Below are 225554 nucleotides of genomic sequence, written 5' to 3' on the forward strand. Positions count from 1 at the left end.
TACTCGCAGCGCGATTCGTTCTCGCGGATCGCCGTCAGCAGGCGCCCGGTGTCGCTGCGCACGAAGCGCAACGCGCCCAGCGTCGCCGCCACCAGCAATCCGCCGGAGATCCACAGCCAGACGCGGATGTCGAGATCGAAGCTCTCGAAGCCCGACAGGCCGCTCGACGAGCCGGTGAAGATGCCGCCGGCGAAGATCACCTGCGTCGCGACGATCGGCAGCACCAGCGAGATCACCGATGCGTACAGCGGCGTCGCGCCCGGGTAGAAGCTCAGCACGCCCACCAGCGCCGCCACCACCATGCTGACGGCGATGCCGCCGGCCAGTGCCGCCAGCGCCATGCCCGGCGTGAAGCCGACGTGCGTAAACACCAGCCCGGCCGCATAGGCGCCGATGCCGAAGAAGGTGGCCTGGCTGAAGGTCAGGATGCCGGTGTAGCCCCACAGCAGGTCGACCGTGATCGCCACCACGGCATAGAGGCACGAGCGCACCAGCGTGTTCTGCGCGAATTCCGGCAGCACCCAGGGGCCGAGGACGACCAGCAGCAGGGCCGCCACGAGCACGGCGTGGCCGGCGCCCAGGCGGCGGCGCGGCGCGATCGCCGCAGGCAAGGCGAGATCAGCCACGGGCGAAGCCTCCGGGTCGGATGCGCAGGGCCACGGCGCCCAGCACGACGATGGTCAGCGAGCCCAGGATCGGACTCACCAGCACGCTGACCAGCACCTGCGCGCCGCCCAGCAGCAGGCAGGCGACACCCAGCGCGCCGAACGAGGTGCCCGAGACCATCGCCAGCATGAAGGCATTGGTCAGCCAGGGCACGCCCATGTTGGGGTCGACGCTGGACAGCGGCGTGATCAATGCGCCGGCCAGGCAGGCCAGCCCGGCGCCCAGGGCGAAGGCCGACAGCCGCACCGCCGCGCTGTTGACGCCCAGTGCGCGCGCCAGGGACTCGTTCATGGTCACCGCGCGCGTCACCAGCCCCAGCCGGGTGCCGTTGAGCAGCGCCGCGATGGCCAGCGCCACCACGATGGCGATGCCGACGAAGGCCAGGCGATAGAGCGAGGTCTCGGTGCCCAGCACCTCCACCGTGCCGGCCAGCGGGCTCTCGACGAACTGCACGCCGCGCCCGAAGACCAGCGTGATGACCTGCCCGATGACGATGCCCAGCCCCCAGGTGGCCAGGATGGCGTCCAGCGGGCGCGCGTGCAGCGGCTTGACGATGGTGCGCTCGACCACGGCGCCGAACACCATGCCCACGCAGAGCGCGGCCAATGCGCCCCACCAGGGACCCAGGCCGGCCTGCTGCGCCAGCAGCGGCACATAGCCGCCCAGCGTCAGGAAGCCGCCATGGGCGAAATTGATGATCTTCATGACGCCGAAGATCAGCAGCAGCCCGCAGGCGACGACGAACAGGATCGCCGCCGTGCTGAGCACGTCGAACAACAACGACACGGCGACGAGCTCCGCGGGCTCAGGCCTTGAGGTTCGGGCACTGCGCGCCCGGATCGACGTTCTTGAAGGTGTCGAGCAGCTTCACGCTGCCGTCCTTCTGCACCTGGCCGAGGTACATCGTCAAGGGCGTGTGGCGCTGCTTGTTCATCTGCAGGGTGCCGCGCGGGCCCTCGAAGCTGACCTGCGCCAGCGCCGGGATGACCTTCTCGGCATCGGTGCCGCCGACCTTCTCGACCGCCGCCTTGTAGAGGTAGATGGCCTCGTACTGCGGCACGGAGAGGTCGTTGGGCGTCTTGAGCTTGTCGCCGAACTTCGTGCGCATGGCGGCCAGGAATTCCTTGTTCTTGGCGCTGTCGATGTTGGTCAGGTAGGAGCCGGAGATCACGATGCCCTCGGCATCGGCGCCCATCTCCTTGGCCGTGCCCTCGTCGACCGCCAGGTTGCCATAGGGCAGGTTGATGCCGGCGGCGCGCAGCTGCTTGGTCAGCGTGACGTTGGGCGCCCCGCCGGCGGTGCTGGTGATGATGGCGTCGGGCTTGGCGCTCTTGAGCTTGTTGATGATGGGCGTCCAGTCGCTGCCATCCATCGGCAGGTACTCCTCGCCGGCGAGCTTGCCACCCTTCTTGGCGATGTAGCCCTTGGTGAACTCCAGCATGCCGCGTCCGAAGGCGTAGTCGCTGCCGATCAGGAAGAAGGTCTTGGCGTTCTTCTCCTTCATGAAGTAGTCGACGATCGGCGCCACCTGCTGGTCCGGCACCCAGGCATTGACGTACATGTACTTGCTGCAGGAGCGGCCCTCGTAGAACGAGGTGTAGATGAAGGGCGTCTTGCCGCGATTCACGATCGGCAGGCCGGCATTGCGCGCGGCGCTGGTCTCCATGGAGATCAGCACGTCGGCCTTCTTCTGGAAGATCAGCGAGTCGAAGGCCTTCTGCGCGCCGGCGGCGCCGCTGGCGTCGTCGGCGACCACCAGTTCGAGCTTGCGCCCGAGCACGCCGCCCTTGGCATTGATCTCCTCGACGGCCAGCTCGGCCGACTGCACCACCGAGGGCGCGACGACGCTGTTGGCGCCGGACAGGCCGACCGGCACGCCGATGCGGATCGGATCGGCGGCATGGGCGCCGAAGGCGGCGAGGGCCGCGAGGGCCAGCACGGAGCGGCGTGTCAATGACACAACGTAAGACATGGATAGCGCGGACATGGGAAGCATCCTCCTCAAGGGAATCACAGGTGATAGGCCTCTGCGCGTCGGTCGCGCAGCGGATGATTGAAGTCGTTCCAGCAGCGCGCGCGCTTCGTCGCGGCCAGGTCCAGGTCGGCGAACAGGATCTCCTCGCCGGTCGCCGAGGCCGGGCCGGCCTGCGGCCAGCCGGTGTGGTCGACGATCAGGCTCTGGCCGATGAAGGGCTGGCCGCGCTCGGTGCCCACGCGGTCGGCGGCGGCGATGCAGATCGAGTTGCTGTGCGCGGCGGCCATGGTCAGCACGTTGGCCATGGCCTCGCGTTGCGGGTCCTGCCCCGGGATGGGCACCCAGTTGGTCGGCACGCAGACCAGCTCGGCGCCGGCCAGGGCCAGGGTGCGGTAGGTCTCGGGGAACCAGCCGTCGTAGCAGATCGCCACGCCCAACGTGCCCAGCGGCGTCGCGAAGACCGGGAAGCCCAGGTCGCCCGGCGCGAAGAACAGGTTCTCGTCGCCCCACAGGTGGACCTTGCGGAACAGGCCCACCGGGCCGGTCGGGCCGATCACGGCGGCCGCGTTGTACAGCGCGCCGCCGGCGTCCTCGCAGAAGCCGCCGACGATGTGGATGCCGAGGTCGCGCGCCAGCCGCGTCCACAGCGCGGGAGCGGCGCCGCCGTCGTAGCGGTCGGCCAGGGAGCGGGCCTCGGCGCGGGTCTCGAAGACATAGCCCGAACTCGCCAGCTCCGGCAGCACGACGAGATCGGCGCCATCGCGCGCCGCGCGTCCGATCAGGTCGGCGCCGCGCGCCAGGTTGCCCGATCTGTCGCCCACCACAGGCGCGAACTGGCAGCACGCCACGCGCACCGGAGCCACCGCCTGCACCATGTCTTCACCTCGCTTGAATGCCATGCAAACGGCATTGCAAGCGACGTGCCAGCCGATGACGCCGGCGCCGACGTCGACGCCGGCCGGCTCAGAAGGTCGGCGGCGTGTTCACCCACACCACCCGCGCGACGACGTCGCCGAGGTTGCGGTAGGTGTGCTCCACGGTCGAGGGAAACGAGAAGCTGTCGCCGGCGGCCAGTTCGTAGACGGTCTCGCCGATGCGCAGCTCGAGCCGGCCCTCCAGCACATAGCCCATCTCGTCGCCCTCGTGGCGCATCGGCCCCATGCTGCCGCCGCCCGGCGCCACGATGTGGATGTTGGCCTGCAGCAGGTGCCCTTGCCCGTTGGGCACCAACCGCTCCAGCGTCACGCCCTCGTGCTCGCCATCGCCGCCGGCCGTGATGCGCGGGCGCTGGCCGGCGCGCGCCACGTGGCCGCCCGGCTCCCACTGGGGCTCGAACAGCGCGCCAATGTTGGTCTCCAATGCCGAGACCAGCGCATGCAGCACGGTGAGCGGCGGCAGCACCTTGTCGTTCTCGTACTTGGAGATCAGGCTGATCGAGACGCCGACGCGCTCGGCCAGCTCCTTGAGCAGCAGGCCCTTGACGTGGCGCGCATGGCGCAGGCGCGCCCCGATGGCGGGGGTCGCCAGGGCCGGAGCCGGGGCCGGAGCGGTGGTCCGGCGGCGCGCGACGGCGGTCCTGGGGCGCGCCGCGCCGGCCGGCGTGCGCTGGGTCGCGACCGGGGCCGCCCTGTGCTGCGTTTTCTTCATTGGAAACTCACTTGAACGACGATCCAAAAGGGTGCCCGGCCGGCGGGCTCCGCACCACGAAGCCGCCTGCCGCACCAATCCCGCCCTCGTCGCGGCGGCATGGCCGGGCGATTGCAAGTCACCGGCCAGCGGGCCTCGTCTTTGCTTGCGCAGGCCACGCCATCAACGAGGAACCACCCATGGACACCGAGAACACTTTAGCCGCCCCGGCGCTGTCGCTGCTGCGGCAGGTCACCGGCACGCCGCTCGCGCCCGAGCGCCTGGAGGCCCTGCTGGCCGCGGGCGCGCCGATCCTCGAGGAGATCGCCCGGCTGCGCACGGTCGACCTGGCCGACCTGCATCCGGCCGTGATCTTCGAGCCCACCGCTGCCTACCGCCGGGCCGGGCGATGAGCGACGACGAACTGCACTGGGCCTCCATGGCCCGCCTGCGGGCGCTGATGGCCGACGGCCGCACCAGCAGCGAGGAGGTGACGCGGCACCTGCTGGCGCGCATCGGCGCGCTCGACACGCGATTGGGCGGCTTCGTCCACGTCGCCGAGGACGCATTGGCGCAGGCCCGCGCCTCCGACCGGCGGCGCCGGCGCCATGGCGCGCGGGCGCTGGAGGGCATCCCGGTCGCGCTCAAGGACAACTACCTGACGCGCGGCCAGCCCACCACCGCCGGCACCACGGCGGCTGGCATCGCCTTCCCGCAGGATGCCGATTCGGCCTGCGCCGAGCGCCTGCGCGCCGCCGGCTGCGTGCTGATCGGCAAGACGCGCACGCACGAATTCGCCTGGGGCACGGTGAGCCCGCCGACCGCGAACCCCTGGGACCTGGAGCGCATCCCGGGCGGCAGCAGCGGCGGCAGCGGCGCCGCCGTGGCGGCCGGGCTGGTGCCGATGGGCATGGGCTCGGACACCGGCGGCTCGATCCGCATCCCGGCCAGCTTCTGCGGCACGGTGGGGCTGAAGCCGACCTTCGGCCGCGTCAGCCGCCACGGCATCGTGCCGCACAGCTGGAGCCTGGACCATCCCGGTCCGCTGACCCGCACGGTGGAGGACGCGGCCCTGACGCTGGACGTGCTGGCCGGCTACGACCCGCGCGACCCGGCCTGCCAGGACCGCCCGGTGCCCGACCACGCGCAGGACCTCGGCCGGGGCGTCCGGGGCCTGCGCATCGGCGTCATCGACAACCACTTCATGGACCGCAACACACCGGCCGTGCAGGCCTGCATCGACGCGCGCATCGCCGACCTGGCGCGCGCCGGCGCGCGGGTGCGGCGCGCGCGCATGCCGATCCTCGAGCTGGGGCTGGCGGCCATCTTCGCGATCGAGCTGGCGTCCTCCGGGGCCTACCACGACCGCGCCGTCGCCGAGGGCCGCAGCACGCAGTTCCAGCCCGACGTGCGCGACCTGGTCGAGCTCGGCCGGCTGGTGACGGCGGTCGACTACCTCAAGGCCGAGCAGGTGCGCGCGCGCATGGCGGAGGAGTTCAGGCAACTCTTCGAACAGGTCGACGTCATCGTCACGCCGACCGAACCCTTGACGGCCTGGAAGCGCGGCGCCACCCACGTGCGCGCCGGCGACCGGGACGAGAGCGTGCTGGCGGCGTCGTGGCGGCTGACCTATCCCTTCAACCTGACCGGCCTGCCGGCGATCTCGGTGCCCTGCGGCTTCGACGACGAGGGCATGCCGATCGGCCTGCAGGTGGCGGCGCGGCCGTTCGACGAGGTGACGATGCTGCGCTGCGCGGCGACGGTCGAGCGGATGATGGGCACGCCGCGCCGCCCGGCGCTGGGCTGAAGACGACGGCCCCCGGCGGCGTCAGCGCAGCGCCTCGTTCCGCATCGCGCCCGCGAGCGCCTTCAGGTCGACCGGCTTGGTCAGGTGCGCATCGAAGCCGGCGGCCAGCACGCGGGCCTTGTCCTCGGGCTGGCCCCATCCGGTGATGGCGACGATCCGGGTCTGGCGCCCGGCCGGGCGCGCGCGGATGTGGCGCGCCACCTCGTAGCCGTCCATTCCGGGCATCCCGATGTCCAGCAGCACCCAGGTCGGATCCAGCCGGTCGAAGACTTCGAGCGCGGCGGGGCCGCCATGGGCCACGTCGACCACGTGGCCCTCGAGCCGGAGGCAGGCCACCAGCGTGTCGGCGGCGTCCTGGTTGTCGTCGACCACCAGCACCCGCGCGCGCCCCGGAATCACCGGGGCGGCCGGGCCGTCGTCCTCGGCCGGGTCGTCCGGCGCCAGGCCCGCGGTGGCCAGTGGCAGGCGGACGGTGAACGTGCTGCCGCGATCCTTGCCCCCGCTCCGGGCGCTGATGCTGCCCCGGTGCAGTTCCACCAGCTGGCGCGCCAGGGCGAGGCCGATGCCCAGGCTGCCGCTCATCTGGTGCGACGGACCCTGCGCGAAGAGATCGAACACCGTGTCGAGCGAAGCCGCGTCGATGCCCTGGCCCTCGTCCTCGACCAGCACCACGGCCTCGTCCGCCTCGCGCCGCATCGTCAGGCCGAGCGTCGAGCCGGGCGGGCTGAACTTCACCGCGTTGCCCAGCAGATTGGCGAACACCTGCGTCAGCCGGTTCTTGTCGCCATCGACCGTGAGCGGCTCGCCCAGGACCTGTCGCAGCTGTAGCGACTTGGCCTCGATCGTCGGCCAGGCCGACTCCACCGCGTTCGACAGCACCGATCCCAGGCGCAGCGGCTTGGGGCGCAGCATGACCTTGCCGCGACTGATGCGGCTCACCTCCATCAGGTCGTCGATCAGGCGCACCAGGTGGCTCAGCTGGCGCTCCATGATCGAGCGCGTCCTGTTGATCTGCGCGTCGTCCGGCATCAGCCGCTTGAGGATCTGCAGTCCGCTGCGGATCGGCGCCAGCGGGTTGCGCAACTCGTGCGACAGGGTCGCCAGGAAGTCGCTCTTCCGGCGGTCCGCCAGCTGCAGTTCCTCCTCCGCCTTCTTGCGGGCGCTGATGTCCCAGACCAGCCCGGTGACGATCTGGTGCCCGGTGACCGGATCGCGCGACGACGTGGCGCGCTCCTCGAGCCACAGGATGGTGCCATCCGGATGCAGCGCCCGGTACTGCATGTGCCAGGAGGTGCCCCGGTCGACGGCGACACGCACCGTCTCCACGCGCGCCGGGCGATCGTCCGGATGCAGGAAGGCCGTGGCGCCGCGGCCGGTCGTGAACAGCGGCTCCCGGCGGTCGAACAGCTCCAGCCAGGCGCCACGACTCGTCAGCGCATCGGTCTGTATGTCCCATTCCCACGCGATCATGCGACCGGCCGACAGCGCGTCGGTCAGGCGCTGTTGCGACATCCGCTCGGCTTTCTCGGCCCGCCGGCGCAGCAGGACGCTCTCCGTGATGTCGGTTCCGTGCCCCAGGACGCGCGTGCAGCGGCCATCGGGGTCGATCAGCGGCACATAGACCAGGTCCATCAGGCGCTCCTCCGGCGCCCCGTTGGCGGTGCGCGCGAGCATCACCGGGACCTCGTGGCCGTGGAACGGCCGTTGCGTCGCCATGACCTCCGCGATCAGGCGGGGGAAATCGCCGGCGGCCTCGGGCATGGCCTCGAAGGCCGGTCGTCCGATCAGGTCGCGGCGGCCGACCAGACGGTAATAGGCGTCGTTCGCGTATTCGAAGACGAAATCGGGGCCACGCAGCACATGGAGGAACGAAGGCGAGGCCTCGAACACCTTGCGAAGCGTCGACTCCTCGGACATGGTTTCTGGGTCGTTCATATCGGCGACGATGTGCTCAGCAGCCATGAATATGCAGGCCCTCGCCACGCGGCCCTGCAGGCCGACACGCCGACCGCGCGGATGCGACGCGTCGCGGCGCGGATGGGTCCACGAGCATGCGCCGGAGGCATGCGTCGCGCCATCTCCCGTCCGCCCACTCGCTACAGCGTGCCCTCCAGGTGCTCGGGCGCCGCGATGGTCCGCATCCACTTGATCGACCCGACCTTCCAGCCCGGCTCGTCCTTCATCAGCGCCATCACGCCAGGCAGGTGGGCCGCGCCGTAGGTGACGTAGATCTTCGCGCGCGGGTCGGTCAGCAGCCGACGGGCCAGGTTGCGGTTGCGGAAGTCCAGCACCACCGGATCGAGCTCGCCACCGCCCGCGTTCGACCGGCGCATCACATGGGTCATGAGACCGCGGCACAGCGTGCCGACCAGGGTGTCCCGGCGCGGATCGGTGCCCTGGTTGCGGCGCTCGATGAAGCGCGTCAGCAGGTCCGGTGCGTCGTCGTCGGCGGCCTGGTCCTTGTCGGCGTCGGCATCGCGCTGGCGCATGGCGGCGGCGAACTTCGGGTCGGACCGCATCAGGCGGTCGTACTCCTCCTTCATGGCTCGCGTGTCCACGTCCATGGTGACGTGCCGTTCCGGATGCGCCTTGGCATCGGCCACCACCGGGCCGAAGAAGTCGATCTGGTAGGACAGGCCACAGGCACGGCCCAGTTGCCGGTAGCTGTCGCCCAGGTCCTTGCCATGCGACAGGCTGCGGCGGAACCAGGCATCGGCTTCGGGATCGCTGTCGGCCACGCCTTCGTAGGCCAGCACATAGCCCTCGGCCAGGGCCTGCTCCAGGTCGTAGATGATGGCCTGGTAGAAGCGCTCGGCGCCCACGTGCTGCATGCCCTGCAGCACCACCGTGCGCGGGCCGTTGCTCAGGGTGACGGTGGGCACGATGGCCGGCCGCGTCTCGGTGGTGATGGCCAGCACGTACACGGGCGCGGCCGCCAGGCCGCACAGCAGGAACCACAGCCCGATGCCAGCGCGCAGCCACGTCCGGAAGAACGGCCGCGCGGTCGCGCGCCGGACCAGGCGGCGCCACAGCCAGGCCAGCGGCAGCGCAACCAGCGCCGCCAGCAGCAGCAGTGCCGGGACCGCGAACCAGGTCGCGCCCAGCAGCACCGGCAGCCCGGCCAGGAAGCACAGCGCCAGCGCCGCCCACCCGAGCGTGGAGAGCCGGATGGCAAGCGTCCCAGGGTGCGCTGGCGGGGGCATGCCACCGCCCTGGAGGCGGGTCGTGACCATCGCGTCAGAAGCGCCGGGTCGCGCCCCAGTCGCCGGCATCGCACTTGCCGTTGAAGCCGGGCATGCCCTTGATCTCGACCATCCCGCTGCGGCGGTCGATGACCACGCTGGCGCGGTTCAGGCCGCTCACGTGGTAGCGCGCATTGATGCGGTCCGGCGACATCTGCACGTCCTCCAGCGGCCACCAGCCATCGCTGCCGCCCGAATTGAAGGGCGGGATCAGCTTGCCGCTCAGGTGCACGCGGCCGCCGCCGTCGCGGAAGTCGAACTGCACGCCGGTCTGGAACTGCTCGGTGCCGGTCTCCATGCGCTGCACGGGTTCGTAGTGCTGGCGCTTGTCGTTCCATTCATAGCCCGAGTGGCTGGTGTAGGCCGCGTGTTCGCCCTGCCCGTAGCAGACCAAGGTGATCGCATCGGACCGGTGCGGCTGCGGCGGCGTGTTGCCGGCGACACCGCCGGGCTGGCAGTTCGCATCCGGGATGCGGTTGATGGCGGCATAGCGGCCCTCGGTGGTGGAGATCGCCACACAGGCACGCTGGACGTCGCTCCACCAGAAGGTCCAGGACTGGTCGCGCACCCGGGTCGCGCGCACCAGCTGGTAGCCGCGCGCCTGCATCTGGGTCTCGCCGCCCGCGCCGCGCGCGCCGACCAGGTCCTGCAGGTCGGGTGGCGTCTGCGCCCGGGCGGTCGCGGCGCCCAGCAGGGCGACTGTCAGCACACAGGCGAGTCGGTTCGAATGCCTTGCCATTTCGGTCTCCTTGGATTCGGGAGAAAAAAATGATGCCATGCGTCCGCCGGCGCGTGGGTAGGAGCCAGCCTACGGCGCGGCTCGCGCCACCTCAGTCCCGCGACGCCACCCTGACCGGCGACTCGGTCGCGCACTCCAGCGAGAACAGCGGCACGTCGGCCTGGCGGCTGAGCCACACGCCACCGCCCACGTCCCGGAACCTCCTGCGCAGGCCGCGCCGGTAGGTGTCGTCGGAATGCCGGAACAGCAGCGGATCGGTGAGGTCCTCGTCCACGATGTCGTTCTCGTAGTCCTCCAGGGTGACGGCCTCGACATAGAGGGCACCCCGGCTCAGGTGGCCGAGGTTGCGCAGGGCCTGCTTGAGCTCCAACGGATCGAGATAGGCCAGCACGCCCTGGCAGATCACCAGGTCGAAGGGCTCGCGCGCCGCGTAGTCCACCACCGAGCCGCGCTCCCAGCCGTAGCGGCGGCACAGGTAGTCGCTCACCTCCACGCCGTGGTAGCTCGCTTTGGGGAAATGCCGGGCGACGATGTCGCGCCACAGGCCGATGCCGCAACCGACATCCAGCACCCGCCGCACGGGCACGCGCAGATACTTCAGGTACGAGCCGACGAAGTCGCCGAGCCGCTCCACATGCTGGCGGTCGGCGACCCGGGTCTTCTTGTCGAAGTAATAGCGTTCGTAGTACGACTCATCGAAGGTGGCGGGGTCAACGGAGGGCATTGCCCGATGCTACCCGGCGAGCTGCGATCCGCGCCTGGATGCGAAGCAGCGCTCGGCCGCGGCACGACATGACGCGAACACCCATGGATCACCGTGGCCGGGCGGGATCAGCCCTCGTGATGGGCACTTCCGTGAATGCGCGGATCTGAGACCCTTCGAGTTCGGTCGGCCAGGAACACGCGCGTGCCGCCCGACGAGCGGACGCATCGCCTATCATTGGCGGTCTTCCTGAATGAAAAAGTACAGAACAAGTACTTTATGAGTATGCCAGAAATCTTTCTGATTGCGCAAGATTTTGTGAACTTATGTAACAGCGAATTCGAGCTTTTCCGCCGCACGGGCTTCCTTCGGAAACACAGATGACCATCTTCAAAGCCTCCCGCGCGCTGACCGTGCGAAGCGCGGCGATCCCTGAGGTGTCGGGCGCGCCGGCCCTCGTGCCGCTGAAGTTGCAGGGCCGTGAAGGCATCAACAGCCTCTTCCACTACACCCTCGCACTGCAGACGCCCGACGCTCTGCAGTTCAGTGGCATCGGCAGCAACTTCAGGTTGGACGACTTCATCGGGCGCGAGATCACCTGCAGCATCGAACTCGAAGGCATGGGCAGCTTCCAGGCGGGCATGCCCGGCGGACTGGGCGCGAGTCATCAAGGAGCCGGTGTGCGCGAAATCTCCGGCCTGATCACCGCCGCCCGCTTCTGCACCGAAGACCACCGCCACGCCATCTACGAACTCGAGATTCGCCCATGGCTGTATCTGGCCACCCTCACCACCGACTGCAAGGTCTTCCAGGACAAGACGCCGGTGGAAGTCATCGAAGCGGTCCTGGCGGGTTACAACTTCGCATCCGACAAACGCCTGATCGAGACCTATCCGCCACGGGACTATTGCGTCCAGTACAACGAAACCAATTTCGAATTCATCACCCGCCTGATGCAGGAGTGGGGAATCAACTACCACTTCGAGCACACCGCCGGTGTGCACCGCCTGGTCTGGAGTGATCACAACGGCGCCTTCCAGGCAGCCTCCCAGGATCAGGGCGAGGGTCCCGGTGCCTGTCACGACATCCCCTACTACCCGCTGGGCCACAAGATCGATCGGGAATACATCCACGGCTTCAGCCCCACGGGTCGTATCACCAGCGGGGCCTATGCCACGCGCGACCATGACTACACCCGCCCCAGGGCGACCCTGGAAGCGAGCGCCAGGGACCCTCGCCCCACCGGTCATGCGGACAGCGAAATCTATGCGTGGCGCGGCGCCAAGGCAGGCGTGGGTGGCAGCGACTACAGCCAGCCCCGCGCGGGATCGGACACCCTGCTCACGACCATGCGCCTGTCGCCAGCCAACGGCGGCAACCGCATCGACGGCAAGACGGGCGCACTGGTGCCGCAGACCAGGGTCGGCGAGGTCTGCCCGCGATCCGGCGTGTGGGCCGCGAGCCTGCCCGACACCCATCCCGCCGCGCGCAACCTGGCCATCTACCACGGCCGCTTCAGGAACGTTCGCGCCGGCGACCCCATGCCCACGATGTTCGCCAGGTTCATGTTCCCGCAAACCGCCGATGCCGACAACGCCGACATCACGTGGTCCTGGGTGAATCAGGGCTGATGACGGTCTACGCCATCAACAAGATCACCGCGCCCTTGACTCTGCCCGGCAAAGCGCAGGCGGCATGACGAACCAGCTTCTATTGCATCTACGTGCCTGCTTCGCCTTCGGCACATGGGGCCAGCGTGCGCGCACCGTCGCCTTGTCCCTCGTTCTGGCGCTCATCGGCTTCTGGGCCTATGGCGTCCTCGCTGTTCACTTCTACCGTCCGCAACCCATGATCACCTTGTCCGGCAAGACCCAAACCCAATGCGTGGGGCGATACCTCATCGACGTGCCTGTGGAACTCGGCCGGCTGGGCTCCGACGACGTCGACCTGCTCTATGGCCTGGACACGGATTTCGACAAGGTGGAGATGGACGTCAAGGACCCGGACTACACCCGGCCCCGGTTCGAGACAGAAGTTCAGGCGCGGCTTGATGACCTGAAAAGACGCACCAACGACTGGGGTACATCCAAGCTGTTGGCACAGGAAATCATCAACACACGATATGGCAGGGCGTTGATGCTCCGGTACTTGGACACAGGCGACGTTGAGTCAAGAATCAACCAGGAACTGCACATGCTGGTGGGCAGTCGATACACATTGCTCAAGACTGAGTCGAACCGCACTCCGAAGCCCGAACCCATCGCGACCAATGAAAAGCCGATGTACACCTACATCGACCCCAAGCCCGCAGAGGATCGCCTGCGCAACGTGGCCATGAACATCCAGGACTACACCGATGCCACCAAGGCCCCCGAAGGCTTCTGCGTGGCCGGTGTGGTACTCAACCACAAGACCATGGGCTATGACATCGAGACAGCGTTCTTTCATTCGAATGCGGACAAGGAGGTGCTTCCAGATGTCAGGCTGACCCTCAACATGCAGGGCCAGTACGCCGGACATTCGGAAGAACGAGAAAACCTCTTCCAACGGGTGAGCAGGCAATCCCCAGGACTGAGGGCGCTGTTGGCGGCCGAGGGAGGGCAATTGGTCGTGCTTCGCCATGCGACACCGCGGATCAATGGCATGCCGGGACGTGAGTACGGCCATGCCATGCATACGTTGGGTGGCAAGGTGATCTTCCAGTTCTTCGCCGAGACTGCGCTGGCCAAAGATCAGCAGAGCATGTTGCGTCCGTTCTTCAACTTCGATTTCGAAGCCGGCAGCTCCATGGAAGAGAAGACTTCCCCCCTGGATGAAAACCAGGTGCTCGCCATCTGGGACACCCTGCTCACGACCATGCGCCTGTCGCCAGCCAATGGCGGCAACCGCATCGATGGCAAGACGGGCGCACTGGTGCCGCAGACCAGGGTCGGCGAGGTCTGCCCGCGATCCGGCGTGTGGGCCGCGAGCCTGCCCGACACCCATCCCGCCGCGCGCAACCTGGCCATCTACCACGGCCGCTTCAAGAACGTTCGCGCCGGCGACCCCATGCCCACGATGTTCGCCAGGTTCATGTTCCCGCAAACCGCCGATGCCGACAACGCCGACATCACGTGGTCCTGGGTGAATCAGGGCTCAAGCGCATGATCGACGCCAGCGGCAAGGTCGCCATCCGCCTGGGCGACGCGACCACCCATGGTGGCCGGGTGATCACCGCCACTTCGCGCTACGTGCTGCACGGCATCGCCGTGGCCAGTGAGGGCGACATGACGCGCTGCCCCCGATGCAAGGGCGACTACGCCATCCTGCCGACGCCGGGCGCCGCCACGGAGAACGGCAGGACGCTGGCCTTCGAAGGCACGTCGACGGCTTGCGGCGCCACCTTGACGTCGGCGGCGATGTCGCGCTGCGAGGAGATCGACCGATGAGATTCCGTCTCTCGAAGATCTGGGCGCGCATGCGGTGGTACGCCAGCTTGTCGAAGCTCAGGTCCACCGGCACGCCGAAGGAGGCGCACGCCGCGCAACTCCTGATGGATGCACTCTTGCGAGCCGGTGTCGATGACGCGGACGAACCGATCCGGGTGGGCAGTGTGAAACCGGGCGAACCCGCGCATGTGCTCGTGACGCCACATGGCGTGATCGTGAACGAGGCGGAGGGTGCCACGGTCCATGGTGTGGATGGCAGTACCTGGATCACACGTCCCGACGGCAGTCAGGAGATCTCTCATCCCGCGGTCGATCGCATCGAGATCCATGACCTGCGCACGGTCAGCGACCTGCGGATCAACAAGGTGTTTCAGACGATATCGCACACGTTCTACTTCTGCGGCGGCGGCACGCTCTCCTTCGTGACCGATGCAACGGGCAAGATCATCGAGATCCATGCGAAGAAGGTGGGTTACCGCACGGACAAGCGCACCCAGGTGATGACGATCTATGGCACCCCGCTCGCGAACGCTCCGACCGCTTGAATGGATCGGCGCGCCACGCGCGCCGACCCGCCATCACTGGCCGTCGGCCTCGATGCGGCCGATGGCCGTCCCGGCCGCCACGTAGGCGCCCTGCGCGGCGCTGTGCGACAGGCGCCCCGCCCGGTGCGCCGTCACCTGCATCTCCATCTTCATCGCCTCCATCGTGGCGATGACATCGCCCTCGGCCACCCGCTCGCCATCGGCCGCCTTCCAGGCCTGGACCGTTCCGGCGATCGGCGCGGCGACGGTCGCGGGATCGACGGCGACGACCGGCTCGGCCGGCGCCGGCGCGGCGCCAACGCCACCGGCCGCCGACAAGCCGCGCAGCAATTCGGCCGGCAGTCCGATCGAGCGCCGCCGGCCGTCGATCTCGATCGCGGTACGCACCAGCGCCGCCTCGGCAGCCGCCGCCGGCTCGGCGCGGACGCTGGCGGCCAGCGTGGCGGCGAAGTCGGTTTCGATCCAGCGCGTGTGGACCGCGAAGGCGGCGGCCTCGGCGCTCGTGAAGTCGGCATGCGCCATCACCGCGCGATGGAACGGCAGCACCGATGCCACGCCCTCGATGCGGAACTCGCGCAGCGCCCGGCGCGCCCGCGCGATGGCCTCGGCGCGCGTGCGGCCGGTGACGATCAGCTTGGCCATCAGCGAATCGAAGGTGCCCGGCACGGTCGAACCCGACACCACCCCGGTGTCCACGCGCACGCCCGGCCCCGAGGGCGCGTCGAACACGCGCACCATGCCCGGCGCCGGCAGGAAGCCGCGCCCCACGTCCTCGGCATTGATGCGGAACTCGAAGGCATGGCCGCGCGGCACCGGCGTCTCGGTGATCGACAGCGGCAGGCCGTCTGCCACGCGCAGCTGCTCGACCACCAGGTCGATGCCGGCCGTCTCCTCGGTCACCGGATGCTCGACCTGCAATCGCGTGTTGACCTCCAGGAACGAGATCGCGCCCGAGGGGCTCAGCAGGAACTCGACCGTGCCGGCGCCGACATAGCCGGCCCGGGCGCAGATGTCGTGCGCCGCCTGGTGGATACGCTCGCGCTGGGCATCGGTCAGGAACGGCGCGGGCGCCTCCTCCACCAGCTTCTGGTTGCGCCGCTGCAGCGAGCAGTCGCGCGTGCCCAGCACCACGACCCGGCCATGGGTGTCGGCGATGACCTGGGCCTCGATGTGGCGCGGCCGGTCGAGGAACTGCTCGACGAAGCATTCGCCGCGGCCGAAGGCGGTGACCGCCTCGCGCACCGCCGACTCGTAGAGGTCGGCCACCTCGTCCAGGCGCCAGGCGACCTTGAGCCCGCGCCCGCCGCCGCCGAAGGCCGCCTTGATGGCGATCGGCAGGCCATGCGTCTCGGCGAAGGCGACGACCTCGTCGGCCCCAGAGACCGGTCCCGGCGTGCCGGCGACCAGGGGCGCGCCGACCTCCAGGGCGATCCGGCGCGCCTGCACCTTGTCGCCGAGCGCGTCGATCGCCGCCGGCGGCGGGCCGACCCAGATCAATCCGGCGTCGATGACGGCGCGCGCGAAGCCGGCGTTCTCGGACAGGAAGCCATAGCCCGGATGCACCGCGTCGGCGCCGCAGCGCGCGGCGATGGCCAGCAGCTTCCCGATGTTCAGGTAGGTGTCGGCCGGGCGGCTGCCGTCGAGCCCGTAGGCCTCGTCGGCCAGGCGCGTGTGCAGGGCGTCGATGTCGGCATCGGCGTAGACGGCGACCGACTGCGCGCCGTGGTCGGCGCAGGCGCGCGCGATGCGCACGGCGATCTCGCCACGGTTGGCGATCAGGACTTTTTTCATGGCGACTCGGAGGAAGGAACGGAGGCGGAGGAAGGCGCCGGCACCGGCGCGGCGAAGGACTCGGCGAAGGGCTGGATCGGGCGGAAGCGCACGCCGGCGCCGATCGGGATCTGGCCGGCGCGGTCGAGGTGGTGCGTCGCCACGCAGGCGATCACCGGATAGCCGCCGGTCAGCGGATGGTCGGCCAGGAACAGCACCGGCTGGCCGCTCGGCGGCACCTGCAATGCGCCCAGTGCCGTGCCCTCGCTCGGCAGTTCGCCGGTGATGGCGCGCGCCAGCGAGACCTCGCCGGCCAGGCGCAGGCCGACCCGGTTGGACTGCGGCGTCACGCGCCAGACCTGGCCGGCCAGCAGCGCGACGGCCTCGGGCGTGAACCAGTCGGTGCGCGGACCCATGACGACATCGAGCTCGACCACCTCGGTCGTCGATGGCAGATCGGCCGGCGGCAGCTCGGGCGCGCCGACGATGGCGCCGCGCGCGACCGCGCCGATCGGCAGCCGGTCGCCCACGGCGATGGCCGGCGGACCGACGCGGGCCAAGGTGTCGGTGGCATGGCTGCCCAGCACCGGCGCGATGTCGAAGCCACCGCGCACGGCGAGGTAGGACCGGATGCCAGCGCGTGGGTCGCCCAGCGCCAGCCGGTCGCCATCGCACAGCGCGATCGGCTCCCAGCCGCGCGCCGGCACCGGGTGGCCATCGGCCGTCGTCAGTCGCAGCGGGGCATCGGCGCCGGTGACGGCCACCACGGCATCGCCCCGGCAGCGCAGTTCGAAGCCGCCGTTGGCGATCTCGATGGCGGCGGCATCGCCGGCATTGCCGACCAGCCGGTTGGCCGCGCGCAGCGAGGCCCGGTCCATGGCGCCGGAGGCCGAGACGCCCTGCCCGGCCTGCCCGTGGCGGCCGGTGTCCTGGAACAGCGCCTGCACGCCGGTGGCGAGGATCTCCAGCGCCGCGCCGGTGGCCGCCGATGGCGGGGCCGGGGTCGCGGGCACGGCCGGCGTCGTGGCGGCCGCCGTGGCGCGCGCGCCGGCATCCATCGCCGCCCGGTCGACGAAGCGGACCCGGAAGCCCGGCTGCAGCAATGCCGGCACCTCGCGCGCCAGGTCCCACATCGGCACGGCGGTGATGCCGATGATCTGCCAGCCGCCCGGGCTGGCCTGCGGATAGACGCCGCTGAAGGCGCCGGCCAGGCCGACCGCGCCGGCCGGGATGCGGGTGCGCGGCGTGGTGCGGCGCGGCACGTTCAGGCTCGCGTCGCCACCGGTGAGGTAGGCGAAGCCCGGCGCGAAGCCGGTGAAGGCGACCGTGTAGTCGCTGCCGGTGTGGCGGCGCACGACCTCCTCGCGCGTGATGCCCAGCATGCGGGCGACGTCGTCGAGGTCCTCGCCGTCGTAGTCGACCGGGATCTCGACCAGGGTGGCGTCGCGCTCGACCACGGCATCGACGCGGCGCGCGCCGATGCGCGCGCGCAGCGCGGCCGGTGCCACGCGCGCCGGGCGGAAGCGGATCAGCAGCGTGCGCGCGGCCGGCACGATCTCCTCGATGCCATCGATCGGATCGGCATGCAGCGAGGCCAGCAGCGCCAGGGTCTGCGGCAGGTCGTCGAGCTCGACCATCAGCATGTCGAGGTTGACGGGCAGGAAGCGCATCACGCCACGACCTCCGCGCGCATCGGCGCATCCACGAAGGACGTCACCTCGACGCCGGCGCCCTCCAGCGCCGCGCGCACCCGGCGCGCCATCTCGACCGCGCCGGGGCTGTCGCCATGCACGCAGATCGAGTCGGCCCGCAGATGCACCGTGCTGCCGTCGATGGCGGTGACCACGCCCTCGGTCGCCAGGCGCAGCATGCGGGCCGCGACCACGTCGGCATCGTGCAGCACGGCGCCCGGCTCGCGGCGCGACACCAGCGCGCCATCGGGCTGGTAGGCGCGGTCGGCGAAGGCCTCGGCCACCACGCACAGGCCGGCGGCGCGCGCGCGGTCCAGCAGCGGCGAGCCGGCCAGGCCGACCAGCACCAGGTCGGGGTCGATGGCGCGGATGCCGGCGATCACGTCGTCGGCCTGCCGCGCATCGTGCGCGATGGTGTTGTAGAGGGCGCCGTGCGGCTTGACATAGCCGACCCGCGTGCCGGCCGCCCGGGCCAGGCCCTGCAGCGCGCCGATCTGGTAGATGACGTCGGCCACCAGGTCCGCGCTGGCGACATCCATGGCGCGACGGCCGAAGCCGGCCAGGTCGGGATAGCTGACATGGGCGCCGATGGCGACGCCGCGCGCCCGGGCATCGGCCAGGGTGCGCAGGATGCCGGCGGCGTCGCCGGCGTGGAAGCCGCAGGCCACGTTGGCGCTGCTGACGATGTCGAGCATGGCGGCGTCGTCGCCCATGCGCCAGGCGCCCAGGCTCTCGCCGAGGTCGCTGTTGAGGTCCATCTTCATGGTCGTTCGGTCCTGTGGGGACGGGTTGGAGGACATGGTCGGACTCGCTCAGTGCAACTTGCCGCCGGTCTCGCGCAGGTCGGCACCGACCACCAGCGCGGTGCGCAGCGCCACGCGCAGGGCCTCGACCTGGGTCGCCAGCGCCATGCTGGGCTGGCCCGGATGCCGGGCCGCCTGCGCCGGCAGCAATGGCACGTGGACGAAGCCGCCGCGCGCGGCGGCCAGCGCCGGCACGGTCGCCAGCCGGTGCATCAGGGCATAGAACACGTGGTTGCAGACGAAGGTGCCGGCCGTCTGCGAGACCGAGGCCGGCACGCCGGCATCGCGCAGCGCATGCACGATGGCCTTGATCGGCAGGGTCGAGAAATACGCCGCCGGCGCATCCATCACCACCGGCGCGTCGATCGGCTGGCCGCCGGCGTTGTCGGGGATGCGGGCATCGTCGACATTGATGGCGACGCGCTCGGGCGTCCATTCGGCGCGGCCGCCGGCCAGGCCGAGGCCGATCACCAGTGTCGGCTGGACGTCGGCCAAGGCCTGGTCGAGCCGCTCGATGGCGCGCCCGAAGACGCAGGGCAGCTGCACCGCATGCACCTCGGCGCCCTCGATCACGGCGCCATGCAGCGCCCGCGCCACCTCCCATGAGGGGTTGACCGTGTCCTGCTCGAAGGGCTCGAAGCCCGTGACCAGCACGCGGTGGAGGGAGATGGCGGGAAGGTTGCGGTTGGCTCTCATTTCAGTGCTTTCCTTGGCGCGTGGAAGGGTTCGAGAACACCGTGGAACCGGCTTTGCCGGCCCACCGGTGTCGCCCCCTGCAAGGGGGTTGGCGCAGCGACACGACGTGCGCGAAGCCTGAGGGTGTACGTCATCCTCTGAACATCAGGAAGTTGAGCAGGAACACGTTGCACAGCAGCAGGGTCAGCGCCGTCGGGATCTGGGCGCGGATCACGGCGTTCTTGTCGGGCAGCTCCAGCAGCGCGGCCGGCACGATGTTGAAGTTGGCCGCCATGGGCGTGAGCAGCGTGCCGCAGTAGCCCGACAGCATGCCGATCGCCGCCATCACGGCCGGGTCGCCGTGGTACATGCCCACCAGCACCGGCACGCCGACGCCGCCGGTCATCACCGGGAAGGCCGCGAAGCCGTTGCCCATGACGATGGTGAACAGCGCCATGCCGATCACATACACCGCGACGGCGAAGAAGCGCACGTCCATGTTGATGTAGCTGGTGGTGATGTGCGCGACGGCCTTGCCGACGCCGGCATCGGAGAACACGAGGCCCAGCATGCCCAGCATCTGCGGCAGCACCAGGGCCCAGCCCAGCGCATCGGTCAGGCGCCGCGATTCGCGGATGCCCTGCACCGGCGTCTCGTGCGTCAGCTTGCAGGCCAGCGCCAGCGCCACCACGCAGCCGATGCCCAGGCTGACCAGCGTGGTGTTGCGCGGGTCGAGCAACGGCGTGCCGCCGAACACCAGGTACTTGGCCGTCAGCGTGCCGATCATGGTGACCACCGGGATGGCCAGCGCCGGGATGAAGAGCTTGTTGCCCAGGCGCTTCGCGCTGTCGAGGTACTGCTGCGGCGTGCGGGCGACGTGGCCGCCGATGCCCACGCCGCCGAAGGCCGCGATCAGCGCCATGACGACCACGCCGACGCCGACCCACACCGGCGGCACCAGGTCGCCGACCAGGAACACCAGCGAATACAGGCCCCAGAAGAAGGCGCTGGAATAGCGCCGCGTGTGCTGGCGGTCGGCCAGCGTCATGAGGGCGGTGATCGCGAGGATCGCGCCGACGAGATAGTAGAGGTGGACGATGGAGAGCGTCATGTCAGGCTCCCTTGTGGGCGGTGATCGTGGCGGCGGCGGTCGCCGGGAGGTCGGCAGGCGCGGCATCGGCGTTCAGCGTCGCCGGGCCGCCCTCCTGCAGGTCGCGTGCCAGGGAGCGGTCCAGCAGCCACAGGCGCCAGGCGTGGATGACGAAGGCGCAGATCGCCGTCGGGATGCCCCACAGCGCGACGTGGATCGGCTCGATGTCGATGCCGGCCTCGCGCAGGAAGGTGGTCATGAGCACGATGGCGCCGAAGGCCACGAAGATGTCCTCGCCGAAGAACAGGCCGACGTTGTCGGTCGCGGCGGCGAAGGCGCGCAGCTTGTAGCGCACCTTGTCGGTGAGCCGGCCATGGCGCGCCTCGGCGGCGCCCTCGGCCATCGGCGCGAGCAGCGGCCGCACCATCTGCGGGTGACCGCCCAGGCTGGTCAGGCCGATGGCCGCCGTCAGCTGCCGTGCGCCCAGGTAGACGATCAGCAGCCGGCCGACCGTGGCCGAGCGAATGCCGCTGATCCAGCGCTGCGCATGCTGGCGCAGGCCGTGGCGCTCCAGCAGGCCGATGACGGCCAGTGGCAGCAGGATGATCAGCGGCAGGTTGCGCGTCTTGATGAAGCCGGTGCCGATGGCCGCGAGGATGCGATCGACCGGGAAGTTGGCCGCGAAGGCCGTGACGATCGCCGTCACGACGACGACCAGCATCGGATTGAAGCGCAGCACGAAGCCCGCGATGATGACGGCGACCCCGATCAGGGGCCAGAGATTGATGGCAGTGGGCACGAAAGGCACTCCGGTTGGGATTCCTGAACGACTCGACCGGCGTTTTGGATTGGTGAGTCAGCGTGTTTTGATTGTTGAACAATCCGGCCAGAATTGCTCGCAAGTCGCATGCCAGTTCTTAGGTGATAACCCGTAGCTCGTTGAGCCCATCCGGGTGCGTCGGCGGCCCTCTGCTACAACCCTTGCGCCTCCCGGCGGAATTTCCGCTCCCGCTCCCGTCCCCTTGCCACCCCCTCCGAATGAGCCTGCCCGCGTCCCCTCCTCCCTTGCCGCAGACCCTGGCCGAACGCATCGCCGAGCAGTTGCGCCACAAGATCACGCGCGGCGAGTTCGCGCCCGGGCAGCGTCTGTCGGAGCAGGCGTTGAGCGACAGCCTCGGCATCTCGCGCAACACCCTGCGCGAGGTCTTCCGCATGCTGATCAAGGAGGGACTGGTGCGGCACGCGCTCAATCGCGGCGTGTTCGTCTCGGTGCCGGACATCGCGGCCATCATCGACATCTACCGCGTGCGGCGCCTGATCGAGTGCCAGGCCCTGGCCGGGGCCTACCCCTGCCATCCGGCGCACAAGAAGATGCGCGCGCAGGTCGATCGCGCGCTGGCCTGCCGCGCGGCGGGCGACTGGGTCGGCGTCGGCACCGCCAACATGGAGTTCCACATGGCGATCGTCGAGCTGGCCGACAGCGAACGCCTGAACCAGCTGTTCGCCTCCGTGCTGGCCGAGCTGCGCCTGGCCTTCGGGCTGCTGCGCGATCCGGAGATGCTGCACTCGCCCTATGTCGACATGAACGCGACCCTGCTGCGGCTGGTCGAGGCCGGCGATTTCGCCCAGGCGGCGGCGACGCTCAACGACTACCTGCTGCAGTCCGAGCGCATCGTGCTGGCGGTCTACGCCCGGCACATCGACGGCGAGGCGCAGAAGGGCTGAGCGTCCCCATCGACGCACCGGGTCTTCCCCGGTCGAAACTGTATGAAACCCCAGTATCATCGATGCCAACGCAGGCACCGGTCGATGCGCCGGTTCCGCCTGCGGCCCCACCGTGTTCAAGCCCCGCGCACCCGGTCGCGACGACCGGGGTGCCGGAAGATCTGGAAGTGCCGACCGCATGAGCGATATCGATCAAATGTCCCGGGACGAGTTGTGGGCCCTGGCCTGCGAATGGCGCCGGCGGGCCCTGCGTGGCGACAAGAGCGCGCACGGGCCGGCGCACCTGCACGAGGTGGCCTGGCGCCGCCGCTTCGGCGAGGCGAGCTCCGCCGCCGCCGACCTCAAGGAGCTGCGCCCGCTGGCGGTGCTGGCCACCAAGGAACGCTGGCGTCCCTGGTGAGGCGGCCATGGCGCCACGTCGAGACCGGGCCCGCATCAGCGAGACAGCCCCGTGCCGGCGTCCACCGCGAGCGGCTTTCGGAGCGCTTCGCCAAGCGCGTTCGAGAGATAGCGCCAATTCCTGACAACCTCGAGCCGGTCCGCTTCACACGCTCGGGACTTTCACAAGGAGGCCGATCCATGAACGAGAGCGTCTATCGTCGTCTGTGCATGACTTCGGTCTGCGGCGCCATCCTCATCCCGGTCACGATGGCCCTGGTCTCGCGCGTCGCGGCGGGGCCGGACGACCGCGTGGCATCGTCCGATGCAACCGCCGTCGTGGCCCTGGCTCCGGCCGCCGCGCCGGCGACGCGACCATCCACCGCCAGCGCGCGCGCGACGACCTTCCCGCGTTCCGCGTCCACGCCCGCGCCCGCACCCACGAACAAATGACAGGAGACCTCCCGATGTCCAGCACCCCGCAGAGCAAGCACCCCTCGACCGATCTCGCCAAGGAGTCCGCCGCCGGCGAAGAGGATCCGGGCGCCGCGATCGATTCGCAGCCCGTGAGCGCGGGCGACGAATCGCCCCCCGGCACGCCCGGTACCGCCAAGGGACCATGTCCGGAATGCGGCGGTTCCGGCCGCTCGGAGACCGGCGGGCGTTGTCCGATGTGCGATGGCATCGGCACGGTGACGGTCAACGTCGGCGACGCCTGACGTCCGGCGCCCGCACCTGAGGTCGGTAGCGGGCGGCCAGGCGGCCAGGCGGCTGACGTCGCGGCTCCGAGCGAACTCGCCTTTCAGGCCGAAGCGTTGCCGCGCACCAGTCGCTCGAAGAAGTCCTCACCACCCATCTGTCCGCCCTTGAGCGCGATCTCCAGGCCGTCGAGCGCGTCGTGATCGGCATGCAGCCGGCACAGGGCGATGCCGGGCGCCAACTGGGCTGCATACGACAGTCCCCAGGCATCCAGCGCCTGCACGGCATGGCTGGAGGTGTCGCCGCCAGCGATGCCCACGCGCGACAGCGGCACGGCGGCCAGCACGCGGGCCAGCAGCTCCCCACCCACGCGAGCCAGCGCGCGCGCCGAGAGGCCGGCCTCGGCCGTGGGCGCCGAGCCCGGGCTGGAATCCGCTCCGGGCCGCACGGTGCAGGCCAGCACATGGCGACCCTGCGCCAGACGCCACGCGATGTCGACGCCGGCATCGATCCGCGCGCCGGCGTCATCGATCAGCCGCGCCGGATCGAGCCACACCTTGTCGAAGGAATGGGCGGCGGCGACCTGCCGCGCCGTGATCGGCGACAGGCTGCCGGCCAACGCGAACACCGGCCCACGCGCCGGCGCCACCGTGGCGTGGCCGGGCGTGCCATGCGCGTAGCGCGGCGCCAGGGCCTGTACCACGCTGCTCGGCCCGACCGCCAGCAGCGAGGCCACTTCGACGACCGGTCGCAGCAAGGCCTCGATGGCCGCCAGGTGGGTGTTGTCGCCGACGTCGAACAGCACCGCGTCGGGCCTGGGCGACAGCGCGCGCCGCAGCGCGTCGTCGCCCTCGGGCGCCGTGCCCGGCGAACCCGCATAGGCCGGATAGGGCAGCGAGCGCACGTCCGCCAGTCCCTGCGCCGCCAGGTGGCGCCGCAGGTCGGACTCGTGCATCGGCGTGACCGGATGCCGGCTCATGGTCGGATGGCGATCGATGCGATGCACCGCGCCGCCGCTGCCGGCCGCCGCGAACAGGTGGCCGAACAGGCAGTAGCGCTCCAGGTCCGGCTGGCCGCCGACGATGGCGGCCCAGGATGTGTCGACCGCCGCCTGCAGGGTCTCGATCGCCACGCCGATGCTGCCGACCTCCGGCGCGCTGTCGAAGGTGGAGCAGGTCTTGTAGTGCAGCACGCGGGCGCCCAGCCGGCGGAACAGGGCCGCCACCGGCGCCAGTTCGATGCGCATCTCGTCGGGCGGCATCGAGCGCGCCGCGCCGGCGATGCCCAGGCAGTCGAGCGGCCCGGCGGCGGCGATGCGCGCCGCGGTCGGCGGTCGCAGGAACAGCAGCGTGCGCAGGCCGGCACGGGCGGCGGTGGCCAGCGTGTCGGTGGCGCCGGTGAAGTCGTCGCCATAGAAGACGATGCCGGGGCCGGCCATCGGCGCGCTCCTCGGCGTGCTCATCGGCCGTCGAAGAAAGCCAGTGCCGATGCCAGCTCGGGCGCGCCGCGCGCCGCCTCGGCCAGTGGCGTGCCGGCACGCGCGGCGGCCCAGGCCTGGCGGATGCTGGTGACGCCGGCGGCCGGGCCCTGCGGATGCGCCAGGATGCCGCCGCCGGACATGAACAGCAGGTCGTCGTTGCCGATCGCGGCCCAGGTCGCGGGCACGGTGCCGGCCCACTGGCCGGACGAGAAGGCCGGCATGACGCGATCGTCGAGGCCCTCGGCCAGCGGCGTGAAGCAGTCGCGCGCCGACTCGATCACCTCCTCGTCGGGTTGCGAGAACTTGCCCTGCAGGCCATGCACGTGCATGTGGTCGACGCCGGCGAGCCGCCACAGCGTCTGGTAGGCCTGGAACGAGATGCCCAGCAGGGGATGGCGCGACAGCGCGCCGAAACCGTTGCGGTGGCCATGCAGCGCCAGCGGCGTGTGACGGCGCAAGGTCTGGATGCCGGCGTGGCCGCACCAGTTGAGGCTGGCCATCACGCAGGAACCGCCCTCGCGCTCGACCAGGTCGGCATGGCGCTTCATGGCATCGGTCTCGTCGGTGATGTTGAAGGCCACCATCACATGCCTGCCGCTGCGTTCCTGGTGCGCGCGCACCGCCGCCATCACGGCCGGCACGCGCTCGGCCAGGGGGGCGTGGTCGGGGTCGGCGCAGACCTCGTCGTCCTTGATGAAGTCGACCCCGGCGGCGCACAGGCGGGCCACCAGCTCGGCGGTCTCGGTCGCCGAGAAGCCGACATTGGGCTTGATGATGGTGCCCACCAGCGCGCCGGTGGCCACGCCGGTGACGCGGCGGGTGCCGGCGATGCCCAGGCGCGGCAGCTCGAAGCGCGCGCGGTAGGCGGCCGGCACGTGCACGGTCTCCAGCCGCAGGCCGCTGACCTCGCCCAGGTCGTAGAGGTTGCCGGCGACGGTGGCCGCCAGCGTCGGCAGGTTGGCGCCGATGTTGGCGACCGGGAACGACAGCTCGATGCGCGCGCGGCGCCACGGCCCGCGCGCGCCCAGACGTTCCAGGCGCGCGTTGGGCAGGCTCGGCGCCGCCGCCGCGTCCAGCTCGACGATCGACTCGACCGTGGCGCGGGCGCGCCGGCGCAGGGCGTCGGTCTCGCCCTCGACGCGGGCGAAGGTGCCGCACGACTGCTCGCCGGCCATGATCTCGGCGACCTTCTCCGGCGCCTCCGGGGTCTCGATCAGGTAGCTCGCGCGGACGCGGTCCATCGGGGTGCCGCTCACAGTGCGCCCAGGTCGGGGAACGGACGCACCGGGTCGGTCACGCCGTCCCAGGTCGTCGACGATTCGCGGATCAGGTCGAACATGCGGCCCTTGGGTCCGGCGACCTCCGACAGCTCGATCACCGTGCCGGGGTGGTATTCCGTGTCGAAGTAGATGAAGCGGCCGCGCGCGCCGACCTCGCCGCTCATCTTGGGCTTGAAGCCCTGCGCCAGCAGGCGCTCGACATCGGCGTCGTAGTTCTGCGTCCAGTAGGCGACGTGCTGCAGCCCGGTGCGGCCGGCGCGCAGGAAATCGCGGTACATGGAGGGCACGTCGTTGCGCGTCTGGATCAGCTCGACCTGCACGAAGCCCGAGTTGGCCAGGGCCACCGAGTTGTGCGGCTCGTAATGCTGGCCGTCGTACTCGTAGTTGACGATCGGCACCCGGGGGTTGTAGTACCAGGGCCCGACGCCCAGGGTCTCGCTCCAGTAGGCCATGGCGGCCTCGATGTCGTGCACGACGTAGCCCAGCTGGCGGATCTCTCCGAAATGGCGGCTCATGATGGTTCTTCGGTTGTTGTTGTGGGAGTGCGGGAGGTGCGGGGTGGCGCGGTCGACGGCGTCACTTGGCCAGGAAGCCGATCGAGAACCAGGGGATCGCCGCGACCAGCACCAGGCCGACCAGCAGCGCGACCATGTAGCCGCCGATGTAGCGGATGCCCTCGTTGGGATCGACCTTGGCGACGGCGCAGGCGCCGTAGTAGCCGACGCCGATGGGCGGGGCGAACAGGCCGATGCCCATGGCGAAGATCACGACCATGGCGTAGTGCACCGGATGCACGCCGGCCGCCTGGGCGATCGGGAACAGCAGCGGGCCGAACAGCACGATCGCCGGGATGCCCTCCAGTACGCAGCCCAGCACGATGAAGGCCAGGATGGAGATGGCGAGGAAGCCGTAGGAGCCGCCCGGGATGGCGCCCATCCAGCGCGCCAGGTCGGTCGAGAAGCCCGACTGCGTCAGGCCCCACGCCATGGCGGTGGCGCAGCCGACGATGAACATGATGGCGCCGGAGAGCGAGGCCGTCTCCACCAGCATCGGCCGCAGCCGCCGCCAGTCGAACTGCCGGTAGATCAGCAGCCCGGCGAGCACCGAATACACGATGCCGATGGTCGAGACCTCGGTGGCGGTGGCCACGCCCTCGACCACCGCCGCGCGGATCACGAAGGGCAGCAGCACGGCCGGCAGCGCGATCAGCAGGAAGCGGCCGATCTGCCCCCACGAGAAGCGCATCACGGCGCTCAGGTCCTCCTTGCGATAGCGCCACCAGACCACGCTGCACAGGCACAGGCCGAGCACCAGCGCGGGCACCATGCCGCCGGTGAACAGGGCCGCGATCGACACCCCGGTGACCGAGCCGATGGTGATCAGCACGATCGACGGCGGGATGGTCTCGGTCTGCGCGCCGGTGGCCGACAGCAGCGCCACCAGGTCGCCGGGCTTCGCGCCACGCTTCTTCATCTCCGGGAACAGCACCGGCGCGATGGCCGCCATGTCGGCGATCTTGGAGCCGGAGATGCCCGAGACCAGGTACATCGCGCCGATCAGCACATACGACAGGCCGCCGCGCACATGGCCCAGCAGGCTGGCCAGGAACTGGATCATGGCCTTGGCCATGCCGGTCATCTCGATCAGTGCGCCCAGGAAGATGAACAGCGGCACCGCCAGCATGATGAGGTGGCTCATGCCCTCGTCCATGCGCCCGACCATCACCACCATCGGCGTCGAGGTGGTGAGCGCCAGGTAGCCGAAGGTCGCCAGGGCGAAGGAGAACGCGATCGGCACGCCGGAGAAGACATTGACCGCCACCACCACCAGGAAGAAGACGATCAGGTTGAGCTTGCCGAGCGAGGCGAAGACCGGCCGGGCGAGCCAGAAGGCGGCCACCACCAGCGCCACGGCGCCGAGCGTGAGCGCGATCTCGCGCCCGCTCGACAGCCGCGCCAGCCGCAATGCGCCGAACACCAGCATCAACGCCACGCCGACCGGGATGGCCGCCGCGCGCCAGGCATTGCTGACCTCCAGCGCGGGCGTGACGATGAAGGCCTCGTCGGCGGCGTATTCGTAGGCCGGCCAGAGCACCAGCGCCAGGAAGGCCAGCGAGGCGGCGATGGCCAGCGCCTCCAGCAGGCGCCGCGCCGCCGGGCCGACCTTGCCGACCACGGCGGTCATGCGCATGTGCTCGCCGCGCCGCAGGGCCACCACGGCGCCGAGCATCGACAGCCACAGGAACAGGATCGAGGCCAGTTCGTCCGACCAGACCAGCGGCGTGTGGAAGACATAGCGCGCCAGCACGCCGGCGAACAGCACGACGATCTCGGCCAGCACCAGCGCGGCGGCCAGGCTCTCGACGAGCAGCCCGAGCGGGCGGTCGATGCGCGCGGCGAGACCGGCGAACGGGTTGGCGGGCGCGGCGCCGGGGGGGACGAGCGCCTCGGGAGCGGTGGCGAGCGACATCGGCGGCTCAGGCCAGCTTGCCCACGCTCTGCTCGAGCAGGCCCCAGGCCTCGTCGCCGAAGCGGCCCTTCCACTCGCCATAGAAACCCGACTCGCGCAGCTTGGCGCGGAAGCTGTCGGGCGCCGGCCGGTTGATCGCCAGGCCCTTGGACTGGAGGTCGGTGACCACCGATTCGTTGAGCTTCCTGATGTCGTCGCGCTGCTTCAGGCCGGCCTCGTTGATGGCCGCGGCCACGATCGGCTTGAGGTCGGCCGGCAGGCCGTCCCAGGCACGGCCGTTGGCGATGAACCAGTAGCCGTCCCAGATGTGGTTGGTCAGCGAGGCGAACTTCTGCACCTCGTAGAGCTTGGCCACCTGGATGATGGGCAGCGGGTTCTCCTGGGCGTCGACGATCTTGGTCTGCAGCGACGAGTAGACCTCGCTGAACTGCAGGCTGGCCGGCGCCGCGCCCAGGCTCTTGAACATCGAGATCGACAGCGGGCTCACCGGCACGCGGATCTTCAGACCGTCGAGGTCCTTGGCCGAGGTGACCGGCGCCTTCGAGCTGGTGGTCTGGCGGAAGCCGTTGTCCCACATCTTCTCGAAGGCATAGAGCCGCGTCTTGGAGATGGCCGCGCGCACGTGGGCGCCGAGCTTGCCGTCCATGGCCGACCAGACCTGGTTGTAGTCGGAGAAGGCGAAGCCGATGGCGTTGATGGCCGCGACCGGCACCAGCGTGGCGATGACCAGGGCGGAGGGCGTGAAGAACTCGATGCCGCCGGAGCGCACCTGGGCCAGCATGTCGGTGTCGCCGCCGAGCTGGTTGTTGGGGAAGATCTTGATCTCGACCCGGCCCTTGGTCTCGCGGGCGATGCGCTCGACCGCCTCCTGCGCGCGCACGTTGAGCGGGTGCGTCACCGGCAGGTTGTTGCCGTACTTCCACGAGAACTCGGCCGCGCGGGCGAAGCGCGGCACGGCCGTGACGACGCTGGCGGCGGGCAGGGCGGAAAGCGTGCGCAGGGCGCTGCGGCGGGTGATCGAATCCATGGAGTGTCTCCGTTGTGTAGTTGATGCCTTTTGATGCATCATGACCGAAAGGTCTGCGAACGATAGGGACACCTCGTCGCAGCGTCAAACAATTCAAATGATGGTTTTTGATCGATGAGGGTTAACCCCGACCCGGCTGGCACCGCCGCCGACAGCCCCACCGGCCGCGCTCGCGTGGTCGACATCGCGCGCGCCGCCGGGGTCTCCACCGCCACGGTCGACCGCGTGCTCAACAAGCGCCCCGGCGTGCGCGACGCCACGGTGCAGCGCGTGCTCAAGGCCGCCGGCGAGCTCGACTACCTGCCCGAGCAGGCGCTCTATGCCGCGCTGGCGCCGCAGCCGCTGCGCCTGAGCGTGCTGCTGCCGGCCGGCACCAACCGCTTCATCCGCATGCTGGGCGACATGGTGGGCTATTCGCAGGAGCACTGGGCGCCCTTCAACGTGCGCTGCCGGGTCGAGTTCATCGAGAGCTTCGACCCCCACGAACTGGCGGCGGCGCTGCGACGCCATGGCAAGCGCAGCGACGGCATCGCCGTGATGGCGCTCGAGCATCCGGCGGTGCGCGAGGCGGTGACCGAGCTGGCGGCGCAGGGCGTGTCGGTGATCACGCTGATCTCCGACCTCTCCAATTCACCGCGCGTGGCCTACATCGGCCTGGACAACCGCGCCGCCGGACGCACGGCCGGCTACCTGATCGGCCGCTTCATCGGCGCGCGCAGCGCCCAGGTGGCGCTGATCGCGGGCAGCCTGAGCTATCGGGCGCACGAGGAGCGCGAGGCCGGCTTCCTGCACGTCATCGACGAATTGTTCCCCCAGCTGTCGGTGGTCGGCCTGCGCGAGGGCCACGACGACGCCGAGCAGAACTACCGCCAGACGCGCGCCCTGCTCGACCAGCATCCCGAGCTCGGCGGGATCTACAACATCGGCGGCGCCTCCGATGGCGTGGCGCGCGCGCTGAAGGAAGCCGGCCGCGACCAGAAGGTGGTCTTCATCGGCCATGGCCTGACGCCCGACACCCGCGCCCTGCTGATCGACGGCAGCCTCGACGCGGTCATCACGCAGAGCCCGCACACCACGCTCATGAACTGCGTGCGCATCTTCACCAACCTGCGCGACGGCCGCGAAACCCTCAGCGGTGTGGAGAACACGCGCAGCCAGGTGATCTTCCGCGAGAACCTGCCCTGAGGAGGCGCCCTCCGGGCGCGGCCGGTGGCATGGCCCGGGGGATCCCGATGCCCCGCCTCGACAAAAAACGCTGGATCTTTTGACCCAGCGCACAGGTCGCGTGTACACTTTTAATGAGAACGGTTGCTATTCCTATTAGCGTTACAGGCATCGCGACCGCATCACCGCTCCACTCGTTTCGGGGCGCTCCGGCGCCTTCCGGGTCCCTCGCGGACCCGGGCCGGATTTCGTCACGTGCTTTCCTTTCGCGTCATCGTCGTCTCCATGCATCCCTCCCGTGCCTCGTTCCTGCCCGTCCGTCCTCCTTTCGCCACCCGTCCGCTGACGCGGCGCATCCACCGCGCCCTGGGGGCCTTCCTGGCCCTCGCGGCGGCCGGCGTCGCCGCGCAGACGAACCCGGCGGCCACCGGCGCCGGCGTCACCGGAGGCACCACCAGCAACACCAGCAACACGACGCTGCAGGAAGTGGTGGTGACCGATCAGGCAGAAGCCATCGGCGGCCTGCAGAAGACCTACTCGGGCGGCCAGTTCGCGCGCGGCGGCAGCCTGGGCATCCTGGGCATCACCGATCTGATGAACGTGCCCTTCAGCACCACCAACTACACCTCCGAGCTGATCGAGAACCAGCAGGCGCAGTCGATCGCCGACGTGGTCATGAACGATGCCTCGGTGCGCACCCTGGCCTCGCGCGGCGGCTATGGCGACGACTTCCAGATCCGCGGCTTCGCCGTCGGCGCCCGCGACGTCAGCATGAACGGCCTGTTCGGCCTGGCGCCGGCCACTCGCATCCCGCTGGAGATGATCGAGCGGGTGGAAGTGCTCAAGGGCCCGGGCTCGCTCACCAATGGCGTCGGGCCCAATGGCAGCATCGGCGGCACCATCAACGTGGTGACCAAGCGCGCCGCCGACGTGCCATTGACGCGCCTGACCACCACCTACATGGGCAAGGCGCAGTTCGGCACGCACCTGGATGTCGGCCGCCGCTTCGGCGAGGACAACCAGTGGGGTGTCCGCGCCAATGGCGTCTGGCGCAATGGCGAAGGCAACATCGACGGCGGCCGGCAGCGCCTGGGCCTGGGCTCGCTGGGCATCGACTACGCGGGCAACCGGCTGCGCTGGTCGCTCGACGCGCTGACCACCAGCGGCAGGACGACGGATTTCCGGCCGCAGATCGCCTTCCGCAACGGCATCACCCAGATCCCGGCGGTGCCGGACAACCGCTCCACCTTCTATCCCGGCGCCGACCTGACGGACAAGGCGAAGACGCTGATGTCGCGCCTGGAGTTCGACATCGACGGCAACACCACGCTCTATGGCGGCATCGGCTACAGCGACGTGTCGACCGACCAGAACTTCCCGACCGCCGTCACGCGCCCGGTCGACCTGCGCCCCAACACGCTGGGCAATTTCTCGGTCAGCAACGGCTACTACGACGAGTACAACAAGACCACCTCCGGCGAGATCGGCCTGCGCACGCGCTTCAGGACCGGTGCCGTGGGCCACTCGCTGGTGGTGGCGGCCAACCGCATGGATCGGGAGACCGGCTACTTCTACCGGCTGACCACCGCTTCCGTGGCATCCAACCTCTACAACCCGGCGGCGCTGCCGCCGATCGACTTCGCGCGCCAGGATCCGGCGAAGACGGCCGACCTGTCGCAATACAGCCTGGCGGTCGCCGACACGATGTCGTTCCTCGACGATCGCGTGCTGCTCACGCTCGGCCTGCGCGACCAGACCATCGACCAGAAGAGCGTCAACGGCTCCACGCCCTACGACGCCAGCGCCGTGACGCCGCTGGTCGGCCTGGTGTTCAAGCCGCGCCAGAACATCTCCGTCTACGGCAACTACACCGCCGGCCTCACCGCCGGTGGCATCGCCGGCCCCACGACCGCCAACCGGGGCGAGGTGTTCGCGCCGCAGAAGTCCAAGCAGTACGAGGTCGGCGTCAAGGCGGACTGGGGCACGCTCACGACGCAGGCCGCCGTCTACCAGATCACGCGCCCGAACTCGCTCACCGATCCGGCCACGCAGATCTACAGCTTCGGCGGCGAGCAGCGCAATCGCGGCCTGGAACTGACCACCTACGGCGAGATCCAGCGGGGCCTGCGCGCCATGGCCAGCGCCTCGTTCAACGATGCCAAGCTGACCCGCACCACCGGCGGCCTGAACCAGGGCAACGACGCCAACGGCGTGCCGGACCACACCTTCAACGTCGGCCTCGACTGGGACACGCCCTGGGTGCCGGGCCTGAGCCTGAACGGCCGGGTCATCAGCACCTCCTCGCTCTACTACGACGCCGCCAACCTGCTGCGCATGCCGAGCTGGACGCGGGTCGACATCGGCGCGCGCTACGCCACGCGGGTGGCGGGACGGCCGGTGCTGCTGCGCGCCAACCTGGAGAACGTGGCCAACAAGGCCTACTGGGTGACCAGCACCTATGTGACCGTGGGCGCGCCGCGCACGCTGATGCTGTCGGCCTCGATCAGCTTCTGAGCGCCCCGCCCGCTCCCTCGAGACCCCGCACGATCCTCATGACCCTCTCGACTCCCATGACCCGCTCCGCCCTCCGCGCCCTGGGCGCCCTCGCCCTGCTCGGCGCCGCCGCCGCCACGCATGCCCACCAGATCTGGATCGAGCAGCCCGCCGGCCAGAAGACCGCCATCGTGCGCTTCGGCGAGTTCGGCGAGAACCTGCGCGAGGCCTCGCCCGGCTCGCTCGACAAGTTCGGCCGGCCCACCGCGACGCTGCTGTCGGCGGGGGGCGACCGCGAGAGCCCGGCGCGCAAGTCGGCCGATGGCTTCGCCCTGCCCTTCGGCGCCGTCCGGGGCGATGCCATCGTGGCCGAGGACGCGGACTATCCGCTCTACACCTGGAAGCAGGGCGAGCGCGAGACCCAGAACCGCTACTACCCGGCCGCGCGCCTGGTGACCCGGCTGGAACCCCAGCCGCCCCGGCTGACGCTGGACCTGGTGCCGATCAGCGACCAGGGCGAGTTCCGGCTGTTCTTCAAGGGCGAGCCCCGGCCCAGGACCAAGGTCACGCTGGTCACGCAGTCCGGCTGGGCCAAGGAGGCCCAGACCGACGCCCAGGGCCTGGTGAGGTTCGACATGCCCTGGAGGGGCACCTACGTGGCCGAGGTCAGCGTCAACGACCGCAGCGCCGGCGAGCGACCCGGCGCCAACGGACCGGAGCGCTTCGAGGGCACCAGCTACGTCACCACGCTGACCTACGTCAAGGCCGACGGCGTGGCCCCGATCCCCGCCGCGCCCACCGCCACGCCACACCCGTGATCCGCCGGTTCGCGCAACGCGTGCTCGCCGCCGGCCCGCTCATCTCGCGCATCGTGGCGGCCGTGCTCGGCGGCTATGCCCTGGCCGCCCTGGCCAGCGTGGCCATGCTGGCGCTGCCGGTGAGCCGCGCGCAGGCCGTGCTCGCCGGCATGCTCATGAGCTTCGCCGTCTACACCGGCGCGGTGGTCTGGGTGTTCGCGGTGCGCAGCGCCCGGCGCGCCTGGACCGGCCTGCTGTGCGTGGCGACGCCGCTGATGGCCGCGGCCTGCAGCGTGTGGTTCGCCCCGCCGCTGCGCTGAGGAGACCGACCGATGCCGGCGCCTTCCCCGACCGCCCCCGCTGCCTCCCCTCCTTCCGCCGCGCCCAGACCGCGCGGCATCCGCCAGACCATGTCCGAGCTCCACACCTGGACCGGGCTGCTGCTGGGCTGGGTGCTGTATGCGATGTTCCTGACCGGCAGCGTCAGCTACTTCAAGGACGAGCTCTCGCAATGGGCGCGGCCCGAGCTGCCCTTCCGCGCCGACCTGCCCGACCCGGCCGTGGCGGCGCAGCGCGTGGCCGGCGAGCTGGCCCGCGTCGCGCCCGGCAGCCCGCAATGGAGCATGCGCATGCCCGATGCGCGCAACGACGCCGTGGCGGTGTTCTGGCGCACCACGCCCACCACCCCGGGCCGGCGCAGCTTCGCCGAGGGCAGCTTCGACCCCGTCACCGGGCAGCGCGTGGCGGCGCGCGACACCCTGGGCGGCGAGTTCTTCTATCGCTTCCACTTCCAGTTCCACTACATGCCGGTGCTGTGGGGCCGCTGGCTGGCCGGCGCCGCGGCCATGTTCATGCTGGTGGCGATCGTCAGCGGCGTGATCACGCACAAAAAGATCTTCGTCGACTTCTTCACCTTCCGCTGGGGCAAGGGGCAGCGCTCCTGGCTCGACGCGCACAACGCGCTGTCGGTGTTCGGGCTGCCCTTCCACCTGATGATCACGTACACCGGGCTGGTCACGCTGATGGCGCTCTACATGCCGTGGGGCGAACGGGCGGCCTTCGACGGCCCGGCCGCGCGCCAGCAGATGACGCGCGAGCTCAGCGCCTTCATCCAGCCCGGCCGGCCCAGCGGCACGGCCGCGCCGCTGGCGCCGCTCGACGCCATGGTGCGCACGGCCCAGGAACGCTGGGGCCCGGGCGATGTCGGCCGCGTGACGGTGACGCAGGCCGGCGACGCGGCGGCGCGCGTGGCCGTCGTGCGCGGCGATCCGGGCCGCGTCTCGACCAGTCCGCAATACCTGCTGTTCGATGGCGTCAGCGGCCAGTTGCTGGAGACGCACGACCGCGTCGGCCCGGCGGCGCAGACGCGCGGCGTGATGGTCGCGCTGCACATGGGGCGCTTCAGCGACCTGTCGCTGCGCTGGCTGTATTTCGTGGTCAGCCTGGCGGGCACGGCGATGGTCGGGACGGGGCTCGTGATGTGGACCGTCAAGCGACGCGCCAAGCTGTCCCGGCCGGACCGGCGGCATCCCGGCTTCTGGCTGGTGGAGCGGCTCAACATCGCCGCCATCGCCGGCTTGTCGATCGCCATGGCGGCCTTCCTGTGGGCCAACCGGCTGCTGCCGGCCACGCTGGCGCAGCGCGGCGACTGGGAGATCCAGGTGTTCTTCATGGCCTGGGGCGCCTGCCTGCTGCATGCCGCCTGCCGGCCGGCGAAGCGGGCCTGGATCGAGCAGCTGTGGCTGGCCACCGCCGCGCTGGCGCTGCTGCCGGTGCTCAATGCCCTCGTCACGACGCGGCCGTTGTGGCGCAGCATCGCCGAGGGCGATGGCGTGTTCGCCGGCGTCGACCTGGTGCTGTGGGCGCTGGCGGGGCTGCATGCCGTGCTGGCCCTGCGCGCGGCGCGTCATGCGCCGGTGGTGCCGGCCGGCCGGCGAGCCCGCCCGGGTGCGAGCGGACGGGCCGAGGGGGGTCTGGCATGACGCACGCCTGGCTGCTGGCGACCAGCGTCGCCGGCTTCGCGGCCCTGGCGCTGGCGACCGAACGTCAGCAGGAAGAGCTGCTGGGGCGGGTCCTGACGGCCGCGCGCTCGCGCCTGCTGCGCGCCACCGGCTGGCTGCTGCTGGGCGCCGCGCTGCTGGTGGCGGTGCGCGGCTGGGGCTGGGGCTTCGCTCTGGTGGCGTACTGCGGCCACCTCAGCCTGGCGGCCGGGGTGGTGTACGCCACCGCGTTGGCGATGGCGCGCCGGCGCGTCACTCGGGCCGGATCTGGCCGTCGCGGATGACCTTGCCCATGCGCTCGGTCTGCTGCTGGATGAACTTCGCGGTCTCGACCGGGCCGCCCGGGAAGGCTTCGCCACCGACGCTGGCGATGCGCTCGCGCACGTCGGGCGCGGCCAGCGCGCCGCGCAGCGCCTCGCCCAGCCTGGTGGCGATCGCCGGCGGCACGCCCGCGGGCAGGAACATGCCGTTCCATTCGTAGGCCTCGGCGTTGGACACGCCGGCCTCGGCCAGCGTCGGCACGTCGGGCAGCGAGGGCGAACGGCGCGCTGCCATCACCGCCAGCGGATGCAGCTTGTTCGACTTGATGTTGGCCAGCGAGGAGCCGATGTTGGCGACATAGACCGGCACATGGCCGCCCATCACGTCGGCCATCGCCGGGCTGCCGCCCTTGTAGGGGATGTGCACCATGCGGACCTGGGCCCGCTGCAGGAACTGCTCGGTCGCCAGGTGCTGGGTCGAGCCGGTGCCCGGCGAGGCATAGGACACGGCATCGGGCGCGGCCTTGGCCATGGCGACCAGTTCCTTGACCGACCTGGCCTGGAAGTTGGGCGTGGTCACCAGCACCAGCGGGAACACCCCCAGGATGCCGACCGGCGTGAAGGCCTTGGCCGTGTCGTAGGGCAGCTTGGGGAACAGCGTCGGGTTGATGGCGTAGCCACCGCCGTCGACCATCACGGTGTAGCCATCGGGCTTGCTGCGCGCCACCACCGCCGCGCCGATCTGGCCGGCGCCGCCGCCGCGGTTCTCGATCACCACCGACTGGCCCAGCGTCGCGGCCATCTTGGGCGCGACCAGGCGCGCGAGCATGTCGGCCGCGCCGCCGGCGGGATAGGTGACGACGAGCGTGATCGGCTTGCTGGGCCAGGTGTCCTGGGCCGGGGCGGCGAAGGGCAGCGTGCACAGCGCGGCGACCGCGAGCGTGGAGAGTTTCAGGCGAAAAGTCATGATCGATCTCTGACGAGTCCTTGGTTCTTGGAAAAACTGGAAAAGGTGATGGATGCGGGGCCGGCGCGGTCCGGCGTTCAGGCGGCGGCCGAGGCGGCTGAAGCGACCGGGTCCGTCGGGTCGGCCGAGGCGGCCGGGGCGGCCCCGGCGATCTCGAGCTCGAGGCCGGACTCGCGCAGCCGCTGCACCGCCGCGCCGGACAGGCCGTCGTCGGTGACGACGAGGTCGAACTCGCCCAGCGCGGCGACCCGATAGGTGCCATAGGTGCCGTACTTCGCGCCGGTGGCCAGCAGCACGCGCTGCGAGGCGATCTCCATCGCCGCGCGCTTGACCTCGACCTTGGGCGCCGAGGGCGTGGTGACGCCGCGTTCGAGGTCCCAGGAGCTGGCCGACAGGAACGCGATGTCCGCCACCAGGCGGCGCAGGGTCGCCGCGGCCAGCGGGCCGATGCTGGAGCCGTTGCGGTGGTCGAGCACGCCGCCGGTGTGGATCACGGTGACGCCCGGGTGGTCCGACAGGGCCAGCGCGGTGCGGAAGTCGTTGGTCAGCACGGTCATGTCGGCCAGCCCGACCAGGAGCGGGATCAGGCAGGCGGTGGTGGTGCCGGCATCCAGGTACACCGTCATGCCCGGCTTGAGCAGCGGCGCGACGTGCGCCGCGATGGCCTGCTTCTGCGGCTGCTCGGTGACCGACTTGGCCTGGTGGCTGGGCTCGCTGACCATGTGGCTGGCGATGCGCACGCCGCCCGGGATCGCATAGACGCGGCCGCTCTCTTCCAGCGCGGCGACGTCGCGGCGCACCGTCATGTGCGAGCAGCCCAGCAGCTCGGTCAGCTGGTGGACGCTCAGCACCTGGTGCTGGCGCAGCTGCCGCACGATCATCTCGCGCCGCTGCTCCGGGATCAGCGTGGCGACGCGGCCGGCGCGCTCGTCGGCGGCGCGGCCGGCGGCCAGGCCGTCGATGCCGTCATCCATGGCGGACGTCGGCATCCCGCAGGCCGCTCAGCCAGGCATCGCGCAGCGCCGGGTCGTCGCCCTGGATGTCGTCGAGGCCGATCAGCGCGCCGGCCGGGATCTCGCGCGCGGTGGTCGCATGGGCGGCCAGGTAGAGCGGCGCGACATCGGCCGGCGCCTCGGCGCGCGACAGCAGCACCGGCTTGACGCCGGTCACGTCGTGGTGGTGGCCGCCCATGCGCAGCACCGTGCCGGCGGGGATGGTCTGGATCGCGCGGCCGGCCAGGACCGCATGCTGCGCCGGCCGGGCGCTGCCGGAGGCGCGGCCGTGCAGCACGGCGTTGAGCAGGCTGATCGGCGTCTCCACGCCCATGAAGTGATAGGGCAGGTACATGCAGGCATAGCGGCCGTCGCGGCTGACGACGTGGCCCTTCTGGGCCAGCATCTGCCAGGTCGGCGCATCGCCGGTGCGCACGACGACGAACACGCCGCCGGCGAAGCTGGCCTCGCCCGGCAGGCGCAGCACGTTGAAGACATCGATCGCGCCGGGCCGGCCGATGATGCCGCCATGCTCGCGCAGCGCGTAGATGTCGGCCAGCTCCGAGATCCGCGCCACCGGATAGTGCATGGCCTCGACATCGGCGACGAGGCCGGTGTTCGACGCCACCACGGCCATCTCGCAGTAGTCGGCGGTGGCGCCGGTCTTGAGGCCGCCGAGCGCGGCGCGGCGGGCCGCCAGCGTGGCGGGGATGTCGTCGCCCAGGGTCAGCAGGCCGGACAGCGCCGGCGCCGAGATCGTCTCGTCGAGCTGGCGCAGGGTGCCACTGGCCGGGTCGTACACGAGGTCGTACTCGCCCGACTTGCCGGCCGCGACGATCTCCAGCCCCAGCGTGCGGGCCCAGGTGACCCAGCCGATCAGGTTGGCCGGCTGGTCGCCGTCGGCGGTGGTGTAGACCACGCCACGCGCGGCGGCGCGGCGCGCCATGGCGACCCCGCCGACGGTGTCGACCTCCTTGCTCACCATCGCCACGTGGCGGCCGGCGTCGATCGCCTCGCAGGCCACGCGGTGGCCGACCTTGGGATTGCCGGTGGCCTCGACCAGGATGTCGTGCGGCACGTCGCGCAGCAGGCCGGCATCGGCGACCAGGCGGATCGCATCGGCCGGCGCGGCGGCGACCTGCGCGGCATCGTGGCATTCCACCAGCCGCGCCGGCGGGAAGCCGAGTTCCTCGCACAGGGCGCGCAGCCCGGGCAGGTCGAGATCGCACAGCGCGGCCGGCACCAGGCGCGGCATGAGGCGGGTCTGGGCCAGCAGGGTGCGGGCGAAGCCGCCCTTGGCTCCCGTCAAGGTGAAGCGCACTTCGCGTTGGGGTTGATCGGCGAACAGGAGCTCGAAGTTCATGGGGAGAGGCTTTCTGGGACGGATGAGGAACGGCGTTCGACCCGCATTATTCACAAAACCTCACAAGGAATCACAAATAACGACTTCTCCTTGTGAATTCCTGGGGCATCTCGTACCATTTCTTCACACCACGTCGTATATTCGAACGAACTGAAAGACCCTCCATGGACCCGTTCAAACCCCTCCTGGGTTGCATCGCCGACGACTTCACCGGCGCCACCGACCTCGCCAATATCCTCGTGCGGGGCGGCATGCGCACCGTCCAGACCATCGGGGTGCCCTCGGACGCGCTGGCGGCCTCGCTCGACGCCGATGCCATCGTCATCGCGCTGAAGTCGCGCACCGCGCCGCGCGAGCAGGCCGTGGCCGAGAGCCTGGAGGCCTTGCGCTGGCTGCGCGGCCGGGGCTGCGCGCAGTTCTTCTTCAAGTACTGCTCGACCTTCGACTCCACCGCCGAGGGCAACATCGGCCCCGTGGCCGAGGCCCTGCAGGAGGCGCTGGGCACCGACTTCGCGATCGCCTGCCCGGCCTTCCCGGGCGCCGGCCGCACGGTCTACCTGGGCCACCTGTTCGTGCAGCAGAAGCTGCTGAGCGAGTCGGGCATGGAGAACCACCCCCTGACGCCGATGCGCGACGCCAACCTGGTGCGCGTGCTGCAGGCCCAGAGCCGGGCCCATGTCGGGCTGATCGCGCAGCCGGTCGTGGCGGCCGGCGCCGCTGCCGTGCGGGAGCGCATCGCGGCCCTGCGCGCCGACGGCGTACGCCTGGCCATCGCCGATGCCATCTCCGATGCCGACCTGGTCGCCCTGGGCGAGGCCTGCGCCGATGCCCCGCTGGTGACCGGCGGCTCCGGCCTGGCGCAGGGCCTGCCGGCCAACTTCCGCCGCCAGGGCGCCCTGCGCGCGACCGACGACGCCGCCCGCCTGCCGACGATCGCCGGCCCGGCCGTGGTGCTGTCGGGCAGCGCGTCGAGCGCCACCAACGGCCAGGTCGCGGCCTGGCTGCGCGCCGGCCGGCCGGCCTTCCGCGTCGATCCTCTGGCGCTGGCGCGTGGCGAGGCCGTGGTCGAGATGGCGCTGGACGCCATCGGCGCCCGGCCCGACGCGACGACGCTGGTCTACGCCACCACCCCGCCCGACGAGGTGCGCCGGGTCCAGGCCGAGCTCGGCGTGGCGCGCGCCGGCGCCCTGATCGAGGAAGCGCTGGGTGCCATCGCGGCGCGGCTGCGTGACCGCGGCACGCGCCGCTTCGTGGTCGCCGGCGGCGAGACCTCGGGCGCGGTGATCCAGGCCCTGGGTCTGCAGGCCCTGCGCATCGGGCGCCAGATCGATCCGGGCGTGCCGGAGACGCAGTCGCTGGGCGACGCGACCGCGCTGGCCGTGGTCCTGAAGTCCGGCAACTTCGGCGGCGAGGACTTCTTCGACAGGGCCCTGCGCCATCTCGACGGAGCCGTCGCATGACCGGCGCGTCGGCGGAATCGCGGCTGCGCGAGGAGATCGCCGAGGTCGGCGCCAGCCTGCACGCGCGGGGCTACACCACCGGCACGGCCGGCAACATCAGCGCCCGGCTGCCCGATGGCTGGCTGATCACGCCGACCGACGCCTGCCTCGGCCGGCTCGATCCGGCGCGGCTGTCGAAGGTCGGCAGCGGCGGCGACTGGCTCTCCGGCGACCGGCCGTCCAAGACCCTGGCGCTGCATCGCGGCATCTACGAGCGCAACACCGAGGCGCATTGCGTGCTGCACACCCACTCCACGCACCTGGTGGCGCTGACCCTGGCCGGCGTGCATGCCCCCGACGCGGTGCTGCCACCGATCACGCCCTACCAGGTCATGAAGATCGGTCGCGTGCCGCTGATCCCCTATGCGCGTCCCGGCGCGGCCGAGGTCGCCGAGCAGGTGGCCGCGCTGGCGGCCGATGTGCGCGGCGTGCTGCTGGAGCGGCTCGGCCCGGTGGTCTGGAGCTCGACCGTCTCGCGCGCCAGCCATGCGCTGGAGGAGCTGGAGGAGACCGCCCGGCTCTGGCTGATGCGCGAACTGCGTCCGGCGCCATTGACGACGGCCCAGGTCGCGGACCTGGAAGCGGCCTTCGGCGTGCGCTGGTGAGCCGGCGCGGTCAGGCGGCGTCCGCGAAGCGGCCGCGCTCGACCAGCAGCGCCTTCAGGTTGCGCACGCCCAGCCGCCGGAAGGCGCGGTACTGGTGGGTGCGCACCGTGGTCGCCTCCACCCCCATCGCGCGCGCCGCCTCCTTGGCCGTGCGGCCGGCCAGCAGGTGCCCCACCACCTCGCGCTCGCGCGGACCGAGCGCCGACAGCGCCGCCAGCGGCGGCCCCGCGCGCGGCGGGACATGGCCGCGCCCCGCCGTCGCGCCGCGTCCATGCGCCGCCACGGCATCGGCCAGCAGTCCCGCGTGGGCGCCGAGGCGCGCGAAATCCGAGGCATCGAACACCGGCTGCGCCAGGCTGCGATAGAAGTTGACGGCCGCGCGCTCGCCGCTCGGCAACAGCAGCAGGACCGAGGCGCGCTCGCGGATGCCGACATCGTCGTAGCAGGCGGTGCGATAGGCGGCATCGGCCAGCTCGTCGCCGCGGTGGTGTCCGATCCAGCGCTGCGGTGTCGCCGGCAGCGCCCGCTTCCCCAGCCAGACCATGTGCGGATCGCTGTGGTCGAAGCGCGCGGCGATGTAGCGCGCGGCGGTCCGTTCGGCCGCGCGGCCATAGCTGCTGGCGGCCGAGACCGTCTCCAGCCGGCCCGAGGCATCGACCGCGAACACCGTGCACAGGGTCACCGGCAGCACGCGCTGCATCGCCAGCAGGCAGTGCGCTGCCAGGCGGGGCGTGCCGATGCCGGCCATGACATCGGCGACCACGATGCTCGCCAGGGTCTCGGTGGAGCGGCCGACGCGCCAGCGTTTCATGGCGCGCGGGCCGGGACGGGAGGTCTTGGCATGTCATGACAAGTTAGGACATCGCGTGCCCGGCCGCATCGGGAGAATCCCGTTCCATGACCACCGACACCCTCTCCCCCCGGGCCCGCGCCGGCGACGCGGCCCAAGGCCCCTTGCCACCCCTGACCGATGGATCCGGCCTGCCGCCCGCCGTGGGCCGCTTCCGCTACACGCGCCACGCCCCCGTGATGCCGGCCTGCGTGGATGGCCGGGAGCCGGGCCGGCATCCGGTGGTGATCGCCGGCGGCGGACCGGTCGGGCTGGCGCTGGCGCTCGGCCTGGCCCGGCATGGCGTGCGCAGCGTGGTGCTGGAGGCCGACGACACGGTGTGCGTCGGCAGCCGCGCGATCTGCGTCTCGCGCCGCAGCTTGCAGATCATGGAACGCCTGGGCGCCCTGCCCGGCTTCCTGGCCAAGGGCCTGCCCTGGTCGGTCGGCCGCAGCTTCTACCGCACCGAGGAGGTGTTCCGCTTCGAGATGCCCGCCGATGCGCGCCAGACCCTGCCGCCGATGCTGAACCTGGCGCAGTACGACATCGAGCAATGCCTGCTCGATGCCATCGAGCGCCACGAGGCGGTCCATCCCGGCCTGATCGACCTGCGCTGGGGCACCGAGCTCACGCGACTGGAGCGCGAGGGCGAAGGCGACGGTGTCACGCTCGATGTGCGCAACGCGCTGGGTGGCTACCGGCTCCAGGGCGCCTGGCTGGCGGCCTGCGACGGCGGCCAGAGCTTCGTGCGCCGCTCGCTCGGGCTGGCGCTGGAGGGCGCGGCCTACGAAGGGCGCTATGTGATCGTCGACATCGAACTGCCCAGCGGCCACCCGACCGAGCGGCGCGCCTGGTTCGATCCGCCCTGGTACCGGGGCGGCACGGTGCTGATGCACCGCCAGCCGGACGACATCTGGCGCATCGACTACCAGCTGCGCGCCGGCGAGCGCACCGAGGACGCCTTGCGGCCCGAAGCGGTCGAGGCCTTCGTGCGGCGCCACCTGGAGGCCATCGGCGAGGGCCACCTGCCATGGCGCTGCGTCTGGACCTCGGTCTACCGCGCCGGCGCCATGACCCTGGCCGACTATCGCCACGGTCGCGTCCTGTTCGCCGGCAATGCGGCGCATGCGATGCCGATCTTCGGCGTGCGCGGCCTCAACTCCGGATTCGACGATGCCGACAACCTGGCCTGGAAGCTGGCCTGCGTGGTGCGGGGGCAGGGTGGCGACGCCCTGCTCGACAGCTACTCGCGCGAGCGCATCGCCGCCTTCCACGTCAATGCCGAGAACGCCATGCGCAGCACCGAATTCATGTCGCCGCCCTCGCGCGGCTTCGAGCTGATGCGCGAGGCCGCCCTGTCGCTGGCCGGCCGCCACCGGGGCATCGCGCAGCTGGTCAATCCGCGCCAGACCGAGGCGGTGCGCTATGCCGACTCGGCCCTGTCGAGCGCCGGCGACGCGCTGCCCGCCGGGCCACTGCCGGGCCAGGCGATGCCGGATCTCGCGCTGCCACAGGCGCCGGACATCGCGCGCGACCACCTGGCGCGTGGCGATGGCGCGGCTTTCATGCTGTGGGTCTTCGCCCCGGCGGGCGTCGACGATCCGGTGTCCGAGGCCGAGATCGCCACGGCGCGGCACGCCGCCGGCGTCGACCTGCCCCTGAGCGTTCGGCGCGTGACCGCTGCCGACGAGGCGCTACTGGCCGACCTCGGCGCGCGCGCCGGCGCGGTCTACCTGCTGCGGCCGGATGGCCACGTCGCGGCGCGCTGGCATCGCGTGACGGCCGGCGCGCTGGCCGCCGCGCTGCGCCGCGCCGTCGGCCGGCCCCAGGAGATCGCCGCATGAGCGCCCTGGCCCCCGAAGCCCGCGACCGCCTCTACGCCGACTGCGCGCGCGCCATCACCGAGGCCGGCACCGAGCGCGAGTCGCTGTTCCTGGCGCGTCTGGCGCTGCTGCTGTTCGAGCAGGTCGGCGACGAGGCGCGCTGCCGCGCGGCGCTGGCCGACGCGTTGCGCGAGCTGCCCGTACCATCGCTGTCCGCGACTCCCCACAACATCACAGGAGACTGAATTCCATGGATCGTCGAACCCTTCTTGGCACGCTCGCCGCCGGCACCGCGCTGGCCGCCGCCCCCTTCGCCCGCGCGCAGTCGGCCTATCCGTCCCAGATCGTCAAGTGGGTCGTGCCGTATCCGGCCGGTGGCGGCACCGACGTCATCGCCCGCAGCCTGGCCGAGGCGATGCGCGCCACGCTCGGCCAGCAGATCGTGATCGACAACCGGCCCGGCGCCTCGACCAACATCGGCGCCGACCTGGTCGCCAAGAGCCGGCCGGACGGCTACACCGTCATGTCGGCCGACAACGCCCTGCTGGCCTTCAACGAGCACCTGTTCAACCGCCTGCCCTTCGATCCCCAGAAGGACTTCAGCTACATCGGCGCGATCGGCAAGTTCCCGCTGGCGCTGGTGGTGCATCCGGACTTCCCGGCCAGGGACTTCAAGGAATTCCTGGCCTATGTGAAGGCCCGTCCGGGCCAGGTCAACTACGCTTCGCCGGGCAATGGTTCGCCGCATCACCTGTCGATGGAGATGTTCAAGAACCGCACCGGCACCTTCATCACGCACATCCCCTATCGCGGCGCGGCGCCCGCCATGGCCGACGTGATGGGTGGCCAGGTGCCCTGCATGTTCCTGGACCTGGCCTCCGGCCTGCAGATCATGAAGAGCGGCAAGGTCCGCGTGCTGGCGATCGGCTCCGGCGCGCGCAGCAAGCTGCTGCCCGACGTGCCGACGCTGGCCGAGGTCGGCGTGCGCGACAGCGAGGTGTTCGCGTTCCAGGGCCTGCTCGGCCCGGCCGGCCTGCCGCCCGCGATCGTCGACAAGCTCAATGCCGACCTCAACCGGTCCTTCGGCACGGCCGCCGTGCAGAAGCGCTTCGAGGACATCGGCATGGAGGCCATGCCGGGCACGCCGGAGCAGTTTAGGGCGCTGGCGCGCGCCGAGTCGCGCCGCTGGGGGCCCGTGATCAAGGCCACGGGCATCAAGCTCGACTAGCGATCGGTGCCGGTGCCGGCGTGGGCGTTGGCATCGGGCGCCGGCTCCAGCACCAAGTCGAGCAGCCGCACGTACTGCTGGCCGCCGTGCATGTCGCGCTCCAGGGCGCCGCCCTGCGCGTGGCGGCGCGGATAGGAGATCTTCACCACGCGCAGGTCGGGCACCGCGAAATGCTTCACCTGCGCCGGATCGACGTCGAACAACGCGCCGATCGCCGCCGGCTGCAGCTGCGGCGCGAAGGCGTGGCGGTCGAAGGCCGCCTGGTCGGCGAACGACAGGTCGAGCGTGATCCAGAACGGGCCGGCGTTCTTCGAGCGCACGTGGCGGCAGACGCTGGCGACGGTCGCGACGGTTTCAGTCATGGGCGGACTCCTGGCGGGCGGCGAACACGGTCCGCACCAGTTCGGCCGGATCGTCCACGCTCACCACGTGATTGAGCTTGAATTCGAAGACCTGGCCGCGTTCGATCTCCGCCGGCGAGAACGGGAAGGCATAGCTGGGCATGGCGTCGCCCTCCTCCGGCGGCAGGTGGAACAGCCAGGGATTGCAGGTCTTGGCGATCTGCGTCGCGATGCCCTGGCTGGCGGCGGTGGCGACGAACAGCAGGCCGATCTCGCGCGGCACCGCGCCGCCCGGCGCGACCGGCGTGCCGTCGACGGCATTCCAGCCATAGGGCCGCAGCGAGATGTCGAAGACGCCGGCGCGCTCGCCCATCGCCGCGCGCACGCGGGCCGTCAGCACCTCGTGCATGCGGACCAGGAAGGCGTCGATGTCCGCGAGCACCTTGCGGTCCTGGATGCCGACCAGCATCAGGGTCTGGAAGGCGCCTCCGGCGGCGCCCTCGAGCTTGAGGGTGTAGGGCCGCGGCACGAAGCGCGAGCCGGTGACGCGCACCGAGCGGTCGTCGATGGCCACGTAGCGCGCCCCGGTGACGTCGAGGATGCCGCCGGGCTCGTGCAGCAGGAACGGGTCGCTGTTCTCGTAGAGCATGTGGGCCGAGACGGTCTCGACCGTGCAGCGGTTGCCCGGGCTCAGCGGCAGGACGTCGAAGTGCTCGGCGCCGACCCGGATCAGCACGCCGCCGTTGCGGGGCCGCTCGGTGCACAGACCGCCGCATTCGGCGATCTTGCCGGCGTGCCAGGCCGCGCCGACGCCGGCGCCGCGCATCAGCGGCACCGCCGCCAGCACGGCGGTGTCGGTGGTGCGGCCGCCCAGCACGATGTCGGCGCCGGCCTCCAGGGCGGCGATGTAGGGCTCCGGCCCCATCAGCGCCACGATGTGGTCGCAGGCCTCGAACCGCATCGGCTCGGCATCGGTCATGGGCGCCAGCGGCGCGATGCGGCCGGTCCGGGCGCACTGCGCCATGGCGCCCGGCGACTGCTCCGAGTACAGCAGGGCGATGCGCGGGGCCAGGCCTTCCTCGCGGGCGATCTCGCGGGCGATGTCGTGCGTCCAGTCGAGTGCCGCGTCGCTGCCCGAGGTGCCGCAGGAGCCGATCAGCAGCGGGATGCCGGCGGCGGCCTGCGCCCGCATCAGGATCGCCAGGTCGGTCTTGACGGCATCGCGCGAATACTTGGCCAAGCCGGTCGCCAGGTAGGCCGGTCCGCTGTCGGTGGAGCCGGCATCGCAGGCGATGGCGTGCGCGCCGGCGGTGATGCCGGCGGCGACGTCATCGGCATTGACGCCCATGCCGAGGGCGCCGATGGGCACGAGGATGTCGATGGTGTCGTGGGTGTCGCTGGGGTCGGGATGGCGGTCGGAGGGCATGGAACGAGGGGCGATGGGAAGGCGGCGATTATCCGTTCGCATCGCGCCGCTCCATGCCGCGTCGCGCCGGGCCGGCGGCATCAGCGGGGCTTGAACTCGCGATAGCGGAAGGCCCGCGGATCGTGGCGGATCGCCTCGACGAGCGCCGGCGTGGCCGCGCCACCCGCGCCGATGCCGGCCTGCTCGAGCGCCGTCAGTTCGGTCCGGAATTCATAGATCGCGGTGCTTCCGCACAGCACGGAGAGGATGCGGCGGCCGTCGACGTCGACGATCCGGTAGTCGGTTCGGGAGGGAAGATGTTCCATGCGGGGCTTTCCACATATTTGCCGAGGGGGATGCGGTCGACGACGGCTTCGGAATGACCGAAGGGGGTCAGGCCGCCGGGGAGCCAGCAGGCGTTGGCGCCGGCCTCGTTGCCGGAGGGCAGGCGCAGATTCAGTTCATGGGGCGCGGGGATGTCGATGCGCAGCAGCACGGCGCCGGCCCAGCTGCCCGGCGGAATGCCGAGCTCGATCTCCAGCAGCCCGACGTCGCCCCGGGCCTTCGCCAGCAGCCGGTCGGCTTCCGACCTGGGCATGACGAACTGGCTGTTGTCGTCGTAGCCGAGCCATTCGCGACCACGCCAGTCCAGCACCGACCGGGTGACGAAATAGGTCGCGCCCTCCTGGAAGGCCGCCAGGTGCCTGCGGGCCGCATCGGGCGAGACGGAGCTGATGGCCATGCGCCGGCGCCTCTCGGCGCCAATGGCGGCATGCAACGCGAGCTGCTGCGCGGCGAGCGGGACGACCGGTGGCTCGCGCGGCGGCTTGCTGGCGCGAGTGGGGAAATGGCGGGCGCCGATGCGCAGGACGACGACCCACGGGCATCCCGACGAGCTCCGGCGCATTCGATCTCCCTGGGCGGATGGACCAAGGCGCCCGATCCGGCCGGCGGGCCGGGCCGGGGCCACGTCGGATCACTCTAGCCAGCCGGTCGGCGGCCGTTGCTGAACAATTCCGCCGCCGGAGCGCCCGTGGGGCGCCGGCATTCCGAAATCGGTCGGGCGGTCGGTCGCCGGGTCGCGCCGCGCCGCGCCGCGCCCTTGCCGGCGCGGTGCCGCTCAGAGCAGCTTGTCGAGCGTGATCGGCAGGTCGCGCACGCGCTTGCCGGTGGCGTTGAAGATCGCGTTGGCCACCGCCGCGCCGACGCCGGTGATGCCGATCTCGCCGATGCCGTGGGCGCCGAGCGGGCTGTGCGGATCGGGCGCGTCGGTCCAGATGACGTCGATCTCCGGCACGTCCAGGTGCACCGGCACGTGGTACTGCGCCAGGGACGGATTGGCGATGCAACCGGTGCGCTCGTCGAAGTGGGTCTCCTCGGTCAGCGCGAGCCCCAGTCCCATGATGATGCCGCCACGGAACTGGCTGGCGGCGGTCTTCGCATTCAGGATGCGCCCGCAGTCGAAGGAGCCGAGGAAGCGCGAGACGCGGGTCTCGCCCGTGACCGCGTTCACCCGCACCTCGCAGAACTGCGCCCCGTAGGAATGCATGGAATATTTCTGCGCCTCCAGCGGCAGCGGCGCATCGGCCTCGGCCACCAGCTCGGTCAGGCCGGCACGCGCGAGGATCGAGGCATAGCTCTCCCAGCGCGCGCCGTCCTCGCGCAGGCCCAGACCGCCATCGCGCGCCTCGACCTCCTCCGGCCGGGCGCCCGCCAGCGGCGAGTCCTTGCCGGCGGTCCTCAGCAGCTGCTTCACCATCACCTCGTGCGCCGCGATGATCGCCGCCGCGATGGAGGCCGTCTGCGACGAGCCGCCGGCCAGCGTGCCCGCGGGCAGCGAGGTGTCGCCATACTCGAAGCGCACGTCCTCGTAGGCCAGCGCCAGCCGTGCCGCGACGTGCTGGGCCTGCACCGTGGACGTGCCCATGCCCATCTCGTGGCTGGCCATCTGCACCAGCGCCGTGCCGTCGATGCCCAGCCGGATGCGGGCGGCGCCGCCGGGCATGCGCATGTAGGGGTAGGTGGCCGTCGCCATGCCCATGCCGACCAGCCACTCGCCCTCGCGGCGCGTTCCCGGCCGGGCCGCGCGCCGGTCCCAGCCGAAGCGCTCCGCGCCGGCGGCATAGGCGTCGAGCAGGTGGCGCGAGGAGAACGGCTTGCCCGATACCGGGTCCTTCGACGGCTCGATGCGGCGGCGCAGCTCCAGCGGGTCGAGTGCCATCGCCAGGGCCAGTTCGTCCAGCGCCGATTCGAGCGCGAAGGTGCCGACCGACTCGCCCGGGGCGCGCATGAAGGTGTTGGCCACCATGTGCATGTCGGCCACCTTCTGGCCCAGCTCGAAGGTCTCGCTGGCATAGAGATGGCGTGCCGGGAAGGTGAACTGCTCCGGGCAGTTGTTGTGCGGGGTCATCGCCACGCAGCCGGTGTGGATCAGCGCGGCCAGCGTGCCATCGGCGCGGGCGCCCAGGGCCACCCGCTGCCGCGTGGGCGTCCGGCCGCCGACGGCGCGGAACACGCCTTCGCGCGAGAGCACGATGCGCACCGGACGCCGCGCCAGCCGGGCGGCGGCCACCGCCAGGATCTGATGGTCCCAGAGGATCTTGCCGCCGAAGCCGCCGCCGACGAAGGGCGACATCACGCGCACCTGCGACTCCTCGATGCCGAAGATCTGCGCCAGGGTCCAGGCGGTGGCGTTGACCGCCTGGGTGGCGTCGTGCACCGTCAGGGTGTCGCCCTCCCAGGCCACGGTGGCGGCATGCAACTCGATGGCGTTGTGGTTGTGGCGCGGCGTGGTGTAGAGCGCATCGACGACGAAGGTCGCCTCGCGCAAGGCCGCCTCGGCATCGCCGATCCGCACCTCGGGCGGTTCGCCCAGCAGGCTGTCGGGCACGCGGGCCCGGGTTATGGCGTCGGCGAAGGAGGTCACGGCCGGCGCCGCCGGATCGCTCTCGTAGCTCACCTCGACCAGCGATGCCGCGTGATCGGCCTCCTCCTGCGTGGCGGCCAGCACCAGCGCCACGGACTGCCCGTTCCAGTGGATGCGGTCGTCCTGCATCACCGGCAGGTCGCTGGCACCGGCGGCGCGCGGCGCCGTCATCATCACCGGCGGTGGCGCCAGGCGCGGCGCGTTGCGATGCGTCATGACCAGCACCACGCCGGGCGCGCGCTCGGCGGCGGTGGTGTCGAGTCGCGCGATGCGGCCGCTGGCGATGGTGCTGTGGACCAGCGCGGCATGGGTCAGGCCGTCCATCGGCACCTCGGCCGCGAAGCGGGCCCGGCCGGTCACCTTGAGCGGACCGTCGACCCGCGCCATCGGCGCGCCGATCAGGCCCCCGGCGTGCCGCAATGGATCGGGCGAGGCGCCGGGCAGCCAGCGATCGGGCACGTATTCGGCGGCTTTCATCACCGCCTGCTGCGCGATGTCCTGGATCAGGCTCATGAGGGGTCTCCCGCCAGTTGGCCGAGCGTGGCGACGACGACGCGCTCGGCGAGGTCGATCTTGAAGTCGTTGTGGCCGAGGCCCGACGCATCGGCCAGCTCGGCGCGGATGGCGGCCTGGAAGCTCGCCGCCGTGGCCGGCCGTCCGCGCAGCGCCGCCTCGGCCTTCAAGGCGCGCCAGGGCTTGTGCGCCACGCCGCCGAGCGCCAGGCGCACATCGCGCACGCCGCCATCGTCGTCGAGGTCCAGCGCGGCCGCCACCGACACCAGCGCGAAGGCATAGCTGGCGCGGTCGCGCACCTTGCGATAGACCGAGCGCCCGCCGAAGGCCAGCGCCGGTACCTCCACGGCGACGATCAGTTCATCGGGCGCCAGCACGTGGTCGAGATCGGGACGATCGCCCGGCAGGCGATGCAGGTCGACCAGCGGCACCGCGCGCGGACCCGCCGGGCCGTCGATGCGCACCACGGCGTCGAGCGCGGCCAGCGCCACGCACAGGTCCGACGGATGCGTCGCCACGCAGGCCGGCGAGGCGCCCAGGATGGCGTGGATGCGGTTGAAACCACCGATCGCGTCGCACCCCGCCCCGGGCGAGCGCTTGTTGCAGCGCGCCGCGTCGTCGTAGAAATAGCCGCAGCGCGTGCGCTGCAGGAGGTTGCCACCGGTGGTGGCCATGTTGCGGATCTGCCCGCTGGCCCCCGCGAGCAGCGCACGCGCGATCAGCGGGAATCGTTCGCGCACCACGGGATGCGCCGCCACCGCGCTGTTGCGGGCCGCCGCGCCGATGCGCAGGCCGCCCCGCGCATCCACCTCGATGGCCTGCGACAGGCCGGAGACGTCGACCAGCGCATCGGGCCGCTCGATCGTCTCGCGCATCAGGTCGACCAGATTGGTGCCGCCGCCCAGATAGCGCGACGTCGCCGACTGGCCGGCCAGCCGCAAGGCACCGGCCACGTCCGCAGCGCGGTGATAGGTGAAGGGCGTCATGCGGGCTCCCGGCGCGTGGCGGATCCACGGGCGGCGCCCTCGGGGATGCCGATGTCGAAGGTCTCGACGATGGCATCGACGATGCCGTTGTAGGCGCCGCAGCGGCACAGGTTGCCGCTCATGCGCTCGCGCAATTCCTCACGATCGAGTGTCATGGCGACGGGAGCCGCGAGATCCTGGGTGACCACGCTGGGCATGCCGCGTCGCGCCTCGCCCATCATGCCGATGGCCGAGCACAACTGGCCGGGGGTGCAATAGCCGCACTGGAAGCCGTCGTGCACGACGAAGGCACGCTGCAGCGGATGGAGTTCGCCGGCTTCGGCCAGACCTTCGACCGTGGTGATCCGGCGGCCCTGGTACTGGACCGCCAGCGCCAGGCACGAATTGATCCGCTCGCCATCGACCAGCACGGTGCAGGCGCCACAGGCACCCTGGTTGCAGCCCTTCTTGGAGCCGGTGAGGCCCAGGTGGTCGCGCAACAGGTCGAGCAGCGACGTCCGGGGATCGAACGTCGCCTGCACGGGCGATCCGTTGATGGTGAATTCCATGGGGTTCTTCTCGGGTGGGGTGTTGGCCATCATGGTGGCCCGCATCCTGGGGCGCTGCTACCAGTTGTGTCGGCGCGCGGGTGCCGGCGCCCCTTCTTGGAGCCGTCCGGTCGTCCGAGGGAAGCGAATCCATGCCGCGACCCGATTCCGGCTTCATCGCTGTGTGCGGTAGCGTACGGACGCACTGTCACATTTTGCGTACAAACCCAACTCTCATGCCAATTCTTGTCATTTCTTTCAATTGGAGGGCCGGACAAGATTTGAAACACCGAGTTTCCCGTCACGACGACGGATGAACCCGATGCCGTCCACCCGGACCGCGCACCCCTTGCGCCGGTCGCCCGAGCGGACGTGTCATCGCATGGTTTTCTTTCTGCCTGCTTCCCGACTTCGGATTTCAGCGCAATACGAATGAGGTATTGGCTGGAAAACGAGTTGCATGCGACGCAGGAAGGGAGAGGTATTGCCACAAAAAAACAAGCACGCGCATACTTGTGATCCAGTCGAATTGATTTGTTTTAAGAACTGCTCTGAGCATTTTGAACGCCTCGCGTGCCGGACCGCCGACACGTTTCAAGAAAAAAGGAATCGACGATGCGTCAAATGTTTCTCCAGGATGCCGATGTGCGCGAATTCGCCGAATGGCTGGCGGGCCACCTGCCCCACCTGAAGGTCCGGCTGAATATGAACGTCTCCCCCTATATGCCCAACGGTCTGGTGGCCGAGACGACCTTCGACCAGCTGGTGCCGGACTGCTACCGCTGGCGCTTCACCGGCATGGCGATCGGTGATTGGCAGGAGACGATGATCCGCATGAAGGAGCTGTCCACCGAGTTGCGCGCTGCCGTCGCGCACCAGGACCCACAGGGCACGCGGATCGCCTGCGAAGCGATCGTCGAGTGGGGCGCCGACCGCAACAGCCGCGTCGGCGCCAGCGCCTACCTCGTCAGCCTGGGCGAGAAACTGCCTCTCTATCTGCAGGTGACCGGGCAGGCGCTGCGCCTGGCCGACCCCGACCCCACCGGCAGTTTCCGCAGCATTCCGCGCATGAACTCGGCGCTCTGCAAGATCCATTCGCTCTACGCGGTCGACGGCCTGCCGATCTACGAGTCGCGGGTGGCGGCCGCGATCGGCACGCTGGTGGAGATCTGGCGGCGCCGCAGCGGACGCGGCAGCGCGCCACTGTCACCGATGCTGCGCTTTCCCGCCGTCGGCAACCAGTTGCAGCGGCGCGTGCGCCGCGCCTTCCCGGATGCGGTCGATCCGGGTGTGCTCAGCTACAACCTCGGCTCCGAGATCGCGACCGCCGGCCGTTGGGCCAGCGCCGCCGTGCGGGTCGGACTGCTGATGGAGGAAACCCTGCGCCGCAGTCCGCTGGAACTCTTCGTGGCCTGGCCCAAGCGCCACAGCTCGCACACCAGCGAGGCCCGCATGGCCGCCTTCATCGGCGCCCTGTTCATGGCCGGCTACGACCCTCAGTGCATGGTGCCGGCGACTGCGAAAGCGTGAAAAGAGCCTCCGTCTGACAGACACGGCGCCTCTCCCTGTCTCTCAAACGTGCCTTTTTCACGATTTCCACAACGTCGCCATCATCTTTTTTCAGGGATTTTTCGCTTCCACCACGCGATGCCGAGCCATGGCCCCGGTTCCATGGCGCCGATCACCCGAGGGTCGCGCCATCCACATGGCGGAATCCTGAGCACTTGAGAAGCGAATTGGCTGGTTTCATCCAGGTTTTCCCTGGATCGAAAAAAAAGCACTTAAATCCATAGTTTTCAACAGTCTCTGTTTTCTTGGCCAATTGAAAAGGTCGGGTATTGACACGCGTTTTGGGAGATTAAAAACACTTCATTCACGACGAATACTTTTTCAGTATTGATTAGAAAAATTACAGAAGCTACATTTTTAGTGCTAGTCCTGTTTCACTGCCTCTAATCGAACTGCTTAAGGATCATCATGAAAGCCGCCTTTTTTAAATTCATGCGCGACGAACGTGGCGCCACCGCCATTGAATACGGAAGGCGGATTCAAACCTGAAGTGCAACACCCGGCCCTGTAAGGTCCCGTCATGTTGCCTCATCCTGCCACCTATACCCAACTCCAGCCCGAAGACCGCGTCACCCTGGCCAGTCTGAAGCAGCAGGGTTTGGGCATCCGCGCCATGGCACGCGTGCTCGGTCGCAATGCGAGCACGATCAGCCGGGAGTTGCAGCGCAACACCGCGCCCACGGGTCGGTACGGCAGTGCCCTCGCGCAGCAAGCCTGCAGCCATCGTCGAGCGCAGGCCCGCCCGTTGCGTAAACTGCATGTCGACTCGATCCTGTTTGGCGCCGTCGAGCACTTCCTTCGCCTGCGCTGGTCGCCCGAGCAAGTGGCCTTGGCGCTCGCTCGCCTGTACCCCAAAGGGCATGAGTACTGCGTGTCGCACGAGACTATCTACAACTGCATCTACGCCCAGCCCGTGGGTGAGCTGCGTCGGGACCTGATCGCCTGCCTGCGCCATGCGCACAACAAGCGCCTGCCCCGCAGCAAGGGGGAGGACCGCCGTGGCCAGATCCCCGACATGCTGAGCATCCACGTGCGTCCGCCCGAGATCGAGGACCGTCAATTCCCCGGCCATTGGGAAGGTGACCTGATCAAGGGCGAGGGCAACGCCAGCGCGGTGGGCACCTTGGTGGAGCGCAGCAGCCGGCTGCTGATGCTCGTGAAGCTGCCTCATCCCAAGCCAGCGACCGCAGCACATGTGCTGCAAGCCTTCAGCGACAAACTCGCCAGCATTGCCCAGCCGATGCGCCAGAGCATGACCTACGACCGGGGCCGGGAAATGGCAATGCATGCCAAGCTGACCGAGCGCACGGGCGTGGCGGTGTACTTCTGTGATCCGCACAGCCCCTGGCAGCGCGGCAGCAATGAAAACACCAACGGCCTGGTGCGCCAGTACCTGCCCAAGGGCACCGATCTCTCGGGCTACAGCCAGGAGCAGCTCGACGCCATTGCAGACGAGATCAATGACCGGCCGCGCAAGGCACTGGGCGTACGATCACCACTTGCCGTCTACCGACAACTGCTCCTCAGCAGTTCGACTCCCTCAACCCTGATTCATTGATTGAATCTCTGGGTGTTGCGCTTCAAGTTTGAATCCACCGAATCATTGCCGGATTGATCGCCGTCGTGCTGGCCACCGCATTTGGTGCCGGTTCTAGTTCCATCGCCTCGCGCCTCAACACGGTGTTCACGAATATCTCGACGACGCTCGCGCCAGCCGCTGCCGGATCGGCCACCTCCGGATCGAGCACTCCCCCATCGTCGGGCGGTTGAGCCACCCGTCGGATCCGGCGTGGCATCGGCATGTCCCTCACCCTCGGTCTCTGGCTCGTCGGCGTCGTCGCCTGCGATTTCGCGCGACGCCGGGTTCCCAATCGGTGGGTGATGGCGGGCGCGGTCTTCGCCATCGTGGCGCTGGCCGTCGGGCGGTCGCCCTTGGCCGTCAGCTGGCCGGACGCGCTGCTGGGAGGCATCGGCGCCTTCCTGATCCTGCTGTGCTTCTATGCGATGGGGCTGATGGGCGCGGGCGATGTGAAGTTCGCGGGCGTGCTGGGACTGTGGGTCGGCGGATCGCCGCTGCTGCCGATCGCCATGGGTGCCGGGCTGCTGGCGGGCGGCCATGCGCTGTTCAGTCTGATCCGCCAACACGGTCCCTGGAAGGCGCGTGCCGATGCGAAGGCGCCTTCGGCCGCCGTCCCGCGGGCCCGGGCCTCGATTCCCTATGCCGGCTACCTGGCGCTGATGGCGCTGGTCTGGCTCGCCCTGCGGCTCGAACCTGCGTCGCACTGACGCTGCCGTCCTCCTCTTCCTGTCGCCCGCCATGTTCCGCCTGACCCAGATCCTCGCCGCCGTGCTGCTGCTGCTCGCCGTGGCGCTGGGCGGATACGCGTGGTGGCTCGGCAGCCGCGCCGCCGGCCCGTCACCAGGCCCCGCCACCGGCGCGGCCCCGGTGGTCGCCGCTCCCACCTTCGCGGTCGTGGTCACGCGCCGCGAGGTGCGGGCGGGCGAGATCCTCGGCGCCGACGCGTTGCAGGTGGTGCGTCTGCCCATCGATCCGCCCGGCGCGCTGCGCGATGTCGCCGCCGCCACCGGACGCGTGCCGGCCACCGACCTCGCCGCCGGCGCCCTGCTGCTCGAATCCGGCCTGGTCGCCGGCCTGGCCGCCCGCCTGGAGGAGGGCGAGCGCGCGGTGGCGATCCGGGCCGACGAGGTGCTGGGCGTCGCCCACCGGGTACAGCCGGGGGATTTCGTCGATGTCTTCTTCCTGCTCAAGGGCGATGGCCGCGAGGTGACGCAGAGTCAGGCGCGCCTGCTGCTGTCGCGCCAGCGCGTGCTGGCCTATGGCGGCGCATCCGTCGACGGGCCGGCGGGGCCGGGTCACGACGCGCCGGGCGCGGCCGGCACGACCCCGACCCGAACCCTCGAGGCCGCGCGCACGGTGGTGCTGGCGGTGCAGGTGCAGGATGTCGCGCGCCTGGCGCTGGGCGAGGCCAACGGGCGGCTGCTGCTGGCCCTGCGCCATCCCGGCGACACGGCGCAGCCCGACGCCGCTCTGTTCCCGGCGCCCGTCACCGCGCTGCGCACCGGCGGCCCGGGCGGCGCGAGGACCGCGCTGCGGCCGATCGACCAGGCCCAGGCCGGCATCGCGATGGCCGACCTGGCGGGCGGTGCCGCGCCGCCGATCACGTCGCCGGTGGTGGCCTTCGCGCCCGCCATCGCATCGTCCGCCCTGGTCGTCGCGCCACCACCCGGCATGGCCGCGCCACGCCGGAGCGCCCCGGCGCGCGGTGGCATCGAGATCGAGTCGATCCGGGGCGACCGCCGCGAGATCGTCAGCTACTGACACCGACCCGCCCATCCCGCGAGACCGACGCATGCCTCCTGCTCCCCCACGCCGCGCCCACCGGCTCCGACACGCCGCCTGGACGCCCGGCGGCCCGGCCATGCTCGCGCTGCTGTGCGCCTGCGCCACAAGCGCCGCCACGGCGGCCGAGCGGCGCGAACTGGCGCTCGCGGCCGGCACCCAGCGTGAACTGCTGATCGACGGCGCGATCGAGCGCCTGGCCATCGCCGACGAAGCGGTCGCCAGCGTGCTGGTCACGCGCCGCGACCGGAACACCGATGGCGCGCGGCTGATCGTCACCGGCAAGGCGGCCGGCCGCACCACGCTCATGGTGTGGCGGCGCGGCAGCGACAACGCCACCACCTACGACGTCAGCGTGCGCCGCCGCCAGGGCGTGGTCGAAGGCAGCTCGGACAGTCTCGAGGCGCATGCCCGGCGCGTCGAGGACGCGCGCGCCGCCGGCGGCCCCGACGCCGCGCCGCTCGACCGCTCGGTCGTCGCGGTGCGCAGCCAGACCGTGCAGGTCGAGGTCAGGATCGTCGAGTTCAGCCGCAGCGTGCTCAAGGACGCCGGTTTCGAGCTGTCGAGCTACGGGCCGAACAGCCGCGGCTTCAGCTTCCTCAACACCTCGTCGTCGAGCATCAGCCAGGCCTTCAACCTGGTGCTGGGCTTCGGCAACGCCAACCAGGGCCGCGGCCTCGACCTGACGCTGCGCCTGCTGGAGGGCAACGGCCTGGCGCGCGTGCTGGCCGAGCCGACCCTGATCGCCACCTCGGGCCAGAGCGCCAGCTTCCTCTCCGGTGGCGAGCTGCCGGTGCCGGTGCCGCAGGCGCTGGGCACCACCACCATCCAGTACAAGCCGTTCGGCATCGGCCTGACGGTCACGCCGACGGTGCTGTCGAACGACCGCATCGCGCTCAAGGTCGCGCCCGAGGCCAGCGACCTCGACTACACCAACGCCCTGAGCATCAGCGGCGTGCCGGTTCCCTCCATCACGACGCGCCGCGCCGACACCGCCGTCGAGCTCGGCGATGGCGAGAGCTTCATCATCGGCGGACTGGTCAGCCGCACCACCCTCTCCAATGCCAGCAAGGTCCCGCTGCTGGGCGACCTGCCGGTGATCGGGCTGCTGTTCAAGCAGCAGAACTACCGGATGACCGAGAAGGAGCTGGTCATCATGGTCACGCCCCACCTGGTGAAGCCGATCGCGCGCGGCACCGACCTGACCGCGCGCCTGCCCGGCGCCTCCGAGCGGCGCGACGACGCGGTCTGGAAGCGCATCGTGCTGGGCGACGGCCGGGCGCCCGAGACATTGCCGGGCTTCTCCCGCTGAAGAAACCGAAACCCATGCCATCCTCCCCACTCCCCTCGTTCCTGTCCTCGCCGCCTTCCTCCGGCAACCTCGCCGCGTTCGCCGCTCCCACCGCGCCGGCCGGCACCGAGACCTACCTGTTCGCGACCGAGGACATCGCCACGCTGGACTGGCTCAACCATGGCCTGCAGCGGCGCGGCACGGTGGTGCAGGTGGCGCGCAGCATGCGCGCGATCGACGAGCGCATCGCCACCCTGCGGCCGCGCGCCGTGTTCCTCGACTTCGCGGGCAGCCAGGCCGCCGCCGCCGCCGAACTGCACGGCCAGCTGCGCCAGCTCCGGCCCGAACTGGCGGTGCTCGGCACCGGCGCCTCGACCGAGCCGGCCGCGTTGCTCGCGGCCCTGCGAGCCGGCGTGGCCGACTTCGTCGACACCGCCGGCTCGCTGCACGACCTCAACGCGACGCTCGCCGCCCTGCTGCTGCGGCGCGGCGCTCCGGCCACCGGGCCGGCCTCGGACGCGCCACGAGCATCGGCCCTGCGCGGTCGGGGCGTGGTGCTGCTGGGCGCGCGCCCGGGTCTGGGCGTGACGACCCTGGCGACGCACCTGGCGCTGCTGCTGCAGGACGCGGTCGGGCGAGCGGCGGCCGCGTCGGGCGGCGGCGCGCCGGCGCGCGGCGTCGCGCTGCTCGACCTCGGCCTGCCGGCGCGTGATGGCCTGCTCTACCTCGACACCACCAGCGACTTCAGCTTCGCCGATGGCGCCAGCCAGCTGCGCCGCCTGGACCAGACGCTGGCGCGGACCGCGCTGGCGCGTCATGCCGACGGCCTGGCGGTGCTGCCGCTGCCCTGCGATCCGGCGCAGCTGCGCGAGACGCCCTCGGAGGACGACATCGGGCTGCTGCGGCGCCTGCCCGACTTCTTCGACCATCAGGTGGCCGACCTGGGCGGCTGCAGCCGCCCGGCCTTCATGGCGCAATGCGTGCGCGAGGCCGACCGGACCTGGGTGGTGTGCGACCAGAGCATCGGCGGTCTGGTCTCCACGGCCCGGCTGCTGCACGACCTGGAGAGCCACGGCGTCGAGCGCCAGCGCCTGGGCCTGGTGGCCAACCTGTTCGACCCGACGCTGGCCGTGACGGCGCGCGACATGGCCGAGCGCCTGCAGCTGCCGCTCGCGCATGTCCTGCCGCAGCGTCGCTCGGCCCTGCTGACGGCCGGCGCACGCGGCGAGATGCTGGCCCGGGTGGCACGCCACGATCCCTATGTGAACGCCGTCCAGGCCATGGTGCGCGAACTGCGCAGCGAGAGCGTCGCCGCCGACCCGCCGGCGCGCGTGGCGGGCCGGACGCCATCCTCCTGGGCCGCGCTGATGGCGCCGCTGTCGCGGCGCGGTCGCAGCGCCACGGAACGCTGATCCGCCATGGCCGGCACCGATTCCCGCGCCGATGGCGATGCCTTCCTGGGCTCGCAGCAGTACCAGGACATCAAGGCCTGGACGCACGATCACCTGCTCGGTCGCGTCGAGGCGATGGGGGCCGAGTTCGGCCGCTGGTCGCGCGCGGCGATCCAGCAGTTCGTCGCCTTCGAGCTCGACAGCTTCGTGCGGGCGCAGCGCGTGCCGCTCAACGACCGCGAGATCGCCCTGGTGGCCGACGCCCTGACCAAGGAGCTGGCCGGCCTCGGCCCGCTGGAGGACCTGCTGGCCGATCCGGCGGTGGAGGACATCCTGATCAACGGCCACCGCAACGTCTATGTCTCGCGCCATGGCCGGCTGGAGCGCGAGACCGTGCATTTCGCCGATCGCGAGCACGTGCTGCGGATCGTGCGACGCATCCTGGCGCCGATCGGGCGGCGGCTGGACGAGTCGCATCCGATGGTGGATGCCCGGCTGCCCGATGGCGGCCGCATCAACGTCATCAGCGAGCCATTGGCGCTCGACGGCCTGTCGGTGTCGATCCGCAAGTTCAGGAAGGACCCGCTGACGCCGGCCGAGCTGGTCGACATGGGCACCTTCGACACCGCCATCGCCCAGCTGCTGGAGATCGCCGTGCGCGCGCGCTGCAACATCCTGGTGAGCGGTGGCACCAGCTCGGGCAAGACCTCGCTGCTCAACGCCCTGGCGACCTTCATCCCCGAGACCGAACGGGTGGTGACGATCGAGGACACGGCCGAGCTCTCGCTGGGCCACGCCCACGTCGTGCGGCTGGAGAGCCGACAGGGCGGCTTCGACGGCACCGGCCAGGTCTCCATCCGCGACCTGCTGCGCAACAGCCTGCGCATGCGGCCCGACCGCATCATCGTCGGCGAGGTGCGCGGTGCCGAGGTGATGGAGATGCTGCAGGCCATGAACACCGGCCACGACGGCTCGATGGGCACCATCCACGCCAGCTCGCCGCGCGAGTGCCTGTATCGGCTGGAGATGCTGGCCGGCTTCGCGGGCTACCAGGGCAGCGAATCGAGCCTGCGCCGGCAGATCGCCAACGCGATCGATTTCATCGTCCAGATCGGCCGCTTGCCGGGCGGCCAGCGGCGCATCCTGTCGATCTCCGAGGTCACCGGCGTGAACGACGACGTGGTGGCGATGCAGGAGCTGCACCGCCACGATCCGGTGGCGACGCCCGATGGCGGCGAGCGCGACCACTGGGCCTCGCTCGGCGTCGCGCCGCATTCCCCCAAGGTCACGCGCTATCGCCAGATGCTGCGCCGGGCGCGGGGAGACGCGCATGCGTGAGGTCTCGTGGGCCCTGATGGCGCTGGTGCTGCTGCTCGCCGGCGTGGGACTGATGCTGTGGCCCTGGGCCGCGCGCCGCCAGTCGCGACGCTCCGCCAACCGCCATCTGGCCACGCGCATCGCCGCCGGCCTGACACCGGCCGTCCCGCCGGCGGTCGATGCCCGGCACGCCGCCTTCGTCGCCGGCCTGCCGCGCGATCCCTGGGCCGCCGCGCCGGGCACCGAGGGCGCGGCGCCCGCGCGACCGGGTGCCGGCGACGCGATGCGCGCGGGCGATGCGACGCCACGGCCGGGCCCGGGCGCGGCGCTGGGCGCCGGCGCCTCGGCCCTGGTCCGGCGGCTGCCGGGCTGGCTGCGGGCCGTCGCCACGCCGCGCCAGCTGGGACTCGCCGTCGGCGCGGCCGGCGCATCGATGCTCGTGGCCGGCGCGGCGCTGGGTGACGTCGCCGCGGCCGGCATGCTGCTGCTGGCGGGCGCCGTGGGCACGTTCGTCGTCTGGCTGCGCGTGCAGCGCTTCCGGGAGCGGCTGGTGCGCCAGCTGCCGGGCTTCATCGACGCCATGGTGCGACTGGTCCGCATCGGCAATTCGCCGCAGGCCGCCTTCCAGCTCGCGATCGCGCCCCTGAAGGCGCCATTGCGGCCGGCGATGGAGCATGCCGCCGCCCTGGCGCGCGCCGGGGTCGACCTCGATGGCGCGCTCGACCAGACCGCCCGCCACCTGCGCGTCGGCGAGCTGCACCTGCTCGGCGCCATCCTGGGCGTGGGCGTGCGCTATGGCGGTCGCGCCGACCTGCTGCTCGAGCGCGTCGCCATCTCGCTGCGCGATGGCGAGCAGGCCGGCCAGGAATTGGCCGCGATGTCGGCCGAGACACGCCTGTCGGCCTGGATCCTGGGGCTGCTGCCGCTGGGCGTGGGCTCGACCATCATGCTGACCAATGCCGACTACGTGGTCCGCATGTGGCTCGACGATAGCGGTCGCCTGATGCTGTTCGGCGCCTTCGGCCTGCAGTCGCTCGGCGCCTTCCTGCTCTACCGCCTGGCCCGGCTGCGGTGAAGGCCATGGCGCTCTTTACCGGGACTCCCGACGCCACGCGCCTGCTGGCCCTGAGCATGGCATTGCTGGCGCTCGCCCTGCTGCTGGCGGCGGCGCTGGTGGCGCGGCGCGAATGGCGAGTCGCGCGCAGCCGCCGGGTCTTCGGCCGCGCCGTCTCGGGCGTCACCGGCGCGACCACCGGTGCCGCTGTCGTCGCCGGTCCCGGTGCCGACGCCGCCATGCCCACGGGCGAGGTCGCGCGTGAGCGCTCCGCGTTGCCAGCCCACTGGCTGCGCACGCGCTGGGGCCGCCTGCTGGTGGCCGAGGAGGACCGGCGCCTGATCGCCCAGTGCGGCGGCGCCTCGCTGCGCGGCCAGCTGCTGCTGCTGGGCGGCCGCGCGCTGCTGGCCACGACGCTGCCGCTGGCGGCGGTCGTGCTGCAGGGCGCGGGCCTGCTGCCGGGCGATCCGGTGGTGGTGCCGGCGGTCGCCTTCGTGTTCGGCTTCATGGCGCCGAAGTGGCTGCTGGCGCGGCTGGCGGCGGCGCGGCGCGCCCGCGTCGCCGAGGAGCTGCCGATGTTCGTCGAGCTGCTGCGGCTGCTGCAGGGCGTCGGCCTCAGCCTGGACCAGGGCCTGCACGTGCTGGCCACCGACTTCACCGCCACCCTGCCGGTGCTGACGGCGGAACTCGCCATCGCCAATCGCCAGTACGCCCAGGGCCGCACGCGCGAACACGCCCTGCAGCGCCTGGCCCAGCTCCATGGCAACGCGCATCTCGCCGAGCTGATCGCGCTGCTGGTGCAGATCGATCGCCATGGCGGCGCGGTGCAGGAACCCCTGACCCGGTTCGGCGAACGGCTGCGCGAGCACCGGCGCGCCGAGCTCAAGGCGCGCATCGGCCGCATCACGGTGAAGATGACCGGGGTCATGGTGACCACGCTGCTGCCGGCGCTGATCATCGTCACCGCCGGGCCGGGTTTCCTGGCCATCTCGCGCTCCCTCGCCACCCTCTCACGCTGAAGCCGCCGATGAGTCCTCGCCCTTTCCTGATCCCGCCGGGCGCGCGCCTGCTCGGCTTCGCCGGCCTGCTGATGCTGGCCGGCTGCGGCTCGACCGGCCCCGGCTCCTACGCCGGCGCCGGCGCCCGCGCCCAGGCCGACCGGGCCGCGGCCGATGCCGCGCTGGAAGCGGCCGGCGGCGAACCGCAGACGCCGGCGCTCCATCTGCGGCTGATCGAGCAGATGCAGCGCGACGGCCTGTGGTTCGCGTCGCTGGCGCATCTCGATGCGCTGGAGCGCGACACGCCGGCCACCGCCACGACGCTGCGGCTGCGCGCCGACGCCCTGCGCCGCACCGGCCAGATCGCCGAGAGCCGCCAGCAGTACCTGCGCCTGCTGGAGACGCCGCTGGCCGGACCGGCCTACCACGGCCTGGGCCTGCTGGCCGGCGCCGAGGGCGATTTCGCGCAGGCCATCGAGATGCTGGCGCAGGCGCGCCAGCGCGATCCGACCGATGTCGTCGTGCTGAGCGACCTGGGCTATGCCCTGCTGCGCGCCGGCCACGCCGCGCAGGCGCGCGTGCCGCTGATGCAGGCCAGCCAGCTGCAGCCGGAGCAGCCGCAGGTCCAGTCCAACCTGGCGCTCTACCTGTTCGCGATCCGGCGCGGCCACGAGGCCGAGGCGCTGATGGCGGCGCGCAACCTGGCGCCCGGCACGCGGCACGCCATCCGCCAGGCCGCGCGCGAACTGCCACCGATGCCGACGCCGGCGCGCCCGGGGCCCCCGCCCGCCGCGTCGTCCGGCACGTCGTCCGACCTTCCGGCCGGGATGCTCGCCGTCTCCGCCCCGGCGACATCGGGCGCCTCCCGTCACGCGCCATCGGCCGAACGGCCGCCCAGCATCCTCACTCCGTCCGAAGCCAGCGCGCCATGAAGAAGATCCTCCCTCCCTCGTTCTGGCGCCACGCGGGCGCCGTGATGCTGAGCCTGGCCTCCGGGCCGGCCGCCTTCCTCGCCCTGGACACCGCGGCGCACGCGGGCGGATCCGCCGATCGGGCGCCGGCGCCGGCCCCGGTGCCTACCCCGGCCGCGCCGGCCGGCCCGTCGCCGGTCGGCGATGCCGCCGCCGGCCTGCTCGCGCTCCAGCGCGAGGGCGACGCCGCCTCGCCGGTGCCACGGCCGATCCCGGGCGAGATCGCCGGGCGCAGCTACCAGCGCTATCTCCGGAGCTTCGAGCATCCGATCCCGGAACGCTATGGCTCCAGCACGACCGGCCGTGGTGGCGCCACCACCGGCGGCGCGCCATGACCTCGACGGCCCGGGGCCCGGGGACCCGGCCGACCCGCGTCACGTGGCGGCGCCGATCGGCCGGTGCCCAGCGCGGCGCCTACGCCATCGAGTTCGCCTTCGTCTTCCTGATGTTCTTCGGCCTGGTCTACGCCACGCTCTGCTACGGCATCGCGCTGACCCTGCGCATGGGCCTGCAGCACGCGGCCGAGGAGGGAGCGCGCGCCGCATTGCGCTACCAGCGGGTGGTCGGCACGGCCAGTCCGCTGCCATTGCGCCGGGCGCAGGCCGCCGCGATCGCCGCGGCGCGGGTCGAGGGCTGGCTCGCCACGCCGGCCGAGGTGGTGGCGCAGATCTGCCAGAGCGCCAACGACGACTGCGTGGCCCCGGTCTGCGGCCCCGAATGGGCGCGACGCTGCCAGATCCGGGTCACGGTGACGGCGCGCGGCATCGACCGCCTGCTGCCGCTGCTGAACTTCGCGCTCCCCGCCACGCTCACCGGCCAGGCCAGCATGCTGCTCGACGGGCGCCTGCCATGAGACGGCGCCACCGGCAGGGCGGCGTGGCCGCGCTGGAATTCGCCCTCGTGCTGACGACGCTGCTCGCGCTGGTGCATGGCATCGTCACCTTCGGTTCGATCTTCTACGTGCAGCAGGCGATCGCGCGCGCCGCCGAGGATGGCGTGCGCGCGATCGCATTGATGCCCGACGGCGCGACGCCCAACATCCAGCGCGTGCGCGACATCGTCCACGACACGCTGGCCGCCTCGCTGGTGGTGCCGCCGGCCTTCGCGGCCGACCTCGCCAGCCGGCGGCGCTGGGTGGTCGCGCACGTGCAGGTCGGTGTCGCCGCCTCGGCCACCGATGTCACGGTGAGCGTCAGCCATCACTACCGCGACGCGCCGCTGATGGCCCTGGCCCGCGTGGTGCCCTGGGTGCCGGACCTGATGACGCGCCGGGCGACCATGGCGCGGCCGGTCTGAGGCCATGGCCGACCGATCGCATCGCGGCCAGGCGCGCCGTTCGCGCTCGGGCGGCTCGGTGCTGGTGCAGACGGCGCTGGCGCTGAGCCTGATGGTCGGCGTGCTCGTGGGGACCGAACTGGGCTGGCTGTTCTATCTCAAGCGCGAGATGCAGAAGGCCGTCGACCTGGCCGCGCTGGCCGGTGCCCAGGCGCTGGCGACGAACGACTGCGCCGGCGCCCGCGCCGCCGCCATGGCCAACGGCGCGCTCAACCTGCCCGCCGGCCTGGCCCTGGCGCCGGCCGACATCGCCTGCGGCCGCTGGGACCCGGCGGCCCATGCCGCGCCGACCTACTTCGCCCCGGCGACCGGCACGACGGCGCCCAACGCCGTGACCATCACCCTGCGACGCACGCCCGCGCTCCTGATGCCCGGGCTGCCCGGCGCGAGGCCGCGCGTCGTCGAGGTCCGGGCGCTCGCCGCGCGGCGCCAGCCTCGCGCCGTGCTGACCATCCGCAGCACTCTGGCGAGCATCGATGCCAGTCGCGCCACCCTGCTCAATGCGGTGCTGGGCGGCATGCTCGGCGGCACGCTGGCGCTCGACGCGGGGGCCTACGGCGGCCTGGTCACGAGCCGGCTGCAGCTGCTGGGCTACCTCGACCAGCTGGCGATCGACACCGGCGTGGCCGCCGGCCGCTACGAGCAGGTGCTCGATGCCGCCGTGCCGGTGGGCACCCTGCTGCAGGCCGCCGTCACCGCGCTGTCCCGGCAGGGCGACACCGCGCGCCCCACCATCGACGCCCTGAACGCCATCCGCCTGGCCGCCAACGTGCCGGCCGCGCAGCCGCTGGTCCGGCTGGGCAGTCTGATCAGGGTGCAGAGCGGCACGCCGGCGGCGGCCCTGGCGATCGACCTGCAGGTCTTCCAGTTCGCCGAGGCGCTGGTGCAGCTGGCCAACGGCCGCAACGGCCTGGTCGCCAGCGTGCCGCTGGGCGCACCGGGCCTGATCAACCTGAGCGCCAGCGCGCGCGTCATCGAACCACCGCAGCTCTCCGCGGTCGGCGACCCGGCCCTGGCCAAGCGGGAGCCCCACGGCGCCAACGCCATCGTGGTGCGGACCGCCCAGGTCCGCACGCTCCTGACGGTCGAGCTGCCCGCGCTCGGCGCCATCACGGCCCTGACCAATGCGCTGTCCAGCGCCCTGGGACCGCTGATGTCGACGCTCAACAACCTGCTCGGCCTGAACCTGGCGAATCTGACGGCCTGCGTGGTGGCCTGCAGCAACCAGCCGGTGCAGGATGCCGTCTTCGCCTCGCCCAACGTGCGCATGGACATCCATCTCGAGGCTGGCGGCGGCACCTCGCGCGTCACCGATTTCAGCTGCTCCAATCCCGCCGCGACCTCGTTGACGGCCCGCACCACCACCACCGCCGCCACGCTGCGCGTGGGCAGCTTCGGCGGCACGGTGGCGCAGGCCAAGGCCCTGGTGTTCGGCAGCGCCGCGCCGCCGGTGATCGCGCCCCTGGCGCTGCTGGACATCGGCGCGCGCAGGTGCACCACCGTGCTGCTGAACCTGGTGCCGACCTCGAGCTGCGGGCCGCGCATCCCCTACTACGCCGGCGGGCTGGCCCTGCGTGGCGACCTGACGGTGGGCGCGACCACCGTCGACCAGACCTTCGCCAACCCGCCCGACGTCCGCGCCGAGCCGACCTGGCTGGCGATCTCGACGCCCAACGTCACCGACTCGATCGGCCAGACGCTGCGCCAGTCGGCCAGCCTGCTGCAGCCGGTGGCGCCCACCGGCCCCTCGGGCCTGACGAGCAATGCCACGCCGAGCGTGCTCGGCGCCCTGACGAGCGCGCTCGCCGGTGTCATCACGACGCTCGGTGGCGTGGTCTCGAACGTGCTCGCGCCGCTGATCGATCCGCTGCTGGCCACCCTGGTGCGCGACCTGCTGGGCATCGATCTCGCGAAGACCGAGGTCGGTGGCCGGCTCGGCTGCACCGAGGGCGCGGAACTGGTCTTCTGAAGCCCGCGAGCGGATGGCGCCGTCGCTCCCTCGGCCCGCACCCGGGCCGGCGAGGCACCAGTCCGCCGGGCGGCCCGGTCAACCGGTCGGGCCGAGGAGGCGCTCGTATTCGGCCCGCACCACGCCATAGCACTCGCAGACCCGGAGCTCGAGGCCACGGCGGTCGAGGACGTCGATGCGCCCCCGCCGGTAGCTGATGACGCCGGCACCCTGCAGCTTCAGCGCGGCCTCGGTGACGCTCTCACGGCGCACGCCCAGCATGCTGGCGATCATCTCCTGCGTCATGGCCAGCGAATCGTCGTCGATGCGGTCGAGCATCAGCAGCAGCCAGCGGCACAGGTGCTGGTCGAGCGAATGGTGCCGATTGCACACCGCCGTCTGGCAGACCTGCGTCAGCAGGGCCTGCGTGTAGCGCAGCAACCGCCGCATCACGGCACTGCCCCGGTCGATCTCGACCTGGAGGACATGGGCCGGCAGGCGCAACAACTGGCCCGCGGTCTGGACGACGGCGCGGTTGGGCGTCGAGCCGCCACTGAGCAATGCCGACACGCCGACGAATCCTTCGCGGCCGACGACGGCGACCTCGGCCGAGGCACCGTTGTCCATCATGTAGATCATCGACACGACCGCCGTGGTCGGGAAATAGGCATGGGTGCGCCGCTCGTGGGGTTCGCACAGCACGCAGCCGATCGGCAGGTCGAGCAGATCGAAGTGCGGCAGCCAGCGCTCGATGTCTTCCGGCTCGAATGCCGCGAGCAGCCGATTGGCTCGATAGTCCAACGCGGTGGTAGTCATGGCCTGCGGCGATAGTCATTCATGATGAGTATTTTCGACCTCATCTAGCGCGCTGATTGACTGGCAGTCCGACAACGACAGTCGCCAATCGTCTGACAGATACCACGAAATCGTAACTTTTAGTATTTTTGTTAGCAATCACTTCTGCGCCAGCCCATGCAGAATCGCGACCAGTCCCCAGGAACCCTAAAGAAGTACCAGCACATCAGATTCGTAAGTCAAAAGAATTCACCTCTAATGTTTATCTCGAGCCGCCAGCGCAAACGCATTTCCACAGCTCGAAATTCACGGGCGTCAACGACATCTTTTTTTGAACAAGCCGGTATGGACAAGATTTTTCGCGCCTGGACGTTCTGGATCCGCACCGAGTTGCGCGAGGAGTGCCAGACCTATCTCGACACGATCAAGCTCAAGGAAATGAACGCGGCGCCGGGCAACGAGCGCGCCGCCGCGTTGTTCCGCGACCTGGGCGACGGCACCACCGAGGTGGCCGTGGTCTCGGTCTGGGAGTCGATGGAGGCGATCCGCCAGTACGTCGGCACCGAGCCCCTGCAACCCTCGATCGATGCCGAGGACCGCAAGAAGCTGTTCGATCGCGAGCCGATCGTGCGCCATTACGCCATCGACGACCGCAACGTCGTGCCGCTGATGCCGCAGGAATGGCGCTGACCGGCCGCCTGGCCATTCAGGCGTGATTCAGGCGGCGTCGGGCGGTCTGGACCCTACCCCGCCCCGGCGCGTCTGGCGCCAGGCGCCGGCGAGCAGTACCAGCCCGGCCAGGAACATCGCCGCCAGGCTGTCGACGGGCGAGCGCGCCGGATCAGGGCGCGGCACGGGTGCGGGTTCGGGTTGCGGCTCCAGCTTCAGTCCCTCGATGCGCGTCGATGCCGCCGGTGCCGCTTCCGCCACGGTGGCTGGTGTCGCTTCGGCCGGCGGCGGGGGGCGCGCCACCTCGACCGGCCGGGGCGCCGTACGGCGCGGCGTCGCGGCGGGTTCCGTCGCCGTCGCAGCCGCGGCCGGATCGGCCTCGCGCGCCGCGAATTGCCGCACCATCGGATTCAGGTCGCGCTGGCCGGTGGCCTTGAGCGCCGTCTCGTAGGCCTGCGCCAGTTCGCGCCGGGTCGTGGCATCGGGCCGCCAGTAGTCCAGCCGCACCGCGTCGAGCATGCGTTCCAGGGTCTGCACGAAGGCCGCCCGGTTGTCGCCCTCGAGCCACTCGCGCGTGCCCAGTCGATAGCGGTCGCGCACATAGACGTCGTGCAGCGACTGCCAGTGGTCCTGGCGCACCGCCTGCGGCGCCGTCACCTGCCAGCCCCACAGGAACTGCGCCGTCTTGAGCACCTGCAGCGTGCCGCTGTAGCCCTCGGCCTTCTGCGCCGAGATCCACTGCGGATGCAGGTAGCGCGTCTGCATCTCCTTGGCGATGGCGTCGTCCGCGCCCTCGGTGCGCACCTCCGTGCCGTCGCGCAGGTTCTGCACGTAGAGCGCCGGATCGCGGCCGGTCAGCTGGCGCACCGCCAGCGCCAGGCCGCCGAGGTACTGGAACGGATCGTCGCTGGTCAGCATGCCGTAGGTGTTGGAGGTGCGCGAGAGCAGCGCCGCGTCGACCTGCGCCAGGTTGGCGGCATAGGCGCCATGGCGCTCCAGGCCCTCGACATCGTCGCCCTGGGCGTGGCCCATGCGCTCGACGTAGAGCCGCGCCATCCGGGCGTCGCCGCCGGCGCGGCCCTGCGTGGCCCAGGTGTCGCTCGCGGTGGTGGCATCGGCCAGGCCGCTGCCATAGCTGCCGGCCTCGTTGGAGAACACGCGCGCGGTCGACCAGCGCTGGGCCTGCGCCGCCGTGGCGCCCTCGGCGCGCAGGCGCTGCGCCAGGGCGTCGCTGTGGCGGGCGACGAAGTTGTCGCCGCCCTCCTCGCGCAGGCCGGCGACCTGCCGCACCGCGGCGTCGAGCCAGCGCATGACGCCGGGGAACTGGTCGCGATACGACCCGGTGACGCTGACCAGCACGTCCAGGCGCGGCCGCCCGAGCGTCGCCGCCGGCACCGTGTCGAGCCCGACCACGCGGCCGGCCTCGTCCCAGCGCGGCTTGACGCCCATCGCGTAGAGCGCCTGGCTCTCCATCACGCCCTGGTGGCGCATGGTCTCGCCGGCCCAGAGGGTGAAGGCGATCTTCTCCGGCGGCCGGCCACCATGGCGCTTCATGTGCTCGGCGATCCAGCCGTCCATGGCCGCCACGCCGATGTCCCAGGCCTCGCGCGTGGGCACGCGGCCGGGATCGAAGCCGTACAGGTTGCGCCCGGTGGGCAGGCTGTCGGGGTTGCGCACCGGATCGCCACCATAGCTCGACGCCAGGTGGCGGCCGTCGAGCGCGGCGAGGAAGCCCTCGATCTCCTGGTTGCCCGCGAGCGTCGCGTCCAGGCGCTGCGCCCGCTCGGCCAGCGCCAGCAGCACCGCGCTGTCGAGCGGCTTGCCCTGCGCCCGGTTGGGAATGGCGCTGGCGGTCTGCGGCCGCGCGGCGTCGACCGCGCGCAGGTCCAGCGTGCTGGCCGCCCGCGCATCGACCAGCGCCACCTCCAGCCAGCGCGCCGGCCGCGACAGCGCGAGGTTGCCGGCATCGAGCAGGAACACCTCGTCGATGTCCTCGCCCAGCGCCTCGATCAATGGCTTCCTCAGGATCTGCAGGATCGTGCCGTGGCGACGCCTGGCGTCGGGCACCTCGCCGAAGGCCGCCAGTCCGAGCGGCTGCGCGGTCATGGCCAGCTCGTCGAGGTGCGGGTGCAGGCGCTCCATGAAGCCGGCGAAGTCGGCCAGGATCTGCTCGCGCGTCCACTTGAGGTCGCGGTGGTACTGGTGCTCGACGAACTGCGCCGTCAGGCGCGCCTCCAGCTCGACCTTCACCGGCCCGGGCGAGACGTTCTCCCAGTCGTGCATCAGCTCGTGCATCTCCTGCACCTGCGGGCGGAAGCCGGCCGGCGCGAACATCGGCGTCGAGTGGCTGACCAGCACGGCGCGGCCGCGCCGCTTGGCGGTCACGGCCTCGCCGAGGTTGTCCATGATGTAGGGATAGACGTTGGGCAGGTCGCCCAGCGCCAGCAGCGGATCGTCCTGCGCCGACAGCGCGCGTTCCTTGCCCGGCGCCCATTCGAGCGTGCCGTGGGTGCCGACGTGGACCACCGCGCTGGCGCCGAACTGCGTGCGCAGCCACAGGTAGGTCGCCAGGTAGCCGTGGCTGAGCGGCGTCGAGGAGCGGTGGTAGATCGTGCGCGCCTTCTGCGCCGGATCGTCGCTGGGCTCCTGGCGCGGCGGCTGCGGCAGCACCACGACGTGGCTGTCGGCGCCCATGCGCACGCGCGGGATGACGAAGGCGCGCTGGCCGTCGACGTCGCGCAGCAGGGTCGAGCGCTCGGGCGGACCCCAGTGGGCCTCGATGCGCGCCTGCGTGGCGGCGGGCAGCGCGCGGAACCAGGCCAGGTAGCGCGACAGCGGCAGGGCCTCGGCCAGGTCCTGGTCGAGCAGCGGCCGCAGGCCCTCGGGCCGGTAGAACGAGGCCATGGTGGCCTGCACCTGCGGCGTGATCCACTCGGCCTCCGGCGCCTCGGTGCGGTAGCCGGCGCCGCGCAGGGCCACCAGCATGTGGTGCAGGCTCCGGGGCACGTTCAGGAACGAGGCGCCGAAGTTGCCTTCGCCCTGCGGGTAGTTGTAGACCAGCATCGCCACGCGTCGCTCGGCCGGTGGCGTGCGGTGCAGCCGCAGCTGCGCGGCGGCCTTGTCGGCGACGGCGTCGATCTGCGCCGGGATCGGCGCCAGTGCGCCGCTGGCCGCATCGCGCGCGGTGATCAGCATCGGATCGACCATGCCGGCGAGTTCGCTCGGCGTGTAGTAGTAGGCGACATCGGCCTGCGCCATGCCGGCCTTGCTCTGCGCCCACTGCGCCGCGTCCATGGCCAATGCCGGCATGGTCTGCAGCACCGGCACGCCGATGCGTTCCAGCTCGGCCTTGCGCTCGGTCGGATTGAAGACCAGCGCGGCATTGACGATCAGGTCCGCCACGCGGCGCGGCGCCCCGGCTCCGGTCCCGGCCGCCGGTCCGGCATGCGTCATGGCGAAGAACAGGTCCTTCCGCTGGCGCGGGCCGTAGAACGCATAGGCGCGCAGGCCGCGCCGCTCCAGCGCGCCGACGAGGGCATCGACCCAGCCGGTGTCGTCGCTCGTGAAGACGGCGTTGTTGACGGCGATCGCCACCGTCGGCGCGTCGGCCGCCGGGCCGGGCAGGCGCTCGAGCGCGGCGGTGTCGTCCTCGATGCGCGGCCAGGCCGGGTGGTAGAGCCCGGCCGCCGGCAGCCGCTCGGCGGCCGGCAGGCCCTCGAGCACGCCGATGCGGCCCAATGCCGTCATCGAGGCCGCGACATTGGCCGGTCGGGCGTTGCGCCAATAGGCGCGCAGGCGCTGGGCCCAGGCCGGATCGACGCCCTGCTCGGCGGCCAGCGGCGCCGCGGCGAAGGGTTCGCCGCGCGCCACCGCCGCCGCCTCGCCGACCAGCACGTAGGGCACGCCGCTGCGCACGACGACCTCGCCGAAGCGCGCTGCCGCGGCCTCGCCGACACCGGGATGCGGCGCATCCAGGATCAGCAGCCCGGCGCCGGCGAGGCCGGCGGCCAGCGCCTCGGGCGTGTCGCGCTCGGCCGACAGCGTCTGCAGCGGCACCCCGGCCGCGCGGGCGGCGGCCTGCAGCTTCGCCAGCCGGGCCGGCGAGACGATGTAGGTGGTCAGCAGGACGACGCGGGCCGCACTGGCGCCGGTGCCGGTGCCGACCTCGGCCGCGAGCGCCGGTCGACCCGTGCCGACCAGCGCGACGACGAGCGCGAAGACCCACGGCCACGAAGCAGCCCAGATCCGGGTGACGCCCTTCACGGCTTGACCGGCGTCGCGTCGGCCGGCACGTAGACCATCGTGCCGTCCTTCATCCGGTAGGCGGTGCCGGCCTTCTCGCCATCGCCCTCGCCGGAGGCGCCGCTGGCCTTGAAGCGCGTCACCTTCTGCCCCTCCTTGGTCAGGATCTCCATGTCGGGCCGGCCCTCGTTGCGGATCACGGTGATCTTGTCCTGGGCGAACGGGTTCATGGGGTTGTTGATGACCGCGATCATCAGCATGCCGATCACCACCATGAAGACGTCGATCAGGTTGATGGTCGAGAGCACCGGATCGTCGTCCTCGGCATCCAGGCCGTCGAGGATGGAGAAGCGCCGCCGGCTCACGACGCGCGCTCCCGGGCGTCGAGCACCATGACCAGCTCGCGCATCAGCCAGCGCCGGCGCACGGTGTAGATGACGAAGGTGATCGAGGCCGAGGCCAGGGCGACGATCACGCTGGCGAAGGCCGGCGCCAGGCTCTGGGCCACGCCCTGCGACTCGCCCGAGGCGACGGCGACCAGCGCCGGTCCCATCGGGATCATGGTGGCGATCAGGCCCAGCATGGGCGCCACGCGGCTGCACAGCCGCACGCCCTCCAGCGCCTTGAGCACGGCCAGCTCCATCCGGTCCTGCCCCTGGTCGGCCAGCGCGCCGAGCACCAGCGCGCGCTCGGGCTGACGCCGCCGCTGCAGGTATTCGATGCCGAAGGCGCCCAGGCCATAGACCGCGTAGAGGAAGGACAGCAGGACACCCAGGGTGACCGGCCACAGGAACAGGCGTGCCAGTTCGAACAGAACGGCTTCGAAAGCGAACATGAAGATGAAGACCCGACGATGCAAGGCCCGTCACCGGCCTCCCCGCCGGTGCTTGGGTGTCATGGCCGCCTTCCGCGTCCCGGTCGGGGACATGGACGGCGACCGCCTCGTTGGCCGGTATCCGGGCTGACAGCGCGGCCTCCGACGGCCTTCCCGGGCGCCTGTTTCAGGGAGCCCAGTGGCTGGATCGTCGGGGGTGGCGCCCCGGGGGGACGCCGTCTGCTTGACCGTTGCGGGGGCAGCGCAGGTGGCTTCGATGTTCCGCGCGGGAACACCGGGACTCCTGCTTCCCGTTCAACTGCGCCGCGCGAACCGCGGCGCGAGCACCAACGCGGCGCATTCTACGGATGCCGTGAACGAAGTCACGTTCATCCGCTGGCCGCGCTCAGGCGTCCACGGTCGCGCGCTCGAAATCGAGGTAGCCGCGCCGGTCGCTCGGGTGGTAGCCCTCGGGCGGCATGCGCTCGCCATCGAACAGGAACCGATGCTCGTTGTAGAAGGTCGCCGCCACCGGACGCGCCAGTGGCAGGCCACGACGCAGGCGATCGGGCAGGTCGGGGTTGGGGATGGAGAGCTGGCCGAAGGCGACGGCATCGGCGGCGCCGGCCTCGACCACCGCCGCGGCGCGCTCGGGCGTGAAGCCGCCATTGGCGATCCAGGTGCCGTGGAAGCGCGGCCGCAGCAGCGGCGCCAGGGTGCCGGGGCCCTCCGGATCGCGCGAGATCACGAAGGCCAGGCGGCGCTGCGACAGCTGGTCGACCAGGTGGGTGAAGGTGGCCGCGGGATCCTCGTCGCCCATGCCCAGGATGTCGGCGCGCGGCGACAGGTGATAGCCGACCCGGTCGGCGCCCCAGACCTCGGCCACGGCATCCACCACTTCCAGCGCCAGCCGCGCGCGGCGTTCCAGCGAACCACCCCAGGCATCGGCGCGGTGGTTGCTGCCGGTCTGCAGGAACTGGTCGAGCAGGTAGCCGTTGGCACCATGGATCTCGACGCCGTCGAAGCCGGCATCGGCGGCATTGCGCGCCGCCTGCGCGAACGAGGCGATGGCGCGCGCGATGTCGGCCTCGTCCATCGCCCGGGGCACGCCGTACGGGCGCTGCGGCCGCACCAGGGAGATCGTGCCGGCGGCGTCGCCCGGCGCCACGGCGCTGGGCGCCAGCGGGGCCCGCCCGCCCAGGTAGATCGGGTCGGAGATGCGGCCGACGTGCCACAGCTGGGCCACGATGCGGCCCCCGGCCTGGTGCACGGCATCGGTGACGCGGGCCCAGCCCTGCACCTGGGCCCGGCTCCAGAGGCCCGGCGTGCGCGGATAGCCCACGCCCAGGGGGTCGACCGAGGTCGCCTCGGTCACGATCAGTCCGAAACCGGCGCGGCGCGCGTAGTACTCGGTCATCAGCGCCGTCGGCGTGCGCTCGTTGTCGGCGCGCGAGCGGGTCAGTGGCGCCAGGACGACGCGGTTGGGCAGGTCGAAAGCGCCGGCCTTCAGGGGTTGGAACAAGGAGGTCATGCGGGGGTCCTTCGGTCAGGGGGTGGGCACGGACGCGTGGTCCATCAGGTACTGCCAGCCGCCGTCGGTCCAGGCGGCCAGGTCGGAGAAGCGGCCGTCGATGCGCACCGGCTCGCCGCCGCCGCGCGGCGTCAGCGTGAGGGTGAACAGGCCCCAGGAGTGCAGCAGCGAGCCCTGGCGGACCCAGGCGGCGTCGCGGATGTCGACCCTGGCGACGTACTTGGCGAACATCGCGTCGTAGCCGGCGGCGATGGCCTTGCCGCCATGCGTGAAGGCGCTGTCCACGCGATAGGCCACGGTGCGCGGGCCGTTCATGCGCGCGATGGCCTCGCCATCGCCGGCCTCGACGGCACGGCGCCAGGCCTGCACGGCCTCGCTCGGGCCGGCATGGATCTCGACGCCGGCGACGAGGGTCGGCCGGGCGGGTGGCGCGACATCGGCGTGCGCGGCGGTCGCCGCCAGGGTCAGGCTCAGGGTCGTGGCCAGCGTGAGTGTCAGTGCCAGCGCCAGTGCCGCTTCCGGGCGGCGGGCATGGGGTGTCGAGGTCGTCGTCATCGGAGCGGTCCCTTTCGGTGTGGAGAGAAGCCGGCTCGGCCGGCGGCAGCCCGGACTCTAGGGAACGGCGCCCATTCCAGGAACCAGCGATCTAGACTTGTTGCCATTCCAATTCGGACTGAAGGGAGTCCCTCGGATGGACAGTCTCAAGCGCCTCCACGCCTTCGCCCGGGTCGTCGAGCACGGCAGCTTCTCGGCCGCCGCGCGCGCCCTCCACACCACCCAGTCGAACATCAGCAAGCAGGTGACGGCACTGGAGCGCGAACTCGGCGGCACGCTGATCGAACGCAGCGCGCGCCCCCGGCTGTCGCTGACGCCGGCCGGCGCGGAATTCCTGCCGCACGCCCAGGCGGCGCTGGCCGCCCTGCAGCGTGGCCGCGAGCTGCTGGGCCAGCGGCACGAGCGGATCGCCGGCACGATCCGCATCGCGGCGTCGGTGCCCTTCGGCCGGCTGCAGCTGGTGCCCGGGCTGCCGGGGCTGCTGCAGGCGCATCCGGGCCTGGCGGTCGATCTGCGGCTGAGCGATGCGACGGTCGATCTCGCCGCCGATGGCATCGACCTCGCCTTCCGGGTCGCCGACCTCAAGGACGAGACCCTGGTCGCGCGCCGCGTCGGCACCGCCCGGCGCCTGCTGGTGGCCGCGCCCGCGCATCTGCAGCTGCATGGCCGGCCGACGCATCCGCGCGAGCTGGCGGCGCATCCCTGCATCCATTTCGGCGGCATCGGCGCGCCACGGGTCTGGCGCTTCACGCGTGCCGGCCAGCGCGTGGAGGTGGCGGTGCAGGGCCGCTTCGAGGCCAATGCCAGCGAGGCCATCCACGAGGCGGCGTTGCAGGGCCTGGGAGTGGCGATGCTGCCGGCCTGGATGCTGCAGGCCGACCTGGCGCAGGGACGGCTGCAGGTGCTGCTGCCGGACTGGCCGCTGCGCCCGCTGCCGATCCACGCCGTGATGCTGCGCAGCCGGCGCGGCTCGGTCGTGAACCGGGCGGTGGTGGCGCATTTCGCGCAGCGTTTCGCGACGACGTTCTCCCCGATGGCGGCCTAGCGCCGGGGCGTCGGGGCGTCGGGGCGTCGGGGCTTTGCCCACGTTTGCCAAGATTCACGAGATTTCTCTCGCCAGCGACACGCCGTTCACATGCGGCGGCCACCATGGCCTCCTCGCAACGACATGCAACCCAAGGAGTCGCCATGAAGCAGATGTTGATCGCCCTCGGCACCGCCGCCCTGCTGGCCCTCGGCGCCCTCTCGGCGCCGACGCCGGCGCAGGCCCAGCCCCATCCGGGCGGACGCTACGAGCGGCCCCGCGTGATCGTGGTGCCGCCGCCGCCACCGCCGCGTTTCGTGCGGCCCGATCGTGGTCCGCGCTATGAACATCGCTACTACCACCGCCACGACCGCCGGCACGACCGCCGCGTGCACCGGCGCGACCACTACCGCAACCACGTGCATCGCCACTGATCCGGGCCGGGCGCCGGCCGACGAAAGGCCGTCGCGAGCGCCTCGGCGGCGACCGGGACGTGGCCCACTGCGGAGCGGTCCGCCGGGACCGCCGCCATCCCGACGGAGAGCCACGGCGTGCCGACTCTCCCAGGGAAGAAAACAATGAAGATGTGTTCCAGGCTCCAGGCCGTGCTGGCCGCCGCGCTCTGCGTCGCGGGCTGCGGCGGCGAAGGCGACGGCGACGACGCGCCACCCCGGCAGGCCATGGCCTGCGCCCGACTCGATGGCATGACGATCCCCGCCGGATCGATCGGCCTGGCCACGACCGGCGCGGTCGTCACCAGCGCCGCCGTCGTGCCGGCCATGGGTGCCGGCCCGGCGGCGGTCGGCGAATACTGCCGCGTGCGGGGCGCCATCCATCCGGTCGATCCCGCCGCGCAGGCGATCCGCTTCCAGCTCAACCTGCCCACGGCCTGGAACGGCAAGGCCCTGATGTTCGGCGGCGCCGGCCTCGACGGCATCGTGGCCGATGGCACCGGCAACCTGCCCGCCGGCCCGGTCGACCGGCCGGTGCCGCTCGGTCGCGGCTATGCCACCTTCGGCAGCGACTCCGGCCACCAGGCCGATCCGCTGGCCACCGGCCGCGAAGGCGCCTTCGCCGGCAACGACGAGATGCTGCGCAACTTCGCCGGCGACGCCCTCAAGAAGACGCGCGACGTCGCGCTGGCGCTGATCGAGGCGCGCTACGCCAGCCCGCCGACCCGGACCTACTTCGCCGGCGGCTCGACCGGCGGACGCGAGGCGCTGTTCGCCATCACCCGCTGGCCGGCCGATTTCGACGGCGCCATCGCGCTCTATCCGGCCTGGAACCCGGCCGCGCTGAATCTGCAGTTCGGCCGCATCACGCGCGCCCTGGCGCAGCCCGGCGCCTACCCGAGCCAGGCCAAGCGCCGCCGGCTGCTCGATGCCGCGACCGCCGCCTGCGACCGGCTCGATGGCGCCGCCGACGGCCTGGTGAGCGATGTCGAGGCCTGCGATGCCATCTTCGACCCCCGCACCGCCCTGCTCGCCGGCCTGCCGCTGCGCTGCCCGGGCGGCGCGGACACCGACGACGATTGCCTGTCGGATGCGCAGATCGATGCCTTCGAGGTCGCCCGCACGCCGCTGGAACTGCCCTACCGCATGGCCAGCGGCGAGACCACCTACCCCGGCTTCAACACCTGGGGCACCGATTTCGGCGTCCCGGGCGACGGCCTGCTGCAGCGCGTGGTCACCACCCTCGCGCTGGGCACCATGCCCCCGGCCACGCCGATGCCACCGGTCACGTTCCTGGGTTCGCCGCCCTCCGCCAGCATCGCCTGGGACCAGTGGATCCGCTTCTTCGTCGCGCGCGACGCCGCCGCCGATCCGCTGGCGGTCGATCCGCGGCATCCCGGCGCGCTGCGCTCGCGCATCCTCGAGCTCACGCGACTGCAGGACGTCAACGAGGCCGACCTCTCGGCCTTCCGGGCGCGCGGCGGCAAGCTGCTGATGGCGCATGGCGCGCACGACGCCCTGGTCAGCCCGCGCGCGACCGCCCAGTACCTCACGCGGCTGCGCGACACCATGGGCGCCGAGCGGGTCGACGACTTCGTCCGCTACTACGAGATTCCCGGCTATGGCCATGCCGCCAGCAGCGTCTTCAACGCCGCCTGGGACTCGCTGGCCGCGCTGGAGCGCTGGGTCGAGGACGATGTCGCGCCCACGGCCGAGGTCGTGGCCGACAGCGCCGGCGTGCCCGGCCGGACCCGGCCGCTGTGCGCCTGGCCGGGCCATCCGCGCCATGTCGCGGGCCCCGTCGACGCGGCCGGCAGCTTCGTCTGTGCGCTGCCGCGGCAGCCCGCGCCCGGACACCCGGCAAAGCACTGATACGGCGCGGCGCGCGAGCCACTAAGCTGGATCCGCCGTGAGCGCCGCCATTCCGACGGCCCGCCAGCACGCGCAGATTCCAACGAAGAAAGAGACGCGCCATGAAGATGCCATCCCAGGTCGAAGTCCCACGTCCCACCCGCCGCCCGACCCTCGGCGCGGTGCTGGCGGCCACGCTCTGCGTCGCGGGCTGCGGAGGGGGTGGCGACGACGACGACGTGGTGGCGCCGCCGCGCCAGGCCATGAGCTGCGCCCAGCTCGGCGGCATGAGCATCGCCGCCGGCTCGATCGGACTGCCCACCACCGGCGCGGTGGTCACCAGCGCCACCGTCGTGCCGGCCGCCGGCAGCGGCGCGACGGCGGTCGGCGAGTACTGCCGCGTGCTGGGCGACATCCGGCCGGTGGACCCGGCGGCGCAGAACATCAAGTTCCAGCTCAACCTGCCCGCGACCTGGAACGGCAAGGCCATGATGTTCGGCGGCGGGGGCTACAACGGCACCATCGCCACCGGCGTGGGCAACGTGCCGGCCGGCCCGACCGACAAGCAGGTGCCGCTGGGTCGCGGCTATGCCACCTTCGGCAGCGACTCCGGCCACCAGGCGGACCCCGTCACCACCAGCCGCGACGGCAGCTTCGGCGCCAACGACGAGATGCTGCGCAACTTCGCCAGCGACGCCATCAAGAAGACGCGCGACGTGGCGACGACGCTGATCGACGCCCGCTATGCCCGACGCCCCGACCGGACCTACTTCGCCGGCGGCTCGACCGGCGGGCGCGAGGCGCTGTTCGCCGTCACGCGCTGGCCGGCCGACTTCGATGGCGCCATCGTGCTCTATCCGGCCTGGAACGCGGCGGCCCTGGACCTGCAGTTCGGCCGCATCACCCGCGCCCTGGCGCAACCCAACGCCTACCCGAGCCGCGCCAAGCGCCGCCTGCTGCTCGACGCCTCGACCGCCGCCTGCGACGCGCTGGATGGCGTCAACGACGGCCTGGTGAGCAACGTGGCCGCCTGCAACGCCAGCTTCGACCCGCGCACCGCGCAGTTCAATGGCGCCGCGCTGCGCTGCGCGGGCGGCACCGACACCGGCGACGGCTGCCTGTCGGATGCGCAGATCAACGCCTTCGAGGTCACCAACACGCCCCTGGTGCTGCCCTACCGGCTGGCCAGCGGCGAGACCACTTACCCCGGCTTCAACACCTGGGGCACCGACTTCGGCGCCACCGGCACCAGTCCGCTGCAACCCACCATCGTCACGCTGTCGCTCGGCACGCTGGCCCCGGCCAACCCGATGCCACCGGTCACGGCGGCGGGCGCTCCGCCCTATGGCAGCACCTTCTGGGACCAGTGGATCCGCTTCTTCGTGACGCGCGACGCGAATGCCAATTCGCTGGCGGTCGATCCGCAGAACCCCGGCGCGCTGCAGTCGCGCATCGTCGAGCTGACCGGACTGCAAGACGTCAACAGCGCCGACCTGTCGGCCTTCCAGGCCCGCGGCGGCAAGATCCTGATGGCGCATGGCTCGCACGATGCGCTGGTCAGCACCCGCGCCACCGCCCAGTACTACACGCGCCTGCGCAACGCCATGGGCGCCGCCCAGGTCGACGGCTTCGTGCGCTACTACGAGATCCCCGGCTATGGCCACGCCGCCAGCAGCGTCTTCAATGCCGCCTGGGATTCGCTCACCACGCTGGAGAACTGGGTCGAGGGCGGCAACGTGCCACCGGCCCAGGTGGTGTCCGACACCGCCGGCGTGCCCGGCCGCACCCGGCCGCTGTGCGCCTACCCGGCCTATGCCCGCTATGTCGCGGGCAACGTGAACGCGGCCGGCAGCTTCACCTGCACGGCGCCGTGAGGCGGCGGCGCCCCGCACCGGGGCGCCCGGCGGCCGAGGGCGGGCCAGGCGGCGCGCCTGGCCGGCTCAGGCCAGCAGCACCTGCAGGCTGTGCTCGTACTGCGCCGCCAGCCGGTCGAAGGTGTCGACCAGCGCCTCGGCCGAGCGGGCCAGCGCGACGCCACCCTGCGGCCGGCCCAGGTGCTGCAGGCTGCGCGCGAGACGCAGCCACTCCTCGCGCGCCTCGGCCAATGCGGCGCGCACCTCGGGCGAGGTCAGCGGCGCCTGCTCGAGCTCGGCCAGCGCGCTCTCGAAGGCCTGCGCGGCGGCCGGCAGCAGCGCGGCATCGGTCGCGACCCCGGCGGCCGCCAGCAGCGCGCTCTTGGCGATGCGCTCGGCCAGCATGCGCTGGCGTCCGCACAGGTTGACGATGCGCAATGCGCGCCGCCCGCCGGCGACCTGCAGCGTCTCGACCAGCGCCTCGGCGCCCTCGAGCAGCGCCTCGGCGGCGGCATCGATGGCCACCAGGTCGCGCGGCGCCGCGCGTGGCGGCCAGGCGGCGACCAGGCCGTTGCGGGCCGCGCGCACCCGCGCCAGCGCGGCAGCGCAATCCGGCTGTGGCGGCAGCCGTGCCAGCTGGTCGAGGTTGTCGTCGATGCGCGCGGCCACGGCGCGATGCGGGTCCAGGCTGCGCGCCGGCTCGATGCCGGCACGGGCCTGCGCGGCCAGGCGAGCGAAGCGCTGCGACAGCATGCGCAATTGACCGGCCCGGTTCACGCTGCCGGCCCAGCGGGCGGCATCGATGACCGCGCGCGAGACCTCCCCGAGCCGCAGGTTGGCATGCATGGCGGTGCTGCGCAGCAGCGCGAAGGCTTCGTCCTCGCCCATGCCGCGCGCCAGCATCAGCAGGCCCTTGGCCTTGTCGACCCACTGGCGCTCGTCCATCCGGGTGCGCAGCCGCACCAGTTCGGATCGCAACGCGTGCTCGCGGCGCCAGCGCGCCCCGGCGCGATCGAGCAGCGCGCGCAGGGCCGCCTCGTCGACCGTCCCGATGTCGCCCCAGGCCTGCGCGCCGGCCTCGACCAATGCCACGTGCGCGGCGCCATCGAGCGATGGGCCGAGCACAGCGACCGGCCCGGGCAGACCGTCGGGCCGCACGACCGCCACGCGCCGCAGCGTCTCGATCAGGGCATCGGCTCCGGCATCGGTGCCGGCGCAGAACAGCCAGTGCGCTGGCGGCCCGGGCGCCCCGTCCATGACCGCCACCGGCTCGGCCAGTTCGCGCAGGAAGGCCTCGGCATCGGCCTGCACCGCGACCGGCCCGCCGCCGGCCGGCGCCCATGCGCGACGCACCAGCGCAAGCAGAGGGTGGGCGGACCCGGCGGGCGGGTCGATCAGGACGAGGTGGAGCGGCGGCGGGCTGGGGATCGGCGGAGTCATCGGAGTGGCTGGAAGGGTGGTGTGGCGGGCCCCGGAAGGACCCGAGGCTAACCCGGATCGGATCGGGCACGGAGCTTGCGTGTGCAAGGACTCACGGTGCAACGAAGCACCGTCCTGGTGATCTCTCCGCGGCTTCGCGGATCCCGGTGGCGTTCGCCCCCCGGCCCATCACCGCCGGCGCCGCCGCCGGGATCCTCCCCCCAACCCGCCGACGATGCGCCCCGCCAGGGACCGTGTCGAGGCATCGCATCTCGAACTGCCATGTCGACCTTCAAATCGTTCCTGCGCTCGGGCCACTCGCCCACCCTTTTCGCCGCCTTCCTGTACTTCGCGTTCTCGTGCTGCATCTGGGTGCTCAACGGCGCCATGGCGCCCTTCATCGGCGAGACCTTCAACCTGACGCCGGCGCAGAAGGGCCTGATGCTGTCGGTGCCCATCATCGCGGGCGCGCTGATGCGCTTCCCGCTGGGCATCCTGTCGCAGTACATCGGCCGCAAGAACGCCACGCTGGTCGAGATGGGCCTGATCGCGGTGGCGATGCTCTACGGCTTCTTCATGGTCGAGAGCTACAGCGACCTGATCGCCATGGGCGTGCTGCTGGGCATCGCCGGAGCCAGCTTCGGCGTCGCGCTGTCGCTCGGCTCGGGCTCGTTCCCGCCCCAGCACAAGGGCCTGGCGATGGGCCTGGTGGGCGCCGGCAACGTCGGCACGGCGGTGTCGGTGCTGGTCGCGCCGCCCCTGGCGCAATGGCTCGGCTGGCAGGCCGTCTATGGCGTCGCCGCCGCCGCCATCCTGATCCCGATGGTGGTGATGATCGTCTTCGCGCAGGAGCCGCCGGATGTCGACAGCCACGCCAGCTTCCGCGCGCACGTGGCCTGCCTGTTCGAGAAGGACGGCTGGGTCTTCAGCCTGATCTACGGCGTGACCTTCGGCGGCTTCATCGGCCTGACGACCTTCCTGCCGTCCTACTACTACGACCAGTTCGGCGTCTCCAAGGTGCAGGCCGGCCAGCTGACCATGCTGGCGGCCTTCATGGGCGCGGCGGTGCGCGTGGTGGGCGGCTGGATCTCCGACCGCTGGGGTGGCGTCAACACGCTGACGGTGGTGCTGCTGGTGGTGGCGGTGGGCCTGGCGCTGGTCGGCATGAGCTCGGCCTCGCTGGTGCTGACGACCCTGCTGCTGATCGTCTGCTTCGCGGCACTGGGCGCCGGCAACGGCGCGCTGTTCCAGCTGGTGCCCCTGCGCTGGCCGGCCTCCACGGCCGTGGCCGGCTCGATGATCGGCGAGATCGGCGCCCTGGGCGGCGGCCTGGTGCCCAATGCCATGGGCCTGTCGAAGCAGTACCTGGGCAGCTATGTCTGGGGCTTCGTGTTCTTCGCCGCGCTGTCGCTCATCATGCTGGGCGTGATGCGCGTCATGCAGATCCGGTGGACCCGCACCTGGGCCGAGAAGGGCGGCCGCGCCCGCGTCGCGCCCGCTCCGTCCGCCGCCGCGCCGACCGGCGTCCGCAAGGCCCCGGCGACGCGCCGCCCGGCCCGGCCCTGATCGCGTCCGACACGGCCCGAGCCATGAAGACGTCATCGTCCGGCCGCCCCCGGGACCGCTCAGCGCGGCAGGAACAGCAGCCAGACCAGCAGCACCAGGTTGAACAGCAGCGACACCGCCAGGCCGATGCGCAGCAGCAGCACGCGGTCGCGGTGGATCAGCGGGATCGCCGCCGGCGCCGCCACCGGCCGGGAGGCGCCGCGCTCCAAGGCCAGCAGCAGCTCCTCGGCGGTCTCGAAGCGCTCGCGCGGATCGCGCGCGATGGCGCGGCGCACCAGGTGGTCGAGCCACAGCGGCACGTCCGGCCGCAGGCCGGAGAGCGCCGCCGGATCGCGCCGGTAGCGCCCGAGCTGGTAGGGCTCGATCTCGCCATGGGGCAGCCGGCCGGCGAGCCACTGGTAGAGCGTGACGCCGAGCGCGAACAGGTCGCTGCCGGCATCGGCCTCGGCGCCCTCCCATTGCTCCGGATTGATGTAGCTGGGCGTGCCGGCGTGCAGGGCGCGGCTGGCCGGGTCCTCGCGCCCCGACAGCGCCACGCCCAGGTCGAGCAGGCGCCAGCGGCCGTCGTCGCCCCGGTGCAGGTTGCCGGGCTTGACGTCGCGATGCACCACGCCGTTGCGATGCAGGCGGCCGAGCGCGCGCGTCCACTGGATGGCGGCCTCCACCACCTCGGCCACGGGCGCCGGGCCCTCGGCCTGGCGCTGCTCCAGCGTGCGGCCGCCATGCCAGTCGAAGACGATGTAGAGCGCGCTGGCGCCGGGATGGCGCGGATGCACCCGCACGAAGCCGGCATCGCCGCGCGCGCCCACGCGCAGGCCGAGCCAGGCCTCGTGGGCCAGCATGGCGCGTTCCTGGGGATCGCCGGCGCGCGCCGGGTGCAGCGTCTTGAGCGCCACCAGGGCGCGCGTGTCACGCTCGCGCGCCTGGTAGATCAGGTGCAGGCCGGTGTCGGCGACGCGCGCGGTGACGGTGTAGCCGTCGAGGGTGTCGCCGATCTTCAGTGGCGGCGGCGCGTTCAGCCGGCGGGCATCGACCCGCTCGTCGTCGAGCTGGCGCGCGTCCAGCCCGACCACGCGCAGCACCAGCGCGGTGGCGTTGTCGCGCGTGCCGGCCGCCAGCGCCGCCTGCACCAGCGCCTCGCTGGCGGCGGCGACGTCGCCGGAGCGCAGCGCCAGCTCGCCGATGCGCGCGTCCTTCAGCACGCCATGCACGCCATCGGTGGTGAGCACGAAGCAGTCGCCCACCCGCACCTCGCCCTGCGCGTAGTCGATGCGGACCTGGTCGTCCAGGCCGACCGCGCGCGTGAGCCGCGACCGCAGGTCGCGCTGGTCGAAGGCATGGTCCTGCGTCAGGCGCGCGACCTCGACCGCGCCCCCGGCGCCCTCGGCGCGCACGTGCCAGGCGCGCGTGTCGCCGACGTGGGCCAGGGTGTAGTGGTGGCCCTGCAGGGCCAGCGCGGTCAGCGTGGTGAGTCCGGTGCGGGCGTCCTGGCGGCGCGCGTTGTGGCTCGCCAGCCAGGTGTTCTGGGCGCCGATCAGGCGATCCAGCGCCACCGTCGACTCCCAGGTGTCCGGCGTGGCGAAGTAGTCCGCCAACAGGCCCATGACGGTGGTCTGCGCCGCCTCCAGTCCGCCGCCGCCGCTGGACACGCCATCGGCGATGGCGGCGATCAGGCCGCGCGCCTCCTCGCCCGAGGGCGCCCGCACGGCGCCGGCGAAATCCTCGTTCAGTTCGCGCGGCCCCCGGTGGCTGCTGTAGCCGATCTCGACGTCGAAGCTCATGGCGCGATTGTTGTCCACGCGCCGGGCATCGCATTTGCTTTGGACCCCCGAAAGGATCAACCCCGATGAAACGACTCAAACTGGTGCTGGTGGGCAATGGCATGGCGGGTGTGCGCACCATCGAGGAGCTGCTCAAGCTCGCGCCCGACATGTACGACATCACGGTGTTCGGCGCCGAGCCGCATCCGAACTACAACCGCATCCTGCTGTCGCCGGTGCTGGCGGGCGAGCAGACCATCGACGAGATCGTGCTCAACGGCTGGGACTGGTACGCCGACCACGGCATCACCCTGCATGCCGGCAGGAAGGTCACCGAGGTCGATCGCATCGGGCGCCTCGTGCGCGCCGTCGGCCCCGATGGCGAAGTGGTCGAGACCACCTACGACCGGCTGCTGCTGTGCACCGGCTCCAATCCCTTCATCCTGCCGGTGCCGGGCAAGGACCTAAAGGGCGTGATCGGCTATCGCGACATCGCCGACACCGACTACATGATCGAGACCGCCAGGACCCACAGGCATGCCGTGGTCATCGGCGGCGGCCTGCTGGGGCTGGAGGCCGCCAACGGCCTGATGCTGCGCGGCATGCAGGTGACGGTGGTGCACAACAGCGGCTGCCTGATGGACCGCCAGCTCGACACCGTCGCCGGCGGCCTGCTGCGCCAGTCGCTCGAGGGGCGCGGACTGTCGTTCCGCCTGGCCGCCCAGACGCAGGAGCTGGTCGACGACGGCGCCGGCCGCGTGAAGGCGGTGCGCTTCAAGGAGGGCCCGGAAGTGCCGGCCGACCTGGTGGTGATGGCGGTGGGCATCCGCCCGAACACGGCGCTGGCCGAGTCGATGCGCCTGCACTGCAATCGCGGCATCGTCGTCAACGACACCCTGCAGACCGTGACCGATCCGCGCGTGTATTCGGTCGGCGAATGCGCGGCGCATCGCGGCATCGCCTATGGCCTGGTGGCGCCATTGTTCGAGCAGGCCAAGGTGGCGGCCAACCACCTGGCGCAGTGGGGCATCGGGCGCTACCAGGGCTCGCTGACCTCGACCAAGCTCAAGGTCACGGGCATCGACCTGTTCAGCGCCGGCGAATTCCAGGGCGGCGAGGGCACCGAGGAGATCGTCATGAGCGACCCCTTCGGCGGCGTCTACAAGAAGCTGGTGCTCAAGGACGACAAGCTGATCGGCGCCTGCCTCTATGGCGACACCTCCGACGGCAGCTGGTACTTCAAGCTGCTGCGCGACGGCCGCAGCATCGCCGACATCCGCGAGAAGCTGATGTTCGGCGAGTCCAACATCGGCGACACCGGCCACGAGGGCCACAGCAAGGCCGCCACCATGCCCGACGAGGCCGAGGTCTGCGGCTGCAACGGCGTCACCAAGGGCACCATCTGCAAGGCGATCCGCGAGAAGGGCCTGTTCACGCTCGACGAAGTCAAGAAGCACACCAAGGCCAGCGCCTCGTGCGGCTCGTGCACCGGCCTGGTCGAGCAGATCCTGATGTTCACCGCCGGCGGCGACTACTCGGCCGCGCCCGGCAAGAAGGCCGTCTGCGGCTGCACCGACGCCAGCCACCAGGACGTGCGCGACGCCATCCGCGAGCAGAAGTACCTGACCCACGCCCAGGTCTACGCCGGCCTGGGCTGGCGCACCAGCGATGGCTGCGCGACCTGCCGCCCGGCGGTCAACTACTACCTGATCAGCACCTGGCCGAAGGAGGCCCGGGACGATCCGCAGAGCCGCTTCGTCAACGAGCGCAGCCACGCCAACATCCAGAAGGACGGCACCTATTCGGTGATCCCGCGCATGTGGGGCGGCCACACCACGCCCGACGAGCTGCGCCGCATCGCCGATGCCGCCGACAAGTACAAGATCCCGACCGTCAAGGTCACCGGCGGCCAGCGCATCGACCTGCTGGGCGTCAAGAAGGAGGACCTGCCGGGCGTCTGGAAGGACATCGGCATGCCCTCGGGCTTCGCCTATGGCAAGTCGCTGCGCACGGTGAAGACCTGCGTGGGCAGCGAGTGGTGCCGCTTCGGCACCCAGGACTCGACGCAGATGGGCAAGGACATCGAGCATGCCCTGTGGGCCATGTATTCGCCGCACAAGGTCAAGATCGCCGTCAGCGGCTGCCCGCGCAACTGCGCCGAGGCCGGCATCAAGGACGTCGGCGTGATCGGCGTCGACTCGGGCTGGGAGATCTATGTCGGCGGCAACGGCGGCATCAAGACCGAGGTGGCGCAGTTCCTGGTCAAGGTGAAGACGGCGGCCGAGGTCATGGAGTACACCGGCGCCTTCCTGGCGCTCTACCGCACCGAGGCCTGGTACCTGGAGCGCACCGTGCACTACATCGCCCGCGTCGGCCTGGACCACGTGAAGAAGCGCATCCTGGACGACGCCGAGGGCCGGCGCGCGCTGTGGGAGCACCTGCAGTTCGCGCTCGACGGCGAACCCGACCCGTGGTTCGAATCGGTGCAGGCGTCGGTCGACGTGCGCCAGTTCGTGCCGGTGGCCGAGGTGCCGGCCTGAGCCCGGCGCACGACATCTTCGAGACGCAAGACCCACCCACGACGAGAGGAACGGTTCCCATGAACGACTGGACGACGATCTGCCGCCTGGAGGACATCCCGGTGCTGGGCGCGCGCCGCGTGGCGCGCCCGGCGGGCGTGGCGGTGGCGGTGTTCCGCACCGCCGACGATGCCGTGTTCGCCCTGCTCGACCGCTGCCCGCACAAGGGCGGCCCGCTGTCGCAGGGCATCGTGTTCGGCCACAGCGTGGCGTGCCCGCTGCACAACTGGACCATCGCGCTGGACGACGGCTGCGCCCGCGCGCCCGACGATGGCTGCGTACCGCGCTTCGCCTGCAGGGTGGAGGCCGGAGCCGTGCTGCTGGATGCCGGCGAGCTGGCCCGCCACGCGCTCGACCTCGAGGCCCCGCGCGCCGGCCCCGGCGCGGCCACGGCCGGCGCGCTGGACGACGAGAGCTTCTCGGTGCAGGCGCCGCATGGCGCGTGAACGCCTCATGACCGTGGTCCCGGACCCCGCCATCGCGCCGCGCGAGACGCGTTCGACCTGCCCCTACTGCGGGGTCGGCTGCGGCGTGATCATCGAATCCATCGGCGCGCAGATCACCGGCGTGCGCGGCGATCCCGCGCATCCGGCCAACTTCGGGCGCCTGTGCACCAAGGGCTCGACCCTGCACCTGACGGCCGCCGCCGAGGTGACGCGCCAGACGCGCCTGCTGCAGCCCCTGCGGCGCCGCGCGCGCGATGCCGAGCCGGTGCCGATCGGCTGGGACGAGGCGCTCGACGAGGCCGCCACGGTCTTCGCCGACACCATCGCCACGCACGGACCCGATGCCGTCGGCTTCTACATCTCCGGCCAGCTGCTGACCGAGGACTACTACGTCTTCAACAAGCTGGTGAAGGGCCTGATCGGCACCAACAACCTCGACACCAACTCGCGCCTGTGCATGAGCAGCGCGGTCGCCGGCTACAAGAAGACGCTGGGCGCCGACGCGCCGCCGGCCTGCTACGAGGACCTCGACCACGCGAGCTGCCTGTTCATCATCGGCAGCAACACGGCGTGGGCGCATCCGATCCTGTTCCGCCGCATCGAGGACGCCCGGCGCGCGCAGCCCGGGATGAGGATCGTGGTGGTCGATCCGAGGCGCACCGACACCTGCGAGATCGCCGACCTGCACCTGGCGATCCAGCCCGGCACCGATGTCATGCTGATGCACGGCATGCTGCACCTGATGCTGTGGGAGGGCTGGACGAAGCCCGAGTACATCGCCGCCCACACCAGCGGCTTCGAGGCCCTGCGCGCGCTGGTGCGCGACTGCACGCCCGAGCGCGTGGCGCAGGTCTGCGGCATCACGGCCGACGACCTGCTGACCGCGGCACGGTGGTTCGCGACCTCGCCGGCGACGCTCAGCCTGTACTGCCAGGGCCTGAACCAGTCGTCCTCCGGCACCGCCAAGAACGCGGCGCTGGTGAACCTGCACCTGGCGACGGCGCAGATCGGCCGGCCGGGCGCCGGACCGCTGTCGCTGACCGGCCAGCCCAACGCCATGGGCGGCCGCGAGGTCGGCGGCATGGCCAACCTGCTGGGCGGCCACCGCGACATGGCCAGCGCCGAGCACCGCGCCGAGATCGCGGCGCTGTGGGGCGTGCCCGACGTGCCGGCGCGGCCGGGCCTCACGGCGATCGAGATGTTCGAGGCCGCGGCCGACGGCCGGATCAAGGCGCTGTGGATCTCCTGCACCAACCCGGCGCAGTCGATGCCCGACCAGGCCATGGTGCGGCGCGCGCTGGAACGCTGCGAGTTCGTGGTGGTGCAGGAGGCCTTCGCCACCACCGCCACCTGCGCCCGCGCCGACCTGCTGCTGCCCGCCACCACCTGGGGCGAGAAGGTCGGCACGGTCACCAACAGCGAGCGCCGCATCTCGCGCGTGCGGCCGGCCGTGGCGGCGCCGGGGCAGGCGCGGCACGACTGGTCGGCCGTGGCCGACTTCGCGCAGCGGCTGGAGCGGCGCCTGCCGCCGGTCGGCTCCGGCACGCTGTTCCCCTATGCGCTGGACGAGGCCGACGGCGCCGAGGCGATCTGGTGCGAGCACCGCGAATCGACGCGTGGCCGCGACCTCGACATCACCGGCCTGTCCTGGGCCATGCTCGACGACCTCGGTCCACAGCAGTGGCCGGTGCCCGCCGGCGCCACGGCCGGCCGCGCGCGGCTCTACGAGGACGGCGTCTTCCCGACGCCCGATGGCCGCGCCCGCTTCCATGCCGCGCCCTACCGCCCGGTCGCCGAGCCGCGCGAGGCGCGCTATCCGTTCGCGCTCAACACCGGCCGTCTGCGCGACCAGTGGCACGGCATGAGCCGCACCGGCACGCTCGGGCGGCTGTTCGGCCACGCGCCGGAGCCGGTGGTGCAGCTCAACCCGCAGGACCTGGCGCGGCGCCAGCTGCGTGACGGCGACCTGGTGCACGTGACCTCGCGGCGCGGCTCGGTGGTGATCCCGGCGCAGGCGAGCGCGGAGATCGGTCTCGGCCAGGCCTTCATCGCCATGCACTGGGGCGCCGAATACCTCGGCGGCCGCTCCAGCACCGGCGAGCCCATCGCCGGCGTCAACGCGCTCACCACGCCGGCCTGCTGCCCCGACTCCCGGCAGCCCGAACTCAAGCACGCGGCCGTGAAGATCCTGAAGGCCGAGCTGCCCTGGGGCCTGCTGGCGATGGCCTGGCTGCCGGCGGAACGCGCGCTGGCCGTGGAGCGGTCCCTGCGCGCGCTGATGCCGGGCTTCGAGTTCGCGAGCTGCGTGCCCTTCGGCACCGGCGCCGCCCTGGTCGCCGGCAACGCCGGCGCCGGCGAACGCACCGGCATGCTGCTGCGCGCGGCGGCCCACCAGGCACCGGACGATGCCCTGCTGCAGCGCATCGAGACCCTGCTCGGACTCGCCGGCGCCGATACGCTGCGCTACGTCGACGCGCGCCACGGCCAGCGTCGGGCGGCCCGGCTGGTGCGCACCGGCGATGGCACGGAAGCCCACCTGGAGGGCTTCCTGCTGGGTGGCGACATCCGCGCCGAAGCCTGGATCCGGACCCTGCTGCAGGAGCAGCTGCCGGCGCAGACCTTCGGCCGGCTGCTGCTGCGCCCGGGCGCCACGGCCCCGGCCGGCGTGGCCGCGCGCGGCAAGATCGTCTGCAGCTGCTTCGGCATCACCGAGACGGCCATCGCCGACACCCTGGCCACCAGCCCCGGCCCGGACAGGGAACGCCTGGCCCTGCTGCAGGGCACGCTGAAGTGCGGCACCAACTGCGGCTCCTGCATCCCCGAACTGCAGCGCATGGTGCGCGCCGCCGCCCCGGCCGCCGCCGTGCCGGTGCCGCTCTGAACGGCGGCCGCCGACGACCGACGACGCCACCACCCCACCGACGAGAACGCCTCCACGATGACCGCCCCCATCTCCTCCTCCACACCCACTTCCTCGTCCTCGCCGTCCGCCACCTCGTCCCCGGCGGGCCGCTGCACCCTGGTGGGCGCCGGCCCGGGCGACCCGGAGCTGCTGACCCTCAAGGCCGTCAAGGCCATCGGCGCGGCGACGGTGCTGTTCGTCGACGACCTGGTCAACGAGGAGATCGTCACGGCCCACGCGCGCCCCGACGCGCGCATCGTCCACGTGGGCAAGCGAGGCGGCTGCAAGAGCACGCCCCAGGCCTTCATCGAGAAGCTCATGATCACGGCCGTGCGCGCGGGCGAGACGGTGGTGCGCCTCAAGGGTGGCGACCCGTTCATCTTCGGGCGCGGCGGCGAGGAGGTCGAGCACCTGCGCGCGGCCGGCATCGAGGTGGCGGTGGTCAACGGCATCACCGCCGGACTCGCCGCGGTCACCTCGCTGGGCGTGCCGCTGACCCACCGCGACCACGCCCAGGGCGTGGTGTTCGTCACCGGCCATGCCAAGACCGGCGCGGCCGCGCCGCAGGACCCGACCGACTGGCGCGCCCTGGCGACCCTGGTGCGCGACGCGCGCCTGACCCTGGTGGTCTACATGGGGGTGGCCGGCGCGGCGCACATCCAGGCCGAACTGCTCCATGGCCTGCCCGGCAGCACGCCGGTGGCGGTGATCCAGCATGCCAGCCTGCCCCACCAGCGCCACGTGGCCACCACCCTGGAGCGGCTGGCGACGGCCATCGGCGAGGCCGGACTGGGCAGCCCCTCGGTGATCGTGGTGGGCGACGTGCTGCGCGGCCTGGCCGCCGCGGCACTGCCGGCCGCGCGCTTCGGCACCTGACACCTCACGAAGGAAGACCTTGAACACCCTCATCAAAGCCGCCGAACTCTGGCTGCCCGACGCCGACGGCCAGCTCCTCGAACTGACGGGTGGCCTCTACGGCGCCGCCGCCGCCTTCGGCTTCCTCAGCCGGGGCATGTGCTTCGGCCGCGGCGAGGGCCTGCCCGGCATGGCCTGGGAGGAACGCCGGCCGATCCTGCTGAAGGACCTGCGGACCGGTCCGTTCCGCCGCGCCGAGGCGGCCCGCTCGGCCGGCCTGAGCTGCGCGGTGGCGCATCCGGTCTTCGTCGAGGATCGCTTCAAGGCCGTGGTGCTGCTGTTCTGCGGCGATGTCGAGGCCGAGGTCGGCGCCGTCGAGCTGTGGCGCAACGATCCGCGCGTGACGCCCGACATGACCCTGGCCGATGGCTACTACGGCGCCACGCCGGATGGTTTCGAGGCGGCGTCGAACGACACCTACCTGGAGCGCGGCACCGGCCTGCCCGGGCTGGCCTGGCAGCACGAGGCCTCGGTCCACTTCGCCGACCTGTCGCGCTCGGCCAGCTTCCCGCGCGCCGCCGCCGCCGCCTCGGCCGGCATCCGCAGCGGCCTGGCTTTCCCCTGCCCGGTGCCGGGCCGCGAGAACTACGCGGTCAGTTTCCTGTGGCCGGCGGACATCCCGGCGGCGCGGCGCATCGAGAGCTGGATCCGGGTCGGCGAGGACGCGACGCCGACCCTGGCCTACGCGGTCGATGGCGATGGCGCGGCGGCGGCCGGATCGGCGGCCGGCGGACCCGACGCGGTCGTGCTGCGGGCCTTCGCCACGGCGGTCCCGGCGCTCGCGCCCCAGCCCGGTCCGGGCGGCCATGGCGTGCTGGCGTTGCCGATCGCCATCGATGGCGGCGTGACCGAAGTCCTGGCCTTCTCGATCTGACGCGAGCCCTGGCAGAGCCGCGCGACGGCGTCTGTTGGGGTATTCACGTGTGAAATAAGCACGCTTTCGGCTTCGGATACTTCCTAGTATCCGATCCATGACGTTGCCCTCCCTTCGGCCCTCCGCCCTCTGGAGCGTCGCCCACCACACCGCCTCCAAGGGCGGTTTCGTTACTTGTTGTTTCGAAGATACCGGGTAAACCCTGCGTTTTGAGGTCGAAAGTCTTCCTAAAATTTATTCAAGTTGAATTAATTAATAGTGCTTGCGTACCTCCGGTACTTTGATGCACTCCAGGAGACACCCCGTGATTTCAGAAGGCCCCGGTCGAGGCGCGAACTCAAACAGCCTGCGCCTCTACAACGAGCGCACGCTGTTGCAACGGCTGCGCCGTGCCGGCGAAGCCTCGAAGGCCGACCTGGCGCGCTGGGCCAAGCTCACCAACACCGCCGTCGGCAGCATCGTGCAGTCGCTGGAGGAGGCGCAGCTCATCGAGCCGGCCGGTCGCCGCCAGGATGGCCAGCGCGGCCAGCCCGCCGGGCTCTACCGCATCAATCACGAGGGCGCCTACGGCATCGGCGTGCGGCTCGACCGCACCAGCATCGAGAGCGTGCTGATCGACCTCGGCGGCAACATCCTGGCGCGCGAGTCGCACGACCTGCTGCTGCCCGACCCCGAACGGACGCTGGCCATGGTGCGCAAGGACGTGGCGCGCCTCCTGACCGTGCTCGATGCCGGCCAGCGCCGCCGCTTCATGGGCGTCGGCCTGGCGCAGCCCTACAACCTGGGCAGCTGGCTGCGCGAACTCGACCTCAAGGCCGATTTCCGGGTCTGGGACGAGGTCGACTTCGGCGCCATGCTGGCGCAGGCCGTGCATCTCCCGGTGTTCCGCGAGAACGACGGCAACGCCGCCGCCATCGCCGAACTGTTCTTCGGCGTCGGGCGCGAGGAGAACGACTTCCTCTATGTCTTCATCGGTCCGGCGCTGGGCGCCGGCGCGGTGATGGGCGGCGAGAGCCTGCGCGGCGCCACCGGCAACGCGGCCGACCTCGGACTGATGCCGGTGCCCGCGAGCCTGCTGGATTCGGCGCCGCCGCCCGAGCGCCGCTGGGACATCCTGCTGTCGCGCGCCTCGCTCAACTCGCTCTCGCGCCACCTGCGCCACCACGGCGTGCAGGTGCGCGGCAATGCCGACCTCGAGGCCTGCGTGCGCTCCGGCCGCGCCGAACTCGGCGAATGGCTCGACGACTGCGTCGATGCCCTGGTGCCCTCGATCCGCGCCACCCTGGCCGTCCTGGACCTGCCGGTGGTGGTGCTCGACTGCGACATCGACGGCGGCCTGGTCGGCGAGCTGATGCGGCGCGTCGACGCCGGCCTGCGGCTGATCGCGCCGGAAGCGCGCCAGACGCCGCGCCTGCTGCGCGGCAGCTTCCGCGCCGATGCCGGCGCCATCGGCGCGGCGAGCCTGCCGATGTTCTTCAATTTCTCGCCCCGCGCCGATGTGCTGCGCGGGCGCTCGCACCGCCACCAACTGGAGACGATTCATGCCTGAGCCCACGGCCGCGCTGCTGGAACTGCGCAAGATCTCGAAGACCTTCCCGGGCGTGAAAGCGCTGCGCGACGTGCGCCTGACCGCGCGCGCCGGCCACATCCACGCCCTGATGGGCGAGAACGGCGCCGGCAAGTCGACGCTGATGAAGGTGCTCTCGGGCGCCTACATGCCCGATGCCGGCGCCGAGATCCTGATCGACGGCCGCCGCGTCGAGATCGACGGCCCGCTGGCGGCCAAGAACCTCGGCGTCTCGGTGATCTACCAGGAACTCAGCCTGGCACCCAACCTGACGGTGGCCGAGAACGTCTACATGGGCCGGCCGTTGCGCCGCGCCGGCCTGGTCGACCGCGCCGGCATGACCCGCGCCTGCGAGGCCACGCTGACGCGCCTGGGCGCCGACTTCGGCCCGACCACGCGCGTCGAGACGCTGTCGATCGCCCAGCGCCAGCTGGTGGAGATCGCCCGCGCCGTGCACTTCGACTGCCGCATCCTGGTGATGGACGAGCCGACCACGCCGCTGTCGACCCACGAGACCGACCGCCTGTTCGTGCTGATCCGCCGCCTGCGCGACGAAGGCCTGGCGATCCTCTACATCAGCCACCGCATGGACGAGATCGACGAGCTGGCCGACGAGGTCACGGTGCTGCGCGACGGCACCTATGTCGGCACGCTCTCGCGCGCCGAGCTGACCCGCGACAAGCTGGTGAAGATGATGGTCGGGCGCGATCTCTCGGGCTTCTACCGCAAGGAGGGCTCGGGCCACCACACCGGCGAGAAGGCCCTGAGCGTGACCGGCCTGGCCGACGGCCGCCGCGTGCACGGCTGCAGCTTCGAGCTGCATGCCGGCGAGGTGCTGGGCCTGGCCGGCCTGGTGGGCGCCGGGCGTACCGAACTCGCCCGCCTGATCTTCGGCGCCGATCCACGCACCGCCGGCCAGGTCTCGCTCAACGGCAGCGGCCGGCTGCTCGACATCCGCCAGCCGATCGACGCCATCCGCTCGGGCATCCTCTATCTGACCGAGGACCGCAAGGGCCAGGGCCTGTTCCTGGACCTCTCGGTGCGCGACAACATCAACGTCATGGTCTGCCCGAGCGATGCCGGCGCCGGCGGCGTGATGGACGGCCGGCGCGCCGTGAAGCGCGCCAACGACGCCATCGAGCAGCTGTCGATCCGCGTGCCCTCGTCCAAGGTCAACGTCGGCTCGCTGTCGGGCGGCAACCAGCAGAAGGTGCTGCTCGCGCGCCTGCTGGAGCTGGGCCCGCGCGTGCTGATCCTGGACGAGCCCACGCGCGGCGTCGACATCGGCGCCAAGAGCGAGATCTACCGGCTCATCGACGAGCTGGCGCGTCGCGGCGTCGCCGTGCTGGTGATCTCCAGTGAACTGGCCGAGGTGGTGGGCATCTGCGACCGCGTGCTGGTGATGCGCGAGGGCCATCTCGTGGGCGAGGTCGGCGGCGCGAGCGGCCAGCCGATCACCCAGGAGAACATCGTCGCGCTGGCCACCGGCGCCGATGTCGTCCACGCGCCGGTGCTGCACTGACGCCATCGCGTCGCGCCCGAGCCGACCCCACCCGACCCGACTGCATCCGTTTCCACGACACCCCCTCCTCCACCCACCGACGACGAAGAACAATCCGGAGCCACCCATGAACGAATCGACCTCCAACGCCCTCACGGGGGTGGAAGCCTCCACCACCTCCTCGACGCCGATCGAGCCGCGCATGAGCAGCGCCTCCAGCGGCAAGGACCTGGTGCGCGCCCTGGGCATGCTGCCGGTGCTGGTGCTGCTGTGCATCGGCTTCAGCTTCGCCAGCGAGAACTTCTTCAGCCTGCAGAACCTGTCGATCATGACGCAGCAGGCCTCGATCAACATCGTGCTGGCCGCGGGCATGACCTTCGTCATCCTGACCGGCGGCATCGACCTGTCGGTCGGCTCGATCCTGGCGGCCTCGGCGGTGGTGGCGATGCTGGTGTCGAACATCCCCGAGTTCGGCATGCTCGGCATCGCCGCCGGCATGGCCTGCGGCCTGCTGTTCGGCCTCATCAACGGCGTGCTGATCGCCTTCGTCAAGCTGCCCTCGTTCATCGTCACGCTCGGCTCGCTGACGGCGGTGCGCGGCATCGCGCGGCTGGTGGGCAACGACACCACGGTCTTCAACCCCAACCTGCCCTTCGCCTTCATCGGCAACGGCGACGTGCTGGGCGTGCCATGGCTGGTGGTCATCGCCTTCGCGGTGGTGGCGCTGTCGTGGTTCATCCTGCGCCGCACGGTGCTGGGCCTGAACATCTACTCGGTCGGCGGCAACCCCGAGGCCGCGCGCCTGGCGGGCATCAAGGTCTGGGCGGTGCTGCTGTTCGTCTACTGCACCTCGGGCCTGCTGTCCGGCCTGGGCGGCGTGATGGCCTCGGCCCGTCTCTACGCGGCCAACGGCCTGCAGCTGGGCGCCTCCTACGAGCTCGACGCCATCGCGGCGGTCATCCTGGGCGGCACCAGCTTCGTCGGCGGCACCGGCTCCATCCTGGGCACGCTGATCGGCGCGCTGATCATCGCGGTGCTGACCAACGGCCTGATCCTGATGGGCGTCTCCGACATCTGGCAGTACATCGTCAAGGGCCTGGTGATCATCGGCGCCGTCGCGCTGGACAGCTATCGCCGCCGCGGCTCCGCCCGCACCTGAAGACCCCCGAGTCCTTTTTCCCTTTCTTTTCCGTTCCCGTTTTTCCCAGGAGACATTCCATGCGCAAGACCATCCTCGCCCTGACCGTCCTCGCCGCCGCCCTCGCGGCCCCCGCCGTGCAGGCGCAGAACAAGCAGATCAAGAACGTCGGCATCACGCTCGGCTCGCTGGGCAATCCGTTCTTCGTCTCGCTGTCCAAGGGCGCCGAGGCCAAGGTCAAGCAGCTCAACCCGAGCGCCAAGGTGACCACGCTGTCGGCCGACTACGACCTCAACAAGCAGTTCTCGCAGATCGACGGCTTCATCGCCGCCGGCACCGACCTGATCCTGGTCAACGCCGTCGACGCCCGCGCCATCGAGCCGGCGCTCATGAAGGCCAAGAAGGCCGGCATCGCGGTGGTCGGCGTCGACGTCGCGGCCAACGGCGCCGATGCCACGGTGCAGACCAACAACGTGCAGGCCGGCGAGATCGCCTGCCAGTTCATCGTCGAGAAGCTCGGCGGCAAGGGCAACGTGATCATCCAGAACGGCCCGCAGGTCTCGGCCGTGATCGACCGCGTCAACGGCTGCAAGTCGGTGTTCAAGAAGAACCCGGACATCAAGGTGCTGTCGGACGACCAGGACGCCAAGGGCTCGCGCGAGGGCGGCCTGAACGTGATGCAGAACCACCTCACGCGCTTCCCCAAGGTCGACGCCGTGTTCGCCATCAACGACCCGCAGGCCGTGGGCATCGACCTGGCCGCGCGCCAGCTCAACCGCAAGAACATCGTCATCGCCTCGGTCGATGGCGCCCCGGACATCGAGAACGCGCTCAAGAGCGACACGCAGGTGCAGGCCTCGGCCAGCCAGGATCCCTACGCCATCGCCCAGAAGGCGGTCGAGATCGGCCAGGACCTGATCAACGGCAAGAAGCCCGCCAACGCCATGACGCTGCTGCCCTCGACCCTGGTCACGCGCGCCAACGTCAAGGACTACAAGGGCTGGTCGGCACCGCGCTGAGCCCCGGCGCGTCCGGCGAATCCCCACTCGTTCACACACACCAACCAGGGAGAACGGCCATGTTCGTGGTCTGCGGCGAAGCACTGATGGATGTCTACACGGGCGCCTCCACGCCCACCGGCCTGATGCTCGATGCGCGCATCGGCGGCTCGCCACTCAACGTGGCGCAGGGGCTGGCCCGGCTCGGACGGCCGGTGGCCTTCCTGACCGGCCTGTCGAGCGACGCCATCGGCGAGCGCCTGATGGCATCGCTGGCCGCCGAGGGCGTCGACACCTCCCTGGTGCTGCGCAACGACGCGCCCAGCACCCTCAGCATGGTGCTGGTCGATGCGCTGGGCGTGCCGCGCTATGCCTTCCACGGCGATGGCGCGGCCGACCGCCAGATCACCAACGAGACCCTGCCGAACCTGCCGGCGGCGACCCGCGCGCTGCAGTTCGGCTCCTATGCGCTGGCGGTCGAGCCGGTGGGCAGCGCCCTGCGCGCCCTGGCCGCGCGCGAGTGCGACCGCCGTCTGGTGGCCTACGACCTCAACGTGCGCCTGAACGTCGAGCCCGACATCGCGCACTGGCGCGGCGTCGTCGAATACATGGTCCCGTTCTCGCACGTCCTCAAGACCAGCGACGAGGACCTCGACCTGCTCTATCCGGACGAGACGCCCGAGCAGGTCGCCGCGCGCTGGCTCGACCAGGGCGCGGCCCTGGTGATCGTGACGCGCGGCCCGCATGGCGCCACCGCCTGGACGCGCGCGACGCGGGTCACCGCGCCGTCGCCACGCATCGAGGTGGTCGACACGGTCGGCGCCGGCGACACCTTCCAGGCCGCCTTCCTCACCTGGCTCGACGAGCGCGACCTGCTGACGCCCGGCGCGGTCGCCGCGCTCGACGCCACGCAGCTCGAGGCCATGCTGCGCTTCGCGGCGCGCGCGGCCTCCATCACCTGCTCGCGCCGCGGCGCCGACATGCCCCGGCGCCAGGAACTCGACTGACGACGGGCATCCGCCGCGCCGGGGCCCACAATGGGCCACTGCAACGGAGGACCCGCCATGACCCGCTTCGTCGACGTCCCGACCATGTCCCGGCTGATCCAGGCGATCGGCCTGCCGCGCTTCATCGGCGAGCTCGCCGATGCCATCCAGGCCGACTTCCTGCGTTGGGACGAGTTCGACAAGTCGGCGCGCCCGGCCTGCCACTCGCCGCTCGGCGTCATCGAGCTGATGCCGGTCGCCGGCCCCGACACCTACGCCTTCAAGTACGTCAACGGCCATCCGGGCAACACCGCGCGCGGGCTCTACACGGTGATGGCCTTCGGCGTCCTGGCTGAGGTGGCGACCGGCCGGCCGGTGCTGCTGTCGGAACTGACCCTGGCCACGGCGCTGCGCACCTGCGCCACCTCGCTGGTGGCCGCGCGCGCGCTGGCGCGGCCGGCATCGCGCCGCATGGCACTGATCGGCAACGGCGCGCAGAGCGAATTCCAGGCCTTGGCCTTCCACCTGCACCTGGGCATCGACGAGCTGACGCTGTACGACGTCGATCCGCGCGCGACCGACCGGCTGGCGCGCCACCTCGCGCCCTGGCCGGACCTGCGCCTGATCCGCTGCGGCTCCATCGCCGAGGCCGTGCGCGGCGCCGACATCGTGACCACCCTGACCGCCGACAAGACCCGCGCCACCATCCTGACGCCCGGGATGATCGAGCCGGGCATGCATGTCAACGCCGTCGGCGGTGACTGCCCGGGCAAGACCGAATTGCATGCCGACGTGCTGCGCGGCGCCCGCGTGGTGGTGGAGTACGAGCCGCAGACCCGCGTCGAGGGCGACATCCAGCAGTTGCCGGCGGATTTCCCGGTGGTCCCTCTCTGGCGCGTGCTGGCCGGGACGGCGGCCGGGCGGCAGTCGGCGGACCAGGTCACGGTGTTCGACTCGGTCGGCTTCGCGCTGGAGGACTATTCGACATTGCGCTACGTGCTGGCGCAGTCGCAGCGACATGGCCTGGGCGTGGAGATCGACCTGGTGCCGGCGACCGACGATCCGAAGGACCTGTTCCGCCACATCCGCGCGGCGCCGGACGCGGCCCTCGGAGGCGGCGGCGGCGGCGCCGCCGCCGCCGCCGGCTCAGCCGACGTCGAGCGTGGTGGTGTGCTTGGAGGCGTCGCCGTCGTCGACGTCGGACAGGTCCATCGTGAAGCAGGTGCCCCGGCCCTCGACCGAGCGCACCTGGAGGCGGGCGTTGAGCACCTTTGACAGGCGCGAGACGATCGACAGGCCGAGTCCCATGCCATCGACCGCTGGCGCATCGGCGCGGTCGACGCGATAGAACTCCTCGAAGACCCGGTCGATGTCGCGCGCCGGGATGCCCAGGCCCTGATCCCAGACCTGGACCCGCACGCCCTGGTGGTGGCGGCGGAAGGCCAGCAGGATGCGACGACCCGGCGGGCTGTACTTGATGGCGTTGCCCAGCACGTTGCCGATCATGCGCTGCAACCGCACCGAGTCGCTGCGGATGACGACGGCGACGCCCCGCACCCGCAGCTCGATGCCCCGGGCGGCGGCCAGCGGCCCGAACTGCACGCCCAGGCTCTCCATGAGATCGGCCGTGCGCACCTTCTCGACCTGCAGGATCACCTGGCTGCTCTCGAAGTTGGCGAGATCGAACAGCGACTCGAACATGTGCTTGACCGCCTGGCTGGCGGTGGCGATCTTCGGCGCCAGCTCGGTCTGCATCTCCGGATAGGACACCAGGTACTCGGCATACAGCGACAGCGCCATGACCGGCTGGCGCATGTCGTGCGCGGCGGCGGCGAGGAAGCGGTTCTTGGTCTCGACGGCGGCGCGCGCCTCCTGCTCCTTCTGCTGGATGTCGTACTGCAGGCCGAACTGCTCGCGCTGGTTCTGGTGGATGCCCTGGCCATAGTGGCCGAGCAGCCACCAGTAGAAGACCGAGATGCCCAGCAGCAGGTAGTGCGGCACCTCGGTCGACGAGTCGCGCGTCGCCGTCATGATCAGGATCACGCCGACGAGGATGACGAACAGCGTATGGGTGTAGATGCGCTGCAGCCGCGGCACCAGGGCCACGCTGGTCAGCGGGGCGGAGGCGGCGCAGGCCAGCACCAGCCAGCAGCCGAGCTGGTTGTAGACCGGGATGCGGTCGAAGCTGAAGATCAGCGAGGCGCCCCAGAGCGCACCGTGCAGGCCGTAGATCGGCCGCATGGTGCGCACGAAGCGCTCCTGCGAGACATCGTCGTCGAAGGCGCCGCTGCGCAGGTAGCGCACCTCGGCGCGCTGCCGCACCGCCAGGATCGACAAGCCGGCGATCAGCCACAGGAGCAGCGCGGCCGAGGTGGCATGGCCCCAGCAGCAGACGACGAAGATCGTCATCAGCGTGCCGCCGACGTTCTGCCGGAAGCGGCTGCCGCGCAGGAAGATGGTCAGCAGGCCGGTGCGGATCGAACGCTCGCGCGCGCCGACTTCGCCATCGCCCTCGGCGGTCGCCGGCAGCACCGGAGGCGGCGCCGGCGGTTGCGCCTCGCGGCCGCCGATCGGGGGACCGGCCGCCTCGGGCGCCCCCGCCCGCGCCACCCGCCCGCCGGAACCCATCGCCTCGATCGGCTGCAGCCCGGAGTCCGACATGAAGCGCGACTGCGGCCCCAGGAAGGCGATGGCCCGTAGATTCGATGGAAGGCGGAAGCGCACGAGGGAAAGGGTTGGATGCCAGGCCCAGTCCTGGCGAGTGGACATTTTCGGTGCGTCAAATGTCACGAGGACGCGGATGGACCCATCGTTGCAAAAAAATGTGTCTCAGCGTACTTTTCCCTCATTTCGGCCCCGTCGACGATGGGGGCTTCCGGCACCCGTCAGCGGCAGCTGAAGCTCGCCGCATCCTCCAGGCTGCCGCTGCCGTTGTATGTGGCGACCTGCGGATAGGGGCACAGCGGACGGGTGCGCCCCGGCCAGGGGGTGGCGGCGCCAGCCCGGGCGACGATGCGATCGGGCGCGATGCCGCGCTCGACCCAGTCGGCCAGCGGCGTCAGGGCGTCGTAGATGTCGGTCGCCGGACCGCCCGAGGCCGAGCAGTGGTTCATGCCCGGCACCAGGAAGAGCCGCGCGAAATCGCGCGCCGCCGCGTCGCCGCCATTCGCCGCCGCGACCTTCTGGTAGTAGTCGATGGAGTCGTTGGCCGAGAAGATCGGATCGCTGGTGCCATGGACGATCAGCATCTTGCCGCCGCGCTGCCTGAAGGCGCCGACATCGGTCGAGGTGGTGTTGTAGATCGCGGCGTAGGCGTCCATGCGGGCCGGGTCGGTGTCGAAATCGAAGCCGCGGATGTCGAAATCCGGCACGGGCGGCGTGAAGAACTCCTTGGGCATGGCATCCGTGGCGATGAGCGAGTAGTTGCGCGCGTTGGGCGTGGCCGTGGTGGAGGTGCCCAGCCGCCAGTTGCGCCAGTCGGCGCCCCGGATGCCGCTGTCCCAGGGCCAGCTGGCATAGAGCGACCGGCCGGCCGAATCCTTGGGACCGGCGAAGTCCTTCCTCAGTGCCGCGACCTGGCCGGCCGACAGGCAGGTGTCGGTCTTGGCGCCGCTGCACTGCAGCACCGAGGGATCGAAGCCGCAGGCCGCCGGATTGACGCCGACGATGCCATCGGCGGCGCCATCGAGGGCATCGCACCGGCGGACCACGGCATCGGCCACCAGCGTCAGGTCCTGGCTAGAGAGCGCGCGGCTCAGGATGCGCCGGCCGGCGCCGTCGACCGGCGCGATGGCGTCGTAGGTGAGCACGCTCCAGGTCGATGCCACCGAGGCTTCCTTGGCCACCTTGATGGCCGGCGCGTTCGCCGCCACGCCGTCGAAGTGGGCCGGGAATCGCTGCGGGAACAGCAGGGCCTGGCGCCCGCCGCCGGAGCAGCCGACGAAGTACGAGCGGTCCGGCGGCCGTCCGTAGGCCTGGCCGATCAGGTCCTTGGCGGCCACCGTCACCTTGTCGTAGGCGGCATAGGCGTGGTCGACGCGGGCCTGCGGATCGAGGCCGAAGCTGGCATCGGTGACCTGGTGCCCGGCATCGGTCGTGACGACCGCATAGCCCTTGGCGAGCGCGCTGGTCTGCAGCGCGGCCGACGAGGCATCGTTGCCGGCCAGCGCGCCGATCGCCAGCCGCACCACGCCGTCGTTGCCGCCGCCGCCCTGGAAGGCGAAGCGCCCGTTCCAGCTCCTGGGCAGACGCAACTCGAAACCGATGTGGTAGGACTTGCCGTCGACGCCGATGCGCGGGCTCATGCGGCCCTGCACCACGCAATGGGCCGGCAGCGCGACGCCATTGACGACCGTACCCGCCGCCACCGTGGTGCTGGTGAGCGTGGCATCGGCCAGGCGGGCGCCGGCCAGCGCCTCGCATTCGCCCACGAGGCTGGAGGTGGTCGGCAGCGCGGCCGGACGTGGCGCGTCGTCGCCACCGCCGCCGCAGGCGCCGAGCGCGGCGGCGAGCAGGACGGCCGCCGGGACCCGTCCGGCCGTCGACGCCGACAGGCGCACGAGAGGATGTCGCCGATGGGCGAGGGACGGATCGGGCAGGTGGATCGGGTGCGGGAAATGTTGCGAGGGCATGGGTCGGTCTCCGGAGCCAGGTCGGCTGTCGTTCGTTCTTTCGCTCGGTGGGTGCACGCGGCACGTCATCGACGTTACGGCCCGGGCCCGGCGACCGGGGTCATCCCAGAAGATGACAACCCGCCACGCCGGTGTCGTCCTCTGGGATGACACCCGGGCTGCCCGGCTGACGCAGACTCGGACCCGTCCACGCCCGACGCCGACAACGATTCCAGGAGACCCCACAGATGCTGCGCCGAAACCTGCTCGCCCTGACCCTCGCCACCGGCCTGCCGCTGGCGGCGCTCGCCCAGCCGGGCCCCTACCCCGACCGCCAGGTGCGCCTGATCGTCGGCTTCCCGGCCGGCACCGGACCGGATGTCGTCGCCCGCACCGTCGGCCTCAAGCTCGGCGAGTTGCTCAGGCAGCCGGTGGTGGTCGACAACCGCGCCGGCGCCGGCGGCCAGATCGGCGCGCAGGCCGTGGCCAAGGGCGCGCCGGATGGCTACACCCTGCTGCTGGGCGAGGTGGGTTCGATCAGCATCGCCCCGGCGTCCTATACCAAGCTGGCCTACGACCCGGCGCGCGAGCTGGCGGTGGTGGCGGAGCTGGTGCGCTCGGACTTCATCCTGGTGGTGCCGCCGAACTCGCCGCATCGCAGCGTCAAGGAGCTCGTGGCCGGCGCCCAGGCCAGGGGCGAGCGCCTGAACTTCGGCACCTTCGGCGCCGGCACGCCGGGGCACTTCGGCGCCGAGGTGTTCGCCAGCGAGGCCGGCCTGAAGATCGAGCCGGTCCACTACCGGGCCACCGGCGATGCCATCACCGCGCTGGTCGCCGGCGACGTGCAGGCCGCCTTCGTGACCACCGCGCTGGCGGCGCCGCAGATCAAGGGCGGCAAGCTGCGCGCCCTGGCGACCACCGGCGCCACCCGCTCGGCCCTGCTGCCCGAGGTCGCGACCATGGCCGAGGCCGGTTTCCCGAAGGTCGATTTCTCGGCCTGGTTCGCCCTCTTCGCGCCGGCCGGCACGCCCGCCGCCACGCTCGACACGTTGAATCAGGCCGCCACCGCCAGCCTGCAGGCGCCGGAGGTGCGCCGGGTGCTGCAGGAGGCCGGCTTCGCGCTCGCCGGCGGCAGCCGCGCCGAGGCCGAGCGGATGGTCAGGAGCGAGGCGACGCGCTGGGCCGGCGTGGTGAAGGCGACCGGCTTCAAGGCCGACTGACCGACGGCGGCGTCACGAACAGGGCGAACAGCTCGCTCTTGAAGTGGATGTCGAGCCGGTCGAAGGCGCGGGCGCGATAGGTCTTGACCGTGCACACGCTCAGGCCCATGTCGGCGGCGATGCCGTCGTAGGTGACGCCACCGAGCAGGCGCTCCAGGACGTCGAGCTCGCGCTCGGTCAAGGCCGGGCAGCGCGCGCGCAGGATGGCGCGCGGCCCGGCCGCCGGTGCCGGCGGATGGGTCCATTCGACATGCCGCGCCACGGCGGCGATGAGGGTCGAGGCGATGGCGCCGAAGCGCGCGGCCAGGGCGCCGCCGGGGCAGCGCGCGGCATCGTGGCTGTAGGCATTGACCGCCAGCAGCGAGCCATCGGGCTCGGCGCGGGCGACCGAGACGCGCTCGACCATGCCATGGCGACGATAGATGGCATCGCGGTGCTCGGCGTTGGGCGCCTCGTCGGCGCGCATCTGCAGCATCACGGCGCGGCCGGCGACGCCATCGCGCCGCACCGCCTCGAAGCTGGAATCGCGCAGGTAGAGCTGGCGGTCGCGATAGATCGAGAAGCAGTCGCCGGTGACATCGGCGACGCCATGGCTGGCCGACAGATGCATCACGGGCGGCCGGTCGCGCCAGAGCCGGTAGACGGCCCACGAGCCGATGCCCAGCGCGGGCGACAGGCTGGCCAGCGCGCGGGTCGCGAACTGCGCGCTGCCCATGGCGTCGACGACGCCGGCCATCGCGTCCAGGGTCGCGTGCGTGCCGGAGCGATCGGCGGGCTCCAGGCCCCAGGAATTCATGCGTGTGTCTCCAGGCGCGCGCCGGCGCTCTTCGGATTCGAGCTTAAGCCGGCGGCGGCGGGCCACGGCTAGGCGCTTACCCTGAAGCGGGCCGGGCCGGGCCGGGCCGGGTCAGGTCAGCCGGTAGACGTCCAGCAGGACCCGGCTGGCCTCGCGCGTGCCGCGGGCGATCGCCATCGTCGCGTTCAGGTGGCGCCAGCGCTCGGCGCCGGTGGTGAAGCGGATCAGCGTGCGGAAGAAGTAGGCGTCGCCGGCCACCGCCTCGCCGCGCCCGAGTCGCGCCATCACCTCGGCCGGGCCGTGGCGCAGGCCGCGGCTGTCGACCTCGACCAGCGCATCGTCGTCCAGCCGCAGTACGTAGTGGGCCTCGATCTCCAGCACGCCATCGGCGCGGTTGAGCTGCCAGTCGACGCCGCCCTCGACCAGCCGGCCGTTGAGCTCGGGTCCGCGCACGCTGCCGCCGGCGAGCGGCACGTAGCGGCGCTCGCCGCACGGCGCCGGCCCCAGGCTCACCAGCGCGCCGACCTCGCAGACGATCCGCGTCATCGGCAGCAGCGCGGGCGGCGGCAGGGAAAAGGCGTCGGGGTCGGAGCGGTCGTTCATGGCGGTGAGAATGGCAATGGGCGGTCGATGGAAGGGACATCCACGATAAGGCGGTCCGTGCGCGCGCCGCGTCGCCCGAGAGGATGACAGCGCGACCCCTGTCAACCTCTGGGATGACATGCCGCCCCACGGGTCGAGTCACACTGCGCGCCCACATTCAAGGAGTCGAGGCATGAAGGTATTGATCGCGGGAGCCGGCATCGCCGGGCTGGTGCTGGCGCTGAAGCTGCAGCGCATGGGCGTCGAGGTCGAGGTGTTCGAGACCTCGCGCGAGATCCGCCCGCTGGGCGTGGGGATCAACCTGCTGCCGCACGCGGTGGCGGTGCTCGAGTCCATCGGCCTGCGCGACGCGGTGGCCGAACGCGCCATCGAGACCTCCTCGCTGCACTATTTCAACAAGTTCGGCCAACCGGTCTGGAGCGAGCCGCGCGGGCTCGCGGCGGGTTATCCGGTGCCGCAGTTCTCGGTCCACCGGGGCGAATTCCAGGTCCTGCTGTACCAGACCGCCCTCGAGCGCCTGGGAGCCGGCGCGATCCGCCTGGGCCACACGTTCGCCGGCTTCGCGCAGGATGCCGGCGGCGTCACCGCGACGTTCCGGCGCGAGGACGGCAGCACGGTCGAGGCGCGCGGCGACATGCTGGTGGGCGCCGACGGCATCCATTCGGCGGTGCGCAAGGCGCTCTATCCCGACGACGCGCCGACGCGCTTCGCCGGCCGCATGCTCTGGCGCGGCGTCACCGAGACCACGCCCTTCCTCGACGGCCGCACCATGTTCATGGCCGGCCATCAGGACCAGAAGTTCGTCTGCTATCCGATCTCCGAGCCATTGCGCCGCGACGGGCGCTCGCGCATCAACTGGATCGCCGAGCTGCGGGTGCCGGGCGACACGCCGCCGCGCACCGACTGGAACAAGAAGGTCGACAAGTCGGTCTTCGCGGGCGCCTTCGCCGACTGGCGCTGGGACTGGATCGACATCCCGGCGGTGATCGAGGGCGCGGCGGCGGTGTATGAATTCCCGCTGGTCGACCGCGACACCCTGCCGCGCTGGACCTTCGGCCGCGTCACGCTGATGGGCGATGCCGCCCACGCGATGTATCCGATCGGCTCCAACGGCAGCGCGCAGGCTATCGTCGATGCCGCCTACTTCGCCGAATGCCTGGGCCTGCTGCGCGACCGGCGGCTCAGTTCGATCGAGCACGCCCTGCTCGAGTACGAGGCCGATCGCCTGCCCAAGACCACCGGCATCGTGCTGCGCAACCGCCTGAACGGGCCCGAGCAGGTGATGCAGATCGCCGAGGAACGGGCGCCCGACGGCTTCGCCCGGGGGGTCGAGGACGCGATCCCGCGCGCCGAGCTGGAGGAGATCGCGGCGCGCTACAAGCGCGTGGCCGGCTTCGACGTCGAGCGGCTGCGGACGGTCTGAACGGCCGACCGGCGCCACGGACCCGGTCGCGGCGCGCCGCCGACATGTCGCCGCGCTGGCCCGACGGCGAGTTTGGGATCAGTCCGACAACCCACCACCATGTCAACTTTCGATGTACTAGGTTAAATTCTTCTCAAAACCAAACTACTGATCGAGGCGCTTCATGGACTCCCACCTGGTTACCGTCGTCGTACCCACGCACCTGCCGGAGCCGACGGCCCTGGGCAAGATCTCGCTCTCGCAGACCCTGGAGGTGCTCAAGCGCCATGTCATCACCTTCGTGGTGCCGGCCGGGCTGGACACGCGCTGGTACGAATCGTTCTGCCATGGCAAGGCCGAGATCCGCTTCGAGCGCTTCGAGTGGCAGGGCCATCGCGAATTCAGCCGGATGATGCTGAGCCCGGCGTTCTACGAGCGCTTCCTGGCCTACGACTACATGCTGATCTGCCATCTCGACGCCTTCGTCTTCCGGGACGACCTGGAAGCCTGGTGCGAGCGCGGCTACGACTACATCGGCTCGGTCATCTACGACAAGGGGTGGGAGACCGGCCTGCCGGTCTCGCCGCGCAAGAAGATGGTCAACAGCCTGCTGCGCAAGGTGAGTGGGGTCCAGCGCACCGAGTACTTCGCCAATGGCGGCTTCGCCCTCAAGCGCATCGCCAGCTTCCATCGCCTGACGCGGCGCTTCGACCACTACGTGAGGTTCTACCGGACGCTGGCGCGCGTGCGCGGGCGCGGCTTCCTGGAGGACATCTTCGTCATCCGGCACCTGCCGCGCCTGTCGCGCAGCTTCAAGCTGGCGCCACGGGCCGAGGCCGCCCGCTTCGGCGCCGAGTACGTGAACTACGACGAGTCGAAGCTGCCGTTCGCCGCCCGCGCGCAGGACAGCATGCCCTTCGGCATCCACGGCTGGATCCAGTTCCAGCCGGACTACTGGAAACCGGTGATCCGGCGCTTCGGCCACCTCATCTGATCCTGCGACGGGCGCGGCGGCGGGCCCGGCCGTCGTATCCTGCGACGATCCGGCCCCTTCCTGTCCTCGCCTCGGAATCTGCTGCTCCCCCATGACGCTCCCCTCCACGCCTCCCACCACCGCCCCGGGCACCGGCGACGCCGCCCTGTTCCCGGGCTTCTCCCGGCACCTCGTCGAGGTCGATGTCGGCGTCCGCATCGCGGCGGTGGTCGGCGGCAATGGTCCGCCGCTGCTGCTGCTGCATGGCCATCCGCAGACGCATGCCATCTGGCACCGGGTGGCGCCGGCCCTGGCGCGGCGCTTCACGCTGGTGGCCGCCGACCTGCGCGGCTATGGCGACTCCTCCAAGCCGGAAGGCACCCCCGACCACGCCAACTACTCGAAGCGGACGATGGCCGCCGACCAGGTCGCGTTGATGCGCCATCTCGACTTCGGGCGCTTCGACGTGCTGGCGCACGATCGCGGCGCGCGCGTGGCGCACCGGCTGGCGCTCGACCACGCCGAGGCGGTGCGGCGCCTGGTGCTGCTGGACATCGCGCCGACGCTCGCGATGTACGAGCAGACCGACCAGGCCTTCGCGCGCGCCTACTGGCACTGGTTCTTCCTGATCCAGCCCCATCCCCTGCCCGAACGCCTGATCGAGGCCGATCCGGCGGCCTACCTGCGCGATGTCATGGGCCGGCGCAGCGCCGGCCTGGCACCCTTCGATGCGCGCGCGCTGGCCGAGTACGGGCGCTGCCTGGCCCTGCCCGGCGCCGCGCATGGCGTCTGCGAGGACTACCGCGCCGCCGCCGGCATCGACCTGGACCACGATCGCGCCGATCGCGAGGCCGGGCGCCGCCTGCGCATGCCGCTGCTCGCGCTGTGGGGCGAACAGGGCGTGGTGCACCAGTGCTTCCGCCCGCTCGACGAATGGCGCCTGGCGGCAGAGCGGGTCGAGGGCGAGGCCCTGCCCTGCGGTCATTACATCGCCGAAGAGGCGCCCGAGGCCCTGCTCGCGCGCGTCCTGCCGTTCCTGGACCGGCCGCTCGACTGAGCCGCGCGCCGCCTCCGGACGAGGCGATCAGGCGGCCCCGTCCGGCATGGCGCGGGGCCGGCCGCGACCCACAATGACCGGCACCGCCAGGATGTTCCGGGCCCGCCCGGTCCGCCTCGCCCCGTTCCACCCCCGCGCCTCCGCGCGCAAGGAAGACCGCCATGTCCCATCACGTCTACAAGCTGCTCGAACTCACCGGCTCCTCGCCCACCAGCATCGAGGACGCGGTCCAGACCGCCCTGTCCAAGGCCAGCGAATCGGTGCGCAACATCCACTGGTTCGAGGTCGTCGAGACGCGCGGCCATGTCGAGGACGGCAAGGTCGCGCACTGGCAGGTGACGATCAAGGCCGGCTTCACGCTGGAGGATTGAGCCGAAGGCCCCGGGCTAGCCCGCTCCGCGCGGCTTCCAGAAGCCGCGCATGGCGGCCAGGCGCGAGTCGCGCTCGGTCGTGAGGTACATCGAGGTCGTGCCGACCGAGGCATGACCGAGGTTGTTCTGCACCACCTGGATCGGCACCGGGGTCTGGCCCTCGCGCCCTTGCAGGGCATGCGAGCCATGCGAGTGGCGCAGCCAGTGGGTGCTGGCGCGGCGCAACTGCTGCGCGTCGACGCCATCGAGCCCGTCGGCGGCGCGCGTCACGAAGACCTTGATCGCCTGGTACAGCCCGGAGGCCGACCAGGGCTGCGGGGCCTCCAGCACCGGATCGAAGCGCGCCAGCACCGGGATGCCCTGGTTGCCGATGGCATCGACCTGCCGATCGAAGCCATGGCGCGCCAGCTCGTCGCCCAGTTCCTCGACCAGTTCCGCCGGCACCGGCACCTGCCGGCTGCGCCCGCCCTTGCCGATCACCGACAGCAGCCAGTCGCGCGCCGTGGCGCCATCGGCCGTGCGGTACTCGACCTGCTCCAGGTCGCCGCAGGCGACACGGGTGATCTCCGCCAGCCGCAGCCCGGTGGCATACAGCCAGCGCATGCCGCGCCGCAGCCGGCGCCCGACGTCGGTGTCGTCGTGCGCCTGCAGCAGGGCATCGAGGTGGTCCCACTGCGCGAAGGTCAGGGTCCGGTTAGAACCCAGTGGCCGCTGCGGATGGGGCGGCAGCGCGACGGCCGCGAACGGATTGCCCATGACATAGCTCTGGCTCATCAGGAAGGCGTAGAGGCTGCGCAGGATGGTGATGGCCTGGCGCAGCGCGGTGGCGGTGAGCGGGCCCTCGAGCGGCCGCCACATCGACGACCAGCGCTGGCGATGGCGCGGACCGCACCAGTTCGCCGGCGGCGCGGCGAGGAAGGCGCGATAGGCCGTGGCGTCCTCCACCGACAGCGACGACATCGCCTTGCCGCGTTCCAGGATGGCCCACAGCAGCAGGCGTTCGGCCTCCTTGCGATAGGAGCGCTGGGTCGAGGACAGCGCGTCGCCGTCGAGGTCGCCGGCGCGCTTGGAGGCCAGCCAGGCGCCGATGGCCTCGTGGTCGTTGCCGGCCATCAGCAGGCACTTGTCGTGCGGGGCGCGGTACTTGCCCTGACTGCCGTCGAGCGCGGCCGGCAGCACGAACTTCTCGTACGGGACGATCGACGTCGCTGCCGGCACCACCGCCGCCAGCGCCGCCGGGCTGAGCCGCCGGCGCTGCTGCCCGACGTGCGCGCCCACCCGCAGGCCCAGCACCTCCTCGTTGGCATGCAGCCAGTCCAGGATGCGGGCCGCCTTGAGCTCGCCCACGCCCGGCACCTGCACCCACCAGCGCGCGCCGATGCCATTGATGCGCTCGACCAGCGCGAACAGCGTCGGCACGCCGGCGCGCTCCAGCCGGGCGGCCAGCGACGGGTTGAGCCAGGCGCCCACGCCGTCGCCCGGGCGCGGGTCCTGCGCGACCAGGTCCTGCAGCCAGCGCAATGCCTCCAGCTGGCGCTCGATCACGCGCGCGCGGCGCGACGGTGCCGAGCCGCCCCGGCGGACGGCGCCACCCGCCGCAGCGTCCGGCCCGGCGTCGGCGGGCCGCTGGGCGGCGGGCGATGGATGGGCCGCCTCGTAGGCCGCGATCTGCTCGGCCGCCGGGAAATCCTCCAGCCCCCGCTCGCTGGCGAAGTCCTCCAGGCTGGGCAGGGCCGCCGGCAGGCCGAAGCGGTCGGCATCCAGCAGGATCAGGCGCGCGGTGCCGGGCTTCTGCTCGCGCCGGGCCGCGGCGGCGAACTCGTCGCGGATCCAGGCGATGGTGCGGCGCACGTTGCGCAGGTCGGTGTGCTCGCCCTCCAGGCGCAGGTAGCGGTTCCAGCTCTCGCGCTCGTCCAGCCCCTGGGCGAGCGCGCGCATGAAGGCGAAGTGGGCGTTGTGGAGCTTGCGCGGAGGTCTCTTCTTCATCGGTGCGAGGTCGGGCGTCGGCGGGAGGGTCCGGCCGGGCTCGGGGTCGAGCGGGGCCGCGACGCCCATTCTCGCGAACTTGGCGGCCGGCCGCCTCAGGCCGCGGCGTCGGCCACCGTCGCGCGGGGCGGTACGGCCAGTTCCGCGCGCAGCTGCCTGGCCGCCGCCACCATGTGCGCCAGCGCGGCCTCGGTCTCGGGCCAGCCGCGCGTCTTCAGGCCGCAGTCCGGGTTGACCCACAGCCGCTCCGCCGGCACCACCGCCGCGGCCTTGCGCATCAGCCGCACCATCTCCTCGACCGGCGGCACGCGCGGCGAGTGGATGTCGTAGACGCCCGGGCCGATCTCGTTCGGATAGGCGAAGTCGCCGAAGCCGCGCAGCAGCGCCATGTCCGAGCGGCTGGTCTCGATGGTGATCACGTCGGCGTCCATGGAGGCGATCTCCGGCAGGATGTCGTTGAACTCCGAATAGCACATGTGGGTGTGGATCTGCGTCGCGTCGCCGACCCCGCTGGCGCTGATGCGGAAGGCGCGCGTGGCGCCCTCGAGATAGTCGCGCCAGCCGGCGCGCCGCAGCGGCAGGCCCTCTCGGATCGCCGGCTCGTCGATCTGGATGATGCCGATGCCCGCCGCCTCCAGGTCGACCACCTCGTCGCGGATGGCCCAGGCGATCTGCTCGGTGGTGACGGCGCGCGGCTGGTCGTCGCGCACGAACGACCACTGCAGGATCGTCACCGGCCCGGTGAGCATGCCCTTCATCGGCAGCGTGGTCAGGCTCTGGGCGTAGGTGGTCCATCCGACCGTCATGGGCGCCGGCCGGGCGACGTCGCCGTAGATCACCGGCGGCTTGACGCAGCGCGAGCCATACGACTGCACCCAGCCATGGCGCGTGAAGGCGAAGCCGTCGAGCTGCTCGCCGAAGTACTCGACCATGTCGTTGCGCTCGGCCTCGCCGTGCACCAGCACGTCCAGGCCCAGGGCCTCCTGGCGGCGCACGGCGCGCTCGATCTCGGCGCGCATCGCCGCCTGGTAGCGCCCGGCATCGAGCTCGCCGCGCCGGTGGGCGGCGCGCGCGGCGCGGATGGCCAGCGTCTGCGGGAACGAGCCGATGGTGGTGGTGGGCAATGGCGGCAGCGCCAGGCGCTCGCGCTGCAGCATCCGGCGGCGCTCGAAGCCGGCGCCGCGCCGGTCGTCGCCCGCCACGCGACGCGCCAGCCGCAGGGCGACATCGGCGCGATGCACGCGCGGACTGGCGCGGCGCGCCGCCACCGCCGCGCGCGCCGTCGCCAGGGCCTCGGCCACCTCGTCGGCGGCGCCATCGAGCACGGCGCGCAGGACCCGCAGCTCGTCGAGCTTCTCCAGGGCGAAGGCCAGCCACGAGCGCACGTCGGGAGCCAGCGCCGTCTCCGCCGCCAGGCCGAAGGGCACGTGCAGCAGGGAGCACGACGGCGCCAGCCAGAGCTCGCCGCGATGCTTCTGCGCCACTGGCCGCAATCGCGCCAGGGCGGCATCGGGATCGGTGCGCCAGATGTTGCGGCCGTCGACGATGCCCACCGACAGCACCTTGTAGTTCGCCAGCCAGTCCACCACGCCCACCAGGTCGTCGGGGGCGCGCACGGCATCGACGTGCAGGCCGGCCACCGGCAACTGGCAGGCCAGGCGGATGTTGTCGGACAGCGGCGAGAAATAGGTCGCCAGCAGCAGCTTCGGCGCGCTGCGCGCGAGTTGCCAGTAGGTGCGCTCGAAGGCGTTGCGCCAGGCCGGCGGCAGGTCCAGCCCGAGGATCGGCTCGTCGATCTGCACCCATTCCACGCCCATCGACTTCAGGCGCGCCAGCACCTGCTCGTACACCGGCAGCAGGGAATCGAGCAGGGAGAAGCGGTCGAAGCCGGGCGTCTTCTCCTGGCCCAGCCACAGGAAGGTCAGCGGGCCGGTCAGCACCGCCTTCACGGGATGGCCCAGGTTCTGCGCCTGCGCCACCTCGTCGAACAGCCGCACCGAGCCGAGTCCGAAGCGGGTGTGCGCGGTGAATTCGGGGACCAGGTAGTGGTAGTTGGTGTCGAACCACTTGGTCATGGCCAGCGCGTGCGTGCCGGCAGCAGCGGGGCCATGCGCGCAATCCGCGTGGTCCTCGTGGCCGGCCTCGGCGGCCACGCCGCGCGCCATGGTGAAGTAGCGCGCCAGTTCGGGTTCGGCGGCGAAGTCGAAGCGCGCCGGCTCGCAACCCAGCAGCTGGATGTGGTTGGCCATGTGGTCGTAGAAGGCGAAGTCGCCCACCGTGACGAAATCCAGGCCGGCCGCGCGCTGGGCCTGCCAGTGCGCGGCGCGCAGATCGGCGCCGACGGCTTCGAGCGCGGCGGCGTCGAGCTCGCCGCGCCAGTGGGATTCGAGGGCGAACTTCAATTCGCGTTGGGCGCCCATGCGTGGGAAGCCGAGGGTGTGGATGCGTGTCATGCGGCGATCATCCCGTCGGCTCGTTTATTATTCAAACGAAAGATTTTGTCTTTCATCTTGAATGATTTTCATGGACTCCACGATCCTCGAAGTGCGCCATCTGCGCACCCTCGCCGCCCTGCGCGACACCGGCAGCCTGGTTCGTGCGGCGCAGCTGCTGCACCTGACGCAGTCGGCGCTGTCGCATCAGGTGAAGCTGCTGGAGGACCACTTCGGCACCGCGCTGTTCGAGCGCAAGTCGGTGCCGCCGCGCTTCAGCGTCGCCGGCCTGCGCCTGCTCGAGCTCGCCGATGCCGCGCTCCCGCTGGTCGGCGCGGCCGAGCGCGATCTGGCGCGGCTGGCGGCCGCGCGCGCCGGCCAGCTGCGCATCGTGGTCGAGTGCCACACCTGCTTCGACTGGCTGATGCCGGCCATGGATGCCTTCCGCCAGCGCTGGCCGGAGGTCGAGCTGGACATCGTCTCGGGCTTCCACCCCGATCCGATCGCGCTGGTGCTGCAGGACCGTGCCGAGGTGGCCATCGTCTCGGAGCAGGATGCCGCCGAGTCGGTCGACTACCACGCGCTGTTCCGCTTCGAGATCGTGGCGCTGCTGGCCAACGACCATCCGCTGGCCGCGCGGGCGCACCTGGTCGCATCCGACTTCGCCGACCAGACGCTCATCACCTATCCCGTGCCCGACGACATGCTGGACATCGTGCGGCAGGTGCTGCTGCCCGCCGGGATCGAGCCGGCGCACCGCCGCACGACCGAGCTGACGGTCGGCATGCTGCAGCTGGTGGCGAGCGGCCGCGGCATCGCCACCCTGCCGCTGTGGGCGGTCCAGAACTACCTCGATCGCGGCTATGTCACGGCGCGGCCGGTGGGTGGCGCCGGCCTGGCGGGCGAACTGCACATGGCCTGCACGGCGGCCACCTCGGCCCAACCCTGGCTGCGCGACTTCGTGCAGATCACGCGCGAGACCTGCATCCGCAGCCTGCCGGGCATCGACCTGCTCTGAGGACGGTGCGCCCGCCGGCGCCGCCGCGCGCCGCTCAGCCGCCGCCCGGGACGCGCTCGACGACCACGCTGGAATCGCAGCCCCGGCCGGCGGCGACGAAGCGCCGCGCCAGCCGCGCCAGCAACGGCGCCGCGCCACGCAGCAGCGGCGGCAGCCAGTCGGCAGGGGCGCTGATCAGGCCGCAGCGATAACGCGCCTCGGCCGGCGACCACGACAGCGCCGCGCAGGCCCCCCGGAGGCGCCGGCTCGCCAGCACCCCGGCCGGGCAGGGCTCGCTCAGGCAGCACACGCCGCAGCCGTTGCAGGGCCGGCCCTCCGGTGGCTTGGGGGGCGCATCGGGTCGGATGAGGATGACCTGGTCGGAAGGCATGGCTCCGATGATGGGGCGACCCCGCGCCGCCGAGGGTCCGAACAGGGGGTCGCGAAGGCGGCAACTCGGGGCTTCGGCCGCGCGGGGGCGCGGCGCGGACTCGCATAATGCCCGCCCGCATCGTTTTGCGCCGGCCGCCACCGGTCCACGCCCATGATCGTCCGCCCCCGCCCCCACTGGCTGCGCCTGCTGTTCGTCTGGCGCGGCTCGATCCTGCGCGACATCGCGCCGCAGCTGCTGGGCATGACGGCCTTCGCCATCGTCGTGACCGTGCTGCATGGCCGCTTCTTCGAGTGGAAGATCGCGCTGAACTTCGTGCCGTTCTCGCTCATCGGGCTGACCCTGGCGATCTTCCTGGGCTTTCGCAACAGCACCAGCTACGCGCGCTACTGGGAGGCACGCGTGCTGTGGGGCGGCCTGCTCAACGACACCCGCACGCTGGTGCGCCAGGCGCTGACGCTGAGCGGCGCGCCCGGCGAGGCCGCCGTGCTGGCCGCGCGCCTGACCGCCTTCGTCCATGCCCTGCGCCACCAGCTGCGCCAGACCGACCCGACGATCGACCTGGCGCGCCTGCTGCCGGCCGAGGACTGCGCGCGGCTGCGCGCGGCGCGCTGGAAGCCGGCCGTGCTGCTGCTGATGGCGGGCGAATGGCTGGGCGACCAGTACCGCGCGGGCCGGCTCGCCGCGCCGCTGGTGCAGGCCATGGAGCCGCCGCTGGGCCGCCTGACCGATGCCCTGGGCGGCTGCGAGCGCATCGCCGGGACGCCGATCCCGTTCACCTACGCGGTCATCATCCACCGCACGATCTATCTCTACTGCCTGCTGCTGCCGTTCGGGCTGGTGGACGCCATCGGCGCGACGACCCCGGTGATCGTGGCGTTCATCGCATACACCTTCTTCGCGCTGGAGGCGCTGGGCGCCGAGATCGAGGAGCCCTTCGGCCTGCAGCCCAACGACCTCGCGCTCGATGCCATGTCGACCATGATCGAGGGCACGCTGCGCGAGATGGCGGGCCTGCCGCCACTGCCCGCCGCGCCCGGCGCCGATCCGTTCATTCAGACCTGAACCAGCATCTCCCGCACCTTGTGGGCCAGCGCGTCGATGGTGAAGGGCTTGGCCAGCATGTCCATCCCGCTCGCCAGGAACTCGCCCCTGACCGCGGCCTTGCTGGCATAGCCGGTGATGAACAGCACCTTCAGGGCGGGCCGGCGCTCCCGCATCAGCTCGGCCAGGTCGCGCCCGTTGACACCGGGCAGGCCGACGTCGGTGATCAGCAGGTCGATGCCCTCGAGCCGCTCCTCCAGGGCCAGCGCGCTGGCCGCGTCGACGGCCTCGTGCGTCACGTAGCCCAGGTCGCCCAGGATCTCCGACAGCACCCGCCGCACGCCGGATTCGTCCTCGACGAACAGCACCGTCTCGCCCCGGCCCTGGGGCGAGCGCGCCACCGACTGCTCGCGGGTCACCGGCTGCTGCAGTGGCGCCAGGTTGCACGGCAGGTAGATGTTGACCGTGGTGCCCTCGCCGGGGATCGAGTGGATGCTGGCGTGCCCGCCGGTCTGGCGCGCGAAGCCATAGGTCATCGACAGCCCGAGCCCGGTGCCCCGGCCGATCGGCTTGGTGGTGAAGAACGGATCGAAGGCCTGCGCCACCACCTCGGGCGCCATGCCGCTGCCGTTGTCGGACACGCTCACCATCACATACTGCCCCGGCGCCACGTCAGGATGCATGGCGGCGTAGCCGGCGTCGAGTTCGCGGCTGCAGGTGGCGACGCGCAGCAGGCCCCCCTCGGGCATCGCGTCGCGCGCGTTGATGGTCAGGTTGAGCAGTGCGTTCTCCAGCTGGTTGCGATCGGAATTGACGCGCGGCAATCCTGGCTGGAGATGCAGCTCGAAGCGGATGCTCTCGCCGACGCTGCGCCGCAGCATGTCCTCCATGTCCGCGATCAGCCGGTTGACCTCGATCGCCTGCAGGTCGAGCGACTGCTTGCGCGAGAACGTCAGCAGCCGCTGGACCAGGGCGGCGGCGCTCTGGGCGGCGGTCGACGCCATCGTCAGGTAGCGTGGGAGGTCGCCCGTGCGTCCGCTGGCGACGCGGCGGTTCATCAGCTCCAGGCTCGCCGTGATGGTGGCGAGCAGGTTGTTGAAGTCGTGGGCGATGCCACCGGTGAGCTGCCCCATGGCTTCCATCTTCTGCGACTGGCGCAGTTGCTCCTGCGCGCTCTGCAGCGCCTCGGAGCGCTCCAGCACGCGTCGCTCCAGCGTGTCGTTGAGTTCGCGCACGGCCTCCTCGGCGCGATGGCGATCGGTCTCGTCGCGGGCGATCTTCAGGAAGCCATGCGGCTCGCCGGACGGACCGGTCGGCAGCATGTTGAGCGAGCCATTCATGAACACGCGCCGGCCGTCCTTGCACAGATGCCAGCGTTTGTCCGGCGCGCTGCCGTGCAGCGCCGCCGTGACCAGTTCCATGGCGTCGATTCCCGCCATCCGGTCCTCGGGCGTGAAGATGAGCGACACATGGCGCCCGATCGCCTCCACCGCCTCCCAGCCGAAGATGAGCTGTGCCCCGCCCGACCACTCCGTGATCACGCCGGCCCCATCGGTGGCGAGGATCGCGTGGTCGAGCGCGTTCTCGACCACCAGCCGCAGGCGCGCGTCGCGCTCGCTCGCATCGATCGGATGCTGCAGCACGGCCTCGACGACGCCCTGCGCGTCGAGCACCGGTGCATGCTGGATGCACCAATGGCGCGGCTCGAGCCCGCCGCCCCGCCCCGCCGGCAGGATGACGTCGTAGCGCCGCAGCGGCAGCGTTTCCGGCTGTCCATCGCGCAGCACGCGCTCGAGCGACGCGCGCACCAGCGCCAGCGTCTCGGCGTCGCCCAGGCAGACCTCGCCGACGTCGCGTCCCATGAGCTCGTCCAGCGCCCGGTGCGTCGACGCCAGGTAGGCGCGGTTGGCGGCGACGACGCGCATGGATCGGTCGAACACCAGGTAGGCCTGCGGTGCGGCGTCGAAGAGCGCTTGAGGATGGGGTGACATGCGGCGGATGAGACCCCGTGAGTGGAGAGGCGGAAGTCGAGCCGGTGGTGCGATGCAGTTCGCCGGGTAGGAAGTATGTCTTACCTGAGCCCTTGTACGTCGAGCGGACGATCGGCGTCGACGAATTCGGAGGCTGCTTGGCCGACGCCGGTTTTCTCCGCCGGACCACGCGTGGCGTGGCGGGCCGGCCCCAGTGTCGATCGGATGGATCTTCCGGACTGGCTGCCCCGCACGCTCAACCTCGTCGACCTGCTGCTCGCGGTCATCGTCCTCCTGGGCATCGCATCGGGCTGGCGCCAGGGTTTCGTGTCCGGCCTGCTCTCGCTGGCGACGCTGGCCACCAGTCTGTGGCTGGCGCTGGCCTGGCACGAACCCGTGGCCGCCTGGCTGGTCGACCAGGCCTGGGTGGTCGACCCCTGGGCCGCGCCGGTGGCCTTCGGCATCGTGCTGATCGGAGCCTCACTGCTCTTCGGCAGCATCGCGAGGGCCCTGATGCGGCGCACGCCATGGGCGGTGCACCGGCATGGCCTGAACCACCTGCTGGGTCTCGCGCCGGGCGCCATCACCGGCGCCATCCACGCGGCGGTGGTGGCGGTCCTGCTGCTGGCCTGGCCGCTGTCCGAGCGCATCGATGCCGAGGTCCGCGCCAGCACCTTCGCCGCGCATCTGAGTCGGCCCGCCGAGCTGCTGGAGGAGCGTCTGCAACCGATCTTCGAGCCCGCGGTGCGACGCACGATGCGTGGCGTGACGGTCGCGCCGGATTCGCAGGAATCGGTCAAGCTCCCCTACACGGTGGCCGATGCCAGGCCCCGGCCCGACCTCGAGGAGCGCATGCTGGCGCTGGTGAACACCGAACGCAGGGAGGCCGGCCTGCCGCCCCTGCAGGCCGATCCACAGGCCCTCGAGACCGCGCGGGCCCACTCGCGGGACATGTGGGCACGGGGCTATTTCTCGCACATCGATCCCGACGGTGGCAGCCCCTTCGACCGCATGCGCGCGAATGGATTGCGCTTTCGCGCGGCGGGGGAGAACCTGGCGTTGGCGCCGACCCTGCCGATGGCTCACCAGGGTCTGATGAATTCGCCGGGCCACCGGGCCAACATCCTGCAGCCCGCCTTCGGCCGGCTCGCCATCGGCATCCTCGACGGGGGCCGGTATGGCCTGATGGTCACCCAGACCTTCCGCAATTGATCGCCATCCGCGCGCTCGGGGGTGCAGTCGGCTGCCGCACGTCAGCGTGGCGCTCCGGTCATCCTGGCCTGTTCACCGACAGCGCGCCACGGCGACCTGCGCAACCTTGTCGTTTTCTTCGAAAGGCTTCGTGATGACCGTCCAGTACGTCGTTTCCATTTCCGGTGAATTGCTCTATTTCGACGCGGAGCGTCAGCCCGCTCCCGAATTTCCGCACGATGCCGACGACCCCGACAGCAAACCCGCGTTGAAATTGATCCCGGTGGAAAAGAAACCGGCCGCGCAGCCCGAATGGGACGACGCCCTGTCCCGCTACAGCGACGAACAGCGGATGTCGGCCGAGATCAGTGAAGTGATTCCGGGCTGACCCCATCAGACGGGAGAGTGCCGGCGCATCGCCGGCCTCGCGTGCGGATCCATCACGTGGACCCGTGCGCTCAACGCGGCATCGAGAGCGGCTGACGGGGTTCCAGCGACTGCCAGGTGCTCGCCTCACGCAACAGACGACGCGACTGCTTCAGCCGCTGTGCGATCGCGCATTCGAGGGGAGACGGTCGGAGAAGCGATCGCCCCCAGTTGAAGCAGGTGCGAAACGATCCTCTGGCCAGACGGCGACACTGATACATAGCGTTCCAAAACGTGAAATTTGAAACAATCTAGTTTCAACTATTCGTATTTTATGTCAGCCAATGCCTCGCTTGATGTCGGGATTTGCAGTATGCGTCTCAAGTCGCATCGATCACCGCTCCGACCGTCCGGCTCAACGTCTGGATGTCGAATGGCTTGCGCAGCACGATCGCGCCGGAGACACCGTCGAGCGCCAGCGTGTCGGAGTAGCCGCTGACGAAGACGATCGGCAGCCCCGGATTGCGCGCCTGGGCGATGCGTGCCACTTCGGCGCCATTGAGGCCCGGCATCAGGAAGTCGATGATCGCGACGGCCGGAGAGAAATCCTCGATCCGCTTCAGTCCCGATTCGCCATCCGAAGCCTCGCCCACCAGATAGCCCTCGTCCCGCAGGCCCTGCACGATCACGTCGCGCACGCCATCGTCGTCGTCGATGACCACGACGCGCCGCTGCGTCGACGCGGGCAGGGCCTCGAGCGCGGCGCGCTCGCTGTCCGGCGGCTCGACCACCGGTGAGGTCTCGGGAAAGCGCAGATCGATGGTGGTGCCGGCGCCGGGCTCGCTCTGGATCGTGAATTCGCCTCGGCACTGCATGACGAACCCGTAGACCTGCGCCAGTCCCAGCCCGGTGCCCTTGCCTTTCTCCTTGGTCGTGAAGAACGGCTCGGCCGCGCGCGCGGCCACCTCCGGCGACATGCCCTGGCCGTTGTCCGTGACCAGCACCCGCACACAGGGAGCGCCGTTGGCTCCCATGTGCCAGCGCTCGCAGCGGATGTCGATGACGCCGCCCTCGGGCATCGCATCCTTCGAGTTCAGCGCCAGATTGAGCAGCGACAGTTCGAGCTGATCCGAGTCGCACAGGGCCCAGGCGTCGGCCGCCTCGACCTGCAGCCGCAGCGTCACCGTCGGGCCGAGCGAGTTGCCAATCAGCTCGCGCGCGCTGACGATGACCGCTTCCATGGGGGTCGGCCGGATCGAGAGCTTCTGGCTGCGCGAGAAGGCCAGCAGCTGCTGCGTGACCTTGGCGCCCTTGGCCACCGCACCGGCCAGGTTGACCGTGTACTTGGACAGGGGATCGTCCGCCGGCATCTTGCGCTTGAGCAACTGCACGTTGCCGCTGATGGTCATGAGCAGGTTGTTGAACTCGTGCGCGATGCCCCCGGTGAGGTGGCCGACCGCCTCCAGACGCTGCGCCCGGTACATCGCGGCCTCGACCTTGGCGCGCTCGGCGCTTTCCGCCTTGAGCTGACGCGACTGGTCGACCAGTTGCTGCTGAGCCTGGCACATCACATCGGCCAGCGCCTCGTTCCTGGACTTGCGCTCGTCCTCGAGCGCGATCTGCCCACGGCCGTCCTTGAGCACCAGCAATGCCATCGGGATGATGGTGATGACGACGAACAGCGCCATCGCCGCATCGACCTCCAGCCGATGCAGGTAGACCGCCTGCACCAGCACCCAGCCCACGATCGGCGGCACCAGCATGAAGCCCAGCTGCCTTCGCGCCACGCCACCGGCGGCATAGGAGGAGGCCACCACGGCCGCCCAGCCCAGGTCCGGCCGCAGGACCAGGGACGCGATCGACAGCATGAAGATCGCGATGGCCGTCTGCATGGCCATGTTGCTGAACAACGCGATGCCCGACAGGTCATGCACGCCATAGGCGTAACCGAGCAGCGCCACGGTCGAGAGCACGACGCCGACGCCCGCGCTGAGGTCGGCGACGACGGACCGACCACTGAACAGGATGGACACCGCGATGCCGAGCAGTGCGACGGTCGTCGTGCGCGACGTGCGCCCCGCCATGCCGGAGAGCCGGAACACGTGCGTCGAGAGCACGCCGCTCACCTGATCGGTGCCGATCAGCACATAGCTGGCCAGCACCAGGATCGACAGTCCCGCGACCACCGCCGCCAGGGCGACACCCGCCGTTCGCCGACCGATGCTGCTGGCGAACAGGGAGCCCGCCAGCAGCACGATGCACAGCGTGGTGACGGTCGATATCGCCGGATAGCCCGGCCGCAACGTGACCAGCGCGGGAATATCGAATGCATACCCCACCCCGGCCAACGCGCCGATCAGCAGTGCGATGCCCGAAAAGGCATGGACGAATTTCATAGACGCAAATGAACGACTTAAAAATTAAAACAAAGGTTGAATCAATGGCCACTGTCCGTGCGGCAACTCCCACTGGAGGCAGGAACGGAAGTCATCGTATCTGCTGAATTGGTGAAGCCTGTGAATTCAAGTGGTCCATTACTCTCAATTTGGGCCGTGATTTTTTTGCCCTAATACTTAAGGGTTCTTTATTTGAATTGCGGCCGGCACGCACTTGATGCAAAAGTTATGCATGAGTCTCCGCCGAGATACGGCGATACGGCGATCTCGCTCAATCGTCCCAGCCGAAAACGAAGCGCGCCCGCGCGCGGGTGGCGGCGACGAGCCGGGCATTGGGCTCGTCGGTGCCGGCGACCCAGTCGACGGCGTCCTGCCGGCTGCGCCCGAATTGCTCATGGCGCCGCGTCAGCCGATCGGTGCGCAGGGAGTCGTCGACATCCACGTACCAGACGTCGTCGAGCAGGGCCGCGACATCCTCCCAGCCGCCATGGTCGAGCAGCAGGTAGTTGCCTTCCGTGATCACCAGCCGGGTCTCCGGCAGCACCGCGATGGCGCCGGCGATCGGTTCCTCGATCTCGCGGCGGAATTCCGGCGCATAGACGATCTCGTTGGGCGTCGCGTCGCGCATCCGCGCCAGCAGGGCGACATAGCCGGCGCTGTCGAAGGTGTCAGGCGCACCCTTGCGCCCGGCACGACCCAGGCGCCGGAGTTCCACGTTGGCGAGATGGAAGCCATCCATCGGCACGACCTGCGAAATGCCGGGGAACGCCTGCTGGAGCGCCAGGGCCAGTGTCGATTTGCCGGCGCCCGGCGCGCCCGCCAGCCCGAGCAGTTTGCGCCGGCCGTCCTGCAGCAGATCGCCCACGCGAGCGAGCGCGTGGGGGCCGAGGACGGGAGCGACCGGAGCCGCCGGCACGGTCGCGGCGGAGGTCGGAGAAACGGAACGATTCATGAATGGATCTCGAAGACGGAAGGGGTCTGGATTCTCTCCAGTCCGGATGCGGACTCGATGCGAGCGCACGCATCGCTGGTTCGCCGACCCGGCGTCATGGCAAGTGACGCATGGGTCCGCGAAAAATGTGAAGTTCGGTAAAGATAAGGGGTCGGACGCCGGCGCCCGGGTCGGTCGCGACAATGCCACCGCACACTTTGGTTCTTCTTCCAACCGCACCCCCACCCGCGAGTTCCATGCCCTATTCCGTCCGATTCGCGCCGCTGCGGCCGTCCTTCCGTGGCGCCCGATCCGGTCTCGCCATCTGTCTGATCGCCGGGCTCGCGGCCACCGGCTGCTCGCGCAGCGACAACGCCAGCAAGACGGCCGCCGCGCCGGCGCCGCGCGAGGTCGGCGTGGTCACCCTGCGGCCGGAGCGGCTGGCGTTCAACACCGAGCTCTCCGGCCGCACGGTGGCGCCGGTCATCGCCGAGATCCGGCCCCAGGTCGGTGGCATCGTGCAGAAGCGGCTCTTCAACGAGGGCTCGCTGGTCAAGGCCGGCCAGGCGCTCTATCAGCTCGACCCGGCCCCCTTCCAGGCCAGCTACGCCAGTGCCCAGGCCAACGTGCGCAAGGCCGAGTCGACGGCCGCGACGGCCCGCACGGTGGCGCAGCGCAATCGCGAACTGGTGAAGATCGACGCCATCAGCCAGCAGGTCAACGAATCGACCCTGGCCGCCGCCCAGCAGGCCGAGGCCGACGTGGCGGTGGCGCGCGCGGCCGAACAGACCGCGCGCATCAACCTGGGCTACACGCGCATCAATTCGCCCATCACCGGCTGGGTCGAACTCTCCAGCGTCACGCCGGGCGCCCTGGTCACGGCCAACCAGACGACCGCGCTGACCACGGTCCAGCAGCTCGACCCGGTCTACGTCCACGTGACCCAGTCCAGCGCCGAGCTGCTGCGCCTGAAGCGCGACCTGGCCGAAGGCCGGCTCGAGCGCGGCAAGGCGGACGAGGCGCCGATCCGCCTGCTGCTGGAGGATGGCAGCGTCTATCCGCATCCCGGCCGGCTGACCTTCGCCGGCGTCACCGTCGACGCCGGCACCGGCAGCGTCACGCTGCGCGCCGTGGTGCCCAATCCCGACCGCCTGCTGATGCCCGGCATGTACGTGCGCGCGGTGCTGCAGGAAGGCGTGAACGACGCCGCGCTGCTGGTGCCGCAGCAGGCCGTGACGCGCGCGCCCGACGGCAGCGCCTCGACCCTGGTGGTGGGAGCGGACGACAAGGTGGCGCGGCGTCCGATCAAGGTCGGCCGCGCGGTCGGCAACCGCTGGCAGTTGCTCGAGGGACTGGCCGCCGGCGATCGCGTGCTGGTGGAGGGTTCGCAGCGCGCCCGCGTGGGCGACACGGTGCGGGCCTCGGAGGTCGCGGCGCCCGCGGGCGCGGCCAGGCCCGCGCCCGCGGCCTCGGCGACGAAGTCGCCCGCCAGCGGCTCGCCGGGTCCGGTGGCCAGCGCCGCGCCGGCGCCCTCCGCCGCCCCGCCGAGCACGACGGCCATGCGCTGAAGGACCCGCCATGGCACGCTTCTTCATCGACCGACCCATCTTCGCCTGGGTCCTGTCCATCATCGTCATGCTCGCCGGGTTGATGTCGATCCGCTCGCTGCCGCTGGAGCAGTACCCCGACATCGCGCCGCCGCGCGTCTCCATCAACGCCACCTACACCGGCGCCTCGGCCAAGACGGTGGAGGACTCGGTCACCCAGGTGATCGAGCAGCAGATGACCGGCCTGGACAACCTGCTCTACCTGCAGGGCACCAGCAACTCCTCGGGCATCTCGCGCACCCAGCTGACCTTCAATGCCGGCACCGACATCGACGTCGCGCAGATGCAGGTGCAGAACAAGCTGCAGCAGGCCATGTCGCGCCTGCCGCAGGCGGTGCAGAGCCGTGGCGTCACGGTCACCAAGGGCGGCAACGACTTCCTGATGATCGTCTCGATGTACTCGGCCGATGGCAGCGCCGATGCCGTCGACGTCGGCGACTACATCACCAGCAACCTGATCGACGTCATCAGCCGCATCGATGGCGTGGGCGAGGTGCAGACGCTGGGCACGGGCTACGCCATGCGCATCTGGCTCGACCCCGACAAGCTGCGCAAGTACGCGCTGATGCCCTCGGACGTCAACAGCGCCCTGGTGGCGCAGAACGCGCAGGTCTCGGCCGGCCAGCTCGGCGCCCTGCCCGCCACCTCGCAGCAGCAGCTCAACGCCACCATCACCGCGCGCAGCAAGCTGCGCACGGCCGACCAGTTCAGGGCCGTGGTGCTGCGCGCGACGGCCGACGGCGCCGTGGTCCGGCTGCAGGACGTCGCGCGCGTCGAGCTCGGCGCCGAGAACCTGACCGTGCGCTCGCTGCTCAACGGTCGCCCCGGCGCCGGCATGGGTGTGGTGCTGGCCGACGGCGCCAACGCGGTGCGGGTGGCCGAGGCCGTCAACGCCAAGGTGGCCGAGCTGAAGCCGCTGTTCCCCAACCAGCTGGAGACCTTCGTCAGCTACGACACCACCCCCTTCGTCAGCGCGTCGATCGACGAGGTGGTCAAGGCGCTGCTCGAGGCCATGCTGCTGGTGGTGGTGGTGATGTATGTCTTCCTGCAGAACTTCCGCGCCACGCTGATCCCGGCCATCGCGGTGCCGGTGGTGCTGCTGGGCACCTTCGGCGTGCTGTCGGTGTTCGGCTACTCGATCAACACGCTGACCATGTTCGGCATGGTGCTGGCCATCGGCCTGCTGGTGGACGATGCGATCGTGGTGGTGGAGAACGTCGAGCGCGTGATGAGCGAGGAAGGCCTGTCGCCCAAGGAGGCGACGAGGAAGTCGATGGACGAGATCACGCCCGCGCTGGTGGGCATCGCGCTGGTGCTGTCGGCGGTGTTCATCCCGATGGCCTTCTTCGGCGGCTCGACCGGCGTGATCTATCGCCAGTTCTCCATCACCATCGTCTCGGCGATGGTGCTGTCGGTGCTGGTGGCCCTGACGCTGACGCCGGCCCTGTGCGCCACCCTGCTCAAGCCGATCGAGAAGGGCGCCCACACCTCGCACGGCGCGCCGCGCAGGGGCCTGATGGGCGGGGTCGATCGTTTCTTCGCCGGCTTCAACCGCCGCTTCGACAGCACCGCCGACCGCTACCAGGGCTTCGTCGGCGCCATCGTGCGGCGCGGCTGGCGCAGCCTGGCGGTCTACCTGGCGATCTGCATCGCGATGGCCGTGATGTTCCTGCGCCTGCCGACGTCCTTCCTGCCCGACGAGGACCAGGGCTTCGTGCAGGTCCAGATCACCCTGCCGCCGGGTTCCTCGAACGCCCGGCTTCAGCCCATCCTGGCCCAGGTCCAGGACTACTTCACCAAGCAGCCCGATGTCGTCAGCATCAACCTGCTGACCGGCCAGAACGGCGACCAGAGCTCGGCGCGGGCCTTCGTGCTGCTCAAGCCCTGGGCCGAACGAAAGGGCGCGGAGCACTCCGCCGCCGCCATCGCGCGTCGCGGCAGCCGGGACCTGGCGGCGATCCGGGACGCGCGCATCTTCGTCGTGCTGCCGCCGGCGGTGCGCGGCCTGGGCGCCAATGCCGGCTTCAACTTCTATCTCAAGGACCAGAACGGCCTCGGCCACGAGGCCCTGGTGAAGGCGCGCGACCAGGCGCTGCAGCTGCTCGGCCAGCGCCCGGAGATGGTGAACGTGCGCAGCAACAACCTGGAGGACACCCCGGAGTTCGCGGTCGACATCGACGATGCCCGCGCCGGCGCACTGAGCCTGACCACCACCGCCATCGACACCACGCTGTCCTCCGCCATGGGCGGCACCTATGTCAACGACTTCCTCAACAACGGCCGCGTCAAGCGCGTCTACATGCAGGGCGACACGGCATTCCGCATGCTGCCGGCCGACATCGGCCGCTGGAGCGTGCGCAACACGCTCGGCCAGATGGTGCCCTTCGGCGCCTTCTCGACCTCGCGCTGGAGCTATGGCTCGCCGCAGCTGGTGCGCTACAACGGCAGCCCGAGCTACGAGTTCGTGGGCGATGCCGCCGCCGGCGTGAGTTCCGGCGCGGCGATGGCGGCGGTGGAGGACGTGATGCGCCAGATGCCGCAGGGCATCGGCTACGAATTCACCGGCGCCTCGTTCCAGGAGCGGCTGTCGGGCGCGCAGGCGCCGATGCTCTATGCGATCTCGATCCTGTTCGTGTTCCTGTGCCTGGCCGCGCTCTACGAGAGCTGGTCGGTGCCGTTCTCGGTCATCCTGGTGGTGCCGCTGGGCATCGTCGGGGCGCTGCTGTTCACCGGACTGCGGGGCCTGACCAATGACGTCTACTTCCAGGTCGGCCTGCTGACCACCGTGGGCCTGTCGTCGAAGAACGCGATCCTGATCGTGGAATTCGCCAAGCAGCTCCAGGAGCAGGGCAAGAGCGTGATGGACGCCACGCTCGAAGCGGTGCGGCTGCGCCTGCGGCCGATCCTGATGACCTCGCTGGCCTTCGGCTTCGGCGTCCTGCCGCTGGCCCTGGGCACCGGCGCGGGCGCGGGCGGGCGCCAGTCGATCGGCACCGCGGTGCTGGGCGGCATGGTCGTCGGCACGGCGCTGGGCATCTTCTTCGTGCCGCTGTTCTTCGTGCTGATCCGCGGCTTCATCGAGCGCCGGAGCGCCCGGCGCCGCGAGACGCCGGAGCCGCCGCCGACCGGTGGCGAGACCGTGGCCGTGGCCGCATCGGGAGGTCGCTGATGCCGCGCCGCCCCGCTCCATTTCCGACGCCCGTCCAACCGTCTGCGTCGCTCGCGCCCCGGCCGCCGGCGCGATGCCTGCTCGTCGCCCTGGGCCTGCCGGCCCTCCTGCTCGCGGGCTGCGTGAACCTGGCGCCCCGGTCTGCGACGCCGGCGGCGCCGGTGCCCCAGGCCTGGGCCTCGGCGCCGGCGGCGACGGCCGCCGCGGCCGCTGCCAACGCGGCCACCGATGTCCCGCTGGACGCGCCGAGCGAGCTCGGCTGGCGCGACTTCTTCGTCGACGAGCGCCTGCGCGGCACGGTCGAACTGGCGCTGGCCAACAACCGCGACCTGCGCGTCGCCGCGCTGAACATCGAGCGGGCCCGCGCGCAATACGACATCGTGCAGGCGGCGGTCTTCCCGACGCTCACCGGTGGCGTCGCCGGCAGCCGTTCCCGCACGCCGGGCACGCTGGCCGCCAACGGGACGACGCGCCTGGCGACGCAGTACAGCGCCACCATCGGCCTGGCCAGCTACGAGCTCGACCTGTTCGGCCGCATCCGCAATCTCGGCGACGCCGCGCTGGAAGGCTTCTTCGCCACCGAGGACGCGAGTCGCAGCACCCGCATCAGCCTGGTGGCGGATGTCGCCACCGCGTGGCTCACCCTGGCCACCGACCAGCAGCGCCTGCGCCTGGCGCGCGACACGCTGGCCAGCCGGCAGAAGTCCTACGACCTGATCGAGCGCGGCTATCAGCTGGGCGCGCAGTCGGGCCTGGCGCTGGCCCAGGCCCGCAGCACCGTCGACACCGCCCGGGCCGATGCCGCCGCCTTCGACAGCCAGGTCGAGCAGGACCGCAACGTCCTGGCGCTGCTGGTGGGCACGACGCCGCCGGCCGAGCTGCTGCCGGTGCCGCCGGCCGGCGTGCTGGCGGCGACGCCGGTGGCCCGCCTGCTGGCGCCGCCGGCCGGCCTGCCCTCGGACATCCTGCAGCAGCGACCCGACGTGCGGGCCGCCGAGCACACCCTGCGCGCGAGCAACGCCAACATCGGCGCCGCGCGCGCCGCCTTCTACCCGCGCATCGCCCTGACCGGCTCGGGCGGCAGCGCCAGCAACAGCCTGTCGGGCCTGTTCAAGGAAGGCAGCGCCATCTGGAGCTTCACGCCGTCGATCAGCGTGCCGATCTTCGACGGCGGCGCCAATCGCGCCAACCTGCGCGTGGCCGAGGTGCAGCAGCGCATCCAGCTCGCGACCTACGAGAAGACCCTGCAGACCGCCTTCCGCGAAGTGGCCGACGCGCTGGCGGCGCGCCGCACGCTCGACGAGCGCCTGGCCGCGCAACGGTCGCTGCTGGCCGCCACCACGCGCGCCTTCGAGCTCTCGGACGCATTGTTCCGCGCCGGGGGCGGCGACTACTTCGTGGTGCTGGACGCGCAGCGCTCGCTCTACACCGCCCAGCAGTCGCTGCTCGCCCTGCAGCTGATCGAGCAGGCCAACCGGCTGACGCTCTACCGCGCACTCGGTGGCGGCTGGGTCGACGACGGCGCGCCGGCCGCCGCGGCGAACCGGCTGCGGACCACCTCGGCCACCGAGCTGCCGTCCGCCCCCGGCGGCTGATCAGGGGGCGGTCGGCGCGAGGAGCATGAACAGGCCCTCGATCGGCCGGCCCTGATCGTGGCGCACCGCGCCGCGCTCGACCCGCGACACCGCAAAGCCGTGCGCCCGCGCCAGTTCGCGCAGGTGGGCCTCGCCGTGGGCATAGCGCAGGCTCGGCAGCAACTGGAAGGACGTCGCCTCCGGCGTCGCCCGTTCGACCGAGAAGGCGAACAGTCCGTCGACCGCCAGCACCCGTCGCACGGCGGCGAAGACGGCCGACAGGTCGCCGATGTAGATGAAGACATCGGCGGCCGTCACGAGGTCGAAGTCCGTCGGCGCGGCTCGCAGGAATTCCACGACGTCCTGCCGCGCCAGGACATCGTAGGCCCCGGTCGCCTCGGCCTGCGCCAGCATGCGGCCCGACAGGTCGACGCCGCTGAGGTGCTGCACGCGGGAGCGCAGCAGACCGCCGCACAGGCCCGTGCCGCAGCCCAGGTCGAGCGCACGCGCGAATCGGCGACCGGGTGCCGCCTCCGCCACGGCCCGGGCCAGGATGTCGTGGGCGCGATAGTCGAGCACGTCGACCACGTGGCCGGCGAAGCTCTCGGCATAGTCGTCGAACAGGGTCTCCACGTACAGCGCGGGCGCGGCGGCCGGCGCCGTGCCGGCACCCACGGCGGCCAGGTAGTAGCCATGCAGCTCGGCGTCGGCGCCTTGCTCGCGCGCCTGCCGGAATGCGTGCGCGGCCTCGTCGACGCGTCCCCGCTCGCGCAGCAGCGTGCCGAGGTTGGTCCAGGCCGGCGCGTAGGCCGGGTCGGCCGCCACGGCGCGCTCGTAGGACGGCAGGGCCTGGGCATCGCGGCCCAGGCCCTGCAGCACCTGGCCGTGACGGAACCAGGGTGGAGCGGAGCCCGGCGCCAGCGCGCCGGCGCGCTCGAAGGATCGCAGGGCGTCGGCCGGCCGCGGCCCCATCGCCTCGGCATTGCCGCGATGGAACCAGGCCTCGACGTTGTCGGGCTCGATCGCCAGCACCTGCGACACCGCCTCCAGCGCGGCATCGGGTCGCCCCAGTTCGAGCCGCACCGCCGCCAGATTGATCAGCGTCGAGATCCGGCCCGGCGCCAGCCGCAGGCTGTCCTGGAACCGGGCCTCGGCCTCGGCGAAGCGCGACGCGGCCAGGTACGCCAGGCCTTCCATGAAGTGTCGACGGGCCGCTTCGAGGGCGGTGGCGGTAACGGGTTCGGTCATGGTGCTCCTCGCCGGCTGCGGATCCGGGCAGCGGATGACCACGGAATCGAGGCGCGCCGGTGACCCGCAGATTAATCCATGCGGGATGTCGGGGCGCGGCCGGACGGCGTGGTGTCGACGACGCGGCCGCTGCGCGCGGCCTCGCCGATGGCCTCGGTGATGCGCAGGTTTTCCAACGCATCGCGCGCGCTCACGAGCGGTGTCGTCTCGCCGCGTGCCACGGCGCGGAAGTGCGCCAGCTGGCGCACCAGCGGATCGGCGCGCTCCGCCTCGACCACCTCGGTGTCGAGCGGCGTCCACCAGGACCGGTCCTCGGCGCGAGCGTGGGTGCGCAGTCGCATCGTCGGGATCGACAGCGATCCGGCGGTGCCGGCGATCACGTAGCAGTCCTCGTCCGGGTAGGTGGCATAGGCCGCGTTCTCGCGCGAGGTCTGCTCCCAGCTGCGGGCGCAGGCCGCGGTGTCCGAGAGCATGAAGGTGCCCAAGGCCCCGCTGGCGAAGCGCAGGGCGATCGCCACCGTGTCCTCCACCGGGAAGCCGCGCACGGCATTCGAGGCGATGGCCTGCACGGCGACGATCTCGCCGCACAGCATGCGCAGGTTGTGCACCTCGTGGATCATGTTGATCAGGACCGGGCCGCCACCGGCCTGCCGGCGCCAGGGCGCATCGTCGAAATAGGCATCGGGCTTGTGGAAGACGGCGCTGCCCATCACGGCCACCAGGCGGCCGAGCCGGCCCTGGTCGATCAATTGCCGGGCCCGCGCCATGAGCGGACTGTGGGCGCGATGGTGGCCGACCAGGAGCCGGGCACCGCATGCCTCGACGGCCTCCACCAGTCGCTCGGCCTCGGCCACGGTCGGGGCGATCGGCTTCTCCAGCAGCGTGGGCAGGCCCGCCGCGACGCACCATAGGGCCTGCTCGACATGCAGCGCGTTGGGCGTGGCGAGGATCACGCCGTCGGGGCGCTGCGGACCGTCGCGCGGCAGGTCGTCGAGCGATGCGTACAGCGACACGCCATGGCGCTCGGCCAGTACACGCGCGGCGGGCGACGGATCGACGATGGCCGCCAGCCGGCAGTCCGGGGCATCGTCGATCACGCGCAGATGAGCCTGACCGATGACACCGGCACCAGCCACCACGATGCGGATCCGGTCATCGAATGGATTCATGGCTCGATTTTCGATCGGTTCCCTATCGGCTGGTGACCGAGCCCAAGATCATGGCCGGCCCGGGACGGGAACGGCCCGAGAAATCGAAGGCTCCGATGGCGTTCCTTCGTCACGGCCCACCGGGACGGCCGATGCCCGGCCGGACCCTACGTCGATACGCGGACGGCCATGCGCTCAACAGGCGGCGGCAACGGCGGCCCAAGGCACACAAAGGATGAACTTCCCAGACAGATTTTCAATAGAGTACTTTTGGTTTAACCGTCGCTGAGGTCAAAAATCAAATAGTTAAACCTAAGTTCTCATCTAAAAAATACGCCTTGGCAAAGCAATTCAATGATCTACGGAGTAGCCCCAATTCCGTGAAATGAGTCACAGACACAGAATCTTGACGAATGCATCATCGCAACATCATGAAAATTCTTATTCTCTTGGCAAGCGTCGCACTGACCTGGGGTCTGGTTGCTGCTTTCGGCTGGGTTTCCCTGGCCGTCTGCTTCGCTCTGGCCCTCGGCAGCCTGGTATTTTCCTCGGGCCCCGTGGAAGAAGAGACCGAAGGTCCCGCACGGCATCGCAAGGAAGGCTATTTCGATCCTTCCTCGGCAACCCAGGGCGGTCTTTGAAATCTTGAGCACCGGCTGAATTCCGGTTGCTCGATGTCGAGCCCGCGAATTCCATATTAATAATAACAATAAAAAACAATTAACGATGTTGATGGCGACTGCTTGACGTTTTTCAGCAGAGCCCTTGTGCCCGCTGATCAACGCTGAAATTTGCTGTATTGGAAAATGGTTCCCGCAGCAAGAGACATGCATTTTTTAGATTCAGGGCCCCGACATCGCGACAACTGAGACAGTGGCGCGTTCATTGGTGTCTCGGGGCTCGCATGGTCCGCTCGGCCATGCCACCGCCTCTCCCTTTCCCCCCGATCCCGCCCCGCCCCGCCATTTCTAAATGGTCATCGCCGTCCGGACCAGCCGGGCTATCGAGTCGATGAAACGCATCGGTCACATGCCATCGTCCGGGGGCAGATGGAATTCGTGCCAGATGCCGTTGAGAATGCCGAATCCCACGGCCAGGCCAATACCGAGGATCCACGTGAAGTACCACATGCGTGCTTCTCCTGCTTTCTTCTCTTGTTTCAATAAAGGTCCGGGCGCGTTTCGACGTGCAGGCTCGTGACCCTGCCCCGCATGACGCGAAGGGCCCAGGCCGTATAGGCCAGGACGATCGGCAGGAACACCACGGTGGCCAACAACATGATGCGCAGCGTGCGCGCGCTGGACGACGCGTTCCAGACCGTCAGGCTCGAATGCGCGTCGATGCTCGATGGCAGGATGAAGGGGAACATCGAGACCCCGACCGTCGCGATGATGCCGGCGCACGAGAGCGACGAGCCGGCGAACGCCAGGGACTCGCGCCGTCCCAGGATGCCGATCAGCGCCAGCAGCACGCCGACGATGCCCGACGCCGGCGCGATCAGGCAGGCCGGGGCCAGCGCGTAGTTGCGCAGCCAGGCGCCAGCGGCCTGCACGGCACTGGAGCGCAACGGGTTCGACGCCTCGTCGGTGATGGGCAGTCCTTCCAGCCGGAAGCCGATGCCGCCCCACGCGACCCAGGCCCCTCCCAGGACGAACAGCAGCAGGCTGCAGCAGCCCGCGACCACGGCGATCGACCGCGCTCGTCGATGGACCGGCCCGCGCTCCACCTTCAATGCCAGCCAGTTGCAGCCATGCAGAACCAGCATGGCCACCGACAGCACGCCGCACAGCAGCGCGAAGGGATGGAACAGTTCCCAGAAGCTGCCGAGGTAATGCACGCGCAGGTCGCTGTCGAGCCGGAACGGCACGCCGCCCAGCACATTGCCCACGGCGACGCCGAAGACCAGCGCCGGCACGAGTCCGCCGACGAAGAGCGCCCAGTCCCAGCGCGTGCGCCAGGCCGGATCGTTCCGCTTGGAGCGGTACTTGAAGCCGACGGGTCGCAGGATCAGCGCCGCCAGCACCACGAACATCGCCAGGTAGAAGCCGGAGAAGCTCACCGCATAGACGAACGGCCAGGCCGCGAACAGCGCTCCGCCGCCGAGGATGAACCAGACCTGGTGGCCCTCCCAGTTCGGGCCGATGGTGTTGATCACCATGCGGCGCTCGACGTCGGTGCGCGCCACGAACGGCAGCACGGCGCCCACGCCCAGGTCGTAGCCGTCGGTCAGGGCGAAGCCGATCAGCAGCACGCCCACGAGCGCCCACCAGATCAGGCGCAGGGTCTCGAAGTCCAGGAAAGTCATGTGCGATGTCGCCTTAGGCGGTGAGAGGTGAGGCCGGGAGCACGCCCGGCGCGGGCGCCGGATCGCCGACCGGGTCGTAGGGACCGTGGCGGATCGCCGCGAGCATGAGCCGCACCTCGATCACTGCCAGTCCGCCATACAGCACGGTGAAGCCGATCAGGGTGATCCAGAGCTGCGTGCGCGTCAGCGTCGAGGTCGCCAGGAAGGTCGGCAGCACGCCCTCGATGGCCCAGGGCTGCCGCCCCATCTCGGCGACGATCCAGCCGAGCTCGGCCGCGATCCAGGGCAAGGGCAGCGCCGCGACGGCGAGCCACCAGAACCAGCGCGCCCGCGTGTGTCGCCGCAGCGAACACAGGACGAAGGCGGTCGCGAACAGGGCCACCATGGCCAGGCCGATGGCCGCCATGATCCGGAAACTCCAGAACATCAACGGCACGCTGGGCACGGTGTCCCAGGCCGTCGCCGCGATCTGCCGCGGCGTGGCGTCGCGTGGATCCGCGACGACGCGCTTGAGCAGCAGGCCATAGCCCAGGTCGCGCCGGTGCTCCTCGAATTGCGCGCGCGCCAGCGCATCGCCGGGCGCGGTCTTCAGCCGCTCGACGGCATCGTAGGCCCGCACGCCCGAAGCGATGCGCTCCTCGGCCCGCCGGACCAGCTCGGACATGCCGGTCACCTCGCCATCCAGGCTGCGGGTGGCGATCAGGCCCAGCACCCAGGGGACCTGCACCTCGTAGCGCGTCTCGCGCAACTCGAAGTCGGGCAGTCCGAACAGCGTCAGGCCGGCCGGCGACGGCGCGGTGTGCCAGGCCGCCTCGATGGCGGCGAGCTTCATCTTCTGGTTGTCGGTCAGGGCATAGCCGCTCTCGTCGCCCAGCACCACCACCGACAGCGAGGCCGCGAGTCCGAATGCCGCCGCCACGGTCATCGAGCGGCGGGCGACCGCCACGAAGCGGTTCTGCAGCAGATACCACGCCGACACGCCCAGCACGAACACCGCCGCGATGACATAGCCCGCGCTCACGGTGTGCACGAACTTGGCCTGTGCGATCGGATTGAGCAGCACGGCGGCGAAGTCGGTGACTTCCATGCGCATGCTCTCGGGATTGAAGGCGGCGCCGACCGGGTTCTGCATCCAGCCGTTGGCCACCAGGATCCACAGCGCCGACAGGTTGGTGCCCAGCGCGACCATGAACGTGACCAGCAGGTGACCCAGCCGCGACAGGCGCTCCCAGCCGAAGAACATCACGCCGACGAACGTGGCCTCCAGGAAGAAGGCCATCAGGCCCTCGATGGCGAGCGGCGCGCCGAAGATGTCGCCCACGTAGTGCGAGAAGTACGACCAGTTGGTGCCGAACTGGAACTCCATCGTCAAGCCGGTCGCCACGCCCAGCACGAAGTTGATGCCGAACAGCTTGCCCCAGAAGCGCGTGATGTCGCGCCAGACCGGCCGCCCGGTCATCACGTAGATCGCCTCCATGATGACCAGCATGAACGACAGCCCGATGGTCAGGGGCACGAACAGGAAGTGATAGAGCGCGGTGAGCGCGAATTGCAGGCGGGAGATGTCGACGATGCCGGTGTCCATCGGGGTCCTCGGAGCGGGTCGCTCGTGATATGGCGCGACCTTAAGGGCCGGGCGCTCCAGCAACCTTGACCTGGATCAACGACCGGTCCGGACGGATCGACGATCGTCGGCGCATGGCCACTCCCACTCTCGCGCCGGTCGATCCCGCCACCACGGCCGGACGGCTGTTCCTGAAATCGCTGGAGCGCCGGGCGCCGGAACTCGATCGCACCACCGTGCTGCTGCTGGTCGACACGGCCGCCGCGATCGGCTTCGCCGGCGGCCTCGCGGGCGCCATCGCCGCGATTGCCGGGGGTGGCCACGGCCTCGCGGCATGGATCTCGCTGCTCGTGGCATCGGCACTGGCGCGCGGTCTCGCGGCGATGGGGGCCCGACGCCTCGGCGCGCGGGTCTCGGGACGGGCCAGGACCGACCTCCGTCAGGGCCTGGTGCGGCAGGTGCTGGGACGCACCGCCGGCACGGGTGCCGGCGCCGACGCCCGCGCAGCGCCGGACACGGACGGTGGTGGTCGCCTGATGCAGCTGGCCGTCGACGAGGTCGATGCGCTCGATGGCTACCTGGCACGCTTCGTCCCGGCGCGGCGGGCCGCCGTGGTGGCGCCCTTGCTGGTGCTGGGCGCCGTCGCCTGGGCCAGTCCGGTGACGGCGGCGATCCTCGCCACGACGCTGATTCCGTTCATGCTGCTGCTGATGCTGGCGGGCGCAGCATCGGCGAGCGAGTCGCGCCGCCAGTTCGAGGCGCTGTCGCGACTCTCCGGCGTCTTCGCGGATCGGCTGCGCGCCTTGCCGGTGGTGCTGGCCTTCGGTGCGCGGCCGCGCGTCGCGCAACACCTGGCCGAGGCCTCGGCGCAGGTGGCGCGACGCACCCTGCGCGTGCTGCGCCTGGCGTTCCTGTCGTCGGCGGTGCTGGAATTCTTCTCGGCGCTGTGCGTGGCGCTGGTCGCCGTCTACACCGGCTTCGCCCTGCTGGGCCTGCTGCCGTTCCCGGCGCCGGAGCGGCTGACCCTGGCGAGCGCCTTCTTCGTGCTGGCGCTCGCGCCCGAGTTCTACGCCCCGCTGCGGCGGCTCGCGGCGGCCTATCACGACCGGCAGGCGGCCCAGACCGCCGCCGAGCGACTGGCCGCCTTCGACACGTCGTTCGTGGCATCGAAGCCATCGGTACCCCGGCAACGGGCCGCGGCGATGCCGGGGTGCAGGCCGCCCGGCCTGCGCTTCGAGCACCTCACGGTGCATCACGCCGGACAGCCGCTGCCGGCCGTGCGCGACCTGTGCCTGGACATCGCGCCCGGCCAGACCGTGGCGCTCGTCGGCCCGTCCGGCAGCGGCAAGACCAGCGTGCTGCGCGCGTTGATGGGCGCGGCGCCACGGACGGCCGGCCGCATCCTGCTCGATGGCGAGATGCTCGCCCCCGACGAGACGCTGGCCGGGCGCGCGGCGTGGATGAGCCAGGCGCCGTTGATCGTGCCCGGCACGCTCGAGGACAACCTGCGCCTGACCCGGCCCGAGGCCTCGCCCCGGGCGCTGGCGGACGTGATCCGGCTGACCGGCCTGGAAGCGATGCGGGCGCGGCGCGACGGCGGCGCGTCGACGCGGCTCGACGATCGCGCCAGCGGCGCCTCCGGCGGCGAACTCCGACGCATCGCGCTGGCACGCGCGCTGCTCGACCCGGCCTCGCTGTGGCTGCTCGACGAACCGACCGCCCACCTCGACATGGCGGCCGAGACCGAACTGATCGACCTGCTGGCCCGCACCCGCGCCGGGCGCACCACCGTGATCGCGACGCACAGCGAACGGCTCGCCGCCATCGCCGACGTGGTGGTCCGGCTGGAGGCTCCGGCGTGAGCGGGTCGCTCGCCACGCTGCTGGCCACGCAACGTCGCCGTCATCGTCGGACCTGGCGCCAGGCCGGCCTGTGCGCGGCGCTGGCGGCCGTGGCCTCGGTCGCATTGCTGGGCGTATCGGGCTGGTTCCTCGCCAGCGCGGCGGCGGCGGGCGGCGCGGGCCTGGCGGCCGCCACAGCCTTCAACTACCTGCTGCCGAGCGCCTGCATCCGGCTGCTGGCCATCCTGCGGACCGGAGCGCGCCATGGCGAGCGCCTGCTCGGACACGCGAGCGCGCTGCGCACCATGGCCCACCTGCGCCCGATGCTGTTCGATGCCCTGTGCGCGGCGCGCGGACGACGCGCTCCGGCTGCGTCATCGACGACGACGGTGACGACCGGCGAGGCCACGACGGCGCTGATGCAGGACCTCCGGACGATCGAGGACCATCTGATCCGCGGCACCGCCGTGCGCGGGGCGCTCGCCGCGCTGGCCTGCGGTGCGGCGCTGGTCGCGCTGGCCGGCTGGCCGGCGCTGCTGGTGCTCGCCATGGCGGCGCTGCTGATCGCCGCATCGATCCGGCATCTGAGCCGGCGCGCGCGCGCCGCCGCCCGGGCCGTGCGCGAAGCCACCGGCGCACTCAAGGAGGAACTCGGTCGTCTCGCCGCCGCCGACGTGGAACTGCGGTGCTACGGACTCGAATCCTGGGCGCACGCGCGCATCGCCGCATCGAGCCGGACGATCGAAGTCCACCAGGGCCGTCTCGCCCGTGTCGACGGCTGGATCGACGCCGTGCTGCCCGCCGTCGCCGGCCTGGCCGTCGCCGCGACCATCGCCCTGACGTGGCAGGCCGGCGCTCCGCTCGCGGCGCTCGCCGCACTGGCGATGCTCATGGCGCTGGAGGGCCTGGGTCCGTGGACGCGCGGCTTCGCTCAGCGCGGCGCGGTCCAGGTCGCCACCCGCCATCTCGACCGGCTGCTGGACCCGCAGCGGACGGCGGATGCAACGGCCACGGCCACTCCCTGCGGTCCATCGGTCGTCCCGGATCACGAGTCACCCCACGTGGCACCCTGCATCGATCTGCGGCGACCGGTCCGCGCGCATCTGCGCGCCGGCGACCGCATCGCCCTGGTCGGCCCGTCCGGCTGCGGCAAGACCACCCTGGTCGAGCAGCTCCTGGGCCTGCGCCCCATCGACCCCGGAACCGTTCTCGTCGATGGCGTCGACCTGGCCGACCGCGACCTCGATCCCGACCTGCTGCGACGCGCCTTCGCCTGGTCGCCCCAGGACGCGCTGCTGCTGGGCGCGACGGTGCGCGAGAACCTGGCGCTGGCCGGCGCCGACATCGACGAGACCGCGATGTGGCTGGCATTGCGCGACGCCGCGCTGGACGAGCGCGTGCGCGCCCTGCCACAGGGCCTGGACACCTGGCTGGGCGAGGACGGCGCGCGGCTGTCGGGCGGCGAGCGGCGGCGCCTGTCCCTGGCGCGGGCCTGCCTGTCCGAGGCGCCCTGGCTGCTGCTGGACGAGCCGACCGAAGGCCTGGACGCCGTCACCGAGGCCCGCGTGGTCGAGCGCCTGGCGCGCCGGCTCGAGCGCACGCGGCAAGGCCTGATCCTGGTGTCGCACCGCCCCGCCCCGCTCGCGCTGTGCCACGACGTCGTCCGCCTGGACGCGTCGCCGGCCCCCCGCCGCCCGGCACGCCCTACAGGACGCGCGAGTACTGCGCGCGCGCCGCGTCGGCCTGCAGGTAGCGGTCGAACACCATGGCGATCGAGCGCACCACGTACCACCCCGATGGCGTGACGACGATGGCGCCCGGCTCCAGCGCCACCAGGCCCTGGTCGGCCATCGGCCGCAGCAGCTCGAGCTCGGCGTGGAAGGCTTTCTCCATGTCGATCAGGCAGGACTGCGCGATGGTCTCGTACTCCACCCGGCCCTGGCACATGAGCGCCATGATGATGTGGCGCCGCGTCAGGTCGTCGCGCGAGCAGGCCAGACCGCGCGCCACGGGGAAGCGTCCCTGGCGCAGTGCGTCGCCCCAGTCGGCGAGCGACTTCTCGTTCTGGCTGTAGCAGCCCGCCACCTGGCCGATGGCGGAGACGCCCAGCCCCAGCAGGTCGGCGGCGGGCTGGTCGGAGTAGCCCTGGAAATCCCGATGCAGACGACCCTGCCGGCGGGCGACGGCCAGGGCATCGCCGGGCAGCGCGAAGTGATCCATGCCGATGTGCTCGTAGCCGGCCGCGCTCAGGCGGCCCGATGCGTTCGCCAGCATCGCCAGGCGCTGCGCGGGTGATGGCAGCGTGGCCGCGTCGATGTGGCGCTGCGGCTTGAAGCGCCGCGGCAGGTGCGCATACGCATAGAGCGCGATGCGGTCCGGGCGCAGGCGGCAGACCTCCTCGATCGTCGTGGCGAAGCGCTCCGGCGTCTGCCGGGGCAGGCCATGGATCAGGTCGATGCTGGTCGAGCGCAGACCGAGCTCGCGCGCCCGCGCGATCAGGCGCTCCACGCTCTCCAGGCTCTGCTCGCGATGCACCGCGCGCTGGACCTCCGGATCGAGATCCTGCACGCCCAGCGACAGCCGGTTGAAGCCCATGGCGGCCAGGCGTTCGAGCCGCTCGGCATCGGCGGTACGGGGGTCGACCTCGATCGACCATTGCGCGTCCGGCTCGATCGCGAACGCCTGGCGCAGCCGTCGCGCCAGCGCCGCCAGCTGCGCGTCGGACAGGAAGGTCGGCGAGCCGCCGCCCAGATGGATGCGCGAGACCGGCGCGCCCAGGCCCAGCGCCCGCTCGTGCAATGCGATCTCCAGCATCAGCAGCCGCAGGTAGTCGTCGGCGCGCTCGTGCCGGCGCGTCACGATCTTGTGGCAGGCGCAATAGAAGCAGACCGACTCGCAGAACGGGATGTGCACATACAGCGACATCGGCCGCGATGCCGTGCCGCGGCCCTCGCGGCGCGCGGCCAGCGCCCGCGCGTAGTCGTCGGCGCCGAAGGCCTCGACGAAGCGGTCGGCCGTCGGATAGGAGGTGTAGCGGGGACCGGGGCCGCCGTAGCGGGCCATCGTTTCGGGTCCGGGATAGGGGCCGGTGCGGATCGGGGAGGGATGCATCGGACGACTGTGCCGCGATCGGCGTCCCATTCCCTTGACCGAAGTCAACCGGGATGCACGCCGTCGATGCATACTGATCGATGCCCATGGACACCCCGCTCCTCACCCCTCGTCCCGTGCCTTCGGTGCAGGCCATGAAGACCGCCTGTTCGAGCTGCAACCTGCGCGAGCTGTGCCTGCCCGTCGCCCTCCAGGACAACGAGCTGGAACGGCTCGACTCGCTGGTGGACCAGCGGCTGGCCGTGCCGCGTGGCGAGACGCTCTATCGCGCCCGCGACCCCTTCCGCTCGCTCTATGCGGTGCGCTCCGGTTTCTTCAAGACCCTGGTGACGACGGCCGACGGCCGCGAGCAGGTCACCGGCTTCCTGATGGCCGGCGAGCTGCTCGGCTTCGATGGCATCGGCACCGATCGCTACAGCTGCGACACGGTGGCGCTCGAGGATTCGCAGGTCTGCGTCATCCCCTTCGAGCAACTGGAGGCGCTGTCACGCGATTTCCTGCCACTGCAGCGCCAGTTCCACCGCATCATGAGCCGCGAGATCGTGCGCGACCACGGACTGATCCTGCTGCTGGGCAGCATGCGCGCCGAGGAGCGGCTGGCCGCTTTCCTCCTCAACCTGACGCAGCGGCTCGCCTCGCGCGGCTTCTCCTCGACCGAGCTGGTGCTGCGCATGACGCGCGAGGAGATCGGCAGCTATCTCGGGCTCAAGCTGGAGACGGTCAGCCGCGCCTTCTCGAAGCTGCAGGACCAGGGATTGCTGGCGGTACGGCACCGGCAGGTGCGCGTGGTCGATCCGGCGGGACTGCGGCGGCTGGTCGACACGCTCTGCTGACGCGCGCGCCCGCACCGGCCGGGTCGCCGGTGGACGGGCGATGCGTTTCCACCATTCGCTGATCTGCGTCAACGTCGCCATGGGCGACTGCGCCTACGCTGCAGGCCTCCTTCACAGCCCGCTGCCTTTCCCATGCTCCGTCCGACGGTCGATGACCTCCCGCCACCCCAGCCCCAGGCCCTGCCGACCGACGCCACACTGCCGCATCGCAAGATCCTGCGCGAATGGCTGCGGCCGTTCGCGCGGCGCAGCACCCCGCGCGCCCTGTGGCTGCTGGGCCTGGACCTGCTGCTGGAGGCGGCGCTCGTCGCGGGCGCGGCGCTGTTCGATTCCCTGGTGCTCCAGACGGCATGCGGCATCCTCGCGGGCCTGGTCATCGGGCGCCTGTTCATCATCGGACACGACGCCTGCCACCAGAGCCTGACACCCCGGCGATCGCTCAACCGCTGGCTCGGGCGCATCGCCTTCCTGCCCTCGCTGACCCCGTACAGCCTCTGGGACATGGGGCACAACGTGGTCCACCACGGCTTCACCAATCTGAAGGGCGTCGATTTCGTCTGGGCGCCGCTGACGCGCGCCGAATATCAGGCCCTCGGTCCCGGCCGGCGCTGGCTGCAACGCCTCTATCGCAGCGGCTGGGCGCCGGGGCTCTACTACCTGCTGGAGATCTGGTGGCACCGGATGATGGCGCGCGACCGGACGGCCCAGACCGAGCGCCCCGTGTATGCGCGCGACTGCCGGCTGGTGACGACCTTCGCGCTGCTCTGGCTGGCGGGCGTCGTCGGCGCCGCCGTCGCGACGGGGCGGGCGCCCGGACACGCCGCCTTCACGGTGTTCGCCGCCTTCGTGCTGCCCCTGCTGGTGTGGTTCACGATGATCGGCTTCGTGGTCTACGTGCATCACACGCATCCGCGCATCTCGTGGCACGACGACCGCGCGGCCTGGCAGCGTGCCCAGCCCTTCGTCTCGACCACGGTGCACCTGGTGTTCCCCTGGCGGATCGGCGCCCTGGTGCACCACATCATGGAGCACACGGCGCACCACGTGGACATGAGCATCCCGCTCTATCGCCTGCGGGCGGCGCAGGCCCGGATGGAGGAACTGCTGCCCGGGCGCATCGTGATCCAGCACTTCTCCTGGCGCTGGTATTTCGCGACGGCGCGGACCTGCAAGCTCTACGACTTCGAGCGCGCCGCATGGACCGACTTCCACCACCGCCCGACCGCGACGCCCCCGCGCCACGCGGGCAGCGCCTGACCGCGATCCCGCGAACGCGCCGGCTCAGGCCGCCGCCGCGACCGGCGGCGCGCGCTCCATCTCGCCTCTGAGCAGCTCGACCATCCGCTCGGCCGCCGGCGACAGGCCGCGATGGCGCGGGCTGACCAGCCCGATCGGCCGCCGCAGCACCGGCGCGCGCAGCTTGCGCCAGACCACGCCGGGGCGGTGCGCCACCTGCGCCGCGAGTTCGGGCAGTGCGCTGACGCCGAGTCCGGCCGCCACCATGGCGGCGATGGTCGCCAGATGCTCGACCTCGTAGCGGGGCGCGAAGCGCAGCTTGTGCGTGAGCAGCGCCTCGTCGGCGTACTGGCGCACGCTGGTGCCCGATGGCATGGAGATGTGCGGCAATGCCGCGATGTCGGCCCAGGCCAGCGCCGTCCGGCCCCGCGCCAGGGCGTGGTCGGCGCCCAGCAGCAGCACGAAGGCATCGCCCGACAGCGGCAGGTAGTCGAGATCGGCATGCGCCGGGTTGGCCGCCGTCAGGGCGAAGTCGACGCGGCCCGCCCGCACCATCTCGAAGGCGGCGGCGGACAGGCTGTCGACCAGCTCGAGCTGCACGCCCGGATGGTCGAGCGCGAAGCTCGCGAAGGCGCGCGGCACCACCGTTGCCGCCAGCGACGGCAACGCGGCCAGCGCCACGCGACCGGTCTGCAGCTCGGTCACGGCGCGCACGCGGCGCACCGCCTCGTCCATCTGGTGGCGCACGAAGCGCGCCTGCTCGGCGAACACCTGGCCGGCGGCGGTGAGCTGGACCGCCCGCGTCGTGCGGTCGAACAGGCGCGTCGCGAGCATCGCCTCCAGGCGCGCCACCGTGCCCGAGACCGCCGACTGCGACAGATGCATCCGCAGCGCCGCGCGCCGGAAGCTCAGGGTCTCGACCAGCGTCAGGAAGACATCGAGTTCCTGCGCGCTCCAATTGATCTTCATGGGTGATCAGTCTATTCAAAAAATCGTCTGGACCTTGCAATCGCGCCTGCCTAGACTGCGCGGCAAACGCACACCAACGAACCGGAGACACAGACCATGAACCCTTCCGTGCAGGCGCGCGGCGCGCGCACCGTCGTCGTCGGCGGCGGCACCATGGGCGCCGACGTCGCCATCGTGCTGGCTCGTGGCGGCGCCCGGGTGACGGTGGTCGAACCCGATCACCACCAGCGCGGCCGGCTGCTGCCGCATGCGAGCACCGAACTGGCCACCGCCGGCCTCGCCGGCCGTGCCGAGCGCATCGACTGCGTGACGCGGCTGGAGGAGGTCGACTGGTCGGGGGTCGCGCTGGTGGTCGAGTGCATCACCGAGCAGCTGGCTCCCAAGCAGGCCCTGTTCGCGCGGCTGGTCGACCTGGCGCCGGCGGACGCGGTGCTGGCCAGCAACAGCTCCAGCTTCCCGATCAGCGCCATCGGCATCGGCCTGGCATCGCCCGGTCGCATGCTGGGCCTGCACTTCTTCATGCCGGCCCACCTGGTGCCCCTGGTGGAGGTGGTGTGCGGCCCGCACAGCGATCCGGACCGCGCGGCCTGGCTGTCGGACTTCATGCGCCGCTGCGGCAGCGTGCCGGTGCTGGTCCGCAAGGACAAGCCGGGCTTCCTGGCCAACCGGCTGCAGCATGCCCTCTCGCGCGAGGCCTTCGCGCTGATCGACGAGGGCGTGGCCTCGCCGGAGGACGTGGATGCCGCCGTGCGCTTCGGCTTCGGCTTCCGCTTCCTGGCCGCCGGCCCGGTGCTGCAGCGCGACCACGCCGGCATCGAGGTCCACTGCGCCGCCGCGGCCACCATGTATCCGACCCTGTCCAACACGCCGGAGCCGGCGCTGGCCCTGCGCGAGCGCGTCGCGCGCGGCGACCTCGGCATGAAGACCGGTCGCGGCTTCTTCGACTGGCCGGAGGACCGGCGCCGCGCCGAACGCATCCGCTACGACACCTTGTTGCGCCAGGGCCTGGCGCTGCTCGCCGCCGAACTGCCCCCGGTCGAGCGCGACGACCCCTCCGCCCCCTCCGCTTCCTCCCTCCCCGATCCACGACCATGACCACCCTCCGGCCGGCGCTCGACGACGCCCTGATCCTCACCGTCGCGCCCAATGGCGCCTACAAGCAGCCCGCCGATCATCCGGCCGTGCCGATCACCGCCGAGGCGCTGGCGGACACCGCCAAGTCCTGCCTGGACGCCGGCGCCGCCATGCTCCACATGCACATCCGCGAGCCCGGCGGGCGCCACAGCCTGGATGCCGAGGGCTACCGGCGGGCGCTCGATGTCGTGCGCCGGGCCGTGGGCGACGAGATGGTGCTGCAGGTCACCAGCGAGGCGGCCGGCCGCTACCAGGCGCCCGAGCAGATCGCGATGGTGCGCGCGCTCCGGCCCGAGGCCGTCTCGATCGGCCTGCGCGAGATCGACAAGCCCGCCATCGGCGAGGCCGGCCTGCGCGAGTTCTTCGGCTGGCTGGCGCGCGAGCGCGTGATGACCCAGGTCATCCTCTACGACGTCGCCGACGTGCGCCGCTGGCAGGCGCTGCGCGCCTCGGAGGTGATCCCCGAGGCGCCGTGGTTCCTGCTGTTCGTGCTGGGCCGCTACACCGCCGGACAGACTTCCGACCCGCGCGACCTGCTGCCCTTCCTGGCCGTCCACGACGACGCCCAGCCCTGGGCCGTGTGCGCCTTCGGCGCGACCGAGAACGCCTGCATCACGGCGGCGGCGGCGCTCGGCGGCCATGCCCGCGTGGGCTTCGAGAACAACCTGCTGCAGAAGGACGGCAGCGTCGCGCCCGACAACCGGGCGCTGGTGCGGCAGGCGGCCGATGCCGCCGCCGCGCTCGGACGTCCGCTGGCCACGGCCCACCAGATCCGCAGCCGCTTCGACGGCCGCTGAGACACGGCCATCCGACGGCCTCCCGGACCATTCGCCACCCGCCACCCACCGGAGACAAGACCATGAGAAGAAGACAACTCCATCGCTGGCTCGCCGCCGGCACCGTGCCGCTCGCCCTGTGGGCCACGACCGGCCCGGTGTTCGCGCAGGCCGCCGCCTATCCCTCGAAGACCATCCGCTTCGTCGTGCCGTATCCGCCCGGCGGTCCGACCGACCTGATGGCGCGCATGCTGGCGCCGGAGCTGCAGAAGCAGCTCGGCGTGTCGGTCATCATCGACAACAAGGGCGGCGCCGGCGGCAACCTGGGCAGCGCCGAGATGGCGCGCCAGGCGCCGGCCGACGGCCACACGCTGCTGCTGGCCGCCAGCGGCCCGATGGCGGTGAATCCGTCGCTCTACCGGAGCATGCCCTTCGATCCGGCCCGCGACCTGACGCCGGTGGTGCAGCTGTCGGCCTTCCCACTGGTGCTCGAGGTCCATCCGTCGCTCAGCGTCGCATCGGTCAAGGACTTCCTGGCCCTGGCCCGGGCCGGCAAGACCGTGCTGAGCTATGCCTCGGCCGGCAACGGCACGCCGCAGCACCTGGCGGGCGAGCTCTTCAACACCATGGCGCGCACGCAGATCAAGCACATCCCGTATCGCGGCGCCGGCCCGGCGCTCAACGATCTGCTGGGTGGCCAGGTCAACGTGATGTTCGACATCCTCGGCAGCTCGCTGCCCTACCTGCAGAGCAACAAGCTGGTGCCGCTGGCCGTGACGTCGCCGCAACGCAGTCCCGCCCTGCCCCAGGTGCCCACGATGGCGGAGGCCGGCGTCAATGGCTACGAGATCACCGCCTGGCACGGTATCGCCGTGCGCGCCGGCACGCCGGCGCCGGTGGTCGAGCGGCTCAACGCGAGCATCAATGCGATCTTCCGCAACCCGGAGTTCCAGAAGCGCTGGGAAGCCATCGGCACGCCGGTGGTGGCGGGCACGGCCGCCAGCTTCGGCGAGCTGATCCGGCGCGATGCCGAGCGCCTGGGCAAGCTGGTCAAGGACGCGGGCGTGACGGTCGATTGAGGAAGAAGGCATTGGCGCTGTTACATCTGGCAGCACATTTCCCTGCATCCATCGGGCGGATGGCTCCGTAGAGACACCACGCACCGCCCGATGTCGGGTGGGCGATGGTGGAGCGAGACGGAGACCCGGACGGGTGCCCGGCTCGCTTCGAGTTCGACGAGATCGTCAATGTTCGCGCCAGCCGCGACACTCATGGAGCCTCCGATGTCTACCGAATCCAAGCTGATCGATGTTCTGCAAACCCGGGCCAAGAAGCTCGAGGACCGGCGCCAGTTCTTCCGCAAGACCAGTGCCGTCGGCGCCGGCGTGGTGGGCGGCATGATCCTGTCGGCCTGCGGAGGCGGCGGCGACGACGCCATCGCCCAGCCCACCACCGGCCCGACCGACGTGGAGATCCTGAACTTCGCGCTCAACCTCGAATACCTCGAGTCCCAGTTCTACCAGTACGCCGTCTTCGGTACCGGCCTGCCGGCGAACCTGCTCACCGGCACCGGCGCGCAGGGCAACGTGATCGGCGGCCGCGCCGTCGCCTTCCGCGACCCGGTGGTGGCGCAATACGCCAAGGAGATCGCCCAGGACGAGATCGCGCACGTCGCCTTCCTGCGCGCCGCCCTCGGCAGCGCGGCCGTGGCCCAGCCGCAGATCGACATCGGCGGCACCGATCCGAATGGCGCCTTCTCGGTGGCGGCACGCGCGGCCGGCCTGGTCGGCCCCGGCGTGGCCTTCGACCCCTATGCCAGCGACGAGAACTTCCTGCTCGGCGCCTTCGTGTTCGAGGACGTGGGCGTGACCGCCTACAAGGGCGCCGCTCCGCTGATCACCAACAAGACCTACCTCGAGGCCGCCGCCGGCATCCTGGCGGCCGAGGCCTATCACGCCGGTCTGGTGCGCACGGTGCTGTACTCGAAGGGCCTGTCGACCCCCGCGCTGCGCACCTCGGCCGATGCGATCTCCAATGCCCGCGACACCCTCGACGGCAGCACCGATGTCGACCAGGGCATCACCGGCACCGATGGCGCATCGAACATCGTGCCGCTGGACAAGGATGGCATCGCCTACAGCCGCACGCCGGGTGACGTGCTGAACATCGTCTACCTCAATGCCGGCGGTGTCTCGCGCGGTGGCTTCTTCCCCACCGGCCTGAATGGCTCGCTGGTGATGAGCAGCGCCTTCGCCTGAGTCGCCTGGGTCGCCTGGGTCGCCTGGGTGGAGCGCACGACCGGCGGCGTCGGGAGGATCCCGGCCACGGCCATCCTCCCGGCGACCGCCGCCCGCGCACGACCCGCACGGGATGGCGCGGCAGGGCTGGGCAGGCAGGATTTCACGAATCGGCGAGCTGCGTGTCCATGGCAACGCTTACTTCGAAAAGTAAACAAATAGTTCCTATATCTGCATGAGCGGTACGGGCAGGATGCATTGCCGGATGGACCCGTCCCGGGGCCATCGCATCATTCCCTCAGAGAGATTCGACATGCCTTCCCTGGAACAGCAGGTGTGCGGTTTCGGCGGCTGCCACCACCCCGGTCATCCCGCTGTCATCGCCGTGCTCATCATGACCAAATACCCCAGCCTGGCCGCCGCGCGGCAGCCGGAGGACGGCCTCGGCTGCCCGATCGTGCTGGCCGATGGCGACATCCCCGGCGCCGTCGAGCAGGTCAGCGTGGCACTGGACATCCTGGCCGGGTTGCGACGCGATGGTCCCGAAGCCGCCTTCGAGCGCGCCACGCTCCAGTGGTCGCGAAGGACCGCGCGGCACTTCCGGGACCGGCACCTGCCGGGACAGCGGCAGGCCGAGAACTTCAGGCACCGATTCCTCGAACTGGCAGCCGGCTGGCCGGCCTGAGCATCGTCGCCAGGCGCCAGGCGCCAGGCGCCTGCCGCCTCGTGCGGCCGGCCATGGCTGGTCACGTGACGTGCGTCATCCCAGCTTCACGGGCTGCCCGGTCGCGGCCGAGCGATAGATCGCCTCCATGATGACGTGATCGCGCACGCCCTCCTCGCCCGGGGTGCGGGGCGCCTGGCCGCTGCGCAGGCACTGCGCGAAGTGGTCGATCTCGGCGGTGAACTGGTTCTTGCGCGGCAGGACGACCTCGTTGTTCGCCTTGTGATCGCCCTGGCGCTGGCCGATGATCAGGCGCTGGCCCTGGTAGTCGTAGGCATTGGGCATCTCCAGGGTGGCCGTCTCCATCTGCAGGCGCTGCCACTTGTCCTCGCGCGCGCCATAGCTGGACATGCATTGCGCCACCAGGCCCGACGGGAATCGCAGCATGAAATTCACCGTCTCCTCGACATCGGCGTAGCGCGGGTCGCCGGGCGGGCTGTAGACATGCGCGAACACCTCGATCGGCTCCTGGCCCGTCACGAAGCGCGCCGTGTTCAGGCAGTAGAGACCGATGTCGGGCAACGCCCCGCCGCCGGCCTGGGCCCGCTTGTGGCGCCACTGCCGCGTGGCGTCGGCCGCCACCGTCTGGACATTGCCGGCGGTGAAACCGACGATGCGTCCGAAGGTGCCGTCCTTCACGAACTGGCGCACCCGCAGGTGATGCGGCTGGTACTGGATGCGATAGGCCACCATCAGGCGGACACCGGCCTTGGCGCAGGCCGCGACCATGGCACGCGCATCGGCGGCGCTGGTGGCCAATGGCTTCTCGCACAACACGTGCTTGCCAGCCGCCGCCGCGCGCTCCACGTATTCACGATGCATGGCGTTGGGCAGCACGACATACACCGCCTGGACCTGTGAGTTGTCGCGCAGCTTGTCGAAGTCGGCATAGCTGTAGCAGGACTCGGGCGCGATGCCGTACTGACGCGCCACCGTCGCCATCTTCTCCGGCGAACCGGAGACCAGGGCCGTCACCCGGGCCTGGCCACTCTCGGCGAATGCCGGCAGCAACTCCTCCAGCGACAACCGGCCGAGGCCGACGATCGCGAAGCCGATGCGTTGCGAAGGAGGCAGCGGTGCCGGCGGCGGCGCGCCCGGGCTGTCGGCCTCGCCGCGCCATGGCGGGAAGACGACCTTGCCGTCCTGGACGCCACCGGTATCGACCGGCGTCGGCCCCGGCAGGCCCTGCGCCGCCGCGGCGCCGGCCGAGAGCACCAAACCGGTGGTGGTGGAGGCGCCCAGCTTGAGCATGGCGCGCCGGTGGAGAGCGGGTCGGAGGGACGGGGACATGGATCGATGGGTCGGATCGAGGAACGGCCGCGTCCGCCAGGGACGGCGCGGAGAGACGGGGACGGCTGGCGGCCCGGGTTCAGCCCTTGGGCGAATTGACCGGCGTGTGATCGTCCTGCCCACGCGGCTGCGTGTTGGGATCGGTGCTCAGGTCCTCGTGCAGCTCGAATGCCGCGGAGTCGTCCTTCTTGGTGGATTCCACCGTGGCGCGCTTGTCGCTCATGCGTTCCTTGGGTGCCGGGCCGCCCACCTCGCCACCCGCCGCGGTGCGCTCGGTGCTGAGTTTCTCGCCGGCGCCGATGTTGTCGGTGCCGCCGCTGGTGGTCGGGCGGGTGCCTTCGCTGCTGGTCGTCATTGATTGGGTATTGCTCATGTCGATCACCTGGGCCGTGGGGCCGTGCTGTGAAAACGTTCACGCTACGGTGCCCGGGGTCGGATGGCGTGTAGGAAGTCGGGCCGAGACGGCCGCGTCGATCGTCCCATGCCGGCGCGGCGGGACACCGGCGGGCCGGCCCGGTGTCAGGGCGTCCGCAACAGCGCGGCGCGGCGCTTGGAGACCAGCGCGCGCAACAGGCGGCGGGCCGCCGGCTCGTAGGTCCGCGCCAGGACGAGGGCCAGTGCCAGCACCAGGGCGAGATACGCCACGATCCAGACGCCGGGACCGACCCCGACATCGAAGCCCAGCCAGCGCGCGACGAACAGGAACCCGTAGAGCACGCCGAAGTGCATCGTGTAGACCGGGAACGAGACTTCACCGAGGACACGCGCCAGGCCCTGGAAGGATCGCGGTGGCGAGAACGTCAGGGCCAGGTACATGACGAGGGGAAAGCACATGAAGATCGCCAGCAGGTCGTGGACGGCGCGCCAACGGTCCGGGACATCGACCACGAACGAGGCGGCGAGTGCCACGACCGCCAGCATGGCCAGCGCCGACACGCGCGTGGCGCGCGGCGCGATCGATCGCGCCAGCACCATGCCCATGACGAAACCGAAGCAGCCGCGCAGCGCGCCCATGGGGATGTCCCGCCACTCCGAGCCACCACCGCTGGAGCCCTTGGTCACGATCATCGTGCCCAGCATGAGCGCCAGCACGCCCGCGCAGATCCGCAGCGAGCGCAACGACATCCTGACCAGGACCTGCGCCCACACCACGTTGACCAGCAGCTCCAGCAGCAGCGACCAGGTCACGACATTGAGCGGCGTGAGCTCATGGGTCAGGGGCGAGGGCAGCAGCAGGCCGTTGAAGGAGGCGCTGATCAGCAGGTCCTGCCACCGCATCGCGCCGGGATGCTCGATCGAGATCTGCATGGCCTTGCGCCCGAAACCGATCACCAGTGCCAGGATGTAGAGCGGATAGAACCGGATGACGCGCTCGATCATGAAATCGAGCGGCGTCATGCCGCGCTCCAGCTTGCCCTGGTAGGCGCGCGTGATCACCACGCCGCTCAGCAGGAAGAAGAAATCGACGGCCAGGTAGCCATGGGCGGCGAAGGTCCCGGCGAAGCCGAGATGGTAGAGGACCACCGCGAGGGAGGCCGTGCCCCGCATCGCGTCCAGTGTCGGCAGCCGGGACGATGGTTGAGCGCGCATGTGCAGTTCCATTCGGGGTGGTGATGCCGGATGTGCCAGTCCCTTCAACGGTGGAACGGGTCGACGGGCGAGGTCGCCGCGATGCCTCGACTCGGTGGATGGAAGCCATGGCCCGCCTGGATGGAGCGATCGCCGACCCAGGGACCACCGTCAGAATTCGAGTGGATCCCGCGCGGTGATCACAACTAAATTATTAAGTTGATCCATATGCCGCATGGCTCGGAAGCGTCTCAAAAGGATCGCTTTCGAACACCCGCGCGAGGCATGAAGCGCGTGGTGCGACTGCCATCGCCTGGAACCGAGGGCGTGCCGGGGAAGGCCGTCGAACCAGTGGCTGCGACTGGATGCGGATGGCGGCCGCGGCTGGCGAGGAAGGAGACGGGAGGCCGGCGCGGTGGCGGTGGCGCTGACGCCACCACGCGGGCGATGCGCGCGGTCCGGTATGCGATGTCCCGGACCGGCGCGGATCGATCAGCTCGGCGTGTTCTGCTTGATGGCCTCGGCGCGCTTGTAGTTCGACAGCGGTGCCGGATCGTCCTCGGCTTCGGCGAGTTGCCGGTTGGCATCGGCGCGATCCTCGGCCTTGTCCTGCTGGTCCAGCGCGGCGATGGCGCGATCGAGCTCGCCTTCGAGCGCGTGCATCGAGGACTCGTAGTCCGGACTGGCGGGATCGGGCAGCGCGAAGCGCTTCTGCGACGACGCGTCGCCCTGCGCCGCGAACGCGGCCCGATGGCGTTCGCGCTCGGCGGACAGCATGCGTGCGGTGCGGGTGGAAGTGGGGGTGGAGGATGGGGTCATGGAAGGAGCTCCTGGGTCTGGATGAATGGGTGGGTCGAAGGCGGCACGATCCGCGCCGCCGGTGGGGCCCGTTGCACTTCTTCCTGGAGTTCTTCTGCGTGCAGTCCGGCTGACCGCCAAGCCGGCGCGTCGCGCGCGCCGACCTGAAGGTTGTGTCAATTTGCCATAGATATGGCCGCGATCCGGGCCGCGAGGCGAAGACGCGGTCATGTCCTGCATCGTCCGCATATCCCGTCCGTCCCGGTCTGTTCCAGGACAAGCAGGCCTTGAGTTGCGCTTTTCGGACCAGTCGCTGAAGGACTCCGTCACGTTTCACCTTAGAGTTTTCCAGCTGAGTACCAAAGCGTGAAATGCTGCCTTGGTCGCGCAGGACACCCCAAAGAAAATTTTGCTTTTCCCAGTGGAACGTCATGATCCTTTCAACTTCTCCGGTGGCGTGGTGCCTCGCGTCGCGTCACGGATGCCACGCCATCGCCATCGCAGCGGCGCATGCCGCCCACGGGAGCTGATCATGGCGCCCTCCCTCCAATTCAATGCCAGCTGGCTGCACCAGGAGAGCGATGGCATCGCCCGCCAGGCCGGGTCGGCGGGCATCGCGACAGCCCCCACCTCCGCCGCTCCCCCACGCTCCATGACCATCGATGCCACCCCCCGGGCAGCCACCGCGCGCACCGATGCCACCGGCGCCCGACAGGCCGAGCACGCCGTGGTGAGCGAACTGCTGCAGATCGCCCGCACCGTCCTGACGCTGGAGATCACCTTCGAGGCCGATCCCACGCGCCCGTCCGGTGCCTCGGTGCCGGCCGGCACCGCGCGCCTGGACACCCCGATCGTGCTGCGCGACGGCCAGGTCTACGGCCGGCTGTGCTGCGTGAGCGACGACCGCCGCACGCCCGTGGGCAGCCGGCCGGCCGACGCCCTGCGCTGCGTGGCGGTGCTGGTCGGCAAGGAACTCGATCGCCACCGGCGGCGCGTGGCATCGGCGTTGGCATCGGCATCGGCGACGCAAGCCGCCGGCGCGTCGCCGGTCGCGGCGCCGGTCGGCGACGCCTAGGGTCGTCCCCGCCGTCAGGCGAGCGTATACGCAGTCTTCACGGTCGTGAAGAACTCCTGCGCATAGCGGCCCTGCTCGCGCGGGCCATAGCTCGAGCCCTTGCGCCCGCCGAAGGGCACGTGGTAGTCGACCCCGGCCGTGGGCAGGTTGACCATCACCATGCCCGCCTGGCTGTGGCGCTTGAAGTGCGTCGCGTGCTTCAGGCTGGTGGTGGCGATGCCCGCGGACAGGCCGAACTCCGTGTCGTTGGCCGTCGCCAGCGCCTCCTCGTAGTCCTTGACCCGGATCACGCTGGCCACCGGGCCGAAGATCTCCTCCCGGTTGATGCGCATGTCCCTGGCGCTCTCGCTGAACAGCGCCGGGGCCATGTAGAAGCCCTCGGTCGCGAGCTTCAGGCGCTCGCCACCGGCCGCCAGCGTGGCGCCCTCGCCCTTGCCGATGGCCACGTACGCCAGGTCCTGCTCGAGCTGGCCCTGGCTGGAGACCGGGCCGACATCGGTGCCCGCGGCCAATGCGTCGCCGACCTTGATCTTCGCCATGCGCTCGGTCATCGCCGCGATGAACCTCGGGTAGATGCCTTCGGTCACGATCAGCCGGCTCGACGCCGTGCAGCGCTGGCCGGTGGCGTAGAAGGCGCTCTGCGCGCTCAGCTCCACCGCCTGGGCCAGATCGGCGTCGTCGAGCACCACCTGCGGGTTCTTGCCGCCCATCTCCAGCTGCACCTTCTTGCCCGAGGTGACGCACTGGATGCCGATCTGACGGCCCACGCCCACCGAGCCGGTGAAGCTGATGGCGTGGATGCCCGGGTGCTCGACCAGTGCGTTGCCGATGACGCTGCCGCGACCCATCACCAGGTTGAAGACGCCCGCGGGGATGCCCGAGCGGCTGATGATCTCGGCCAGCGCCCAGGCGCTGCCGGGCACCAGATCGGCGGGCTTGAGCACCACGCAGTTGCCGAATGCCAATGCCGGGGCGATCTTCCAGGCCGGAATGGCGATGGGGAAGTTCCACGGCGTGATCAGCCCGACGACGCCCACGGGCTCGCGCGTGATCTCCACGCCGATGTTCGGGCGCACCGAGGGCAGCAGCTCGCCCGACAGGCGCAGGCACTCGCCGGCGAAGAACTTGAAGATCTGGCCGGCGCGCATCGCCTCGCCGATGCCCTCGGGGCGGGTCTTGCCCTCCTCCCGCGCGAGCAACGCGCCCAGCTCGTCCTTGCGCGCCAGGATCTCGGTGCCGATCCTGTCGAGCGCGTCGGAGCGCGCCTGGATGCCGCCGGTGGCCCAGGCCGGGAACGCGGCGGTGGCGGCGGCCACGGCGGCCTCCACGTGCGTGGCGTCGCCCTGGGTGTACTCGGCGATGGTGTCGGCGAGGTTCGAGGGGTTGAGGTTCGGGCTGTAGATCGCGCCCGCGGTCCACTCGCCGCCGATGAGGTTGTCGTGTCTTTGCATGGTGTTCAGGTGGCCTTGATGTGGTTCTTGCGCACGATCTCGCCCCACAGCCGATGGTTCTCGGCGGTGGTGCGGGCGAGTTGGGCCGGCGTGCCGCCGCCCACCAGGTCGCCGTTGCGGGTGATCTGGCCGCTGACGGCGGGCGCCGCGAGCGTGGCGTTGAGGGCGGCGTTCAGCCTGGCGACGATGGCGGCGTCGAGCCGGGCCGGCCCATAGAGGCCGACGAACACCGTGACGTCGAAGTCCTTCAGCCCCAGCTCGGCGGCGGTCGGCACCTCGGGCAGCGCCGGCAGGCGGCTCGCGCCGGTGACGATGATCGGGCGCAGCTTGCCGGCCCTGATGAACGGGATCAGCAGCGAGGCCGCGTCCATGATGCACGGCACCTGGTTGCCCACCACGTCCTGGATGGCCGGCGCGCTGCCCCGGTAGGGCACCTGGTTCATCGGTGGCAACCCGGCGCGCTCGCGGAAGTGCTCCATGGCCAGGTGGGTGTTGCCGCCACTGCCGCCGGTGGCGTAGCTGAAGCCGCCGGCCTGGTCCTGGGCCTTCACCCAGGCCACGAACTCCCGCAGGTTCCTGGCCGGCGCGGCCGGGTTGACGCACAGCACCAGCTGCGACTCCAGGATCAGGCCGATGGGCGTGAAGCCGTTCGGATCGGGCGGCGCGGGCGAGGTGAAGGTGTGCGGATTGATCGTGAAGCTGGTGTTGGCGACCAGCAGCCGGTAGGGGTCGTTGGCGCGCATCACCTCGGTGGCGGCCAGGTTGCCCGAGGCACCGGGCTTGTTGTCGACCAGCACGGTCTGGCCCAGGGCGGTGGCCATGCCCTGGCTGACGAAGCGCGCGCCCATGTCGGTCAGGCCACCGGGCGGGTAGCCGACCACCAGGGAGATCGGCTTCTGGGCCGGCCAGGCCGCGTCGGCCCGGGCGAGGAGGGGGGCCAGGGTGGCCAGGGCGGCGCCGCCGGCGGCGGTGCGAAGGAAGTGGCGTCGGGTATCGCTCATGCGGGTTCTCGGGGGACGGATCGAGGGATCGAGGGATCAGGGGATCGGAGCGGGACCGCCGGCCTCAGCGGGCCCAGCGCAGCACCAGCGGATCGAGTCGCCGCGCCGTCTCCAGCAGGCCGGCGCGGACCTCGGGCCGCAGCCGGGGCCAGGGCGAGCGCGGGTGCTCGCAGGCGATCACCCCGCCCTCCTTCATCAAGGCCTTGGCAGCCAGGAAGCCGGCCTGCCGGTTCTCGTAGTTGATCAAGGGCAGCCAGCGCATGTAGAGCTCGACGGCCTCCTCGCGGCGTCCGGCGGCATGGGCATCCATGATCCGGCGGATGCCGTCCGGGAAGCCGCCGCCGGTCATGGCGCCGGTCGCGCCGGCATCGAGGTCGGCCAGCAGCGTGATCGCCTCCTCGCCGTCCCAGGGGCCCTCGATGGCATCGCCCCCCAGCTCGATCAGGTCGCGCAGCTTGGAGGCCGCGCCGGCAGTCTCGATCTTGAAGTAGCTCACCTGCTCGATCTCGCGCGCCATCCGGGCCAGGAACGCCGCCGACAGCGGCGTGCCGCTGGCCGGCGCGTCCTGCACCATCACCGGGATGTCGATGGCATCGGAGACGCCGGCATAGAACTCCATGATCTTCGACTCCGGCACCCGGAAGGTGGCGCCGTGGTAGGGCGGCATCACCATCACCATGGCCGCGCCCAGGTCCTGCGCCTGGCGGCTGCGCGCGGCGCAGACCTGGGTGCTGAAGTGGGTGGTCGTGACGATCACCGGCACGCGCCCGGCCACGTGCTCGAGCGTCGTGCGCGTCAGGATCTCGCGGTCCTCGTCGGACAGCAGGAACTGCTCGGAGAAGTTCGCCAGGATGCACAGGCCGGTCGAACCGGCATCGATCATGAAGTCGAGGCAGCGCCTCTGGCTCGCCAGGTCGAGCGCGCCGGCTTCGTCGAAGGTCGTGGGCACGACCGGGAAGACGCCGCGATGGCGGGGCTGCGCGCGCGTGGGCGCCGGATGGGGGGACGGCATGGGAACGTTCCTTCTTTCTCTTTCCGTGGGAATCAATGCGAATGGCGCGGCACGGCGTTGCCGCGGCAGCCGACCAGGAAGTCGAGGTCGCAGCCCTCGTCGGCCTGCAGCACGTGATCGACATAGAGGCGCCGGTAGCCGCCATCGGCCGGCGCCGGCTCGAGGGTGATCGCGGCCAGGCGGTCGGCCAGCTCGGCCTCCGGGATGTCCAGGTGCAGGCGCCCGCCGGCGCAGTCGAGCTCGATCCAGTCGCCATCGCGCACCGCCGCCAGCGGGCCGCCGGCGGCCGCCTCGGGCGCGACGTGCAGCACCACCGTGCCATATGCCGTGCCGCTCATGCGGGCATCGGAGATGCGCACCATGTCCTTGACGCCGGCGCGCAGCAGCTTGGGCGGCAGGCCCATGTTGCCGACCTCGGCCATGCCGGGATAGCCGCGCGGCCCGCAGTTCTTCAGCACCAGCACCGAATCGGCATCGACCTCGAGCGACTCGTCGACGATGCGTTCCTTGTAGTGCTCCAGGTTCTCGAACACCACCGCCCGGCCGCGATGCTGCAGCAGCGCCGGCGTGGCGGCCGATGGCTTGAGCACCGCCCCGCGCGGCGCCAGGTTGCCGCGCAGCACGCAGATGCCGCCATCGGCCAGCAGCGGACGCTCCAGCGGGCGGATCACCTCGTCGTTGGTCTGCGGCGCCTCCCGCACGTTGTCCCAGAGGCTGCGGCCGTTGACCGTGAGGGCCCCGGGGTGCGGCAGCAGGCCGGCCTCGCCCATGCGCCGCAGCACCGCCGGCAGGCCGCCGGCGTAGTAGAACTCCTCCATCAGGAAGCGGCCCGAGGGCATCAGGTCGACCAGCGTGGGCATGCCGCGCCCGATGCGCGTCCAGTCCTCCAGCTCCAGCGGCACGCCCATGCGCCCGGCGATCGCCTTCAGGTGGATCACCGCGTTGGTCGAGCCGCCGATGGCGGCATTCACGCGGATCGCGTTCTCGAAGGCCTCGCGCGTCAGGATGCGCGACAGCGTCAGGCCCTCGCGCGCCATCTCGACGATGCGGCTGCCCGACAGGTGCGCCAGCACATAGCGCCGGGCGTCGACCGCCGGGATCGCCGCGTTGTGCGGCAGCGAGGTGCCCAGCGCCTCGGCCATGCAGGCCATGGTGGAGGCCGTGCCCATGGTGTTGCAGGTGCCGGCCGAGCGCGACATGCCGGCCTCGGCCGAGAGGAACCGGTGCAGGTCGATCTCGCCGGCCTTGAGCGACTCGTGCAGCTGCCACACCGCCGTGCCCGAGCCGATGTCGCGGCCGTCGAGCTTGCCGTTGAGCATCGGCCCGCCGGTGACGACGATCGCCGGCACGTCGCAGCTGGCCGCGCCCATCAGCAGCGCGGGGGTGGTCTTGTCGCAGCCGGTGAGCAGCACCACGGCATCGATCGGGTTGCCCCGGATCGCCTCCTCGACGTCCATGCTGGCCAGGTTGCGCGTCAGCATGGCGGTCGGCCGCAGGTTGGATTCGCCGCTGGAGAAGACCGGGAACTCGACCGGGAAACCGCCGGCCTCGTAGACGCCGCGCCTGACGTGCTCGGCGATCTTGCGGAAGTGGGCATTGCACGGCGTCAGCTCGGACCAGGTGTTGCAGATGCCGATCACCGGGCGGCCGTCGAACTCGTGGTCGGGGATGCCCTGGTTCTTCATCCAGCTGCGATACATGAAGCCGTTCTTGTCGGCCGAGCCGAACCATTCGGTGGAACGCAGTTTCTTGGGGGTGGGACGATCGGACATGGTGCGGATGGAGCCTCGGGGAATGGAATCGGTGCGAAGGAGGACGACGGGAGCGCGGAAACGCGCCCGGCGGCGGCCACGGCGGTTTCAGCGCCGTCGCCGGCCGATGGCGAAGAAGCGCTGCAGCAGGCAGAACACGAACAGCAGCGCGCCGACCACGATGCGCGTCCACCACGAGCTGAGCGAGCCGTCGAAGGCGATCAGGGTCTGGATCACGCCCAGCATCAGCACGCCGAACAGCGTGCCCGCCACATGGCCGACACCGCCGCTGAGCAACGTGCCGCCGATGACCACGGCGGCGATGGCGTCGAGCTCCAGGCCGACCGCGTGCAGGCCGTAGCCCGACAGCATGTAGAAGGTGAACAGCACGCCGGCCAGCGCCGAGCACAGGCCCGACAGCGCATACACGCCGATGAGGGTGCGCCGCACCGGCAGGCCCATCAGCCGGGCCGAGGTCTCGCTGCCGCCGATGGCGTAGACCGCGCGGCCGAAGGGCGTGCCGTGCGCCACGAACACCGCCAGCAGCAGCACGCCGAGGGCGATCACCGCGCCCAGCGACAGCGCAGCGCCGCCACCGACCGGGATGCGAAGCTGCGCCAGGCCGGCATAGGCCTCGCTGGTGATGCTGATCGAGTCGATGCTGATGAGATAGCACAGCCCGCGCGCCAGGAACATGCCCGCCAGCGTGACGATGAAGGGCTGCAGCCGGAAGCGCTCGATCAGGAAGCCCATCGCCGCGCCGAAGACGCCGCCCATGGCCAGCACCAGCGGGATGGTGGCCAGCGGGCTCCAGCCGTGGCGCTCCACCAGCGCGGCCGAGACCATGGTCGTCAGCGCCACCACCGAGCCGACCGACAGGTCGATGCCGCCGGTCAGGATGACGAAGGTCATGCCCACCGCGACCACCACCACGAAGGCGTTGTCGATCAGCAGGTTGAGGAACACCTGGGCCGAGAAGAAGCCGTCGTAGCGCAGCGACCCCAGGAGCGCCATGGCGGCGAACAGCGACACGGTGGCGGCCAGCGGCAGGTACTTGGGATCGAGACGGCGCGCGCCGCCGCCCTCGGCCGCGCGTGCCGGCGCGGTGGCTCCGGCCACCGGCCGGGCGCGCGGGGTGGCGATGCCGCTCATCGCCGCGCTCCGATGGTCGGCCGCACCGCCAGCACGCGCAGCGCGTCGCGGAACTCGGCCGACTGCAGCAGCATCACCGCGAACACCACCGCCGCCTTGACCACCAGGTTGATCTCCGGCGGCACGCCGAGCGAATAGATGGCGTAGGTCAGGGTCTGGATGATGAGGGCGCCGATCAGGCTGCCCACCAGGCTGAAGCGGCCGCCGGTCAGCAGCGTGCCGCCCAGCGTCACCGCCAGGATCGCATCGAGCTCCATCAGCTGGCCGGCGTTGTTGCCATCGGCGCTCTTGACGTTGGAGCTGATCAGCAGGCCGGCCAGGCCCGCGCACAGCCCGCACACCGCGTAGGCGCCGACCACCAGCCGCCGGGCGTCGATGCCGGCGACGCGCGCCGCCGTCGGGTTGATGCCCACGGCCTGCAGGAACAGGCCGAGCGCGCTGCGGGTCGCCGCCAGGTACAGCAGCGCGAACACGCCGGCGACGACGAAGATCGAGAACGGCAGTCCCAGCAGGTGGCCGCCGCCGATGAAGAAGAACGGCGGGTAGTAGATCGTGAGGATCTGGCCGTCGGTCACGAGCTGGGCGATGCCGCGCCCGGCCACCATCAGGATCAGCGTGGCGATGATCGGCTGCATGCCGGCGCCGGCCACCAGCACGCCGTTCCACAGGCCGCACAGCAGCGCCACGCCGAGCGCCGCGCCCAGCGCCAGCGGCAGGCCGAAGCGGCTGGTCGCGCCATCGGTCGCGCCGCCGATCATCCAGGCCGCCACGGCCGCCGAGATCGCCACCACCGCGCCGACCGAGATGTCGATGCCGCGCGTGGCCACCACCAGCGTCATGCCCAGCGACACCAGCGCCAAGGGCGCGGCGCGGTTGAGGATGTCGATCAGGCTGCCGTAGGCATGCCCGTCGCGCCATTCGACGTGCAGGAAGCTCGGGTTGAAGGCGGCGTTGACGGCCAGCAGCAGCAGCAGCGTGACCAGCGGCCAGGCCAGCCGGTGGCGCAGCGCGCGCGCGACGAGCGAAGGCGACGACGACGAAGAAGAGGAGGAGGATGGATCGGACATGGGTGCGACGGGTTCAGGCCGCTGGGGCTGCGATGAGGGCATAGACCTCGTCCTCGGTGCAGCCGCCGGGCAGCTCGCCGACCTTGGCGCGGTCGCGCAGCACCACCACGCGATGCGCCACGCGCACCACCTCGGCGATCTCGGAGGAGATGAAGAGCACCGCCATGCCGGCCTCGGCCAGCCGCAGGATCTGCTCCATGATGTCCTGCTTGGCGGCGACGTCGATGCCGCGCGTGGGCTCGTCGAGGATCAGCAGGCGCGGCCCGGTGGCCAGCCAGCGCGCGATCACGGCCTTCTGCTGGTTGCCGCCCGACAGCAGGCCGATCGGCGTCTCGATGCTGGCGGTCCTGATGCCCAGCGCGGCGACGAAATGCTCGGCCAGCCGGGCCTGCTCGGCCGGCGGCAGGAAGCGCCCGACGCCCATGCGCGCCTGCAGCGCCAGTGCGATGTTCTCGCGCACCGACAGCTCGGCCACGATGCCATCGGTCTTGCGCTCCTCCGGGCACAGCGCCAGCCCGTGCGCGATGGCATCGGCCGGACTCGCGAAGCGGACCTCGCGGCCGTCGATGCACAGCACGCCGGCATCGGGCGACGCCAGGCCGAACAGCAGCCGCGCGAGCTCGGTGCGCCCGGCGCCCAGCAGGCCCGCCAGCCCGATCACCTCGCCGGCGCGCAGCCGCAGGTCGATCGGCTGGAGCTGGCCGGCCTGGGCCAGGGCGCGCGCCTCCAGCAAGGGGGCACCGGCATCGTCCGATGTCTCGGGCGACGGTGGCCGGGCCTGCTGCTGCGCCAGTTCGCGCCCCAGCATGGCGGCGATCAGCTCCGGAGCCGGCAGTTCGGCCACCGGCCACTCGCCGACCCAGGCGCCATTGCGCAGCACCGTGATGCGATCGGACACCGCGTACACCTGGTTCATGAAATGCGTGACGAAGACGATCGCCAGGCCCTCGTCGCGCAGCCGCCGCAGCACCTCGAACAGCTTGCGCACCTCGTCGTCGTCGAGGCTGGAGGTCGGCTCGTCCAGGATCAGGACCTTCGAGCGCAGCCCCAGCGCGCGCGCGATGGCCACCATCTGCTGCACCGCCACCGGATGGCTCGACAGCGGCCGCGTGACGTCGATGTCGAGCCCGATGCGCGCGAGCAGCTGGCGCGCGCGCTGCTCGACCACCGGCCAGTCGATGCGCCGGCCCTGCGCCCAGCCGCGCCGCGGATAGCGCCCGGCGGCGATGTTCTCGGCCACCGACAGGTTGGGGCACAGGTTGACCTCCTGGTAGACCGTGCTGATGCCCAGATGCTGCGCATCGACCGGCGTGGCCGGACGGATCGGCCGGCCCTCGAGCCGGATCTCGCCGGCGCTGGCCGGGAACACGCCCGTGAGCACCTTGATCAGGGTCGACTTGCCGGCGCCGTTCTGCCCCATCAGCGCATGGATCTCGCCCGGGAAGAGGCGCAGGCGCACGTCGCGCAGCACCTCGACCGGACCGAAGCGCTTGCCGATGCCGGCGAGCTCGAGCACCGGCGCGGCCGAGGCGGACGAGGCGGCCGACATGGCGGGACCGGAAGCGGGCAGGACGTTCGCGCGTGCCATGGCGTCAGCGGTTCTTGTGATAGACGTCGATGAACACGGCCGCCAGCAGCACCAGGCCCTTGATGACCTGCTGGTAGTCGATGCCGATGCCCATGATCGACATGCCGTTGTTCATCACGCCCATGACGAAGGCGCCGATCACCGCGCCCATCACCTTGCCGACGCCGCCGGAGGCCGAGGCGCCGCCGATGAAGCAGGCCGCGATGACGTCGAGCTCGAAGCCCAGGCCGGCCTTGGGCGTGGCGGTGTTGAGCCGGGCGGCGAACACCAGCCCGGCCAGCGCCGCCAGCACGCCCATGTTGACGAAGGCATAGAAGCTCAGACGCCGGGTGTCGATGCCCGACAGGCGTGCCGCCTTCTCGTTGCCGCCCAGCGCGTAGATGCGGCGGCCGATGGTGGTGCGGCGCGTGACGAAGTCGAACAGCACGATCAGCAGCGCCATCACCACCAGCACGTTGGGCAGGCCGCGATAGGAGGCCAGCATCCAGGCGAAGCCGATCAGCAGGGCCGAGAAGACCAGCGTCTTGGCGGCGAAGAAGCCGGCCGGCTCGCCGGCGATGCCATGCGCGCGCTGGCGCCGGCGGGTGCGCCAGCCGGCGCCGGCCAGCACCGCCGCCACCGCCAGGCCCAGCAGCAGCGAGGTCAGCCGCATGCCCTCGACATCGAAGGCGTCGGGGATGAAGCCCGAGCTCAGGCGCTGGAACACGTCCGGGAACGGCCCGATCGACTGGCCCGCCAGCAGCGCCAGCGCCAGGCCCTTGAACACCAGCATGCCCGCCAGCGTGACGATGAACGAGGGGATGCGGAAGTACGCGACGAACCAGCCCTGCGCGGCGCCGATCAGTCCGCCACACGCCAGGCAGGCCAGCGTCGCGGGCAGCACCGGCCAGTCGTGGTTGACCATCAGCACCGCCGCCAGCGCGCCGACGAAGCCGCTGACCGAACCCACCGAGAGGTCGATGTGGCCGGCCACGATGACCAGCAGCATGCCCAGCGCCATGATGACGATGTAGCTGTTCTGCAGCACCAGGTTGGTCAGGTTGAGCGGCTGCATCAGCGTGCCGTCGGTCATGACCTGGAAGAACACCATGATGGCGATCAGGCACAGCAGCATCCCGTAGTCGCGGACGTTGCGCCGCAGGAAGGCCGCCGTCGAGGACGCATCGCCGGCAGGGGCGCTGGCGGCGGTGCCGGCGCGCGCCGGACGGATCAGGGGAAGGGTGTCGTCCGTCATGCCATCGGCTCCGTTGCGGCCGCCACCGGCCGGGGTGCGTGCCCCCGCAGGATGGCGCCCATGATCTTTTCCTGCGAGGCCTGCGCCGTCGGCATCTCGGCGACGAAACGGCCCTCGTTCATCACGTAGATGCGGTCGGAGATGCCCAGCAGCTCCGGCATCTCGGAGGAGATGACGACGACGCAGCGGCCCTGCGCCGCCAGCTCGGCGATCAGCGCGTAGATCTCGTACTTGGCGCCGACGTCGATGCCGCGCGTCGGCTCGTCGAGGATCAGCACCTTCGGGCTGGTGAACAGCCACTTGCCCAGCACCACCTTCTGCTGGTTGCCGCCCGACAGGTGCAGGGTCTTCTGCGCCACGTCGGGCGTGCGGATGCGCATGGCGCGCCGGTAGCGCTCGGCGACCTCGTGGTCGCGCAGGTCGTCGATGACGCCGGCGCGCGCGACACCCGCCAGGTGGGCCAGCGAGACATTGAAGCGGATGCTCTCCTCCAGCACCAGGCCGGCGCCCTTGCGGTCCTCGGTGACATAGGCCAGGCCGTGCGCGATCGCCCGGCCGACCGTGCCGACGTCGACCTCGCGCCCGTCCACCAGCACCCGGCCCCGGATCTGGCGGCCCCAGCTGCGCCCGAACACGCTCATGGCGAATTCGGTGCGCCCGGAGCCCATCAGGCCGGCGATGCCCACCACCTCGCCATGCCGCACGCTGAGGTCGAGGTCCCGCAGGAACGGCCGGTCGCGCCGCTGCGGATGGTGCGCCGACCAGCCCCGGACCTCGAAGCCGACCGCGCCGATGACCGGCGCGCGCGGCGGATAGCGCTCGGCCATCGCGCGCCCGACCATGCCGCGGATCACGCGGTCCTCGCCGACCGGGCCGGCCGCGCAGTCGAGGGTCTCCACCGTGCTGCCATCGCGCAGGATGGTGATGGCATCGGCCACGCGCGCGATCTCGTTCAACTTGTGCGAGATCAGGATGCAGGTGATGCCCTCGGCGCGCAGCCCGATCAGCAGGTCCAGGAGCGCCTGGCTGTCGTTCTCGTTGAGGCTGGCCGTGGGCTCGTCGAGGATCAGCAGGCGCACCCGCTTGGACAACGCCTTGGCGATCTCCACCAGCTGCTGCTGGCCGACGCCGAGATCGCCCACCGGCGTCTCGGGCGACAGGCGCAGGCCGACCCGCTCGAGCAGGGCGCGCGTGCGGCGCAGGGTCTCGATGCCGTCGATCACGCCATGCCGGGCGATCTCGTTGCCCAGGAACAGGTTCTCGGCGATGGAGAGCATCGGCACCAGGGCCAGCTCCTGGTGGATGATGATGATGCCGGCGCGCTCGCTGTCGTGGATGCCGGCGAAACGCCGCACCTGGCCGTCGTAGACGATGTCGCCGTCGTAGTCGCCATGCGGATGGACGCCGCTCAGCACCTTCATCAGGGTCGACTTGCCGGCGCCGTTCTCGCCCACCAGGGCATGGATCTCGCCGGCGCCGATGCGCAGGTCGACGCGGTCGAGCGCGACCACGCCGGGAAAGGTCTTGCGGATGTTCCGCATCTCCAGCAGGACTGTCATCGGGAGGGCTCCGCGCGCCGGGCGATGGCGCACCGGGTTCACTTGAGCTGCGAGGCCTTGTAGTAGCCGCTGCCCACCAGCACCGGCTCCCAGTTGCCCTTGTCCACGCTGACCGGCTTGAGCAGGTAGGCGGGCACCACCTTGACGCCGTTGTTGTAGGTCTTGGTGTCGTTGACCTCGGGCGTGCGGCCCGAGACCACGGCATCCACCATGTTGGCCGTCACGCGGGCCAGCTCGCGGGTGTCCTTGAACACGGTCGAGGACTGCTCGCCGCGGATGATCGACTTGATCGAGGGCACCTCGGCGTCCTGGCCGCTGACCACCGGACACGGCTGCTGCGCGGTGCAGTAGCCCACGCCCTTGAGCGAGGACAGGATGCCGATCGACAGGCCGTCGTAGGGCGCCAGCACGGCGTCGATGCGGGCCTTGCCATAGTGGGCCGACAGCAGGTTGTCCATGCGCGCCTGCGCCACGGCGCCGTCCCAGCGCAGCGTGCCGACCTTGTGCATGCCCATCTGCTTGCTGCGCACCACCAGCCTGCCACTGTCGAGGTAGGGCTTGAGCACGCTCATGGCGCCGTCGTAGAAGAAGAAGGCGTTGTTGTCGTCCGGCGAGCCGCCGAACAGCTCGATGTTGAACGGGCCCTTGCCCTCCTTCAGCCCGAGCTTGTCGACGATCGAGGCGGCCTGCAGCACGCCGACCTGGAAGTTGTCGAAGGTGGCGTAGTAGTCGACGTTCTTGGTGCCCTTGATCAGACGGTCGTAGGCGATCACCTTGATGCCGCGATCGGCCGCGTTCTGCAGCACCTTCGACAGCGTGGTGCCATCGATGGAAGCCACCACCAGCACCTTGGCGCCGCGCGTGACCATGTTCTCGATCTGCGCCAGCTGGTTGGGGATGTCGTCGTCGGCGTACTGCAGGTCGGTCCGGTAGCCGCGCTCCTTGAGCACCCGCGCCATGTTGTCGCCATCGCCGATCCAGCGCGCCGACGACTTGGTCGGCATGGCGATGCCCACCAGCCCCTTGTCCTGCGCCCGCGCCAGCGGCACGAGCGCCACGCAGGCGGTGAGAGCGGCGACGCCGAGCGTCCTGAGGAACATGCGTTTCATGTGACGACGATCTTTTTTTGGGTGAATCAGAAAAGGAAGCAACTCCGCACCTACGGTGCCGCGCCGCACGGCACCGTGCCCATCAGGGCAGCAGCGCCCAGTCCAGGGACACCGCGGATCCGGCTCCGCCGGTCCGCCGGTGTCGCCCCCTGCAAGGGGGTTGGCGAAGCGACACGCAGTGCGCGAAGATTGGGGGTGAACCCAGCTAGTACTTTCTCTTGGGAAATTCGGCGGCCGCCGTCTCCATCGGGAAGATGCCCTCCTCGGTCAGGATGCGCTTGGGCACCGGCTTGCCCGCCAGGATGTCCTTGACCGCCGCCATCAGCTGCGGCCCCAGCAGCGGGCTGCACTCCACCGAGACATTGAGCTTGCCGGCCATCATGGCCTGGAAGGCGCCCTTGACGCCGTCGATGGAGACGATGGTGATGTCCTGGGCCGGCTTCAGGCCGGCCTCCTCGATCGCCTGGATGGCGCCGATGGCCATGTCGTCGTTGTGCGCGTAGAGCACGTTGATGTTGCGGCCTTCGGCCTTGAGGAAGGCCTCCATCACCTCCTTGCCCTTGGCGCGGGTGAAATCACCGGTCTGCGACCGCACGATCTTGAAGCGCGGATCGGCCTTGATGATCTCCTCGAAGCCCTTCTTGCGGTCGATCGCCGGCGCCGAACCGACGGTGCCCTGCAGCTCGACGATGCGCACCTCGCCGGTCCTGCCCTTCATGCGCTCGACCAGCCAGCGCCCGGCCTTGCGGCCCTCCTCGACGAAGTCGGAGCCCATGAAGGTGACATAGAGCGAGGTGTCCTTGGCGTTCACCGCGCGGTCGGTCAGCACGACCGGGATCCTGGCCGCCTGGGCCTCGCGCAGCACGTTGTCCCAGCCCGACTCGACCACCGGGGAAAAGGCGATGACATCGACCTTCTGGGCGATGAAGGCGCGCAAGGCCTTGATCTGGTTCTCCTGCTTCTGCTGCGCGTCGGAGAACTTGAGCTCGATGCCGGCATCGCGGGCGGCGGACTTGATCGATTCGGTGTTGGCGGTGCGCCATTCGCTCTCGGCGCCGACCTGGCTGAAGCCCAGCACGATCTTCTTCTGCGCCAGGACCAGGCCCGGCAGCAGGGCGGTGGCGCACAGCGTGGTCGCCGTGGCGGCGATGAGTCGCCTGCGATGGATCGTCGTCATGTTTCGTCTCCTGTGGCCGCGCGAGCGGCGCTGTTGTTGTCGGATCGGCTGGCAAAGTGTAAGAATCGAATTTGTATTGATCAAATACTTTTTTGATGAAAATTGATATCGATAACCGCATTCAGACAAACCCGATGTCCCCCTCGCCCGACCCCATCCACTGGTTCCTCCGCGCCCGCCTGAAGACCCGCCAGCTGCTGCTGCTGTCGGCCCTCGCGGACGAGGGCAACATCCACGGCGCCGCCCGCGTGCTGCACATGACGCAGCCGGCCGCCTCCAAGCTGCTGAAGGACCTGGAGGACGCGCTGGAGGTGCCACTGTTCGAGCGCCTGCCGCGCGGCATGCGCCCGACCTGGTATGGCGAGACCATGATCCGGCACGCGCGCGAGGCGCTCGCCAGCCTCAACATGGCGCACGAGGAGCTGACGGCGCTCAAGGCCGGGCGCTTCGGCCAGGTCGGGGTGGGCGCCATCACCTCGCCGGCGCTGGCCCTGCTGCCGCCGGCCATCGCCATGGTCAAGCGCGAGCAGCCCAGCCTGCGGGTGGTGCTGGAGATCGAGACCAGTCCGGTGCTGATCGAGCGGCTGCGCCAGGGTCGGCTCGACATCCTGGTCGGGCGCCTGCTGGCCGAGCAGGACAAGAGCAACCTGCGCTACGAACCGCTCACCGGCGAGCCGGTCTGCGCCGTGGCGCGCCCGGGCCACCCGCTGGCCGGCCACGCCAGCCTGACACTGCGCGACGTCGGCGACGCCAGCTGGATCGTGCCGCCGGCCGGCAGCGTGCTGCGCCACCGCTTCGACCTGATGTTCCAGGAGGCCGGCCTGGCGCCGCCGTTCAATGTCATCGAGACCGCGGCGGTGCTCTTCATCACCCGCATGCTGCAGCAGAGCGACATGCTGTGCGTGATGGCCAGCGCGGTGGCGCGCTACTACGCGTCGCACGGCATCCTGGAGGTGCTGCCGCTGGAGATGCCCTGCCACATGGACGACTTCGGCTTCATCACCCGCACCGACCGCATGCTCTCGCCCGGCGCCACGCTGCTGCTGCAGTCGCTCAAGACGGCCAGCCGCTCGGTCTACGGCCGCCGCCCCGAGCCCGCCGGCCAGGCCCCCGGCGACGCCGGCCGCTAGACCCAGCCGGCGTCGACCGTGAACTCCTGCGCCGTGCACATCGCGGCATCGTCGGAGGCCAGGAACAGCACCATGCGCGCGATGTCCTCGGGCTGCAGCCGGTCGGGCAGGCACTGGTTGCGCTGCAGCTCGCGCTCGCCCTCCTCGTCGAGCCACAGCGCGATCTGCCGCTCGGTCATGACCCAGCCGGGCGAGACGGTGTTGATGCGGATGCGGTCGCGCCCCAGGGTGCGCGCCAGCCCACGCGTCAGGCCGTTGACCGACGATTTGGCGATGGCGTAGCACGGATAGCCCTCGCCCTTGCCCTGCCAGCCGGTCGAGCCCAGGTTGATCACCGAGCCCGCGCCCAGCCGCCGCATGCCCGGCACCACCGACTGGATGGCGAAGAAGGCGGGCCGCTCGTTGATCGCCATGCGGTCGTCGTAGTAGGCGGGGGTCACCGATTCGAGCGTGTGGCGGTCGTCGCTCGCCACGTTGTTGACCAGCACCGAGAAGTCGCCGAGCGCCGTGGCGGCCTCGGCGATGGCGGCCTGCAGCGCCGGGATGTCGCGCACGTCGCAGACGCGCCACCACGGCACCGGATCGCCGGCGGCCTCGATCGACCGCGCCAACGCCTGGCTGGCCGCCTCGGCGATGTCGACGAAGGCGACCCGCGCGCCCTGCGCCGCCAGCGCGCGCACGATGGCCGCGCCGATGCCGCTGCCGCCACCGGTGACGAAGACCCGGCGCCCGCGCAGGCCGGGATGGATGGCGCCGGAAGCCACCGGGATGTCCCGGGTCCCGTCGTGGCTGGAAAGGGTCTCTTTTGTCATTGCAATATTTGTATTGATAAATAACACTGCAGGTTCTTTTCATTATCAATATGCCTTGATACGATCCGGCGCGTCAAGCGACTTCCCTCACGACCGCCGCCGGCCACCCGCCTTGAACTCCACCCACCTCCCACTCCCCTGCGCCATCCCTCCCGTCGTCCTCGGTCCGCCGCGCTGCGTGTGGGACGCCGGGGCCCTGCTGGGCGAGGGCGCCCTGTGGTCGCCCCGGCTCCAGGCGCTGTGGTGGGTCGACATCCTGGGGCGGCGGCTGCATCGCCTGCGGCCGGCCGATGGCGCGCAAACGAGCTGGACCTTCGAGGAGGAGATCTCGGCCGTGGCCGAGATCGCCGAGGGCGCGGAGATCTCCGATTCCGACGACATCACGGCCGCGCCCGGGCTGCTGCTGGTCGCCTTGCGGCGCGGCTTCGCGGTCTTCGATCCGGCCGGTGGCGAGCTGCGCTACCGGCACCGGCCCGACGAGCCGGCCACCAACCGCTTCAACGACGGCAAGTGCGATGCGCGGGGCCGCTTCTGGGGTGGCAGCATGGACTTCGACTGCATGGCGCCCACCGGCGCCCTCTATCGCCACGACCCCGATGGCGGGACCTCGCGCCACGACACCGGCTTCGCCGTCACCAATGGTCCGACCTGGTCGGCCGATGGCGCCACGATGTACTTCAACGACACCGTGCGCGCCAGCGTGCTGGCCTACGACGTCGACATCGACACGGGCACGCTGTCGAACCGCCGCCCGTGGCTGCGCCTGGCGAGCGGCGACGGCCTGCCCGACGGCATGACCACCGACGCCGCCGGCCGCGTCTGGATCGCGCGCTGGGGCGCCGGCTGCGTCACCTGCCACGATCCGGTCTCGGCCGCCGAGCTGTGCCGCATCGCGCTGCCGGCGCGCCAGATCACCAGCTGCGCCTTCGGCGGCCCGGACCTGCGTACGCTCTACGTCACCAGCGCCGCCACCGGGCTGGACGAGGCCGCGCGGGCCGAGCAGCCGCTGGCCGGCGCGCTGTTCGCCGTCGAGCTCGACAGCCCCGGCCGGCCGGCCCATCGCTTCGGACGCGGCGCGCCATGACGGCCCCGACCGCCCATCCCATCGTCTGGCTGCGCCATGCCGGCCAGCGACTCGGCCTGGTGCCGACCCTCGGCGGCGCCGTCGCGGCCTGGCGCCTCGACCCGCCCAACGGCGGCGGCGATGGCACCGACGACACCGACACCGACGCCGACCCGTCGCTCGACCTCTGGCGGCCCTGGGATGGCATCACGCCCGATCTCTACCGGCTGGCCTCGTTCGCCATGGTGCCGTGGTCCAACCGCATCAGCGGCGGCGGCTTCGAGCAGGACGGCCGCTTCCATCCGATGCGTCCGAACCGCGCCGGCGAGCCCTATCCGATCCACGGCGACGGCTGGCTGCAGGCCTGGACGCTCTCGCGCCCGGCCGAGGACACGGCGGTGCTGACGCTGGCGTCGCGCCATGTCGACGGCGCCCCCTACGACTACGAGGCCGTGCAGACCTTCCGCCTGGTCGAAGGCGGGCTCGACCAGGCGATCGAGGTCACGCATCGCGGCGCCGATCCCCTGCCCTACGGCCTGGGCCTGCATCCATGGTTCCCGCGCGCCGGAGGGACCCGCGTCTGGGCGACGGTCGACGGCGTCTGGACGAGCGGCGCCGATCCGATCCCGACCGGCCACACTACAGAACTCCCCGCCGGCTGGGACCTGAACGCCGGCCTGGACGTCGCCCTCGATGCCCGCGCTCCGCTGATCGACAACGGCTTCAGCGGCTGGGACGGCCAGGCCCGCATCGAATGGCCCGAGCGCAACCTGCGCCTGACCCTGACCCAGCGCGAACCGCGCCTCGACGGCACCGCGCCGCGCGGCTGCTGCCTGGTCTACCGGCCGCCAGAGGGTCCGGCGTTCTGCTTCGAGCCGATCTCGCATCCGATCGATGCCTTCCACATGCCCGGCCGGCCGGGCCTGCGCGTGCTGGCCACGGGCGAGTCGATGCGGCTCGCGGTCGCCTGGCGCTTCGGATCGATCGGCTGAAGCGCCCGCCTCAATCCTCCAGGTCGTAGCGCATCTGCAGCTGCCGGATGATGCGGGCGATGTCGTGGCGGTGCCGCTCGCGGTCGGTCATGACGCGCACGGTCCAGTTCGGCCCGCCCTCCTCCGACGCGATGCCGACCACGCCGCCGGTGTGCACGTCGGTGAGCTGGCCGCGCAACTCGGGGATGGCCTCGATGCGTTCGAGCAGCAGGGCCTGGAGTTCAGCGGCGGTGCGGGTGGGTCGGGTCATCGTGGGCGGTGTCCGGAGCGCTGGCGCGCGGGGCGATCACGGCACCAGGCGATAGCCGACGGCGGTCTCGGTCAGCAGGTGGCGCGGCTGCGCCGGATCGGATTCCAGTTTCTGCCGCAGGTGACCCATGTAGACGCGCAGGTAATGGCCCTGGTCGACGTGGGACGGCCCCCACACCTCGCGCAGCAGCTGGCGCTGCGTCAGCACGCGCCCGGCGCCGGCGGCCAGCACGGTCAGCAGGCGGTACTCGGTCGGCGTCAGGTGCACCTCCGCGCCCTGGCGCCGCACCAGCCGGGCCACGCGGTCGATCTCGACCTCGCCGAAGCGGAACACGGCGGCGCCATCGGCACCGCCCGCGCCCTCGCCGCCGGCCGCCGCGGCGCGCCGGCGCCGCAGGTGGGCCCGCACGCGCGCCAGCAGCTCGCCGGTGCCGAAGGGCTTGGTCAGGTAGTCGTCAGCCCCGGCATCCAGCGCGGCGATCTTGTCGCTCTCGTCGACGCGCGCCGACAGCACGATGATCGGCACCGTCGACCAGCCGCGCACGTCGCGGATGAGGGCGATGCCATCGCCATCGGGCAGGCCGAGGTCGAGCACCAGCAGGTCGGGCGCCCGGGTGCCGGCCGCCGCCGTGCCATCGCGCAGCGAGCCGGCCTCGTGCACCGTCCAGCCCTCGGCCTCCAGGGCGGCGCGCACGAAGCGGCGGATCTGCGGTTCGTCCTCGATGACGATGGCGACGGGAGGTGTCATGGGCTGGGCGGGAGGTCGGGCATCGCGGGGGGGTCGCGACGCGGCAGGGTGAGGGTGAATTCTGCGCCGCCGCCGCCGGCGCGCTGCGCGGCCACGATGGTGCCGCCATGCGCATCGACGATCGCCCGGCAGATGGCCAGGCCCAGCCCGACGCCGGGTGTCGTCGCCTCGGCCTGGCCGCGCGTGAACTTGTCGAACAGCGTGTGCTCGCGGCCCCGCGTCGACGCTGGCAGGCCGGGCCCGTGATCGCGCACCGCGACGACCAGCGCGTCCCCGGTCGCGTGGGCCGCGACCACGATCGGCGGCGCGCCGTACTTGGCCGCGTTCTCCAGCAGGTTGACCAGCACGCGCTCGATCAGCACGGCGTCGAACTCGACCAGGGGCAGGTCGGCGGCGAGCTCGGTGCCGACGGCGACCGGGCCCAGCGCCCCGCGCGCCGCGCGGATCGCCGCGCCGACGACCTCCTCCACCGATTGCCAGTCGCGCCGCAGGTGGACCGCGCCGCCGGCGCCGCCGCGCTCGAGCCGCGCCATCTCGAGCAGGTTGCTCACCAGCGCGTGCAGGGAGCGCGCCTGCGCGACGATGGCGCGCGCCGTCTGGTCGCGGGCCACGGCGGCATCGGCCGCCGGGGCCGCATCACCCACCCGATCCGCCTGATCCGCCTCGACCACCGGCACCTGCAGCGACTCGGCCAGCCCGATCAGCGCCGTCAGCGGCGTGCGCACGTCGTGCGAGAGCGCCGCCAACAGCGTGTTGCGCAGCGACTCCGAAGCCATCTCCACCACCGCCTGCTGCGCCACCTCGACATAGTGGACGCGCTCGAGCGCGATGGCGATCTGGCGCGCCAGGGTCTCGAGCTGGCGCGCCTGCTCGGGGATCAGCAGCCAGCGCGGCCGCGCCGGGCGCAGGGCCAGCACGCCGCGCACGCGCATCGGCGCCGCCAGGGGCGCGTAGTGCCATGGCTGCGCGGCCAGCGTGGCGGTCGCCAGGCCGGCGCTGCGGCCCTGCCGGAAGGCCCAGTCGGCCACGCTGGCATCGAAGCCCTCGGGCGCCGGCTCGGGTGGCAGCAGGCGGTCGGCGGCGTCGGTCACCAGCACCCGCGCCTCGCCGCCGAAATGCCGCTGCGCCGCCGCCGCGCCCAGCGCCACCACCTGCGTGCGCTCGAGCGCGCCGGAGAGTTCGCGCGTCAGCTCGAACAGCGACTGCGCGCGCCGCTCGCGGCTGGCCGACACGCCCGCCGTGAAGCGCAGCCCGGCGGTGAGCTGGCCCACCAGCAGGCCGACGGCGAGCATGACGGCGAAGGTCAGCAGGTACTGGGCATCGCCGATGGCGAACGACAGGCGCGGCTCGACGAAGAAGAAGTCGAAGGCCACGACATTGAACAGCGCCGCCAGCGCCGCCGGTCCGCGCCCGAAGCGCAGCGCGATGCCGACCACGCCGAGCAGGAACAGCATGACGATGTTGACCTCCTCCAGCACGCCCGACAGCGGTGTCGCCAGCAGCGTCACGGCGCTGCCGGCGGTCAGGGCCCAGGCATAGCCCGGCCAGCGCGCGCGCGGGCGCCCGCCGGCCTCGGTCGGGTCGTCGCCGGGGAGATCGGCCTCGATGGCGCCCCCGGGGGCGACGGCGTCGCGCGCCAGGGCCGGCCACGGACGGGCCAGGCGCCGCGCATCCGGCGCGGCGGCGGCCTCGACGATCTCCAGCGCCGGCGCGCGCCGTGCCAGCGCGCGCGCCAGCGAGCGGCCGGGCCACGCGCGGCGCCAGCCGGTCGCGGCCTCGGCGCGGCCGATCACCAGCGTGGCGCAGTTCAGGCGCCGGGCCTCGGCCGCCAGGGTCGGCGCCACCTCGGCGCCGGTCAGCACCGAGGTCGCCGCGCCCAGTTCCTCGGCCAGCTTGAGCACCGCCAGGATGCGGTCGCGCCGCGCCGCCGGCAGGCGCTGCAGCGCGGGTGTCTCGACATAGGCCGCGTGCCAGCGCACGCTCAGGCGGGCGGCCAGGCGCGCGGCCGTGCGCACCGTCTGCGCCGCGCCCTCGTGCGGGCCGATGCACGCCAGGATCGCGCCCGAGGTGTTCCAGGCCTGCGGGCCGTCCGCCCCGGCGCCGGCCTTCGCCGCCGCCACGTCGCCGGACTGCTCGATGCGCCAGTCGCGCACGTCGTCCTCCACGTGCTCGGCGGTGCGGCGCAGGGCGATCTCGCGCAAGGCGATCAGGTTGCCCGGGCGGAAGAAGTTGCGCGCCGCCTGCTCGGCCTGGCGCGGCTGATAGACCTTGCCGGCCGCCAGCCGGGCGGTCAGCTCGGCGAGCGTGACATCCACCAGCACCACCTCGTCGGCCTGGTCGAGCACGCCGTCGGGCACGGTCTCGTGGACCCGCACGCCGGTGATGGCGCCGATGGTGCCGTTCAGGCCCTCCAGGTGCTGCACGTTGAGCGCCGTCCAGACCTCGATGCCGGCATCCAGCAGCTCGTGCACGTCCTGCCAGCGCTTGGCATGGCGCGAACCGGGCGCGTTGGTGTGCGCCAGCTCGTCCACCAGCAGCACGGCGGGCCGGCGCGCCAGGGCGGCGTCGAGGTCGAGCTCGCTGAGCACGCGGCCCCGGTGGGCCAGCTCGCGCAAGGGCAGCCGGGGCAGGCCGTCGAGCAGCGCGGCGGTCTCGGCGCGGCCATGCGTCTCGATCACGCCGATCAGCACGTCGCGACCCGCGGCCCGTTCGCGCCGGGCGGCGCTGAGCATGGCCCAGGTCTTGCCCACGCCGGCGCTGGCGCCGAAGTAGACGCGCAGCCGGCCGCGCGCGGCGCGCTCCGCCTCGCCGCGCAGCTGGGCGAGCAATGCGTCGGGATCGGGACGCGGGGGTTCGGCGATGGCGGACATGGCGGAGCGCGGTGGATGGCGGAGTCGGTCGATCCAGGGAATCAGGGACCGGGCGGACGCCGGGCGTGCGGGGAGCGTACCGCGCCGCGCGCGTGCCGCCGCGCCGTGCGCCGCAGCACCAGCCACATCGCGCCCAGCGGCAGCACGGGCGCCACCCAGGCGCCCAGCAGGCGCAGCAGGTCGAGGACCGGGTCCATGCGGCAGCGTCCTCAGCGCGTGGCGTCGAGCGCCAGGTTCAGCGCCAGCACGTCGACGCGCGGCGTGCCCAGGAAGCCGGCCCAGGGCGCTTCGGTGTGGCGCTCGACCAGCGCCGCCACCCGCTCCGGCGGCAGTCCGCGCGCGCGGGCGACGCGCCCGATCTGGTAGCGCGCGGCGGCCGGGCTGATGTGCGGGTCCAGCCCGCTGGCCGAGGCCGTCACCAGGTCGACCGGCACCGCCGCCATCGGATCGGCGCCGGCCGCGCGCAGCGCCGCGATGCGGCCGCGCACCGCCTCGACCAGCGCCGGATTCGACGGCCCGAGGTTGGAGCCGCCCGAGGCGGCCGCGTTGTAGGGCGTCGGCGCCGTGGCCGACGGCCGGCCCCAGAAGTGGCCGGGATCGGTGAAGTTCTGGCCGATCAGGCGCGAGCCGACGACGCGGCCGTCGCGCTCGACCAGGCTGCCGGCGGCCTGGTCCGGGAAGGCGGCGCGCGCGGCGCCCGTGACGGCCAGCGGATAGAGCAGGCCGGTGAGCGCGGCGAGCAGCGCGAAGAGCACCAGCGCGGGACGAAGCAGGGATGTCATTGGGAGGGTTCCTTCCGGATCGGAGGCGGGGAATGCGGGGAGCGCGGGGGGCGCGGATGCGTCGGCCGCGGCCTAGGCCAGGCCGAGCGCCACCAGCAGCAGGTCGATGAGCTTGATGCCGGCGAAGGGCACCACCAGGCCGCCGAGGCCGTAGAGCGCCAGGTTGCGGCGCAGCAGCGCGGCGGCGCCCACCGGCCGGTAGCGCACGCCCTGGAGCGCCAGCGGGATCAGGAAGACGATCACCAGCGCGTTGAAGATCACCGCGCTCAGGATCGCCGACGACGGACTGCCCAGATGCATGACGTCGAGCGCGCCGAGCTGCGGATAGGTGCCCACGAAGATCGCCGGGATGATGGCGAAGTACTTCGCCACGTCGTTGGCGATGGAGAAGGTGGTGAGCGAGCCGCGCGTCATCAGCAGCGCCTTGCCGGTCTCCACCACCTCCAGCAGCTTGGTCGGGTTGGAATCCAGGTCGACCATGTTGCCGGCCTCCTTGGCGGCCTGCGTGCCGCTGCCCATCGCCACCGCGACATCGGCCTGGGCCAGCGCCGGGGCGTCGTTGGTGCCGTCGCCGGTCATGGCGACCAGCCGGCCATCGGCCTGGTAGCGGCGGATCAGGGCCAGCTTGTCCTCGGGCGTGGCCTCGGCCAGGAAGTCGTCGACGCCGGCCTCGGCCGCGATGGCCGCCGCCGTCAGCGGGTTGTCGCCGGTGATCATCACCGTGCGGATGCCCATGGCGCGCAGTTCGGCGAAGCGCTCGCGGATGCCGGTCTTGACGATGTCCTTGAGCTCGACCACGCCCAGCACCCGCTCGCCCTCGGCCACCGCCAGGGGCGTGCCGCCGCGCCGCGCGACCTCGTCGGCGGCGCGCAGCACCTCGGGCTCGACCTGGCCGCCCAGGGCCTCGACATGGCGCCGCACCGCCGCCATCGCGCCCTTGCGCAGCGCCAGCGGCGCGGCCTCCGGGGCCGGGGCGACGGCGGGCAGGTCGACGCCGCTCATGCGCGTCTGCGCCGTGAAGGGCACGAAGCAGGCGCCATCGACCGCGCGGTCGTCGGCGCCGCCGCGTCGCGCCAGCTCGACGATGCTGCGGCCCTCGGGCGTCTCGTCGGCCAGCGACGCCAGCAGCGCCGCGCGCGCCAGCCGCTCCGGTGTCACGCCCGGGGCCGGCAGGAAGGCGCTGGCCTGGCGGTTGCCGTGCGTGATGGTGCCGGTCTTGTCCAGCAGCAGCACGTCGACGTCGCCGGCCGCTTCCACCGCCCGGCCGGAGGTGGCGATCACGTTGGCCTGCAGCATGCGGCTCATGCCGGCCACGCCCACCGCCGACAGCAGCCCGCCGATGGTGGTCGGGATCAGGCAGATCAGCAGCGCGACCAGCGCCGTCAGCGACACCACGCGGCCGGCGCCCATGGCGTCGACGCTGAAGATCGAGAACGGCAGCAGCGTCACGGTGACCATCAGGAACACCAGCGTCAAGGCCACCAGCAGGATGGTCAGGGCGATCTCGTTGGGCGTGCGGCGGCGCTTGGCGGCCTCGACCATGCCGATCATGCGGTCGAGGAACGACTCGCCGGGGTTCACGCCGACGCGCACCACCAGCCAGTCCGACAGCACGCGGGTGCCGCCGGTGACGCTGGAGAAGTCGCCGCCGGACTCGCGCACCACCGGTGCCGATTCGCCCGTGATGGCGCTCTCGTCGACCGCCGCCACGCCCTCGATCACCTCGCCATCGAGCGGGACGACGTCGCCGGCCTCGACCAGCACGACATCGCCGCGGCGCAGGTTGGCCGCCTGCTCGGGCAGGAAGCCGCTGCCGTGGTGGGGCTGCTTGAGCTTCTTGGCCCAGGTGTCCTGGCGCAGGCCACGCAGCGATGCCGCCTGGGCCTTGCTGCGCCCCTCGGCCAGCGCCTCGGCGAAATTGGCGAACAGCACCGTGAACCACAGCCACACCGCGATCGCGAGCGCCTGGCCCGGCGCCATGCCGCCGTCCTCGGGGTGGCGCAGCGCGTGCAGCCACAGACACGTGGTGAGGATGCTGCCGACATAGACGATGAACATCACCGGGTTGCGCCACTGCACGCGCGGGCTGAGCTTGGCGAAGGCGCCGCGCACGGCCGGCGCGACCAGCGCCATGTCCATCAGGGATGGAGACGATTTGCTTGACATGAATGACCTTCGAAGGAAGACGGGGGCCGTCTCACCGGATGAGGTGTTCGACGACCGGCCCCAGGGCCAGCGCGGGCACGTAATTGAGCAGGCCGACCAGCAGCACCGTGCCCACCAGCAGCGCCACGAACAGCGGACCGTGCGTGGGCAGCGTGCCGGCGGTTGCCGGCAGGCGCTGCTTGGCCGCCAGCGCGCCGGCGATGGCCAGCACCGGCACGATCATCCCGAAGCGGCCCAGCCACATCGCCACGCCCAGCAGCGCGTTGTAGAACGGCGTGTTGGCCGAGAGCCCGGCGAAGGCGCTGCCGTTGTTGTTGCCCGCCGAGGTCAGCGCGTAGAGCACCTCGGAGAAGCCGTGCGGCCCCGGATTGGCGATGCCGGCGCGGCCCGCGCCCAGGCTCACGGCCAGCGCCGTGCCGGCCAGCACCACCAGCGGCGTCACCAGGATGGCGATGGCGGTGAGCTTCATCTCGGGCACCTCGATCTTCTTGCCGAGGTACTCGGGCGTGCGGCCGATCATCAGGCCGGCGATGAAGACCGCCAGGATGGCGAAGATCAGCATGCCGTAGAGCCCGCTGCCGACGCCGCCGAACACCACCTCGCCCAGCTGCATCAGCACCATCGGCACCATGCCGCCGAGCGGCGTGAAGGAGTCGTGCATGGCATTGACCGCGCCGCACGAGGCCGCCGTGGTGACGGCGGCGAACAATGCCGAGGCGGCGATGCCGAAGCGCGTCTCCTTGCCCTCCATGTTGCCGCCGGACTGCAGCGGACCTGCGACGGCATCGACGCCCAGCGGCGCCAGCAGCGGATTGCCGGCCTGCTCCGCCGGCACGATGACGGCCACGGCGGCGACGAACAGCACCATCATGGCGGCCAGCACGGCCCAGCCCTGGCGCACGTCGCCCACCACCCGGCCGAAGGCGAAGCACAGCGCCACCGGGATCAGCAGCATCGCCAGCATCTGGGCGAAGTTGCTCAGCGGCGTCGGGTTCTCGTAGGGATGCGCCGAGTTGGCATTGAAGAAGCCGCCGCCGTTGGTGCCCAGCATCTTGATGGCCTCCTGCGAGGCCACCGGGCCCATGGCGATGGTCTGCGCCGGCGCGCCGGCCTCCAGCGTCGTCACGACCCGGGGCGCGTCGAGGTTCTGGATCACGCCCTGCCCGGCCAGGAACAGCGCCAGCACGAAGGACAGCGGCAGCAGCAGCCACAGCGTGAGGCGCGTGACGTCGACCCAGAAGTTGCCCACCGCGCCGCGCACCACCGGCTCGGTCGCGGCGGTGGCGCTGGTGGTGGCAACAGCGGTTTCAGGGACCTCGGTGCCCGCGGGGCCGGTGGCGACGGCGTCGCGCCGCTGCGCGCCGGTGCCGCGCGCGGCGAAGCCCCGGGCCAGCGCGAAGGCGACGGCGATGCCGGTGGCGGCGGACAGGAAGTTCTGCACCGTCAGGCCCAGCATCTGCGTCAGGTGGCTCATCGTCGACTCGCCCGCGTAGCCCTGCCAGTTGGTGTTGGCGACGAAGCTGATCGCGGTGTCGAAGGAGGAATCGGGCGACACCGCCGCCTGGCCGGCCGGATCGAGCGGCAGGTGCGCCTGCAGGCGCTGCAGCCCATACAGGAAGAGCACGCCGATGGTGTTGAAGGCCAGCAGCGCGAGGGCATAGGCGCGCCAGTGCATCGAGCGCTCCGGCGCGACGCCGGCGAGGCGGTAGAGCGGCGCCTCGACGCGCGCCATCCAGCGCGGCAGGCGACCGTCGCACAGCGCCGCCAGGAAGCGCCCGAGCGGCCAGCCCAGGACCACCAGGCCGGCCAGCAGCGCGGTCACGAGGATCACGGCGGAGGTGTCCATCTCAGAACTCCTCGGCGCGGATCAGCGCATGGACGAGGTAGGCGAACAGCAGCAGCGCGACCAGGCCGCCGAAGCCATAGAGCGTCGCCAGGCTGATCACGGCCGGCCTCCCGTCGGGCCGTCGGCGCGGGGCGCGGGAGCGCCCAGGCGATCGAGCCCGACCACCATGCCGGCGGCCAGGGCCCACAACGCGGCCAATGCCGCGATCCATGCGATGTCCATCTTCTTTCCTTCGTCTGACTCGAAGCCGGAAGTCTCGTCAGCGGCCCGTAAAAACGGGGAAGAGAAGAAGGGTGGCGCCGTAAAAAAGGCGTAAAGGACGGGCGTCGGTCCCCTACACGCCCCACAGGCGGCCGACCCAGTCGCACAGCGCGCTGCCCGGCTCCTCGAAGCCGTGGATCGCCGTGAAGTGGTCGGCATCGGGCTGGGCCAGCAGTTCGACCCGGTTGCCGGCGGCCCGCCAGGCATCGCGCCAGGTCAGCGACTGACGAGCGAACTCGGCCTGCTCGCGGCCGCCCCAGGTCATCAGCACCGGCGTGGCGCAGGGCCGCATGGCCAGGCGGGCCGGCGAGCAGCGCCGCACCAGCTCCTCGGTCAGCTGGATCTTCGGCTGCAGGTAGCTGAAGCGCAGCGGCGCGAGGTCGTAGAGCCCGCTGGCCAGCACGGCGCCGCCGAAGGGATCCGGCGGCAGCCCGTAGTCGCGCTCCCATTCGGTCTGCAGGCACATCGCCGCCAGGTGGCCGCCGGCGGAGCTGCCGCCCACCGCCACCCGCGCCGGGTCGCCGCCACGGGCGTCGATGTGGCGCAGCACCCAGGCGCAGGCCGCGCGCAGCTGGCGCACGATCTCGTCGAGCGTGACGGTCGGGCACAGCGCGTAGTCGGGCACCACCACCGTGATGCCGCGCCGCTGCAGGCCCAGCGCCACGCAGCTGAAATCGGCCGCCGACAGCGCCCGCCAGTAGCCGCCGTGGATGAAGACGAACACCGGGGCGCCGGGCTCGTCGGCCCGGAAGATGTCGAGCGTCTCGGCGCGCGTCGGGCCATAGGGCACGCCGAGCTCGCAGGGCAGCGTGGCGCGGGCCTGCGCGCTGCGCCCGGCGTAGTGGCGCAGCGCCGCCGCGCGGTCGAGCGCCGGGATCGCCGGGTCGTACTGGGCGTCGATCTGTTCCTGGGTCTCGAAATCACGATAGAGGGCGGGCATTGGGAGGACTCCTGGAAGCGAGGTTGCGAGGGACGTCGCGGAGTGACGCCGGGAGGGGCGCGGCGCGTGGCCGCGCGTCAGACGCCGATGTAGCGCTGCCAGAGTTCCGGCTGCGCCGCCAGCGCGGCCGAGTCGCCCTGCCAGACGACCTGGCCGCGCTGCACGATGGTGTGGGTGTCGGCCAGCGCGACCAGGCGCTGCACGTACTTGTCGATCACCAGGATGCTCTGGCCACGCGCGCGCAATTGCGCCAGGCAGCGCCAGATCTCCTCGCGCACCAGCGGCGCCAGGCCCTCGGTGGCCTCGTCGAGCACCAGCAGGTGCGGGTTGGTCATCAGGGCCCGGCCGATCGCCAGCATCTGCTGCTCGCCGCCGGAGAGCTGGTTGCCCATGTGGCGCGAGCGCTCGGCCAGCCGGGGGAACAGGTCGTACACGCGCTCCAGCGTCCAGGGCTCGGCCGAGCGGTTGCGTTGGGCGGCGAAGGCCCGCAGGTTCTCCGAGACCGAGAGGTTGGGGAAGATCTGCCGGCCCTCGGGCACCAGCGCCAGCCCCATGCGGGCGATGCGGTCGGGCGCCAGGCCGTCGATGCGCTCGCCCAGGAAGCGCACCGTGCCGGCGCTCGGCGGCAGCAGGCCGAGCAGCGCGCGCACCGTGGTGGTCTTGCCCATGCCGTTGCGCCCCAGCAGCGTGGCGACGTCGCCGCTGCCGATGCGCAGGCCGATGCCGAACAGCACCTGGCTGCCGCCATAGGCGGCGCGCAGATCGTCGATCTCCAGCAGCGCCGGACGTGCCGCGACCTGGGGGGGCATGGTGGCCGCGTTCATGCGCCGGCCTCCATCGCCGGCAGCTCGTCGCCCAGGTAGGCGCGCCGCACCTCCGGATGGTGGCGGATCTCCAGCGGCGTGCCCTGCGCGATCACCCGGCCCGACACCAGCACCGAGATGCGGTCGGCCAGCCGGAACACCGCATCCATGTCGTGCTCGATCAGCAGCATCGTGGTCTCGCCGCGCAGCGACTGCAGCAGGGCCACCATGCGCTCCGATTCGTCCGGTCCCATGCCGGCCATCGGCTCGTCCAGCAGCAGCAGGCGCGGCGACGTCGCCAGCGCCAGGCCGACCTCCAGCTGGCGCTGCTCGCCATGCGCCAGGGCGCCGGCGGGCGCGTGCAGCCGCGCCGCCAGGCCGACGCGCTCGGCCACGGCATCGGCCTCGGCATGGCGCGCGGTCTCGGCCCGCGCGGGGCGCCAGAAGCGCAGGCTCGATCCCTGGCGCGCCAGCACCGCCAGCGCCAGGTTGTCGCGCACCGACAGGCGATCGAAGATGCTGGTGATCTGGTAGGAGCGCGCCAGCCCGCGCCGCACGCGGCGCGGCATCGGCCAGCGGGTGACGTCGTCGCCGTCGAAGCGGATGCGGCCGGCGTCGGATGCCAGCGCGCCGGAGATCTGGTGCACCAGGGTCGTCTTGCCGGCGCCGTTGGGGCCGATCAATGCATGCAGCTCGCCCGGGGCGACGCGCAGGTCGGCATGGTCGGTGGCGAGCAGGCCGCCGAAGCGCTTGACCAGGCCGTCGACGTGCAGCAGCGGCGCCGGCGCTCCGGCGGCGGCCGTGGCGCCGCTCATGCCGACCTCCCGCGCCGCCAGCCGGCCAGCCCGCGCGGCGCGGCCAGCACCACCGCCAGCAGCACCGCGCCGAGCGCGAACTGCCAGTGCAGCGTGTGGGCCGACAGGACCTCCTCCAGCAGCAGGAACACCACCGCGCCGACCACGCCGCCCCACAGGTGGCCGACGCCGCCCAGGATCACCATCACCAGCAGCAGGCCCGACTGGTTCCATTGCAGCAATGCCGGACTGACGAAGCCGGACTGGTTGGCCAGCAGCGCGCCCGCCAGCCCGGCCAGGCCGCCGGCCAGGGTGAAGGCGACCAGCTGGTGGCGATAGGCCGGGAAGCCGATCGCGCCCATGCGCGTCTCGTTCTCGCGCAGGGCCTGCAGCACGTGGCCGAAGCGGGCATTGAGCAGGCGCTGGATGCCCAGGAAGGCCAGCACGCACAGCGCCAGCACCACGTAGTAGAAGCGGGTGTCGCTGGCCAGGTCGAAGCCGGCGGCCACGCTCGAGCGGCCCGGAAGCGCGAGGCCGTCGTCGCCGCCCCAGGTCTTGAGCGAGACCATCAGGTAGTACAGCATCTGCGCGAAGGCCAGCGTGATCATGATGAAATAGACGCCCCGGGTGCGCAGGCTGATGGCGCCGACCAGCAGCGCGAACAGCGCGCTGGCCGCCATCGCCGCCGGCCAGGCGATCCAGGCCGAGGTCACGCCCTGCTGCATCAGGATGCCGACGGCATAGGCGCCCAGGCCGACGAAGGCCGCGTGGCCGAAGCTCACCATGCCGCCGAAGCCCAGCACCAGGTTGAGGCTGGTGGCGGCCAATGCGAACACCAGCACGCGGGTCGCCAGGCCGATGTAGAACTCCTCGCGCAGCAGCAGCGCCACGGGCGGCAGCGCGATCAGCAGCAGCAGCATCGGCAGCGCGGTGCGCCAGCGCAATGGATGGTCGAGCAGGCTGGCGGGCGGCCGCGCGGACGGGGACGGGGACGGGGACGGAGCGGCGGTCGTCATGCGGTCGGCTGGATCGGCGGGCGCGGGGGGGACGGAGGGCACGGGACGTTCAGCCATGGGCCGGGAACAGCCCGCGCGGCTTCCAGAACAGCACGGCGGCCATCAGCAGGTAGATCAGGATCGAGGCCAGGGCCGGCCCGGCGCCGGCCGCCGCCTCCGGCCCCAGCCAGTGATCGAAGGCCAGCGGGATCAGGGCGCGGCCGGCGGTGTCGACTACGCCGACGAGCAGCGCGCCGAAGAAGGCGCCGCGGATCGAGCCGATGCCACCGATCACGATCACCACGAAGGCCAGGATCAGGATGCTCTCGCCCATGCCGACCTGCACCGCCAGCAGCGGCCCCAGCAGGCCGCCGGCCAGCGCGCACAGCGCCGCGCCGAAGCCGAACACGGCGGTGAACAGTCGCCGCACGTCGACGCCCATGGCGCGCGCCATCTCGCGGTTGGAGGCGCCGGCGCGCACCCGCATGCCGATCCGCGTCCGCGTCACCAGCACGTAGAGCAGCGCCGCCACCGCCAGGCCGACGCCGATGATCAGCAGCCGGTAGGCCGGATACAGGAAGCCCGGCAGCAGCTCGACCGGACCGGCCAGGCCGGCCGGCGGGTTCAGCGCCACCGGCTGCGAGCCCCAGAGCATGCGCACGCCCTCGTTGGCCATCAGCAGGATCGCGAAGGTGCCCAGCACCTGCGAGAGGTGGTCGCGCTGGTAGAGCCGGCGCAGCACCGCGACCTCCAGCAGCATGCCGAGCACGGCCGTGCCGGCGATCCCGGCCGCCAGGCCGAGCCAGAACGAATCGCTGGCCACCGCCGCCGTGGCGACCAGGTAGGCCCCCACCATGTAGAGCGAGCCATGCGCCAGGTTGATCATGTCCATGATGCCGAACACCAGGGTCAGGCCGGCGGCCAGCAGGAACAGCATCAGGCCGAACTGCAGGCCGTTGAGCGACTGCTCCAGGACCAGCACCCCCGCGCCCGTCATGCGGCCGGCATCTTGCAGGCGCCGACGTAGGCATCGGCGTGGTTCCTGAACACCGTGCCCAGGGTGCGATTGGTGACGCGGCCCTGGGCGTCCTGGGTGACCACGCGCAGGTAGTAGTCCTGGATCGGGAAATGGTTGGTGTTGAACCTGAAGGGGCCGCGCACCGACTCGAAGCGCGCCGCCTCCAGCGCCTTGCGCACGGCGGCCTTGTCGTCGAGCCGGCCCTTGACGTCGCGCACCGCGCCGTCGATCAGGCGGGCGGCGTCGTAGCCCTGCGCCGCGTAGAGCGTGGGCAGGCGGCCGTATTCCTTCTGGAAGTCGGCCACGAAGCGCTTGTTGGCCGCGTTGTCGAGGTCGTGCGCCCACAGCGAGCTGTTGAACATGCCCAGCATCGGCGCGCCGACCGCCCGGATCACGTCCTCGTCGGCCGAGAAGCCGGGACCGAAGAGCGTCATGTCCTTGGACAGACCCGAGCCGACGAACTGCTTGATGAAGTTGATGCCCAGGCCGCCGGGCAGGAAGATGTAGACCGCGTCGGGCCTGGCGGCGCGCATCTTGGCGATCTCGGCGCCATAGTCGAGCTGGTTGAGCGGGGTGTAGCTCTCCAGCGCGATCTCGCCCTTGTAGAAGCGCTTGAAGCCGGCCAGCGCATCCTTGCCGGCCGGGTAATTGGGCGCCAGCAGGGCGACGCGCTTGAAGCCCTTGTCGGCCACCGTCTTGCCCACCGCCTCGTGCAGGTTGTCGTTCTGGTAGCTGGCGCTGAAGAAGTACGGGTTGCACTGCTCGCCGGCGTATTGCGACGGGCCGGCGTTGGCGCTGACGTAGAAGGTCTTCGACTGGAAGGTCGGCGCGCCCACGGCCAGCATCACGTTGGAGAACACGATGCCGGTCATGAAGTCGACCTTGTCGCGCTTGATCAGGCGGTCGGCGGTCTGGCGCGCCACGTCGGGGCTCTGCTGGTCGTCGGCCACCACCACCTCGGCCGGCAGGCCGCCGAGCTTGCCGCCGCCCTGCTTCACCGCCAGCTGGAAGCCGTCGCGGATGTCCACCCCCAGGCCGGCGCCCGGGCCCGACAGCGTGCTCAGCAGCCCCACCTTGACCGCGTCGGCGGCCTGGGCGAGGGGCGCGGCGCAGGCCAGCGCGGCGAAGGCGGCGAGCATGGCCAGCATCGGCGGACGGGACGGGGAAGCGGCGACGGTCTGCATGGGAAGACAACCTTTCGATGAGTCGATGGAGCCGGAACGGGCGGCGCAGCGTAGCAGTTCTTGCTACAGCGTTCGACCCGTGACCCGCGCGAAGCGGCGGAAAGGAGACGGGCCCAGGCATCAATTGAAAACGATTCTCATCTGGGTCCTAGAATCGCGGACTTTCCCGGCCGCCCGGTCCGCGCTTTTCCGCTCTTCCGCTCCTTCCGCTCTTCCGCTCCTTCCGCTCCTTCGCTCCTTCCGCTCCGTCCATGTCGCCTTCGCCCGCCTCCGCTCCCTCCCCGTCCCGCGCCCTTCCCCTCCGCTCCCGGCCTTGCCGCCCCGTCGTCCGGTCGACCGCGCTGCATTGCGCGATCCTGACGCTGTGCGCCGGCGCCGCGCAGGCGCAGGCGCAGGCGCCCGCCACGCTCGACGAGGTCGAGGTGCGCGAGCGCAATGGCGCCACCGGCTACGAGGGCGTCGGGCGCAACACGGCGGCGACCCGCACCGACACGCCGCTGATCGAGACGCCGCAATCGGTGCGCGTCGTGCCGCGCCAGCTGATCGACGACCTCGGCGCCACGCGCCTGTCCGACACGGTCGACTTCGTCAGCGGCATCGCCCGGCTCAACGACTTCGGCGGCACCTGGGACAACTACGCCATCCGCGGCTTCAGCAACACCGATGGCGGCGCGCTGCTCAACGGCTTCGCCTCCGGGCGCGGCTATGGACCGCAGCGCGACGTCGCCAGCGTCGAGCGCATCGAGTTCCTCAAGGGCCCGGCGGCGGCGCTCTACGGCAGCAGCGAGCCCGGCGGCACGCTCAACGTCGTCACCAAGAAGCCGCAGTTCACGCCCTCGCACAGCGCCGGCCTGCAGATCGGCGGCCTGGGCTTCCGGCGCGCCACGCTCGACACCACCGGCGCGCTGGGTGCCGGCGTGGCCTACCGCCTGAACGTGGCGGCCGAGGACGGCGCCAGCCGCACCTCGCTGCTGGACAACCGCAAGTACGTGATCGCGCCGGCGCTGACCTGGGTGATCGATGCCAATACCGTGCTGCAGTACGAGGCCGAGTTCATCCGCATCCGCACGCCGCTCGATCGCGGCCTGGTGCAGATCAACGGCGACGCCCTGGCGCTGCCGCGCGACCGCTACCTGGGCGAAGCCTCGCGCGGCAACCTGCGCGTGACCGGCGACACGCACCAGCTGGCGCTGGATCGCGAGCTGGGCGCCGGCTGGCGCGCGCGCGTGGGCGCCTCCTATCGCGAGACCGAGCTCGAGGGCGACGCGGTCGACCTCACCGGCGCCCTGCGCGCCGACGGCCGCACCCTGACGCGGCGCGACAGCTGGCGCAGCCTGCCCGCGCGCGATGTCTCCGTGCAGGCCGAGGTCGAGGGCAGATTCCGTGCGGCGGGCGTCGGCCACACCCTGCTGGCCGGGCTGGAGTCGTGGCGCCTGGCGATGGGGCAGGACATCCTCTATTCGAACCTGGCGACGCAGCCCTTCGCCATCGACGTCCAGGCTCCCGTCTATGGCCAGCCCCGGGGCATCCTGCGGCCCGGCTTCGCGACCGACGACCGCCAGCGCGCCACCGGTGTCTTCGTGCAGGACCAGGTCGACCTGACGACGCGCTGGAAGCTGCTGGCCGGCGTGCGCTTCGACCGCTTCCACCAGGACTTCCAGGACTTCCTGGCCGGCACGCGGCAGACCCAGAGCCATTCGGCGGCCACGCCGCGCGTCGGCCTGACCTACCTGCCCACGCCGGACAGCTCGCTCTATGTCTCGGCCGGCCGGTCGTTCCGCCCCAACGCCGGGGCCGACGAGTCCGGCACCGCCTTCGCGCCGCAGAAGGGCCAGGCGCTGGAGGCCGGCGCCAAGTGGCAGTCGCCGGACCAGCGCCTGAACGGCGCGCTGGCGGTGTTCGACATCCAGAAGACCAACGTGCTCACGCGCAGCCCGACCAATGTCAACTTCAACATCGCCGCCGGCGAGGTGCGCAGCCGCGGCCTCGAGGCCGACGTCGCCGGCCGGCTCGACGCCCACTGGCGCCTGACCGCCAACTTCGCCTACACCGACGCCGAGGTCACGCGCGACAACAATCCCGCGCTGGTGGGCAAGCGCCCGGCCAACATCCCGCGCGTCAGCGCCGGCCTGTTCGCCATCCGCGAGGACCGGCTGGCCGATGGCGGCCGCTGGGGCGTCGGCGGCGGCCTGGTGCACGTGGGCGAACGCACCGGCACGGCCACCGACACCTATCGCCTGCCGGCCTACACCACCGTGCGCCTGACCGCGTACTGGCAGCTCGACCCCCGCACGCGGCTCGGCCTGGACCTGCACAACGCCTTCGACAAGCACTACGCACTGGCATCGTGGGGCCCGCTGACGGTGATCCCGGGCCTGGGCCGCCAGCTGGTGGCGAGCGTGCAGGTCAGGTTCTAGGGCCCCCGGGCCGGGCCGCGCGCGCGGCGACGGGTGGCACCCGGTTTTCGACATCGGATGACATGGCGGGAACCGGCGCCTGGGGGAAGATCGAGCGGTCGACGACGCGACGACAACAACAACAACAGCAACAACGACGCAGACACCCCACGCTCGCTCCGCCCGGGAGCCCGGCCGGAGCAGGGCAGCGTCGCGCGATCCCGTCCCCTCCCTCCTTCCATGCCGTCGGCGAGCGCGCGCACCGCCACGGCCCCGCGAAAGCCGACTCGATGAAGACACCACTGCCCGCCCCGCCCCCCCTCGCGCTCCGGTCATCCGGCGCCTGGCATGTCTGGGAACTGGTCGCGCAGACGCTGGCCGGGCTGCTGGGCCTGGCGATGCTCGGCCTGGGAGGCTGGCTGCTGGCACTGGGTGGCAGCGGCTACTACGCGCTGTGCGGCGCGTTGCTGGCGGCCGGCGCGCTGGCGGCCTGGCGCCGCCGGCCGGCGGCCGGGCTATGGCTGCTGGGCGCCGCGCTGGCATCGAGCCTGGGCTGGGCCGGCTGGGAGATCGCCGGCAAGGGCTGGCAGCCGGTCTGGGCGATCGACCTGGCGGCGCGCGTCGGCCTGATCGCGCTGCTGTTCGTTCTGGCGCTGATGGCGCGGCTCCTGGGCGGGCCGATGGCGCGCGGCCGGCGCCGCCGGGTGCATCTGGGCCTGTGGAGCGGCGTGGCGATGCTGGCCGGCGCCGTGGCGCTGGCGTGGGAGCGCCCGGTCGCGCCTGCCGCCATGGCGCTGGCGGGAGCCTCGGCCGCCCCCGGTGCCGGCGCCGCGCCCGCCGACACCGACTGGACCGCCTTCGGCGGCACGCCCGCCGGCCAGCGCTTCTCGCCCGCCGCGCAGATCACGCCGGCCAACGTCGCCGGGCTGGTCGAGGCCTGGCGCTTCGACACCGGCGACAGCGCGCCCAGCGACCGCGTCTCCTACGCGGCGCAGAACACGCCGCTGAAGATCGGCGACACGCTGTTCATGTGCTCGCCGGGCAACCAGGTCTTCGCGCTCGACCCGGCCACCGGCGCGCGACGCTGGCATTTCGATCCCCGGGTGGCGCCGCGTGCCATGGAGTCGATGTTCAGCGCCGCCTGCCGCGCGGTCGCCTACCACGCCCGCGCCGATGCCGCCACCCTGTCGCCGCCCCTGGCCTGCGCGCGGCGCGTCTTCGTCGCCGCCGCCGATGGCCGGCTGATCGCGCTGGATGCCGAGCGCGGCGCGCCCTGCGCGGGCTTCGGCCGCGACGGCACGGTCGACCTCACCGCCGGCATGGGCCTGGCCGAGCCCGGCCACGCCTCGAGCAACTCGGGCCCGGCCGTGGTCGGCGACCTGGTGCTGGTCGGCCAGCAGGTCAGCGACAACCAGCGCCGCGACGCCCCCTCCGGCGTGGTGCGCGCCTACGACGCCACCAGCGGCGCCCTGCGCTGGGCCTGGGACGCCAAGCGCACCGACCGTCCGGGCGCGCCGCTGGCGCCGGGCGAGACCTGGCCGGCCGGCACGCCCAACGTCTGGAACGTGATCTCCGCCGACGAAGGACTGGGCCTGGTGTTCCTGGGCACCGGCAACGCCGGCAACGACCACTATGGCGGCACGCGCGATCCGGCCGACGACCGCTTCAGCGCCGCCGTGGTGGCCGTCGAGCTGGCCAGCGGCGCCACGCGCTGGGTCTTCCGCACCGTCGAGCACGACCGCTTCGACTACGACATCGGCGCGCAGCCGGTGGTCACCGACCTGGTCATCGACGGCCGCACGCGGCGGGTGGTGATCCAGGGCACCAAGACCGGCTCGCTGTTCGTGCTCGACGCCGCCACCGGAGCGCCGCTGCGGCCGGTGGCGCGCGTCGCCGCGCCGCAGGGCGGCATGCAGGGCGAGACGCTGTCGCCGACGCAGCCGCAGTCGGTCTTCTATCCCAACTTCGCCGGCCTGCCGGGGCGCGATCCGGAGCGCATCGACGCCCGCCATGCCTTCGGCCTGACGCCGATCGACGCCGCGCTGTGCCGCATCCAGTTCCACCGCATGCGCTACGAGGGCATCTTCACGCCGCCGACCTACCAGGGCCTGGGCACCCTGCTCTATCCGGGCACGATCGGCGGACTGAACTGGGGCGGCCTGGCGATCGATCCGCAGCGCGGTCTGGTCGTGACCAACCACAGCCGGCTGGCCAACCGGGTGCGACTGGTGCCGCGCGACGAGGTGGCGGACCCGGCGATCGGCGATGGCGGCCGGCGGCCCGACCAGGCGGTGGCGCCGCAGAAGGGCGCGCCCTGGGGCGTCGACCGGCCGATCTGGCTGTCGGTGCTGGGCGTGCCATGCAACACGCCGCCCTGGGGCTTCCTGGCGGCGACCGATCTCGCGACCGGCCGGCTGGCCTGGAGCCAGCCACTGGGCACCGGCTTCGACACCGGGCCGCTGGGCATCCCGATGCGCCTGCGCATCCCGCTGGGCACGCCCAACCTGGGCGGCGCGGTGACCACGGCCAGCGGCCTGAGCTTCATCGCCGCGGCGCAGGACGACTACCTGCGCGCCTTCGAGACCGCCACCGGACGCCTGCTGTGGGCGGGCCGCCTGCCGGCGGGCGGCCAGGCCTCGGCCATGACCTACATGCACCAGGGCCGGCAGTACGTGGCGATCGGCGCCACCGGCCACAAGCAGCTCGAGACCCGCGCCGGCGATGCGCTGGTGGTCTACGCGCTGCCGCGCTGAGGCCGCGTCGGCGCCGGCGCCGGCACGAGTGCCGGCGCGGATCGCGCTCAGTCGAGCGTGGCGCCGGTCAGCTTGACCAGGCCGGCATAGCGGTCGAGTTCCGACTTCCAGAAGGTCGCGAAGCTCGCCGCGTCGCCGGGGCGCACCTCGGCGCCGAGGTCGGTCAGGCGCTGCTTCAGGTCGCCGGTCTCGAAGGACGCACGCACCGCCGCGTTCAGGCGCTCGACGATCGCCGGTGGCGTGTTCGCCGGCGCCGCCAGGCCATACCAGGCATTCATGGTCATGCCCGCGAGGCCCAGCTCCTTGAAGGTCGGCACGGCCGGCAGCAGCGGGTGGCGCCGGTCGGAGGCCACGGCGATGGCGCGGATCTTGCCGCCCTTGAGCTGACCATAGGCGCCGGTGTCGAGCATGTAGTCGAGCTGGCCGGCCATGACATCGGTGAGGGCCGGCGCGCTGCCCTTGTAGGGCACGTGGATGACATCGATGCCGGCGACCGACTTGAACAGCTCGCCCGCCAGGTGCGCGGAGTTGCCGACGCCACCGGAACCATAGGACAGCCTGCCCGGCGCGGCCCTGGCGGCGCGGATCACGTCGGCCGGCGCCCGGTAGGGCGAGCCGGCCGCGACGATCATCACGCTGGGGATCACGGCCAGCGAGGCCACCGGCGTGAAGTCCTTGACCGGGTCGAAGCCGGTCTTCTTGTAGAGATACGAATTGGCCGAATTGGTCGAGCTGGTGGCCAGCAGCAAGGTGTAGCCATCCGCCGGCTGGCGCACGAACTGCTGGGTGCCGATGTTGCCGCCGGCACCGGCGACGTTGTCGACCACCACGCTCTGGCCGAGCTGCGCGCGCAGGGCCTCGGCCAGGGCGCGGCCGACGGCATCGGTGGCGCCGCCGGCGGGCCACGGCACGACCAGGCGGATGGTCTTCTGCGGATAGGCCTGCGCCAGCGCGGCGGAGGCGGCCACGGCCAGCGTGGCGGCGAGCGCGGCGCGGAGCGCGCGGCGGATCGGATGGGGCATCGTCATGGGGTGGGTCTCCGGGTGGGGGCTGGAAGGCGTGCCGCTGTCACTCGACCTTGGCGCCGGAGGTGCGCACCAGCTCGGCGGCCTCGGGCATCTGCTGCCTGACGAAGGTCCAGAACGCGCCGGTCGTCATCGGCGCGGCCGGCAAGGCGCCCAGCTCGGCCAGCTGCGTGCGGACCTCGGGCTGCTGCAGGGCCTTCTGCAGGGCGGTGTTGAGCTGGTCCAGGATCGGCTGCGGCGTGCCCGCCGGCGCCACCAGGCCATACCAGGAATCGGTGTGGAAGCCTTTCAGGCCGGCCTCGTCGAAGGTCGGGACCTCCGGCAGCGCGGGCAGGCGCTGCTTCGAGGCCACCGCCACGGCGCGCACCTTGCCCGAGCGCACGAAGGACACCGCGCCGGTGGTCAGGATCATGTCGACCCGGCCGGCCATGACATCGGTCATGGCCGGGGCGGTGCCCTTGTACGGAATGTGCGGGATGTCGACGCTGGCGAGCTTGACGAAGCGCGCGCCGGCCAGGTGCTGGCTGGAGCCGACGCCGGCCGAGGCGTAGTTCAGCTGGCCGGGATTCGCCCGCGCCCGCGCGAGCACGTCGGCGACGGTCCTGAAGGGCGAGGCCGCCGGCACCAGCAGCACGCTCGGCGAGCTGGCGATCATGCCGACCGGCGCGAAATCCTTGATCGGGTCATGATTGAGCTTGGCGTAGAGCGCCGAGTTGAGGCCATGCGAGGTGGCCGTCGCCAGCATGATCGTGTAGCCGTCGGGCCGGGCCTTGGCGGCGATGTCGCTGCCGATGTTGCCGCCGGCGCCGGCGCGGTTGTCGATCACCACGCTCTGCCCCAATGTGCGCCCCATGGCGTTGGCGATCAGCCGGGCGACGTTGTCGGAGGGCCCGCCCGCCGGCCAGCCGACCACCATGGTGACCGGCGTCGCGGTGGGATAGGCCGGCTGCGCGAAGGCACCGCCGCCGGCGAGCAGCGCGGTGGCGGCGAGCAGCGGTGCCAGGGCCAGGGCGCGGCGCCGCGGGCCGCCGGCATCGGGGCGATCGGCGGCGGCGCCGCCGTGGGGGCAGCGGAGGATTCGGGTCGTGCGGATGTCCATGGGATGTCTCTCGTTCGTTCGTGATGGCGGGCGCGCGGCCCGGGGTCGTCGGCTCAGGTCTCGATGAAGCAGTTCAGGCGCTTCAGCGTGGCATCGACCCAGGAGCGGTCGTAGCTGCCGTCCTTGATGCCCGCGACCATGATCGTCTCGGCCTCCTGCTTCCTGTGGGCCGCCTCCAGCAGCCATTCGACGTCGTCGAAGGGCACGCACAGGAAGCCGTCCTCGTCGCCGATCACCAGGTCGCCCGGCTCGATGACCATGCCATCGATCGCGATCGGCACGTTGATCTCGCCCGGGCCGTCCTTGTAGGGGCCGCGATGCGTGATGCCGGCGGCGTAGACGGGAAAGGCATTGGCGCGGATGAAGCCGGCGTCTCGGATGGCGCCGTCGATGACGAAGCCGCCCAGCCCCTGGTGAATCGCGTCGCCCACCATGATCTCGCCGGTGATGGCGTTGCTGAGGTCGCCCCCGGCGTCCACCACGATGACGTCGCCGGGTTGGGCCAGCTGCAGCGCCTTGTGCAGCATCAGGTTGTCGCCCGGGCGGCTCTTGACCGTCAGGGCCGGGCCGGCCATGCGCCCGCCCGAATGCATGGGGCGCAGGCGCGCGCCGCCGGCGGTCATGCGCGCCATGCAGTCGCCGACGTTGGCCACGGGCACCTCCAGGAACCGGCGGGCGAGGTCGAGCGAGACGGCGCGATGGCGCTTGAGGATGCGGAGTCCGTTGTTCATGATGTTCGCGTCCTCAGACGCCCTTGTTGTTGGGGTTGCGGTAGGCCTCCTTGACGGCCTCCGTCATCGGGAAGTTGAGATTGGCGTTGGTCGGCGGGATCGGCGACATGAACCACTTGCGATAGATCGGCTCGATGGCGCCGGAGGTCATCAGCTGGGACACGGTGCCATCGACCACTTCCTTGAAGCGCGGATCGTCCTTGCGGTACATGATCCCGTAGGGCTCCTGGCGCAGCGATTCGCCGGTCAGGATCTTGTAGTCGCCGGGCTTGGGCGAGGTGGCGATCAGGCCGGCGAGCTGCACGTCGTCGAGGATGTAGGCCACGGCGCGGCCGGTGCTCAGCAGCAGGAAGCCATCGGAGGTGTCCTTGGCCGCGAGGCTGTCGACCTCCATGTTCTCGGTCTTGCGATAGGTGCGCAGCAGCTGCAGGCCGGTGCTGCCGGCCACCGTCGAGACCGTCTTGCCCCTGAGGTCGGCCAGGGTGTTGATGCCCGAATCCTTCCTCACCGCCGCCGTGATGCTGGTCACGAAGTGACTCGGCGCGAAGGCCACCTGCTCCTGGCGCTGCACGGTGTTGGTGGTGGTGGCGCAGTCGAGGTCGACGGTGCCGTTGGTCAGCAGCGGGATCCGGTTGGTCGAGGTCAGGATGGTGTAGCGCACCTCCAGCGCCGGCAGGGCCAGCCGGGTCTTCACGGCCTCGACGATCCTCATGCAGATGTCGTTGGTGAAGCCGACCGGGTCGCCGCCGCCCACGGGCTTGTACGAGAACGGCACCTGGCTGTCGCGCGCGCCGATGGTGATGACGCCGCTGGACTTGATCTTGGCCAGCGTGTCGCCGGTCTGGGCCGACGCGCCGGCGCCGATGCAGGCGAGTGCCACGGCGAGGCCGATGGCGAGGGGGTTGCGGGACATCATGGGAATCGCTCTCGTTGAGGTTGGAAGGTCTGGGAAGGGGCCGTCGAAGGATGGGGCGGCCGTTCAGCGCAGGCGCGCCACGGCCTCGCGGATCGCCGCGCAGCCGGCCTCGATCTGCGCCAGGCCGGTGGCGAAGGACAGCCGCAGGTGGCCCGGCAGGCCATAGGAGTCGCCATCGATGACGGCGACGCCGGCATCGTCGAGCAGCCAGCGCATCACCTCGAGGTCGCTCGCCAGCACCGTGCCGTCCGGCGTGGTCCGGCCCAGCAGGCCGGCCACGCTCGGGAAGACGTAGAAGGCGCCATCGGGAGCCGCGCAGTCGATGCCGGGGATGGCGTCGAGCAGCCGCACGATGTGGTCGCGCCGCTCCTCGAACAGGCGCCGGCCCGCGTCCACGCAGTCCTGCGGGCCGTCGAGCGCGACCACCGCCGCGGCCTGGCTCATGGCGCTGGCGCAGGTGGTGGTCTGCGAGGCCAGCAGCGTCAGCCCCCGCATCAGCGTCATCGGTCCGGCGGCATAGCCGATGCGCCAGCCCGTCATCGCATAGGCCTTGGACACGCCATTGACCACCAGCGTGCGCGATGCCAGGTCGGGCGCCACGTTCAATGGCGACAGGTGACGCGCGCCGCCATAGGTGAAGTGCTCGTAGATCTCGTCGGTGAGCACCCAGACGTGCGGGTGCAGCCGCAGCACGGCGCACAGGCCCTCCAGCTCCTGGCGCGAGTACACCGCGCCGCTGGGATTGTTGGGTGTGTTGAGCACCAGCCAGCGCGTGCGCGGGCCCAGGGCCGCCTCCAGGGCCGCCGGGGTCAGCTTGAAGCCGCTGGCCGCGTCCGAGGGCGCGATCACCGGCACGCCGCCGTTGAGCCGCACCATGTCGGGATAGGAGACCCAGTAGGGCGCCGGCACGACGACCTCGTCGCCCTCGTCCAGGGTGGCGGCGAAGGCGTTGAAGATCAGCGTCTTGGCGCCCGGGCCGACGACGATCTCGTCGCTGCGATAGGCCAGGCCGTTCTCGCGCTGGAGCTTGCGGGCGATGGCCTGGCGCAGGGCCGGCGTGCCGGCCGAGCCGGTGTAGCGGGTCTGGCCATCGCGCAGCGCGGCGATGCCGCCCTCGACGATGTGGGACGGCGTGGCGAAATCGGGCTCGCCCAGCGTGAAATCGATGATGGCCCGGCCGGCGGCGCGCAGGGCGTCGACGCGGGCCTTGGCGGCGATGCTGGGCGAAGGCCTGACCTGGCCGATGCGGGCGGAAAGCAGGGTGCTCAAGGAACGACTTTCATGACCTGCCCCGTCGGAGCGACGCGGCATCGGAGCATTCTGAAAGCCGCCTAAAATTTCAAAAAGCGATTTTTTGTCAACGAATCGCATTCCTGAAATCGATCTGATGACCTTCAAGCAACTCGAGGCCCTCTACTGGATCGCCCAGCTCGGCGGCTTCTCGCCCGCCGCGCACAAGCTCCACACCACGCAGTCGGCGGTCTCCAAGCGGGTCCACGAGCTGGAGCAGCTGTTCGACACGCCCTTGTTCGACCGCAGCCAGCGCGCCGCCCGCCTGACCGAGAAGGGCGAGGAGATGTTCGTGCTGGCGGGCAAGCTGCTCGCGCAGCGCGATGCCGCCATCGAGCAGTTCAGCCGGCCCGATGTGATCGAGCGGCGCGTGCGCATCGGCATCACCGAGCTGACCGCCATGACCTGGCTGCCACGCCTCATCGCCACCATCCAGCGGCTCTATCCCAAGGTCGTGATCGAGCCGACGGTCGACTCCAGCCCGCTGCTGCGCGACAAGGTGCTGGCCGACGAACTCGACCTGGTGTTCGTGCCCGACGCCTTCACCGACACCCGCATCACCAGCACGCGCGTGGGCGAGGTGGCGCACGCGTGGCTGTGCAAGCCCGGCCTGGTCGCCACCGGCCGCACGCTGCGCCTGCACGAGATCGCGCAGCACCGGATGCTGGTGCAGGGCCCGCAGTCGGGCACCGGGCGCGTCTACGACGCCTGGATGAAGGAGCGCGGCGCCGAGCCGGCCGAAGTGATCGTGGTGAGCAACCTGGTGGCGATGCTGGGCCTGGTGGTCTCGGGCATCGGCGTGAGCTACCTGCCGCACCGCTGCCTGTCGTCGCTGGTCGAGGCCGGCCTGCTGACCGAGATCGACGTCACGCCGGCGCTGCCGCCGATCGCCTACGTGGCGCTGCACAAGGGCGGGCACCGCAGCGCGCTGGTGGCCTCCATCGCCATGCTGGCGCAGGAGTGCTGCGACTTCTCGGCGATGTTCCAGGGCTTGAACCAGACGCTGGCACGACCGCCCGCCGGTTAGACCGCAACCGCCATGGGAGCACCGCCGCGCTGATCGACCGGCCGCCCCGGCGCGCGGCGCGGGCACCTACCACAGCGGACTCGGCGTCCTCAGGTCGACCGTCGCCAGGACCGCCTTCTTCATCTGTTCGACGAGGGGACGTCCGTCGTCCCGCCGCGTCTGGAAGGTGTAGTGCAGCAGCGGCAGCGCCGGTCTCGAAGTCAGCTCGACCACGGCGCCACTCGATGACAGCTGGCGCAGCCAGCCCTTCGGATAGAGCCCGATGCCGATGCCCGCGGCGATCAGCCGCGCCACGGCGGCGAAGTTGTTGCAGATCAGGCGGCGCCCGGCCTTGAAGTCGTTCACCGCCAGCCACTGCTCCATCATGCGGGCGGGTCCGGCGGCGGGCGGAGCGGTCACGATCGGGCAGGTCTCCAGCATCGCCCGTGTCAGGACACGCCGACGGCCGACGATCTCGGGCGCCGCGGCCCAGACGAACTGCATGTCCGCGATCCGCTCGCTCGAGATCCGCTCCCGCGCCGAGTAGCCGGCGATGACGGCGAAGTCGAGCTCGCCATCCTCGAGGCGTCGCTCCAGCGTGGCGCCCAGATCCACCTGTGGTTCGAGCATCAGATCGGGATGCTCGCGGCGCACGTGCGACACGAAGGCCGGCAGCCAGGTCAGGGCGGACAACTCGCCCATGCCGAAGCGGCAATGGCCCTTGAGCTGTCCGCCATCGACGCCCAGCGCGCCACGGATGTCGTCGGACATCCGCAGCATGCCCTGCGCCATCGGCAGGAGCTGCGTTCCGGCGTCGGTCAGCGTGGCCTTGAGGCCGGTCCGATCGAACAGCAGCACGCCCAGGTCCGCCTCCAGTTCGGCGATCCGCTTGGACAGGGTCGATTGCGTGACATGCAGGTGCTCGGCGGCCAGCAGGAAGTTCGCCGCCGTCGCCGCCCAACAGAAGGCTTCCAGCTGCTTGAGCGTCATGGTGTTGAATTTAAACGATGAAACCTGTTCGAATTTTATCGCTTTTCCGAGACTAATCGGACTTGCAGAATCCGGCCGAGGAGATCTCTCACCATGCATGGCATCGCGACGTCCGACATTCCAACGACCCCGCCAGCTCGACGCCCGGACATGGGCGTGACGCCGGCCAGCGCCGGTTCGGCGCCGCCCCGGCTGGCTCGGCGGCATCGCTGGATGCTGAGCCTGGACGACTTCGAGGAGGCGGCCCGCCGGCACCTGCCCAAGCCGATCTTCAGCTACCTGTCCGGCGGCGCCGAGACCGACCAGTCCCTGCGCGCCAATCGCGCGTCGTTCCAGGATCTCGCGTTCATTCCCCGGGTGCTGGTCGACATCAGCCGCCGGACGACCGACACGACCCTGTTCGACCAGACCTTCAGCGCCCCCTTCGGCATCGCGCCGATGGGCCTGCAGGCCCTGCCCGCCTACCGGGGCGATCTGGTCCTGGCTCGCGCGGCGGCGCGCGCCGGCATCCCATTCGTCATGAGCGGGTCTTCGCTCATCCGCATGGAGGAAGCCATCGCAGTCAACCCCGACGCCTGGTTCCAGGCCTACCTGCCGGCCGACGAGGCGGGCAATCGTTCGATGGTCGAGCGCGCGCAGGCGGCGGGCTTCCGCACCCTGGTCGTGACCCTGGACACGGCGGTCGGCGCCAACCGGGAGAACAATGTCCGCGCGGGCTTCTCGATCCCGCTGCGGCCCTCGGCCAGCCTCGCCTGGCAGGGTCTCTCCCATCCGCGCTGGCTGTTCGGCACCTTCCTGCGCACGCTGGTGAAACACGGCATGCCGCACTTCGAGAACAACTACGCGCATCGCGGCGCTCCCATCCTCTCCCCGGACGTCGAGAGCGACTTCTCCAATCGGGGCCGCCTGTCCTGGGAGCAGCTCGACCAGGTCCGGGCCCTCTGGCGTGGCCGCCTGGTCCTCAAGGGCGTGCTCGATGCGAGGGACGCCCGCGAGGCCGTGCTGAACCACGGCGTGGACGGAATCATCGTGTCCAACCATGGCGGCCGGCAGCTCGATGGCGCGATCGCGCCATTGCGCGCCCTGCCGCGCATCGTCGCCGCCTGCCCCGGCGTGCCCGTGATGCTCGACAGCGGCGTGCGTCGCGGCAGCGACGTGCTCAAGGCACTGGCGCTGGGCGCGAGTTTCGTGTTCGTCGGACGACCCTTCAGCTTCGGCGCGACCGTGGCGGGCGAAGCCGGCGTGCTGCACGCCATCTCGATCCTCAGGCAGGAGGTGTCGCGCAACCTGGCGTTGCTGGGCATCAATTCACCCGCCGAGATCGGCCCCGACTTCATCGAACCCTGCTTCGCCCGATCCCATCAACAAGGAGACAATTCATGATGCAACGTCGAGTTTTCACGGGCGCCGCGGCGGCCGGACTGCTCGGACTCCAACTGGGTCCGGTCCGCGCGCAGACCGCGTTCCCCCAGAGTCCGATCACCATGTACGTGGGCTTCGCGCCCGGTGGCGGCACCGACGTGGTGGCCCGGCTGCTGGCGCGCTACATCGAGAAACACCTGGGTCGCGGCGCAGCCGTCGTGATCCAGAACCGGCCCGGCGCCGGTGGCGGCATCGCCTTCGGCGCCATCGCCAATGCCGCACCCGACGGACTCACGACCGGCTTCATCAATTCGCCATCGGTGCTGACGATTCCCATCGAGCGCAAGACGAACTTCACGTCCAGAAGCTTCGACTTCCTGGGCAACGTGATCGACGACCCGGCCAACTTCTCCGTCCTCGCCGACAGTCCCGTGCATTCGCTGAAGGACCTGGCGGCACTGGCCAGGTCCAAGCCCGGCGCGCTCAATGTCGGCACGGCGGGCGCCGGCTCCGACGATCACCTGGCCCTGCTGCAGTTCGAACGCGCCGCCGGCGTGAAGCTGAACCACATCCCGTTCAAGGGCGGCTCCGAGGTCCATACGGCCCTGCTCAGCAAGACCATCGACGTGGCCGCCATGAACATCGGTGAGGCCATGCAATATGCCAAGGGCGGCAGTCCCCTGCGCCAGATCGGCCAGATGGGCAGCAGCCGCAGCGTCGTCGCGCCGGACGTGCCCACCTTCAGGGAGCAGGGCTACGACATCGTGCTGTCGTCCCTGCGCGGCATCGCCGCGCCCAAGGGCCTGCCGGCTCCGGTTCGGGAGCTGCTGGTCAAGGCCATCCAGCAGGCGGTGGCCGATCCGGAGTTCAAGGCCCGCGCCCTGGCGCAATTCGCGCCCGTGCGCTACCTGCCGCCGGCCCAGTTCGAGGAGGAACTGCGCACGGCGGAGATCGGCTTGCGCAAGCTGTGGGACGAGCTGCCCTGGACCGACAAGTAGGCGACTCTTGGGGGCCCGGGGCTGCCCGGGCCGCTCTCCCTACGCTTCGATGAAGCAGTTCAGGCGCTTCAGCGTGGCATCGACCCAGGAGCGGTCGTAGCTGCCGTCCTTGATGCCCGCGACCATCACCGTCTCGGCCTCCTGCTTCCTGTGGGCCGCCTCCAGCAGCCATTCGACATCGTCGAAGGGCACGCACAGGAAGCCGTCCTCGTCGCCGATCACCAGGTCGCCCGGCTCGATGACCATGCCATCGATCGCAACCGGCACGTTGATCTCGCCCGGGCCGTCCTTGTAGGGGCCGCGATGCGTGACGCCGGCGGCGTAGACGGGAAAGGCATTGGCGCGGATGAAGCCGGCGTCGCGGATGGCGCCATCGATGACGAAGCCGCCCAGCCCCTGGTGAATCGCATCGCCCACCATGATCTCGCCGGTGATGGCGTTGCTGAGGTCGCCCCCGGCGTCCACCACGATGACGTCGCCGGGTTGGGCCAGCTGCAGCGCCTTGTGCAGCATCAGGTTGTCGCCCGGGCGGCTCTTGACCGTCAGGGCCGGGCCGGCCATGCGCCCGCCCGAATGCATCGGGCGCAGGCGCGCGCCGCCGGCGGTCATGCGCGCCATGCAGTCGCCGACGTTGGCCACGGGCACCTCCAGGAACCGGCGGGCGAGGTCGAGCGAGACGGCGCGATGGCGCTTGAGGATGCGGAGTCCGTTGTTCATGGGGGTCGCTTCGGTGTGTGGGTCGTGGATCTGTGAGCGGGATCGGGATGGGCAATCGAGGGAGGGCGTCGTCAGTCGAGCTTGATGCCGGCCTCGCGCACCACTGGCGCGAGGCGCGCGCGGTCGGCGGCATTCAGGTCGCCCAGGGCCTTGGGCGTGCCGCCCAGCAGTTCGGCGCCGGTCGCGATGATCTTGTCGCGCACGTCGGGTTGCTTGAGCAGCGCGTTCACCTCGGTGTTCCACTGATCGACGATGGCCTTGGGCGTGCCTGCCGGCGCCATCAATCCCCAGACGCTGGCGAGCTCGACGCCCTTGATGCCCGCTTCGTTGAAGGTCGGCACGTTCGGCAGCACGGGAGAGCGCTTTGCAGTGGTCACGCCGATCGGGCGCACCTTGCCGCCTTCGATCTGGCTGAGCAGGGTCGGGATCGAGCCCATGTACATGTCGACCTGGCCGCCGATCAGGTCCGGCACGGCCTGCGCCATGCCGCGATAGGGCACGTGCGTGAACTTCACGCCCGAGGCGTTCTGCCAGAGCTGGTTGACCAGGTGCGCGATGGTGCCGGTGCCGGGCGTGGCGACCGTCAGCTGGCCGGGCTTCGCCTTGGCGGCGGCGACCACGTCGGCGAGGGTCTTGTGGGGCGAGTCGGCCCTGACCACCAGCACCACGGCGCCGCTGGCGATCGAGGTGATGGGTTCGAGGTCCTTGACCGGGTCGTAGGTGAGCTTGGTGTAGAGCAACGGGTTCAGCACGATGTTGTCGGTCTGCGCCATGACCAGCGTGTAGCCGTCGGGCCTGGCCTTGGCGACGCTGTCGAGCGCCAGGTTGCCGCCGGCGCCGGGCTTGTTGTCGACCGTGACGACCCACTTGAGCTTGGCCGTCAGCGCGGTCGCGATCTGGCGCGTCAGGGCGTCGGTGCCGCCGCCGGCCGGAAACGGCACGACGATCCTGATCGGACGCTCGGGGTAGTCCTGGGCCTGGGCGGTCGTGGTGGCCAGCGCGACCAGGGCCAGGGCGGCGGCCGTGGCGACGGCGGGAATTCGGGTGAGGGTTCGCATGGTTGTATGTCTCCTGGGGGTGGAATGGATGGACGATCCGGCGGTCAGGCCTGATCGTGGTGTTCGGGTGCCAGCGTCGGTGCCGACGGCATGGGTGGCGGTGGTGGCGATGCGTCGGCCGGAACGGCTCGCGCTGCCCTGACGCGCGCGAGCAGCACCTGGATCGGATGCGACAGGTCGATGCCGTCCACGAGCGCGGCCTGGCAACGGCACGAATAGCCCGTGGCGACCAGCCGGCCCGCATGGCGGGGCTCGGCGACGATCGAGCGCCAGCTCAGGCCGTAGATCGCCTCCGACGTCGCACGGTGGTCGCGCTCGTGGCCGTACAGGCCGGCCATGCCGCAGCAGCCGCTGGCCACGAGTCGCAGGGCGATGCCCAGGCGCTCGGCGACCTTCTTCCAGTCGGCGGTCGCAGCGGGCGCGTTGGTCCGCTCGGTGCAGTGCGGCAGCAGGTGCCAGGGGTTCGAAGGGTCGGCCTCCAGCCTGGGCAGGTCGTCGAGTCGCTGGACCAGCCATTCCTGCGGGAGCAGGACGACCGGCACCCGGTCCGCGCCCAGCGCCTTGACGTACTCGGCGCGGTAGGCGAGCGTCATGGACGGGTCCACGCCCACCAGCGCGACGCCCGTCGCGGCCAGTTCGCCGAGCATCCGGACGTTGGCGGCGGCGGTGCGCTCGAACCGGTCCAGCAGGCCCAGCACGTGTTGCGGCTTGCCGTTCGGCCGGAACGGTGCCAGCCAGGGAACGAAGCCGAGCGCAAGCAGCAGCTCGCACCAGTCCAGGACCACGGCGGTGTCGTAGTGCGAGGTGAAGGCGTCCTGCACGACGACGACGCTGCGGGCGCGCTCCTCGGCCGTGAGCGCGCTCAGGGTCTCGGCCGATGCCACCCGCACGCCCCGGCCCGCCAGCGTCCGGCGCAGGTCGATGCCGCTCAGCTCGGGCAGCGACACCAGGCCCAGGGCGCGCGACGCGCTCCGGCCGAGAGCGCCGTGCGTGAGGCCATTGACCAGGCGCGGCAAGGTGGCCGCCGCCGGCAGCCAGCGCTCCAGCGAGGCCACCAGGGTGTCCTTCATCGGCCGCAGGTAGCGGCCGTGGTGGACCTCCAGGAAACGTGAGCGGAATGCCGGCACGTCGACCTTGATCGGGCACTGGCCCACACAGGACTTGCAGGCCAGGCAGCCGTCCATGGCCTCCTTGACCTGGAGCGAGAAGTCACCGGCGTCGCCGCGGCCCGCGTCGCGCCGCGCGTTCCAAGTATTGAGGGCGCGGCCGGGCAGGGCCAGCCAGCGTCCGAGCACGCCCCGCCGCCGGATGCGCATGGCTTCGCTCGACGGATCGACGCCCTGCTCGGCCAGCAGCCGCAGCCACTCGCGCATCAGCGAGGCCCGGCCCTTGGGCGAATGCCGGCGCTCGCGCGTGGCCTTCCACGACGGACACATCGCATCGTCGGGGTCGTAATTGAAGCAGGCCGCGTTGCCGTTGCAGTGCAGCGAATCCTCGTTGGCCCGGCGCACCTCGATCGGGATGCGGCGATCGGCCTGGCCCCGCGTGGGCACGCCATCGATGCGCGAGAGCGCATGCCCCGGAGGCGCGGCGATCTTGCCGGGATTGAGCTGGTTGTGCGGATCGAAGGCCGCCTTGATCTCCTGCATGCGCACGTACAGCGGGCCGAAGAACTCCGGCGCGTACTCGGAGCGGAAGCCCTTGCCATGCTCGCCCCAGAGCACGCCCTGGTACTTGCGCGTGAGCGCGAAGACCTCGTCGGAGATCTCGCGCACCAGCGCCTCCTGATCGGGGTCCTTCATGTCCAGCGCCGGGCGCACGTGCAGGCAGCCGGCATCGACGTGGCCGAACATGCCGTAGACCAGTCCCTTGCGGTCGAGCAGCGCGCGGAATTCGGCGATGTAGTCGGCCAGCTGCTCGGGCGGCACGACCGTGTCCTCGACGAAGGGCATCGGGCGGCGCTCGCCCTGCATGTTGCCCAGCAGGCCGACGGACTTCTTGCGCATCGACCAGATCGCCGTGGCGGCGGCCTCGCCCCGGGCGACGGTGTGGCCGCGCCGGCCCGACGCACCGGCCGGGCCGTGGGCCAGGGCCGCCTCGACGCGCGCGAGCTTCGCGGCCAGCTCCGCCTCGTCGTCGGCCAGGAACTCGACGATGTTGACGCCCTGGGCCGGGCCCTGCGGATCGTCCGGGAAGTAGTCCTTCACGGCCAGCCAGATCGCATCCTGGCGCGCCAGGCCCAGGACCTTGGCGTCGATGGTCTCGCTCGACGCCGCCTCCAGCCGCATCAGCGTGCCGGCGTCGCGCAGGGCGGCATCGAAGCTGTCGTAGCGGATGTTGAGCAGCGCCGTGCAGTGCGGGATCGGCGTCAGCCGGATGCGGGCCTCGGTGACGAAGGCCAGGCTGCCCTCGGCGCCGCAGAGCACCGAGCTCAGGTTGAAGTCCCCGCAGTCGTCGCACAGGTGCACCAGGTCGTAGCCGGTGACGCAGCGGTTGAGCTTCGGGAAGCGCTCGGCGATCAGCCCGGCGTCGTCGACGCGGATGCGCTCGAGCAGCCGGTGGATGAAGCCGACGCGGTCCTCGCGGCGCCGGACGCGATCGAACTCCGCCGGAGCCAGCGGCTTCGAATGCCACGGCGTGCCATCGAGCAGCACGGTCCTGAGGTCGAGCACGTGGTCGCGCGTCTTGCCATACAGGATCGAGCCCTGGCCGCTGGCGTCGGTGGCGATCATCCCGCCGATGGTGGCCCGGTTGGAGGGCGAGAGTTCCGGCGCGAAGAACAGGCCGTGCTCCAGGACCGCCGCGTTGAGCTGGTCCTTGACCACGCCGGCCTGCACGCGTGCCCAGCCCTCCTCCACGTTGATCTCCAGGATCGCGTTCATGTGGCGCGACAGGTCCACCACCAGGCCGTCGGTCAGCGACTGGCCGTTGGTGCCGGTGCCGCCGCCGCGCGGGGTGAAGGTGATGGAGCGGAAGCGTTCCTCGTGGGCGAGCCTGGCCACGCGCACGACGTCGAGCTCGTGGCGCGGGAACACCACCGCCTGCGGGGGCAGCTGGTAGATCGAGTTGTCGGTGGCGAAGACGACGCGGTCGGTCTGGCGCTGGCCGATGTCGCCCTCGAAGCCGCGCAGGCGCAGCTCGGCCAGGAAGTCGACATAGAGCGACGCCGGGCCGTCGCGGGCCTGGAGGCTGGGGATCATGGATGTGCGCGGGACGGGTGGGCGGATCGCTCGCTTGCCGGCTCGGGACGACGCGTCGGGGCCGTCAGGCCGCGACCGGTACCGAGATGGCGTCGCGACGCTGGACGAAGCGCTCCCAGACCTCGGGGTTCACGAGCCGGGGCGGCGTTCCGCCGCCCAGCAGGTGGACGACCTGCTCGGCCGCCAGGGAGGCGACGTTGTGCCGCCCCTCGTGCGACACGCCGGCCGTGTGGAAGGTCGCGACCACGTTGTCCAGCGCCAGCAGCGGATGGTCCAGCGGCGGGGGTTCCTGCTGCCAGACGTCCAGGCCGGCGCCGGCCAGGTGGCCGGAACGCAGGGCGTCGGCGAGCGCCATCTCGTCATGCACCCCGCCGCGCGCCGTGCTGACGAAGATCGCGCCCGGCTTCATGGCCGCGAAGCGCGCGGCATCGAACAGGTGGAGCGTGTCCTTGTCGCGCGGGCAATGCAGCGACACGATGTCGGCGACCCGCACCAGCGTGTCGAGGTCGGCCGGCTCCGCGCCGCGCTCCTGGATCTGCTCGGCGGTGAGCATCGGATCGACCGCCAGCACGCGCATGCCGAAGGCCCGGGCCAGCGCCGCGGTGCGCATGCCGGCCTGGCCGATGCCGACGATGCCCAGGGTGCGGCCGCCGATGTCGTGGCCCATGACCGATTCGCGCGAGAAGCCGGTCTGCGTGCGCAGCTTGCGATCCGACTCGACGATGCGGCGCGAGACCGCCAGCATCAGGCCGATCGCCATCTCCGCCACGGCCGGGGCGTTGGCGCCGATCTGGCTGACGACCGCGATGCCGGCGCGCGTGCAGGCATCGACGTCCACGGTGTCGAAGCCGGCGCCGGTCGAGGACACGCAGATCAGGTCGGGGCAGCGCTGCAGCAGCGCCGGGGTGGCGTGCCAGTGCGCGGGCAGCTCGTCCTTGGCGGCGCTGATCTGGTAGAGGTGCGCGCGCTCCAGGATGCGCCAGGCCCGGGCGTCGTCGGCGCGCAGGGGCGCGATGTCGAGCCGGATGTCCGGTTCCCGGGACAGGCGCTGGTCGAAGACCGGATCGATCCATTGATCGAAGCGCACGACGCGCCAGGGCGATGAGGCATTCATGAGAGGGTTCCTGTGGTTCGTCGTCATTGCTTGGGCAGCGTGTCGGCCAGCAGTTGCAGCGCCCTGCGGTTGCGCTCCAGGGACTGCTGCCACTGCGCGCCCGGCAGGTAGGCCAGCACCGGCGCATCGGCCGATGCGCTGGCGATGAATTCGGGATCGCGCACGCTCTCGGCGATCGCGGCATCGAGCCGGGCGACGATCGCCGCGGGAACGCCCTGGCGCACCGCGAAGCCGCGCTCGGAGGTCATGGTGACGGCGGTGCCCGACTCGGTCGCGGTGGGTACGCCCGGCAGCGCCGGCGAGCGCGTGGCGCCGAACTGCGCCACGGCCCGCATCGCGCCGGTGCCGCCGCCGTGGAGCTCGGGCACCTCGCCCGCGCTGACGATGCCGAAGTCCAGGTGGCCACCCAGCACGTCGGTCTTCTGCGCCGCCGTGCCCTTGTACGGGATGGCGTTGGGCTGGACCTTCGCCGTCCTGGCCAGCAACTGGAGCGCGAGGTCGCCATTGGTGCCGATGCCGTTGTGGCCGAAGGACAGCGAACCGGCCTTGCGGCGCAGGGCATCGACCACCGCCGGCAGGGTCTGCACGGCGTTGTCGGTGCGCGTCACCAGCACCGTCGGATCGTCCACCACGCGCGAGACCAGGGTGAAGTCCCGCGCCTCGTACTGGGACTTCTTGATCATCGGCACATACAGGAAACCGGGGACGTTGATGACCGCGACGGTGTAGCCGTCGGGCTTGGCGTTCTTCACGTGGGCGTTGGCGATCTCGCCGGCCGCGCCGGGCTTGTTGACCACCACGAACTGCGCCTGGGGCCCGAGGCGCTTCTGCACGAAGGGCAGCAGCTTGCGCGCCAGCAGGTCGGTGCCGCCGCCGGGCGCGAAGCCGACCACCACCTCGATGGGCTTGTCGTCGGGCCACGCGGCCGCCGCCGGTTGCACCATGCCCAGCAGCACGGCCACGGCCGCCATCACGGCGATCGATCCTGATTTCATGCATGTCTCCTGTCTTTGGAGACGCGATGATCCGATCCCGCAACGATGCGGACAAGCGATTAATTCGACATGCCAGTCAGTCGTTTTGCGACTGTCTTCGTTTCCTGGCGAAGGGCGCGAGATAGCGCGAGGACGAATCGAAGTCGGCGATGCGCACGACGTAGGCGCGCATCGCGTCGAGCAGGGCGCGGTGGTCGTCGCTGCGCCGGAAGAAGAAGTAGTCGAGGCTGGGCAGCGGCGGATCGCTCTTGAGCGCGACCAGCGTGCCGTGCTCGACCCAGGGCCGCATGAAGTGCGTCGGCAGGAAGCTGATCCCGACATCCGCCAGCACCAGTGCGACGATCGCCATCAGGCTGTTGCAGCCCAGGATGCGCTGCATCGTGATCGCCTGCTCGTCGGCCCAGGTCTCGATGGCGCGCGTGAGGCCGGAGCCCTCGGTCATGGTGATGACGGGATGCCGCTCCAGGTCGGCACGACGCAACAGCTTGGGCGGGTCGATGCGAGAGGGCGAGGCGACCCACGAGAAGTGCACCCGGCCGATGACGGTGCCGTGGACCTCGGCGCTCTGGCCCGGCCCGGTGGTGATGGAGAAATCCAGCTCGCCGCGCCGCACCTTGCGCTCCAGGTTGCGCGCCAGGTCGACATAGGGTTCCAGGACCAGCGCCGGATGGTCCTGGTTGACCATGCGCGTGAAGTCCGGCAGCCACGTCAGCGAGACCAGCTCGCTCACGCCGAAGCGGCAGACACCGGTGAGGCTGGCCGTGGACAGGGCCTCCTGCTGGAACTGCTCCTTGAGGTCGAGCATCCTGCCGGCCAGCGGCAGCAGCCGGCGCCCCGCCTCGGTGAGCTGGGCGCGCTTGCTGGAGCGATCGAAGAGCTGGACGTCGACCGACTCCTCCAGCTCGACGATGCGCTTGGACAGCGACGACTGGGTCACGTGCAGGCGCAATGCGGCGATGCTGAAGCTGCCCAGGTTGGCGGCCCAGTAGAAGGCCTCGATCTGCTTGAGCGTCATGGATGCGCGGCGGGCGTCGGCGCGCTCAGCGCTTGGGCGGCGCCGGGCGCAGCCGGTTCCAGTCGGCGAAGTCGGCGTCGATCGACTTCACGGCGATGCTCGCCGCATCGGCCAGCCAGCGCGTGCCGCGTCGCGCCAGGTCGGCCGCGATGGCGGCGGCGGCGCCATCGTCCGAGAGGTGGGTGTTGGCGACCTCGCGGCCCATGTCGGCCAGCAGGTCGTGCTCGAAGATCCAGCGGCCCAGGACGTCCATCTCGATCTTGTGATTGTTCGGCGACAGCCGGCGCACCAGCACGCCATCGGCATCGAGCCGGTACCACGGGTCGCTGGCGCGATGCCGGCCGCGCACGATGGCGTCGATGCGCAGCGGCGGCTGCTCCAGCCCGCGCGCATAGGCCCAGCCCGAGGTGACGACGCCCTTGGCCTCGCGCACCACCGGGCCGCCCTGCCATTGCGCCGAGGCCACCCAGCGCGGCCGGCCCAGGCTGCCGACGCCCGCCGTGCGCGGCCAGTACTGCACCGCCGTGGCGCCCTCGGGCAAGGCGCGATCGAGCGCCATCCTGAAGCGCTCCGGCACGGCATCGTGCGCCGCCGCCGCGTTCTTCTCCATCTTCTGCCAGAAGGCGGTGCGGTCGTCCTCGGTGGCGACGAACCTGGCGCGCATGCGCGTGTGGTCGCGGTCCAGCACATAGGGCCGGGGCCGCGCCAGGCCGGCGGCATAGCCCTTCAGTACGCTGTCGCAGATCGACGCCAGCGAGGCCAGCGACGGATCGCCGCCATCGGCCAGGCCGAGGAAGCCGCTGACCGCCAGCCGCAGCAGGTCGAACGCATAGGGCATCTCGAAGGCCTCGTCGAAGTCGTTCAGCCCCCAGACCAGGCGACCATCGGCATCGCGCCAGGTGCCGAAGTTCTCCACGTGCACGTCGCCGACGGCCAGCACCGAAGGCGCCGCGGCCAGCTCCGGCAGCAGCGTCGGCATGACCTCGGCCCAGCGCCAGTAGGTGGCGCGCAGGAAGACGAAGCGGCCGCTGCGCATGCGGGCGTGCTTGCGCGACAGGTCGGCTTCGACCACCTCGCCAGGCAGCTGCCGATGCAGCCAGGCTTCATAGGCGGAGGTGGAGTCGGCGATGTTCATGGGCGGATCGATCCGGGTATCGTGGAGGAAACGCAGGGCGTGCGCGCCGCGCGGGGACAACCATTTTCCATCGCTCGCCATCGACGGGCCGACGCGCGCTGCGGCACGCGATATCGACTGCCTCGACTTGGCTCAAGAACGACCGAATGACCCATGCCTGCGCCAAAGCCGTGCGCCAAGTTCCGGTGGCACGCTGGCCAAACCATTGTCAGGCACCGACTTTTTCCGTTCCGTGCGTGCTGCGTATGCGCCAAGTTTCTGCTCGCGTGCGCCAAGGCCCGAGGTCGGTCGAGACGCAGGTGCCAGACCGGCGCGATCGATCAGGCCGAACGCCCCGCATCCTCAATATCCCCGCAGGTCGTCCACCCGCATCGGCAGCTCGGTGGCGCCGGTGATGCGCATCAGGGTGCGCGTGAGGACCTCGATGTCGTTGTCGAAGCCGCCGTGGGCGGTGGGTTGCAGCACCTCGTGGCCGCTGGCGTCGATGGCGACGCGGATCTGCGGGCCGGTCACGATCCGGGTGCGGCGCGACAGTCTGGCGTCGGTCGCGGCGCGGCGCCAGCTGGCCAGGGCCTCGCCGGTGTCGGAGGAGCCGTCCCAGCCGGTGAAGTCCGGGTCGTTGATGCGCTCCAGGCCCAGCAGGGGCGTGCGCAGGTCCGGCTCCAGCGCGTTGGAGACCAGGTAGAGCAGCGACTTGCGATAGATCCGCGCCACCGTGTCGGCGCGTTCCGCCTCGTCCGACAGCACGTCGAGCGACAACCGGCGCATCACCGCGTCGTCGCAGGCGTAGTGCCGGTTGGCGAAGGCGACGCTGCAAGCCGGCGCGAACAGGCTGACCGACGCCAGCGTGCGCCGCAGCACGTCGTCGCCCCGCGCCCGCAGGGCGCTGAGCAGATGGCCCAGCAGCAGCGCGCCGGCCGAGTGGCCCACCAGGTGCAGCTCGAACCGGCCGTCCCAGGTGGCGGCCAGCGACGACAGCGCATCGAGCAGCAGCTCGCCGCCATGGCGCGGCTCGAAGGCCAGGCTGGCGTTCTCCTTGATCTGGCTCCAGATCGGGCGCGCCAATGGCCGGCCGACGGTCTTCTCGATCGTCAGGTCGGACAGCTCGCCCAGCCACTCGCCGGCCCCGGCCATGGGCGCGGGCACCATGGCGCGCCGCTCGCGCGCATCGGCGAAGATGTCGCGGATCGACTCCACCAGGCCGGTCTTCCACAGCAGGAAGATCGGATAGCAGCCATTGCCGATGAAGAAGCGCCCCATGGCGCTGACGCGCCGGAGCGCACCGGCCTCGTCGTTCAGCCCCCCGTGCGCATAGATCACCAGGCGCCGGGGCCCCTCCGCCGGCTGACCACGGAACCACTCGTCGGGCAGCGCGTGCGCCTGCTGCTGCAGCTTGCGCGGCGGCTCGTCCTCCGTCAGGTAGCGGTCGATGCGGCCATCGTTGCCCAGCACCACGCTGTGCTGCCGCGCCAGCCCGGCATCCCACCACTTGCCGCGATCGGTGCCGGCCCGCGCCCCCGGTGCGTCGCGCGCCACCGCCAGCCGTCCGCCGATCACGCCCGGCACGCCCAGCGCCACCACCCAGGCATCCATCCCGTTGGCCAGCCAGTCCAGGTAGCCCAGCACGGCGAAGCCGCCGGCGCCCCATCGCGGGCCCCACGAGTTCTGCAGCAGGAAGCCGTCGCCGTTGAAGCCGACCAGGGCGAAGGCATGGCCGCCCTCGGTCGAGGGCCGGCCGTCGAACGCGATGCGCGGCAGGCTGGCGTGGTCCGGTGGCGCGTCGACCGTGGCGGTGCGGTCCCAGCCCTCGTGCGTGAAGGCGGAGACGAAGATCGCCCCGTGCTGGGCGATGGCGGCCTGCAGGTCGGTGATCGACCGCGTGTCGATGCGGTAGTACACGCCCAGCGTGTGCCGCGCGGCACGGGTCGCGAAGCCGTACTTCGCCGGGTTCGATCCTTCCGGCGTGTAGGGCCAGTCGGCCTCCAGGCAGACGCCGTGGTGGAACCAGCCCTTGATGGCGCCCCGGCAGCTCGAGCCCTCGTAGTCCTCGCCCTGGTACTCGTCGTAGCGCCGCGCCAGCGTGTAGAGCATGCGCGGGCTGACCGAGGCGAAACCGGCCGTCCGGCCGGGCCGGATCCAGCGCAGGTAGTTGATGACGCAGCCCAGGCCGAAGCCGGTGCAGGCGCCCTCCCCGCCCTGGTTCAGGATCAGGCCGGCGGCGGTGTAGGCCGGCAGGTGATCGCGCACCACCTCCGGCGCCGGGTGGACCTCCGTCAGGCCCAGGGGTTGAGGCGTGAACGGCCGGTCGCGCAGGTCGACCGCATCCTTGCGGGTGCGCGAGAGCTTGGCCTTGCTGTCGGCCGGCCGACGCGAGACCGGCGCGCTCCGCCCCGCGCCGGCGAGCGCCGGGGCGGCCGTCCCGAACACCGCCGGCGCCAGGTCGAAGACATCGCGGAAGCGCTCCAGCCCGTGGCCGCCGCCATTGACCAGCTTGCGCGCCGCCCGGTAGTCCTGGCGCCCGATGGCTTCGCGGAAGGCGTCGACGTGGTCGCGCAGGAATTCCGCCAGCAGCAGCGCCGCGATCTCCGGCGCGTTCGCCAGCTCGGGCAGGTCGACCAGCCGCGCGCCGATGCGCTCGCCATACCGCTCGTAGTTGGCGCGCCCGGTCAGCTGCACGAAGCCCCGGCCCCGGTAGCGCTGGCCGTCGCCGGGCTGGCGGTTGCCCAGGCGACGGTCGTAGAGGCCGAAGGGCGCGCCGCCCGATGCGGTGTTGAACCTGGAGGGCAGTTCGCCGATCGGCACGAAGCCCTCGGTCTCGGCGCGGATGGTGGCCAGCGCGCCCAGCACCAGGGGCGGGTCGGTCAGCCCGGCGACGCCGAGCGCCGCCTCGACATACGGCAGGTAGCGCGCGATGTTGGCCGGCTTGGTGGCCGGGAACAGCCGGCTGACGCGCCCGACGCCGGGCCGGTACGCCCCGAACAGCTCGCCCGGCGACTCGATCAGCCCCAGCAGCGCCTGGCAGCGCGGCCCGACGATGCCGTCGGCGATGATGCCGATGCCGGCCTGCCAGCGGCGGATGGCGGCATCGAGGTCGTCGTCGATGGTGGCATCGCCGGCGCGGCCCCCGGCGATCTCGAGCGCTTCGAACATCGCCGCGTCGGCGCCGAGCTCGCGCCGCAGGGCCCGCGCCAGCGCCTCGACATCCGCGCCCTCGTCACCCTTGCGCAGCAGGACTCGCATCGCCGATCTCCTCGGTCGATCGGTGCGTCGACCCGTGCGGACCACTATGGGGCGCGGGGCGCGCCGGGTCATCACTCCGGGAGGTGAGACGGCATGGGAATCCACCGATTCCTGGCTTCGGCCGACCCGCCGAAGGCTCCGTTGGCTGACACGCGATGGCAGCGGTGGTCGATGGCCGGCGCGCGATCGGGCCCGCATGCTGACGCCGGCCCACCCTCTGGATTCACCCCTCCGCCACATCGGCCCATCCGGCAGCGCCGGCCCGAAAGGATCGGATTCCGCCATGCACCTGACCGTCCTCGCCGCCGCCCACGCTGCTCCCATCGTCCGTGCCACCGGGGCGCCCGGCGTGCTTCGCGCCCACCTGGCGCGACTCGCCGCCGTGCTCCTGGCGGGCCTGTGCCTGTCGGGCTGCAGCGCGCTCAAGCTGACCTACAACAACGCGCCCGAGGTCGGCTACTGGTGGCTCGACAGTCATGTCGACTTCCGCGACGACCAGACGCCGGTGGTGCGCGCCGGGCTGACCGACCTGCTGGCCTGGCATCGCGCCAACGAGCTGCCGGTGCTGGTCGGCCTGCTGGAGGACGCGGCGCGCCGCGCGTCCGATGCGGTCGAGCCGGCCGAGGTCTGCGTCTTCGGCGAGGCCTTGCGGGAACGCCTGCTGGCCACGGCGCGGCAGGCGGCGGTGCCGACCGCCGGCCTGGTGAAGAGCCTGGACGACGACCAGCTGCGCTACCTGGAGGGCAAATTCGCCCGTCTCAATGCCAGCTATGCCAAGGACTGGCTGGAGGGCGGCGCCGACGGCCCGCGCCGCCGGCGCTACGACAAGGACCTGGAGCGCTTCGAGGATTTCTATGGCCGCCTGGATGCCGCGCAGCGCGCGCTGCTGCGCGAGTTCGCCGACCGCTCGGTGTTCGACCCGCGCCGCGCCGATGCCGAGCGCCGGCGCCGCCAGCGCGAGGTGCTGGAGTGGCTGCGCGATCCGGCCCATCGCGCCGCGCCCGAGGCCGAGGTGCGCGCCGCCATCGACGCCTTCGCGCGCCGCAGCCTGCGGCCCGAGACCGGCGCCTGGCACGAGTACCAGCAGGCGCTCCAGCAGGAGAACTGCCGCAAGGTCGCGCTGCTGCACGCCGTCATGCGGCCCGAGCAGCGCGAGCGCGCCGCCGGCCGGCTGCGGGCCTATGCGCAGGACCTGCGCGAACTCGCCGCCACCGCCCCTTGAGCGCGTCGCCACGCCCGCGCGACGCCCGCATCGAATCCATCCAGGGAGATCCCTTCATGAACGCCATCCATCCACCCTCGCGCCGCCGCATCGCGATCGTCGAGGACGACCCGGTGCTGCGCCAGTCCCTGGTCGCCCTGCTCGGCGACTGCGCCGACATCGACATCGTCATGACCACCGGCTCGGAGGAGGAAGCCGACCGCTGGCTCGGCGAGCATTACGACGACTGGGACGTGGCCATCGTCGATGTCTTCATCGAGGCCGGCAACGGCATCCGGCTGCTGGGAGCGCACCGCCATCGCCCGGCCGGCCGGCGCATCGCCATCTTCACCGGCTTCGCCACGCGGCAGGCGCGCGCCTCCTGCGAGCTGCTGGGCGCCGATGCCGTGTTCGACAAGACCTGCGACCTGGAAGCGCTGATCGCCTACTGCGCCGGCACCTGAGGACCCTCCGGCCCCGCGCCGACTGGCATGGATCGTGCAAGGCCGCACGCGCAGAGAGTAGAAGCGTTCAGCGGTCGCCCCGCCCGGAAATTGCTCCTGGAGTTTCGCGTTCCGCGTCATTTTTCATCGGAGGCCCTTCCATGCAACGCCGTTCCCTCATCCGCGCCGCCGGCGCCGCCACGCTCGTCGGCGCCACGCCCCTGCTGCGCGCCCAGGGCTCGCTCGCTCCCTTCAGATTCAACCTCGGCTGGAAGGTCGAGGCCTCGGGCGCCGGCTTCCTGCTGGCGCAGCAGCGCGGCTACTACAGGGATGCCGGACTGGACGTGACCATCGACACCGGCAACGGCTCGACCGCCGCCATCGGCCTGGTCGGCAGCGGCGCCTACGATGCCGCCTCGGCCGACCTGTCCTCGATGATCGAGTTCAACGTCGCCAATCCGCAGGTCATGCTCAAGGCGGTGGCGATCCAGTACGACCTCAATCCCAACGCCATCATCGTGCGCAGGGACGGCGCCATCAAGAAGCCCGCCGACCTGGCCGGCCGGACCATCCTGGGGCAGCCCTTCAACGCCTCGCGCAAGCTGTTCCCGGTGTTCGCCCGCGCCCAGGGCTTCGACCCCTCGGGCGTGAAGTGGGAGAACGTGACACCCGACATCGGCGACACCCGCTTCGTCAAGGGCGACTTCGACGCCTCCGCCTACTTCTATTTCACCGGCCTGCTCAACCTGAAGGCGCGCGGCATGGGCCCGGAGCAGCTCACCGTGTTCCGCTTCTCCGACCATGGCATGAAGTCGTACGGCAATGGCCTGGTGGCCAACCCGAAGAGCATGCAGCAGGCCGAGACGATGCGCGCCTTCGTCAAGGCCACCACGCGCGGCTGGCTCGAATGCATCGCCGACCCGGCCGCCGGCGGCGCCGCCGTGAAGACGCGCGAGCCGCTGTCCAACCAGGCGCTGGAGACCGAGCGGCTGCAGCTCATCGTCGACGGCACCATGAAGACCGCCGACGTGCGCGCCAACGGCTGGGGCGCGGCGACACCGGCGCGGCTGCAGGCGACCATCGACGAGACCGTGACCGCCTTCGCGCTCAAGAGCACGCCGACGGTGGCCGACTTCTTCACCGACCGCTTCCTGCCCGCCGCCGCCGAGCGCCGGCTCGGGACCTGAGCCCGGTCCCCTCCCACCGCCACCGCCACCGCCACGCCACGCCACCCCACGCCAACGGACGAGGAATCGAGAGATGGGCATCCCGCTGATCGACCTGAGCGATGCGCTCGCGCCGGGCGCGCCACGCAGCGCCGAGGTGGCGCGCGAGTTCCGCGCCGCCGCCATGGCCTCGGGCTTCTTCTATGTGCGCAACCATGGCGTCGATGCCGGACTGATCGAGCGCCAGTTCGACATCGCGCGCCGCCTGATGGACCTGCCGGCCGAGCGGCGCGAGGCGCTCTCGATCCGGCATTCGCCGATCATGCGCGGCTTCGAGGGCCTGGGCGCGCAGACGCTGGACGCCGCCATGAAGCCCGACCTCAAGGAGAGCTTCTACTGCGGCATGGACTGGCCGGCCGACCACCCCTACGTCCGCGCCGGCCTGCACACCTACGGGCCGAGCCAGTGGCCGGCCGAGCTGCCCGAGGCGCGGCCGGTCTGCGAGGCCTACATCGCGGCGCTCGACGCGCTGTCGCTGCGCCTGATGCAGCTGATGGCGCTGTCGCTCGACCTGCCCGAGGACCATTTCGACGCCGCCTGCACCGATCCCATGGTGACGCTGCGGCTGGTGCGCTACCCACCGCATCCCGAAGGCGCCGACGAGCGCACCTTCGGCGCCGGCGCGCACACCGACTGGGGCGCCGTCACGGTGCTGGCGCAGGATGCGCATGGCGGTCTGGAGGTGCGCATGCCCGGGGGCGACTGGGTCGCCGCGACGCCGGTGCCCGGCACCTTCGTCGTCAACCTGGGCGACATGATCCCGCGCTGGACCAACGGCCGCTACCACTCCAACCCGCATCGCGTGCGCAACACCCGCTCCGGCGGCCAGGCGCGCTATTCGATCCCCTTCTTCTACGAGCCCGAGTACCACGCGCGCATCGTGCCGGTGCCCGGCACCGTGCCCGCCGGCGAGACGCCGCGCCATGCCCCCTGCACCGCCGGCGAGCACCTGCAGGAGATGTACCGCGCCACCTATGGGCTGGAGCGGTCGAAGCCCAGCGAGACGGCCGTCCCGGACGCCGCCGCATGAAGCTGTGGTTCAACCTGCTGTGCCGCGACATCCAGGCGCAGCTGGATTTCTATGCCCGGCTGCTGCGCTGGCCCGAGGCGGTGCGCAGCCGCTCGCCGATCTATCGCGCGCTGGAGCACGACGGCGTGCAGTTCGGCTTCAATGCGCCGCCGGCCCATGGCCTGCTCGGACTCGACGCGCGCCGTCCGGCCGGCTCGTCCGATGCGCCACCGCCGGTCACCGCGTACGCCACCTTCATGCTCGCCACGCCCGAGGCGGTCGACGAGGCCGCCGCCCTCGCCATCCGGCTCGGCGGACGCGTCCTCAAGCCGCCCTGTGCCACCTACTACGGCCAGTGGCAGGCGGTGCTGAGCGATCCGGAGGCGCATGTCTTCCGCGTCGCCGCCGCCACGCTGCCGGCCGGCATCGCACCCGCGCCGCGTCCGCACGAGTGAGCTCCGCCCCCCGGCGCGACGCGCGGCGGAGCGGCCGCGCTCAGGGCAGGTAGGCCGTCGCCTCGACCTCGATCAGCAGCGCATCGCCGGGCAGGAAGCGCGACACCTCGACCACCGTGCTGACCGGTGGCGCATCGGGATAGAACAAGCCGCGCACGCGGTTGTAGGCCGGGTAGTGGCGCAGGTCGCGGAAGTACTGGACCAGCTTGACCACATCGCCCATGCCGCCGCCGGCCTCCTCGGCCAGCTGGCGGATGCGCTCCAGCACGAACCAGCTCTGCGCCACGGCCGGCGCCTCGTAGACATCGACCGACATCTGGCCGGTGTCGTAGCCCAATGCGCGCAGGGCGATGCGGGCGCTCTCGGGCAGGTCGTCGTAGCCGGCGATGGCCTGGCGGCGCGCCGGATCGACCGCCACCACGCCGCTCATGAAGACGAAGTCGCCGACGCGCCGCGCGGCGGCGTAGTTCGCCATCGGCGCGCCGATCGACGCGCCACCACTCACGACACCACTCACGCCACGGCTCCAGCCACCTCCGCCGGCGCGGCGGACGGCAGGGCCGGGGCCGACGCGGCGGCCGGGCGCACCGGCCAGTCGCGCAGCTTGCCGGGGTTGAGCAGGCCGTGCGGGTCGAAGCGCCGCTTGGTCTCGATCACCTCCGGCGGCAGCGGACCGCCGGCCTTGCCATCCTCGACGATGAAGACATGCGGGTTGTTGATCCGCACGCCCCGGTCGCGGTGCATCTGCATGATCTCGTCGAGCCGCGCCTCGGTGGTGAAGCGCACCAGCTGCAGCGCGCTGCAGGTGAGCAAGCCATCGAGGTTGCGCAGGAACTCGGCATGCATGAGCACCTCGCCGCCGAGCAGGCCCTCCATCTGCGTGATCTGCTCGACCTGGCGGCCGGGCACGAAGCTGCTCTGCAGGTAGGTCAGCGACTTGTCGGCCTTGAGCGCATGCAGCGTGGTGTGGTTCCAGGTGAACTCCATCAGGGTGCGATTGCTCTTGTGCACCTCGGCGGCATCGCGCCGGTAGCCGATGGCGCCGCCATGCGCCTCGACCAGCGCGCGCAGCGCCTCCTCGCCCGGCTCCGCCACCAGCGACAGCACGGCGTGGCAGCCGGTGGGCAGGTACTCGGCCAGCTGCGCCAGGTGGTCGGGCACCGGGCTGGCCAGGAAGGCCACCTCGCGCTTGACCAGGCCGGGCGCGCGCGCCAGCGCATCGGCGAAGGCCAGGGCCGGCGCGAAGTCGTCGAAGGTGACCAGGGTCTCGAGCCACGGATGCGCCGGCGCCAGGCCGATCTCCAGTTCCAGCACCAGGCCGTTGGTGCCCCACAGGTGATGCATGCGCATGGCCTCGGCGCCGCGCAGCTCGACCACCTGCGGCTCGGCCTCGATCGTCATGGCGCGCAGGCCCAGCACATTGCCCGGCGCGGCCAGCGGTCCGTAGTTGATCGAGCCGACGCCGCCGAAGCCGCCGCCGAACAGGCCGCCAAGCGTGGCGCTGCGATAGGTCGAGGGCAGGCAGCGCAGTTCCTGGCCGGTGGCGCGGGCCTGCTTCTCCAGCTCGCCCAGGCGGATGCCGGCCTGGGCCCGCGCGACGCCCGGGCGCACCCAGCGCAAGGCGTTGTAGCCGCTCATGTCGAGCACCACGCCGCCGGCCAGTGGCGTGGTCTGGCCATAGTTGCCGGTGCCGCTGCCGCGGATCGTGATCGGCACGCGATGGCGCGCGCAGGCGCCGACCAGGGCGCGGATCTCGTCCTCGGTGCGGGGGCGCGCCACGGCATCGGCGCGCTTGTCCTTCAGCTGGCGGTCGAGCACCGGGCTGAACCAGGCGAAGTCCTGCGACAGCCGGGCGACGCGACCGGCGTCGGTGATCCAGTCGAGATCGGGCAGCTCGTCCATCAGCGCGAGGATGGTGGCGGGCGGGTCGTTCGGGGTCGGGTCGGGGATGGCGTTCATGGCGTTCTCGGAAAGAAGGGGTGCGGGCGGCGGCGGCGGCGCGTCAGTCCTGCGACAGCTCGCTGGCGTGCCAGCCGCCGAGCGCGCGCTGGGTCAGCCAGGCCATGGCCGCGAACAGGGCCACGCCGGTCAGCGAGATCAGCAGCAGCGCGGCGAACATGCGCGGGATGTTGAGCTGGAAGCCGGCCTGCAGGATCTGGTAGGCCAGGCCGGCGCCGGAGCCGCCGGTGCCGGCGACGAACTCCGCCACCACCGCGCCGATCAGCGCCAGGCCGCTAGAGATGCGCAGGCCGCCGAAGAAGTACGGCAGCGCGCTCGGGATGCGCAGGCGCACCAGCTGCTGCCAGCGGGTCGCCCGGTTGAGCCGGAAGTAGGCCTGCAGATCGGGGTCGACGCTGCGCAGGCCGAGCGTGGTGTTGCTGATGATGGGGAACAGCGCGACCAGCGCGGCGCAGATCGTCATGGCCGCCGTCGGGTTGCGCACCCAGATGATGATCAGCGGCGCGACGGCCACGATCGGCGTCACCTGCAGCAGCACCGCGTAGGGGAACAGCGCCGTCTCGATGCGCTTGCTCTGCACGAACAGGAACGAGATCAGCACGCCCGCCACGGTGGCCACGGCGAAGGACAGCAGGGTGATCTTCAAGGTCACCAGCAGCGCGTTGCCCAATGGCACCCAGTCGGTGACCAGGGTCTGCATCATCAGGAGCGGCGAGGGCACCAGATAGGGCGGCAGCTCCATCGCCGTGACGGCGATCTGCCACAGCGCCACCAGCACCACGCCCACCAGCAGCGGATAGACCACGCGCTGGACGCGCGGGCGGCCCAGCAGCGGCGGCCGCCGGCGCGCCGGCATCCGGGGCGATGCCTCGACCACGGGCGCGGCGACGGCCACCGCCGGGGCGGGCACCGCGACCGGCGCGGGCCGCTGGCTGGTCGCCGGCACGGCGGACTCGACCACCGCGCTCACGAGACCTGCTCCGTGCTGGCGCGCAGCAGGCTGTCCTGCAGCCGCCGCGCATGCCGGCTGAACTGCGGCGACACCATGAAGTCCGCCGTGCGCGGATGCGGCTCGTCGATGACGAACTGCTCCACCACGCGACCGGGCCGCGCCGCCATCATCACCACGCGGGTCGACAGGAACACCGCCTCGTGGATCGAGTGCGTCACGAAGATCACGGTCAGCTTCTTCTCGCGCCACAGGGCCAGCAGCTCGGCGTCGAGCTTGTGGCGCGTGATCTCGTCGAGCGCGCCGAAGGGCTCGTCCATCAGCAGCAGGTCGGGCCGCGTCACCAGCCCGCGCGCGATCGAGACCCGCATCTGCATGCCGCCCGACAGCGCGCTGGGCAGCGCGGCGGCGAAACGGTCGAGCCCGACCAGCGCCAGCACCTCGTCGACGCGCGCATCGCCCTCGCCGCGCGGCACGCCGGCCAGGTCCAGCGGCAGGCGCACGTTGGTGCGCACGCTGGCCCACGGCATCAGCGTGGGCGACTGGAAGACGAAGGCCATGCGGCGCCCGCTGGCATCGATCTGCTGCACCGGCTTGCGCCAGACCAGCAGCCGGCCGTCGGTGGGCTCCAGCATGCCCGCGACCATCTTGAGCAGGGTGCTCTTGCCGCAGCCCGAGGGCCCGAGCAGGGTGACGAACTCGCCCTCGGCGATGGTCAGGTCGACCGGCAGCAGGGCCTGCGTGCCATTGGGATAGGTCTTCTCGGCCGACAGCACCTCGACGGCGGGCTTGGCGTAGGCGGGGGATGGGACGTTCATGCGGGGCTCCGGGTGGGTGCGGACGGATGCGGGCCGAGGCCCTGGCTCAGGGGATGACCCGGGCGTCGCGCACGTACTCGGTGCGATAGGTGGCCGCCAGCGGCACCTTGGCCGGATCGAGCAGCTTGGCCGCGACCAGGAAGTCGTAGCTCGCCTTGGCGCGCGCATCGGTCAGCACGCCGATGCCCAGGGCCGAGGCATCGCCGCCGGTGACCATGCCCATCTCCTTGAGCTTGGCGACGCTGTAGGCCAGCTGTTCGTCGGTCATGTTGGGGTTCTCCTTCTTGATCAGGGCGTTGCCCGGCGCCGGATCGGCCAGGTAGCTCTTCCAGCCCTCGGCCGAGGCCTTGATGAAGGCGGCGACCTGCTTGCCGCGCCCCTGCAGCGTGCGCTCCATGCAGGAGACGGTGGTGGCGTAGGCCGGATAGCCGAAGTCGCTGAACATCAGCACCGTGCTCTTCACGCCGGCCTTCTGGATGGCGAAGGGCTCCGAGGTCAGGTAGCCCTGCTGCACGGCGTTCTTGTCGGCCACGAAGGGCTGGATGTTGAAGGTGTAGGGCCGCGCCTGCTCGTCGGTCAGGCCGAAGCGGGCCTTCAGCCAGGGCCAGTAGCCGCGGTTGGCCTGGGCGCCGATCAGGATCGTCTTGCCCTTGAGGTCCTCGAAGCGCTTGACGTCGTCGTGCGCGATCAGCACCTGCGGGTCCTTCTGGAAGAACGCCGCCACGTTGACCACCGGCACGCCCCCCTCGCGCGTCTGCATCATCTGGATGTCGCTCGAGCCCATCACGCAGTCGGCCTGGCCGGCGGCCATGATCTGGGTGATGTTGACCTGCGGGCCGCCCATGCGGATGGTCACGTTCAGCCCGTGCTTCCTGTAGATGCCCTGCGCCAGCGCCTGGTAGAAGCCGCCGTGCTCGGCCTGGGCGTACCAGTTGGTCATGTAGGTGAAGTTCTCGACCGGGGCGTCGGACTGGGCCCGGGCCGGCGGAGCGAGGGTCGCGGCCACGAGCGCGGCGAGGCCGGCGAGCGCGGCGGGACGGAAGGCGGAAGGCAGGCGCATGGTGGGACCTTTCAATGGAGGTGGGGAGTGACGAGGATCAGGATCGACCGGCGATGGATCGGAAAGGGGCAGGATGAGCGGAGTCCGGACCAGCAAAGGCCGAAATCGACCAGCGGCGTCGATGCAAGGAACGCGCCTCAGTCCGCCATGGCGCGCGCCGGCTCGATGAAGCCCTGGTAGGCGCCGCGCTCCCAGGTCGCCTCCTCGCGCACCACCCAGCGCAAGGCGTGCAGCTCGGTCAGGGCCTGCACCCAGCTGTCGGACAGCGTCTCCAGGATCTCGATGCCCTGCTCGCGGGTGGCGCTGGTGGGGTCGCCGATGACGCCGCTGGGGCCGAAGTCGCGCGCCGTCCAGGCGCAGGCCGGGCGACCGTCCGGCGACAGCAGGGAGATCGGGAACGCCTCCGGGTAGTTGGCGACGGCATGCGCCATGCGGACCGTCTCCGGCGCCAGGGCCAGCATCAATGCGGTCTCGGAATGGCCGGCGTGCATCGCCAGCTTGCGCTCGCGCTCGCTGATCTGGCGGCCCGAGGCGTTGGGCAGGCGCGAGACCCCGTGCGGGACCACCACGAAGTCCCCGTGGCGCAGCCGCAGTTCGCGCGCCGCCATCTCCAGCACCTGCGGCTGGCCGCCATGGCCGTTGGCCAGCAGCAGCTTGCGGAAGCCCGCGCGATAGACCGATTCGCCGATCTCCGTCACGGTCGCCAGCAGGGTGGTGCCGGTCAATGTCATGGTGCCGGGGAAATGCAGGTGCTCCTCCGACTTGCCATAGGTGATGGGCGCCATGGCGAAGGCCGGCACCGACTCGGGCAGCTTCTCCAGCGCCCGGCCCATGACGCCCGAGGCGATCACGCTGTCGACCGAGCATGGCAGGTGCGGCCCGTGCTGCTCGATGGCGCCGCAGGGCAGCACGATGACGGTGTTCCCGCGGTCCGGCAGGGCCGCGATCTCGGGCCAGCTCAGGTAGGGCAGGAAGCGTCGGGGCGGGATGTAGCCGTGCAGCATGGGAGGGAGCCTCGGGTCGGTCGTTGCGGATGAAGGAAGGAGGGAAGCGAGCGGCGGCCGGATCAGGCCGGCGCCGTGAGGGCGTCGTGATGGGTCGTCCGCCAGGCCGGCGGCACCTCGCCCTGGGTCCGGCGGGCGTCGCGCAGCACCACGCGCGCGCCGCCGCGCGACGGCCAGCCATGGGCGTCGGCCTGCGTGAACAGCACCAGGTCGGCCGGCGCGCCGACCAGCGACGGCATGCCGGGCCGGCCGCGATCGAGCCAGCCGGCGCGGCAGATGGTGTCGGACCAGGCATCGAACGGCTCGTCGAGCTGGGCCACCAGGGCCGCCAGGCCGAGCGCCTCGACCGGATCGAAGCTGCCGGAGCGGCAGAACGGGTCCTGCACGTTGTCGCTGGCGAACAGCAGCGGGATGCCGCGCTCGCGCGCCTCCTTGACCAGGGTCAGGCCGCGCTGGCGCGGCGTGCGGCCGGTGGTGGCGTCCT

Annotated in this window: 196 protein-coding genes, 1 pseudogene and 1 riboswitch (2 of these 198 running past the window's edge); of the genes and pseudogenes, 88 read left to right on the plus strand and 109 right to left on the minus strand. The window is 71.2% G+C overall.

The features are described 5' to 3' along the window. From AC1MLT_RS18290 to AC1MLT_RS18310, 5 genes are all read right to left on the minus strand, one after another. Nucleotides 1-626 carry the start of a branched-chain amino acid ABC transporter ATP-binding protein/permease gene (locus tag AC1MLT_RS18290; RefSeq protein ID WP_481035521.1) on the minus strand. It extends 1177 nt beyond the left edge of the window, so only the first 626 of its 1803 coding nucleotides appear in the window; it begins with the start codon at nt 624-626; its stop codon lies off the left edge, out of view. Beyond that, complete coding sequence (locus tag AC1MLT_RS18295; RefSeq protein WP_481035522.1) at nt 619-1452, minus strand: branched-chain amino acid ABC transporter permease; 834 nt, start codon at nt 1450-1452, stop codon at nt 619-621. The genes AC1MLT_RS18290 and AC1MLT_RS18295 overlap by 8 nt, the downstream gene beginning before the upstream one ends. 19 nt (nt 1453-1471) lie before the next feature. Then, nucleotides 1472-2638, minus strand: coding sequence for a substrate-binding protein (locus AC1MLT_RS18300; protein ID WP_481035524.1), 1167 nt, complete (start codon nt 2636-2638; stop codon nt 1472-1474). A 38-nt stretch (nt 2639-2676) separates the two neighbouring features. Continuing rightward, nucleotides 2677-3516 carry a nitrilase family protein gene (locus AC1MLT_RS18305; RefSeq protein ID WP_481035848.1) on the minus strand — a complete coding sequence of 280 codons (840 nt, stop codon included), beginning with the start codon at nt 3514-3516 and terminating at the stop codon, nt 2677-2679. Between the two features lie 88 nt (nt 3517-3604). After that, a complete protein-coding gene (locus AC1MLT_RS18310) occupies nt 3605-4288 on the minus strand; it encodes a cupin domain-containing protein (RefSeq protein WP_481035525.1) in 684 nt (227 codons plus the stop codon). A gap of 179 nt (nt 4289-4467) precedes the next feature. Between AC1MLT_RS18310 and AC1MLT_RS18315 the strand changes: the two genes are divergently transcribed. Continuing rightward, nucleotides 4468-4680, plus strand: coding sequence for a hypothetical protein (locus tag AC1MLT_RS18315; RefSeq protein ID WP_481035526.1), 213 nt, complete (start codon nt 4468-4470; stop codon nt 4678-4680). After that, complete coding sequence (locus AC1MLT_RS18320; RefSeq protein WP_481035527.1) at nt 4677-6074, plus strand: amidase; 1398 nt, start codon at nt 4677-4679, stop codon at nt 6072-6074. The genes AC1MLT_RS18315 and AC1MLT_RS18320 overlap by 4 nt, the downstream gene beginning before the upstream one ends. Nucleotides 6075-6095: 21 nt before the next feature. Here the strand turns inward: AC1MLT_RS18320 and AC1MLT_RS18325 are convergent, their stop codons facing one another. From AC1MLT_RS18325 to AC1MLT_RS18340, 4 genes are all read right to left on the minus strand, one after another. Continuing rightward, nucleotides 6096-8009: a hybrid sensor histidine kinase/response regulator gene (locus tag AC1MLT_RS18325; RefSeq protein WP_481035529.1), complete on the minus strand. Its 1914-nt coding sequence runs from the start codon at nt 8007-8009 to the stop codon at nt 6096-6098. A 161-nt stretch (nt 8010-8170) separates the two neighbouring features. Next, on the minus strand, nt 8171-9307 hold the full coding sequence (locus AC1MLT_RS18330) for a hypothetical protein (RefSeq protein ID WP_481035530.1): 1137 nt from the start codon (nt 9305-9307) through the stop codon (nt 8171-8173). Nucleotides 9308-9311: 4 nt separating this feature from the next. Further along, a complete protein-coding gene (locus tag AC1MLT_RS18335; protein WP_481035531.1) occupies nt 9312-10055 on the minus strand; it encodes a hypothetical protein in 744 nt (247 codons plus the stop codon). Between the two features lie 91 nt (nt 10056-10146). Continuing rightward, entirely contained in the window at nt 10147-10779 is a 633-nt protein-coding gene (locus AC1MLT_RS18340; protein ID WP_481035532.1) for a class I SAM-dependent methyltransferase, read from the minus strand. A 359-nt stretch (nt 10780-11138) separates the two neighbouring features. Between AC1MLT_RS18340 and AC1MLT_RS18345 the strand changes: the two genes are divergently transcribed. The 4 genes from AC1MLT_RS18345 to AC1MLT_RS18360 all read left to right on the plus strand — a co-directional run bounded on the left by AC1MLT_RS18345 (nt 11139) and on the right by AC1MLT_RS18360 (nt 14731). Beyond that, complete coding sequence (locus AC1MLT_RS18345; RefSeq protein WP_481035533.1) at nt 11139-12389, plus strand: type VI secretion system Vgr family protein; 1251 nt, start codon at nt 11139-11141, stop codon at nt 12387-12389. A 64-nt stretch (nt 12390-12453) separates the two neighbouring features. Beyond that, nucleotides 12454-13905 (plus strand): T6SS immunity protein Tli4 family protein, encoded by a 1452-nt coding sequence (locus AC1MLT_RS18350; RefSeq protein ID WP_481035534.1) that lies wholly within the window; start codon nt 12454-12456, stop codon nt 13903-13905. Further along, a complete protein-coding gene (locus tag AC1MLT_RS18355; protein WP_481035535.1) occupies nt 13902-14186 on the plus strand; it encodes a PAAR domain-containing protein in 285 nt (94 codons plus the stop codon). The genes AC1MLT_RS18350 and AC1MLT_RS18355 overlap by 4 nt, the downstream gene beginning before the upstream one ends. Then, complete coding sequence (locus AC1MLT_RS18360; protein WP_481035536.1) at nt 14183-14731, plus strand: hypothetical protein; 549 nt, start codon at nt 14183-14185, stop codon at nt 14729-14731. The genes AC1MLT_RS18355 and AC1MLT_RS18360 overlap by 4 nt, the downstream gene beginning before the upstream one ends. Nucleotides 14732-14764: 33 nt before the next feature. On the opposite strand, the gene AC1MLT_RS18365 is transcribed toward AC1MLT_RS18360, so the two are convergent. The 6 genes from AC1MLT_RS18365 to AC1MLT_RS18390 all read right to left on the minus strand — a co-directional run bounded on the left by AC1MLT_RS18365 (nt 14765) and on the right by AC1MLT_RS18390 (nt 21559). Continuing rightward, the gene (locus AC1MLT_RS18365) at nt 14765-16522 is read right to left on the minus strand and encodes an acetyl/propionyl/methylcrotonyl-CoA carboxylase subunit alpha (RefSeq protein ID WP_481035538.1); all 1758 of its coding nucleotides are present in this window, start codon (nt 16520-16522) and stop codon (nt 14765-14767) included. Next, nucleotides 16519-18171 carry a 5-oxoprolinase subunit B/C family protein gene (locus AC1MLT_RS18370; RefSeq protein WP_481035539.1) on the minus strand — a complete coding sequence of 551 codons (1653 nt, stop codon included), beginning with the start codon at nt 18169-18171 and terminating at the stop codon, nt 16519-16521. Before AC1MLT_RS18370 ends, AC1MLT_RS18365 begins: the two co-directional genes overlap by 4 nt. Continuing rightward, complete coding sequence (locus tag AC1MLT_RS18375; RefSeq protein ID WP_481035540.1) at nt 18171-18956, minus strand: LamB/YcsF family protein; 786 nt, start codon at nt 18954-18956, stop codon at nt 18171-18173. Before AC1MLT_RS18375 ends, AC1MLT_RS18370 begins: the two co-directional genes overlap by 1 nt. Nucleotides 18957-19004: 48 nt before the next feature. Beyond that, nucleotides 19005-19691, minus strand: a complete 687-nt coding sequence (gene pcp / locus AC1MLT_RS18380; RefSeq protein ID WP_481035541.1) for a pyroglutamyl-peptidase I — start codon at nt 19689-19691, stop codon at nt 19005-19007. Between the two features lie 130 nt (nt 19692-19821). Beyond that, on the minus strand, nt 19822-20781 hold the full coding sequence (locus AC1MLT_RS18385) for a DUF979 domain-containing protein (protein ID WP_481035542.1): 960 nt from the start codon (nt 20779-20781) through the stop codon (nt 19822-19824). Between the two features lies 1 nt (nt 20782). Next, nucleotides 20783-21559 carry a DUF969 domain-containing protein gene (locus AC1MLT_RS18390; protein WP_481035543.1) on the minus strand — a complete coding sequence of 259 codons (777 nt, stop codon included), beginning with the start codon at nt 21557-21559 and terminating at the stop codon, nt 20783-20785. Nucleotides 21560-21798: 239 nt separating this feature from the next. Between AC1MLT_RS18390 and AC1MLT_RS18395 the strand changes: the two genes are divergently transcribed. The 4 genes from AC1MLT_RS18395 (at nt 21799) to AC1MLT_RS18410 (ending at nt 23582) form a co-directional block, all read left to right on the plus strand. Continuing rightward, the gene (locus tag AC1MLT_RS18395) at nt 21799-22485 is read left to right on the plus strand and encodes a GntR family transcriptional regulator (protein WP_481035544.1); all 687 of its coding nucleotides are present in this window, start codon (nt 21799-21801) and stop codon (nt 22483-22485) included. A 178-nt stretch (nt 22486-22663) separates the two neighbouring features. After that, entirely contained in the window at nt 22664-22885 is a 222-nt protein-coding gene (locus tag AC1MLT_RS18400; protein WP_481035545.1) for a hypothetical protein, read from the plus strand. Between the two features lie 179 nt (nt 22886-23064). Then, entirely contained in the window at nt 23065-23316 is a 252-nt protein-coding gene (locus tag AC1MLT_RS18405; RefSeq protein WP_481035546.1) for a hypothetical protein, read from the plus strand. A gap of 14 nt (nt 23317-23330) precedes the next feature. Next, nucleotides 23331-23582, plus strand: coding sequence for a hypothetical protein (locus AC1MLT_RS18410; protein WP_481035547.1), 252 nt, complete (start codon nt 23331-23333; stop codon nt 23580-23582). An 83-nt stretch (nt 23583-23665) separates the two neighbouring features. Here the strand turns inward: AC1MLT_RS18410 and AC1MLT_RS18415 are convergent, their stop codons facing one another. From AC1MLT_RS18415 to AC1MLT_RS18435, 5 genes are all read right to left on the minus strand, one after another. Continuing rightward, on the minus strand, nt 23666-25024 hold the full coding sequence (locus AC1MLT_RS18415) for a four-carbon acid sugar kinase family protein (protein WP_481035549.1): 1359 nt from the start codon (nt 25022-25024) through the stop codon (nt 23666-23668). Beyond that, nucleotides 25021-26283, minus strand: a complete 1263-nt coding sequence (locus AC1MLT_RS18420; protein WP_481035550.1) for a ribulose-bisphosphate carboxylase large subunit family protein — start codon at nt 26281-26283, stop codon at nt 25021-25023. The genes AC1MLT_RS18415 and AC1MLT_RS18420 overlap by 4 nt, the downstream gene beginning before the upstream one ends. An 11-nt stretch (nt 26284-26294) precedes the next feature. Beyond that, nucleotides 26295-26837 (minus strand): VOC family protein, encoded by a 543-nt coding sequence (locus tag AC1MLT_RS18425; protein ID WP_481035552.1) that lies wholly within the window; start codon nt 26835-26837, stop codon nt 26295-26297. Between the two features lie 61 nt (nt 26838-26898). Continuing rightward, nucleotides 26899-28791 carry a TRAP transporter large permease gene (locus AC1MLT_RS18430; protein ID WP_481035554.1) on the minus strand — a complete coding sequence of 631 codons (1893 nt, stop codon included), beginning with the start codon at nt 28789-28791 and terminating at the stop codon, nt 26899-26901. A 7-nt stretch (nt 28792-28798) separates the two neighbouring features. Beyond that, complete coding sequence (locus tag AC1MLT_RS18435) at nt 28799-29818, minus strand: TRAP transporter substrate-binding protein (protein WP_481035555.1); 1020 nt, start codon at nt 29816-29818, stop codon at nt 28799-28801. 114 nt (nt 29819-29932) lie between these two features. Between AC1MLT_RS18435 and AC1MLT_RS18440 the strand changes: the two genes are divergently transcribed. From AC1MLT_RS18440 to AC1MLT_RS18465, 6 genes are all read left to right on the plus strand, one after another. Then, complete coding sequence (locus tag AC1MLT_RS18440; protein WP_481035557.1) at nt 29933-31003, plus strand: LacI family DNA-binding transcriptional regulator; 1071 nt, start codon at nt 29933-29935, stop codon at nt 31001-31003. Between the two features lie 264 nt (nt 31004-31267). Further along, nucleotides 31268-33496 carry a TonB-dependent receptor gene (locus AC1MLT_RS18445; protein WP_481035558.1) on the plus strand — a complete coding sequence of 743 codons (2229 nt, stop codon included), beginning with the start codon at nt 31268-31270 and terminating at the stop codon, nt 33494-33496. A 56-nt stretch (nt 33497-33552) separates the two neighbouring features. Beyond that, complete coding sequence (locus AC1MLT_RS18450) at nt 33553-34293, plus strand: cobalt ABC transporter substrate-binding protein (RefSeq protein WP_481035560.1); 741 nt, start codon at nt 33553-33555, stop codon at nt 34291-34293. Continuing rightward, nucleotides 34293-34592 (plus strand): DUF3649 domain-containing protein, encoded by a 300-nt coding sequence (locus AC1MLT_RS18455; protein ID WP_481035849.1) that lies wholly within the window; start codon nt 34293-34295, stop codon nt 34590-34592. Before AC1MLT_RS18450 ends, AC1MLT_RS18455 begins: the two co-directional genes overlap by 1 nt. Before the next feature lie 90 nt (nt 34593-34682). Continuing rightward, nucleotides 34683-36254 (plus strand): PepSY-associated TM helix domain-containing protein, encoded by a 1572-nt coding sequence (locus tag AC1MLT_RS18460; RefSeq protein WP_481035561.1) that lies wholly within the window; start codon nt 34683-34685, stop codon nt 36252-36254. After that, nucleotides 36251-36556, plus strand: coding sequence for a DUF3325 domain-containing protein (locus AC1MLT_RS18465; RefSeq protein WP_481035563.1), 306 nt, complete (start codon nt 36251-36253; stop codon nt 36554-36556). Before AC1MLT_RS18460 ends, AC1MLT_RS18465 begins: the two co-directional genes overlap by 4 nt. Here AC1MLT_RS18465 and AC1MLT_RS18470 read toward each other — a convergent pair. From AC1MLT_RS18470 to AC1MLT_RS18480, 3 genes are all read right to left on the minus strand, one after another. Beyond that, nucleotides 36525-37499, minus strand: coding sequence for a Bug family tripartite tricarboxylate transporter substrate binding protein (locus AC1MLT_RS18470; RefSeq protein ID WP_481035565.1), 975 nt, complete (start codon nt 37497-37499; stop codon nt 36525-36527). The genes AC1MLT_RS18465 and AC1MLT_RS18470 overlap by 32 nt on opposite strands. A gap of 77 nt (nt 37500-37576) precedes the next feature. Beyond that, the gene (locus tag AC1MLT_RS18475; RefSeq protein ID WP_481035850.1) at nt 37577-38380 is read right to left on the minus strand and encodes a DeoR/GlpR family DNA-binding transcription regulator; all 804 of its coding nucleotides are present in this window, start codon (nt 38378-38380) and stop codon (nt 37577-37579) included. Between the two features lie 85 nt (nt 38381-38465). Beyond that, nucleotides 38466-39854, minus strand: coding sequence for a homoserine dehydrogenase (locus AC1MLT_RS18480; RefSeq protein WP_481035567.1), 1389 nt, complete (start codon nt 39852-39854; stop codon nt 38466-38468). Nucleotides 39855-40018: 164 nt separating this feature from the next. Between AC1MLT_RS18480 and otnK the strand changes: the two genes are divergently transcribed. Both otnK and otnC read left to right on the plus strand, forming a co-directional pair. Continuing rightward, nucleotides 40019-41314, plus strand: a complete 1296-nt coding sequence (gene otnK, locus AC1MLT_RS18485) for a 3-oxo-tetronate kinase (RefSeq protein WP_481035568.1) — start codon at nt 40019-40021, stop codon at nt 41312-41314. Further along, nucleotides 41311-41958 (plus strand): 3-oxo-tetronate 4-phosphate decarboxylase, encoded by a 648-nt coding sequence (gene otnC, locus AC1MLT_RS18490; RefSeq protein ID WP_481035570.1) that lies wholly within the window; start codon nt 41311-41313, stop codon nt 41956-41958. The genes otnK and otnC overlap by 4 nt, the downstream gene beginning before the upstream one ends. Before the next feature lie 10 nt (nt 41959-41968). Here otnC and AC1MLT_RS18495 read toward each other — a convergent pair whose 3' ends face one another. Beyond that, entirely contained in the window at nt 41969-42769 is an 801-nt protein-coding gene (locus AC1MLT_RS18495; protein WP_481035572.1) for a helix-turn-helix transcriptional regulator, read from the minus strand. A gap of 86 nt (nt 42770-42855) precedes the next feature. On the opposite strand from AC1MLT_RS18495, the gene AC1MLT_RS18500 reads away from it, so the two are divergent. From AC1MLT_RS18500 to AC1MLT_RS18510, 3 genes are read left to right on the plus strand one after another with little or no spacing between them, the layout of a single operon-like run. Further along, nucleotides 42856-44631 (plus strand): FAD-dependent monooxygenase, encoded by a 1776-nt coding sequence (locus tag AC1MLT_RS18500; RefSeq protein WP_481035573.1) that lies wholly within the window; start codon nt 42856-42858, stop codon nt 44629-44631. Beyond that, complete coding sequence (locus AC1MLT_RS18505) at nt 44628-44855, plus strand: hypothetical protein (RefSeq protein ID WP_481035575.1); 228 nt, start codon at nt 44628-44630, stop codon at nt 44853-44855. The genes AC1MLT_RS18500 and AC1MLT_RS18505 overlap by 4 nt, the downstream gene beginning before the upstream one ends. A 5-nt stretch (nt 44856-44860) precedes the next feature. Continuing rightward, a complete protein-coding gene (locus AC1MLT_RS18510; RefSeq protein WP_481035577.1) occupies nt 44861-45838 on the plus strand; it encodes a Bug family tripartite tricarboxylate transporter substrate binding protein in 978 nt (325 codons plus the stop codon). On the opposite strand, the gene AC1MLT_RS18515 is transcribed toward AC1MLT_RS18510, so the two are convergent. The 7 genes from AC1MLT_RS18515 to AC1MLT_RS18545 form a co-directional block, all read right to left on the minus strand. Further along, on the minus strand, nt 45835-46200 hold the full coding sequence (locus tag AC1MLT_RS18515) for a DUF4387 domain-containing protein (RefSeq protein WP_481035579.1): 366 nt from the start codon (nt 46198-46200) through the stop codon (nt 45835-45837). The two genes, AC1MLT_RS18510 and AC1MLT_RS18515, sit on opposite strands and share 4 nt — an antisense overlap. Beyond that, nucleotides 46193-47605 (minus strand): acyclic terpene utilization AtuA family protein, encoded by a 1413-nt coding sequence (locus AC1MLT_RS18520; RefSeq protein ID WP_481035580.1) that lies wholly within the window; start codon nt 47603-47605, stop codon nt 46193-46195. The genes AC1MLT_RS18515 and AC1MLT_RS18520 overlap by 8 nt, the downstream gene beginning before the upstream one ends. Nucleotides 47606-47685: 80 nt before the next feature. Further along, nucleotides 47686-47844: a hypothetical protein gene (locus AC1MLT_RS18525; protein ID WP_481035582.1), complete on the minus strand. Its 159-nt coding sequence runs from the start codon at nt 47842-47844 to the stop codon at nt 47686-47688. Beyond that, nucleotides 47799-48491 carry a hypothetical protein gene (locus tag AC1MLT_RS18530; RefSeq protein ID WP_481035583.1) on the minus strand — a complete coding sequence of 231 codons (693 nt, stop codon included), beginning with the start codon at nt 48489-48491 and terminating at the stop codon, nt 47799-47801. The genes AC1MLT_RS18525 and AC1MLT_RS18530 overlap by 46 nt, the downstream gene beginning before the upstream one ends. Before the next feature lie 213 nt (nt 48492-48704). After that, nucleotides 48705-51023, minus strand: a complete 2319-nt coding sequence (locus AC1MLT_RS18535; protein ID WP_481035585.1) for a xanthine dehydrogenase family protein molybdopterin-binding subunit — start codon at nt 51021-51023, stop codon at nt 48705-48707. Further along, nucleotides 51020-52009 (minus strand): FAD binding domain-containing protein, encoded by a 990-nt coding sequence (locus AC1MLT_RS18540; protein WP_481035586.1) that lies wholly within the window; start codon nt 52007-52009, stop codon nt 51020-51022. Before AC1MLT_RS18540 ends, AC1MLT_RS18535 begins: the two co-directional genes overlap by 4 nt. After that, nucleotides 52006-52557, minus strand: a complete 552-nt coding sequence (locus tag AC1MLT_RS18545; RefSeq protein ID WP_481035851.1) for a 2Fe-2S iron-sulfur cluster-binding protein — start codon at nt 52555-52557, stop codon at nt 52006-52008. The genes AC1MLT_RS18540 and AC1MLT_RS18545 overlap by 4 nt, the downstream gene beginning before the upstream one ends. Before the next feature lie 594 nt (nt 52558-53151). Here AC1MLT_RS18545 and AC1MLT_RS18550 point away from each other — a divergent pair. Beyond that, nucleotides 53152-54066, plus strand: coding sequence for a hypothetical protein (locus AC1MLT_RS18550; RefSeq protein WP_481035588.1), 915 nt, complete (start codon nt 53152-53154; stop codon nt 54064-54066). A 559-nt stretch (nt 54067-54625) separates the two neighbouring features. Further along, nucleotides 54626-55663, plus strand: a complete 1038-nt coding sequence (locus AC1MLT_RS18555; RefSeq protein ID WP_481035590.1) for an IS30 family transposase — start codon at nt 54626-54628, stop codon at nt 55661-55663. A 22-nt stretch (nt 55664-55685) separates the two neighbouring features. Here AC1MLT_RS18555 and AC1MLT_RS18560 read toward each other — a convergent pair whose 3' ends face one another. Further along, complete coding sequence (locus AC1MLT_RS18560) at nt 55686-55907, minus strand: hypothetical protein (protein ID WP_481035591.1); 222 nt, start codon at nt 55905-55907, stop codon at nt 55686-55688. Between AC1MLT_RS18560 and AC1MLT_RS18565 the strand changes: the two genes are divergently transcribed. The 12 genes from AC1MLT_RS18565 to AC1MLT_RS18620 all read left to right on the plus strand — a co-directional run bounded on the left by AC1MLT_RS18565 (nt 55906) and on the right by AC1MLT_RS18620 (nt 67792). After that, nucleotides 55906-56391: an A24 family peptidase gene (locus AC1MLT_RS18565; RefSeq protein ID WP_481035593.1), complete on the plus strand. Its 486-nt coding sequence runs from the start codon at nt 55906-55908 to the stop codon at nt 56389-56391. The genes AC1MLT_RS18560 and AC1MLT_RS18565 overlap by 2 nt on opposite strands. 31 nt (nt 56392-56422) lie before the next feature. Continuing rightward, nucleotides 56423-57445: a Flp pilus assembly protein CpaB gene (gene cpaB, locus AC1MLT_RS18570; protein ID WP_481035594.1), complete on the plus strand. Its 1023-nt coding sequence runs from the start codon at nt 56423-56425 to the stop codon at nt 57443-57445. Nucleotides 57446-57545: 100 nt separating this feature from the next. Continuing rightward, nucleotides 57546-58778 (plus strand): type II and III secretion system protein family protein, encoded by a 1233-nt coding sequence (locus tag AC1MLT_RS18575; protein ID WP_481035852.1) that lies wholly within the window; start codon nt 57546-57548, stop codon nt 58776-58778. A gap of 14 nt (nt 58779-58792) precedes the next feature. Continuing rightward, nucleotides 58793-60169 (plus strand): P-loop NTPase family protein, encoded by a 1377-nt coding sequence (locus AC1MLT_RS18580; RefSeq protein WP_481035595.1) that lies wholly within the window; start codon nt 58793-58795, stop codon nt 60167-60169. Nucleotides 60170-60175: 6 nt separating this feature from the next. Next, nucleotides 60176-61486 carry a TadA family conjugal transfer-associated ATPase gene (locus tag AC1MLT_RS18585; protein ID WP_481035596.1) on the plus strand — a complete coding sequence of 437 codons (1311 nt, stop codon included), beginning with the start codon at nt 60176-60178 and terminating at the stop codon, nt 61484-61486. Further along, nucleotides 61479-62540 (plus strand): type II secretion system F family protein, encoded by a 1062-nt coding sequence (locus tag AC1MLT_RS18590; RefSeq protein WP_481035597.1) that lies wholly within the window; start codon nt 61479-61481, stop codon nt 62538-62540. Before AC1MLT_RS18585 ends, AC1MLT_RS18590 begins: the two co-directional genes overlap by 8 nt. A gap of 5 nt (nt 62541-62545) precedes the next feature. Beyond that, nucleotides 62546-63538 carry a type II secretion system F family protein gene (locus AC1MLT_RS18595; RefSeq protein WP_481035599.1) on the plus strand — a complete coding sequence of 331 codons (993 nt, stop codon included), beginning with the start codon at nt 62546-62548 and terminating at the stop codon, nt 63536-63538. An 8-nt stretch (nt 63539-63546) separates the two neighbouring features. Continuing rightward, nucleotides 63547-64449 carry a tetratricopeptide repeat protein gene (locus AC1MLT_RS18600; RefSeq protein WP_481035600.1) on the plus strand — a complete coding sequence of 301 codons (903 nt, stop codon included), beginning with the start codon at nt 63547-63549 and terminating at the stop codon, nt 64447-64449. After that, a complete protein-coding gene (locus tag AC1MLT_RS18605) occupies nt 64446-64823 on the plus strand; it encodes a DUF3613 domain-containing protein (protein ID WP_481035601.1) in 378 nt (125 codons plus the stop codon). Before AC1MLT_RS18600 ends, AC1MLT_RS18605 begins: the two co-directional genes overlap by 4 nt. After that, entirely contained in the window at nt 64820-65341 is a 522-nt protein-coding gene (locus AC1MLT_RS18610) for a TadE/TadG family type IV pilus assembly protein (RefSeq protein ID WP_481035602.1), read from the plus strand. The genes AC1MLT_RS18605 and AC1MLT_RS18610 overlap by 4 nt, the downstream gene beginning before the upstream one ends. After that, on the plus strand, nt 65338-65784 hold the full coding sequence (locus tag AC1MLT_RS18615) for a TadE/TadG family type IV pilus assembly protein (protein WP_481035603.1): 447 nt from the start codon (nt 65338-65340) through the stop codon (nt 65782-65784). Before AC1MLT_RS18610 ends, AC1MLT_RS18615 begins: the two co-directional genes overlap by 4 nt. Nucleotides 65785-65788: 4 nt before the next feature. Then, entirely contained in the window at nt 65789-67792 is a 2004-nt protein-coding gene (locus AC1MLT_RS18620; protein WP_481035605.1) for a pilus assembly protein TadG-related protein, read from the plus strand. Between the two features lie 78 nt (nt 67793-67870). On the opposite strand, the gene AC1MLT_RS18625 is transcribed toward AC1MLT_RS18620, so the two are convergent. Then, nucleotides 67871-68587 (minus strand): Crp/Fnr family transcriptional regulator, encoded by a 717-nt coding sequence (locus AC1MLT_RS18625; RefSeq protein ID WP_481035606.1) that lies wholly within the window; start codon nt 68585-68587, stop codon nt 67871-67873. A gap of 324 nt (nt 68588-68911) precedes the next feature. On the opposite strand from AC1MLT_RS18625, the gene AC1MLT_RS18630 reads away from it, so the two are divergent. After that, nucleotides 68912-69256, plus strand: coding sequence for a hypothetical protein (locus tag AC1MLT_RS18630; RefSeq protein ID WP_481035607.1), 345 nt, complete (start codon nt 68912-68914; stop codon nt 69254-69256). A 27-nt stretch (nt 69257-69283) separates the two neighbouring features. On the opposite strand, the gene cobN is transcribed toward AC1MLT_RS18630, so the two are convergent. From cobN to AC1MLT_RS18655, 5 genes are all read right to left on the minus strand, one after another. Further along, nucleotides 69284-73498, minus strand: a complete 4215-nt coding sequence (gene cobN, locus AC1MLT_RS18635) for a cobaltochelatase subunit CobN (protein WP_481035608.1) — start codon at nt 73496-73498, stop codon at nt 69284-69286. Beyond that, nucleotides 73495-73842: a DUF2149 domain-containing protein gene (locus tag AC1MLT_RS18640; protein WP_481035609.1), complete on the minus strand. Its 348-nt coding sequence runs from the start codon at nt 73840-73842 to the stop codon at nt 73495-73497. Before AC1MLT_RS18640 ends, cobN begins: the two co-directional genes overlap by 4 nt. Next, a complete protein-coding gene (locus tag AC1MLT_RS18645; RefSeq protein ID WP_481035611.1) occupies nt 73839-74312 on the minus strand; it encodes a MotA/TolQ/ExbB proton channel family protein in 474 nt (157 codons plus the stop codon). Before AC1MLT_RS18645 ends, AC1MLT_RS18640 begins: the two co-directional genes overlap by 4 nt. A 95-nt stretch (nt 74313-74407) precedes the next feature. Next, nucleotides 74408-74658: riboswitch (cobalamin riboswitch) on the minus strand. Between the two features lie 39 nt (nt 74659-74697). Then, nucleotides 74698-75822, minus strand: coding sequence for an alkene reductase (locus AC1MLT_RS18650; protein WP_481035612.1), 1125 nt, complete (start codon nt 75820-75822; stop codon nt 74698-74700). 15 nt (nt 75823-75837) lie between these two features. Continuing rightward, entirely contained in the window at nt 75838-76377 is a 540-nt protein-coding gene (locus AC1MLT_RS18655) for a YybH family protein (protein WP_481035614.1), read from the minus strand. 136 nt (nt 76378-76513) lie between these two features. On the opposite strand from AC1MLT_RS18655, the gene AC1MLT_RS18660 reads away from it, so the two are divergent. The 4 genes from AC1MLT_RS18660 to AC1MLT_RS18675 all read left to right on the plus strand — a co-directional run bounded on the left by AC1MLT_RS18660 (nt 76514) and on the right by AC1MLT_RS18675 (nt 81578). Continuing rightward, nucleotides 76514-77422: a LysR family transcriptional regulator gene (locus AC1MLT_RS18660; RefSeq protein ID WP_481035615.1), complete on the plus strand. Its 909-nt coding sequence runs from the start codon at nt 76514-76516 to the stop codon at nt 77420-77422. 143 nt (nt 77423-77565) lie between these two features. Continuing rightward, the gene (locus AC1MLT_RS18665) at nt 77566-77835 is read left to right on the plus strand and encodes a hypothetical protein (RefSeq protein ID WP_481035617.1); all 270 of its coding nucleotides are present in this window, start codon (nt 77566-77568) and stop codon (nt 77833-77835) included. 144 nt (nt 77836-77979) lie between these two features. Further along, nucleotides 77980-79725: a tannase/feruloyl esterase family alpha/beta hydrolase gene (locus AC1MLT_RS18670; RefSeq protein ID WP_481035618.1), complete on the plus strand. Its 1746-nt coding sequence runs from the start codon at nt 77980-77982 to the stop codon at nt 79723-79725. Nucleotides 79726-79826: 101 nt separating this feature from the next. Further along, nucleotides 79827-81578 carry a tannase/feruloyl esterase family alpha/beta hydrolase gene (locus AC1MLT_RS18675; RefSeq protein ID WP_481035620.1) on the plus strand — a complete coding sequence of 584 codons (1752 nt, stop codon included), beginning with the start codon at nt 79827-79829 and terminating at the stop codon, nt 81576-81578. 66 nt (nt 81579-81644) lie between these two features. Here AC1MLT_RS18675 and AC1MLT_RS18680 read toward each other — a convergent pair whose 3' ends face one another. Then, nucleotides 81645-82997 (minus strand): ANTAR domain-containing protein, encoded by a 1353-nt coding sequence (locus AC1MLT_RS18680; protein WP_481035621.1) that lies wholly within the window; start codon nt 82995-82997, stop codon nt 81645-81647. 261 nt (nt 82998-83258) lie between these two features. Here AC1MLT_RS18680 and AC1MLT_RS18685 point away from each other — a divergent pair, with 261 nt between their 5' ends. Then, on the plus strand, nt 83259-84542 hold the full coding sequence (locus tag AC1MLT_RS18685) for an MFS transporter (protein ID WP_481035623.1): 1284 nt from the start codon (nt 83259-83261) through the stop codon (nt 84540-84542). A 59-nt stretch (nt 84543-84601) separates the two neighbouring features. Here AC1MLT_RS18685 and AC1MLT_RS18690 read toward each other — a convergent pair whose 3' ends face one another. Further along, nucleotides 84602-86323 carry a bifunctional protein-serine/threonine kinase/phosphatase gene (locus tag AC1MLT_RS18690; protein WP_481035624.1) on the minus strand — a complete coding sequence of 574 codons (1722 nt, stop codon included), beginning with the start codon at nt 86321-86323 and terminating at the stop codon, nt 84602-84604. A 65-nt stretch (nt 86324-86388) separates the two neighbouring features. Between AC1MLT_RS18690 and nirB the strand changes: the two genes are divergently transcribed. The 11 genes and pseudogenes from nirB to AC1MLT_RS18745 all read left to right on the plus strand — a co-directional run. Further along, nucleotides 86389-88842, plus strand: coding sequence for a nitrite reductase large subunit NirB (gene nirB / locus AC1MLT_RS18695; RefSeq protein WP_481035625.1), 2454 nt, complete (start codon nt 86389-86391; stop codon nt 88840-88842). Between the two features lie 59 nt (nt 88843-88901). Then, the gene (gene nirD / locus AC1MLT_RS18700; RefSeq protein WP_481035627.1) at nt 88902-89327 is read left to right on the plus strand and encodes a nitrite reductase small subunit NirD; all 426 of its coding nucleotides are present in this window, start codon (nt 88902-88904) and stop codon (nt 89325-89327) included. Continuing rightward, nucleotides 89317-92208: a nitrate reductase gene (locus AC1MLT_RS18705; protein WP_481035628.1), complete on the plus strand. Its 2892-nt coding sequence runs from the start codon at nt 89317-89319 to the stop codon at nt 92206-92208. Before nirD ends, AC1MLT_RS18705 begins: the two co-directional genes overlap by 11 nt. Before the next feature lie 57 nt (nt 92209-92265). Then, nucleotides 92266-93105 carry a uroporphyrinogen-III C-methyltransferase gene (gene cobA, locus AC1MLT_RS18710; RefSeq protein WP_481035630.1) on the plus strand — a complete coding sequence of 280 codons (840 nt, stop codon included), beginning with the start codon at nt 92266-92268 and terminating at the stop codon, nt 93103-93105. A 19-nt stretch (nt 93106-93124) separates the two neighbouring features. Continuing rightward, nucleotides 93125-94018: a hypothetical protein gene (locus AC1MLT_RS18715; protein ID WP_481035632.1), complete on the plus strand. Its 894-nt coding sequence runs from the start codon at nt 93125-93127 to the stop codon at nt 94016-94018. Between the two features lie 304 nt (nt 94019-94322). Continuing rightward, nucleotides 94323-95567 (plus strand): ROK family protein, encoded by a 1245-nt coding sequence (locus tag AC1MLT_RS18720; protein ID WP_481035633.1) that lies wholly within the window; start codon nt 94323-94325, stop codon nt 95565-95567. Continuing rightward, the gene (locus AC1MLT_RS18725; protein ID WP_481035635.1) at nt 95560-97107 is read left to right on the plus strand and encodes a sugar ABC transporter ATP-binding protein; all 1548 of its coding nucleotides are present in this window, start codon (nt 95560-95562) and stop codon (nt 97105-97107) included. The genes AC1MLT_RS18720 and AC1MLT_RS18725 overlap by 8 nt, the downstream gene beginning before the upstream one ends. Nucleotides 97108-97288: 181 nt before the next feature. After that, nucleotides 97289-98245 (plus strand): ABC transporter permease subunit, encoded by a 957-nt coding sequence (locus AC1MLT_RS18730; protein WP_481035853.1) that lies wholly within the window; start codon nt 97289-97291, stop codon nt 98243-98245. Nucleotides 98246-98304: 59 nt separating this feature from the next. Beyond that, nucleotides 98305-99243, plus strand: coding sequence for an ABC transporter substrate-binding protein (locus AC1MLT_RS18735; protein ID WP_481035636.1), 939 nt, complete (start codon nt 98305-98307; stop codon nt 99241-99243). A 59-nt stretch (nt 99244-99302) separates the two neighbouring features. Then, nucleotides 99303-100229, plus strand: coding sequence for a carbohydrate kinase family protein (locus AC1MLT_RS18740; RefSeq protein WP_481035637.1), 927 nt, complete (start codon nt 99303-99305; stop codon nt 100227-100229). A gap of 57 nt (nt 100230-100286) precedes the next feature. After that, nucleotides 100287-101297, plus strand: a pseudogene (locus AC1MLT_RS18745) (ornithine cyclodeaminase); the annotation flags it as partial. A 57-nt stretch (nt 101298-101354) separates the two neighbouring features. On the opposite strand, the gene AC1MLT_RS18750 reads toward AC1MLT_RS18745, so the two are convergent. After that, on the minus strand, nt 101355-102977 hold the full coding sequence (locus AC1MLT_RS18750; RefSeq protein ID WP_481035639.1) for a sensor histidine kinase: 1623 nt from the start codon (nt 102975-102977) through the stop codon (nt 101355-101357). Nucleotides 102978-103093: 116 nt separating this feature from the next. Next, nucleotides 103094-104839, minus strand: coding sequence for a tannase/feruloyl esterase family alpha/beta hydrolase (locus AC1MLT_RS18755; protein WP_481035641.1), 1746 nt, complete (start codon nt 104837-104839; stop codon nt 103094-103096). A gap of 227 nt (nt 104840-105066) precedes the next feature. Here AC1MLT_RS18755 and AC1MLT_RS18760 point away from each other — a divergent pair, with 227 nt between their 5' ends. After that, nucleotides 105067-106038, plus strand: a complete 972-nt coding sequence (locus AC1MLT_RS18760) for a Bug family tripartite tricarboxylate transporter substrate binding protein (RefSeq protein WP_481035643.1) — start codon at nt 105067-105069, stop codon at nt 106036-106038. Here the strand turns inward: AC1MLT_RS18760 and AC1MLT_RS18765 are convergent. After that, nucleotides 106025-106834 (minus strand): helix-turn-helix transcriptional regulator, encoded by an 810-nt coding sequence (locus tag AC1MLT_RS18765; protein ID WP_481035645.1) that lies wholly within the window; start codon nt 106832-106834, stop codon nt 106025-106027. The genes AC1MLT_RS18760 and AC1MLT_RS18765 overlap by 14 nt on opposite strands. Before the next feature lie 111 nt (nt 106835-106945). Further along, nucleotides 106946-107437, minus strand: coding sequence for a DUF3237 domain-containing protein (locus AC1MLT_RS18770; RefSeq protein ID WP_481035646.1), 492 nt, complete (start codon nt 107435-107437; stop codon nt 106946-106948). Between the two features lie 172 nt (nt 107438-107609). On the opposite strand from AC1MLT_RS18770, the gene AC1MLT_RS18775 reads away from it, so the two are divergent. The 4 genes from AC1MLT_RS18775 (at nt 107610) to AC1MLT_RS18790 (ending at nt 111240) form a co-directional block, all read left to right on the plus strand. Continuing rightward, a complete protein-coding gene (locus AC1MLT_RS18775; RefSeq protein WP_481035648.1) occupies nt 107610-108860 on the plus strand; it encodes a flavin-dependent oxidoreductase in 1251 nt (416 codons plus the stop codon). Between the two features lie 163 nt (nt 108861-109023). Next, the gene (locus AC1MLT_RS18780) at nt 109024-109833 is read left to right on the plus strand and encodes a DUF5672 family protein (RefSeq protein ID WP_481035649.1); all 810 of its coding nucleotides are present in this window, start codon (nt 109024-109026) and stop codon (nt 109831-109833) included. Nucleotides 109834-109924: 91 nt separating this feature from the next. Next, nucleotides 109925-110869 (plus strand): alpha/beta fold hydrolase, encoded by a 945-nt coding sequence (locus tag AC1MLT_RS18785; RefSeq protein WP_481035650.1) that lies wholly within the window; start codon nt 109925-109927, stop codon nt 110867-110869. A gap of 161 nt (nt 110870-111030) precedes the next feature. Then, a complete protein-coding gene (locus AC1MLT_RS18790) occupies nt 111031-111240 on the plus strand; it encodes a dodecin (protein WP_481035652.1) in 210 nt (69 codons plus the stop codon). A gap of 15 nt (nt 111241-111255) precedes the next feature. Here AC1MLT_RS18790 and AC1MLT_RS18795 read toward each other — a convergent pair whose 3' ends face one another. Together AC1MLT_RS18795 and metE are read right to left on the minus strand one after the other, a co-directional pair. Then, the gene (locus AC1MLT_RS18795; protein ID WP_481035654.1) at nt 111256-113226 is read right to left on the minus strand and encodes a phage integrase family protein; all 1971 of its coding nucleotides are present in this window, start codon (nt 113224-113226) and stop codon (nt 111256-111258) included. Nucleotides 113227-113321: 95 nt separating this feature from the next. Next, nucleotides 113322-115679 (minus strand): 5-methyltetrahydropteroyltriglutamate--homocysteine S-methyltransferase, encoded by a 2358-nt coding sequence (gene metE, locus AC1MLT_RS18800; RefSeq protein ID WP_481035655.1) that lies wholly within the window; start codon nt 115677-115679, stop codon nt 113322-113324. Between the two features lie 70 nt (nt 115680-115749). On the opposite strand from metE, the gene AC1MLT_RS18805 reads away from it, so the two are divergent. Beyond that, nucleotides 115750-116676, plus strand: a complete 927-nt coding sequence (locus AC1MLT_RS18805) for a LysR family transcriptional regulator (RefSeq protein ID WP_481035656.1) — start codon at nt 115750-115752, stop codon at nt 116674-116676. A gap of 34 nt (nt 116677-116710) precedes the next feature. Here AC1MLT_RS18805 and AC1MLT_RS18810 read toward each other — a convergent pair whose 3' ends face one another. Further along, entirely contained in the window at nt 116711-117046 is a 336-nt protein-coding gene (locus AC1MLT_RS18810; protein ID WP_481035657.1) for a hypothetical protein, read from the minus strand. 153 nt (nt 117047-117199) lie between these two features. Between AC1MLT_RS18810 and AC1MLT_RS18815 the strand changes: the two genes are divergently transcribed. Continuing rightward, nucleotides 117200-118111 carry a bestrophin family protein gene (locus AC1MLT_RS18815; protein WP_481035658.1) on the plus strand — a complete coding sequence of 304 codons (912 nt, stop codon included), beginning with the start codon at nt 117200-117202 and terminating at the stop codon, nt 118109-118111. Here the strand turns inward: AC1MLT_RS18815 and AC1MLT_RS18820 are convergent. Next, on the minus strand, nt 118102-120081 hold the full coding sequence (locus AC1MLT_RS18820) for an ATP-binding protein (RefSeq protein WP_481035660.1): 1980 nt from the start codon (nt 120079-120081) through the stop codon (nt 118102-118104). The genes AC1MLT_RS18815 and AC1MLT_RS18820 overlap by 10 nt on opposite strands. 204 nt (nt 120082-120285) lie before the next feature. On the opposite strand from AC1MLT_RS18820, the gene AC1MLT_RS18825 reads away from it, so the two are divergent. Further along, nucleotides 120286-121272 (plus strand): CvpA family protein, encoded by a 987-nt coding sequence (locus tag AC1MLT_RS18825; RefSeq protein WP_481035661.1) that lies wholly within the window; start codon nt 120286-120288, stop codon nt 121270-121272. 133 nt (nt 121273-121405) lie between these two features. After that, nucleotides 121406-121639, plus strand: a complete 234-nt coding sequence (locus AC1MLT_RS18830; RefSeq protein WP_481035663.1) for a hypothetical protein — start codon at nt 121406-121408, stop codon at nt 121637-121639. Between the two features lie 358 nt (nt 121640-121997). On the opposite strand, the gene AC1MLT_RS18835 is transcribed toward AC1MLT_RS18830, so the two are convergent. Both AC1MLT_RS18835 and AC1MLT_RS18840 read right to left on the minus strand, forming a co-directional pair. Beyond that, on the minus strand, nt 121998-124013 hold the full coding sequence (locus tag AC1MLT_RS18835; protein WP_481035665.1) for an ATP-binding protein: 2016 nt from the start codon (nt 124011-124013) through the stop codon (nt 121998-122000). Nucleotides 124014-124284: 271 nt separating this feature from the next. Continuing rightward, a complete protein-coding gene (locus AC1MLT_RS18840) occupies nt 124285-124965 on the minus strand; it encodes a nucleoside/nucleotide kinase family protein (protein WP_481035666.1) in 681 nt (226 codons plus the stop codon). Nucleotides 124966-125201: 236 nt separating this feature from the next. Between AC1MLT_RS18840 and AC1MLT_RS18845 the strand changes: the two genes are divergently transcribed. Genes AC1MLT_RS18845 through AC1MLT_RS18855 form a run of 3 tightly spaced genes read left to right on the plus strand, consistent with a single transcriptional unit; the run spans nt 125202 to nt 131315 of the window. After that, nucleotides 125202-126512, plus strand: coding sequence for an efflux RND transporter periplasmic adaptor subunit (locus AC1MLT_RS18845; protein ID WP_481035667.1), 1311 nt, complete (start codon nt 125202-125204; stop codon nt 126510-126512). Between the two features lie 10 nt (nt 126513-126522). Then, on the plus strand, nt 126523-129720 hold the full coding sequence (locus AC1MLT_RS18850; protein WP_481035668.1) for an efflux RND transporter permease subunit: 3198 nt from the start codon (nt 126523-126525) through the stop codon (nt 129718-129720). Next, on the plus strand, nt 129720-131315 hold the full coding sequence (locus AC1MLT_RS18855; RefSeq protein WP_481035670.1) for an efflux transporter outer membrane subunit: 1596 nt from the start codon (nt 129720-129722) through the stop codon (nt 131313-131315). Before AC1MLT_RS18850 ends, AC1MLT_RS18855 begins: the two co-directional genes overlap by 1 nt. Here the strand turns inward: AC1MLT_RS18855 and AC1MLT_RS18860 are convergent, their stop codons facing one another. Next, nucleotides 131316-132542, minus strand: coding sequence for a tetratricopeptide repeat protein (locus AC1MLT_RS18860; protein ID WP_481035671.1), 1227 nt, complete (start codon nt 132540-132542; stop codon nt 131316-131318). It lies immediately after the preceding gene. A 71-nt stretch (nt 132543-132613) separates the two neighbouring features. Continuing rightward, a complete protein-coding gene (locus AC1MLT_RS18865; protein ID WP_481035672.1) occupies nt 132614-133711 on the minus strand; it encodes a Gfo/Idh/MocA family protein in 1098 nt (365 codons plus the stop codon). Nucleotides 133712-134103: 392 nt separating this feature from the next. Here AC1MLT_RS18865 and AC1MLT_RS18870 point away from each other — a divergent pair, with 392 nt between their 5' ends. Further along, nucleotides 134104-134331, plus strand: coding sequence for a hypothetical protein (locus AC1MLT_RS18870; protein ID WP_481035674.1), 228 nt, complete (start codon nt 134104-134106; stop codon nt 134329-134331). A 384-nt stretch (nt 134332-134715) separates the two neighbouring features. Here AC1MLT_RS18870 and cydX read toward each other — a convergent pair whose 3' ends face one another. From cydX to AC1MLT_RS18885, 3 genes are read right to left on the minus strand one after another with little or no spacing between them, the layout of a single operon-like run. Further along, on the minus strand, nt 134716-134820 hold the full coding sequence (cydX, locus tag AC1MLT_RS18875; RefSeq protein ID WP_481035675.1) for a cytochrome bd-I oxidase subunit CydX: 105 nt from the start codon (nt 134818-134820) through the stop codon (nt 134716-134718). A gap of 29 nt (nt 134821-134849) precedes the next feature. Beyond that, nucleotides 134850-135995: a cytochrome d ubiquinol oxidase subunit II gene (gene cydB / locus AC1MLT_RS18880; RefSeq protein WP_481035676.1), complete on the minus strand. Its 1146-nt coding sequence runs from the start codon at nt 135993-135995 to the stop codon at nt 134850-134852. Nucleotides 135996-136008: 13 nt separating this feature from the next. After that, entirely contained in the window at nt 136009-137580 is a 1572-nt protein-coding gene (locus AC1MLT_RS18885; protein WP_481035678.1) for a cytochrome ubiquinol oxidase subunit I, read from the minus strand. Nucleotides 137581-137693: 113 nt separating this feature from the next. Here AC1MLT_RS18885 and cydD point away from each other — a divergent pair, with 113 nt between their 5' ends. Both cydD and AC1MLT_RS18895 read left to right on the plus strand, forming a co-directional pair. Next, nucleotides 137694-139421: a thiol reductant ABC exporter subunit CydD gene (gene cydD / locus AC1MLT_RS18890; RefSeq protein ID WP_481035679.1), complete on the plus strand. Its 1728-nt coding sequence runs from the start codon at nt 137694-137696 to the stop codon at nt 139419-139421. After that, nucleotides 139418-141205: an ATP-binding cassette domain-containing protein gene (locus tag AC1MLT_RS18895; protein ID WP_481035680.1), complete on the plus strand. Its 1788-nt coding sequence runs from the start codon at nt 139418-139420 to the stop codon at nt 141203-141205. Before cydD ends, AC1MLT_RS18895 begins: the two co-directional genes overlap by 4 nt. Here AC1MLT_RS18895 and hemN read toward each other — a convergent pair. Further along, nucleotides 141105-142511, minus strand: coding sequence for an oxygen-independent coproporphyrinogen III oxidase (gene hemN / locus AC1MLT_RS18900; protein ID WP_481035681.1), 1407 nt, complete (start codon nt 142509-142511; stop codon nt 141105-141107). The two genes, AC1MLT_RS18895 and hemN, sit on opposite strands and share 101 nt — an antisense overlap. 86 nt (nt 142512-142597) lie before the next feature. Between hemN and fnr the strand changes: the two genes are divergently transcribed. Then, a complete protein-coding gene (gene fnr, locus AC1MLT_RS18905; protein ID WP_481035682.1) occupies nt 142598-143344 on the plus strand; it encodes a fumarate/nitrate reduction transcriptional regulator Fnr in 747 nt (248 codons plus the stop codon). 132 nt (nt 143345-143476) lie between these two features. Further along, nucleotides 143477-144601, plus strand: coding sequence for a fatty acid desaturase (locus AC1MLT_RS18910; protein ID WP_481035683.1), 1125 nt, complete (start codon nt 143477-143479; stop codon nt 144599-144601). Nucleotides 144602-144625: 24 nt separating this feature from the next. Here AC1MLT_RS18910 and AC1MLT_RS18915 read toward each other — a convergent pair whose 3' ends face one another. After that, nucleotides 144626-145549 carry a LysR family transcriptional regulator gene (locus AC1MLT_RS18915; protein ID WP_481035685.1) on the minus strand — a complete coding sequence of 308 codons (924 nt, stop codon included), beginning with the start codon at nt 145547-145549 and terminating at the stop codon, nt 144626-144628. A 96-nt stretch (nt 145550-145645) separates the two neighbouring features. Here AC1MLT_RS18915 and AC1MLT_RS18920 point away from each other — a divergent pair, with 96 nt between their 5' ends. The 5 genes from AC1MLT_RS18920 (at nt 145646) to AC1MLT_RS18940 (ending at nt 150381) form a co-directional block, all read left to right on the plus strand. Then, entirely contained in the window at nt 145646-146644 is a 999-nt protein-coding gene (locus AC1MLT_RS18920) for a 3-hydroxyacyl-CoA dehydrogenase family protein (protein ID WP_481035687.1), read from the plus strand. Further along, nucleotides 146641-147480, plus strand: a complete 840-nt coding sequence (locus AC1MLT_RS18925) for a beta-keto acid cleavage family enzyme (protein ID WP_481035688.1) — start codon at nt 146641-146643, stop codon at nt 147478-147480. Before AC1MLT_RS18920 ends, AC1MLT_RS18925 begins: the two co-directional genes overlap by 4 nt. A 62-nt stretch (nt 147481-147542) precedes the next feature. Then, the gene (locus tag AC1MLT_RS18930; RefSeq protein WP_481035689.1) at nt 147543-148538 is read left to right on the plus strand and encodes a Bug family tripartite tricarboxylate transporter substrate binding protein; all 996 of its coding nucleotides are present in this window, start codon (nt 147543-147545) and stop codon (nt 148536-148538) included. Between the two features lie 204 nt (nt 148539-148742). Beyond that, the gene (locus AC1MLT_RS18935; protein WP_481035690.1) at nt 148743-149717 is read left to right on the plus strand and encodes a ferritin-like domain-containing protein; all 975 of its coding nucleotides are present in this window, start codon (nt 148743-148745) and stop codon (nt 149715-149717) included. Nucleotides 149718-150009: 292 nt separating this feature from the next. Next, a complete protein-coding gene (locus AC1MLT_RS18940; protein ID WP_481035691.1) occupies nt 150010-150381 on the plus strand; it encodes a hypothetical protein in 372 nt (123 codons plus the stop codon). A 75-nt stretch (nt 150382-150456) separates the two neighbouring features. On the opposite strand, the gene AC1MLT_RS18945 is transcribed toward AC1MLT_RS18940, so the two are convergent. The 4 genes from AC1MLT_RS18945 to AC1MLT_RS18960 all read right to left on the minus strand — a co-directional run bounded on the left by AC1MLT_RS18945 (nt 150457) and on the right by AC1MLT_RS18960 (nt 154098). Then, nucleotides 150457-151710 carry a Gfo/Idh/MocA family protein gene (locus AC1MLT_RS18945; RefSeq protein WP_481035692.1) on the minus strand — a complete coding sequence of 418 codons (1254 nt, stop codon included), beginning with the start codon at nt 151708-151710 and terminating at the stop codon, nt 150457-150459. Between the two features lie 79 nt (nt 151711-151789). Continuing rightward, the gene (locus AC1MLT_RS18950) at nt 151790-152065 is read right to left on the minus strand and encodes a hypothetical protein (protein ID WP_481035693.1); all 276 of its coding nucleotides are present in this window, start codon (nt 152063-152065) and stop codon (nt 151790-151792) included. Nucleotides 152066-152229: 164 nt separating this feature from the next. Beyond that, nucleotides 152230-153300 carry an acyltransferase family protein gene (locus AC1MLT_RS18955; RefSeq protein ID WP_481035694.1) on the minus strand — a complete coding sequence of 357 codons (1071 nt, stop codon included), beginning with the start codon at nt 153298-153300 and terminating at the stop codon, nt 152230-152232. A gap of 471 nt (nt 153301-153771) precedes the next feature. Beyond that, nucleotides 153772-154098, minus strand: coding sequence for a hypothetical protein (locus AC1MLT_RS18960; RefSeq protein WP_481035696.1), 327 nt, complete (start codon nt 154096-154098; stop codon nt 153772-153774). Nucleotides 154099-154609: 511 nt separating this feature from the next. Here AC1MLT_RS18960 and AC1MLT_RS18965 point away from each other — a divergent pair. Then, nucleotides 154610-155152, plus strand: coding sequence for a hypothetical protein (locus AC1MLT_RS18965; RefSeq protein ID WP_481035697.1), 543 nt, complete (start codon nt 154610-154612; stop codon nt 155150-155152). Nucleotides 155153-155166: 14 nt separating this feature from the next. Here AC1MLT_RS18965 and AC1MLT_RS18970 read toward each other — a convergent pair whose 3' ends face one another. The 11 genes from AC1MLT_RS18970 to AC1MLT_RS19020 form a co-directional block, all read right to left on the minus strand. Further along, complete coding sequence (locus AC1MLT_RS18970) at nt 155167-156603, minus strand: aldehyde dehydrogenase family protein (protein ID WP_481035698.1); 1437 nt, start codon at nt 156601-156603, stop codon at nt 155167-155169. 5 nt (nt 156604-156608) lie between these two features. Then, a complete protein-coding gene (locus AC1MLT_RS18975; RefSeq protein WP_481035700.1) occupies nt 156609-157604 on the minus strand; it encodes a Bug family tripartite tricarboxylate transporter substrate binding protein in 996 nt (331 codons plus the stop codon). A gap of 64 nt (nt 157605-157668) precedes the next feature. Then, a complete protein-coding gene (locus AC1MLT_RS18980) occupies nt 157669-158616 on the minus strand; it encodes a dihydrodipicolinate synthase family protein (RefSeq protein ID WP_481035701.1) in 948 nt (315 codons plus the stop codon). Between the two features lie 32 nt (nt 158617-158648). Then, entirely contained in the window at nt 158649-160388 is a 1740-nt protein-coding gene (locus AC1MLT_RS18985) for an IlvD/Edd family dehydratase (protein ID WP_481035702.1), read from the minus strand. Between the two features lie 87 nt (nt 160389-160475). Continuing rightward, nucleotides 160476-161519 (minus strand): galactofuranose ABC transporter, permease protein YjfF, encoded by a 1044-nt coding sequence (gene yjfF / locus AC1MLT_RS18990; RefSeq protein ID WP_481035703.1) that lies wholly within the window; start codon nt 161517-161519, stop codon nt 160476-160478. After that, the gene (locus AC1MLT_RS18995) at nt 161516-162586 is read right to left on the minus strand and encodes an ABC transporter permease (RefSeq protein WP_481035704.1); all 1071 of its coding nucleotides are present in this window, start codon (nt 162584-162586) and stop codon (nt 161516-161518) included. Before AC1MLT_RS18995 ends, yjfF begins: the two co-directional genes overlap by 4 nt. A 13-nt stretch (nt 162587-162599) precedes the next feature. Then, nucleotides 162600-164135 (minus strand): sugar ABC transporter ATP-binding protein, encoded by a 1536-nt coding sequence (locus AC1MLT_RS19000; protein WP_481035855.1) that lies wholly within the window; start codon nt 164133-164135, stop codon nt 162600-162602. A gap of 43 nt (nt 164136-164178) precedes the next feature. Further along, on the minus strand, nt 164179-165408 hold the full coding sequence (gene mmsB / locus AC1MLT_RS19005; protein WP_481035706.1) for a multiple monosaccharide ABC transporter permease: 1230 nt from the start codon (nt 165406-165408) through the stop codon (nt 164179-164181). Continuing rightward, nucleotides 165405-166967, minus strand: coding sequence for a multiple monosaccharide ABC transporter ATP-binding protein (gene mmsA, locus AC1MLT_RS19010; protein WP_481035707.1), 1563 nt, complete (start codon nt 166965-166967; stop codon nt 165405-165407). The genes mmsB and mmsA overlap by 4 nt, the downstream gene beginning before the upstream one ends. A gap of 38 nt (nt 166968-167005) precedes the next feature. Beyond that, nucleotides 167006-168076 carry a multiple monosaccharide ABC transporter substrate-binding protein gene (gene chvE, locus AC1MLT_RS19015; RefSeq protein WP_481035708.1) on the minus strand — a complete coding sequence of 357 codons (1071 nt, stop codon included), beginning with the start codon at nt 168074-168076 and terminating at the stop codon, nt 167006-167008. Between the two features lie 205 nt (nt 168077-168281). Beyond that, a complete protein-coding gene (locus AC1MLT_RS19020; RefSeq protein ID WP_481035709.1) occupies nt 168282-169253 on the minus strand; it encodes an ABC transporter substrate-binding protein in 972 nt (323 codons plus the stop codon). Between the two features lie 134 nt (nt 169254-169387). Between AC1MLT_RS19020 and AC1MLT_RS19025 the strand changes: the two genes are divergently transcribed. Next, on the plus strand, nt 169388-170383 hold the full coding sequence (locus AC1MLT_RS19025; RefSeq protein ID WP_481035711.1) for a LysR family transcriptional regulator: 996 nt from the start codon (nt 169388-169390) through the stop codon (nt 170381-170383). Here AC1MLT_RS19025 and AC1MLT_RS19030 read toward each other — a convergent pair. Continuing rightward, nucleotides 170380-171195: an SDR family NAD(P)-dependent oxidoreductase gene (locus tag AC1MLT_RS19030; RefSeq protein ID WP_481035713.1), complete on the minus strand. Its 816-nt coding sequence runs from the start codon at nt 171193-171195 to the stop codon at nt 170380-170382. The two genes, AC1MLT_RS19025 and AC1MLT_RS19030, sit on opposite strands and share 4 nt — an antisense overlap. A gap of 112 nt (nt 171196-171307) precedes the next feature. On the opposite strand from AC1MLT_RS19030, the gene AC1MLT_RS19035 reads away from it, so the two are divergent. Continuing rightward, complete coding sequence (locus tag AC1MLT_RS19035) at nt 171308-172279, plus strand: SMP-30/gluconolactonase/LRE family protein (RefSeq protein ID WP_481035715.1); 972 nt, start codon at nt 171308-171310, stop codon at nt 172277-172279. Further along, nucleotides 172276-173250, plus strand: a complete 975-nt coding sequence (locus tag AC1MLT_RS19040) for an aldose 1-epimerase (protein WP_481035716.1) — start codon at nt 172276-172278, stop codon at nt 173248-173250. Before AC1MLT_RS19035 ends, AC1MLT_RS19040 begins: the two co-directional genes overlap by 4 nt. Nucleotides 173251-173260: 10 nt before the next feature. On the opposite strand, the gene AC1MLT_RS19045 is transcribed toward AC1MLT_RS19040, so the two are convergent. The 15 genes from AC1MLT_RS19045 to AC1MLT_RS19115 form a co-directional block, all read right to left on the minus strand. Beyond that, nucleotides 173261-173500, minus strand: coding sequence for a hypothetical protein (locus tag AC1MLT_RS19045; RefSeq protein ID WP_481035718.1), 240 nt, complete (start codon nt 173498-173500; stop codon nt 173261-173263). A 36-nt stretch (nt 173501-173536) separates the two neighbouring features. Further along, nucleotides 173537-174247 (minus strand): two-component system response regulator KdpE, encoded by a 711-nt coding sequence (gene kdpE / locus AC1MLT_RS19050; RefSeq protein WP_481035720.1) that lies wholly within the window; start codon nt 174245-174247, stop codon nt 173537-173539. After that, nucleotides 174244-177117 (minus strand): DUF4118 domain-containing protein, encoded by a 2874-nt coding sequence (locus tag AC1MLT_RS19055; RefSeq protein ID WP_481035721.1) that lies wholly within the window; start codon nt 177115-177117, stop codon nt 174244-174246. Before AC1MLT_RS19055 ends, kdpE begins: the two co-directional genes overlap by 4 nt. A 41-nt stretch (nt 177118-177158) precedes the next feature. Further along, nucleotides 177159-177314 (minus strand): hypothetical protein, encoded by a 156-nt coding sequence (locus AC1MLT_RS19060; RefSeq protein ID WP_481035723.1) that lies wholly within the window; start codon nt 177312-177314, stop codon nt 177159-177161. 12 nt (nt 177315-177326) lie between these two features. Then, the gene (gene kdpC / locus AC1MLT_RS19065) at nt 177327-177899 is read right to left on the minus strand and encodes a potassium-transporting ATPase subunit KdpC (RefSeq protein WP_481035724.1); all 573 of its coding nucleotides are present in this window, start codon (nt 177897-177899) and stop codon (nt 177327-177329) included. A 72-nt stretch (nt 177900-177971) separates the two neighbouring features. Next, nucleotides 177972-180065: a potassium-transporting ATPase subunit KdpB gene (kdpB, locus tag AC1MLT_RS19070; RefSeq protein WP_481035725.1), complete on the minus strand. Its 2094-nt coding sequence runs from the start codon at nt 180063-180065 to the stop codon at nt 177972-177974. 31 nt (nt 180066-180096) lie between these two features. After that, complete coding sequence (kdpA, locus tag AC1MLT_RS19075) at nt 180097-181911, minus strand: potassium-transporting ATPase subunit KdpA (RefSeq protein WP_481035727.1); 1815 nt, start codon at nt 181909-181911, stop codon at nt 180097-180099. Nucleotide 181912: 1 nt separating this feature from the next. Further along, the gene (gene kdpF, locus AC1MLT_RS19080; RefSeq protein ID WP_481035728.1) at nt 181913-182011 is read right to left on the minus strand and encodes a K(+)-transporting ATPase subunit F; all 99 of its coding nucleotides are present in this window, start codon (nt 182009-182011) and stop codon (nt 181913-181915) included. After that, on the minus strand, nt 182008-182133 hold the full coding sequence (locus AC1MLT_RS19085) for a hypothetical protein (protein ID WP_481035729.1): 126 nt from the start codon (nt 182131-182133) through the stop codon (nt 182008-182010). The genes kdpF and AC1MLT_RS19085 overlap by 4 nt, the downstream gene beginning before the upstream one ends. Before the next feature lie 112 nt (nt 182134-182245). Next, nucleotides 182246-183112 carry an alpha/beta hydrolase gene (locus AC1MLT_RS19090; RefSeq protein WP_481035730.1) on the minus strand — a complete coding sequence of 289 codons (867 nt, stop codon included), beginning with the start codon at nt 183110-183112 and terminating at the stop codon, nt 182246-182248. A gap of 77 nt (nt 183113-183189) precedes the next feature. Then, nucleotides 183190-183936 (minus strand): ABC transporter ATP-binding protein, encoded by a 747-nt coding sequence (locus tag AC1MLT_RS19095; RefSeq protein ID WP_481035732.1) that lies wholly within the window; start codon nt 183934-183936, stop codon nt 183190-183192. Further along, a complete protein-coding gene (locus AC1MLT_RS19100) occupies nt 183933-184730 on the minus strand; it encodes an ABC transporter ATP-binding protein (protein WP_481035734.1) in 798 nt (265 codons plus the stop codon). The genes AC1MLT_RS19095 and AC1MLT_RS19100 overlap by 4 nt, the downstream gene beginning before the upstream one ends. Beyond that, nucleotides 184727-185725, minus strand: a complete 999-nt coding sequence (locus AC1MLT_RS19105; protein ID WP_481035735.1) for a branched-chain amino acid ABC transporter permease — start codon at nt 185723-185725, stop codon at nt 184727-184729. Before AC1MLT_RS19105 ends, AC1MLT_RS19100 begins: the two co-directional genes overlap by 4 nt. A 49-nt stretch (nt 185726-185774) precedes the next feature. After that, the gene (locus tag AC1MLT_RS19110) at nt 185775-186701 is read right to left on the minus strand and encodes a branched-chain amino acid ABC transporter permease (protein ID WP_481035736.1); all 927 of its coding nucleotides are present in this window, start codon (nt 186699-186701) and stop codon (nt 185775-185777) included. Next, nucleotides 186698-187870: an ABC transporter substrate-binding protein gene (locus AC1MLT_RS19115; protein WP_481035856.1), complete on the minus strand. Its 1173-nt coding sequence runs from the start codon at nt 187868-187870 to the stop codon at nt 186698-186700. Before AC1MLT_RS19115 ends, AC1MLT_RS19110 begins: the two co-directional genes overlap by 4 nt. 287 nt (nt 187871-188157) lie before the next feature. Between AC1MLT_RS19115 and AC1MLT_RS19120 the strand changes: the two genes are divergently transcribed. Together AC1MLT_RS19120 and AC1MLT_RS19125 are read left to right on the plus strand one after the other, a co-directional pair. Then, entirely contained in the window at nt 188158-190323 is a 2166-nt protein-coding gene (locus AC1MLT_RS19120; RefSeq protein WP_481035737.1) for a TonB-dependent siderophore receptor, read from the plus strand. Between the two features lie 269 nt (nt 190324-190592). Next, a complete protein-coding gene (locus AC1MLT_RS19125; protein WP_481035739.1) occupies nt 190593-193055 on the plus strand; it encodes an outer membrane protein assembly factor BamB family protein in 2463 nt (820 codons plus the stop codon). Nucleotides 193056-193102: 47 nt separating this feature from the next. Here AC1MLT_RS19125 and AC1MLT_RS19130 read toward each other — a convergent pair whose 3' ends face one another. From AC1MLT_RS19130 to AC1MLT_RS19150, 5 genes are all read right to left on the minus strand, one after another. Next, a complete protein-coding gene (locus AC1MLT_RS19130; RefSeq protein WP_481035740.1) occupies nt 193103-194083 on the minus strand; it encodes a Bug family tripartite tricarboxylate transporter substrate binding protein in 981 nt (326 codons plus the stop codon). A gap of 40 nt (nt 194084-194123) precedes the next feature. After that, entirely contained in the window at nt 194124-195179 is a 1056-nt protein-coding gene (locus tag AC1MLT_RS19135; protein WP_481035742.1) for a Bug family tripartite tricarboxylate transporter substrate binding protein, read from the minus strand. 53 nt (nt 195180-195232) lie between these two features. Continuing rightward, a complete protein-coding gene (locus tag AC1MLT_RS19140; RefSeq protein ID WP_481035743.1) occupies nt 195233-195910 on the minus strand; it encodes an RraA family protein in 678 nt (225 codons plus the stop codon). 13 nt (nt 195911-195923) lie between these two features. Next, entirely contained in the window at nt 195924-196826 is a 903-nt protein-coding gene (locus AC1MLT_RS19145) for an amino acid ABC transporter substrate-binding protein (protein ID WP_481035744.1), read from the minus strand. 63 nt (nt 196827-196889) lie between these two features. Continuing rightward, nucleotides 196890-198137, minus strand: a complete 1248-nt coding sequence (locus AC1MLT_RS19150) for a pyridoxal phosphate-dependent aminotransferase (protein ID WP_481035745.1) — start codon at nt 198135-198137, stop codon at nt 196890-196892. A 76-nt stretch (nt 198138-198213) separates the two neighbouring features. Between AC1MLT_RS19150 and AC1MLT_RS19155 the strand changes: the two genes are divergently transcribed. Continuing rightward, nucleotides 198214-199143 (plus strand): LysR family transcriptional regulator, encoded by a 930-nt coding sequence (locus AC1MLT_RS19155; RefSeq protein WP_481035747.1) that lies wholly within the window; start codon nt 198214-198216, stop codon nt 199141-199143. A 66-nt stretch (nt 199144-199209) separates the two neighbouring features. Here AC1MLT_RS19155 and AC1MLT_RS19160 read toward each other — a convergent pair whose 3' ends face one another. After that, nucleotides 199210-200112 carry a LysR family transcriptional regulator gene (locus tag AC1MLT_RS19160; RefSeq protein ID WP_481035749.1) on the minus strand — a complete coding sequence of 301 codons (903 nt, stop codon included), beginning with the start codon at nt 200110-200112 and terminating at the stop codon, nt 199210-199212. 150 nt (nt 200113-200262) lie between these two features. Here AC1MLT_RS19160 and AC1MLT_RS19165 point away from each other — a divergent pair, with 150 nt between their 5' ends. After that, a complete protein-coding gene (locus AC1MLT_RS19165) occupies nt 200263-201495 on the plus strand; it encodes an alpha-hydroxy acid oxidase (protein WP_481035858.1) in 1233 nt (410 codons plus the stop codon). Then, entirely contained in the window at nt 201492-202472 is a 981-nt protein-coding gene (locus tag AC1MLT_RS19170; RefSeq protein WP_481035750.1) for a tripartite tricarboxylate transporter substrate binding protein, read from the plus strand. The genes AC1MLT_RS19165 and AC1MLT_RS19170 overlap by 4 nt, the downstream gene beginning before the upstream one ends. Nucleotides 202473-202511: 39 nt before the next feature. Here AC1MLT_RS19170 and AC1MLT_RS19175 read toward each other — a convergent pair whose 3' ends face one another. From AC1MLT_RS19175 to AC1MLT_RS19210, 8 genes are all read right to left on the minus strand, one after another. Beyond that, complete coding sequence (locus tag AC1MLT_RS19175; protein ID WP_481035751.1) at nt 202512-203189, minus strand: RraA family protein; 678 nt, start codon at nt 203187-203189, stop codon at nt 202512-202514. Nucleotides 203190-203260: 71 nt separating this feature from the next. Next, nucleotides 203261-204247 (minus strand): Bug family tripartite tricarboxylate transporter substrate binding protein, encoded by a 987-nt coding sequence (locus AC1MLT_RS19180; RefSeq protein WP_481035753.1) that lies wholly within the window; start codon nt 204245-204247, stop codon nt 203261-203263. A gap of 44 nt (nt 204248-204291) precedes the next feature. Next, the gene (ydiJ, locus tag AC1MLT_RS19185; RefSeq protein WP_481035755.1) at nt 204292-207447 is read right to left on the minus strand and encodes a D-2-hydroxyglutarate dehydrogenase YdiJ; all 3156 of its coding nucleotides are present in this window, start codon (nt 207445-207447) and stop codon (nt 204292-204294) included. Nucleotides 207448-207511: 64 nt separating this feature from the next. Continuing rightward, a complete protein-coding gene (locus tag AC1MLT_RS19190; protein ID WP_481035757.1) occupies nt 207512-208561 on the minus strand; it encodes a hydroxyacid dehydrogenase in 1050 nt (349 codons plus the stop codon). Nucleotides 208562-208584: 23 nt separating this feature from the next. After that, nucleotides 208585-209556, minus strand: a complete 972-nt coding sequence (locus tag AC1MLT_RS19195; protein ID WP_481035758.1) for a tripartite tricarboxylate transporter substrate binding protein — start codon at nt 209554-209556, stop codon at nt 208585-208587. Nucleotides 209557-209632: 76 nt separating this feature from the next. Beyond that, the gene (locus AC1MLT_RS19200; protein WP_481035759.1) at nt 209633-210571 is read right to left on the minus strand and encodes a LysR family transcriptional regulator; all 939 of its coding nucleotides are present in this window, start codon (nt 210569-210571) and stop codon (nt 209633-209635) included. 25 nt (nt 210572-210596) lie between these two features. Beyond that, nucleotides 210597-211706 (minus strand): DUF2252 family protein, encoded by a 1110-nt coding sequence (locus AC1MLT_RS19205; RefSeq protein WP_481035760.1) that lies wholly within the window; start codon nt 211704-211706, stop codon nt 210597-210599. Nucleotides 211707-212048: 342 nt separating this feature from the next. Continuing rightward, nucleotides 212049-214946 (minus strand): C1 family peptidase, encoded by a 2898-nt coding sequence (locus tag AC1MLT_RS19210; RefSeq protein ID WP_481035761.1) that lies wholly within the window; start codon nt 214944-214946, stop codon nt 212049-212051. A gap of 283 nt (nt 214947-215229) precedes the next feature. On the opposite strand from AC1MLT_RS19210, the gene AC1MLT_RS19215 reads away from it, so the two are divergent. The 5 genes from AC1MLT_RS19215 (at nt 215230) to AC1MLT_RS19235 (ending at nt 219280) form a co-directional block, all read left to right on the plus strand. Beyond that, entirely contained in the window at nt 215230-216168 is a 939-nt protein-coding gene (locus AC1MLT_RS19215) for a DUF6279 family lipoprotein (protein WP_481035762.1), read from the plus strand. A 56-nt stretch (nt 216169-216224) separates the two neighbouring features. Then, nucleotides 216225-216611, plus strand: coding sequence for a response regulator (locus tag AC1MLT_RS19220; RefSeq protein WP_481035763.1), 387 nt, complete (start codon nt 216225-216227; stop codon nt 216609-216611). 140 nt (nt 216612-216751) lie between these two features. Continuing rightward, nucleotides 216752-217777, plus strand: coding sequence for an ABC transporter substrate-binding protein (locus AC1MLT_RS19225; RefSeq protein ID WP_481035764.1), 1026 nt, complete (start codon nt 216752-216754; stop codon nt 217775-217777). A 73-nt stretch (nt 217778-217850) separates the two neighbouring features. Next, nucleotides 217851-218846 carry an isopenicillin N synthase family dioxygenase gene (locus AC1MLT_RS19230; protein ID WP_481035765.1) on the plus strand — a complete coding sequence of 332 codons (996 nt, stop codon included), beginning with the start codon at nt 217851-217853 and terminating at the stop codon, nt 218844-218846. Then, a complete protein-coding gene (locus AC1MLT_RS19235) occupies nt 218843-219280 on the plus strand; it encodes a VOC family protein (RefSeq protein ID WP_481035767.1) in 438 nt (145 codons plus the stop codon). The genes AC1MLT_RS19230 and AC1MLT_RS19235 overlap by 4 nt, the downstream gene beginning before the upstream one ends. A gap of 40 nt (nt 219281-219320) precedes the next feature. On the opposite strand, the gene AC1MLT_RS19240 is transcribed toward AC1MLT_RS19235, so the two are convergent. The 7 genes from AC1MLT_RS19240 to AC1MLT_RS19270 all read right to left on the minus strand — a co-directional run. Continuing rightward, nucleotides 219321-219755, minus strand: a complete 435-nt coding sequence (locus AC1MLT_RS19240; protein ID WP_481035859.1) for a RidA family protein — start codon at nt 219753-219755, stop codon at nt 219321-219323. A 38-nt stretch (nt 219756-219793) separates the two neighbouring features. Further along, nucleotides 219794-221182, minus strand: a complete 1389-nt coding sequence (locus AC1MLT_RS19245; protein ID WP_481035861.1) for an FAD-binding oxidoreductase — start codon at nt 221180-221182, stop codon at nt 219794-219796. Nucleotides 221183-221282: 100 nt separating this feature from the next. Then, complete coding sequence (locus AC1MLT_RS19250; protein ID WP_481035862.1) at nt 221283-222095, minus strand: ABC transporter permease; 813 nt, start codon at nt 222093-222095, stop codon at nt 221283-221285. A gap of 110 nt (nt 222096-222205) precedes the next feature. Beyond that, a complete protein-coding gene (locus tag AC1MLT_RS19255) occupies nt 222206-223006 on the minus strand; it encodes an ABC transporter ATP-binding protein (protein WP_481035768.1) in 801 nt (266 codons plus the stop codon). A 46-nt stretch (nt 223007-223052) separates the two neighbouring features. Then, nucleotides 223053-224066, minus strand: a complete 1014-nt coding sequence (locus AC1MLT_RS19260; RefSeq protein ID WP_481035770.1) for an ABC transporter substrate-binding protein — start codon at nt 224064-224066, stop codon at nt 223053-223055. 137 nt (nt 224067-224203) lie between these two features. Beyond that, nucleotides 224204-225070, minus strand: a complete 867-nt coding sequence (locus AC1MLT_RS19265) for a creatininase family protein (RefSeq protein WP_481035771.1) — start codon at nt 225068-225070, stop codon at nt 224204-224206. 62 nt (nt 225071-225132) lie between these two features. Beyond that, nucleotides 225133-225554, minus strand: partial view of an amidohydrolase family protein gene (locus AC1MLT_RS19270; protein ID WP_481035772.1) — the end only. Its footprint extends 946 nt past the window's final position; the window shows 422 of its 1368 coding nt (coding positions 947-1368); its start codon lies beyond the right edge, outside the window; its stop codon occupies nt 225133-225135.

The sequence above is a fragment of the Variovorax sp. PEI5 genome, from assembly GCF_056679935.1.

Bases quoted from the DNA above. Each gene is read 5' to 3' on its own strand.
- AC1MLT_RS19160 (WP_481035749.1), bottom strand. From the start codon at position 200,112: ATGACGCTCAAGCAGCTGGAAGCCTTCTGTTGGGCGGCGACGGCGGCG.
- AC1MLT_RS18450 (WP_481035560.1), top strand. From the start codon at position 33,553: ATGACCCGCTCCGCCCTCCGCGCCCTGGGCGCCCTCGCCCTGCTCGGC.
- AC1MLT_RS19200 (WP_481035759.1), bottom strand. From the start codon at position 210,571: ATGACGCTCAAGCAGATCGAGGCCTTCTACTGGGCCGCCAACCTGGGC.
- AC1MLT_RS18410 (WP_481035547.1), top strand. From the start codon at position 23,331: ATGTCCAGCACCCCGCAGAGCAAGCACCCCTCGACCGATCTCGCCAAG.
- AC1MLT_RS18740 (WP_481035637.1), top strand. From the start codon at position 99,303: ATGTTCGTGGTCTGCGGCGAAGCACTGATGGATGTCTACACGGGCGCC.
- AC1MLT_RS19105 (WP_481035735.1), bottom strand. From the start codon at position 185,725: ATGACGACCGCCGCTCCGTCCCCGTCCCCGTCCCCGTCCGCGCGGCCG.
- mmsB (WP_481035706.1), bottom strand. From the start codon at position 165,408: ATGACGGACGACACCCTTCCCCTGATCCGTCCGGCGCGCGCCGGCACC.
- AC1MLT_RS18510 (WP_481035577.1), top strand. From the start codon at position 44,861: ATGGATCGTCGAACCCTTCTTGGCACGCTCGCCGCCGGCACCGCGCTG.
- mmsA (WP_481035707.1), bottom strand. From the start codon at position 166,967: ATGACAGTCCTGCTGGAGATGCGGAACATCCGCAAGACCTTTCCCGGC.
- nirD (WP_481035627.1), top strand. From the start codon at position 88,902: ATGAACGACTGGACGACGATCTGCCGCCTGGAGGACATCCCGGTGCTG.
- AC1MLT_RS18550 (WP_481035588.1), top strand. From the start codon at position 53,152: ATGCGTCAAATGTTTCTCCAGGATGCCGATGTGCGCGAATTCGCCGAA.
- AC1MLT_RS19260 (WP_481035770.1), bottom strand. From the start codon at position 224,066: ATGCGCCTGCCTTCCGCCTTCCGTCCCGCCGCGCTCGCCGGCCTCGCC.
- AC1MLT_RS18300 (WP_481035524.1), bottom strand. From the start codon at position 2,638: ATGTCTTACGTTGTGTCATTGACACGCCGCTCCGTGCTGGCCCTCGCG.
- AC1MLT_RS18415 (WP_481035549.1), bottom strand. From the start codon at position 25,024: ATGAGCACGCCGAGGAGCGCGCCGATGGCCGGCCCCGGCATCGTCTTC.
- AC1MLT_RS18945 (WP_481035692.1), bottom strand. From the start codon at position 151,710: ATGTCCCCGTCCCTCCGACCCGCTCTCCACCGGCGCGCCATGCTCAAG.
- AC1MLT_RS18555 (WP_481035590.1), top strand. From the start codon at position 54,626: ATGTTGCCTCATCCTGCCACCTATACCCAACTCCAGCCCGAAGACCGC.
- AC1MLT_RS19225 (WP_481035764.1), top strand. From the start codon at position 216,752: ATGCAACGCCGTTCCCTCATCCGCGCCGCCGGCGCCGCCACGCTCGTC.
- AC1MLT_RS18870 (WP_481035674.1), top strand. From the start codon at position 134,104: ATGCATCATCGCAACATCATGAAAATTCTTATTCTCTTGGCAAGCGTC.
- AC1MLT_RS18980 (WP_481035701.1), bottom strand. From the start codon at position 158,616: ATGCCGTCCCCCCATCCGGCGCCCACGCGCGCGCAGCCCCGCCATCGC.
- AC1MLT_RS19175 (WP_481035751.1), bottom strand. From the start codon at position 203,189: ATGAACAACGGACTCCGCATCCTCAAGCGCCATCGCGCCGTCTCGCTC.
- AC1MLT_RS19090 (WP_481035730.1), bottom strand. From the start codon at position 183,112: ATGCCCGCCCTCTATCGTGATTTCGAGACCCAGGAACAGATCGACGCC.
- fnr (WP_481035682.1), top strand. From the start codon at position 142,598: ATGGACACCCCGCTCCTCACCCCTCGTCCCGTGCCTTCGGTGCAGGCC.
- AC1MLT_RS18760 (WP_481035643.1), top strand. From the start codon at position 105,067: ATGCTGCGCCGAAACCTGCTCGCCCTGACCCTCGCCACCGGCCTGCCG.
- AC1MLT_RS18420 (WP_481035550.1), bottom strand. From the start codon at position 26,283: ATGGACCGCGTCCGCGCGAGCTACCTGATCGAGACCCCGGAGGCGCCG.
- AC1MLT_RS18460 (WP_481035561.1), top strand. From the start codon at position 34,683: ATGTCCGAGCTCCACACCTGGACCGGGCTGCTGCTGGGCTGGGTGCTG.
- cydX (WP_481035675.1), bottom strand. From the start codon at position 134,820: ATGTGGTACTTCACGTGGATCCTCGGTATTGGCCTGGCCGTGGGATTC.
- AC1MLT_RS19170 (WP_481035750.1), top strand. From the start codon at position 201,492: ATGATGCAACGTCGAGTTTTCACGGGCGCCGCGGCGGCCGGACTGCTC.
- pcp (WP_481035541.1), bottom strand. From the start codon at position 19,691: ATGAGAGCCAACCGCAACCTTCCCGCCATCTCCCTCCACCGCGTGCTG.
- AC1MLT_RS18725 (WP_481035635.1), top strand. From the start codon at position 95,560: ATGCCTGAGCCCACGGCCGCGCTGCTGGAACTGCGCAAGATCTCGAAG.
- AC1MLT_RS18915 (WP_481035685.1), bottom strand. From the start codon at position 145,549: ATGAAGATCAATTGGAGCGCGCAGGAACTCGATGTCTTCCTGACGCTG.
- AC1MLT_RS19155 (WP_481035747.1), top strand. From the start codon at position 198,214: ATGACCTTCAAGCAACTCGAGGCCCTCTACTGGATCGCCCAGCTCGGC.
- AC1MLT_RS18325 (WP_481035529.1), bottom strand. From the start codon at position 8,009: ATGAACGACCCAGAAACCATGTCCGAGGAGTCGACGCTTCGCAAGGTG.
- AC1MLT_RS19125 (WP_481035739.1), top strand. From the start codon at position 190,593: ATGAAGACACCACTGCCCGCCCCGCCCCCCCTCGCGCTCCGGTCATCC.
- AC1MLT_RS18965 (WP_481035697.1), top strand. From the start codon at position 154,610: ATGGCGCCCTCCCTCCAATTCAATGCCAGCTGGCTGCACCAGGAGAGC.
- AC1MLT_RS18960 (WP_481035696.1), bottom strand. From the start codon at position 154,098: ATGACCCCATCCTCCACCCCCACTTCCACCCGCACCGCACGCATGCTG.
- AC1MLT_RS18505 (WP_481035575.1), top strand. From the start codon at position 44,628: ATGAGCGCCCTGGCCCCCGAAGCCCGCGACCGCCTCTACGCCGACTGC.
- AC1MLT_RS18975 (WP_481035700.1), bottom strand. From the start codon at position 157,604: ATGAGCGATACCCGACGCCACTTCCTTCGCACCGCCGCCGGCGGCGCC.
- AC1MLT_RS19110 (WP_481035736.1), bottom strand. From the start codon at position 186,701: ATGACGGGCGCGGGGGTGCTGGTCCTGGAGCAGTCGCTCAACGGCCTG.
- AC1MLT_RS18790 (WP_481035652.1), top strand. From the start codon at position 111,031: ATGTCCCATCACGTCTACAAGCTGCTCGAACTCACCGGCTCCTCGCCC.
- AC1MLT_RS18340 (WP_481035532.1), bottom strand. From the start codon at position 10,779: ATGCCCTCCGTTGACCCCGCCACCTTCGATGAGTCGTACTACGAACGC.
- AC1MLT_RS19165 (WP_481035858.1), top strand. From the start codon at position 200,263: ATGGGCGTGACGCCGGCCAGCGCCGGTTCGGCGCCGCCCCGGCTGGCT.
- AC1MLT_RS18560 (WP_481035591.1), bottom strand. From the start codon at position 55,907: ATGCCGATGCCACGCCGGATCCGACGGGTGGCTCAACCGCCCGACGAT.
- AC1MLT_RS18775 (WP_481035648.1), top strand. From the start codon at position 107,610: ATGAAGGTATTGATCGCGGGAGCCGGCATCGCCGGGCTGGTGCTGGCG.
- AC1MLT_RS18375 (WP_481035540.1), bottom strand. From the start codon at position 18,956: ATGAAGATGGACCTCAACAGCGACCTCGGCGAGAGCCTGGGCGCCTGG.
- AC1MLT_RS18540 (WP_481035586.1), bottom strand. From the start codon at position 52,009: ATGACGCCCTTCACCTATCACCGCGCTGCGGACGTGGCCGGTGCCTTG.
- AC1MLT_RS18765 (WP_481035645.1), bottom strand. From the start codon at position 106,834: ATGAATTCCTGGGGCCTGGAGCCCGCCGATCGCTCCGGCACGCACGCG.
- AC1MLT_RS18795 (WP_481035654.1), bottom strand. From the start codon at position 113,226: ATGAAGAAGAGACCTCCGCGCAAGCTCCACAACGCCCACTTCGCCTTC.
- AC1MLT_RS18310 (WP_481035525.1), bottom strand. From the start codon at position 4,288: ATGAAGAAAACGCAGCACAGGGCGGCCCCGGTCGCGACCCAGCGCACG.
- AC1MLT_RS19220 (WP_481035763.1), top strand. From the start codon at position 216,225: ATGAACGCCATCCATCCACCCTCGCGCCGCCGCATCGCGATCGTCGAG.
- AC1MLT_RS19130 (WP_481035740.1), bottom strand. From the start codon at position 194,083: ATGACGATGCCCCATCCGATCCGCCGCGCGCTCCGCGCCGCGCTCGCC.
- AC1MLT_RS18595 (WP_481035599.1), top strand. From the start codon at position 62,546: ATGGCGCTCTTTACCGGGACTCCCGACGCCACGCGCCTGCTGGCCCTG.
- AC1MLT_RS18685 (WP_481035623.1), top strand. From the start codon at position 83,259: ATGTCGACCTTCAAATCGTTCCTGCGCTCGGGCCACTCGCCCACCCTT.
- AC1MLT_RS18475 (WP_481035850.1), bottom strand. From the start codon at position 38,380: ATGATCGTGCGGCAGCTGCGCCAGCACCAGGTGCTGAGCGTCCACCAG.
- AC1MLT_RS18770 (WP_481035646.1), bottom strand. From the start codon at position 107,437: ATGAACGACCGCTCCGACCCCGACGCCTTTTCCCTGCCGCCGCCCGCG.
- otnK (WP_481035568.1), top strand. From the start codon at position 40,019: ATGGACCCGTTCAAACCCCTCCTGGGTTGCATCGCCGACGACTTCACC.
- AC1MLT_RS19020 (WP_481035709.1), bottom strand. From the start codon at position 169,253: ATGACGACGATCCATCGCAGGCGACTCATCGCCGCCACGGCGACCACG.
- AC1MLT_RS18445 (WP_481035558.1), top strand. From the start codon at position 31,268: ATGCATCCCTCCCGTGCCTCGTTCCTGCCCGTCCGTCCTCCTTTCGCC.
- AC1MLT_RS18675 (WP_481035620.1), top strand. From the start codon at position 79,827: ATGAAGATGCCATCCCAGGTCGAAGTCCCACGTCCCACCCGCCGCCCG.
- AC1MLT_RS18330 (WP_481035530.1), bottom strand. From the start codon at position 9,307: ATGGTCACGACCCGCCTCCAGGGCGGTGGCATGCCCCCGCCAGCGCAC.
- AC1MLT_RS19135 (WP_481035742.1), bottom strand. From the start codon at position 195,179: ATGGACATCCGCACGACCCGAATCCTCCGCTGCCCCCACGGCGGCGCC.
- ydiJ (WP_481035755.1), bottom strand. From the start codon at position 207,447: ATGATCCCCAGCCTCCAGGCCCGCGACGGCCCGGCGTCGCTCTATGTC.
- AC1MLT_RS18440 (WP_481035557.1), top strand. From the start codon at position 29,933: ATGAGGGTTAACCCCGACCCGGCTGGCACCGCCGCCGACAGCCCCACC.
- cydD (WP_481035679.1), top strand. From the start codon at position 137,694: ATGGCCACTCCCACTCTCGCGCCGGTCGATCCCGCCACCACGGCCGGA.
- AC1MLT_RS18580 (WP_481035595.1), top strand. From the start codon at position 58,793: ATGCCATCCTCCCCACTCCCCTCGTTCCTGTCCTCGCCGCCTTCCTCC.
- AC1MLT_RS18600 (WP_481035600.1), top strand. From the start codon at position 63,547: ATGAGTCCTCGCCCTTTCCTGATCCCGCCGGGCGCGCGCCTGCTCGGC.
- AC1MLT_RS18845 (WP_481035667.1), top strand. From the start codon at position 125,202: ATGCCCTATTCCGTCCGATTCGCGCCGCTGCGGCCGTCCTTCCGTGGC.
- AC1MLT_RS18935 (WP_481035690.1), top strand. From the start codon at position 148,743: ATGTCTACCGAATCCAAGCTGATCGATGTTCTGCAAACCCGGGCCAAG.
- AC1MLT_RS19235 (WP_481035767.1), top strand. From the start codon at position 218,843: ATGAAGCTGTGGTTCAACCTGCTGTGCCGCGACATCCAGGCGCAGCTG.
- AC1MLT_RS18735 (WP_481035636.1), top strand. From the start codon at position 98,305: ATGCGCAAGACCATCCTCGCCCTGACCGTCCTCGCCGCCGCCCTCGCG.
- AC1MLT_RS19210 (WP_481035761.1), bottom strand. From the start codon at position 214,946: ATGCGAGTCCTGCTGCGCAAGGGTGACGAGGGCGCGGATGTCGAGGCG.
- yjfF (WP_481035703.1), bottom strand. From the start codon at position 161,519: ATGAGCGGCATCGCCACCCCGCGCGCCCGGCCGGTGGCCGGAGCCACC.
- AC1MLT_RS18750 (WP_481035639.1), bottom strand. From the start codon at position 102,977: ATGTCCACTCGCCAGGACTGGGCCTGGCATCCAACCCTTTCCCTCGTG.
- AC1MLT_RS18730 (WP_481035853.1), top strand. From the start codon at position 97,289: ATGAGCAGCGCCTCCAGCGGCAAGGACCTGGTGCGCGCCCTGGGCATG.
- AC1MLT_RS19100 (WP_481035734.1), bottom strand. From the start codon at position 184,730: ATGAGCGGCGCCACGGCCGCCGCCGGAGCGCCGGCGCCGCTGCTGCAC.
- AC1MLT_RS19180 (WP_481035753.1), bottom strand. From the start codon at position 204,247: ATGCGAACCCTCACCCGAATTCCCGCCGTCGCCACGGCCGCCGCCCTG.
- AC1MLT_RS19145 (WP_481035744.1), bottom strand. From the start codon at position 196,826: ATGATGTCCCGCAACCCCCTCGCCATCGGCCTCGCCGTGGCACTCGCC.
- AC1MLT_RS18575 (WP_481035852.1), top strand. From the start codon at position 57,546: ATGCTCGCGCTGCTGTGCGCCTGCGCCACAAGCGCCGCCACGGCGGCC.
- AC1MLT_RS18610 (WP_481035602.1), top strand. From the start codon at position 64,820: ATGACCTCGACGGCCCGGGGCCCGGGGACCCGGCCGACCCGCGTCACG.
- AC1MLT_RS18650 (WP_481035612.1), bottom strand. From the start codon at position 75,822: ATGACCTCCTTGTTCCAACCCCTGAAGGCCGGCGCTTTCGACCTGCCC.
- AC1MLT_RS18995 (WP_481035704.1), bottom strand. From the start codon at position 162,586: ATGTCCGATCCATCCTCCTCCTCTTCTTCGTCGTCGTCGCCTTCGCTC.
- AC1MLT_RS18860 (WP_481035671.1), bottom strand. From the start codon at position 132,542: ATGACCGAACCCGTTACCGCCACCGCCCTCGAAGCGGCCCGTCGACAC.
- AC1MLT_RS18430 (WP_481035554.1), bottom strand. From the start codon at position 28,791: ATGTCGCTCGCCACCGCTCCCGAGGCGCTCGTCCCCCCCGGCGCCGCG.
- AC1MLT_RS19250 (WP_481035862.1), bottom strand. From the start codon at position 222,095: ATGCCGGCGCGCCGGCGGCCGCCGCTGCTGGGCCGCCCGCGCGTCCAG.
- AC1MLT_RS19030 (WP_481035713.1), bottom strand. From the start codon at position 171,195: ATGACAAAAGAGACCCTTTCCAGCCACGACGGGACCCGGGACATCCCG.
- AC1MLT_RS19140 (WP_481035743.1), bottom strand. From the start codon at position 195,910: ATGAACAACGGACTCCGCATCCTCAAGCGCCATCGCGCCGTCTCGCTC.
- AC1MLT_RS18930 (WP_481035689.1), top strand. From the start codon at position 147,543: ATGAGAAGAAGACAACTCCATCGCTGGCTCGCCGCCGGCACCGTGCCG.
- AC1MLT_RS18810 (WP_481035657.1), bottom strand. From the start codon at position 117,046: ATGCCTTCCGACCAGGTCATCCTCATCCGACCCGATGCGCCCCCCAAG.
- AC1MLT_RS18400 (WP_481035545.1), top strand. From the start codon at position 22,664: ATGAGCGATATCGATCAAATGTCCCGGGACGAGTTGTGGGCCCTGGCC.
- AC1MLT_RS18680 (WP_481035621.1), bottom strand. From the start codon at position 82,997: ATGACTCCGCCGATCCCCAGCCCGCCGCCGCTCCACCTCGTCCTGATC.
- AC1MLT_RS18565 (WP_481035593.1), top strand. From the start codon at position 55,906: ATGTCCCTCACCCTCGGTCTCTGGCTCGTCGGCGTCGTCGCCTGCGAT.
- AC1MLT_RS18590 (WP_481035597.1), top strand. From the start codon at position 61,479: ATGCGTGAGGTCTCGTGGGCCCTGATGGCGCTGGTGCTGCTGCTCGCC.
- AC1MLT_RS18655 (WP_481035614.1), bottom strand. From the start codon at position 76,377: ATGACGACGACCTCGACACCCCATGCCCGCCGCCCGGAAGCGGCACTG.
- AC1MLT_RS18665 (WP_481035617.1), top strand. From the start codon at position 77,566: ATGAAGCAGATGTTGATCGCCCTCGGCACCGCCGCCCTGCTGGCCCTC.
- AC1MLT_RS18465 (WP_481035563.1), top strand. From the start codon at position 36,251: ATGACGCACGCCTGGCTGCTGGCGACCAGCGTCGCCGGCTTCGCGGCC.
- AC1MLT_RS18950 (WP_481035693.1), bottom strand. From the start codon at position 152,065: ATGACGACCAGCAGCGAAGGCACCCGCCCGACCACCAGCGGCGGCACC.
- AC1MLT_RS19000 (WP_481035855.1), bottom strand. From the start codon at position 164,135: ATGTCGGCCGCCTCGTCCGCCTCGGCCGCGCCGGTGCTCGAGCTCGCC.
- AC1MLT_RS18470 (WP_481035565.1), bottom strand. From the start codon at position 37,499: ATGACTTTTCGCCTGAAACTCTCCACGCTCGCGGTCGCCGCGCTGTGC.
- AC1MLT_RS18670 (WP_481035618.1), top strand. From the start codon at position 77,980: ATGAAGATGTGTTCCAGGCTCCAGGCCGTGCTGGCCGCCGCGCTCTGC.
- AC1MLT_RS19230 (WP_481035765.1), top strand. From the start codon at position 217,851: ATGGGCATCCCGCTGATCGACCTGAGCGATGCGCTCGCGCCGGGCGCG.
- kdpA (WP_481035727.1), bottom strand. From the start codon at position 181,911: ATGGACACCTCCGCCGTGATCCTCGTGACCGCGCTGCTGGCCGGCCTG.
- metE (WP_481035655.1), bottom strand. From the start codon at position 115,679: ATGACACGCATCCACACCCTCGGCTTCCCACGCATGGGCGCCCAACGC.
- AC1MLT_RS18970 (WP_481035698.1), bottom strand. From the start codon at position 156,603: ATGCAAAGACACGACAACCTCATCGGCGGCGAGTGGACCGCGGGCGCG.
- AC1MLT_RS18405 (WP_481035546.1), top strand. From the start codon at position 23,065: ATGAACGAGAGCGTCTATCGTCGTCTGTGCATGACTTCGGTCTGCGGC.
- kdpB (WP_481035725.1), bottom strand. From the start codon at position 180,065: ATGTCAAGCAAATCGTCTCCATCCCTGATGGACATGGCGCTGGTCGCG.
- AC1MLT_RS18755 (WP_481035641.1), bottom strand. From the start codon at position 104,839: ATGCCCTCGCAACATTTCCCGCACCCGATCCACCTGCCCGATCCGTCC.
- AC1MLT_RS18320 (WP_481035527.1), top strand. From the start codon at position 4,677: ATGAGCGACGACGAACTGCACTGGGCCTCCATGGCCCGCCTGCGGGCG.
- AC1MLT_RS18545 (WP_481035851.1), bottom strand. From the start codon at position 52,557: ATGGAATTCACCATCAACGGATCGCCCGTGCAGGCGACGTTCGATCCC.
- AC1MLT_RS19205 (WP_481035760.1), bottom strand. From the start codon at position 211,706: ATGAACATCGCCGACTCCACCTCCGCCTATGAAGCCTGGCTGCATCGG.
- AC1MLT_RS19040 (WP_481035716.1), top strand. From the start codon at position 172,276: ATGACGGCCCCGACCGCCCATCCCATCGTCTGGCTGCGCCATGCCGGC.
- AC1MLT_RS19265 (WP_481035771.1), bottom strand. From the start codon at position 225,070: ATGCTGCACGGCTACATCCCGCCCCGACGCTTCCTGCCCTACCTGAGC.
- AC1MLT_RS18605 (WP_481035601.1), top strand. From the start codon at position 64,446: ATGAAGAAGATCCTCCCTCCCTCGTTCTGGCGCCACGCGGGCGCCGTG.
- hemN (WP_481035681.1), bottom strand. From the start codon at position 142,511: ATGCATCCCTCCCCGATCCGCACCGGCCCCTATCCCGGACCCGAAACG.
- AC1MLT_RS18855 (WP_481035670.1), top strand. From the start codon at position 129,720: ATGCCGCGCCGCCCCGCTCCATTTCCGACGCCCGTCCAACCGTCTGCG.
- AC1MLT_RS19095 (WP_481035732.1), bottom strand. From the start codon at position 183,936: ATGAACGCGGCCACCATGCCCCCCCAGGTCGCGGCACGTCCGGCGCTG.
- AC1MLT_RS18690 (WP_481035624.1), bottom strand. From the start codon at position 86,323: ATGAGCTTCGACGTCGAGATCGGCTACAGCAGCCACCGGGGGCCGCGC.
- AC1MLT_RS18660 (WP_481035615.1), top strand. From the start codon at position 76,514: ATGGACAGTCTCAAGCGCCTCCACGCCTTCGCCCGGGTCGTCGAGCAC.
- AC1MLT_RS19120 (WP_481035737.1), top strand. From the start codon at position 188,158: ATGTCGCCTTCGCCCGCCTCCGCTCCCTCCCCGTCCCGCGCCCTTCCC.
- AC1MLT_RS18355 (WP_481035535.1), top strand. From the start codon at position 13,902: ATGATCGACGCCAGCGGCAAGGTCGCCATCCGCCTGGGCGACGCGACC.
- AC1MLT_RS18920 (WP_481035687.1), top strand. From the start codon at position 145,646: ATGAACCCTTCCGTGCAGGCGCGCGGCGCGCGCACCGTCGTCGTCGGC.
- AC1MLT_RS18620 (WP_481035605.1), top strand. From the start codon at position 65,789: ATGGCCGACCGATCGCATCGCGGCCAGGCGCGCCGTTCGCGCTCGGGC.
- AC1MLT_RS19245 (WP_481035861.1), bottom strand. From the start codon at position 221,182: ATGGACGAGCTGCCCGATCTCGACTGGATCACCGACGCCGGTCGCGTC.
- AC1MLT_RS19115 (WP_481035856.1), bottom strand. From the start codon at position 187,870: ATGCTGGCCATGCTCGCCGCCTTCGCCGCGCTGGCCTGCGCCGCGCCC.
- AC1MLT_RS18645 (WP_481035611.1), bottom strand. From the start codon at position 74,312: ATGTTCGCTTTCGAAGCCGTTCTGTTCGAACTGGCACGCCTGTTCCTG.
- otnC (WP_481035570.1), top strand. From the start codon at position 41,311: ATGACCGGCGCGTCGGCGGAATCGCGGCTGCGCGAGGAGATCGCCGAG.
- AC1MLT_RS18335 (WP_481035531.1), bottom strand. From the start codon at position 10,055: ATGGCAAGGCATTCGAACCGACTCGCCTGTGTGCTGACAGTCGCCCTG.
- AC1MLT_RS18350 (WP_481035534.1), top strand. From the start codon at position 12,454: ATGACGAACCAGCTTCTATTGCATCTACGTGCCTGCTTCGCCTTCGGC.
- AC1MLT_RS19055 (WP_481035721.1), bottom strand. From the start codon at position 177,117: ATGTCCGCCATCGCCGAACCCCCGCGTCCCGATCCCGACGCATTGCTC.
- kdpE (WP_481035720.1), bottom strand. From the start codon at position 174,247: ATGACACCTCCCGTCGCCATCGTCATCGAGGACGAACCGCAGATCCGC.
- AC1MLT_RS19255 (WP_481035768.1), bottom strand. From the start codon at position 223,006: ATGAACGTCCCATCCCCCGCCTACGCCAAGCCCGCCGTCGAGGTGCTG.
- AC1MLT_RS18820 (WP_481035660.1), bottom strand. From the start codon at position 120,081: ATGTCACCCCATCCTCAAGCGCTCTTCGACGCCGCACCGCAGGCCTAC.
- AC1MLT_RS18370 (WP_481035539.1), bottom strand. From the start codon at position 18,171: ATGCGCTTCCTGCCCGTCAACCTCGACATGCTGATGGTCGAGCTCGAC.
- AC1MLT_RS18585 (WP_481035596.1), top strand. From the start codon at position 60,176: ATGGCCGGCACCGATTCCCGCGCCGATGGCGATGCCTTCCTGGGCTCG.
- AC1MLT_RS18435 (WP_481035555.1), bottom strand. From the start codon at position 29,818: ATGGATTCGATCACCCGCCGCAGCGCCCTGCGCACGCTTTCCGCCCTG.
- AC1MLT_RS18825 (WP_481035661.1), top strand. From the start codon at position 120,286: ATGGATCTTCCGGACTGGCTGCCCCGCACGCTCAACCTCGTCGACCTG.
- AC1MLT_RS19085 (WP_481035729.1), bottom strand. From the start codon at position 182,133: ATGGACATCGCATGGATCGCGGCATTGGCCGCGTTGTGGGCCCTGGCC.
- cobA (WP_481035630.1), top strand. From the start codon at position 92,266: ATGACCGCCCCCATCTCCTCCTCCACACCCACTTCCTCGTCCTCGCCG.
- AC1MLT_RS19190 (WP_481035757.1), bottom strand. From the start codon at position 208,561: ATGAATGCCTCATCGCCCTGGCGCGTCGTGCGCTTCGATCAATGGATC.
- AC1MLT_RS19240 (WP_481035859.1), bottom strand. From the start codon at position 219,755: ATGGCGAACTACGCCGCCGCGCGGCGCGTCGGCGACTTCGTCTTCATG.
- AC1MLT_RS18625 (WP_481035606.1), bottom strand. From the start codon at position 68,587: ATGACTACCACCGCGTTGGACTATCGAGCCAATCGGCTGCTCGCGGCA.
- AC1MLT_RS18395 (WP_481035544.1), top strand. From the start codon at position 21,799: ATGAGCCTGCCCGCGTCCCCTCCTCCCTTGCCGCAGACCCTGGCCGAA.
- AC1MLT_RS18785 (WP_481035650.1), top strand. From the start codon at position 109,925: ATGACGCTCCCCTCCACGCCTCCCACCACCGCCCCGGGCACCGGCGAC.
- AC1MLT_RS19195 (WP_481035758.1), bottom strand. From the start codon at position 209,556: ATGAAATCAGGATCGATCGCCGTGATGGCGGCCGTGGCCGTGCTGCTG.
- AC1MLT_RS18385 (WP_481035542.1), bottom strand. From the start codon at position 20,781: ATGACGCTCTCCATCGTCCACCTCTACTATCTCGTCGGCGCGATCCTC.
- AC1MLT_RS18955 (WP_481035694.1), bottom strand. From the start codon at position 153,300: ATGCGCGCTCAACCATCGTCCCGGCTGCCGACACTGGACGCGATGCGG.
- AC1MLT_RS18315 (WP_481035526.1), top strand. From the start codon at position 4,468: ATGGACACCGAGAACACTTTAGCCGCCCCGGCGCTGTCGCTGCTGCGG.
- AC1MLT_RS18495 (WP_481035572.1), bottom strand. From the start codon at position 42,769: ATGAAACGCTGGCGCGTCGGCCGCTCCACCGAGACCCTGGCGAGCATC.
- cydB (WP_481035676.1), bottom strand. From the start codon at position 135,995: ATGACTTTCCTGGACTTCGAGACCCTGCGCCTGATCTGGTGGGCGCTC.
- AC1MLT_RS18910 (WP_481035683.1), top strand. From the start codon at position 143,477: ATGCTCCGTCCGACGGTCGATGACCTCCCGCCACCCCAGCCCCAGGCC.
- AC1MLT_RS18705 (WP_481035628.1), top strand. From the start codon at position 89,317: ATGGCGCGTGAACGCCTCATGACCGTGGTCCCGGACCCCGCCATCGCG.
- nirB (WP_481035625.1), top strand. From the start codon at position 86,389: ATGAAACGACTCAAACTGGTGCTGGTGGGCAATGGCATGGCGGGTGTG.
- AC1MLT_RS18885 (WP_481035678.1), bottom strand. From the start codon at position 137,580: ATGGACACCGGCATCGTCGACATCTCCCGCCTGCAATTCGCGCTCACC.
- AC1MLT_RS18515 (WP_481035579.1), bottom strand. From the start codon at position 46,200: ATGACTGAAACCGTCGCGACCGTCGCCAGCGTCTGCCGCCACGTGCGC.
- AC1MLT_RS18835 (WP_481035665.1), bottom strand. From the start codon at position 124,013: ATGAAATTCGTCCATGCCTTTTCGGGCATCGCACTGCTGATCGGCGCG.
- AC1MLT_RS18305 (WP_481035848.1), bottom strand. From the start codon at position 3,516: ATGGTGCAGGCGGTGGCTCCGGTGCGCGTGGCGTGCTGCCAGTTCGCG.
- AC1MLT_RS18345 (WP_481035533.1), top strand. From the start codon at position 11,139: ATGACCATCTTCAAAGCCTCCCGCGCGCTGACCGTGCGAAGCGCGGCG.
- chvE (WP_481035708.1), bottom strand. From the start codon at position 168,076: ATGAAACGCATGTTCCTCAGGACGCTCGGCGTCGCCGCTCTCACCGCC.
- AC1MLT_RS18985 (WP_481035702.1), bottom strand. From the start codon at position 160,388: ATGTCCGATCGTCCCACCCCCAAGAAACTGCGTTCCACCGAATGGTTC.
- AC1MLT_RS18535 (WP_481035585.1), bottom strand. From the start codon at position 51,023: ATGAGCCTGATCCAGGACATCGCGCAGCAGGCGGTGATGAAAGCCGCC.
- cpaB (WP_481035594.1), top strand. From the start codon at position 56,423: ATGTTCCGCCTGACCCAGATCCTCGCCGCCGTGCTGCTGCTGCTCGCC.
- AC1MLT_RS18780 (WP_481035649.1), top strand. From the start codon at position 109,024: ATGGACTCCCACCTGGTTACCGTCGTCGTACCCACGCACCTGCCGGAG.
- AC1MLT_RS19025 (WP_481035711.1), top strand. From the start codon at position 169,388: ATGTCCCCCTCGCCCGACCCCATCCACTGGTTCCTCCGCGCCCGCCTG.
- AC1MLT_RS18630 (WP_481035607.1), top strand. From the start codon at position 68,912: ATGGACAAGATTTTTCGCGCCTGGACGTTCTGGATCCGCACCGAGTTG.
- AC1MLT_RS18830 (WP_481035663.1), top strand. From the start codon at position 121,406: ATGACCGTCCAGTACGTCGTTTCCATTTCCGGTGAATTGCTCTATTTC.
- AC1MLT_RS18615 (WP_481035603.1), top strand. From the start codon at position 65,338: ATGAGACGGCGCCACCGGCAGGGCGGCGTGGCCGCGCTGGAATTCGCC.
- AC1MLT_RS18365 (WP_481035538.1), bottom strand. From the start codon at position 16,522: ATGAAAAAAGTCCTGATCGCCAACCGTGGCGAGATCGCCGTGCGCATC.
- AC1MLT_RS19060 (WP_481035723.1), bottom strand. From the start codon at position 177,314: ATGGACCCGGTCCTCGACCTGCTGCGCCTGCTGGGCGCCTGGGTGGCG.
- AC1MLT_RS18425 (WP_481035552.1), bottom strand. From the start codon at position 26,837: ATGAGCCGCCATTTCGGAGAGATCCGCCAGCTGGGCTACGTCGTGCAC.
- AC1MLT_RS18520 (WP_481035580.1), bottom strand. From the start codon at position 47,605: ATGCCCTCCGACCGCCATCCCGACCCCAGCGACACCCACGACACCATC.
- AC1MLT_RS19215 (WP_481035762.1), top strand. From the start codon at position 215,230: ATGCACCTGACCGTCCTCGCCGCCGCCCACGCTGCTCCCATCGTCCGT.
- AC1MLT_RS18480 (WP_481035567.1), bottom strand. From the start codon at position 39,854: ATGAACTTCGAGCTCCTGTTCGCCGATCAACCCCAACGCGAAGTGCGC.
- AC1MLT_RS18940 (WP_481035691.1), top strand. From the start codon at position 150,010: ATGCCTTCCCTGGAACAGCAGGTGTGCGGTTTCGGCGGCTGCCACCAC.
- AC1MLT_RS18815 (WP_481035658.1), top strand. From the start codon at position 117,200: ATGATCGTCCGCCCCCGCCCCCACTGGCTGCGCCTGCTGTTCGTCTGG.
- AC1MLT_RS19045 (WP_481035718.1), bottom strand. From the start codon at position 173,500: ATGACCCGACCCACCCGCACCGCCGCTGAACTCCAGGCCCTGCTGCTC.
- AC1MLT_RS18840 (WP_481035666.1), bottom strand. From the start codon at position 124,965: ATGAATCGTTCCGTTTCTCCGACCTCCGCCGCGACCGTGCCGGCGGCT.
- AC1MLT_RS19150 (WP_481035745.1), bottom strand. From the start codon at position 198,137: ATGCCGCGTCGCTCCGACGGGGCAGGTCATGAAAGTCGTTCCTTGAGC.
- AC1MLT_RS18805 (WP_481035656.1), top strand. From the start codon at position 115,750: ATGGACTCCACGATCCTCGAAGTGCGCCATCTGCGCACCCTCGCCGCC.
- kdpC (WP_481035724.1), bottom strand. From the start codon at position 177,899: ATGACATCCCTGCTTCGTCCCGCGCTGGTGCTCTTCGCGCTGCTCGCC.
- AC1MLT_RS18360 (WP_481035536.1), top strand. From the start codon at position 14,183: ATGAGATTCCGTCTCTCGAAGATCTGGGCGCGCATGCGGTGGTACGCC.
- AC1MLT_RS18530 (WP_481035583.1), bottom strand. From the start codon at position 48,491: ATGCGCCGGAGCTCGTCGGGATGCCCGTGGGTCGTCGTCCTGCGCATC.
- AC1MLT_RS18925 (WP_481035688.1), top strand. From the start codon at position 146,641: ATGACCACCCTCCGGCCGGCGCTCGACGACGCCCTGATCCTCACCGTC.
- AC1MLT_RS18850 (WP_481035668.1), top strand. From the start codon at position 126,523: ATGGCACGCTTCTTCATCGACCGACCCATCTTCGCCTGGGTCCTGTCC.
- AC1MLT_RS18865 (WP_481035672.1), bottom strand. From the start codon at position 133,711: ATGAATCCATTCGATGACCGGATCCGCATCGTGGTGGCTGGTGCCGGT.
- AC1MLT_RS18500 (WP_481035573.1), top strand. From the start codon at position 42,856: ATGACCACCGACACCCTCTCCCCCCGGGCCCGCGCCGGCGACGCGGCC.